Source organism: Segetibacter koreensis DSM 18137, from assembly GCF_000374045.1.
Taxonomy (GTDB): domain Bacteria; phylum Bacteroidota; class Bacteroidia; order Chitinophagales; family Chitinophagaceae; genus Segetibacter; species Segetibacter koreensis.
Genome location: NZ_KB893318.1, coordinates 1 through 203,016, shown reverse-complemented (window position 1 = coordinate 203,016; position 203,016 = coordinate 1). Strand labels below are relative to the sequence as shown.

The following is a 203,016-nucleotide window of genomic DNA, read 5'->3' as shown; positions in this document are numbered from 1 at the left end:
TATTACAACGCCGTATATGCTCCAGACCTGTCTTACTCCAGGATGTATTGCCACACTTTAAGCAAGTAAATTCCTTTTGCCATTTTAAACAACTCAGATATTTTAAACACTTTTCCTTGGTATCAAAATGCCTTGCAAACTCCAAAATGTCAGTACCTTTAAACATAATTAACTATAAATTTTAGCTAAGTTACTGATATTGCTAATATTATTAGTTTTAGTATTGGAGTATTTAAAGGCCTATTTCTATATATTTTTTATCATTTACAGATTAGTAAAATTAAGGGTGCAATAAGAAGAGTTTTAAAATTTATTTTCTGTTTAGTAAGATGAAGTAAATCTACCTGTTTAAAAAATTCCTATAATCATTATTTATCGTCTTCTACCTTATCTTTATCTTTATCGCATAAGTTTTAATGCCTCTATATGAAAAGAACTTTCTTATTATTTATTTTCATTTTTACTTTTTTCAGCACTTTTGCTGCAATAGACACTGTTAGCATTTACAGCTCCAGTATGTTTAAAAATGTAAAGTGCGTTGTAATAACTCCTTCGGATTATAAAAAATCTAATCACCGTTATCCTGTCGTTTACCTGCTGCATGGTTACAGCGGCAATTATAGTGATTGGGTAATCAAGGATCCTGAAATGCAAAAACTTTCAGATGAAAATAAAATGATGATTGTATGTCCAGATGGTTCTTTTAGCAGTTGGTATTTTGATAGTCCTGTTGACTTGACCATGCATTATGAAACAAATATTGGCGTAGAGATACCAGCTTACATTGACTCTGTTTATCATACTGTAAAAGACCGTAAAGCAAGAGCGATTACGGGCTTAAGCATGGGCGGGCATGGGGGATTATTTATTGGCTTTAAGCACTCAGAGACTTTTGGTGCGTGCGGAAGCATGAGTGGGGTTTTAGATATTAGCAACTTTCAACAAATTCGCGGACTGGATGTTGAAAAAAGATTAGGTGATACCATCACGAACAAACAATATTACTATGATTGGTCTGTGATAAATATTATTGAGAAATATCCCAAAGACTCTTTAGCCATTCTTTTTGACTGCGGCATTGCGGATACTTATATCAATATGAACAGACGGACACACGAAAAAATGCTGCAACTAAAAATCCCGCATACTTACACCGAAAGACCTGGCAAACATGACTGGGATTACTGGAATAATGCTTTACGCTATCAATTGTTGTTTTTCAAACAATACTTTGCAACGGGAAAAATTTCATAAAGAAATAAACCGGAGAAGAATTTGAGAAGTAGTGAGCTAAAGAATACCTTAACGAAGGCTCTAACTATTAAATTAATAAGTCGAGCCATCAATTACTTTGACTTTCTTTTTGCCAACCTTCTTTTCAAATTCCAGCACTTCTTTTGGTACTACCTTCGAAGGACTTCTTTCTTTGGCAGTTGTTGAATCAGATAAGGAAATATCTCCATTAATACCGGTTTTTATCTTTGAGGGATCTTCCAGCTTATCCAAAAAATAATTTTCTGTCCTGGTAATTAAACCAGTTGCATTGTCAAAATATTTCCATGTTCCATGCTTTACTGAGCTGCCTTCAATTTTAACCACTCTCCTTTCTACTTTGGTTGGATCAACCGGGTCTACTACATCTACTGTATCATATGGATTAGCAGGATTTACTGCTTTCCAGCTCTCTTCCCTCACCGGACCTGAAATACTATAATAGTCGCTTTTACCGTCCTTATTACCCCAACGATATCTTTCAACGGCATACAAATCTCCCATAGACGTGTAGACTCTCCATACACCTTCCTTTTTTCCATCTTTATATACACCTTCCTCTTCGTACCCTGGCTCGCCTCTCACGCCATCTACTTTAACAGACCATCTGCCTTGCTTTAAATCGTTTTTATCAACACAATTAATGGTGTCCCCACTATTTGTCAGCCGGTAACTTTTCCATTGAGAAGATGCGGCAAAGGATATAAAAAAGAAGGAAAAAAACAACCACTTCATAAGTCTATTTTACCTTGTAAATTAAAATGATTAAAGGAGATTTTAAGGAATAACGTGTTAAAATATGAATAACGTCAATGGATACCAATTGAAAGACGTTTTAGCAGCGGGTAGCACTTACTTAAAAAGCAGGATCAGAAACTTATTCACAATAGAGGCTGGTCCTGACCTAGTTGTGACATAGCTTCAGATCCTGCCGACGAGGTGCATTTATTAGCAAAGAAATCGATGCTTTTACCTTAATCAACGAACTATTAAATCAACTACTTAAGAAACTGCGTATAGCCAGTTCATATCCCTTTAATCCCAGGCCGCTTATTGTGCCTTTACACTTTGCTGATACATGGCTTATTTTCCTAAATTCTTCCCTGGCAGCAACGTTACTGATATGAACTTCAATAACAGGTGCTGTAATGGCCGCAATGGCGTCGCCAATGGCAACCGAAGTATGTGTATAACCACCGGGGTTTATAATTATACCGTTGTATTCAAATCCGTATTCCTGGAGTTTATTGATCAACTCTCCCTCTACATTACTTTGATAGTAGGAAAATTTTATTTCCGAAAAATTGTTTTGTAACTCTTTAAAATATTGCTCAAAATCTTTATTACCATAAACTTCCGGCTCGCGTTTGCCAAGCAAGTTCAAATTTGGCCCATTAATAATTGCTATTTTCATACCCTTATCCTCCGAAGATGGACTTTAAATTCTTTTTCAAAAAACTTTCAAATGATAATCGTAAATATTATTATAAATAGGTTATGTGTTCTAACCTCCCCACCTTTAGGCAAGGTTTGAATATCAGTTATTTTACCATTTCTATAAACTCATCAAACAGGTACCTGCTGTCATGTGGGCCCGGGAAACTTTCGGGATGATATTGAACACTAAAAGCTTTTTTACCTTTTACTCTAATTCCTTCTATGCTGTTATCATTAAGGTTTACGTGGGTTATCTCAATATCAGGATTATTTTTTACAGCCTCTGGATCAACGCCAAAACCGTGATTTTGAGTAGTTATCTCACATTTACCGGAAATCACGTTTTTAACAGGATGATTTAACCCCCTGTGCCCGTGATGCATTTTATAGGTAGGAATATTGTGGGCTAAAGCTAATAACTGGTGTCCAAGACAAATGCCAAAAACAGGTTTATTTTCTTGGAGAATTTCTTTTAAAGTGTCTACCGCATAACCCATTGCACCGGGATCACCAGGACCATTGGAAATGAAGTAGCCGCTTGGATTGAAAGTTTTCATTTCAGAGACGGTAGCGGTAGCAGGGAAAACCTTTACATGCGCTCCCCTGTCTGTCATACACTTTAAAATATTAGATTTCACACCATAATCTACTACAGCAATTTTTATCTGAGAGTCAGCATTACCCACTTCGTACGCCTCATTTGTAGAGACTTTTGAAGCAAGCTCCAAACCCTTCATGCTAGGCACTTTTGCTAATTCAGCTTTCAACTGCTCGACCTCAGTGATTTCAGAAGAAATAATACAATTCATTGCACCTGCATTACGAATATGTTCGACTAATACTCTTGTATCAATATCTTCAATACTAACTATGCCATTATCATTTAAATAGGTCTCTAACGAACCTTTTGCCTGTTTCCTGCTATATAATTCCTCAAGATTTCGACCAATTAGTCCCTGTATTTTTACGGTTGCGCTTTCAACATCTGTATCCTTGACTCCGTAGTTACCTACATGCACATTGTTCATAATTACAATCTGCCCGTAGTAACTAGGATCAGTAAAAACTTCCTGGTAACCAGTCATACCGGTATTAAAACAAATTTCACCAGTGGCTGTGCCTCTTTTACCAAAAGACTTACCGTAAAACACCGTTCCATCTGATAAAAGTAAAATTGCAGTCGGTTGTTTATTCATCTTATTTATTCCTCGTGTTATTTATATAAAGGATATACTAATTAAATACGTAAGAGCTCCAATAGTTTGAAACAAATGACCCCTCTTATTTTCAAAGGGCAAAATTATCATTATACACAAAAAGATTATCATAAAACTTTCTAACAATAAAAAAGGCAAGGTTAATAAAAACCTTGCCTTTCGTTATTTTTAAATTGCGATCATTATTCAGCAGGCTGATTTTGTTGCTCAGTGTTGTTGTTAATAACAGCTTCATCTGCTGTTGCGTCAGTGGCAGCAGGAAGTTCTGTAGCAGAAGTAGCTTCTGTACCTGCCTCCGGCGCTGTTGCTGTTGCTGCAGCCCCACTTCTTCTGCGTCCTGCACGACGTGTTCTTTTTCCTGCAGTTTCCTCTTGAGCCGCAGTTCCTTTACCATACACATCATTGTAATCAACTAACTCAATAAGTGCTAACTCAGCATTATCACCTACACGAGTTCCTAACTTAATGATACGTGTATATCCACCAGGGCGGCCTTCTACTTTCAGACGAACTACATCAAATAATTCCTTGATCGCTTCTTTATCCTGTAAATAGCTAAAAACGATACGACGCTGGTGCGTTGTATTTTCTTTAGCCTTCGTAATAAGAGGCTCAACATAAGTTCTTAAAGCTTTGGCTTTGGCTAATGTTGTAGTGATACGCTTATTAGCGATCAACTGAGAGGCCAGGTTACTAAGCAAAGCAGAGCGATGGCTTGCTTTACGGCCCAGATTGTTAATTTTGTCTCCGTGACGCATGACTTGTTGTTTTATGGGTTGTACCGTGTCAGGAATTACAACCCTATCTTTATAATTTTAGAAATTTTTAGAGAGGTGCTTTTCTAATTGTTAGAAATAACACCTGTTCACATTTTTTAGATTAATAATCATCCTTATCAACACCTAACTTACCAAGATCCATTCCGAAGCCTAGACCTCTTTCATTCAACACTTGTTCTATCTCACTTAACGATTTCTGTCCAAAATTTCTAAACTTCATCAGATCCTCCTGCTCATACTGTACCAGTTCGCTTAAACTATTGATTTTTGCAGCTTTTAAGCAATTAAAAGCACGAACAGATAGGTCAAGATCTTCCAATGGAGTCTTAAGCACCTTGCGAAGCTGTAATGTCTGCTCATCTACAAGATCTTCTTTTTTCTCTTCTTTGCTGTCGAAAGTTATGTTTTCGTCAGTTATGATCATCAGGTGCTGTATCAAAATACGGGAAGCTTGTTTTACGGCTTCTTCCGGATGAATGGTACCGTCTGTTTGTACTTCCATAACCAGTTTTTCAAAGTCAGTTCTTTGTTCAACACGGGTATTTTCTATGGTGTACTTTACATTTTTAATTGGCGTGTGAATACTGTCAATAGGTATATATCCGAAAACTGAATCTTTTACCCTGTTATCTTCTGCAGGTATATATCCCCGTCCTTTACCGATTGTTATTTCAATATCAAGTTTAGAACTGCTGTCCATCGTACAAAGAAGCAACATTGGATTCATCACTTCAAAAGCTTGTGTAGCATCACCAATCATTCCGGCAGTAAACTCAGTTTGATTTTTAATGCTCAACGTTACTTTTTCTGTATTAATTTCACTATCAACTTTTTTCTTAAAGCGTACTTGCTTCAAGTTTAAAATAATTTCTGTTACATCTTCTGTAACCCCTTTCAATGTTGCAAATTCATGCTCTGCACCTTCAATTTTAATTCCCACAATGGCATAACCCTCCAGCGAACTCAACAGCACTCTCCGAAGTGCATTTCCAATGGTAAGGCCGTAACCAGGTTCCAATGGACGAAATTCAAACTGTGCCTCAAAATCATTAGCTTTTTGTAATACGATTTTGTCGGGTTTCTGAAAATTTAATATGGCCATTTAATATTGACTATTTATTTGATTTAATTATTTGTGAATTCTAAGTATCAATTGTGAGCTAAGACTTTCAAAAACTTACACGCATCATCACTCACCGCCCACCTTACTTACTATATAATTCCACAATTAGTTGTTCCCTTATATTTTCAGGAACACTTTCTCTTTCCGGATACGCTATGAATGTTCCTTTTAGTTCGGTCTCATTCCAGTCTAACCAGCTAAACTTTTGATTTTTACCACGAATATTGCTGGTTACTGCTGTATTACCAGCACTCTTTTCTTTCAAACCGATTATATCACCAGGTTGCAATTGAAAAGAAGGAACGTTAACTACGAAACCATTAACGGTAACATGTTTATGAGAAACTAACTGCCTTGCAGCAGGACGGCTTATAGCAATGCCTAAACGGTATATTGTATTGTCAAGACGCGCTTCCAATAGTTTAATAAGGTTTTCACCTGTTACACCTTTACGACGGGCAGCTTCTGTAAATGTGTTACGAAATTGTTTTTCCAAAACGCCGTATGTGTATTTAGCTTTCTGCTTTTCTTTTAACTGTGTAGCATACTCACCCAATGTTTTACGCTTGCGCTGGGCTCCATGTATACCTGGAGGGTTGCTGTTTTTCGTCAACCACTTTCCGTTACCTAAAATCGGCTCACCGAAAATTCTTGAAATCTTGGTCTTGGGACCAGTGTACCTTGCCATTATGTTACTTTTTTACAGATTTTTTTGTTCCCGATGCAGTTCATTTAAAAATCTTAAAATTCGAGCTGCACCAGCTTTATAAATATTTATTTCAACAACGAATTATAATTTAATTCTAGATTTCTTCTTCTATACCCTACGCTTCTTAGGAGGACGACAACCGTTGTGAGGCAAAGGAGTTACGTCTTTTATCATCGTCACTTCAAGGCCTGAATTAGCAAGTGCGCGAATTGCACCTTCTCTGCCTGACCCAGGACCTTTTACATATACATCTACCCTTTTCAAACCTGCGTCCAGTGCTACTTTAGCTGCATCCTGTGCCGCTAATTGCGCTGCGTAAGGAGTATTCTTTTTAGAACCTCTGAAACCCATCTTACCTGCGCTGCCCCAGCTGATAACCTGGCCATTTTTGTTGGTAAGACTAATGATGATGTTGTTAAAAGTAGCATTGATGTGAGCATCACCATAAGCGTCTACTTTTACTATTCTTTTTTTCGCAGCGGCCTTTGCGCTGTCTTGTTTTTGTTGTGCTTTAGCCATGATTCTTTTTTGAGGTAATCTTCTGTTTTAATTATGCCCCTCCCTTTTACAAAGTAATAAAAGATCCGGGGCGGGTATATATACAAAATTGAAAATTTAAGATTCCAAATTCCCTTATAAAAAGTTGGAATTCGCAATCCTAAATTTTCATAGTTGCAGTTGTTATTTCTTAGGTGCTTTCTTTTTACCGGCAACTGTTTTACGCTTACCTTTTCTTGTACGGCTATTCGTACGGGTGCGTTGACCACGCAAAGGCAAGCCTTTACGATGACGAAGGCCACGGTAGGAAGCAATGTCCATTAACCTTTTAATGCTCATTTGAACTTCACTTCTCAAAGCTCCCTCTACCTTTATCTCGTTGGTTATAATATTACGGATATCGGTTTGCTCCTGGTCATTCCACTGGTTTACTTTTTTATTTATGTCTATACCAGCTTTATCAAGTATATACTGAGCAGTAGAGCGACCTATACCATAAATATAAGTAAGTCCAATTTCGCCTCTTTTATTTTTTGGTAAATCTATACCGGCAATACGAGCCATATTTTAAATTTGAAACCCCTACCTTACATGAGGTGGAGAATTTTTTATTTTTTATTTAATCGGTTTTTTTTGATTGTTCCCCGCTAACGGTGTGGTTTACCCTTGGCGTTGCTTATACCGAGGATTCTTTTTGTTTACAATATAAAGCTTGCCCTTTCTTCTGACAATCTTGCAATCTGCACTTCGTTTTTTAATAGATGCTCTTACTTTCATAATTCAGTTTTTTTCTTAATGCTGCAACCAGTTTGCTCCAAGCCTTAAGCGTTTACAGTTTATTTATTGTTCTAAGTCTTTAACCTTATTATATAATTGTGAACAGTATCCGCTCTATTTATAACGGAATATTATTCTGCCTCTGCTTAAATCATAAGGACTCATTTCCACTCCCACTTTATCTCCAGGAAGAATTCTTATATAGTTCATTCTCATTTTCCCACTAATGGTAGCAATGATCTCATGACCATTTTCCAACTTAACCCTGAACATTGCATTTGAAAGGGCTTCAACTATAGAACCATCTTGTTTAATCAGTGCTTGTTTAGACATACTATTTTTGGGAGCGCAAAGATAAGTGTATATAAATAAAAATAGAAAAAAACGTGGAAAACTTTAAAAAAATTGTGGAAAAATTAAAAGATTATCCATCTATTGATACTAAAATAAAGAATTATTTATAATTCTGCCTCAAATCTTTAGTTTCTTTAACAATTAATAAATCAATTTCATTTCTTCTTTTTCTTACCACTACAGTTAGAAAATCCACTAATTCAGACAGCTGCATTTCATCCCAATGGAAATTCAAAGGTTAATAACAACTCATTCTCATAATTTGCGCGTCGCCTCTAGGCAGCCACTTCCGCTGATACGTGTTCTGCTATCGCTTCGGCTTTTGCCTCTTCAATATCATGTTCTACCTCTTCTGTAAGATCTAATTCAATTTTTAAATTATCAATAATAAACTCTTGCCGTTGCATCGTGTTCTTACCCATATAATACTCAAGCAATTGCTGAATATGCGTTTCAGGCTGCAGCAGCACCGGTTGAAGTTTTATATCATCTCCAATAAAACGGGCAAACTCTTCAGGGCTTATCTCGCCCAATCCTTTAAACCGTGTTATTTCGGGTTTACCACCAAGCTTTTTTATTGCTTCCTGCTTTTCGGTTTCGTCATAACAATAAATGGTTTCTTTTTTATCTCTTACCCTAAACAATGGCGTTTCTAAAATATGCAGGTGACCATTTTTAACTAAATCGGGAAAGAATTGCAAAAAGAATGTAAGCATCAACAGGCGTATATGCATCCCGTCAACGTCAGCATCGGTAGCAAGTACTATATTGTTATACCTAAGTCCTTCAAGACCATCTTCAATATTTAACGCGTGTTGCAACAGGTTAAACTCTTCATTCTCATACACAACCTTTTTTGTTAGTCCATAGCAGTTTAGAGGTTTTCCACGAAGGCTGAAAACAGCCTGAGTGTCTACCCTGCGGCTTTTTGTAATGGAGCCGCTGGCACTATCTCCCTCTGTTATAAATACAGTTGTCTGGTTTCGCTTTTCTAAAATCTCCTCTTTATTTTTTCCTTCAATTTCATCGTTATAGTGAAACTTACAATCGCGTAACTTTTTATTGTGAAGGTTTGCTTTTTTTGCACGCTCATTAGCAAGCTTTTTAATGCCAGCCAACTCCTTTCTCTCCCGTTCGCTTTGCTCAATACGTTTGCGCAGTGCGTCGGCAGTTTGAGGGTTTTTATGAAGGTAATTGTCAAGTTCTTTACCTAAAAAATCCTGCATGAAGTTGCGCATCGTTGGGCCCCCTTCAAACATTGTCAAGGAACCTAGTTTTGTTTTAGTCTGGCTTTCAAAAACAGGCTCCTGCACCCGTACGGAAATGGCTGCGGCAATGCTACCACGTATATCTGCAGCTTCATAATCTTTTTTGTAAAAATCACGAATAACTTTTACAAACGCCTCTCTGAATGCCTGCTGGTGTGTGCCTCCCTGTGTAGTGTATTGCCCATTGACAAAGGAATACAAATCCTCTCCATAATCGTTATTATGGGTCAAAGCAATTTCAACATCTTCACCTTTCAAATGAATAATAGGATAACGAATTTCATCTGCATTGGTACGGCGTTGAAGCAAATCAAACAAACCGTTTTTGCTTACATATCTTTTTCCGTTATAGTTAATAACCAGCCCGGCATTCAAATAACAATAATTCCAAATCTGGTTTTCTATGTAATCATTTATAAAATGAAAATTCTTAAAAACAGTTTCATCAGGATTAAATGTTACCAGCGTGCCATTCGATTCATCTGTATCCTTTTCTTTATATTCCTTTAACAAAACGCCATTCTGAAACTCAGCCGTTTTTTGCCGGCCTTCACGAAAAGCAGTTACCTTAAAATACGTGCTTAATGCATTTACCGCTTTGGTACCAACCCCGTTTAAACCCACACTTTTTTGAAACGCTTTACTGTCGTACTTGGCGCCCGTATTTATTTTACTAACAACGTCTACCACTTTGCCTAAAGGAATTCCACGTCCATAATCTCTTACAGTCACCGATTTTTCAGCAATGGTAAGTTCTACATTTTTGCCATAACCCATGGTAAATTCGTCAATACAATTATCCATTACCTCTTTAATCAACACATAAATGCCATCATCGGGACTGCTGCCATCTCCCAGTTTACCAATGTACATACCGGGCCGAAGTCTTATATGTTCACGCCAATCGAGGCTGCGAATACTATCTTCATTGTATTCATTCAACTGATTTTTTTCTGCCATCTTCAAATTATCTTATTTCTCAAAAAACTTTTTATGGTAATGAACTTTTGTGCTACTATTTACCATTGTTGTGTCACTCACTTGTACCTGTATCTCTCCTCCCAACAATTTTTAAACAAAAAAGCTAAAAAATCTACACAAAGATTAGCAAGTCCTTTGCATAATTGTCTTTATAGAAATTCAACTACAATTATTTGTTACACTTCAACACAACTATCAATTCTCCATAATCCGCTTCAACGCTCCTCTTCCAACATGCAAATATAAATTGGGATAACAGGAAGACAAGGTTTAGTTTTAAACAAATTCAGGTTAAATGTGCAAAATACCTTTCAACGAATTTTTTCACACTTTATTTTAAAAAGCACTTGTAGAGTATGATTTTATAGTAATTCCCCGCTTATTAGTTAATTTGTCGTATTACCACTAAAAATGTATATAAGTTATTTCGATGAGACTTTTGATGCTGATTATTTCAATTTTTGTTTACTTACCTAACACCGCATCACAGGAAACAGTTCGTGTAGAGGTAATAACATCAGGTAAAAATACAAGTTTAAGAGGAATGAGCATTCCATCAGATTCGGTAGTTTGGGTTAGTGGCAGCAACGGCACAATTGGAAAATCGGTGGATGCAGGCAAAACATGGAAATGGATAATTGTTGCTGGTTTTGAGAAAAGAGATTTCAGGGATATTGAAGCTTTTGATAGTCATACGGCAATTGCAATGGCGGTAGATAATCCTGCATTAATTATAAAGACAACTGACGGAGGTAATACATGGAAAAAAGTATTTGAGCGTGAGATACCAGGGATGTTTCTTGATGCTATGGACTTTAAAAATAAACACGAAGGCATTTGTATTGGTGACCCAATAAGTATGGAGCAAACAGAGAAAAAAAAATTTTTTATAATAAGGACTTTTGATGGCGGTGATTCATGGAAAGAGATTCCTTCTGATGAAGTACCAACTGCTTATCAAGGTGAAGCCATTTTTGCTGCAAGCGGAACAAATATCTCATTTTTAGATAATCCTGGTTTTGAATATGGTTTTGTTACAGGTGGGGCTGTTAGTAACCTATACCTGGTTTCAAAGCGGGGAATACAGAACAAAATTGTAAACATACCAATGGCACAAGGCAAAGAAACGGAAGGCGTTTTTTCTATGGCTACAAACAGGAAAAAAATTATCTACTGTATAGGCGGAGATTATAAAATACCGTCAAAAAGCGTAGGCAATTACAGGTACACGAAAGATGAGGGTCGTACATGGAACTCTGCCATCGGAAGCGCACCCTTTGGATACCGTAGTTGCATTCGCATTATTTCTAAGAACATGTTAGTGTCATGTGGGCCATCAGGTGTCGACTTTGCCATAAATGGACAAAAGGAATGGAAAAATGTGAGCAATGAGGGGTTTAATGTATGCATGGTAAGCAAAGGAAAACAGGTATTTCTTGCAGGGGAAAAGGGAAAAATTGGAAGACTGATTTATCATTATTGATTTATATAAAGAGAAGGATGTGAAAAAACCGTTTTCAATATTTTTATATTTCATAAACAATTATTAAGAATACCAGTTATATTGTAGTTTATAAAATAAATGTAAACATGAAAAAAGTAATGTTCTTTCTCCTGGTATCCTTTGTATCAGTTACTGTAAACGCACAACTAAAAAACACAAAATGGAAGGGCACCATCCAGGCGGACAATAAGATTGACGTCATATTTAATTATAGGAATGACACTCTTGATGTTTCCAACACAGCCGATGGTTCAAATATTGAAACCATGACGTATGCTATAAAAGATACTGTACTGACTTTGCAGAAAATTTATGGTCAAAGTGACTGCGACGGTACAGGCTCAGGTAAATACAAATTTGAAATTAATGGCGATTTATTGTCTATTTCTTTACTTTCAGATGTATGTAATGACAGGTCTTCAGCATTGAACAATTCCAAATGGGTTAAAATAAAATAAAAGATACCAGGATTTTGACTACAAGTTTTTGAAATACTCCGGCAACACATTTCTTATTCCTAATTTTGTATTTGGTGTAGGGGTGAGCTGTTTTAGGCAAATAATAAAATAAGTTTATTATTTGCTTTCACAATACAAATTATGATAGTTGCAATTTTATAAAAAAGTGACTTTCCGTGCAACCGTTATCGTCAATATCCATACTTATCGCCCCATTTTTCTTTTAGATATTTTCGCAACTCGTTTTCTCTTGCATTTATCCCCGGGTCATAAAACTTTGTATTAGCAATTTTATAAGGCAAATACTCCTGGTCAGCAAAATTGCCCTGGAAAGAATGTGCGTACTTGTAGCCTTTGCCATAATCCATGTTTTTCATCAACTGAGTGGGGGCATTTCGTATATGCATGGGCACAGGTAAATCTCCGTATTTACTTATAGCAGCCTGTGCAAGGTTTATGGCTTCATAAGAGGCATTACTTTTAACTGATGAGGCAAGGTAGGTGGCACATTGCGACAGAATGATACGGCTTTCAGGGTAACCAATTTTATTAACAGCGTCAAAAGTTGTATTTGCCAGGAGCAATGCATTGGGGTTAGCATTGCCAATATCCTCGCTTGCGAAAATAAGCATTCGCCTCGCTATAAATTTTACATCTTCTCCCCCTTCTATCATTCGCGCAAGCCAGTACACCGCTCCATTGGGATCACTTCCTCTCATGCTTTTTATAAAAGCTGAAATAATATCGTAATGCTGCTCCCCTTGTTTATCATACAACGCTATTTTATTCTGAGCCACCTGCATTACCAAATCATCTGTTATTACAACCTGGCCGGGTTGCATTCCTGAGCTTATGTTTACAACCAGTTCAAACAGGTTAAGAAGTTTTCTTGCATCTCCCCCTGATATATTAATGAGTGCTTCAGTTTCTTTCAGGTCTATAGACATGTTTCTCAGCCATTCATCTTTAACCATTACTTCTTGTAATAAAGAAACCAGTTCTTCATTACTTAATGATTTAAGAACATATACCTGGCAGCGGCTTAGCAATGCTGCATTTACTTCAAACGAAGGATTTTCTGTTGTGGCGCCTATAAGTGTTATTATACCTTTTTCAACGGCGCCAAGCAATGCATCTTGCTGTCCTTTGTTGAAGCGATGTATTTCATCAATAAATAAAATGGCTCTTTGCTGTTGTCTTGCCTGTTCTATTACGTCTCTTACATCTTTTACGCCACTGCTGATAGCGCTTAATTGAAAAAAAGGAACTTTTAATGTATGAGCAATTATATTAGCTATTGTGGTTTTCCCTGTCCCCGGCGGCCCCCACAATATCATGGAGGGAACACTTCCATTTTCAATTGCAGTACGTAAAATACTGCCCTTCCCGGTAAGATGTTGCTGTCCTGCAAGATTGTCTAATGCAGAGGGACGCATTCTTTCGGCCAAAGGTACATTAGGTGACTTCATAGTATAAAGTAACTGAAAAGCGACACAATGGTGGCTATTTAAAAAAGAATTTATTGAAAAAACTCTTCATTCTTTTTAATTAATGCAAATGTCCAGAGAATGTGTATAGCCAGAATTATTGCATAAATGAGCATACCATAAAAAAAACTTGTCATACTTTTTAATGGCATATCAAAACCCATCCCCTTTAGTGCATCAGCAAATGATTGAGGATGTTGAAGAAGTGGTAAGACACCAATGAAAATCATGAAACTAAAAATAAGCGTTACAATTCCATTTACTTTTACCCAGTCTCTTAAACTATGTCTGACGGTTTTATGTTGTTGTAAAACGCGCTGCCGGAATTCAAAACTAAACCACGAATAAAGTATTACTGCAATCATCATAAAACCAGAAAGCATGGTGATTGGAGAAGAAAATAACATGGGAATACTAAACAATAAAGATATTGCAAGCATTATTGCAATAAAATTAATAAGGAAGCTTAATAAGCGATAGATGATGATCATTAAATTTTATAAATAATTTTGGTAGCAGGCAAATGTATTCCAATTAAACATTCTTGCGTCGCACACTTGTACATTTTTACTTTTTTTCAGCACTGCGATTATTATTCAAGTAAGCTAACTCTTTTTTACTCAATACAGTTTTACATGAAAACACATAAGTAGTAATCCATTATTCATTCACAACTTTCCAACATCAGGTAAATATTGTCAAGTTCTTTCTCCGTTATATTCAGTTCCTGAGTTGCAATGAATACGAAAAAAAGTACCAAATATCAAAAAATGAATATGTGTATGTAGATTATTTGTAGTATTATTGTTACAAGTAACAACAAGACGTGAGACACGTGTGAACAGCAGATAAATGAATAGTTTTTGAATAATTTCTATGGTTGCGGATCGGCATACAAACATTAATCTCTCTGGAAAAAATTTTCTTTACCCGTTTGTGAGTCCTATCCTGTTTGCATCTTCTTATCAAGTGGCTTACGTGCATTTTAATCCAATGACTTCTAAAACCAGCAGCGCAACAGTTTTTTAGTAATATCTCCATCCGCTGTTTATCCTTCTCGTCCAGCACAAATGGTAGAGATATTAAAGAACTAACACCAGGAAATGTAGAACTGAACTCGCTAAGATTTTGAACAATATTCAAAAACAAATGGTAGAGCCTTTTACTAATTCAATAGTTTTTACTCTTTACCCGGAATATTAAAAAATACAGAAATGAAACAAAATCAATATCGAAAGTATTCTTTAGCTTTTTCAATTTCTGCCTTATTTCTCTCTTTTATCTTCCCTGTAGGTACAGCAGCTCAAAAAGTATTAAATGACACTGGTAGTTGGCAAACTATCACTTCGACCTCTGGTGCTATTACTGGTCGTGAAGAAAATTCTTATGCCGCAGCAGGAGACAAATTTTATCTGCTGGGTGGAAGGGGCATTGCAGCAGTGCAAGAATATAACCCGGCAAACAAGACCTGGACAAACAAATCAAAGCCGCCAGTAGAAATGAATCATTTTCAGGCAGTTACTTTAAACGGGCTTATTTATATAGTCGCAGGAATGAATGGCCCTTTTCCACATGAAAGACCGTTAACGAAAGTATATGTGTATAACCCCATTACTGATAAATGGTTTCCAGGATCGTCCATACCTACCGGCCGCGAGCGGGGTGCAACAGGGGCAATAGCATACAAAAATAAAATTTATGTGGTTGGAGGAATAAAAGACGGGCATTGGGCTGGATGGGTGAATTGGTTTGACGAGTATAATCCTGCTACTAATACCTGGAGAAAATTGCCAGATGCGCCGCGTGCAAGAGATCATTTCAACGTTGTTATTATTGGCGATAAGCTTTATGTAGCCGGAGGTAGACGAAGTTCTGCAAGTACAGGGCAGACGTTTCAATTAACTATTCCCCAGGTCGACGTCTTTGATTTCACTTCCGGCGCCTGGTCTACTTTACCCGACAACAGTAACCTCCCTATTCCCCGAGCGGGCGCTGCGAATGTTGCCCTAGGTAACGAAGTTATTGTTATTGGCGGCGAGAGTGGTTTGCAGTTAGCAGCTCATAAAGAAACTCACGCCCTTGATGTTACAACGAAAACATGGAGAAGATTAGCTGACTTACAAACCGGAAGACATGGGACCGGAGCGATAGTAAGTAACCAGGATATTTATATCCCCGCAGGTGCCGGCAACCGCGGTGCGACTCCTAAACTTTTAACACAGGAAGATTATTTTAAGCATTCACATACTACTCCAAATGGCACAGCCTTATCCCAAAGTCCATTAACCGGCAACTCCAGCATAAGCTTCGGCTCAATTCCCATTAATTCTGAGTGCAGTAAAACTCTTACAATAACTAATACCGGGAGTAATCAGGACATTATAATAACCTCAATAGCTATTAGTGGTTCGGGTTCATTTTTTTACAGCGCTCCTTATCCATTTCCTTTTACCATTTCTCCGGGAAAAAGCATAAATGTCGTTGTAAGGTTTAAACCATTAACAGGAGGCGCGCAAACTGGCAAACTAGTAGTGACACATTCTGGTTTAACGGGTAGCAAAACGGTTTTATTAAGCGGCACGGGAACGAACAGCACCCTCCAGGTTACTAATTTTACGCTCGTAAATACTACCACAAAACAAGAAACAGCATTGTATAACGGCATCGCTATCAACCTGGTTACTTCAGGTAAAACCCTAAGCATCAGGGCGAACACTTCTCCTGCGAAAGTAGGTAGCGTTGTATTTAATTTAAGTGGTCCACAATCAAAGACGCAAACGGAATCATACTTGCCCTACGCTCTATTTGGAGATAAAAATGGCCTTTACAATCCCTGGACACCTGCCGTTGGAAGTTATACTTTGAAAGCTACACCTTACCCATTAAGCGCGGGTGCAGGAACTGCAGGTACTGCCTTAACAGTAAACTTTATGGTAAGAGATGAAGCTATAACAACAGCGCAACGTATGGCAAGAGAACAAGGAAAAGTAATAACTGTTCCTGAGATTACGGTACTAAAAGCATATCCTAATCCAAGCAATAAAGCTCGTTTCACTGTATTACTTCCTAATAAAATTAAAGGAGACCTATTTTACTCTCTGCTGTCTGTGACAGGAAGCAAATTGACTACAGGAAAACTTTTTTTACAAAAGCCCACAGGATTCCTGACGTTTGATTTTTCAAATGAAATGACCTCGCGCGGCCTTTACCATTTACAGGTAGAAAGTAAAGAGCAAAAAGGAGATGTGCAGTTAATGTTTATCAAATAATCAGAAAATGAAATAAACGTTTTAAAATATTAATAACCATACAAAGCACAATAAAATGAGGTTGTTCTTTTCAAACAACCTCATTTTATTTAAAAACCTTTTGAAATAGAGAAAGGTCTTATTAATCAGCCAATAATGTTAAAAATAATAATTCGCATAAATAAGATTACTTCAAATCAAGTTTTATTTGTAATTCATCAAACTGCTTTTGATCAATAGGACCGGGCGCATCTAGCATAACGTCCCGACCGCTGTTGTTTTTAGGAAAGGCTATAAAGTCACGAATACTTTCGCTTCCTCCCAATATTGCACACAGCCTGTCGAAGCCAAAAGCGATGCCACCATGTGGAGGAGCTCCATATTCAAATGCACCTAATAAAAAACCAAATTTTTGTTGTTGTTCTTCTTCATCCATTCCTAATGCTGCAAACATTTTTTCTTGCAGCTCTCTTTGAAAAATACGGATTGAACCTCCACCTATTTCATTTCCATTTAGTACCATATCATAGGCGTTCGCCTTAATATTTGAATAGGGATGATTTAAATAATCGGCGGCATCTTTAATAACAGGATTGTTATTAATCATAACGTCAATTTGCTCGGGCTTAGGGGAAGTGAAAGGATGGTGGCGGGCTACCCAACGGTTATCATCTTCGGAATATTCAAACAAAGGAAAGTCAAGTACCCATAATAATTTAAATTCTGTATCTTTTCGTAAACCTAGTCTTTGCCCCATTAACAGGCGAAGTTCACTAATCGCTTTTCTTGTTTTTTCTTCTCTTCCTGCCAAAACGAGGATAAGGTCACCTGGCTTTCCTTCACAAGTTGCTGTTATCTGCTTTAATTGCTGTTCATTAAAAAATTTATCTACGCTACTTTTCACAGAACCGTCTGCATTGTATTTTATAAACACCAAACCCTGCATTCCTATCTGGGGCCGTTTTACCCATTCGGTTAACTCATCTGTCTGTTTGCGTGTATAATCAGCACAACCAGGAACGGCTATAGCAAGAACGGTTTCCGCATTATCAAAAACAGGAAAACCAGATGCGCCCTTTCCCAATGGCGAAGCTTTAAGAACTTCTTGCTTATTAAGGAAAATAGTGGAAGGAATTTTTAAATTTCCTATTTTCATTCCAAATCTTATATCTGGCTTATCATTTCCATATGTCCACATAGCATCTTCCCAAGTCATTCTTTCTACAATTTCACTATAATCAATTTCCTTTACCTGTTTAAAGATCGACTTTATCATTCCTTCAAACATATTCAGAATATCTTCCTGTTCTACAAATGCCATCTCACAATCTATTTGTGTAAACTCTGGCTGACGATCGGCACGTAAGTCCTCGTCTCTAAAGCATTTTACTACCTGGTAATATCGGTCATAACCACTTATCATCAGCAGTTGCTTAAAAGTTTGGGGAGACTGCGGCAATGCATAAAATTGCCCTGGGTTCATTCTTGAGGGAACAACAAAATCTCTCGCACCTTCAGGTGTTGATTTTATTAAAAACGGGGTTTCTATATCTATAAAGCCCTTTTCGTGAAGATAATTTCTTGCTGCGCGATTAACTGCATAACGAAGCTCAAGATTTCTTTTTACAGCATTGCGACGAAGGTCGAGATAGCGGTATTTCATCCTGAGATCATCGCCGCCATCAGTATCATCCTGGATAGTAAAGGGTGGAACTGCAGATTTATTAAGAATCTTAAATTCCGATACAAGAATTTCAATTTCACCGGTCGGAATGTTCACATTCTTATTGCTTCGTTCATGTACAATTCCATTTGCCTGCAACACAAACTCACGACCCAATGGCTGTTTATCTAACTGCTCGTTGAGGTTTTCATTAAACAATAATTGAGTAATTCCATAGCGGTCTCGAAGGTCTACAAAAGTAATACTGCCAAATTTACGAACAGTTTGCACCCATCCTGCAAGCGTAACTGCCGTTCCTGCATCTGTTAATCTTAGTTGTCCGCATGTATGTGTCCTGTACATATGATATAGTTATAGCTCGATAAAATATTTCAGTTTCCGCCGGCTCGGGAAGACACCAAGAGAAATGGTTTATAAGTTCTTCTGCCGGTTACAGAATTTTTTAAAAAGAGGGGCAAATATAGTTAAATGAAGGAGAAGGAAAGATATAGAATTATTATAGGTATGTTTAAAAAAATCATTAAAGCAATGAACGAGATAATATTAGTGCAATTACCGATAACATGGCAGCGAAATTGCTACAATACGATAAACTCTTGTTATGAAAGAAATTTGGATTGGGTTATTGGTAATCGTTGCGCTTAGCAGTTGCAGCGGAAATTTGTCGAATAATAATGAAACTACCGGCAACACTACTGACAGCACCGGACTAACAAATCCTTCGGCTATCGATACCACAAAGCATCCATCGGGCATGGATAACAGTAATGTAATCAGTACTGACACTGCTGCAATGAATACAAGCAATGCCTATAAAAAGGCCGACTCGGCAATGCAAAAGAACAAGTAGTTTCATTTCATATATCTTTTACAATAGCGTTAATAACTTAGAAAGAACTATCAACTGATTCACCAGTAATAAAAAAAGCAGGCATAAAACCTGCTTCTTTTATTAACTTCTTTACTTTTATTACTACCAGAACTTCACATACAAAGCTGCAATAAGAAGCAGTGTTACCAGGATCATCGCCAGTGTTTGCGGTTTCACCTTAAACATGTTTGTATCTAGCTCGAATGCCTTCGGATTGATTTTTGGACCAGCAAGACTTAATCCGATCATTGCGATCATGGTAAACATAAATGATAAGCCCATGCAAATATGAAATGGTATTTCAAATCCTCCTTTGCCATTTGGGTAAGCAGTATACAAAATTGTATTGTTACCAAAAATCCCAGGAGCAAATTCATTAAATAATACGGATAATAAAAACCCTAATATAACACCTACTACAGCGGCGGCCCCTGTTGTTCTTTTCCAGAACATGCCCAAGAAGAACATTGCAAAAACACCAGGGCTTATAAAGCCGGTGTACTTCTGTATGTAAGTGAATCCACCAACGCCACCTATACCAAGCAAATCGTTCCACGTAAATAACACTGCCAGTATCATTGCTATAAATACTGCAACCTGGCCAGTGCGCACCAAACTTCTTTCATCAGCTTTTTTTCCGAAATATTTATGGTGAATATCTAAAGTATAAATGGTAGAGATACTATTAACCTTACCAGCAAGAGAAGCCACGATTGCGGCTGTTAACGCAGCAACAGACAAGCCCTTTAATCCGGTCGGTAAAAAAGTAAGTACTGCAGAATAGGCTCCGTCTTTACCTCCCACTAACTGCGGCAGGCTACCATTTTTGTACAACACGTAAGCAGCGATACCCGGTAGCATTACAATGAGAGGCATCATTAATTTTAAAAGACCGGCAAACAAAATACCGGTACGCGCGGTATGCAAATCTGCTCCCAATGCTCGTTGCGTTATATATTGGTTACATCCCCAATAATTCAGGTTAATAATCCATATGCCGGCGAGATAAGAAGCCAATCCGGGAAAAGTGAGATATTTATTTATTTCATTTTGACTGGAAGTAGCAGTTGGTCGGGGTATGATTATCTTAAAATGTTCGGGAGCATCTTTCATAAGCGCCTTAAAGCCGGCAATGGCATTTGCGCCTACACCGAATTTTTCACCTACAACAGTCAACGCTATGTAAGTAGTTACCAATCCACCGATTATCAATACAGCGACCTGGATCACATCTGTATAAGCAACCACTTTCATACCACCGAGTGAAATTACCAGGGCAAATACAGCAAGAGCAACCATAATAATATGAAGGTAACCACCGCCCGTAAGCCCGTTTATGGCAACGGCGCCGAGATATAAAATAGACGTAAGGTTTACAAACACATACAGGAATAACCAGAAAATTGCCATAATCAATGCCACGGATTCATTATACCTGGTCTTTAAGAATTGGGGCATTGTATAAATATGGTTCTTAAGATAAACGGGGATGAACCATACTGCGACAATAATTAGGGCAACTGCAGCCAGCCATTCATAAGCAGCAACTGCGACACCTAAAAAAAATCCTTCACCGCTCATACCGATAAACTGCTCTGCTGAGATATTAGATGCAATCAAAGAAGAACCAATTGCCCACCAAGTCAAATGACCCTCTGCAAGAAAATATGCTTTGGCATCGTGTTCATCCTTTTTGCGTTTATGATAGATACTGTAACCATATACAGATACTATGATAAAGTAAATGATAAATACCGCATAGTCAGCAGTGGTTAATCCCTTTTCCATAAGCAAGTTTCTGGGTTAGTAATTATTTTGTTTTTTTATAATCGGGCGTTAAGATACTAAGATTGTTAATTGCTTTTACAATTTATTTAACTGGTAATAAGCTTCGCTCCACCTCAATTCGTTTTTCAATTGAAAAAGGTTTGTTTCTTTTCCAATAAGAACATATTCTATTCCTGCAAATGAGGCAAAATCTTCCATGTGTTCGGATGTTAGGTTTTGACTATAACCGGTGTGATGAGCGCCACCGGCATAAATCCATGCAGCACAACCTGTCTTCATATCAGGGTAGGGTTTCCACAAAACACGAGCTACAGGAAGTTTAGGTAAATCATGTTCTGCGGCAACTGTTTCCACTTCGTTAACTATTAGCCTGAACCGATTTCCCATGTCTACAAGAGATGCATTTAGCGCAGGACCTGCAGCAGAATTAAATACTAACCTGACCGGGTCTGCTTTACCACCAATACCTAAAGGATGAACTTCACAAGAAATCTCTCCCTGTGCTATAGACTCATCTACCTCAAGCATATGAGAACCTAAGACCATTGCGTTGGCGGGGTCAAAATGGTAAGTATAATCTTCCATAAAGGCATTGCCACCGGGAAGGCCACTTCCCATTACTTTCATCGCACGTACCAGCGCGGCAGTTTTCCAGTCGCCTTCGCCGGCAAAACCATATCCCTGATTCATTAAACGTTGCGCTGCAATACCTGGCAATTGAACCATTCCATGCAAATCTTCGAAAGTATCAGAAAAGCCTTTAAAGTTTCCTTCCTGCAAAAAAGTTCGTAGACCTATTTCAATTTTCGCAGCTTCTATAAGCGATTGATGTTTTTCAGCACCTTTTCTTAAATTGTCTGCTAACTTATACCTGTCCTCATATTCCTGTATAAGTGTAGCAACATCAGCATCACTTACTGCATTGATAACCTTTACGAGGTCACCAATTCCATGCGTATTTACAGAAAATCCAAACTTGTATTCTGCTTCTACTTTGTCGCCTTCTGTTACTGCTACGTAACGCATATTATCTCCAAACCGAACAAATTTAGCACCTTGCCAATCGTTCCAACCTGCGGCCGCTCTTGCCCATGAACCTATCTGCGCTATAGCCTGCTCATCCTGCCAGTGACCCACAACTACCTTACGGTTTATACGCATGCGAGTCATCATAAAACCGAACTCGCGGTCGCCATGAGCACTTTGGTTAAGGTTCATAAAATCCATATCAATGTCGCTCCATGGAATATCGCGGTTGAACTGGGTATGAAAATGCAGTAAAGGTTTTTTAAGAATCTTTAAACCACCTATCCACATCTTAGCAGGTGAAAATGTATGCATCCAGGCGACAATGCCAATGCAATTTTTAGCAACGTTCGCTTCCTGACAGATGCCATAAATTTCTTCTGTTGTTTTTACAGTAGGTTTAAACACAACAGATACAGGTATTTGAGAAGCATTATTTAAAGCTGTTGCAATAGTTTGTGAATGCTCCGCAACCTGTCTTAAAGTTTCTTCACCGTATAGATGCTGGCTGCCTGTTACAAACCAAACCTCCAGCGTTTTTAAATCAATCATAGTCTTAATTATGTATATTTTTTTGTTTTCAGCTTTCCTTATATTAAAGACAAAAACACAATATTGAATATCCGCGATTTCTGAATTTTTTGTAGCCCTTGCCGACGAATAGAGAACAGGAAGTACAAGTGAGTGACACAACAAAAGCACAATAGTTATTCTTCTGCCTGCTCAAAAATATATTTTTGTTCTATCAAACACTTTAAATAACTCCTCACATCCCATTAAGACAACTACTGTCCGTAATAAGAATTTGGGCCATGTTTTCTTTCAAAATGTTTTTTTATCAAAGCTTCTTTCAGCTTTGGATTTCCGGGTCTTATTTGTTCCGTTATAAACGCCATTTGGGCAATTGCCTCCAGCACTGCACTATTATACACTGCCTTATCAGCGGTTTTGCCCCATGTAAAAGGCGCATGATTACCCACTAAAATCATCTCGACTTCTTCGTAACTATAGCCTTTTTCTTTGAGGCAATTTATAATTTGGAAACCTGTTTCATATTCATAATTTCCTTGTATCATCTCATCACTCATGGGGGGTGCACAGGGAATATCGGCAGTGGTATGGTCTGCATGTGTGGTTCCGTAATTAGGAATGTCGCGGTGGGTTTGAGCCCACGCAGTTGCATAAGTAGAATGTGTATGAACAATTCCGCCAATATTTTCCCAATTCTTGTACAATACCGCATGGGTTAGCGTATCTGAAGAGGGACGTAATTTGCCTTTAACGGTTTTACCATCAAAATCAACAATCACCATATCATCAGGAGACAATTTTTCGTACGGGACACCACTAGGCTTAATAGCGAAAACGCCCAAATCCCTATCGGCTGCACTTACGTTACCAAAAGTGAAAAGCACCAGGCCTAATTTCGGCAATTGCATATTTGCTTCGTAAGCGGCCTCTTTTATATCGTTGTATTTACTCATGCTGAGGGATATTAAATGAACAATGAACAGGGAACCACGAACAATTAATAGAGAACAATTAACAGTGATGTACCTAAACAAACAATAGAGCGCACAATCAACTTCAAATCATTATTGCATTGCTTATCACTCATTGTTCACTGTTCGTTATTCATTGTTTTGTTTCGCTGTTTTGATTGATGTAATTAATAATCTTAGTAACTCCTTACAATCATTTACTGGGTTGTCGTACAATTTATAGTCAATGTATCCGGTATCCTTTAAAATGCTTATCCAATATTCTGTTTCATTAGCTTCTTTAAGGGATATAGTGAGTTTGTGTATAAAATCTGTTTTGCTTTGTCCATATTCGGCTTCTCTTATCAGTGCTCCCACTGCAGTACCACTTCTTAATATTTGTTTAGACAAAACAAATTCCTTTTGTTCCGTTTGCAAGTACTGTGACAGTTTGACAATTCTTATAGCAAATTCATAGCTCTTACATTTTAAAGCATTCTCTTTAATCACACTTTAGTGCTTTATTTTTCACTTTTCATTATTAATTATTCACTTTTCACTGTTCACTGCCATTACTAGTTGCTCACTATCCATCGCTAATTGCTCGGGCTCAAGAACCTCATCTTTCTTACCCCCATTTGTGTGCTGTTCAATAAATTTTCCCAACTGCTTATACTGTTCGTAGCGTTTTCTGTAAAAAGAAACTTTTTCTGGATTTGGATGATATTCTGCATCAAACCCCTGCCCCATTGCGTTCATGGCGTCTTCTACTTTATTGAAAATTCCTGCGGCAGTTGCAGCAAACATAGCTGCACCAAGGGCACAGGTTTGTTCTGACTTATGTATGCGGATAGGCATGTTCATCACATCGGCCATCATCTGCATTATGAATGGAGACTTTCGTGCAACTCCGCCCATACCTATTAAACCTTTTACCGGGATTCCCTGTTCAACAAATCGTTCAACAATTGCTTTTGCTCCAAAGCAGGTTGCCTCAACAATTGCCCTGAATATTTTTGGAGCGTCGGTGCCCAAATCCATTCCAATTACAGCACCAGTCATCAATTGGTTGGCATCAGGAGTACGGCGACCATTGAACCAGTCGACCGCTAACTCGCCAACATCTTCTATAGATAATTGCTCTGCCTGTCTGCTTAATTCAGGAATTATTTTATCGGCCGTTTCCTCAACCAACTGCTTTACAACATCGAGGCTTACTATTGATGATTTTGAGAGTATGTTTTGTAAAGGCCATGTAAGCACTTTTTTAAACCATGCATAAGCGTCACCAAAAGCTGACTGCCCTGCTTCCATACCAATCATTCCAGGTATGATAGAACCGTTCACTTGTCCGCAAATACCAGCGACAAGTTTACCTTCCACTTCATCAGCCGGCGCGACAAGCATATCACAGGTGGAAGTTCCCATCACTTTACTTAAATAGTATGGCTCAATCTGGCCGCCTACTGCTCCCATATGTGCATCCATAGCACCAACACCAATAACCACAGTTTCGGGTAATCCAAGCCGGGAAGCCCATTCTTTACTTATGGTTCCTGCAGCCTGGTCCGACGTATACGTTTCTTTAAAAAGACGCGAGGTAAATCCATCTAACAATGGGTCGAGGCTTGCGAACCATTCATTTGGTGGCAGTCCACCCCATTCTTTCGCCCACAATATTTTATGACCCGCTGCGCATACACCTCTTTTCATTTGAGCTACATCATTGCCACCTGTTAATAAAAAAGGTATCCAATCGCAATGTTCAACAAATGAATAAATAGAACCTCTTACCTGCTCATCCTTACGAAGCACGTGGAGAAGTTTTGCCCAAAACCATTCGGAAGAATATATGCCGCCTACAAACTGAAGGTAATTTGTATCAAACTTCCCGGCGTGAGCATTTATTTCTGCTGCTTCTTCTACTGATGTGTGGTCTTTCCAAAGTACAAACATTGCGTTTGGATTGTTTTCAAAACCAGGTAGTAGGGCAAGTGGACTTCCAGTTTTATCAACAGCTACCGGAGTTGAGCCGGTGGTATCAACTGATATTGCTTTAATGTTTGCAGCTACTGCAGCACCTGCCTGTGTGAGGCATTGTTTTATAGTTTCTTCCAATCCTTCAACATAATCTAAAGGATGCTGGCGAAACTGGTTAATAGCAGCGTTGCAGTACAACTGTTCTTTCCAGCGGGGATAATAATAAACAGATGAGGCAATTTCATTACCGTTATGAGCATCTGCGACTATAGTTCTGACAGAGTCAGAGCCATAATCAACGCCGATAACATATTCATTGGAAGCAATCATAAAAATGTTTTTAATACTTTTATTATAAAAGCTATTTTCTGCTTATCGCCTTACGAACAGCATTTACTATATTTTGAGCATTCAAACCATATTTCTCCATCAATTGTGCAGGCGTTCCGCTTTCTCCAAAAGAGTTATTTACACCAATCATTTCTACTGGCGACGGCATATTTCTGCTTAATACCTGGCAAACGGCATCACCAAGACCACCATTGAGTTGATGTTCTTCTGCAGTAACAGCACACCTGGTTTTAGATACAGATTGTAAAATAGCTTGCTCATCAAGAGGCTTTATGGTATGAATATTAATGATTTCAGCATCTATTCCTTCTTTCTCAAGAATTTCGCCGGCTAGTATTGCTTCCCACACAAGATGACCGGTAGCAAAAATGCTTACATCTTTTCCTTCATTGACCATCCATCCTTTTCCTATTTCAAATTTTTGGTCAGGCGCTGTAAAAATGGGAACAACAGGTCGACCAAAACGAAGATATACCGGGCCATTATAATCGGCAACAGCTATGGTTGCAGCTTTCGTCTGGTTAAAATCGCAGGGATTGATAACTGTCATTTCAGGCATTGCACGCATCATTGCAATATCTTCCAATATCTGGTGGGTAGCACCATCTTCACCCAAAGTCAACCCTGCATGAGAAACGCAAATTTTTACGTTGGTATTTGAGTAAGCAACACTTTGTCTTATCTGGTCGTAAACTCTGCCTGAACCAAAGTTTGCAAAAGTGGTTGCAAAAGGAATATAACCACTAAGCGCAAGGCCGGCAGATACGCCAATCATGTTAGCTTCTGCTATTCCGCATTGAATAAAACGCTGAGGATTGTCTTTAATAAATGCATCTAACTTTAGAGAAGCAACAAGGTCTGCGCACAGCGCAACCACATTTGGATTTTTTTTCCCTAATTCTGCCATACCTGCTCCAAAACCAGAACGGGTATCTTTTTTATCTGTGAAAGTGTATTTTTTCATACCCCTTAATCCCCTAAAGGGGAAATTTAAAAGTTTAAAAATGTTTCTTCGTTTATACAAAGATTTATGTGAGAAAAATTAATAGTCTCCAAATGTTGCTGGTAATTGAAGTAGTGCAACTTCCAATTGCTCGTCATTTGGTGCAGCACCGTGCCACTTGTGTGTTCCCATCATATAATCTACACCAAAGCCCATATCAGATTTCATTAATATAAGCACTGGTTTATCATTTCCGGTTTTTTGTTTTGCTTCATTAAGCGCTTCTACTGTCAGCTTCATATCATTTCCGTTTGACAAGTCAACAGTTTCCCAACCAAAAGCCTGGTATTTTGCTTTTAAATCCTTATTGCTCATTACCTTTTCTGTAGGCCCGTCAATCTGCTGACCATTCCAGTCTATAATAGCAATAAGATTATCAAGCTCATGATGTGCAGCAAATTGAGCCGCTTCCCATACCTGTCCTTCCTGCTGTTCGCCGTCGCCCATTAATACAAATACCAGTTTATCATCCTGTCTTAGCTTTTTAGCATAGGCAGCGCCTGCAGCAACAGAAAGTCCCTGCCCTAACGAACCGGATGCGATGCGGATACCAGGAAGATGCTCATGCGTAGCAGGATGACCCTGTAAACGCGAGTTTATTCTGCGAAAAGTAGACAATTCCTCTATCGGAAAATATCCGCGCCTTGCTAAGACTGAATAGAACAAGGGAGAAATATGGCCATTGGAAAGAAAGAATAAGTCCTCGTTTTTTCCTTCCCTTGAAAATTTTAAAAATCCGTCTTCACCTTTTTCATCATCTATTTTCATAAAGTGAAAGTAAAGGGAGACAACTACGTCAGTACATCCAAGAGAACCACCAGGATGACCAGACTGGGATGAGTGTACCTGCCGTACTATATCGCGTCTTACCTGCGAAGCAATATCTTTTAATTCTTGTATTTCCATAGTTTTTAATTACATTTTTTTAGCGTCTTCTAAAAATTTTGCAAGACCAATGTCGGTTAAAGGATGTTTTAATAACCCGAGAATAGGCTCAAGCGGACAAGTGCAAACATGAGCACCTGCAAGAGCAGCCTCGATTATATGATTAGGGGAGCGAATGGATGCAGCAAGAATTTCTGTCTTATAATCCTGCACTTTAAAAATTTGTACAATTTGCTTTATCAGTTGCATACCATCCCAGCCACTGTCATCTATACGACCAAGAAAAGGTGAAACATAACTGGCTCCAGCCTTTGCTGCAAGTATTGCCTGTCCTGCTGAAAATACTAAAGTACAATTTGTTCTTATTCCGTTATCTGCAAACCATTTAATTGCTTTTACTCCATCCTTAATCATAGGGACTTTCACCACAATGTTGGGATGAAGTGCTGCAAGTTTTTTACCTTCTTCTACAATTGTACTGAACTCTGTTGTTAATACCTCTGCGCTTATGTCACCATCTACTAAATCGCAAATGGTTCTGTAATGCTCATTAATAGCTTCTTCCCCTCTTATTCCTTCCTTAGCCATCAGAGAAGGATTGGTGGTAACACCATCAAGAATACCTAATTCGTTTGCTTCTTTAATTTGAGTGAGATTAGCAGTGTCAATGAAAAATTTCATATAGCAGTTGGGTATATTTTAAAAGGTAAATGTAATAAAACTTAAATGATAAATGTCAATTTTACAATTACTATTTTTAATATTATATTTATTTTTTTATTTATAATTAAATTACCATTTTACTTTAAATAAAGATACGGCATGGCCCGGTAAACGAACATCAGCATTTACTACCCCATTTCTTACCGAAGCAGTGTAAGGCTTGCGATAAGATTGCAGCTTTTCAGACTTCTCCAACATGGAATATTGCTCTTTGCTAACCTGTTGTGGGGAACCTATTTTTTTCCATTGCGTGTATGAATTGCTGTGTTCTTCATCAATTCGGTATTCACTAATAATAACTTTTTTTGCAGGAATATTACTTAATTGCAACTTTACGGTTGCTTCCGGTGCTAATGTATCATCATCGTAGTAATTCCATAATAAAATATCAGCTTCTCTTTCGCCGGTAGTTGCAATTGCATTGACATCAGCAACAGAGTCATGCACACCTGTTGTTTGCAGTTGTTCTAAAGAAAAGGCCTTGTCATTTTCTACAACCAATCGTTTACCTCTCATTTTCCCAAACATCCTGAACACGTTGAGGACGGGCTTGTCAATGCCGTTTGTAGCCAAATCTCTGAATCCAGCAAACCAAGGTTGATTTTCAAACTCAAAAGACCAGCTTACAGCCCCTTCAATATCAACTCCCAGCTTTTCTGCTATATCGTAAATACGTGCATAAGAAGCGGCAGTATAACTTGAATACATTGCGCCATTACGATAGGCATTTTGCGGATTGAAGTCTACGGAGCAGGCTGCGCAACCTTCAGGGTCACATTCACCAATAATTACAGGCAGATTTTTGAATTTAGGCGAAGCAGCCACAGCTTCAAAACCTTTATAAATATCTGTAAGCTGAACAGCCATGTTCATTCTTACGTGACCTTCCATAAATTTAGGACTACCCTTTGCGTGAAAACTTACATAATCAAGAGGTGAGCCTTTCTGCCCTGTTGCATAATTTGTTTCATCAGCACAATGGTTCAGAAAAGCCTTAAGAAAAGCATTTGCTTTTTCAGCTCTCGGACTTGTAGTAGTTGGTCCGCCGATACGTGCACCTGTGCATGCTCTTTTTACTGCATTTGCAGCAAAATCGTAAAGTTTAAAATAGTCGTCACGTGTACCTTGCCAATAACCAATATCCGGTTCGTTCCAAACTTCCCACCACCATGATTCCACTTCTTTCTTCCCGTATCGTTCTACGCAATGTTTTACCCACTGATACACAAGCTCACCCCATTTTTTATAGTCCTTTGGTGGATAAGCCCAACCTGTATAAATATCCTTATAATCTGCTGCCGGAGTCCAGTTGTGCTCATAAGGCTCAGGTTTTACAGACAAAGCTTTAGGCATAAACCCGATTTCAGCAATTGGCTTCATACCTCTTTTGACATAAGTATCAAAAATGGAATCAGTTATTCGCCAATCATAAATCGGATTACCAGAAGAATCTTCGGTATATGCATTTGTAGAACCCCATTTCAAATGCGGCTTTCCATTACCGGTAGTTAGCAGGTTATGTGTTCTTACATATACAGGAACAGGAGTTAATGCAGACAACTCTGTCAACAGCTTTTGTCCATCTTTCATATAAGTGTAGTTCGGCTCATCATAGCCAAAAAATGCCCATATTGGTTTTATCGACCCTTTTGTTTGAGTAACATCTATTTTAATATTATAGATATTTTTTTGAGCAAAAGAATGGATGCCTGTACAAACAAGCAGCATCGCCAACATTGGCAACTTTATTCCGGCCAGTGTCGTCAACTGTTTTTTCTTCACTACAAAATTTTGTTCCGGTTATTCAAACAGTTATTTACTTACCGATACCTTGTAAGCAGTTTCATGATGATATTTTTCTCCCGGCTTCAAAATAGTAGAAGGAAAAGAAGGCTGATTAGGAGAATCAGGAAAATGTTGAGTCTCCAGGCATAAAGCAGCGTGTTGGTTAATGGGTTTACCATCATCAGTTTTAATACTGCCGTCTAGGAAGTTACCGGTATAAAATTGAATACCTGGTTGGGTAGTATATACTTCCATTTTTCTTCCGCTAATTGAGTCTGTAACTTCAGCTGCTTTCTCGAAAGAATTTCCTTTCTTGTTCAAAACAAAATTATGGTCGTAGCCACCTTTTACCTGGTCAATACGTTCACCAATTTTATGAGGTGTTGTAAAATCAAATGGAGTTCCTTTTACAGATTTTAATTCTCCTGTAGGTATTAAAGTTGTATCAACGGAAGTATATTTATCAGCATCTATCATCAATACATGATTAAGAATAGTATTGCTAACATCACCGGTCAAATTAAAATAACTATGATTGGTTAAGTTAACAGGAGTTGCTTTATCAGTTTCTGCATCATAAGCTATTTTCAATTCATCGTCGTCAGATAAGGTAAATGTCAACGTCACTTTTAAATTTCCCGGATATCCTTCTTCGCCATCTTTGCTTACATAATGTAATGTCAATGCCGGAGTTTCGCCTGCTAAGGGTGCTGCATCCCATACCACTTTATCAAAACCCTTAAGACCGCCATGCAGCGCATTTTTGCCGTTATTGGTAGCAAGCTTGTATGTCTTGCCGTCCAGAGTAAATTTGCCGTTCGCGATACGGTTTCCATAACGGCCAACTGTTGCTCCAAAGTAAGGAGGATGAGCGAGGTATCCCTTCAATTCATTGAAACCTAAAACTATATTGCTTTTATTCCCCTTACTGTCAGGAGTGACCCATGAAGTAATCGTTCCGCCATAGTTACTTATTTTTACCTGTGCGCCATCTTTATTTGTAAGTGTATACAAATAAACTTTCTTACCATCAAACTCTCCCCAATCTGATTGTTGAATGCCTTTTTTCATAGTTGTAGTAGTTGTAGTTGTTGTTGAATCAGCAGACTCATTTTTGCTTGTACTATTATTTGAACAGGAAGCAAGAACACCTGTAAGCATAATCCCACAAGCAAAGTTTTGAAAGGTTTTTATCATTTTATTTTATTTAGTATTAATCATTCTTCAATCTTACCTTTTGATATGGTAAAGGAGCTGGGGAGGAAAAGACAGGTAATTTTATTACCACTGGCATTAACAGAATGGCAGGCTTTTCAACCGTAAAAACAATCTCCTCGGTAAAGTAATTTCCTCGTTATATACGAGGAGCAATCATTTTAAATTTTTAAAAGTACCATTAAACTTTTATTTTGAAATTATGTTTTCAAAATAAAAGTTTAATGCAATAAAATAAAAAGCATTTAAATCTTTCTTAATAAGGCTGTCTCATCACCACAGGCCATTCGTTAAACCAATTTAATTTTTCGATTTTTAATTTAGAGCGTCCCTTGTCAGCTGCATCATAACCATGAAAAATTAAATAGTCAGTTCCATCAAAAGTATAAGTAGCACTGTGTCCCACACCAAACCAATTTTGATCTCCTTCTATAACTAATGAGCCTCCTCCCAAATTCATAGGCACACCATCTTTATCTACATATGGTCCATAGACTTTTTCACTCCGTCCCACTACGACCTTGTAAGTGCTTTTTTCTGCCCGGCAACAATAATCCCAGGAAACAAAAAGGTAATAATATTTCCCTTTTCTAAAAATGAAAGGAGCTTCAATAGCTGCATTCCCAGCAATGGAGTCAGGAAGGATAAAATCTCTCTTACGGGAAGCAACAGTGTACCAGTTTCGGAGTGAGCAACTGCCGTTAATTCGTTGTTTAGTTTTACCAGTTTCACTCCATTCCAAAAAGAACCGAAGGCTTTTTGAAAAACACAGTAAACAGCAGTTTTCTTTATTTTCCTTGCTTTACCTATCACTCAATTGAATCAAGTTATAAGATTATTTGGTTGAAACTCTTATGACTGAAAAAGAATAAGGCTCCAGTGAAATATTTAGATTTTTCCCTTTTAGCTCAACTGGTTTTGTTACCGGGCTCACTGCTGTTGGATTTTCAAGGCTGTTAACTGCCTGTAATGAATCTCCTTTCAACAAGGTAAGAGAACCTTGTCCTGCAAGTTTTTCTGCGCCTTCAATTGAAAAGGTGGTGTTTTTTTGTTTGTCGGACGCATTCACCACTTTTATGATTACTTCATTACTTTTTTTATCGATAGCTGCTGAAGCATATAAACTATCCTGTCCTGCAATTTCTTCGTTACTCATCGATATTGAGACAACATCGGTGCCCTTATAATTAGAGAACAATTTCTGCACGTAATAATTCGGAGTTCCGTAAGAGCGAAGATTGTCTACCCAGATAAGATCGGGTGTCCACTGCCAACCTTCTATATGAGCAAACAGTGGTGCGTAGGATGCCATATGCACTACGGCAGCATTTCGCTCCATGCCTGTCATAAATGCAGCCTCAGCTATTGCTGTTTCCCAGTTATTTTTATTATTTACACTTACGGTGTGATCGCTTTGTGCCGCATATTCTCCTGCAAATATTTTTGATCCGTTTCTATCATAATTGTCATATCGTTTTGCATTTGCCAGGAACCATTCAGGTCGGCGATAATAGTGCTCATCAATAACATCGGCTTTCATTTTCCTTAAATAATTATTCAAGTAATCAAAACGATCACCGTTTGGATCAGTGCCAGAGCTATAATCTAATTTGATGTCAGGATATTTTGCTTTGATAGCTTTTGTAAAAGCCTGTAATCTCTCTACGTATTGAGGACCCCAGTTTTCATTTCCTACGCCTAACATTTTTAAGTTGAAGGGAGCAGGATGTCCCATCCGAGCCCTGACCTTTCCCCATTTGGTTGAAGTGTTTCCGTTAGCAAACTCTATAAGGTCTAGTGCATCCTGCACATAAGGACCTATTTCATCCATCGGGACTACTTCTGCGGTATTAAACTGGCAAGCCATTCCTGCGTTTAGTATTGGCAACGGCTCTGCACCAATATCTTCTGCAAGCTGAAAGTATTCAAAAAAGCCAAGGCCAAATGTTTGGTAGTAGTCGGGCGTGGGCCGATGGGCAAATTCGGTGTTCCAGCGGTTCATAATTAGGTGCCTTTCTTCAACTGGTCCAATGGTTTTTTTCCATTGGTATCGGTTAGCCAGATCCCGTCCCTCAACTATACAACCACCCGGGAAACGGATAAAACCAGGTTTTAAGTCTGCTAATTTCTGTACCATGTCAGCACGCATTCCGCCTGGCCTGTTTTTCCAGGTGTCTTTTGGAAAAAGGGAAATCATATCCAGATCAATTACGCCCGTCCCTTCAAACCAGATATTCAATCTCGCTTTTGGCTCTGTGGCATTTGCAGTAAAACTAACTGATTGCTTTTTCCAATCCTTGTTTTGATTTGCTGCTGGTATTAATGATGCGCTTCCCAGTACTTTCCCGGTTGAGTCAACAAGATCAATATTCAGCTTCACTCCGGGCTTTTGCAAGCGATACAATACAGAAAAATCATAACCCACTCCCTTTTTTATGCCCATTCCTCTAAAACCTTCATTTGTAATACCCTGCTGACCTTTAGCACTGCTATGAGAGGTAACGTGAATATATCTTGGATTAGCGGCGTTCAATTCCTGCCTGTTTTGTACCAGGAGGTCTCCTTCTTTAAAATTGTTCCCCTGGAGTTTCCATCCCATCAAAGGAGTGGCAAATTCGAACGAACGGTTTTTTACAAGTTCTGCATATATCCCTCCATCTGCACCAAGATTAATATCCTCAAAAAATATCCCCCACATTGTTGGCTGAATCTTTGACTTTACAGCGTCAACTTTTACTACTATTGATTGCTGCGCATACGAGTTGCCTGCAATTATACAAGCGGTAATAATGCATATTATGAAACCTTTTTTCATATGGCCAATTATTATTTTATATTAAATGCAATACAGGATGATAAAAATTAAGAACATTGAAAAGGCCTCAAATAGCTTCTAAATCATTTTTTTAGAAAACGAGCCTTATCACATTTATTTTAGTTCCAGTACTACAACAGAATATGGAGGAAGCTTCACAGTAAGAGTGCTCCCTCTAATAACAGCGCCCTTAAATGCAGCAGGTTTTATTCTATCGGGAGTTTCAAAAGAATTAAAGTTCTGCAGTTTATTTGAAGTAAGTATGCGACCTGAAACAGTATTATACTTTAATCCTTTAACTTCCAGAGATATATCCTGAGATTTTTTCGCATCAATATTTACCAATGAAATATGAGTTAAACCGGAAGAATCTTTTGAAGCTGATGCTGAAACTGCAGGCAGTTTTTCATTGTCTACAATATAGTCGTTGCTTTTAATTTTTAATGGTAATAATGTAGCGTTTTGATGTACATTGTACATCTCCATTACATGATAAGTCGGAGTGAGAATCATTTTTTCCTCATTGGTAAGAATAACAGCCTGAAGTACATTAATAGCCTGCGCAAGATTTGCCATACGAACACGATCTGAATGATTGTTAAAAATATTTAGCGTAACTCCGGCAATCATAGCGTCGCGTATTGTATTTTGCTGGTAAAGAAAACCAGGGTTAGTTCCTTTTTCAACATCATACCAGCCACCCCATTCATCTACCACCAACGCTACTTTTTTACCTGGATCGTATTTATCCATTATAGCAGAATGGTGGGAAACAAGCGTATCCATCAATAAAGCAGATTTCATTGTTTTAAAATACTGCTCTTCTGTAAAATCAGTGGCAGATCCTTTCTTACTCCACTCCACAGATGAATAATGATGCATAGCAACGCCACTCAACATATGAAGGGGAATGTTTTTCATCAATACTTCAGTCCAATTATAATCTGCATCGCTGGCACCACTTGCAATTCTGAAAAGCCCACCGGTGTTACTCCAATCTGACATAAAAGTTGTGTACTTCCTGTACAGGTCAGCGTAATATTCCGGCCTCATATTTCCACCACAACCCCATGCCTCGTTTCCAACACCCCAAAACTTCACCTTCCACGATGAGTCTCGCCCATTTTGCTTCCGCAGCTTTGACATGGGACTTTCTCCATTAAAATTTACATACTGAACCCAATCGGCCAGTTCCTGCGGAGTACCACTACCAACGTTTCCAGAGATATAAGGTTCTGCACCCAGCAGTTCGCACATGTTTAAAAAGTCGTGAGTACCAAAACTATTATCTTCTGTTACTCCACCCCACCAATTATTAACCATTGTAGGACGTTTGTCTTTTGGTCCAATACCGTCTTTCCAATGATAAGTATCGGCAAAACAACCTCCAGGCCATCTTAAGTTAGGAATCTTCAACTTTCTCAATGCCTGTACAATATCATTACGCACCCCGTTGGTATTAGGAATTTTAGTATTGTTTTCACCAACATAAAAACCACCATAGATGCCATGACCGAGGTGTTCTGCAAAATGACCGTAAATATGTTTACTAATTGTTGTTTTTGCAGAGTCTGCATTAATTACAATAGTGTTTTGAGCATAAGAAAAATTTGCAAGCAAAAGGAAAAACAAGAAACAAAGTGAATTTCTTTTCATAAAAAAATAATTAAAAAAAATAAGTAGATAAATAATGCTAAAAAATAACCAGGGGTAATGATTAAACTTTTATGAAGTGAACAAAGCCCCTGGTTTTTTTATATAAAAAATCCCAAAAGTCAATTTATGTTTGAGAAGCAACTCACCATGTTTTAGAGTTAATAATAAGGTTCAATTTCTTTTCATTTACATCAAATCCCAACAATTTTACATAATATTCTTTTTTGTTAGAACCGTTAAATGAACTCATCTATCAATTATAAGAAAACCCGAACCAATATACTGCTAATAACTTATTCTCACGTTTGTTCCATTAAACAAAAGTTCTTTGCTTGTATTTTACCAGCTTTGCCAGCTCCTACAACAACGGACAATACCGCTAAGATAAATGTAATTTTGACAATTAAAAAAATATCTTGATAAATTTTTCGTGAAAAAGTTCGTTGTTTAAACAATAACCAGAGAAAAAAATTTTAAGTTTAGACTTCCAACAATGAAGCATTGGAGTCTTTTACTTCACCAGTAGTTGCCTGACTCATATCGTTGATATAATTGAGGAAAATATGCAATTTTGCATTAAATTGTTTCTTGTCTAATTTATATAGAAAAGCTCCTTTTCGAGAGCTCGATTTATCTTTCGCAGCAAGCTTAATCAATAGTCCTGTAGACATCAACTTCCTGATAAAATTTCTTTTGTCAAAAACAGTTTCATACACACCTTCATACAAATTTTGCAATTGGGGGATGGTAAATTGCTCGGGTAATAATTCAAACAGCAATGGTTGTATAGCGGCTCTATACCGCAGTTGATTTTGAGCCAACGTTACCATTTCATCATGATCAAAAATAAGCTTTGGCCTTTCGTTAATTAAAAACCACTCGGCAGAATACTCGGGCGTAATTTGTTTCTTATATCTTTCAATATCAATAAGAGCAAAATAAGATACTGAAACAGTTCTTTCACCCGGATCGCGATCTATTTTACCAAAGGCGTGCAATTGTTCAAGATAAATATCTTCAAGGCCAGTTAGTTTTTTAAGAATACGGTTAGCTGCCTGGTCGAGATCTTCATTTTCTTCTAAAAATCCACCCATCAAACTCCACTTATTTTTTTCAGGTTCAAAACCTCTCTGGATAAGCAGCAGCTTTAGATCTTTTCCATCAAACCCAAAAATGATACAATCAACAGCAAGGAGAAAATGGTGTTGGCCTTTATATTTATTCATTACCTTATATAGCGTTAGATATCGTTGCTAAAATATAATAATGGAATTATTAAATAAAATTTTTTAAAATTAAATACGATATCATCAGAAGTTACTTTGCAATAAAAATGTTTTAAAGTACTATTGTTTATGTGTCAAGTAAGCTTGCGTAAAGCGTTAAACCAATCACTGAGTACCTCATGAGTCATTAGCTATTCCTCATCTCTTCAGCCCATTTATCCCTGTCATCTGGAGAAAATTTCCAGGGAGCAAAATTATTTTCGACATTGCTAAACATGCTATTCCATTCCGCGGGCGCGTTACTTTCTTCCATTATTAAATGACGTCTCAACTGTACAATTATATTTAGTGGACTAATACTTACGGGGCATTCTTCAACACATGCCTGGCAGGTGGTGCAAGCTCTTAATTCTTCCACCGTTATATAATCGTGTAATAATGTTTTACCATCATCAATATATTCACCATTCTTATTAATATTTCTGCCAATTTCCTCCATACGGTCTCTCGTATCCATCATTATCTTTCTTGGATTAAGTTTTTTGCCCGTAATATTGGCCGGACAGGCAGCAGTACATCTTCCGCACTCAGTACAGCTATAGGCATCCATCAGATTTTTCCATGACAGGTCGGGTACATCTTTGGCTCCAAACTTTACCGGCGGCTGTTCGCCCGCAGGAGCGAGTTCGGGTTGCATTGCATATATTACTTCATTTTGTATTTCCTTCATATTTTCAAACTTGCCTTCGGGCGCCAAGCTGCTGTAATAGGTATTGGGAAACCCAAGAATAATGTGCAGGTGCTTTGAATATGGCAGGTAGTTTAAAAAAGCAAGGACACCTAAAATGTGTAGCCACCAGCAGGTCCTTTCAATAATTACCAGCGTTTGGGGATTCATTTTAGTAAATAATGACGTTATAAAACCCGAAATAAAAAAAGATGAAGTCTGATAATAATGTCCATAATGTTGTAACTGCAGAGCTTTATCAGCAGCATTCATAGTTAGAAACAACGCCATCAATGCAATTTCTGTTATAAGAATAATATTAGCGTCGGTCTTTGGCCATCCATCGAGTTCTCTCCTGTTAAGACGATTAACTCTTATAACATTTCTGCGAAGCAGGAAAATAACGCAAGCTGTAAGTACACCAAAAGCAAGTATTTCAAATATATTTATCAGCCATCCATATAAAGCCCCAAGAGCAGGAGCAAATAAACGGTGCGTTCCAAAAATACCATCTAAAATAATCTCGAGAATTTCAATGTTTATAATAATAAATCCTGCATATATAGCAAAATGCATTAGCCCAACCACCGGGTATCGAAACATCTTTTTTTGTCCGAAAGCAAGCAGCAACACGCGCTTCCATCTTTCGGCTTTATTATCATGCAACGTGATATCGCGTCCCAATAAAATATTTCTTTGGATATTCTTTACATTTTTAACAAACAGCCAGATGGCACCGCCCGCAACCAATATGAAAATAATTTGCTGAAGTATTTGCATAGATAAATATTGCAATGCAATATAACTTTTTTGATTAGTTCTAATTTCTGTTTATCATTTGCTTTTATAGCTATTTTTGATCTCAAAACAAAGAGAGGTGGCAAAAAACCAGATATTATCAAAAGAGGTGGCAGAAAGAAAAATGGAACGTATTGCCCTTGAAATAGCAGGTCAGCTATATACCGAAAGTGAACCACTAATTATTATTGGCGTTGAAGGCAGCGGAATGGTAATAGCAAATAAGTTATATCTTTTACTAAAGCCATTGCTGCAGCAGCCGGTGCAAATTATTACATGCGGCATTGATAAGAAAAACAATGAGGCTATTTCATATAGTGAAGAAATTGATTTTAATAATAAAAGTGTTCTTTTGGTTGACGATGTTACCAGCAGTGGAAGGACGTTGCTGTATGCCTTAAAGCCCCTTCTCGAATACCAGCCAAAAAGAATTCAGACCATGTGCCTGGTAGAACGCATGCATAAAAATTTTCCTGTAAAAATTGATTACATAGGATTATCAATAGCGACAACTTTACAGGATCATATACAGGTAGAAGTTGAAGATGGAGAAGTTATGGGTGCATATATATTATAAAGAATAACATTAGGTCATTGAGATATCAGCATACTAACAGAGATGCAGAAGTTAATACAAAGAAAGCTATATTATAAAAAGACCTGTTAAATGATTATTTTCAACGTGTTTTCCTTTACCTTTGCAGCCGCTTAATAAAAACAATACTAACTATTAAGCAGACATTACCCACAAGGCTCCATAAGTTTTCGCCCGTGCGAAACGCCAGCAGGGTGTAATCTAATAAGATTATTTAATGCCAAAGGTAAAAACAAACTCAAGCGCAAAAAAAAGGTTCAAGCTAACCGGTACAGGAGAAATTACTTTTCAAAAGGCTTTTAAACGCCACATTTTAACTAAAAAATCAAAAAAACGTAAACGCAGCCTGGGCAATAAGGGTCTGGTATCTCCGGCGAATACCCATTTTGTAAAACGTTTATTGGGGATGAAATAATTCTTCGGTATTAGTTTTCAGGAAAAAAAGTAATAATCTCATTTCAAAAAATCTGTTCCGTCTTTTCCGATAGCTATTGGAACCCCCGGACTTCAAAAAATTATAAAATATGCCACGTTCTAAAAATGCGGTAGCATCAAGAGCCAGAAGAAAGAAAATACTTGACCAGGCTAAAGGTTACTATGGCAAACGTAAAAATGTTTACACCGTAGCCAAAAATATTGTTGAAAAAGGTATGACCTACAGTTATGTAGGCCGTAAGCTTAAAAAGCGTGAATACCGCACTTTATGGATAGCACGTATAAATGCTGCCGTAAGAGAAGAAGGTTTGACTTACAGCGAATTCATACACGCAATAGCTGCAAAAGGCATTGATATCAATCGTAAGGTTTTAGCAGATTTGGCTATGAACGAGCCTGCTTCTTTCAAAGCCCTGGTTGCTTCTGTAAAATAAGCGAACGACCTGTTTAAAAAAAATTAACTGCCGGAAGCAATACTGCTTCCGGTTTTTTAGTTTTATTAGGCTTCAATCTATTAATTTTGATTCTTATTTTGTTATTTTTCATTAAAAGAAGAACTGACCCACATCAATGAATAATAGTTACACCGATTTGGTGAAGCAAACCTTCCACTTTCCACAGGAAGGATTTCATTTAGAAAACAATTATCTCCAATACAACAAACTTGATCTAAAAGCTCTCATAGACAAGTATGGAACTCCCTTAAAACTGACGTACCTGCCAAAAATAGGAATGCAGATAAATAAGGCGAAAGAGATGTTTGCAAATGCGATTAAAAAGCATAAGTATGAGGGAGTTTATAATTACTGCTATTGTACCAAAAGCTCTCATTTTTCTTTTGTTGTTGAGGAAGCTTTAAAGCATCAAATTCATCTTGAAACTTCTTATGCGTATGATATTGAAATTATTAAAAAGCTTTACCAGCGAAAGAAGATAACAAAAGATACTTTTATCATCTGCAATGGTTATAAGCAAAAAAATTATACTAAGCGTATTGCCAACCTGTTAAACACTGGTTTTAAAAATGTGTTTCCAGTTCTTGACAATGCAGAGGAGTTAGATGCTTATAGAAAATCAGTTAAAGTTCCTTTTAAGCTCGGTATTCGTGTGGCTGCAGAGGAAGAGCCTTCTTTTCCTTTTTATACATCTCGTCTTGGTATAAGACAAAAGGATATTCTTGAGTTTTATGTTGATCATATAGAAGGTTATGAAGACAAATTCACTTTAAAAATGCTTCATATATTTCTAAACAAAGGAATTAAAGACGACATTTATTATTGGAGTGAATTGAACAAGGTTATTAACCTGTATTGCCAGCTTAAAAAGATCTGTCCAGAACTGGATAGCATCAACATCGGCGGCGGTTTTCCTATAAAACATTCGCTGGGATTTGAATACGATTACCAGTTTATGATAAATGAGATCGTTGGCAATATTAAAAGAGCATGTAAAAAAGCCAAAGTGCCTATGCCAAATATCTTTACTGAGTTTGGTAGTTTCACTGTTGGTGAAAGTATGGCGCATATTTACAGTGTTCTTGGTCAAAAAGTGCAGAATGACCGCGAAAACTGGTATATGATTGACTCTTCTTTTATTACTACATTACCTGATACATGGGGTATTGGAGAGAAATTTCTCATGCTGCCTATTAATAAATGGGATGAAGAATACCATCGTGTTGTTCTTGGAGGGATAACGTGTGATAGCCATGATTATTATGACAGCGAAGAACATATCAATGAAGTTTTTCTTCCAAAATTAGCCGGAGAAGAACCCCTTTATGTCGGTTTCTTTCATACCGGTGCCTACCAGGACCAGATTAGCGGCTACGGTGGTATCAAACACTGTCTCATACCTAGTCCTAAGCACATAATCGTGGGTCACGACAAAGATGGCAAACTAAAAGATTGGGTGTATGCAAAAGAACAGTCAGCACAAAGTATGCTTAAAATACTAGGCTACATGTAATGTTTGCTTTAAAAGGAAATTGGAAACAAAAAACTTGAAGTCCACCTCAAAAGGGTGGCTTTTTGTTTTCAAGCTGGCTTTCGTACAATATATATTTCTTTTGCTTTTAATAGTTAAATTTGAAGAATGCTTACAGTGCTTTATATTGTTTGGAACAGCTTTAAAATGGCTTTGCAGGAATTGCAAAACAATAAATTGCGCACATTTTTATCACTCTTTGGCATAACCATCGGCATTTTCTGCATTATCGGAGTTTTGGCAACTGTCGAAAGCCTCGAAGCCAAAGTACAAAATGATATAAAAAGTCTTGGCAGCAATACTGTTTATATAGACAAATGGGATTATGGCGGAGGCCCTGACTATCCGTGGTGGAAATTTGTAAAAAGACCCTACCCGAAATACAGGGAAATGCAGGCAATTAAATCTCGTTCTTCCCTTGCTTCTGCAGTTTGCTACACTATTAGGGGACAAAGCAACCTGGAGTATAATGATAATATACTCAATGGTATAAGTTGCTACGGTGTCACAGAAGATTTTAATAGTGTTGTAACTGTAAGCATTCAATATGGCAGGTATATAACTGCATCGGAGTTTAAACAAGCCGCCCCCATTGTTCTGTTAGGCTATACTAATGCGGAAAATCTTTTCGGAAACCCTGAGAGAGCAATTGGTCAGCAGGTGAAACTGCAAGGAAAAAACTTCAGAGTGGAAGGTGTTATAAAAAAACAGGGACAAAGTTTTGTGAATGCATGGCAATTTGATGAAGCAGTAGTACTTCCATACAGTGTAATGTCAGGTATATTTACCGTCGAACAAAGCAGTCCAAATATAATGGTAAAGGGAAAAGAAAATATTTCTTCAGTCGGGTTGCTCGATGAATTAAGAGGTATTATGCGTTCTCTTCATAGGCTAAAGCCTATACAGGAAGACGATTTTGCATTAAATGATATTAATATGTTCAGCAAACAGACCAGTACTATTTTTGGTTCTGTTAATCTGGGTGGTTGGGCCATAGCCGGTTTGTCTCTTATAGTTGGCGCTTTCGGGGTTGCAAACATTATGTTTGTAACAGTAAGAGAACGAACCAGCCAGATTGGTTTGAAAAAAGCAATTGGTGCAAAGAGCTCAACAATACTTACTGAATTTTTGCTTGAGAGCGCCTTCCTTTGCCTCGTCGGTGGATTAATAGGCCTAATACTTGTTTTTGCGCTTACCAAAGTTTTAAGTGCTGTTATGCCGTTTCCTATAAATATTTCTATGCACACACTTACGCTTGCAATTTCTATCTGCCTTATTGTAGGTATTCTTGCTGGCATTATCCCTGCCTCCATTGCGTCAAAGATGAATCCGGTGGTTGCTATTAGGACGAAATAAAACAATAAGGTTACAAGCAATAATTATTAACTTCCTTTCAGTTAGTTTTTTTGAATCTTACGAACCAGGCTTTGTCGGTTCTATAGTACTTCCGTTGCGTCGCACTCTTGTACTTTTTTATCAATATTAAGCTAAATAGAATCTTCAAACATTTACGTCAGCTTACATTTGCCAAATGAGTGATGTTTCGATACCCGCTTTCAGCAAAGATGTTTTAATATTAGCCATAGAATCCTCGTGTGATGATACCGGTGCTGCAGTTTGCCGTAATGGTAAAATATTATCTAATCTTATAGCTTCACAAAAAATACATGAGCAATACGGAGGTGTTGTACCTGAGTTGGCAAGTAGGGCCCACATTCAAAACATTGTGCCGGTAGTTGATTTGGCTATAAAAAAAGCAGGCATTGATTTGCATAAACTTGATGCCATCGCTTTTACACAAGCTCCTGGCTTAATTGGCAGCCTGCTAGTTGGCGCTCAATTTGCAAAATCTCTTGCAATGTCTCTGCAAAAACCTTTGATAAGTGTACATCATATGCAGGCTCATGTGCTTGCTAATATGATAGATGAACCCCGACCCTCTTTTCCCTTTTTATGCTTAACTGTTAGTGGAGGACATACTCAAATTGTAGTATGTAAAAGTCCTTATAATCTAGAAGTAATTGGCGAAACTATTGATGATGCAGCAGGAGAAGCTTTCGACAAAACCGCGAAACTGCTGGGCTTGCCTTATCCCGGAGGGCCTTTAATTGACAAATATGCTAAAGAAGGAGATCCTAACCGTTTTTCTTTTCCTGAACCTAATATAGCAGGGCTTAATTTCAGTTTCAGTGGTTTAAAAACCTCTGTTTTATATTTTTTACAGGCGGAAAAAAATAAGAACAGTTCTTTTGTAGAAGAAAATCTAAGTGATATCTGTGCCTCTGTTCAGCAAAGAATTGTTTCAATTTTATTAAACAAATTAAAAAAGGCATCAAAAGAAACGGGCATTCAAAACATTTGTATTGCAGGCGGTGTTAGCGCGAATAGTGGATTAAGAAATGGACTTGAAGAGCTCGGCAACAGAGAAGGATGGAGTACTTTTATTCCAAAATTTGAATATTGTACAGACAATGCTGCAATGATAGCTATTACCGCGTACTATAAGTACTTAAACCAGGAATTTGCAGACATAACCATCTCCCCTACTGCAAGAGCAGAATGGTAAATTTTTTTACTTACTTTTTAAACGATGCTTGTAATACTTATGAATGTTACAAGCATCGTTTCTTAATTTTTTTTTGCTTTTATTGGTTTAGATGAAAAGTTTGAATCATGCTTTTATACATGCCTGGTGCAGTCCAGTTGCCACTGGCAATCATTCTCCTTATTGTATACAAAGGCTCATCGGGATCACGTTTAGTACTTAATTGAAACGCAGCTTTTATACCTCTTTTTTTCAATTCCGGAATTCCTTCCTTATTCCAAATTCCGTAGGGATAAGCAAAATAATCAGCCGGTTTTCCTGTTATTTCTTCTATCTTTTTCTTCGGCTTCTCTACCTGTGTTTCCCAATCGAGAGGTGTTTTATATTGAGTAAACATATGATGGTCCCAGGTGTGAGAAGCAATCATATTACCTTCATCAGATAATTGTTTTACCTGCTCACGTGTCATGTATTTGGGACGATTTAGAGACACCGTCATTATAAAATAGACACCTTTAAAGCCATACTTTTTCATTTCAGGCCACGCAATGTTATACTGATCATCATCTGTATCATCATAAGTTAGCATAAAAGGTTTTGGAGGCAGAGGTGCACCTGTGGTAAGATAATCATACAATTGGTCTGGCAAAATAGTATGGTAACCGCTATCCGCCAGTATTTTTAGCTGTGCTTTAAATAATTCAACGGGCACAATAATTTCTTTTGAACTTTTCGAGTCCGCTGCCGTCCAATCTCTAATCTGGTGATAACACAATATCGGAACTTCTTTGCGTGCCATTATAGTTGCGGCATCTGCTACAGGTTTTGGCATTCGGTGTATAGGTGATTTTGCAACTGCCGTGTCTTTTTTTTCTTTACTGGCCGTCATCAAAGTTTTTTCCTTTTTCTGGCACGCGAAAAGGAGACCTGCCATCGTAATGGCGATAAATATTTTTCTCATTGAAGCATTAAGGTGGGTTTTAAATAAAGTGATGCATTTTATATTAAACGCACATTTGTCTTTATTTATTTAAGCGAAATAAATAAAACTTTTCCTAATGTTTTGTAAAATGAATTTGTAAGAAATTGTGGTTATTTTCAAAAACCATAATTGTCACAACATTATTCTGCTTTTCGTTCGGGGTGCAAATCCTCTTCTTTAATATTGTGTATTTTTTCAACCGCATCTTTCCTTTTCAACATTTTCCAGATCTGAATAATGGCAGTTGCTGTAAAAATGCCTCCTATAATAAGATGTAATGTATGCTGATTGGTATTTAATTTCTCAACAACCAACTTGCCACCAAAAATGAAAACGCAGGTAGCGAGAAAAGTGCCAAGGCCAATACCTGTAATATAAATATTATAATGATCATTTCTTGGCAACAATATTTTTTTTGTAAATAATACTGTACTCCAACCAAACCAGAAGGGAATCTGAACCGGGTTGACGGCACTCATAAATAAACCTAAAACAAAACGAGGCATAGAGTTAGACAATAATATGTTTTTGGTATGAACATTATTTTTAGCGGCAGCAACAAATGACGAAATTGCCAATGCGCTCACAATAAGTAATGTGACCCATTCCAATGCTTTTAAAATTTTTTCATGCTTTCTTATTTTATCCATTGCCACTAAAGAAACTCTTACATAAATAATTTCTATCAGCAATATTCCCGTCCCAAACCACAATGCCTGCGTGTACCCATCTGTTATTGATATTTGCATGGCAGCTACGTTAAGTGAGCCTAAAGGCAAAGAGCCAAGAAAGCTTATAATCATACCTGTAAAAAAAATCCTGGTAAGCTGCCGCATATTTATTTTTTCATCCAAACTTTATGATCCTAACGAAGAAGAAAGCTATTACTAATATTGAATATCGTACTGACGAAGATTTTTAAAAAATCTTGCAGCATTTCTTAAGTACCGATACCCTTTTATAAAACTCCAGTGATGTATACCTCTTTGCTTATTTATTTTACCGATTTCATACCAATCTTTCCAATGATTGGCAACTTCCTTTAGTGCCTTAATATAGCTCATTCCACAATCGTAAATATGGTTGGGCTCCGCCCCTGCCCCGTTAAACTCGAGAATAAAGATATTTTTACCTTTTTTTAAATCTTCTATCGAGGTACACTTTAGATCGTAGCGCCCAAAATAAAACTCTTTTGCCTGTAGGCTGATATTGTCAAAAACATTGCACAATTGCTGATCTATCTCTTTATGCAAGTTGATAAACCTCGCTCCCCTGTTATGATTTCCCGCAATACTTAACACATATTTTTCACCTTTTTGTAAAATTTTGTGCAGGTGTTGTTTATGCTTATGGTGCATTTCGTCCTTGTAATACTTCGCTTTAGGATGTTGTTTTATCAACTGAAGTAACGTCGACATTCCGTCACCTTCTGCATACATGTATTCCTTTAAAATAAAACCTGTTACTTTTCCCTTCGTTTGCGATGGGTATCGAATGTGAAATACACTAAACTCCAACGGCAGGTCTACATATTCCTGTATAATATAATCAACGGGAATGAGATAATGATAATCTGATAATTCCTTTTCCAATTCTATTTTTCTAAAGAGAATACCCTGCATTCCGATCTCCGGTTTTACAATAAAAGGGTATTTTATGTTGCTATTCATTAACACCTTCATTACATCCTTAAAATCCGTTCCGGCTTTTATATGAAGGGTTTCCGGGTAAAGATGGACTGGCAATTGTTCATACATCTCTTTTTTGGGTTCGCCTTCAAATCCTGAAAATTCAATAGTGGGATTAACATTAGAAAAAAACCAAACTGCTTTCGCCTTCCAGGCATAGTAAAGCCATACAAAACCAAGAGGCGCATAAATCAGGTAAAACGGCCATCGTTCCCAATCACTTATTCTTTTCCAGCTTTTTTTCAAACCTAACTTTTTAGAGTGGCAAAAATACGTTTCGGTTTTTACTGAAAGTTTTGATGCAACACTTATTATGGTGTATCAATAAAGAGTAACTGTTTTTTTGCAGTATTTTTGACTAAACTCTATAAAGATGAATGTGCCTACAATGGCTGAGATGATTGCAAACGGAGAAACACCCGAAATATTATTTTGGGTGGGATGCGCAGGAAGCTTTGACCAGAGAGCACAAAAAATCACCAAAGCATTTGCCACTATTTTACATGCTGCTAAAGTAAAATTTGCGATACTTGGAAAAGAGGAAGCATGCACAGGGGACCCGGCAAGAAGAGCAGGTAACGAATTTCTGTTTCAGATGTCTGCATACAACAATATTCAAATTCTGAACGCATATGAAGTAAAAAAAATAGTAACAGCATGCCCTCATTGTTTTAATACTTTAAAAAATGAATATCCGGAATTGGGTGGCAAATATGAAGTAATTCACCATACGCAGCTGTTGCAGCAACTTATAGATGAAGGGAGAATAAAACTAAAGGAAGGCGGAAGTTTTAAAGGCAAAAAAATAACTTATCACGATAGCTGTTACCTCGGCAGGTCCAACGGAATATATGAAGCGCCAAGGAAAGTGCTTGAGTTACTTGATGCTGAGCTGGTAGAGATGAAACGTTGTCGTAGTAACGGATTGTGTTGTGGCGCAGGTGGTGCACAAATGTTTAAAGAAGAGGAAAAAGGCAACCGGTATGTAAGCGTTGAAAGAAGTACAGAAGCCATAGAAACAGGTGCCCAAATTGTGGCAGCAGCCTGCCCTTTTTGCAATACTATGCTGACTGATGGAGTAAAAAACAAAGAAAAGGAAAATGAGGTGGCTGTAATGGATGTTGCAGAAATTGTAGCAGCAAGTTTGCAAGACAATTCTTAACAGTTTTGTGTTTACTTCATTTCATTAAATAATTTATATAAAGGTAAATTTGCAACCAGGTTTTAATGCTGTAACAGCAACAAGCCGTATTTAAATAAAAAAGCTTTTATGAACTTTGATTATAAACATCTCATTCCAGAAGATTTTCATCCAACATCAAGAGTGTGGATTTACCAGTCTAGCCGTTTATTTTTTATAAGTGAAGCTCTTGAAATAGAAGAAATGTTACAGGAGTTTACAGACAACTGGCGATCGCACGGTGCAGAAGTAAAAGGATATGCAAATCTTTTATTCGGACAATTTATTGTTTTAATAGCCGATGAAACGCAGGCAGGTGTAAGTGGCTGTAGTACTGACAGCAGCGTCAGGCTAATTAAAGCGATTGAAGAAAGATTTAAGGTCGATATGTTTAATCGCCAAAATCTTGCGTTTGTTGTAAAGGAGAAAATTCAAATGCTTCCACTTTCGCAGTTAAAGTATGCTGTTGAAAATAACTTTATAGGCGGCGACACCATTTATTTTAATAACCTCGTTCAGACCAAAGACGAGTTGCTAAGCAAATGGATGATACCTGTGAAAGAAAGTTGGTTGTCTAAAAGAATTCCTTCTATCCAAGCGGTGTAAAAAATAAATTCAAATATTAGGGAAGTAGGGTTTAGCCGTGGCGAACCTCTTACATATTGCTAACAACATAATCACCCTTCTTATTAATAAAAATTAAGGGAAGCTTTTTCTTTTCTTCAAAGTAATCGTACACCTCCTTTATTTTTATTGCAAATCGCTGAAGGTCCTGGTTATCTTTCGTGGTTTTTGCAAGGTATTCAAAACTCTTTCGATTGTTGAAACGAATAGGAAAAATGTGAACCGGAATAAAATCTTGTCCTTGCGATTTCGCCATTGCTGCTAGTATATACAATTCTTCTATCTGGTCATTTTGAAGAGGAATGCAGCCAATAGTAACGCAGTTGCCATGAATATAAATTTCACCACCAGGTTTAATAGAATCACTCAAAACTCTGTCTGAGGCATTTGGATAGTTTATACCTAAAGACAAATGGTAACTGCTTTTTGGATTAAATTCATTTATGTAGTAAAATCCTTCTGGAACCTGGTAATCTCCTTCAAGACGCTTAGGACCAATAGCACCTGCCATAGCGCATACGCGGTAAGTTTTAAAAAGCTTAAACTGAGCATCGCTGCTGCTTCTAACCCAAACTTCCATTTGGCTGTCATACTTGAAAGAGCGGATATATATCTGTTTTGCCGGCCATTGAAGACCTGCTCTTGCAAACTGGCTTTTAAGGGAATCTTCCTTCGATTTTAACGCAGTAGCAACCGTCGGATAAGTTCTTTGGTAGTCGATAAAAGATGGTTGTGCAAATGCAGACTGAAGCGCAAAAAGAAAAAACAATATGAAATATAAGGGTTTCATTACTTCAAAAGTATTAGTTATGACCTTAAGATGAAAGAAAAGTAAAGTTAAATTATGAAAAGTAAAATACTATCAACCAAACAACTTTAGTCCGGAGGATAATTAGTTTGAAATCAAAAAGATATTAACACAACAGATAATAAAATGTCGATTTTAAACATTCCCCGGTATAAACGTTAGAACAATATGAAATATTAGCAAATAGAATGTAAAATATTTTTTAACGCAAGGAGCGGAATGGTAACTTCGCCGACATATTTTGATAACAATGAAAGTAGGGATTCTTGGAGGTGGCCAGCTTGGAAGGATGTTATTGCAGTCTGCTGCAAATTACCCTGTTGAAACATTTGTGATGGAAAACGATGCAAATTGTCCTTCGGCTCATCTGTGTCATCATTTTGTACAGGGAAACATTCGCGATTTTGATTCGGTATATCATTTTGGAAAAAACCTTGATGCCCTTACTATAGAAATTGAGGCCGTCAATGTAGAGGCCCTCGAAAAATTAGAAAGCGAAGGAGTAAAAGTGTTTCCAAACAGCGCGGCTATTAAAATAATTAAGAATAAAATTTTACAAAAGCAGTTTTATAGCGCATATAAAATACCCTCTCCGGAATATATAGTAACGCAAAATGTAAGTCAACTTAATGAGCATCTTTCTTTTTTACCCGCTGTTCATAAAATTGGTATGGGTGGTTACGATGGTCGTGGCGTACAATTGCTTCGTAAGTCAGAAGACTTTTCAAAAGGATTTGATGCTCCTTCCGTACTTGAAAAGATGGTAGATATTAAGAAAGAAATCGCATTGATGGTTGCAATGAACGAAAAAGGGGAAACGACCATTTATCCCTCGGCCGAAATGCTTTTTGACCCGGTTTTAAACCTTCTCGATTTCCAGATCAGCCCTGCAGACTTACCCGAGCAAACCTTGTGGAAGGCAGAAGCTATTGCCTTAAGAGTGGTAAAAGAATTAAAAAGCGCGGGCATTTTCGCTGTCGAAATGTTCGTAGACCAAAACAATGAAGTATGGGTAAATGAAACAGCGCCACGCGTGCACAACAGCGGTCATCACACAATTGAAGGTAATTATTGTAGCCAGTTCGACATGCTATGGCGTGTCATTCTCGGTTACCCCCTTGGCAATACCGACCCAATTCTTCCCTCGGCTATTGTAAATGTTTTAGGTGCAGAAAATTTTAGCGGAAAGGCGGTGTACAAAGGATTGAAGGACGTGCTGAAAATTGATAATGTATTTGTGCATTTATATGGAAAACAAGACACAAAACCCGGGCGTAAAATGGGACATGTAACTATTTTAAGCAATGAAAGGCAGGAACTGATTCACCAGGCGATGAAGATTAAGAAGTTGCTGACCGTGGAGAGCGAAAACGCAAACGGATAAAGGGAAGATATTTGGAGTTACCAGCATTAGAACTTCATTGATCCGTCGTTGCGTCGCACTCTTGCGCACAGTTATCATTATTGAACTTTTTTCAAAAAATTTGTCAATTAGAAAAATATGGCTGAACAACGAATGAAACCTCTGGTTGGAATAATCATGGGCAGCGACAGTGATTTGCCCGTGATGAAACCCGCGGCCGACATTTTAAGAGATTTTGAAATAGAATTTGAATTAACTGTTGTATCAGCCCACCGCACTCCTCTTAGAATGGTAGATTATGCAAAGTCAGCAAAGGAACGGGGCCTTAAAGTCATAATCGCCGGAGCTGGCGGCGCTGCACATCTTCCCGGTATGGTTGCAGCCATCACTCCACTTCCTGTCATTGGTGTACCCGTAAAATCATCAAATAGTATCGATGGGTGGGATTCAATTTTATCTATTCTTCAAATGCCAAATGGTGTTCCTGTAGCCACGGTTGCATTAAACGCTTCAAAAAATGCGGGAATACTTGCCGCAAAAATGATCGCACTTAGCGATGAGCAATTATCAGGAAAAATAACTGCTTTTATGCAAACGCAGGAAAAAGCTGTGCAGGAAAAAATAAAGTTGCTTTCAGACGAAGGCTGGCCCAACAGTTTTGATGTAAAATAGAACAAAAGTTATTCTCTGCTCTCCACTTAAGCGTTAGAGTTAAGATGTACAATTCCAAACTGTTGTTCTACACTTAAAGATGCCTCGAAAATGTCAGTCAACCATTTTTTACCGTATATAACAAAGAATGGTGAAAAGTTATCTGTTCGTTCCTGTAAGCCATTGCCAGGAAACAACTGTTGTCTTAGTTTATCTATCTGCCTTTGTTGAGCTTCGAATTTTCGTTTTTCAGATCTCAGCATTTTCTTTTCTAAAGCATCAATTTTCTCTAATGCCTTAACATGTAATGCTTTAGTATGTTCAGCAAGTGTTATATCTATTTTGGCAGTTACTTCCTTAATATTTTTATAGAAGCTATTCAGCTCTTTCTTTTCATTAGTTAACGAAAGCTGCAAATGGGTTTCTCTTTTTACCAAAGCATTGATTAATTGTTCTGATGGTTTAAACAAATCAATAATTTCAAACCCAAGTTTTTTACATGCCTCCTCTTGTAACGGATTGATCAAAAGAAATGAATTTCTTACAATCAGCATAGGAAAAGGTACGCCACATGCTTCAAATACGCTTTTTAGTTCAAGCCAATATGCGACCTCGCCTCCTCCACCTATAAAGGCAATATTTGGTAATATTGTTTCCTGGAAAACGCCCCGCAAAATAACATTTGCACTAAATCGCTCCGGATGTTCTTCCACTTCCTTAAGCATTTCCTCTTCTTTCCATGATAAACCTAAACCTTCCGCCTTAAATCTTCCGCCTTCTTTTTCTATTCGTTCCCTACGGGTTTCTGTAAGGTAAAATAAATTTATTTCTCGTCCGCTTGCCTGTACTTTATAATGTTCGTTTAATTGCTCACCTGTTTTTTCAACTAAAGAGTGTGAAAATTGTTCAATCAGTTCTTTTTTAACAATGGAATTGAAAGTTTTTTTCAACGCTGCATTATCAGGTATCACCACCAGCAATCCAAAATCTTTAAACAATTCATTTACCAGCTGCATTGTTGCCTGCTGTATAGTTACTCCTTCTTTATAGGCTGTTCTTAAAAGTTCAACAAGTTCCTTACCGTGTTTTTCAATTTCCAGCTCTCCTGCTATTCTGTCAATAAGCTTCACAAGGCCCTTATCAACTTTCATTCTTCCAACTGCGCCGGTTTGTTTTGTTTGCCACTCAAGTTTCTCTCCATTCAAAAATATATGCCCCAGTTCATCAATATCTGCATCTTCACTACCCATATAATAAACCGGAACAAAATTGCTGTCAGCAATTTCATTCTTTAAAACCTCTGCAAGTTTTACAGTATGTAATATTTTATAAATGAAGTAGAGGTGGCCGGCAAAGATATTGGGCTGGTGGGCCGTGCAGATAGTAAATGTATTTTCCTGCAAAAGAAGTTGCAGATTTTCCTCCTGTGTCTTGGTTAAAGATAGGCTTTCGTATTGCTTTCTTAATTCTTCGACAAGAACGCTCCGTGGAGTTTCAAATTGCTTTCTCGCTTCAATGGAAGCCTTAATTCCTTCAATTGATACAGGATATTTATAAAAAGGCCTTAATTTTTCATCACCTTTCACATAATCAATCATCATCTTAGAAAAATACCCAGTGCTTTCGTAACTTATATATTCGCAGTTAGTCTCCATTAAAATTAATTGGTGCGCAAGTTAAGGTATGATTTATAACATGAATTGAAACGATTAAAAGGATTTCACGGATAAAATTAATCAGAAGAACTTCATCCTTTATCGTTATCTGCTTTTGACTTCCTACACTACCTCACCTTCCAAATCATAATCGTATGCTTTTGTAATTTTTACATTTACAAACTCCCCTATCGATAAACGCCTTGCTGTATTTATAACAACTTCGTTATCTACTTCCACACTGTCAAATTCAGTTCGGCCAAGATACCGTCCCGCTTCTTTTTTATCAATCAGGACTTTAAATGTTTTACCTACTTTTTCCTGGTTTTTTTCAAGACTAATCTCCTGTTGCATTTCCATTATTTCCTGGGCACGACGCTCTTTTTCTTCAGCAGGAATGTCATCAATTAAATCATAAGCACTGGTATTCTCTTCATGACTATACGTAAAAATACCGACGCGGTCAAAACGTGTTTCCAGCAAAAAACCTTTTAATTCTTCAACATCTGCCTCGGTTTCCCCGGGAAAACCTGTTATCAGAGTAGTGCGCAAACAAATACCGGGAACCCGTTCTCGAATTTGATGAACCAACTCCGTCATTTCCTCTCTTGTAATTTGCCTGCGCATTGCTTTCAGCATGTTATTACTTGCATGCTGCAAAGGCATATCAATATATTTACAGATATTATCACGTTCTCTTATTACATCCAAAATCTCTAATGGAAATTTGCTCGGGTATGCATAATGTAACCGAATCCACTCCAGGCCTTTCACGTCTGCTAAAGCATGTAACAAGCGCGGCAATTCTCTTTTTTTATACAGGTCTAAACCGTAGTAGGTAAGTTCCTGAGCAATCAGCATAATTTCCTTTACACCACGTTTTACAAGGTTCTCAGCCTCAGCAACCAATTGTTCAATAGGTCTGCTTACATGTTTTCCGCGCATAAGCGGAATAGCACAAAACGAACATGTACGGTTGCAACCTTCACTTATTTTAAGATAAGCATAGTGCGATGGGGTACTTAATAATCGCTCACCAACCAGTTCTGCTTTATAATCAATATCAAACCTTTTCAAAATCAGCGGCATTTCCATTGTGCCAAAAAAAGCATCCACCTCTGGTATCTCCTCTTCAAGATTGCTTTTATAGCGTTCGCTAAGACAACCGGTCACATATACTTTATCCAGCTTGCCTTTCTTTTTAAGATTAACCTGGTCAAGAATCGTATTAATACTTTCTTCCTTAGCCTTATCAATAAAGCCACAAGTATTTACAATAACAATATTATGGTCACGTTTTGCACTTTCATGAACTACATCAACTTCGTTGGCCTTCAGCTGGCCGCTAAGTACTTCACTATCAACCATATTTTTGCTGCAACCCAGCGTAATAATATTGACTTTATCTTTTTTAAGTGTTCTTACTTTCATAACAGGCTGCAAAGGTAATAAGAATGAATTCCTACTATGCATTTTAACCTTTTGTTTCCCATTTAAAAAAAATATAGTTCGTGAAGATTCAAAAGAAGCACAAATTAAAACGATCGCTTTTTTTTCCCTGGCCGCAGTATGGAAATCAACAAAATAGCCAATACACACAAACCAATAATCCATATAACAGCGGATGCCATAGAACTGCTGTGGTCCGGGTTATTGCTATTTGCAGCAATTGCCTGTCCTTGCTGCTGTGCAGCAGCAGCAAAAACCGCCATTACTGAGGCGACCGTTAATAGTGCTTTATGCACATGGCTTACTCTTTTACAACTATTTTTCCTGGCTCGCATAATATTGGTTTGAAGAAGACAAATTATTTAAAAAGTATGCCACAGCCAGTATGGTTCAAATTTGTTTCTATCTACAAAAAACACAAGAATAGTAGAATTCTGTACAAAAAGATGAACGAAATGCGACTAAACGAAGATTAACCAGGGAACAAATGGCTAGTCCTGAAAATAGCATAAAAAAAACAATTCATTTCTAAATCCGTCTGTAAAGGAATTTGTGTAATGTCTTATTAGCTTACCCGCTGGCACGTTCTTTTATTCTTCCTAACAATTTAACATTTAACTCAAATTTGATAGCTAATCCATTTTTATGATTGAAACTGAAGAACAGAGGAAAGAAGCGCAAGAATTTTACAGGGAAGCGCTTGAATTGCTGGATGAAAGCGGAGCGAAGTATATGTTAGGAGGTGCTTTTGCTATGTTTCATTATACGGGAATTTACCGTGATACAAAAGATCTGGATGTTTTTTGTAAATCAACAGAGTATCCTAAAATACTAAAGTATTTTGGCGAAAAAGGCTACCGGACAGAATTAACCGATGTTCGCTGGCTTGCTAAAGTTTTTAAAGGAGATTATTTTATTGATATCATTTTCGATACCGTCAATAATATTTGCAGGGTTGACGAAACCTGGTATGAAAGATCAATTGCATGTGAATTTGTAGGAAGGCCGGTAAGAATGATACCGCCTGAAGAATTGATTTGGTGCAAGTTATACGTGCAAAACCGGGAAAGGTTTGACGGAGCAGACGTAAATCATATTATGCTCAAATACGGTCACAAACTAGACTGGAAGCACCTGCTTTTTCGTATGGACCAGCATTGGCATTTATTGCTGGCGCAAATAATTATGTTCCAGTTTGTTTATCCTTCAGATTACCGCGATATTCTTCCCAAATGGCTTTTTGTAGAATTGATGTACCGGGCAAACGAACAGTATGATTTACCACCTTCACTTGAAAAAGTGTGTCGCGGGCCAGTCATTGACCAGATACAATATGCAACAGATATAAAGGAATGGGACTATAAAGTTTCGACAATTAAAACCACCTAATGTATGGAAGAGACGAAAAAAACGAGGATAGCAGCAGTTGCCGATATTCATGTAAAAGAAAGTGACAAAGGGAAATGGGTAAATTGTTTTAAAGAGGCATCTAAACAAGCTGACGTAATGCTTATTTGCGGAGACCTCACAGATACAGGAGACGAAGCGGAAGCTCAAATATTGGCGGAAGAGTTAAAGGCATGTACGATTCCTGTTGTAGGTGTCTTAGGAAATCACGATTACGAAAAAGGCCGGCATAAACTGATCAGGCAAATTGTTCAAAATGAAAACGTGCACATTTTAAATGGCGAATCCATTGTCATTGCCAATATTGGTTTTGCCGGTGTAAAAGGATTTGGCGGTGGTTTTGACAATCACATGCTATCGATGTTCGGCGAAGGTGCCATGAAGGCTTTTGTGCAGGAAGCGGTAGATGAAGCATTGCATTTAGACAGAGCACTTGCGCGACTGGATGCGGAGTATGCGAACATAAAAAAAATAGCTGTACTACATTATTCACCTATCAAAGCAACCGTAGTAGGCGAACCTGAGCCTATTTTTCCTTTTCTTGGATGCTCAAGACTGGCAGAGCCATTAACAAGAAGGCAAGTTGTTGCTGCATTTCACGGGCATGCGCATGTTGGTACTTTAGAGGGTGAAGCTGCTGGTGGGGTAAAAGTTTTTAATGTAGCAAAGCCTATACTTGTGAAAGCGGGTTATACTTTGCCCTTTTATATGTTTGAGGTATAAAAGATTATAGTTGGATATTTACGTTTGATGATCGCATTTTGAAATTTCCCGCCACTCTTTTAAATACTAAAAGCCTTCACATACGAAGGCTTTTAGTATTTAAAATATTTCTACTGAAAGCTTTACATATTATAAAGCAATTTGTTTTTCAGTCATTATTTTTCGCATGTTTAAAAGACCATATCTCATACGACCCAACGCGGTATTAAGAGTGCAATTTGTTATTTCCGAAATTTGCTTGAAACTGAAGTCAGCATAATGGCGTAAAACAATTACTTCTCTTTGGTCTTCAGGTAGCATGTTGAGTATCTGCCGTACCCCTTCGTGACTTTGTGATTGCGTTATTTTTTTATCGGCATTGTCTTCCACAATATTTATCATGTCAAAAATATCACAATCATCACCGGTTGTAATCGTTGGCGTACGATTTATCTTTCTAAAATGATCTACGCAGAGATTGTGTCCTATACGCATGGCCCATGGTAAAAACTTCCCCTCTTCGTTGTAGCGTTTACTGCGCAGGGTGTCAATAATTTTGATAAATACGTCCTGGAATAAATCCTCGGCAAGATACCTGTCCTTGACAAGAAGATGAATAGAGGTGAAAATTTTGTCTTTGTATCGCTCTATCAAAACTTCCAGCGCTTTGTTGTTGCCTTCCTGAAATAGATGCACTAATTGATTGTCGGTAGCAGAATTAAGTGTTTTCATAGTTATTACGGGTTTTACAAAAAAATGGATACAGTAAGGTGAATTAAAATTTTTTATGTTATCTGGAACAACCAGGGAACTACCTTTTTTCGATTGTTTTCAGTAACATGAAGCGAAGTACGTCAATAATTAAGGTTGTAAATAATTGTTAAAGGTAAAAGGATAGCCCAAAAAGACACATTCCCATAATGAGAGGATAAATTAATATTGGAATGACTGATGATTATAGGAATAGAAGCAGCTTAAACTGCAAAAACTTGTTGATGCAACGGGAAAAAGGATAAACTAAAAAACCTCTTAACTAAAAGAGGTTTTTTGTTGAGTATAAAAAAGGTTTAGATATTTAAGTAATACCGGCCGCAAATATAAGGTCAGGCACCAGAATCCAAAGAAGTGACTTTCTTTTCATTTAGCCTTGGTCTTAATCTCTGTTTCGATTTATTAAATATCATTATGCCATTTTGTTTTCCTTCTCGTAATTTTTTTTGCTCTTCCAAAGGAAGGTTGTAAATGGTTTGGCATTCGGAGGTGCAACAACCATCATATTTTGCAGCGCATTTATCGCACTGTATAAACAGAAGGTGGCATGAGTCATTTTTGCAATTGGTATGTGCGTCGCACGGTTCACCACATTGGTGACACTTTGAAATAACATCTTCAGTAATTCTCTCGCCTAACCTGTCATCGAAAACAAAATTTTTACCTATAAACTTGCTTTCTAAATTACTCTTTTCAACTTCTTTAGCATAGTTTATTATTCCACCTTCTAAATGAAAAACATTATTAAAACCATTATGAAGCATATACGCGCTTGCTTTTTCACACCGTATGCCCCCGGTACAATACATAATAATGTTTTTGTCCTTTTTATCTTTCAACATATCTACAGCCATGGGTAGTTGCTCCCTAAAAGTATCGCTTGATACTTCTATCGCGTTTACAAAATGTCCCACTTCATATTCATAATGGTTGCGCATGTCAACAACAACGGTATTGGGATCCTGCATCAATTCGTTCATCCGAGCTGCATTCACATATTTACCCTTTCTCTCCATACTAAAATGTGGATCTTCAATGCCGTCAGCAACTATTTTTTCCCGCACTTTAATTTTCAGAACCCAAAAAGATTTACCGTCATCATCTACTGCAATGTTTAGTCTAATGCCACTTAAAAATGAATAAGAGTACAAAAACTCTTTAAATGCTTCATATTGTGAAGATGGTACACTTACTTGCGCATTGATGCCTTCCTTAGCCACATAAATACGACCAAAGACATGAAGAGGATTCATTCCTTTATACAATTCATCTCTAAATTCCTTGGGGTCGTTTATGGGGTGATATTTGTAAAAGCTGATTGTGGTTCTGGCCTCAGTTTCCTGGTACAACCGTTCTTTTAACTCTTTCTGAGAAACCCTATTATGCAGTACAGGCATATTTTATATTTTAGTACATCCTTCTTTATCCTTCACGTTTTGGCAGACAGGGACAAAGCAAACCAGGTTACTGTAGAACCTGTTAAAAGCAAAATTACATTGTAAATATCAAAAACTGTTCCCCCCCATATTTTCCTTTTAAAAAGTTTAAGAGAGATTTTAATGATTCTGCAAATCATTTTTTTACAAAAAAATTGTCCTCCTAATTTACAGGTAAGGCGTACAAAAATTATAAGAATTTTATTATGAAATGTGAAAAATTACAATAGAAATATAATAGAGATAGGGAAATTCAGATTATGATTTACTTTCACTTTTTTTAGACCTAATCAGTTTACTGTGGACAATAATAAATCTGCTCATATATTAAATACTTCGTCGAACCTGCTTGGTCTTTGTTTTATTGTTTTGACCTCTTTGCAGGTCTTAAAATTGAAACAAACATCATTAATAGACGAGTTTACAGCTATAGCCACCGTATCTTTTATGGCAAGTAGTCTTTTATCATTTTTATCGATTAGAAGCAGTGACCAAAAGCTTAGTGAAAAATATGAAAACATTGCTGATTTCATTTTTATGACCGGGCTCTTTGATTTATTCATTACTACTATGGTAATAACCTTTAATATTATAAAATAATTATTTAAAGATAAGTCTTCATTACAGGTAAGTTGAGTTCGAAACATGTATCAATAAGATGAAGTAAAGAAAAGATAGATAAGCCTCCCCTACAGTTTATTGAAGGTTTAAAAAAGTAAAATAGAGAAATTGTAGCACAAGTGAGTGACACAACGATGCAGAAAGGAGTTATACTGTTGGCACCAAAATCATTTTGCGAATTAAGCTCTTTATACTCAAACTTTATAAACAATTTTCTTTCGTACCGCTACAGGCGGAGTTCTTAAAAAACTTCCGGTTAATGCGGCAAGCCCCGCAATAATTCCACCGACTAATGCAGTGAAAAGTATTATAGCTATATACGAGCCTCCCAATGGTAATATTTGAGCAACTTTTGTAGAAAGCAAATGGCCATTTTTTGTGTCGATTAACGCTGCTTGTCCGCCCCATAAAAAGAACAAGGCTAAAAAGCCACATATAAATGCTTTAAATCTTGATTGTGGAATAAGTGCTGCAACAATAAAGGCAGCTACGGCGATAATCCACCAGGGAAAAAATAAAGCCCACGAAAAACTTAATAAAGCGGTAAGAATGAATGCTATAAAAAACTTCATAAATTAATTTAATCTTTTGAAAAAGTTATTTTCCACTTTATATCATTGCTGCCTTTAGCTGCATCGTGGTTTAAAAACAATAAAGGATAATACTTTCCACTTGCCCAGGTATCAATAAAATTATCGTAATATTTACTGCCGGGATTTCCGCTTTGCCCTCCGGCATATACTCCGTAAGCTTCCGTATTCTTTGTTAACTGCACTATCATGCGCCATGTAGGACCATGATCTGCTTTTGTAGCATTTATAATATTTTCTCCTCCCCCTATAGGTAAATGCAACCTGCTAAGCGATGATAGCTTCAGCAAATGTCTTATGCCTGTATCTTTAAATTTCCCCCACGCGAGTTGTTGTTTATCATCGCGGGTTTTTAATTGTTGGTAAGCTGACTTGTATGCTTTTAAAACAATGTCTTTTACATTTTCAACCTGCGGAGTAGTTACGTCATCAACAAATTTATAGGCACTGTCTTTTAGCAATCCTTCCAGTAAGGTACTTTCTTCAGGCCACTTTACCGGTAAATCAGTTTTTGAAAATTCATCTTTAAAAACTGCATTTTCCAACTCATCCCACCAGAGTTGAAAAATAGTAGGACCTTGTTCATTTATATCGTTTCTTAAATTCCAGTTTTTTAATTTAAATACATATACTTTTTCAGCAGCCGTCAGCTTGTTCATATCAAGATATTTAAGCAAAACAGGACGGGCCATTGCTGCAAAAATATTGTAATTATCGGTCTGCATTCGCTCCATATCTTCAACCGTTATATTGTTCATCGAACTTAGCATACGATTTATAATAAGACCCCTGTAAATGCCGGCTGAGGCTCCAAGATAATAAGGATAAGTTGTATCTGCAGCCAACTGGTTGGCACTACTGACAAAGCCAAGTGCAGGATTATATACGGTGGGATTTTCTTTAGAAGGAATAAATCCTTTCCACATATAACTGCTGTCAGTTCCCTGCATCAAAAAGTCTCCCTGCCTTCTCCATTTTGCCGGAAACTGACCTTGTTGACGGATGGCTATGTTACCACTTTTACTGGCAAATAAAAAATTTTGACCAGGGGTTTGAAAGGTCGAAATCGCCCTGATGTAATCAACAAAATTGTGCGCATGATTTATTTTGTTGAAAGCGAGTAACTCATTACTTGGGTCATGCGCTTTCCACCTTACGGCGTAGTACTTATTATCTTTCAAAACGTCAGGATACGATCTATCGTACATAACAGGACCGAACAGTGTCATTGCAATTCTTTCAGTTACGTCAGGCTTTCCTTTTACCTTAATCGTTTCATTTCTAAAAGTAGTTTTTAGCCATTTTCCGTTAAACCTATACTCGTTCATTGTACTGTCACGAAAATGAATTTCATAATAATCTTTCACATCTCTTCCTGCATTTGTTAACCCCCAGGCTATACTATCATTAAAACCAATAATTATAGAAGGTGACCCGGGAAAACTGACTCCATAAGCATTAAAGGTGGGCGTAGAAATCTGCATCTCATACCAAAGTGAAGGAAGATTTAAACCAAGATGCGGATCGTTACAAAGAATAGGAGCTCCGCTCCTGGTCTTGCTTCCTGACACTGCCCAGTTGTTGCTACCGTTACTTTTATCAGGTTGTAAAACAAAAGGTTTTTGTGTCGAATCAGGAAAATTATAATAAAGCGAATCTGCAGTTAAAGGCATCTTAGGGTGAAGACTTGGGCGCATAAACGGAGTGCCTTTGGGAACAATTGGGTCTAAACTGTCTTCAGAAGTGGGATATAATTTTTCAATATCAGCAGGCGAAAAAATATTTTTGGCATTCGTCATTTCAAAATCATCATCTTTGCCTGTAAGGTCATACGCCATGTATTTTAAAAATAACTGCGTCTTTAAATCTGTCCATTTTTCAGGTTGGTAATTAAGCAGCTTGTATTCAAGTGGATACTGATTGGGCTTTAACGATGATATGTACGCGTTTACACCTGCAGTATAGGCTTTTGTCTCACGTCTTGTTACAGAGTCTTCTTTTAGTTTTTTTAAAGATTGTTCTGCGCCGTATACCATTCCTAACCGCCTGAAGTACCTGTCTATTTTCAAAAAATCTGTTCCACCTCTCGTCTCTCCCATAATTTCACTTAATCTTCCCGCCGCTGCATGTGTTTGAAACTCCATTTGCCAAAGCCGGAACTTTGCATGCAGGTAACCTTGTACAAAATATGCGTCCCGTTCTTTTTCAGCATAAATGTGTGGCACTAGTCTTTCGTCAAAATATACATCAACCTTGCCGCTGAGGTATTGATAATTAAGTTTGTCATTGAAGTTATAATCCAAAGGTTCGGCATTTTGCCAAAATCCGTGCTGTGGACTTAGAAATGAACCAATTGGTGGAGTTTTATCTTCGGCTATGGTTAGGGGTACATTTAAAATAACAATTAAACCAATTGTTATCATTGCACAAATAATAAAAGGAACGATTCTCATAAATAGTCAATTGTTGCTCAAAGTACATTTTTTAACAGAGCAGCCATTCATCCGGTTTACTAAGCTTATTTTGTAAGTTGTTTTTCATAATAATTGGAAATGCACTATTATACTATTCCTAAAAAGGAATCTTTACTTTGGGTAGAAGACGCATAAAAAACCATTCTTTTACTTCCGTCATTTGTTTTTCACAACGTTTACAAATGTGCCTTAAAAAAGGGCAAAAAATAACTATTAATATTTTAGCACATCATTCAACAATAAATATCCGCCAACTCCTCTGTTCTTAACTGATATTTGTAACAAAAATAGCAAAGCATATTTATCTGGTTACAGCTTTTAGTTATTTTGATTTTTTTTAATGAACCTATAATAAAGATGATGGAATTGGTGTCGGATTATCAAAAAAACATTTTAGGATTACAGCTTCCAACTGATCCACGATGGGTTGATCTTGCCCATATTTCCCTGGAGGAAATTTTGACGGATCATGCTTACTGCGAACAAAAGGCTGCTACAAGTTGCATTTCCCTTATTCAACGTTATCCTGATAAAGAAAAACTGGTTACTGAGCTGGCCCCTATAGTTACAGAAGAATGGGGACATTTTCGTCTTGTTTTAGCGGAATTGAAAAAGAGAAACCTGAAGCTTGGCAAACAGCGAAAAGATGAATATGTAAATAAACTGATCAACTTTCAAAAAAAAGGTGGCAGCGATGAAGAAAGATTTCTCGATAAATTATTAATTTTTGCTCTCATTGAAGCCAGGAGCTGTGAAAGATTTAAGAGGTTGAGCGAGGGGTTAAAAGATAATTATTTAAGTAATTTTTACAGGCGATTTATGGAAAGTGAAGCAGGACATTATTCTTTGTTTATTGATCTTGCTGAAACTTATATTGAAAAGAATATTGTAAGGATGCGCTGGCAACAATGGCTTGAATATGAATCACAGGTAATGAAAGAACTTGAAGTCAGAGGCGACAGAATTCACTAATAAATTCTTTCAGATTTACATGCAAACGAAATGCAGTGCAAACTTTTAAAAAGCATGCAAACAAAACAGGAAATAAAGTTTTGGCAATCGCTGACGTAATATGTAGAGTAATGAAAAAAAGAAATAAAATGAAAACGCTTTAAAGCATCAGTAATAAAAAAATTAAATTAAAAAGTCCCAGATATCACATCCGGGACTTTAGTTATGTGGAGTGCTAAAAATCTAATCGTTGGATTTTTTAGCAGCAGCCTTTTTTGCGGCAGCCTTTTTAGGCGCGGCTGCTTTCTTAGCAGCAACAGCGGCTTTCTTAGGTGCAGCAGCGGCTTTTTTTGGAGCAGCAGCTTTCTTAGGAGCAGCAGCGGCTTTTTTTGGAGCAGCAGCCTTCTTAGGAGCAGCAGCGGCTTTTTTCGGAGCAGCAGCTTTCTTAGGTGCAGCAGCGGCTTTTTTTGCGGCGGCTTTTTTTGGAGCAGCAGCCTTCTTAGGAGCAGCGGCTTTTTTTGCAGTTGCCATTGTTAGTAAATTTTAATGGTTAGTAAATATTCATTAAAATTAGAAACTAAATTTCAACTGCCAAAAATTAATTAAGCCTCCTGTTGTACCGGAACGATTGAAACAGTATTTCTATCGTTTCTTCCTTTTTTAAATTCTACCAGTCCGTCAGTTAATGCAAACAGTGTGAAATCTTTTCCCACACCTATATTTTTACCAGGATGGTATTGCGTACCACGTTGGCGAAGAATAATATTTCCTGCAACTGCTGATTGACCACCAAATATTTTTACACCTAAACGCTTGCTTTGTGAGTCGCGGCCGTTCTTTACCGAGCCTTCACCTTTTTTATGAGCCATAATACTTTAATTTATAAATTTCGCGAATTAGAGATTTCAGATATTGAAAGAAGTTAAAAGTAACTTTAAACGTCACATCATTCATCCTACAATTTACGCAATACTTTGAATTTTAATTTGAGTATACTGTGTTCTGTGACCTTTCTTTTTACGAAAACCTTTTCTTCTTTTCATTTTAAAAGCGATTACTTTATCACCTTTAATAAGATCACTGACAATTTCGGCGGTTACTTTTGCTGCAACGCCTTCACCCGTAGAAAGATTTCCATTGTCGTCAGTCAACAGTACATCACTGAACTCAACTTGATCTCCGGTATTACCTTGCAGGTGAGGTACGTACAAACTTTGTCCGGCTTGTACTCTAAATTGTTGTCCTGCGATTTTAACTACTGCAAACATAACTTTCTAAAAATTAGGAGCGCAAAGGTAATGATTTAGATTTCATAAAATAAAACAATAGTAAAAAATATGGAAAAAACATACAAAGTATAAGTTTCATTAACATTATCTCTACTTAAAATTAGCAAAAACAAGAATTATACCTTTAGGTTTTTATACTTTTGTTTCCCTTTCTTCACAAGCTTACTACTATGAGTGTAAAGTCGCTGTTGGCAAAACCATTTGCATTATTGGTGCATAATAAAATAAAAAAAGGAGCACAGACAGCGGTTGCTGACCAGGAAGCTATTTTTAAAACCTTATTAAAAAAGGCAGTCGGTACACAGTTTGGAATAGATCACTCCTTTGACAAAATTGAATCATATGACGATTTTAAGAGGTTAGTGCCAATAAGAGATTATGAACAATTAAAAGATTATATCGAAAAAATAAAACAAGGCAAGCCAAACATTTTATGGAAAGGAAAGCCTGTTTATTTTGCAAAAACGAGTGGCACGACAAGTGGCGTCAAATACATTCCAATAACGAAAGACTCTATATCTAACCATATAGACACTGCAAGAAATGCATTATTGTGTTATATGGCAGTCAGTGGCAACTATTCTTTTGTAAATGGAAAACTTATTTTTTTAAGTGGATCTCCGGTTTTAGAAGAAATAAACGGAATAGCAACAGGCAGGTTAAGTGGTATTGTAAACCATCATGTGCCGGCGTATCTGCGAACAAATCAACTTCCCACTTATGAAACCAATTGCATTGAAGACTGGGAAACCAAGCTTGACAAAATTGTAGAGGAAACGATTAATGAGGACATGACTCTTATCAGTGGAATTCCTCCCTGGGTACAAATGTATTTTGACAGGCTTACGGAAAGAACTGGGAAAAAGATAAAAGACATTTTTCCGAATTTTTCTGTTATGGTTCAGGGAGGTGTAAATTTTGAACCCTATCGTACAAAGCTGCTTGACAGCATTGGAAAGCAAATAGACACCATTGAACTTTTTCCTGCATCAGAAGGTTTCTTTGCTTTCCAGGATAATTACAAGGAACCAGGATTGTTATTAAATACTAATTCAGGCATTTTTTATGAATTTATTCCTGCCGCCGAAATCTTTAATGATAACCCCACCCGTTTGTCGCTTAAAGATGTAAAGGTTGGAGAAAACTATGCATTAATTATTAGTAATAATGCAGGATTATGGGCTTATAACATTGGTGATACGATAAAGTTTATCAGTACAAATCCTTATAAAATTATTGTAAGTGGCAGAATCAAACATTTTATTTCCGCGTTTGGTGAGCACGTAATTGCCGAAGAAGTAGAATATGCTTTATTGAAAGCAGCAAACGAAGAAGGTGCTAAAATTGTTGAGTTTACTGTAGCGCCAATGATAAGCCAAACCAAAGGAAAAAGTTATCACGAATGGTTTGTTGAATTTGAAAATCCGCCAAAAGACGTACTGTCATTTTCTAAAAAAGTAGATGAAAATCTTCGCAGCAAAAATGTTTATTACGATGATCTTATTACGGGCAACATTCTTGAGCGGTTAAAAATTTCACCGGTAAGAAAAAATGGTTTTATTGATTATATGAAAAGTATAGGAAAACTTGGCGGACAAAACAAAGTTCCAAGGTTAAGTAATGACAGAAAACTGGCAGATGAATTGAAACCTTTTATTGCTTAATGGATGTAATCCCTTTTTTGATTTTCTTAGCCAATCAGCTTTAGAATAGGAACTGAAAGTTGTACCAGACTGGGTAATTTAACTTTCACAATTTATCGAAAATATTAAAATTGAATATTCCTCTATCTTTACCGCCCCTATTGTATAAATTTTATGTCTCAAAAAAGAATAGCAATATTTGGCTCAACAGGTTCCATTGGCACACAGGCCCTGGAAGTAATTGAAGCCAATACCGATAAATTTTCTGCAGAAGTACTTACTGCTCAAACCAATGAGGAACTGCTTATTCAGCAGGCGCTTAAGTTTAAGCCAAACGTTGTGGTAATTGGGGATGAAAAGAAATACACCAAAGTAAAAGAGGCGCTGTCGCGCACAGATATAAAGGTTTTTGCGGGAGAAAATGCCTTATTACAGGTGGCAGCCATGGATTGTTACGATCTTATGCTTGCCGCAATAGTTGGGTACGCCGGCCTCAAACCTACTTTAGAAGCTTTAGACAATGGTAAAGCAGTTGCGCTTGCAAATAAAGAAACGCTTGTTGTTGCCGGCGATATTGTAATGAAAAAAGCCCTGGAAAAAAGAGTGCCTGTAATACCTGTTGACAGCGAACACTCTGCTATATTTCAGTGTCTTGTCGGGGAAACCAGGAACCGGATTGAGAAGGTAATACTTACTGCAAGCGGCGGACCTTTTCGGGGGAAAAAACCAAATTTTCTTGTTAATGTAAAACGCGACCATGCGCTGCAGCATCCTAATTGGACGATGGGCGCCAAGATAACTATAGACAGCGCAACATTAATGAACAAAGGTCTGGAAATGATTGAGGCAAAGTGGTTGTTCAATCTAAAACCAGAGCAGATACAGGTTGTCATCCACCCACAAAGTATCATTCATAGCATGGTGCAGTTCGAAGATGGAAGTATAAAAGCCCAGATGGGATTGCCAGATATGAAGTTACCTATACAATATTCGCTTGGCTTTCCTAACCGCATACCTACCAATTCTCCCCGTTTAAATTTTAAGACTTACTCAACTCTTACTTTCGAAGAGCCGGACCTTAAAACTTTTAGAAACCTTGGCCTTGCAATGGAAGCTTTAAACAAAGGCGGAAATATGCCAAGCATTTTAAACGCAGCCAATGAAATAGCAGTTTATGCATTTCTTCGCAACCGTATCGGGTTTTTAGATATGACAGAAGTTGTAGAGCAAACGATGACTAAAATTACTTATATAGAATCGCCCACACTTGAAGAGTATTTTGAAAGCGACGGTGAAGCCCGTAGTTTTGCGGCTTCTTTAATTCAATTGTAGTACAATTTTATAGAGTTATAAGTAAATGAAATTATGACGTCGGCATTAGTATATACACCAGCTTTGCTTGCGTCGCACTCTTGTACTGTAAATCTTTGAGAAACAATTAAAAACCTTTAACTAAATACTTAAACAAAATTGAATGTTTATGGTTTTATTTGCTGAATACGGAGTTGTGGTACAAGTGAGTGACACAACAAAAGCTGAATAAAGGTTGATAGACGGAAACCAAATTATAATTTAAATCACAAAAAAATTAGTCCCGTCAGGGATTTAGGCATGACATTATTAGCTATAGACTGGAGCAGTGTAGCAGTTAAAACAGGACAGTTTATTTTATCTTTTTCAATATTGGTCATTTTGCACGAAATGGGACACTTCTTTCCTGCAAAATGGTTTAAGTGCCGCGTTGAAAAATTCTTTCTTTTCTTCAATCCATATTTTAGTTTGTGGAAGAAAAAAGTGGGCGAGACCGAATACGGCCTCGGCTGGGTTCCCTTTGGTGGATACGTAAAAATTTCTGGTATGGTGGATGAGAGTATGGATAAGGAGCAATTAAAAAAACCCGCAGAACCATATGAATTCAGAAGCAAACCGGCCTGGCAGCGGTTGATCATAATGATTGGAGGAGTAGTAGTAAATATTGTACTGGCTATTTTTCTTTTTATAATGATTATGTACGTATGGGGTGAAGAATATTTACCTGCAAAAAACCTTACTTACGGTGTACATGCTGATAGCCTTGCAACGCAGATAGGCATAAAAGACGGTGACAAAATTGTATCGGTTGATGGTAAGCCATTAGACAATTTTGGAACCATTGGAGCAGAAATAATTTTAGGAGAAGCAAAACAAATTGGTGTAATCAGAAATGGCCAGAATGTAAACATCCCTATTCCTGACGGTTTTATAAAGAAACTGAATAAAAATAAGCTGGAAGGTTTTGTTGAAATCAGGGTACCAACCTTTGTGGACTCTGTTGCAAAGACCGCAAAATTTATAGATGGCAAACTAGAAAAAGGTGACCAAATTATTGCTTTCGACGGCGCCCCTGCCCCATTCTTTCATGACTTAAATACCTACAAGAAAAATAAGGTAAACCAGGTCGCAACTCTTACTGTTTTACGCCATAGCGACACAGCTAACGTAAAGGTGAAACTTGATGAAAAAGGATCAATTGGTTTTATAGCGCGGGATCCATTTACAATTTTAGGCACTACCACAAAAAAATACACACTTGCACAATCTATTCCTGAAGGTTTTACCAAATGTTTTCAGACATTAGACAGGTATGTTACTGGTTTAAAGCAATTGTTTACAGGTAAAGTAAATGCCAGCGACTCATTAGGAAGCGTAATAAGCATAGGAAATACATTTCCCAGCTTGTGGGACTGGCAACGTTTTTGGACACTGACCGCTATATTTTCTATCATACTCGCCTTTATGAATATTCTGCCAATTCCCGCACTGGATGGAGGACACGCATTGTTTACTCTTGTAGAAATGGTAAGTGGACGTAAACCGAGCGACAAGTTTATGGAATATGCTCAAATGGCTGGTATGGCACTCCTGTTAGGACTAATGGCATATGCATTAGGGCTGGATTTTTGGAGATTGTTTAAATAAGATTTTTTAGATATAATTGTTATTAAGAGGAAATAAATAAAATTATTTCCTCTTAATATTTTATACCAATAATACTTTCTGAATGCTTTTTTTTAAAAATCAAATAAAATCTTGCCTTTTTATAGTTGCACCCGTTGCCCTGTATTTGCAGCTTTATGAATTGCCTCGACGATCCTTATATCCCTAAGTCCTTCTTCACCCGGCACCAGCATTGGCTTCCCCTGCATGATCGACATAGCATTATCATCCATTTGTTTAGCCTGTTGCCATGGAACATCATAAGGAAAATTAATCACACCAAGTGGACTGCTGCCTTGTACTCCCGCATATGCCTGGTACGGTGCTATTTTAATTTCCCCTTTTTCACATTCAATATTGAGGTAGTTGATGTTTTCACCAAAACTGGTCTTTATGTCCGCCGTAATGCCACCGGGAAATTCTAATGTAGCTATAGCAGTCTCGTCAAGACCATTTTTGTAAATCTCAGGACGGGTAGTAGATGTTTTTGCCGATACTACAGCAATCGGTTCCATTCCCGTTCCCATTCTTGCACCCTGTATGGAATAGACACCCATGTCATACATCACTCCGCCGCCCATTTCCTTTTTTTGTTTCCAGTGGTCTGTACGGTTTTCAACATAGCCCGCACCGCAACTCACCTTCTTAACGTTGCCAAGTAATTTACCTTTTACGATCCTGCGGTATTCCTGTGTGTTCGGTTCATGTTGCAGGCGGTAACCGATAGCAAGAGATTTTTTGTTTTTGCGGCACGCATCTATCATCTCCTGGCATTCCTTTGCTGTTATAGCCATTGGCTTTTCACACCATACATGTTTGCCGGCATTTGCAGCGCGAATGACATACTCCTTGTGCATAGAAGGAGGAAGCACCACATACACTACATCTATATCACCGTTGTTGACGATCTGATCGAAGCTTTGATAATTGTAGATATTCTTATCGGGAATGTTGTATTTCTTCTTCCAGACCTCGGCCTTCGCCGGTGTTCCTGTAACAATACCTGCGAGGTAACACTTTTTAGTTTGTTGTAGTGCAGGAGCCAGGAGGTCGGTACTATAATATCCTAAACCTACAAGAGCCACGCCCAGCCGATCTTTCTTTGCCCTCGTGGCAGCCAATAAACTATGAGGAGAGAAAAGTATACCGGCACTACCCACGGCAAGTGTTTTCAATACATCTCTACGTGAAATTAACAAGCTCGATTCTGGGTTTTGATGTAACAGCGACTCTTCAGCAGAATTTATGTTTTTCATTTTTATTTTTTATTTTGCGTTTTACTTTTTCCTACATACTTGTCTTACCTGGTGATAGTTGACGTGGATGTAAGAACAGGCTTTATTTATCTCTAGTTGGGTTACTTTAGATTAATATATGCCTTTAATTAAAAAAAATTTCTTTGATAATGATCAGGTTCTTTTACGAATCACCTTCATAAAACGGCGAATATTCAACAATCTATTACCTACTTGACGACTAATATATAAAATTTTAAAATAATGCAGCAAAAATATGAGTAGGTATGAAACAGGTACCATTAGCGCAACAGTAAATAAAATGTTTATTTTACTATTTAGCGTAAAACGATCGGTAGATTATTGTGGAAATGAAAATTGTAGTAACAGATGACTACGTTTAATGTTGCACGTTTTTAATGATAGGAAAGACCGATGCCAACCTCGCAGACTAACAAATACAGGTGTTTGATGTAGAAAGAAACGTTGCTACAATTATTTACTGAAAAATAAAAAAGCTTAATAAAAACAACAGAACGACTTTGAAAAAATCAATCAGCCATTTTTTAGCGTTATTGTTTTTGGAATAATACGGTGATGAAGGCTGTGAGTAGGCGATGTGCATTGTATTTTTCATACGGTTGGATTAAAAATTATAGACTAAAGTTATTTTAACCCTAATAACCATTCTGGTTCAAAAAGCTTTTTTTATGCTCGAAAAAGACATTTTCGCCAATAAAAATTGGCAGAGTAAAATTCTATGCCTCACTCCTACTTGTTCTATTTTATCCTTTCCAGGCTAAAATTTACAGGAACAGCGGAAAAATTGTTTCGCCCTACTTCCTAACACGAAATCACTTTTCTTAACCGCTATTCCTTCTCTTTAAAATGTTAAAATCAATAATTTTTTATTGACCTTGTATTCTGCTACGAAACAATAAAACCGATCACAAACAAGACCACTATTTTAAGAAATTCTTTAAACCATCTTGCTGCATTATTGCTTTTTCTATAATCATTTGCGCACAGTGGTTGCGAATAGTACAAGTAACTCGTCTTTTTCATACTTATAAAATTTAGAATTAAAGTTATTCACTCTGTTATTTTCATTTTGGCTGTAAAAGACAATTCCCTGCTCCAATACGTTTCTTTTCACGTATGTTATACATTAACTAATTCTATTGCATCTGAAAGGTGTCTTATACGTATCTAAATAACTTTTTCACGCGTTTTATTGCTTCTATACACATTACTATCCGACTCTTATAGAAGTTTCTTTAGCTTCGACTTCTTTTCAAATGCCCATTTCTCCAACAGGTAAGCTGAACAATTTCAAAAACCTTTCTTTTATTCCTAAAAGAATTGTATCGCTCGTTCCTTCTCAAACCGAATTATTATTTAGTTTAGGATTAGATGAAGAAGTAGTAGGCATCACTAAATTCTGCGTTCATCCTGAACATTGGTTTCGAAAAAAACAACGTGTAGGAGGAACAAAAACTATTAAAACGGATGTTGTAAAATCATTACAACCAGATCTTATAATTGCTAGTAAAGAAGAGAATGTAAAAGAGCAAATTGAGGAGCTGAAACAAATAGCACCGGTATGGGTAAGTGATATTAAAACACTCGATGATGCTCTCGAGATGATAACCTCGATGGGAATACTTGTACATCAACAGATCAAGGCAAATAAACTGGCAACCGAAATAAAAGAGGCTTTTGAACAAATTATACCTATAAAAGAAAAAACGAAAACTGCATATTTAATCTGGAAAGATCCCTATATCGCTGCAGGTGCAGACACTTTCATACATGATATGCTTAGCTGTTGTGGCTTAACAAATACTTTTGCAGGTATAAACCGCTACCCTGAAATAACAATCAGCGAAGTTTTACCTATACAGCCATCGTCAAAAATAAACACCTCGAATTCTGTAAACCGCCAAGAACCATCTGTTACCAATGATCTGTCATCTCAAAATTGCGATCTTGTTCTACTCTCATCAGAGCCCTACCCTTTCAAACAAAAACATCTTACGGAACTTCAAACAATACTGCCAGCTACTAAAATAATGCTCGTCGACGGCGAAATGTTTAGCTGGTATGGTAGCCGCCTTTTGCAATCCGCCCAATATTTTAAGAATTTGATTCAGCGAATCCAAGGTTAATAAAGTACATTTATCTATTAACTACCTACATGGCTTTTTCAGATATTACAAATGCAGAAAGGGAGAAAAAAACAGATGCGCCTTCCAGAAAGAAGCCTTTCTATCCTATTAACAACCAACTTCGCGGCTACCTTAAACACAACGGCAGGGAAGTTAACCTTCCGGTCAGTTATGATGACCTGGCCCGTATCACCTATTCTGTACCATTAAAAGATAAGGATGGAAAAGATACATTTTGGGAGAAAGCGTTGTACGATATGAATCAATGGGAATATTTACGCGATGGTTTAATTACAATTTATGCTATTTTAAAAACAGAAGGAGATCTCACCTTCTCAAAACACCTGGATGTTGCGAGAATTGATTATTGCGCATTTGGAAACAGTAATCCTTTTCGAATTCGTATCGTTAACAAATACAACGACAACTATGACCATTTTTATATAAAGGTTGCTGATGCCTCGCGTATTTACGGTCTTGAACTTGAGCATATTTTATCCCCTAACCGCATTACCTATTTTACACATTACAACACGTTGGTTGAAGAACATATACCGGGCATACCGGGTGATCTGTTTACTCAAAAATTCCTTAACGAACCAAATACGAATAAAATACGTTTCGCAAAAGAATTTGTGAAGTTTAATGAAAGGTGTTTTGTAAGGTTACTCGGCGATATGCGTAGTTATAATTTTGTTGTAGATATAACACCTGACATTGAGGACTTTCAATACCGTTTGCGAGCTATAGATTTTGACCAGCAATCGTACGAAGGAAGGAAAAATCTGTACCTGCCGCAGTATTTTAAAGAAAATCTTATTCTTGTTAACCTCACCCTGCAATACCTCAACAAAGATTCTATAGAACAATACCAGTCAGAAGAACGGACTATGATGGCTTTTCGGGTAGCAGATTCGCGCTATAGGCTAATGGAACTTTTTAATACCATGTGTAAAGATGTCATTTCGACCCCCGAAAAGATGGAACAGTTGAAGCATGAATTGGCATCCTATTTTAACAATCCGAAGTTTTTAAAATGCGAATCGATGGGAGATGTTGTAAAATTAAACTTAAAGCAAACCCTTCGAAAAAATTTATACCTTATACAGCAAGCAAAAAGGAAAAAAACGAATTAAAGGCAATTGCGGCATTTTCAATATTCGCTGGCTGGAAGGGAGAAAAGAATTCGTCGTATCTATTCATGTCTACCATCGTTATCGCTGCGTCGCTCAAAATATCACTTGTTTCATCCCTTCTCACATTTTTTATTTAATCTTTTCTAATTTTATATTTTAATATCCGAGTTAAAATAAAGCCCAAAATCATCTCATGGACTACTCCTAAATTTACCATTACCTTTGTAAACGCTATATTAACAGCATTTCCTCAAGGCTTTTACTTGTCTACTAACGAGATATAGACTGTGTTCGGCGAAAAAGAACAAAAAATATCTAAAAGTTTTGGAGAAAATTGACCTAACCCAACTTAATAAGTTATACGTAAGGTTTAAAAATAATAAAACGAGAAGAAATTATTATTCATGGTAAATCAACAAATTTTGAAATTACTTGGAGATAAAGCAGAATTTCTGCTAAGTCACGAATGTAAAACCATAGATAAGTCTGCTCTTCACCTTCCCTCTCCGACACATGTGGATGACGTATGGATTAACAGCAACCGCAATAACCAGGTGCTAAGAAGTATGCAGATTTTGCTGAATGGAGGACGTTTAGGTGGTACTGGTTTTTGCAGTATTTTTCCTGTGGACCAGGGAATAGAGCATAGTGCTGGAAGTGCTTTCTCTCCAAACCCAATATATTTCGATCCTGAAAATATTATTAAACTGGCAATAGAAGGCGGTTGCAACGCAGTAGCTTCTACATTTGGAGTGCTGGGAATAATGAGTCGGAAATATGCACACAAAATTCCTTTCGTGGTTAAGATTAACCACAACGAACTTTTAAGCATGCCCAATACATACGACCAGGTTATGTTCGGGACAATAAAAAGTGCCTGGAATATGGGAGCCGTAGCTGTAGGAGCAACAATATATTGGGGAAGCCCGGAAAGCAGGAAACAGTTGCAGGAGGTAGCTTTGGCGTTTGAAATGGCGCATGAATTAGGCATGGCAACCATTCTTTGGTGTTATACACGTAACAATGGTTTCAAGGTGGATGGTGTCGACTTTCATACTTCTGCCGATCTTACCGGCCAGGCAAATCACCTGGGCGTTACTTTGCAGGCAGATATTATAAAACAGAAATTACCAACTAATAACGGGGGCTATCTTGCAACCAAACACGGTAAAACAAACAAACTTGTATACGAAAAATTAACAACCGATCATCCTATAGACCTTACTCGCTATCAATTACTAAATTGTTATAATGGGCGCGTTGGTTTAATTAACAGCGGGGGCGAAAGTTTGGGCGAAAGTGATTTGCAAGAGGCGGTCATTACAGCAGTGGTAAACAAACGTGCCGGTGGAATGGGCCTTATTTTAGGACGTAAAGCTTTTCAACGTCCTTTTAATGACGGCGTTCATTTGCTGAATACCTGCCAGGATGTTTACCTTGACAATAGTATAACAGTAGCTTAAAGTAAAAGGAATGCAACGTAAACAAGCAATTTTTTTATTACGGTATATCAGTTTTTAACTGATGTTTGCATACCAAAAACAGTATTATTTCACTAAGTTTTGTATTTACAATAATATTTAAACAAAATTTACCGGCAGAAGAATTAATATTCAGCAATTTGTCATTAGCTGTAATTATTTACATATAAATTGCAGGACATTTTCTTCAATACCGCATTTTGAACAACATGAAAAAAGAAGAAGAGGATTTCGATGCCAAATTAACCGGCGAAAAAGAGAAGCAGGAGGAAGCGAAGCAGCGCTGGTTTAAACGAATAAAAAAAGGCATACTTACAACGACCTCTGAAAAAAAAGAAACACCTGAAGGTCTGTGGACAAAGTGCCCGGAGTGTAACTTCATAACCACTTCCGCAGACTTGCGTGAAAACCTGTTTGTATGTCCTAAGTGTGATCATCATCATCGTATTGGAAGTGAAGAATATTATGAAATAATATTTGACAACCAGGAATATGAAGAGTTATTTGATAACATTCGCAGTAAAGATTTTTTAGGCTTTACTGATTTGAAGCCGTATGGAAAAAGGCTGGAAGACATATGGGAAAAAACCGACCTTACAGATAGCATGAGAGTTGCTGTAGGTAATGTTGGCGGTAAAGAAATAGTGCTGGCATGTATGGATTTCGAATTTATCGGCGGAAGTCTTGGAAGTGTAATGGGTGAAAAGTTTAGCCGTGCCGTTGACTACTGTATAGAACATAGATTGCCATATATGGTTATTAGCAAAAGTGGTGGTGCACGTATGATGGAAAGTGCATTCAGCCTTATGCAACTTGCAAAAACAAGTGGAAAGCTATCACAATTAACGGATGCAGGACTTCCATACATAAGCATGCTTACAGATCCAACATTTGGTGGTATAAGCGCCAGCTTTGGCATGCTCGGAGATTTAAACATTGCCGAACCCGGGGCCTTAATTGGTTTTGCAGGACCGCGGGTTATTAAAGAAACCATAAAAAAAGACCTTCCTCCCGGTTTTCAGCGAAGCGAATTTTTACTGGAGCATGGCTTTCTTGATTTTATAGTTCACCGAAAAGAATTAAAATATAAGATATTTCAACTTGTTCTTCTGTTTCAAAGCTAATATCACAACAACTGTAAGACGATAAAGCAAATTGAAGGATTAAAAGATGTATCAGGGAAACTTTTAGTCAGCTATTTGCTTTTCACTATTAACTACTGACTAATATGGCTACAAAAGAAATGAATAACAGGTCGGCTTATCACGAATATTATATTGAAGATAAATGGACGGCAGGGATTGTTTTACTGGGAACAGAAGTTAAAAGTATTCGGGAAGGAAAAGTAAGCTTTAATGACAGTTTTTGTCTTTTGCATAAGAATGAACTATGGGTTCGCGGATTGTATATTGCAGAATATGCTTTGGGAACAAGTAACAATCACATAGCGGTGCACGATCGGAAATTATTGCTTACAAAAAGAGAACTGAGAAAGATCGAAAACCGTATGAAAGATAAAGGATATACAATAGTTCCTTTGCGTGTATTCTTTAATGACAAACATTTAGCTAAAGTAGAAATTGGAATTGGAAGGGGTAAAAAACAGCACGACAAACGTGAAACATTAAAGAAAAAAGACACAGAAAGAGAGATAAAACGTTACCTGAAATAACCTAATCCTCACCTTGTCAGAAATAATTTAATCCAAGTAAAGGTGGCATTAAAATGGCTGCCTTCCTCAACTTTAAATGAAGTATTAATCACCTTATGAAATTGTATCCATCGAAAAGTGTTATATTTTTTGTTGTTTTGTTTAACTTTCTTTTTATTTCTTTAGTATCTGCACAGTCGGTAAAAGGCTTATGGTATGGTGTAGGGCAGGTAAGTAAATATGGCGACAACAACAACTACCTTTCTGAACTAAAATTGAAACAAACAGGAAAAAAAGTAACGGGTGAATTTAATTACTTTTTCCGCAGGTCAGAAATAAAGAGCAAAATTTCAGGTACATACGACGCGAAAACACGAACGCTTTTTTTAAATACAAGCCCCGTTCTGAACTTCCAGGCTAAAAATGAAAATGGCGCAGATTGCCCTATGAAAGGCGTGTTCACATTAAAGGTTTCCAGAATAGAATCAACATTATCAGGACAATTTGTTGCAAGCAGCGATTACAAGTTAACCTGTCCTGATATTACTGTAAAATTTACCAAGGGGATAAATGAGCAACCATTGCCCACCGATACTACTCCTGAAGTAGAAATAGTAACTGTCCCTCCTGCTGCACCAAAAAAGCAAATAGATCCCAATGAAAAACTGGTAGCAGCGCTCAATAGCAGAGCCTTTGACGCAAGCCCTGTAATAGATGTTGATGCAGACAGTTTAAAAGTTACTCTTTACGACAACGGAGAGGTTGACAATGACACCATTTCTTTGTTCTATAACCGTAAATTGGTAGCAGCCAAAAAAATGCTCAGCGATCAACCATTAACATTTATGTTACCGGTTGATACAACCGTAAACGAAATAGCGATGTACGCAGAAAATCTTGGAAAACTTCCTCCAAATACGGCGTTAGCGGTAATTTATGCAGGAGATAAAAGGTATGAACTTGGCATGACCAGTACATTTATAAAAAATGCTACCATACGGTTTAGGCGAAAACAAAAAACATCAGATCCTAAAAATATTAATTAAAAGTTATAGGTGCTATAACGCGAAAAGTACAGGCAGCTTAAAAAGCTGCTTTTTTCATTTGTTATAATAATCGTTAGGTTAATTAATCTTCATTTTCTAATTTTTTGCATCAACCTTACATCTCGACTAATAATTATTAGTGTAAGGTCTACGTATTAACAATTTAATTTTATAAATTCAACCTTCTACCTTTTTTACACTTTATGCTTGCAAAGGTTTTAATTTAACTTTGGACGGTTTCAGAATCACAATAACCAGTCCCGGCATGATTACAAACAAGAAAGTGGCTACTAAAGATTTTTCAGATACAGATATTTATTTGTCGAACGCCAAAAAAGTGAAGAATAGCTTTTTAAATGGCAGACTGTCTCCTGTTTTTATACTTATTGCTTTGGCGCTTGGTATTTCGTTTTTAACAAGAATTGCTCTTCTTTTTAAAACAGGTAGAAATTTTGATTGGAGCTTTACTAACCTAACCGGCTCATTTACCATTGGCGCCCTTTTCGACCTGTCTATGGCAAGCTACCTCATTGTTCCTTTTGTTTTTCAAATCTGGCTAACCAACGAAAAAATATATTCAAAACAATGGAAATGGTTCGGCATTGGAGCCTACGTTATTATTATTGGTATTTTATTGTTTACCAATTTAATTCCTGCAGACTTTAATGCAGACCTTAAAAAGGCTTTGACCGCTTATATTGTACTACGTTTCATTATTTTCGTTTGCCTCCTTTTTACCGAAAGCGCATCCAGGAAAAAATGGAGAACAGCAGTTCTATATTTCGACTTTTTTCTTGTCATTTTTTTGTTGCTCTTTAATGCTGTAAGCGAATGGTTCTTTTGGGATGAATTCTCGGTCAGATACAACTTTATAGCAGTCGATTACCTGGTCTACACGAATGAAGTTTTAGGAAATATAAAAGAGTCTTACCCTATTCCGGCAATTGTTACCGTGATACTTATTATCACAGCCGCTGTCTTTTTTCTTATACGGCCACTTTTAAAAAAAGCTGTTTATGCCCCTTCATCTTTTCTTACACGTACGCTAATTTCCTGTTTGTTGCTTGGTATATGTGCTCTTAATTACTTTTATGTAAAGGAAGACTGGAGAAATTTTAGTAAAAATGAATACGCTAATGAATTGGCTGGCAATGGCATTTTTCAGTTTTCAAATGCTTTCTGGCACAATGAACTTGATTTTTTCAAATTTTACAAAATCCTTCCAGATGCAGAAGCTTTTAATATTGTAAAAGCAGATTTAGCAGTTCCTAACAGCAAATTTACCAGCAATGACTTATACAGCATAGAACGTGAAATTAGCTATAACCAGCCCGAAAAACATCATAACGTGGTTTTGATAAGTATCGAAAGCCTGAGCGCGGATTTTATGAGGTCTTTTGGTGGAAAGCAAAATATTACTCCCTACCTGGATTCGCTTGCAGGACACAGTATTTTTTTTAGAAGTCTGTATGCCTCGGGCACGAGAACTGTAAGAGGACTTGAAGCTTTGTCACTAGCATTGCCACCGTCATCAGGACAAAGCATTGTAAAGAGGCCGGGAAATGAAAATCTCTTTTCGCTGGGAAGCGTCTTTAAATCAAAAGGTTATATCACTCAATACATTTACGGCGGCTATAGCTATTTCGATAACATGAAATACTTTTTTGGGAATAATGATTACCAGGTTATTGACCGGGAATCGTTAAAACCCAATGAAGTCCATTATCAAAACATCTGGGGAGTGGCAGACGAAGATCTATTTACGCTTGCGGGCAGAACGATGGATAGTAATTATGCCAAAGGGAAACCTTTTTTCGCACAGGTTATGACCGTCTCGAATCATCGTCCATATACATATCCTGAGGGTCGTATAGATATTTCACCCAATACTCATTCAAGAGAAGGGGCGGTAAAATACACAGACTATGCTATCAACAGATTTTTAAAAGAGTCATCATTAAAACCATGGTACAACAATACTATTTTTGTAATTGTTGCCGACCACTGCGCCGGAAGCGCAGGTAGCGTAGAGTTGCCGGTAACCGGCTATCATATTCCCTTGCTTATTTTTGCCCCCGGCATTGTACAACAGCCACAGGTAGTAGATAGATTAATGGCACAAATAGACATTCCACCAACTATTCTTGGCATGCTTAACTTTCATTATAAAACGAAGTTTTTCGGACAAGATATTTTTAACTTGCCAGCAGGCAAAGAAAAAGCATTTATAAGCACGTATCAGGGTCTGGGCTTTTTGCAGAATGATCGATTAATTGTACAAGCCCCGGTTAGAAAACTAAAAGAATATAAACCAAATTTTGAGACAGGTTCTGCAACAGAGACACCAATAAATGATTCACTGGCCAAAAAAGCAATTGCTTATTACCAGGTGGCTTCATGGTTGATAAAGAATAAACGGTATACTAAAAATTAAAAAACAAATTATTTAGTTCAAATCTTATTAAGGTTGGATTTTCTTTTTGATTACCAATTATTTAGAACACATTTTAAAAACATCTCACTTCAGTGCCTCATATAAAATTTCAACAGGATGTTTTGCTTTCCTTTTTGTACCGTCTTTTATCTGGTGCCGGCAACTTGTTCCTGGTGCAGCTATAATAACATCTTCAGGCTGTTTTCTTACTGTTGGCAGTAGTACCAGTTCACCAATTTGCATAGATATATCGTAATGTTCTTTCTCGTAGCCAAATGATCCGGCCATGCCGCAACATCCGGAAGGAATAGTCTCTACCGTATAATTTTCAGGCAGTGATAGTGCATGTTCCGAAGCGCCCAATGCACCCCAGGCTTTTTGCTGGCAGTGGCCATGTAGTTTAATTAGTCTTTTTTCAGTAGTAAACTGTTCTTTAGTGATGTTTCCCTTAGCAATTTCTTTTGTAATGAACTCTTCTATCATGTAAACATTAGAGGATAATTCTTTAGCTGTCTGCAGCTGGTTATCGTCTGCGAGGTCTACATATTCATCGCGGAATGTAAGAATGGCCGAGGGCTCTACACCAATTAATGGAGTCTGTTCATTGATGATAGAGCTAAGCAACTCAATATTTTTTTGTGCAATTTTCTTTGCCTCCCGCAATAAACCTTTTGACAACCATGCTCTTCCGCTTTCTTCGTGATTCGGTATCTCTACTTCATATCCTAATTTTTCCAACAACAGTATTGCTTTAATTCCTATTTCTGTATCGTTATAGTTAGTAAACTCATCGCAAAACAAGTAAACCTTACTTTTTGCATCTAACATTCTACTATTAACTTCTCTCCTATGCTTCTCAAACCATTTCCGCAAAGTTGTTTTATACATCGTCGGCATGGATCGCTCAGCAGCAAAACCCGAAAATCTTTTTACCAATTTACTGACACCTTTACTGGTCATCATAAAATTGTACATTCCAGGAAGCAGAGCTCCGAGCTTTGCGGAGTTATTAAAATTCGCTATCAGTCTAGAACGGAAAGGAACACCATTCGCGTCATAATAATGCTGCAGAAACTCAGCCTTTAGTTTGGCCATATCAACGTTTGATGGACATTCGGATTTGCAGCCTTTACAACTAATGCACAAATCCATCACGTCTTTTATCTCTTCGTGGTCAAACCTGTTTAGTTTATCTGAATTGGTTAGAAACTCTCTTAAAATATTTGCTCTTGCCCTTGTAGTATCTCTCTCATTTCGGGTAGCCATAAATGAAGGACACATAGTACCGCCTGACAATTCTGTTTTCCTGCAATCGCCGGAACCATTACACTGTTCGGCATGCTGCAATATATCCTGGTCATAAAAACGGAAGATGGTTTTAAATGCAGGTGTTTTTTGGCCCGGAGTGTACCGCAACATCGTATTCATCGAAGGAGTATCGACAATCTTATTAGGGTTAAAAACATTGTACGGGTCCCAGCTATGTTTAATCTCTTTTAAAAGCTGGTAATTTTTTTTACCAACCATCTGCTCTATAAACTCACCACGCAATCTTCCATCACCATGTTCTCCACTTAATGAGCCATTATACCTTTTAACTAGAGCAGCAATTTCCTCTGCAATTGTTCTGAATAATTTATTGCCTTCAATTGTTTTTAAATTTATAATGGGACGTAAATGTAACTCGCCCGAACCCGCATGGGCATAATGCACCGAATGCAGGTTATACTTCTTTAGTATTTCGTTGAAGTCACGAATATAGGCAGGCAGATCATTTACATCTACCGCAGTATCTTCAATTACCGGAACAGCTTTATCATCGCCCGGCAGGTTGCTAAGCAATCCAAGGCCGGCCTTTCGCAATGTCCATATTTTTTTTGTATCAGCGCCAAACAACAGTGGAAAATGGTAACCGAGGCCTGCTGCACGCATATCAGTCTCCACCTGCCTCGCAATTTCCACGACTTCCTCCCGATTGCTTCTGGCGTATTCTATTACTAATATAGCTCCCGGGTCACCCTGTACAAAAAACCTGTTTTGAATTTGTTCTTTATTATCTTTCGTACATTCAAGAATGTAATGATCTATCAATTCACTTGCGCTGGGCTTGTACTTTAATGCTATAAGGTTAGCTTTTAACGCTTCGTCAATTGTATTAAAATGTACACAAAGCAAACCAGGTTCTTTGGGAGGCAACGGGCTAACATTCAATTTTATTTCAGTAATAAAAGCAAGAGTACCTTCGGACCCGGCTATCAGTTTACAGAAATTAAAATCTTCACTACCTGCGGTAAAAGGCGCTGTTTCAAGCAATACGTCTATAGCATAACCGGTGTTCCTTCTTTCAACACTTTTCTTGGGAAACTCTTTTCTTATTTCTACCTGGTTTTCGTAGTTACTTAATAAGCGACGTATTGTTTTATAAATATTTGCCTCTATAGTTTCACCTTCACATTTTGCATGAAATTCTTCAATATCAAGCGCTTTAAATTCAGCCTCTGACCCATCGCTCAGTAAGGCTTTTACTTCCAGTAAATGTTCCCTTGTGCTACGATAAACAACAGAGTTAGAACCGCACGAATTATTACCAACCATGCCACCAATCATTGCGCGGTTAGCGGTAGATGTTTCAGGTCCAAAAAACAAACCATGGGGCTTTAAAAACATATTTAATTCATCGCGGATAACCCCGGGTTCTACACGCACCCATTTCTCGTCAACATTAAGTTCAAGTATTTTAGTAAAATTTTTAGATACATCAACCACAATTCCCTTGCCTACAACTTGCCCTGCAAGTGATGTACCTGCAGTTCGCGGTATCAAAGATGTTTTTTCGGCGCGAGCGAAAGCAATAAGTTTTTTAATATCCGCGACTGTGCGAGGGATTGCGACAGCAAGCGGCATCTCCCGGTATGCTGATGCATCGGTAGCATATAAAATTCGCATTCTTTTATCAAAATATAACTCACCTTCCAGTTCACGGGATAATTGCTTCAGCTTCAAATTCATCTTTTTATATTAAACAGCAGCAAAAATAGTCTGTTTAATCTATAGATGGAAAGTCCTGCTTATTTCAGGATTTGTTATTTTTTGACTAACAGAAGTTTTTTAGTGAGTCATCGCCGTGTGAATTGCATTTGCTTACACATTATTATTCAACTTTGCCCTAAGAGAATTTATTTTGTCAACTCACTACATCGCAATTCGAAACACTTCGGTAAAAAGGGATTGTCACTAGAGCAAAGTTGCAGTAAGGATTAGCAAACAATAGTGCGCAAACAATAAATCCGGCAAAGTAAGGCAAAATGATTTGTTAGGTTTAATGCAAAGAATCACTCTCAAATTTATCGCCCCAAATGATCTGCATTAGCTTAGCTCCTTTTTCGGCAGCAGCTCTTTGCTTCTTAAGTTCGTGTTCTAATTCAGCAATTCTTGCCTCTAACTCAGTAATCGGGTTTGGAATATCATTATTTTGTTTCTCAACATTTTCCTGTACAAACATTTCAATCGTCAATTGGTTAGAGCTGATACTATTTTTCATAAGCAAAGTTTTATAAGGCCATTCTATACTACAAACGTTTAATCGAAGTTCCGTTTTAATTGAAACCCCGGCTTTTCCCGGCAATGGTTGAAGAATATTGTACTTTAGACGAGATATCTCGTAACAATTTTTCAAATTGTTACACTTAAAAATTCGTATTAATGGAAGTCATATTTATAGACGCATTTTATCATTGAAAAGTTTATTTTTTCATTCTTTTTTAAAAAATAAACTTTACCCGATATTCTAGCATTCATTAAATATGCTTTAAAAACAAGTGCCTTTTATTTTTGCAATATTAGCAATGCCTGACCTTTTTTGCAACTTAAAAATCTGATATTTTTGTTTTACAAAGGAAACGTAAAAGCTTTTTAAACAACAACTTATTTAAAACATTTTAATAATTCAGGCATCTTATTTGCTTATTTTTATTCTCAAATAAATATAAAAAGACCATTATGAAAAAGATTTTAATGTTTTCGCTTATTGCAGCCTTATTTATCACCCTGAAAAGCTTCGCCCAGGAAGATAAGTCTAAAAGGCCAAGCCCTCCTGCAAAGGTTTCGCAAACTACTTCCAACGGTAATACTATTACAATTGATTACAGTCAGCCAAGCGTTAAAGGCCGAACAATAGGTAAAGAGATTGCACCTTACGGTAAAGTATGGCGCACCGGCGCAAATGAAGCAACCGTTTTCGAAATTTCAAAGGATGCGAAAATAAACGGTAAGCCGCTTCCAGCAGGCAAGTATGGTTTATATAGTATTCCGGGCGAAAAGAACTGGACCATTATTTTTAATAAAAAATGGAAACAGTGGGGAACTGAATATAATGAAGGTGATGATGCTTTACGCATAGAAACACAAGCAGAAAGTGCACCATCGGCTACAGAAAAAATGACTTTCAATGTAGGTAAAGACGGAAAGGTGACATTATTATGGGGTGATAAATCAGTAAGTTTTACAGTTAGTTAGAAATAACTAATAACGATTATAAAAAAGCCTGGAACTTCCGGGCTTTTTTATTTAATGGCGTTGTATAAGCTTCCACCTTTTTCAAATAAACGGTCTATTTTTTTTTCTATAAAAGGATCTTTTTGAACAGGCGGCGCATGATGAGGTTTTATACGTGCATCCATTAACAGTGGCCCGTTACAACCCCAATGCTTATTGATGGTATAAGAGTTTATTCCATAAATATCATGAGAAGGATTACATCTTGTATAAGTAACCCATAAGTAATTATTGAAAGCATTGCTGGTAAAACTGCTGTCATCACAAATAATAATAAATGGTGTTTGCTGCAACTCTGCAGCCTTATCTTTCAACTGTTCATTTAACGCCTCCATCTCGCGGTGAGCTTCGTTATAACTTAAAAAAGGCTTCGTTTGTAAAGAGACAACGCCCGGCATACACAGTTGTGCATTCTCAAATTGCTGAAGATTTTTTAATGCATCAGGCACTTGTTTACATAATTCTCTTTTTACATCGCCATAAGCTGCAAACACTACTTTGCTGCCGCTGTTTAAGCCTGTTCCTGAATAATCAAGTGTATCAATAGTTGTGTTTGTATAAAAATGAACATCACGTGTAAGATCGATATGTTGAAGCATATATTCCATAAAGCCTCTTACATCATGTGTAGTAAGGCGGTTTGTGTCATCGGCAGTAATAAATAAAAATTTAGCAAGGCTAAGTTGACCGGTGCCTAAAATATGGTTGGCAATTGTGAGAATTTCCGCAGGTTGTTTTGCAGGCATATACGGAGTATATCTTTCACTACCAATAGCAAGCAACAACGGATGGACACCAGCTGCATCAACAGCATGCACTTCTTTTAGCCCTGGTATCTCCTGCGGAATTGCATCACCTGTTATTTCATGTATCAATTTTCCAAAACTTGTATCTTCCTGCGGTGGCCTTCCAACAACCGTAAAAGGCCAGATAGCATTTTTTCGCGCATATACTTTTCTAACCTTCATTAATGGAAAAGGATGTTGCAGGCTATAGTAGCCCAGATGATCACCAAAGGGCCCTTCAGGTTTATTTTCTCCCGGGTAAACTTCTCCGGTAATGACAAAATCAGCATCAGTACTAATACAAAAACCATCGTTGTAACTATATCTGAAACGCCTGCCACCTAAAACACCTGCAAATGTCATTTCGCTGATTCCTTCCGGCAGCGGCATCACCGCAGATAAAGTATGTGAAGGTGGGCCACCGACAAAACAACTCACTTTTAATGGTAATCCCTTTTTATTTGCTTTGCTTTGATGAATACCGATACCCCTATGCAACTGGTAATGCAGTCCAATTTCTTTATTTAGCTCATATTCATTTCCTGTTAACTGTATGCGATACATCCCAAGGTTCGCCTTCATGATCCCCGGCTGATCTATGTCTTCAGTATATACCTGGGGCAATGTTACAAATGCTCCCCCGTCCATAGGCCAGTGATGGATTAAGGGTAAGTCAGCAATATTGATTTCGTTTGCAAGAACTGGTTTAGATAACGGATTTTTTAACGGCAATGCTTTCAACGCAGCTAAACCTGCATTAAAATTTTTAAAAGGCTGCTTTATGGCTTTTACAGGATCGTTTTTTAACTCTATCAGTTTACGTACCGAAGCTAAAGTATCTCTGAAAATAAACTTACTTCTCTCCAACGAACCAAATATATTAGATGCTGCCCGGTACTTTGTTCCTTTTACGTTTTCATATAACAACGCCGGTCCGCCTGCTTCGTGCACCCTCAAATGTATAGCGGCCATCTCAAGATAGGGATCTACTTCTTCTTTAATACGTACCAAATGACCATTCTTTTCAAGGTCGAGCAAACATTCTTCTAAGGAAGTGTAAGACATAGGTGCAAAAGTACGGTGCAACACGTTAGCTTTAAGTGAGGCAATTATCTTACTCCTTAAACCCTTTACCTTTGCAGCATGACAAAACTTAGCGTAAACATCAACAAGTTTGCTACCTTAAGAAACAGCCGTGGTGGCAATAACCCTAATGTGTTGAAGGCAGCATTGGATGCAGAACGTTTTGGAGCCGATGGAGTGACAGTGCATCCCCGTCCCGATGAAAGGCATATAAGATACCAGGATGTAAGAGAAATAAAAGAAGCAATTACAACAGAATTTAACATCGAAGGAAATCCACAGGAACAAAAATTTGTAGATCTTGTATTGGAAGTAAGACCAGATCAGGTAACACTTGTACCCGATGCACTTGGGCAAATAACATCTAATCATGGATGGGATACAATAAAAAATAGAGATTACCTGGTAGAAATAATTGCGGTATTTAAAAATGCTGGAATCCGAACTTCTATTTTTGTTGATCCTGATATAAAAATGGTGGAAGGCGCAAAAGCGACAGGAACAGACAGAATTGAACTATATACAGAAGGCTATGCCAAACATTTTCACGATAATAAGGAAGCTGCAATAAGGCCATTTATAACAGCAGCTAAAGCAGCAAACGCAGCAGGTTTAGGAATAAATGCCGGTCATGATCTCGATCTGCAGAACCTGAAATATTTTGCTCAAAACATTCCCGGTCTTCTTGAAGTTTCTATTGGTCATGCTTTGGTTTGCGATGCTATTTATCTTGGCTATGAGAACGCCGTGCAAATGTATAAAAGGCAGTTACAGTAGACTGCATAATTTTGGTAAAACGAAATGTTGTTTGATGGTTTGCAGTATAAGCGACACCACGAAATCTGACATGTTCCCCAGTATGCGCCACACGTATCACCGTTTCTATAGTACAAATCGATCGTTTTAAAAGATAAACCCCCCTTTGAATAAATTTTGACCCTTTTTTAGAATAATGTATATTTGAGTACTATTATTTCATGAGGCCTGATTATCCAAATAAAATTTTTTCTGACAGGTACAACAACTATGCTTGCCTCATGGAAGCGCTTGCAACAGATACGGTAGTATAATTCTTCTTTTTATCTTTTAGTTACACACTGCGTTAGCACTGCATTCTTTATTTTATTTTAAAAAGATTTTTATGCCAGCCGTTATTGAACAAAAAAAGATAATAAATACAAATACCGATTTCTTACCTCTTGACGGAACTGATTATATAGAGCTATATGTGGGCAATGCGAAACAGGCTGCTCACTATTATATGAGTGCTTTTGGCTTTCAGGCTGTTGCGTATGCGGGGCCTGAAACAGGGGTAAAAGACCAGGCCAGTTACGTTATACGTCAAAACAAGCTGACCTTTGTTTTAACAACACCTGTTCGTCCGCACAATGAGATGGCCGAACACATTTATATGCATGGTGATGGCGTGAAACACATAGCGCTAAAAGTGAATGATGCGTCGGATGCGTGGGAACAAACAATGAAACGTGGGGCAAGCAGCTTTTTAGAACCGGTGCGTTTAGAAGACAGTTACGGTGAAGTGGTAATGAGTGGTATACATGTTTACGGCGACACAGTTCATCTTTTTTTAGAAAGGAAAAACTATACTGGTCCCTTTATGCCTGGTTACCGGCAGTGGAACAATCCACATTTTCAGCCAAAAGACACAGGACTGTTATACGTCGATCATTGTGTAGGAAATGTTTGCTGGAACCAAATGAATCGCTGGGTACAGTTTTACGAAGATGTGATGGGTTTTAAAAATATTCTGACGTTCGATGATCAGGACATATCAACAGAATATTCTGCTCTTATGAGCAAAGTAATGAGCAGTGGAAATGGCTTTGTAAAGTTCCCGATTAATGAGCCGGCAGAAGGAAAGAAAAAATCGCAGGTAGAAGAATATCTTGAATTTTATAATGGACCTGGTGTACAGCATGTAGCAATGGCTACCAACAATATTGTTGCCACAGTAAGGGAATTAATGAGCAGGGGTGTTGAATTTTTAAAAGTACCTAATACTTATTATGATACCCTTTTAGACCGCGTTGGACATATAGACGAAGACCTGGAACCGCTAAAAGAATTAGGCATTTTAGTTGACCGCGACAATGAAGGATATTTACTTCAGCTGTTTTCGAAACCGGTACAAGACAGGCCAACACTTTTTTTTGAAATTATACAACGAAAGGGTGCAAAAAGTTTTGGCAAAGGTAACTTTAAAGCACTATTTGAAGCTATAGAAAGAGAACAGGCCGCGAGAGGAAACTTGTAACGACCCAATGTTCTCTCGCTTGTTTCAATTCATTAACAGGTAATATCTCAAAAAAGAATTTTTTACTTATTACCGTCTTTTTTGTGGCATTTAAAATAAACCGGTAAACATTTTAAAACTTACGATGCTATGCCTTATTATTATTCATTAGGTAAAATTCCTCCCAAACGGCATACACAGTTTCGTAAGCCAAATGAAGAATTATATTCGGAAGAATTGTTTTCGACCGAAGGTTTCTCAAATGATTATTCCCTTTTGTATCATGTATACCCGCCGACACAAATCATAAAAACAGAAAAACCTGTAAACGTAGCTCCGGAAATTGCAGAAGAAAAGATGCTGAAGCATCGAAGTTTTGAGGGTTTCAATATAAAACCATCTGAAGATTTTTTAAACAGCCGTATTCCCGTTTTAGTGAATAATGATGTACACATTGTTTTGGCATCACCGGAAACCAGTGTTGAAAATTATTTTTATAAAAACGCAGATGCAGATGAAATCATCTTTATTCACAAAGGAATGGGAGTCTTAAAAACAATGTATGGCAGTTTGCCTTTTTCTTATGGAGATTATTTAGTTATTCCGCGCGGTACTATTTACCAGCTACATTTTCAAAATAATGAAAACAGGCTGTTTATTATAGAATCGTTTAGTCCTGTTCGTTTTCCCAAAAAATATTTGAGTAAGTATGGCCAGCTATTAGAGCATTCTCCTTATTGTGAGAGGGATATAAGGCCCCCAGAAAGTTTAGAAACACATTCTGAAAAAGGAGACTTTTTGGTACGAACTAAAAAGAAGGGAATTTTATATAACATCCATTACGCCGGGCATCCTTTTGATGTTGTAGGTTGGGATGGATGTTGTTACCCTTATGCTTTTTCCATTCATGACTTTGAGCCTATTACAGGCCGACTTCATCAGCCCCCACCTGTGCACCAGACTTTTGAAGCTAATAATTTTGTGGTTTGTTCTTTTGTTCCCCGGTTGTTCGATTACCATCCGCTTTCGATTCCTGCACCTTATAATCACAGCAACATTGATAGCGATGAAGTGATCTATTATGTTGATGGCGATTTTATGAGCCGGAAAAATGTAACGCGAGGAATGATAACGCTTCATCCGGGAGGCATTCCTCATGGCCCACACCCGGGAACCGTCGAAAAAAGTATTGGGGCTAAAGAAACAAAAGAGTTAGCAGTTATGGTAGATACGTTTCATCCGTTGATGCTAACAAAACAGGCATTGGAAATTGAGAATGAAGGTTACATACATAGCTGGATAGAGTAATTCTTCTTTTCAGCAAAAAGTGTAGCAAGTCAACCAATTTCATATACCTTGTACAGGGTTAACTTTTACTTGAGTAAAGTGACGTAACCCGCATACTTCGTGATTTTGTAGTCCACTCCTACCACTTCTATTATATAATAATATACTCCAACCTCTGCAGGCTTACCATTTACTGTACCATTCCATCCATAACCAGGATCATTTCCTGATACATTATTTACTCCAAAAACCTGCCTTCCCCACCTGTTATAGATAGTAAATGACTTGACATTTGAAGCATCATTCCCAGTTGGATAAAAAACATCATTAATGCCATCCCCATTTGGTGAAAAAGCATTTGGAATAACAACCTTTGCGTTATTATAATTTACGACAATCTTGATTTCGTCTTCCGCACTGCAATGCTCATTTTCTACCAGCAATTTATAAGTAATATTGTTTGTGGAGATAAAATGGGGGTTGGCGCAATCAGAGCAACTAAGGCCCGTAGAGGGTGACCATGCCAGCCTGATAGCATCATTTGAAATAGCAGGGGTCAGTACTACAGAACTTCGCGTAGATATTATTTTATCAGCTCCCAAGTCAACCGTAGGGTTATCATATACAGTAACAGTTACTGAACTTGTATCACTGCGACAGCTCATCCCATCAAAGCCAACAACCTTGTATGTACTGGTAGTATTGGGTGATGCAACCGGGTTTGAAACGGAAACAGAACTTAAACCGCCTGAAGGACTCCATAAATAATTTGGTGCGCCATAAGATATTAACTGAACCGCTTGCCCCCTGCATATAGCAGTATCTTTAGAAACGGAAACATTAAAAGGTTGCAATACTTGTACGGTAACAGAATCAACAGCAGAACAGCCCTCTGCGGAGCTTCCTTTTACCATGTAAGTTATATTGCCTGCGGGATTAGCGGTAGGGTTAGCACAATTACGACAACTTAGACTATTATCGGGAGACCCCCATTGGTAAGATGCGGCTCCTGATGCAGAAAGCAAAACTGAATTTCCCGAACATATAGCAGTATCAGGAGTAACTATAAGAGATGGAGACGCATTTATTACAATTGGCTTTGTAACCTCCGAAATACAACCGCTGCTGTTTTCTACTGAAAGAAAGGTATTATAGCTTCCGGCAGAACTATAAAGTTGACCGGGCGGAAACTGAAACGAGGAAGTTTCACCGTTCCCAAAATTCCAACTCCATTTGGAAATAGAGGAGGTATCATTTTGCAACTGCACAGAAAAAACCACAGAGTCTAAAGAACATGCATTGCTTTTAGCAATAATGGAAGGAATTGTTGTTTTAACAACTTTAACAAGCATCGCAGCGGAGTCAGTACATCCACCAGGTGTTGTTAAATGCAGCACGATATTATAATTTCCGGGTTGTGTAAAAGTATGCTCCGGACTTCCAAGCGAAGAAACAGCACCATCATCAAAATCCCATTTATACGAAATTCCCCCTTCGGTAGCAAGGGTGTTGTTTGAAAAATGGACTGTTCCGGTATCACACAAAATATTCTTATCAGACAGAATACTTGTTTTTAAATCATTGGCCACAATTGTATCTTTTCCAGTGATCACAAACCGGCAACCGGTTGAGTCTTCTACTATCAATTTCGGAAGATACAGACCAGCCGTCTCATAAGCATGTGATGAAGTATTTTGAATAGTCGAGTCGGTGCTGCCATCCTGGTAGTTCCATAAATATTTTATAGCAGTTTGAACATTTGCTGTAAACTCTACTTTTCCAGGCGTACATGCCGTTAAGGGAGTATAGCTAAATGTGCCTTTGGGACCTTTGACAACTAACACTTTTGATGTTGTATCTGAACAGCCTGTATTATTTTTCGCCAATAACTTTACTCTGTAAGTGCCTGGTTCTGTATAAATGTGCGATGGATTAATGAGAGTAGATTTAGCATCATCATCAAAATCCCATTCCAACTGAGAAAATCCAATAGATGTATTCGTAAAATTTACAGTCAATGGTGGACAGTTTACAAAAGTATCACTCATTGCAAATCCGGAAGCAGTTGTAACCACATTAATATAACTTACAAGAGAATCGCTACATCCGTATAAATTTGATACAAAAAGTTTAACCTCGTATTTCCCCTCTTTCAGGTAGGTGTGTAGCGGACTAATACTATCAGATATAGCGCCATCGCCAAATTGCCAGTGGTAAATATTATTTAATCCGTTTGTTTGGTTTGTAAATGTGATAGTAGTGTTAGGACAAATGAGCGTATCTGATTGAATAAACTTAGCTACAGGTTTTATTATATTTAAACTATCTGTTTTAAAAATGCTGTCTACGCAACCGTAACTATCGGTTACTGTCAGACCAACCCCAAATTTCCCTTCGTTATTATATTGGTGCGTAAAAGGAGGTTTGGTAAACGTCTGACTCACCCCATCTCCAAAATTCCAGAGCCATTTAGCAACAGGATGAATTCCATCTGTTTTAGTAGAGTCGTTAAAGCTTATTGTATTTCCAAAACACGCGCCGGGAACTGAACTTTGAAAATTAGCTTTTGCCCCGTAAATAGTTATTGGGGCAGCAGGATACAAAGTATCAGGACAATTTAAAATATCAGTAATAACTGCTGCCGCAGGATACCTGCCTGGTTCAGTATACTGAGTAGTAGCGGGGTTAAGAAATACAGGAGCAACCGGCTCTGTAATACCGTTAAAATACCACGCGTAAGACCGGATATTAGAGGGGTTAACGTTAGAAACAGAAAAGTTAACACTAGTATTAATACAGCTAACGGGATTAGTTACATCTAACTTTCCCTTCTCTTTTATTACAACAACGTCGGTTTTAACCGTGTCACTGCAGGCTCCATTTGTTACTATTAAAGAAACCGGGTAAGAACCAGTGCTGGCATAAGTATGAGTAATTTTTTTTGCAGTAGAAGTTGTTCCGTCCCCAAGATCCCAGCTCCATGTTTTAGCACCAATTGATTTGTCAATAAAATTTCTGTTTAAAGGGCTGCTACATAAAAAAGCCGTATCGAACCTAGCTACAGGAGGCTTAACATGAATGTATCTTTTTTTCCTAAGAGTATCACTGCAGCCGTAATTGGTAGCAACTAAATAAATTGCAAAGTAGCCTGTATCCCTGTACAAATGCGAAGGATTTTGTTCAATAGAAGTATTTCCGTCTCCAAAATTCCATAACCATTCAGTAACCGTTCCCCCCGTTGACCGGTCTGTAAATTTCAGGGATTTTGACGCACAAATGTTTCTGGAATTAGCTCCGAAAGCGACGATAGGTTTAATACCCGCTTTTACTGCGCTTACAATTACTATTGAATCTGTACACCCGGAAGATCTAATAACCAATTTAACGGTAAAGCTGCCAGCTGTAGTATAAGTGTGAGTAGGCTTTGCTTTTTTTGAAGTTGTTCCGTCACCGAAATCCCAAAAATAACTGCTTACTTTCAGACTGCTATCGGCAAAAACAGGAACGGGTTTAATGGTTAGCGGCAGGCATCCTTTTACTGGAAGGCTGGCGATAGAACTAATTGTGGGAGGAACTATTTTTACAAAATTTTCTTTTACTGCCGTATCTGTACAGCCATTGGTACTGGTTGCGACTAAACTTACGGTATAACTGCCTAAAGACAAATACGTATGTGCAGGGTTTTGAAGAGTTGATGTCGAGCTATCACCAAAATTCCATACGTAAGAAATACTATTTGCCGTAGTATTATTAAATCTAACGTTTAAAGGCGCACTGCAGCTTTTATTATTCACGCCTGTAAAGTTCACAACAGGTTTAGGCAAAACATTCATTACCTTAACTATCGAGTCTTTACAGGAACCAAAATCTGTAACGAGTTTAACCTGGTGATTGCCTGAAGTTGAATAGGATTTTAACGGATTTGCCTCGGTAGAAAATGTACCATCACCAAAATCCCAGAAAGAACCAACGTATGAAGAAGGATTAGATGTATTTGTAAGCTGAAAAGCACTTCCGGGACAAGCAACATCAGGTTTTGCAAAGTCTGCCTTTACGAAACCAATATTTATTGCATTAGGTTTGATTAAAGTATCTGTACAACCATAACTATTAGTTGTAATCAGTTTCACCGTGTACACACCTCCATTCTGATAATAGTGAAGCGGATTAGGGTCTTTAGAAGTGATACCGTCTCCAAAATCCCACTTAAAAGCTAAGTCTCCAGTACCAATAGACTTATTAATAAAATTAACGGGTGCAGGCGTATGGCAACCAGCTAGTGAGGTGTATTCAAAATTACTTTGCACACCATTTTTAAGACGGATATAAGAGGATTTGGAAGTAAATTGAACACAACCATTACTATTAGTGACCTTAAGTATAACTCTGAAATTGCCATTGATCGTATAGATATGTAGCGGGTTTTGCTCAAAAGACACGGTGCCGTCGCCAAAATCCCACTCCCAATTGGTAATAGTGCCTGAACCGGCAAGACTTCGATCTGTAAAATTTACTTTTAATGGAAAACACCCTGTGGTAGCAGAAGCCGTAAAATCAACACCAGGTAAAGCATTAACAACCACATATTGACTTTTTATTGCAGAATCGATACCTCTTCCGTTTCTGATAACAAGTTTGACAGTGTAAGTACCAGGATTGAGATATGTAGCTACCGGATTTTGAACTGCAGAACCGGTGCCATTTCCAAAATCCCATTTCCATGCAGTTGGGTCACCAGCGGAACTATCTGTGAAATTGATAATCATTGGCGGACAGCCTGAAAGAGGATTGGCCGAAAAGTCTGCATGCAATTGCGACATTACGATTGTTGGAAGAAATATAAATACAAGCAATAAACTTCTGATTGCAATCGTATTTAGCTTTTTGGCCATAATATAGTTATCATTGTGATAGTAGTACTATTTTTAATTTAATGAATGCAAGAAATAATTAAGTCATTTAAAAAGAATACTATTTTTACCAAAAAAGATTTGACTGCCAATAAAAAAGTTGCAACGAATTTTATTTATTGGCAGATTAAATTCAGATCGCTGAAAAAAGGTATTGAATTAAAGAGGTTATTTTCAAAGATAATTGGGATAAAAACAATTCCACAAAGAATAAAGCCGCTGCAATTTTAATAGAAAAAGTTTAAAAAAATTTAATTAAAAAGTATTTTAATATCGGTATTACTTTCAAAAATCCTATTCACATTATTACCTTCTTAATACATATTATTCATTTTAAAAATGCAAATACAAAAGTGTCTTTTGTTGTCTCCTATTAAAGCAAACATGATAGTATTTTTTATAAAATAGGCAGCTTTGAAATGTAAGAATTAATCAACTAAAACTATTCCCAAAAAAATAACATCAACTTTTGCAAAAGATGGTTGTTATTCTAAAAACAGCTAATTATTCTCATTTTCCTTACCATGCAAAACTCAACGAAAGGCGAACTATTGATTAAACAACTGCTTGATGTTCAAACAGATTCTGCATTGTGGATGAAACCGTTATACCAGGATAATACAAGAAATGGAGTTATAACAGATTTTGTTGTTTGCTATTACAATAAATCCGCAGCAATCATGATGGGTTTTGGTCAACAGGCGGATTTGGAAAAGCATCTTATAAAAGACAATTTGCTGAAAGGTGATTGTGAACAGACTGTGTTTGCTGAAAGCGTTTATGTTTATGAAAATAATACCAGCAAAGAATCGAGCTATTATAACGATTATTTGCAAAAACATGTACAGGTTGTAAGTACCAGGGTAAATGATGGAGTTTTAAGTATACAACGCGAGGTTGATGCCGAAAGGAAGTTGCAGGAGCAGGCAGAACTTTTGAATACCATACTTGATACATCTATTAACGCTGTTTTTGTCTGTGAAGCCATTAGGAATGAAAATGGAAAGATTGAAGATCTGCGGATAATAAAAATAAATCGTGCATTTACAGAAGTGACCGGCAAAAACCCGGAAGAAGTTGAGGGCAAAAAGTATTTATCCCTCTTCCCAACAGCTAAGGATACCGGAGTATTTGATTTAAATTGCACGGTTATAGAAACAGGTGAGCGTACACGAAAAGAAATTTATTACAAGGGCGAAAACCTCGATGATTGGTACGATATCTCCCTGGCTAAAATCGGAGAAAATAGATTACTGGTTACTTTTACAGTAATAACACAAGAAAAGCAATCATTATCACAGATACAACAGCAAAGCACGCTTTTAGACAATATTCTAAAATATTCTCCCAGCGGCATTTGCGTTGTTAATATAATTCGAAATGAAGACGGAGTACCTATAGATGGTGCTGCTATTCTTGCAAATGAAGCTGCAACACAGATTACAGGTATTTCAAAAGAGCTGATAACAAATAAAATTTCACTGATTGATGCGAAGATACTGTCAAACGAGCTTTTTAAGGAGGCAGCTTCAACTCTACAAACCGGGAAACCTTTTTTAGCACAATACTATTTAAAATCTTTGCATAAGTGGTTAGAATTGGGTATTTCCAAAATGGATGATGAACATTTAATTATTGTTTTTACCGATATTACTTCTTCTAAAACAGTACAGTTAGAGGTGGAAAGGTCGGCAGATCAGCTTTTAAATTTTATTAATACCGCGCATTCCGGTATATCTTACCTGCTTCCGGTAAAAGATAAAGACGGAGGAATAATTGATTTTCGATTTGGAATTACCAACAATGCTTTCGCCGCTTATTCTGGTCAGCAACCGGAGACCGTAAAGAATAAACTTGTTAGCGAATACTATCCTGCTTACAAAAATAACGGACTTTTTGAGCAATATAAATCTACCTACCAGACAGGAGAAACAAGCCGGTTTGAAATGCATTATACAGGCGAGGATATAGATGCGTGGTTTGATATAATGTCGACAAAAATGGAAGACGGTGTACTTGTTACGCTTAATGAACTTACAACGTTGAAGAAACTTCAGATTGATTTAGAAACTTTGATAAATCAATTAAAAAAATCAAATGAAAACCTACAGGAATTCGCATATGTGGCTTCACACGACTTGCAGGAGCCTTTACGTAAAATACAAGTTTTTTCTGAACGGTTACAAAAAGATGTGGCAGATGAGTTGAGTGAAGAAAACAAAAAAGTTTTTGGCCGTATGATAGCGGCAACGCAACGCATGAGCCAACTTATAAATGATCTTCTCTCTTATTCCCAATTGTCCACTAAGCCCTCCGCTTTTAAAACTATCAGTTTAAAAGATTTGCTACAGCAGGTAATTGCTGATCTGGAAGCAACGGTTAATGAAAAAAAAGCAGTTATTTTAGCAGGTGAACTGCCGCAGGTAAAAGGAGATTCTGTGCAATTAAGACAACTGTTTCAAAACCTTATAAGTAACTCCCTTAAGTATAGTAAAGAGGAAATTCCTCCTGTAATATCATTAAAATGGGCTTTAGTAAAGAAAGAAATAAATGGCTTATTGCTTTCTTTTCACGAGATAGAAATTAAAGATAACGGGATAGGATTTGAACAAGAAGAAGTAGAACGTATTTTTAAAGTATTTCAGCGATTACATGGCCGTAGTGAGTATCCGGGAACTGGAATAGGGCTGGCCATTGTGCAAAAAGTGGTAGAAAATCATAACGGGATTATATCTGCCGAAAGTGAACCTGGAAAAGGAGCAACCTTTAGAGTGTATTTGCCAGAATAGATGAAATCTTAAAACGATCAAAAAAAATTAGTAGATGTTTATGAACACGTGATCCTATGTAAACACCAAACATAAAAGTTGGCAACTAAAAGTATGCGTTCATTATACCAATGCGAAGAATTCCGTTTTAAAGTTATTTTTTCTAAAAATCTAATCCATAACTTTCTACAACGAGCACATCTCTCCATTGCTGTATTAGCTTTTTATAGGCCTTGCCAACAGGCATTATTTGACGATTTAAGTCAAATAAACCAAGTTCGTTTACATTGCCTGCATCATTTCTCAAAGCGCTATCCCAATCCACCTGGTGAAGAAGGCTATACCAGGTAAATCCCACAACAGGCACGCCGTCTCGTTTTAACTGGTGCACGTTTGCCCATTCCTTGTAGAGCCAGCTTACAGAGTGAGGCATAGAAATATTGGTTTCGGTATGCATAATAGGAAGGCGATAGCGACTATAATACTGGTGAGTAATAACATAATACCCAAAAATTTCACCTGACCCTTCTGTTCTACCATCAGGATATACAACATGCTCATTTGTTATATAATAATCGTTGCCCATAATGCAGCTTGCAGTAACCTGGTTATCCTGAAACCAGCAATATTCTTCTTTCGTCATTCCATTTGACATTAAGTATAGGTACATAGACGCTGTAAGCGGGTAGCCGTAGGTAAGGTCAAGAGAAAGAAACCTTTTTTCATTTAAAAAGTTGGCAATTTTTTGCGCGGTAGGATAAGCCGGATGAAAAAACTCTGATGACTCACTTTGTATAAATATTGCATTTGGTTGTACTTTTAGTATCTCCTGCATTGCCATTACATTGGCTTTGCAGCAATGTTTGAGTGCAGTAACAAAAGTGGTTTCACTGGTAAGCCTTTCGTTCCACCAGCCATATAAAGCGGAGAAGGTAGCTGTGATAAATATTTCATTTATTGGGGTATAATGCTGAAGATAAGGGAACCTCTCAGCAAAGGCACGGGCATATTCTGCAAAATATGCTGGAAAGTCAGGATTTTGAAAATTACCTATCCAGTCAGGTACGCCGAAATGACACAAATCAACAATAGGATTAATATTAAGCTCTTTCAATCTTTTGAAAATCAAATCGGCAAAATCCCAATCATATTTCCCCGGGCCCAAATGGGTTTTGTAATAAGGGGGCCCATACCGAAGGTGGGTAATATCCATAGATTGTACAAGTTCAAGGTCGCTTCCCCAATGCTGGTAATGACCGGTTTTTTCCATTTCATCTACTCTTTTTATGCTACCGTCCGGCAATTGAATAGTTGGATAACTGTTTTCAATGCCGGTGGCAAACATAAAATCTTCTGATAACGTTTTATTCATTGGCGTAGGTTAAAGAATATCAAGCCTTGCGCCATCTGCTACAAGGGTTGTTCCGTTTATAAAACTTGCTTCGTCTGACGCAATAAAACAAATGGCAGCAGCCAACTCTTCCGGCTTGCCAATAGCGCCTGTCAATTTCTCAATACCACTTTTGACGTTAGGATTATTTCTAAGCATAGGCGTATCAACCGAACCGGGTGCCACACAATTAAAACGTGCTTTTGTAGAAGCATATTCCTGGCTGGCACCTCGAACAAAAGCTTCCATTGCGCCTTTGCTCGTGGCATAAGGAATAACATTAGCAGTTGTTTCATGTGCATGCACCGAACTGATATTTACGACCGAGCCATGGTTCATATGCGGAAGACAATACTTGCAAAACAAAAACACTGAACGGATGTTTACATGCATTACCATATCCCATTCATTTGCCGTCAGGTCAATAACTTTTTTAAAAGTCATTGTTGCTGCATTATTTACCAGTACATCTACCTTACCCCATTTTTCTACTGTTGTATCAACTACGTGCTTTATTTCGTCTTCAATTCCCACGTCACACTTTATAAAAAGGGCTATTCCCTTTTGTTGTGTAATGAGGTCAACCGTTTGGTTACCCCCTTGTTCATTTCTGTCAACTATCGCAACAGAGGCACCTTCATTTGCAAGTCGTAAAGCTGTAGCTCTACCTATTCCGGAACCTGCACCGGTAACAATACAGACCTTATTAGTAAAACGCATAATATTAAAAATAATTCAGCAATATGGTAAGAAAAATATACAGTACCAATACAATGCCATCCAAAAATCTCTTTTAGATAATGCACTTATTTACTTAAGGAAATGGAGAGAATTTTTACTGCTGTTATTTGTAAAGCAGTAGTAGTTTGGTTAGAAAAATAGCAGGAAGAAAATGTAATGTTTTAACTTTTATACAATAAACCTCCTGCCGTTCAGATTGGTTATGTCAGTTTTATAAATTCAGCTTATAATTTCCTTTATATTCTCTTTTTACGAATTGATTGGCAGGTTCAAAGTTTGTAACTTTCATATTCTGACCATCCCATAATAACTTTTTTCTGCCAGGATAAATGTTCTCCCCTTTCGCATTTGTTTCACTATAATTATAACTGCGAACAGCGAGATTACCCATTATTACTGTTTCGGTTAACGGCCCTGCAATGTCAAATGGGGAACTGGTGTAAGTGCCATGCCCTTTTTTGCATGCTCTTACCCACTGCTGCTGGTGTCCTTCAGAGCCACCTTCTACAAAAGGATATTTAGATTTAGGTAAATTAGCTCCTTTCATTTTATTAGTGGGAAGCAAGGTGGCATTTCTACCAAATAGTCCTGCCATTAGTTTACCTTTGGTTCCTTCAAAAATAATTCCGCCGTCCACCTCACCCATAGGTTCATCCGGCAATAATTCATCTGGTCGCCTTGGCTTAATTCCCCCATCGTACCAAACTAACTCAAGAGCTGGCATACTACCACGCGCAGGAAATTGTATATGTGTTTTTGAAGATGGAGGATAACTGTCTGTATAAACTGCTTCTTTAAAAAAACCTGTATAAACCGAGCCAACACTGCATTCAACAGATAAAGGATAACCGAGTTTTAAAGCACGGTAAGGAACGTCTATAAAATGACACCCCATATCGCCCAAAGAACCGGTGCCGAAATCGACCCATCCGCGCCAGTTTGCCGGAATATAAATAGGATTAAAATCGCGATGTGGTGCAGTACCTAGCCATAAATCCCAATTTACTTCTTTAGGTACGTCAAATTTTCCTGTAGGTGTCGGAATTCCTTGCGGCCACACGGGTCGGTTCGTCCACACATGTACTGTATGTACATCGCCGATTACTCCATCCTGTATCCACGTTTCTACCAGCCGCGTATCATCACCGCTGCTTCCCTGGTTGCCCATTTGCGTTACTACTTTGTATTTCTTTGCTGCCTGTGTAAGTATCCTTGCTTCGTAAATATCGTGTGTCAAAGGCTTTTCACAATATACATGTTTGCCTAGTTGCATAGCTGCCAATGCAATAGGTGCGTGCATATGGTCGGGGGTAGTAACTATTACCGCATCTATATTTTTAGCTTCTTTATCGTACAGTTCACGATAGTCTTTATAGTAGGGCGCTTGACGCCAGCTTTTGCGTGCATTAACAGCCATCCTATCGTCAACATCGCATAGAGCTGCTATGTTTACTTCGCCTGTTTTATAAGCATAGGGAAGGTTTACTTCAGCTTTACCGCCTGCACCTATACCGGCAATATTTAATTTATCACTTGGGGCCGTAAAGCCGCGGCCTAATACATGTCGTGGAACAATTACAAATCCGGCAGCAGCAATAGAAGTGCTTTTTAAAAAATCACGACGTGATGTCTTATTCGTTGTTTCCATACAGCAAATGTGAAAGTGAATGAATAGAGCAATAAATGTAATCAGAATACACAATTTAGAAAAAAAGAAAAATGTGTATTGATATTAATAAAACTTGCCCCAACCGCAATCGTTTATTTCTTAACCAGCGATTTTTTTGAAGCAATTCATTCTCTTTTCTTAACTTCAATATAAACATTTTTTTATGCCTCAAAGCAGAAACAGACATAAACACCATCATCACGTGCAGGTTCATCATACTCCTGCAAAAGCCAAACGCAGCGCCGCCTTAATATTAGCTATTCTGGCAGCAATTCTCGGTTTGGCAGTAGCTTTTTTTACACAAGGTGCAGATCTTGTATGGATAATATTTGGCGCAGCATCAGGTGCAATTATTGGTTACCTGGTAGGCCACAACATGGATAAGGCAATTGAAAAAAACAACTAACAAAGCAGCTAATCTTCGACCGACCCTTACAAACTTTTAGAAACTGGCCGACGTTTGTAACATTTGCAAGTCCGTATTTCAAATAATTCTTTTTACTACAAACAGAATTTTTGCTTAAGAAGGTTTGATATTATCTTTCTGGCTGGAGAGACAAATTGTAAGAGTTAGTTTTTATTATATAGAAGAATATATAAAGAATCAAGATATCATTGAATTTATTTGCTTCTTCTAAATAAGAGGCCTATTTTCTTTATATTCTTCCTCTTTAAAAATTTCTATCAATTTATAAATGTCCACCAAATTCCCAACCTGAACCAAAACCCCTGCTGCGGATAATGCTGCGCTGTAAGGTTATTTTGATTTAAACCAAATTTACCCGTATTTGTTCCAATCGTATTAAGATTTTCAGCCCTGATAAAAGCTTTGAAGGTTTTTATACGAAAATTGAAAAAAGCATTTATTTCAGGCCGATTATTTATAGTATAATTATTTTGATAAAAAAACTGGCCGATAAACGGAGAATAGTTATCCGCCTTATAAGGTGTATGATATCGAAGTTCGAGGCCAATAGCATAATGCATGTTTTTATAATAAATTCCTTCAAAAGAAATGCGGTTGCTGGTAAATATGAGCGGAATATTTATGGGCGGATTACCTGCAGTTTTTTGCACATGAACTTCAGTATACAGGTTAAGCACTTTGCTAAGTTTTAATTTCTTTTTTGCTGCTATATGCAAAACATTGAACAGAGTCCCCTCCTGCCGTGCAGTGAAAAAACTGTCGAAGTAGGTATAGTTGCTGATGAGGTAATATTCGGCCGAGAGCGAAGTACCTTTTGCATCATTTAAGATAGAACCACTGATACGGGTTATATTTTCCTTATTAAGGCTGCCATAAAATTTTACAGGGAAACCGCTCTGCTCCTGGAAAACATAAGAAGGAGTTCTGTTTATATTTTCAAAACCTGTTTCCAGGAATCCTATTTTTTTGCTGATCAGTCTTCTTAAACTGACGTGAAGTGCATAGTCTCCGCCGTTATATCCATTGAGATAAAACCTTCCTGTGCCTTCAATATCCCATTTCTGGTTGCGGGTTTTGTTTCGGTACTCACCAGAGAGAAATATATTATGAAACCTTTTTACTATGGTACTGCTCTTTGCCGAAGAGTCAAAAGAACCTGTAATATTTTCGAGCGCTGCTCCTGCTTTTATAAACTGGTTAAGATTGTTTTTTTCAGGAAAAGAAATGATGCTAAAATCATTGAGAATGTTTTTCCATTTATCTCGGTATAAAAGGGAATCATCTGAAATGGTGGAACCGAAATACGTTTTATAATCATTTACCTTGCTGTCGCCGGTAAAATAATCTCTGTACTCAAATTGCTGTCCGGATAAAGTGAAAGTATGCTGCAGTCTAAATCTTGGATAAAATAAACGGATAACTGTACTATCGTTTACAACAAGCGAATCGCTCTGCCCAAAATCGTATTGTTGCCGCAGCAAAAAATCGCTCTCGTGGTAAACATTACCGGTAGTTACACGAGTATTAAAAGGGTTTCTCAAGGGAGCGGAATCTCCAGATAATCTAGTAGGAATGAGGTACCTGTTGGTAAACCGATAATCATTTAAAAGAGAGTCTTCTCTAATTCCTCCATTTTCTGACGAAAGTAATTTGTTGGCAAGAAGAACGCCGTATACCGTGTATCGCTTGTTCCTGCTTTGGTAGTTGCCGTTTAGCCGGTAGCTGTTATCACTTGTATTTTGATTTTGAAGATTACCCGGAGAATTAATTAAACGATATTGCAAAGCCATATTAAAATTAGGCTTTATATTTTGCGTATGCACCAGGTTGATCATTTGCTCAGCTTTACTGCCGAGCAAATAACCTAACTCTGTATAAGGTCGTGTTGTCTGGTAAAACTTAGTGTCTTCAATTCTAAACCGATATATATCAAAAACATGAAAGCCAGCGTCAAAACCAGGTTTTAAGTTAGTATTGAATAATAAGGAATGAGCTGCAGTGCCCAAATTTCCCAACGTGACATAATCAGCCGGCAAAGGATACCGCCTCGTAAAATCATTAATGGATGAATCAAGATTGCGAATTGTCGTAGAGTCAAAGTACCTGTAATGTATGGTTATAGAATCATCCGTATTATCCCGGTGCTTTAATGAGTCCTGTCCTTTTTGCTGCGGCGAATTTGGTATAACACGTCCCTGTGCATCATATCGCGGCTGTGTTGTTGTGCCTTGCCTGCCTAATCTCATTGTTTGCTGAGCATGCAGGTTACCAATGCAAACAGTGAAAATGACAGCAATGGTAACAACAAGGCGTAAATAAAAAAATATATTCATTTATTGCAGAAGAAAATAACACGCAAAGTAAACCTAAAGGTGTAAACAAAAAACACAAATCAATAACCATTTATTTTCTCAGCAAACGTTACATCTCATGAATAAGATTTGTAAATATTGCGGTAAGCTTTGGCTCAGCATCTTTAGCAGCCTGCAATACTTCTTCATGGGTGATAATATTATCTTCTTCCCTAATGCCTATGTCGGTTATTACACTCATGGCAAAAACCTTGAGGCCACAATGAATTGCGCCAATTACTTCCTGTACAGTACTCATGCCTACGGCATCGCCCCCAAGTACTTTTATTAATTTGTATTCTGACCTTGTTTCAAATGTAGGCCCGGTTACCGCGGTATATACTCCCGTATGTACGGGTATCTGTAGCCGTTCTGCTATAGTTTTAGCTTTTGCAATTAACAATGAAGAGTAAGGGTCACTCATATCGGGAAATCGTGGACCAAGTTCACTTTCATTTTCTCCGGCTAATGGGTTTCTAACAAAAAAGCTGATATGATCTTTAATTATCATTAAATCCCCCACTTCAAAACTATTGTTTACTGCGCCTGCGGCATTTGATAGAAGTACCGATTGCACGCCCAGCATTTTCATTACTCTTATCGGGTAAATAACCTGTTGAGGCGTATATCCTTCATAAAAATGAAACCGACCTGCCATTGCCACAACCTTTTTACCCCTTATTTCACCAAAGATTAATTTACCCGAATGCCCCTCTACAGTACTTACCGGAAAATGAGGAATATCGCTGTAAGCAATTTCCTTTTCCACTTTCATCTCATCGATAAAATTTCCCAAGCCACTTCCCAATACGATACCAACCAAGGGAACTGTGTTGCAATGCTGAAGAATATAACCTGTAGTTTCCTTTAGTTGCTGTATAAGGGCTGACATAATTTTATTTTATGGCGGCAAATATAAATGTTTAGAAGTAAGTATATAAACCACATATTTGTTTCGACTTTTTTCTTTAATTAAAACCGATGAACCATTACCACTTTTGTAGTGAAAGGTGCGGTTCAAATTATTACAAGAAAATAAGTTTAAAAATTTGGTAAAATGAAAGCAGTATCAAAATCTTCTTTAATGAAAATACTACATCTTTAAATGGCCTTTCTTAGTCAGCTCTGGCTCGCCGTTATCTTCTGGTTGACTGTTACTTTCCTTTTTCTTTTCAATTTTATGCAGGTCTTCTCTTTTAATTCCATAAAAAGTTGCTGCCACCTGCTTTGTTCCTTCGCACGAAAAATAGAGCATGTTATCATTCCCATAAGTTATCCCTTCCAGTTGCCAGTCCCAGGGCTTATCCGCCAGGTTTATTTTTTTGTGACTACCTGAGAAAAAATCATTACCTGTAAATTTATTAAACAAAAGAATAAATGGAAACTTATGGCCTTTATGATAACCAATCAATGCAACTTCGTTATTGGCAGGATTGATGGCGGCATCAGTTATGAGACCTTTGCTGTTAAAACTGTTTATAAACCTGGCATTGTACTTACCGGCAGCTTTTGGCAACACATATAGCCTTGTTTCCTTGTCTTCGCGGTCCTTTGTAAAAACATATAACGAGTCTTTATAGCTAAGCAAAGATTCGCAATCAAAATTGTTTTGCTTCTTTTTTTCAACTTCCTCTTCATTGGTGAAAGTAAATTCAATGATTTCCCCCGTTACTTTTGCAGCGCTCCCCTGTTTAATGTTTGCTTTAGCTACTTTAATAATTTTTCTTTCAGTTCTGTCGCCGGCATTATCTCCCACATCTGCTATATAAATATAGTTAGGGTCTGAAGCAACTGCCTCAACATCAGTTGCTTCAGCATTCGTTATTTCAACCTGTTCTTTCAGCTTTCCTGAAAGATCTAATCTATATATAGTAGCGTGTGGTTTATCTGTTATTGCCCATATATCCGAGTCACTTGCAGTTATTCCGGAAATTTCTTTTAATTCCTTAGGCAATACCGTTTTTACAACTAATGCGCTTTTTTGTTCTGCGGCAGAACATGCAAATAAAAAAACAGGAATTATGAGAAACCAATATTTTATCATAAAAAGTTAATATGAAATTATGAAACCAGCATGATATTGATAAGAAAAGCTTTTTTAAAAAATGATCTTTATTGCAGTCATGATAAAAATACCGGACATACATTTAAAAAGTAAAACTTCTGCTATTGACAGAAGTTCTACTGAAAAAATAATAGCAAGGATCAAGTACTTATGTTATTGCTTCGCAGATAAATTTTCCAAGTCAGCGAGATCTTCCTTTGAAAGACTAATAGATGCAGCTTTATAGTTTTCTTCTAAATGCTTCACTTTGGACGTCCCGGGAATTAACAGGATGTTTGGAGAGTGATGCAGCAGCCAGCTTAAAGCGACCTGGTGAGCAGTGACATTGTACTTTTGCGCGATCTCATTCAGTTTTTCAAGTGCCTTTACATTGCCGGCATTTAAAGGATACCAGGGAATAAATGCAATATAATTTTCTTCGCAATACTGTAGCTCGTCTTCCCATTTGCGGTTGTCTACACTGTACATGTTTTGCACAGAAACAATAGTAACGTATTCCTGCGCTTTTTTAACCTGCTCGGTAGTCACTTCAGAAAGACCTATATATTTCACCAAACCTTCCTGCTGGATCCGTTGCAGAAACTCAAGAGTTTTTTCGTAAGGTACATTTGGGTCAACACGGTGCAACTGGTATAAATCAATCTGGCTTAGCTTCAAGCGTTTCAAACTTCCTTCGAGCGCTTCCCGTAAATGTTCGGGACTTGAGTTGATTGGCCACTGGTTTGGACCTGTTCGCAACAAGCCACCCTTGGTAGCAATAACAAGACCTTCCGGATATGGATATAAAGCTTCGGCAATAAGTTCCTCAGATATATGAGGGCCATAACTATCGGCGGTATCTATAAAGTTAATACCCAATTCTACAGTTTTTTTTAAAACGCTTATTGCCTCTTCTCTGTCATTCGGCGGTCCCCAGATACCTTCACCTGTTATGCGCATTGCGCCAAAACCCATTCTGTTTATGGTCATTCCCTCCCCAATAGTATATGCCATATTAAACCCGGCTGATACATTTGCCATATCTTAGTTTGTTTTTTCTAATAATGCACTTTTTATTAATATTTATTATTCATTACTTTCATCATGAACAATTCTACAAGGAATTTAAAAAATTAAAATAATTATTTTTAATATCTTACGAAGATTATGCCACCCAGCATTATCTGCTGTGCTCTAACAGTCAAAACATGCACAAGCAACTCTTCTAAATAATTTTAATCAATAGTATGAGAAAGCTTTTAACCGTATTCCCCGGCGTGCTCTTTTCCGTTCCCATAATACTTTTTTCACAGGAAAATGTAGATATGGATATGATGCAAAAAATAAGGGATGAAGAAAAGCAACATTCTCAAATCGAATTTATTGCACACAACCTTACAGACGTTACAGGCCCACGATTAACCAACTCACCCGGTTTCAACCGGGCTATTAATTGGACTGTAAAAACACTTCAACAATATGGGCTTCAAAAAGCAGGCACCGAAGCATGGGGAGAATTTGGAAAAGGCTGGAGTACGGAAGGTTCCTATGTTGCAATGATAAAACCTTATTACCAACCAATCATAGCTTACCCGGTGGCATGGACAACCAGCACAAATGGTCCTGATGTTACAAAAGTTATTTTACTAAACAACCTTGACTCTGCTACCATAACAGAAATGGCTAGTGAAATAAAAGGTAAGGTCGTAATGGAACAAATACGGGATACCGGTCTTCAAAGTGCCTTTATGCCTGACGCGAGGCGGTTCGAGGACAGCGAGTTAAACAAACTGCCCGATGACCATATGATTGACAAAAAGTTACTTGATTATTATATTCCTCGTATTATAAACGGCTATAAAACCAGGGTCTATCTTCAAAGCAAGGGTGCAGCAGGATTACTAACAGTAAACGAGAAGGGCCGTGATGGAACTATTTTTGTTAGTGGCACGCCTGCCTTTGCAAAAAATTACGCCCCTTCCCTGCCTGAAATGGTAGTTTCTAACGAACAATACCTACAGTTGCAGCGCTTGTTGTGCGACAAACAAAATGTGGAAGTTGAGCTAAATGTAAAGAATAAGTTTTATACCGACAACACCACCGGGTACAATGTTATAGCAGAAATACCAGGCAGCGACCCTATTTTAAAAAATGAAGTTGTCATACTTGGCGGTCACCTTGACTCGTGGCATAGTGGCACAGGGGCTACAGATAATGCAGCGGGGTGTATTGTGGCGATGGAAGCCGTTCGAATATTAAAAGCGCTGGATGTGCAACCAAAACGTACAATAAGAATCGCACTATGGGGCGGCGAAGAGCAAGGCTTGCTCGGCTCGTTCGGCTACGTAAAAAAACACTACGGAAACCCGCAAGACATGAGGCTGAAACCTGAACAATTAAACGTTTCTGCCTACTTCAATCTTGATAATGGGTCAGGAAAAATTCGTGGCATATACCTGCAAAACAATGAAAAGGTGCGTGATATTTTTTCTGCCTGGATGAAGCCATTTGCTGATATGGGCGTCACTGGCATAACCAGCAGCAACGCCGGCTCTACAGACCATTTGTCTTTTGATGCAGTGGGCATTCCTGCATTCCAGTTTATACAAGACCCTTTGGAATATGAGACCCGTACGCATCACAGCAATATGGATGTGTACGAACATTTGTCTATACCTGATTTGCAACAAGCTGCCACCATTATGGCGGCTTTTATTTATAATTCGGCTATGCGTAGTAAATTACTGCCACGCAAACCGTTGCCACAGCCACAACGTTTTGTTTTTGACACCGATTACCCGCTGTAAAATTTTGAGAAAACGAAGTAGTTATTTCAAAAATTATTAAAGCTGGATTATTAATTAGCCGGTTTTATAAGTTTCAATATTCAGAATACCTTTCCCATTCTAACAATTAAAAAGTGTAATTGATGCCGTTGCCTATAACGTAATTTATATTAGGCGTGCCAACCGCCGGAGATGCATCGTACGAATAATCCCAGCTAGTTGTAAGAGACAGATGTTTTGTTGCTTTTATGCTGAATGTTACCTGGTTTAAGATACGAAAGTCTTTTGGGGCCCTAAAAAGCGGTTGATAAAAAGTAGTCGTGGTCATATCAAAAACAGCGTTGGGCTTATATGTAAAAGTTACATAATCATCACCTCGCATGTCATTATAAATAATTTTCGGATTTTTATCTCGCTCATGTTCATACATTACTAGAGTGCCCGCATAAAATTTAAAAACCTTGCTATCAAGCACTCTAAATCTTGGCCCCGTACCAAAAAGTGCGCGGAGGTCGATATTGGTAACACTATTTTGTTGCCACTGCGTAAATGCTTCCCACCTGACGAGTTCACTGAGCTTTCTGTTGTATCGTAAATGATAAAACATATTATTTGAAAAATTTTGCTGATTTGCTTTTAGCAGGTTGTAGTTGGCTATTAGCAGGTAAAGATTTTTTTGTGTTTTATATTGCAGATGCATGGCGCCACTTACGCTTAACAACTGCTGAACATTTTGAGTAAAAGAAAAAGCAGTACCTACATCTCCTTTCCAACCGGTTGTGTCGGATTGAATACGTGAATTTTCGACATTTACTATTAGTTGCGCGCCAGCAGTGAAACTCGTAATAAGAAATAGTAAAAAGCAAAATAAACGAACCATAACCGTGCTGAAGATTTCAAAAGGTGTAATTAAAAAAAAGTGCAAAATAAAAGGAATTTGAAAATATATTAGTATAAAAGACTTCGTAGAACGTATAAAATCTAAATAGCAAGTAAAGGGAATAAAAATTGCAGAATTTATTGAAACCGTGTCATTTTGCGCAAGCTTTTTTTAATACTAAGCGTAATAAGCATCTTTTTGCTTTTGCCTGCAATACTTTTTGCCCAGGAAAAAAAACAGATGATCTTGTTTAGAATGTCTGACACACCCAAAATTCGGATTAGAGAGAGCCTTACCAGGAACGAATCTGTGCCGCAAAAAGACATTCTGGATATTGCCTCGGGGCTTTTCAAAAAAAATCATTCTCAGAGCGATCACGTTGACAGTATTACTTCAAAACCTGTTTTTACCGCAGTACCTGCTGTAGGATACACGTTGCAATCTAAATTGGTAGCAACATTATCCGGTAATGTTGTCTTTCATTTCAATCCAACAGCAAATCTTTCTACAATAACTGCAAGTGCCGCATATACACAAAGAAGGCAGTTCACGCTTCCCATAGAATCAAATATCTGGACAAAAGAAAATAAATTTAATCTTGTCGGAGACTTTCGTTATTACAAATACCCACAAAGCACTTTTGGTCTCGGATCTTCATCTGAGGTGAAAAATGAAAACCAGATGAGTTTTTCTTTTTTTCGTTTTTACGAAATGATACAGAAAAAAATTGCGGGTAATTTTTTTGCAGGAGCGGGCTATATTTTCGATTACCACTGGAACATTTATGAAAAAGGAACCAAGAGCGGAATCGTAAGTGATTATAAAAAATATGGTACGGCATCGCATACAAGGTCAGCCGGCATTACTTTCAATGCCTTATACGATATCAGGGATAACCCCATCAACCCCGCAAGAGGCTTTTATACAAACATTCAATACCGTCACAATTATATAGCCTTTGGCAGCACTTCAAGCTGGCAGTCGATTGTTATTGATGTAAGAAAATATATACCATTTCCGGGAGCATCAGAAAACGTTCTTGCATTGTGGTCTTATAACTGGCTCGTCTTAAAAGGTAAGCCTCCTTACCTTGACTTACCCAGCAATGGATGGGACAGCTACTCCAGCACCGGGAGAGGTTACATTCAAGGAAGATTCAGAGGTGCACAAATGGTATATGCCGAAACAGAATACAGGTTTAAAATTACCAGGAACGGCTTGCTTGGCGGTGTTCTTTTTGCCAATGCCGAAACTTTTTCCGCTGAACCCGGTACACCTTTGGAAACTATACAAACAGGTTTTGGACCGGGTCTTCGTATAAAATTAAATAAAGTTTCTAAAACAAATATCTCAATAGATTATGCATTTGGAGCGCATGGTTCAAACGGCCTTTTTATAAATATCGGCGAATTATTTTAATTCCATTTAAACCAATTATAATTATAATTTTAGAAAAAAATCAATATGAATATAACTGCTTTAAAGGAAAGTTTGTCAACAGATGCTCCCCCACTTAATGCGTCAGTTTACTTGAAGGCTCTGTGGTATGATGCAAAAGATGACTGGAACAAAGCGCATGAATTAATACAGGACATTCCGGATAAAAATGCTTCCTGGATACATGCTTACCTGCACCGAAAAGAAGGTGATATCGGTAACGCCGATTACTGGTATTCAAAAGCCGGTAAAAAAAGGCCATCAGTTTCTTTACAGGAAGAATGGGAACAAATAGCAGAAACGTTTTTATAGAAAAATGCTAAACAGTTAATCAAGTCTATTTAAGTAACTGTATTACCCAATCAGCGGCCGGTAAATTTCACTGCCCGACGCAGGTACCAACTCTTTTTCAAGCTTCCAGGAGGCATATTGTGGTTGGTGTACATCTATTTTGCTGCAGTATCACTTTTTCTAATATTTACTCTATACCTCATAATAACATCATCATTAAAAATAACATGCAGCCATTCAACATCAGGAGACTTCACAATATACTTACAGAAAACCCTGTTTCCTACCACCGTGTATTTTGGCTTTGAAGAGTCAGCCAGCGACGCGATAGCTATTACAGCAGAGTCAACGTAAGGAGTATCTACGAGGTATAATCGTTTTTCAGCATTGCTCGTTTCCAGTTCAATTTGTATGGTATCACCTGGTACTGCCTCTATAACACCTGACTGAGGTTTGTAAGATTCTATTTTATACTTTATAAATGCAGTGTTTTGAAAGGGAGAATATTTAAACTCCTTCAGCTTGGGAGGTTTAGAAAGCAATGTCCATTGCAGGTCTTCAGGATAATGATCTCTTATAAAATCTTCTGCCGGTGTTAAAAAGTAATAATTATTATAATTTTGGATAAAATCGTTTGAGCTGTATGTTACAAAGCCACTAGCCCAGGTTACGTCAAGTAAATACCAGGCACTGTCAAGATAAACAGCATTCCACCTATGGTTTGAAGTAAATTTTAAACGACGGTGAGACATACCTCCATCTGCATATCCCAATATAACCTCTGATTTTATACCTGCATAGTCACACAATGTTTTAAACAGCCGGGCATAACCATCGCATAACGCTATTCTTTTTTTTAACACCTCTATCGCTACGCGCTCACTTAAAGGCTTTAGCGCTCCGGTATCTTCGTCGTCATATCTATGCTTGTCTGAATAAAGGTTTGCATTATAATACGGCCTTACATTGTAGGTAATGTTTTCTGTTATCCAACGGAAAATTGAAGTAACCTTATCACGGTCAGTTGTGTAACCGTTAGTCAACATGCGGGATAATGAATCTGGTGTTAATACTTCTTCCGCTTTATTGGAAACAGTAGCATAAGAGTCAATGCTCAAATTTTGGGCAAATGAAGAAATTGGAAATAAAGCTAAAAAGATTCTGATCAACAGTTTCATACACCGCAATAATTAGCAAAATTGGTTATATAAGATCAAAAAACCAACGCAAAAACTCCAAAAAACGCAGTTTAACAAATTCTATATCCTGACATTTCTATTATAAATTTACTTATTTAAATTAAAAAAAGGCAACTTCTGTTGCCCTTCGAAATATGGGAAGTGGGGTGAGTTGTGTAAGTAAGAAGTCAGAAAACAGTAATTTTGATAACACAAATTGTAATACTTTTAAAAGTCACCAAAACTTCCATCCATGATATGAAGATTGCTTACCACTGGCTGCTAATTCTTTTTTGACGATAGGATATCATGACAGAGCCCTCTCAACCTTTGGATGATACCGAACAACTAATTTAATTACTGGATTCAAAAAAGCCAAAATGAATTTATTAACAAGGTTGAAAATGGTAAAAAAATTCGATATTTTAACGTATAAATTTTTTATAATGTACTAACTGTTGCTGTTGAAGGATTAATAGTAATTTACTACCCCGATATCTATTTTAAATCCAATCCATCCTTATGCTTTTCCTTGGTCTCAAGACAACAAAAACGTCTCAAACGACTATTGTAAGGTAACATATTTGTATCTAAGCGAAAGAGGATGCCTCTTTTGAGACATCCTCTTGGAAAAGTATTTGTGCATGTTGTTTAGCTATTCAGGCCCCCCTGCCCACCAGACTTTTGTCGTATAATCGTTTGCGCTCGCGCCCGTCTTGAAATTAGGATTTCCTGCAACTTCAGTGGTTGGATATCTTAATTTTTGAGGAATCTTTCCACCTGTTACATTTCCCGGATAATGGGTTGGTGTTAGGTTAGGATAACCTGTTCTTCTCCACTCAGTCCAGGCTTCCCACCAGTTAAGAAAAAGATTGGCCCATAATTGCTGGCCAATAGATGCTAATCCTGCGTAAGGCCTGGCAGTAAGATAAGCGTTTACCTGGGCATCGGTAACAGCAAGTGAAGGATCATAGATCGTATACATTTGCATCGATGCCTTTACGCCTTCTTTATAATACCCTTCCGCTGCTGCTGCACTAAGACCTCCGATCCCTCTTTGCGCTGCTTCGGCCAGGAGAAGTTTCACCTCCCCATAGTTCATAAGCATGTAAGGATCATCTCTGTTCAACAACTTCGGATTGATCCGTGAATAGGTATTCTCAGGAACCAAACTCGGATTTCCTTCCAGTGACTTAAGCATACTTAAATCATTCCCATTTGGCATGCCTTTTTGCCCAAGTGGATCAGCATTTAATATTTTAACACTGGTCTCGACAGGCCAATCGTATATACCACCGCTAAAGATCATTAAACGTGGATCGTCGTCAACAGTTGAACCTGCATTTGCTCCTTTCAGGAAGTCTATAAGTGTCTTACTTAAAAAAACACTTTTGATCTCGCCTCCGTCATCAGGGATAAATGCACGGGAAATTCCGTTTTGGTTTACCCAAAGGCTTGGACCTACTGCCATGGGAACAACGGCATTATCCTCATTACTTTGAAATACACCTCCGGCAACAGCTTTCGTTACATATGTGTTGGCCATGTCGGCATCTACGTTCGAAACACGCATAGCAAGACGAAGCATCAGAGAGTATCCCCATCTTTTCCATTTAGCAATATCGCCTTTATAATAAAGATCTGCGGCAGCAAAATCAGCATCGACTCCACTAAGGGCGACCGACGCCTCATCCAATTCTTTCAATAGGTCTGTGTAGATGGCTTTTTGCTTGTCATATTTAGGATAGAAAACACCGGAAGTGGCCTGCAAAGCTTCAGTGTACGGAATGCTGCCATAATAATCGGTAAGGCGGGAAAACAGGAACGCCCTTAAAATTCTGGCTGCTTGCCGGGTATTATTGCTTTTCCCATCGGCATATCCTCCTGATCCTGTTTGCTTTATTACTTCTGCTAAGTTTCGCAAATCCGGTAAGATTCTTTCCCAGGGGGCATTAATGCTTTCCACGTTCTCCAGGTACTTATCGCCCGTAGACGAAATAGGACCGTTAGGAGAAGTACCTTGGGTTGCAAGCTGCTGTATAGCAGTTGACGTAATTCCGATATTAGTTCTCCAGTCAATGTACCGGTTGTCACCCTGATCTCCAGCAGAGGCGGCACCAAGCTGGGCAGATGTAAACAGGAAATTTACATCAATCGTCGGAGCTGATGACGGGTCTATGTTAAGGTCTTTCAGTTTGTTCGTGTTACACCCTGTAACAACAAGTGCCGAGATGGCGGTGCTAAATATTATTTTTCGTAAATGCTTCATAGTTAAGTGTGTTAAGTTTAAAAGGATGCCCTGATGTTGAAGCCATAAGTGCGAGTGGCCGGCATACCGAAGTAATCAAGACCTTGCGCGTTACTACTTGTATAAGTGGCTTCGGGGTCTATGTTAGGAACATTCTTGTAAAGAATTGCAAGGTTACGTGCAACGAATGAAACCATGACACTACGGATAGGCGTATTAGTAAATAATTTGGATGGCAAAGTGTATCCCAAAGTAATTTGCCGAAGTTTAATAAATGAGGCGTCATACATAAAGTTTTCCTGGGCTCTTTCACCAAGTTGACTCCAGTAATTTGCTGCCTCTCCCGGGGTAAGTGTTTTGGTAAAAGGTTTAAAACCAGCAACGTCCTGTGTCACACCAGTTATTGTGAGAGGCGCTTCTCCTGCACGACCTAATAAAGACTGCTTCGTAAAACCTGCCTCAGTCATTCGCACGTTCGTTCCGGAATAGATATCTCCACCGGACCTAAAATCGATCAGAAAGCTTAGGTTTACTCCTTTCCAGGTCAAGGAGTTGTTTAAACCTCCGGTAAAATCAGGTACACCATTGCCCAGTATTTTGTAAGTATTGTCAGTTAACGGAGTGCCGCTTGAGTCATAGACGAGATTGCCATTTGGATCTCGCATTTGAGTTACACCCTCAATCATACCGTAAGGATAACCCACAATGTGATAAACGGCAGCAGTTCTTGTTCTCGGTTCTTCAACAAAAAGTTGATTTTGCCCTTCTATCAACGAAACAACCTTACTGTTGTTTTTTGCAAAATTTAATGATACGTCCCAGGTTAGTGCCGATTTCACAGGTGTAGCTGTCAGCAAAAATTCTACTCCTTTATTGGTAAGTTTACCTAAGTTAACTGATGTAGTTCCAAAGCCTGAAGATTGTGAAATCGTTGCATCCAAGATATCATTGGTAGTCTTTTGATCATAGTAAGTGATATCCAACCCTAATCTGTTCTGGAAAACTCTGAATTCAAGACCGTACTCCATCTCGGTTGAGGTAAATGGTACAAGATATGGGTTTGGCAAATTATTTCCTGCAGTAAATCCTCCCAGAGGGATTCCGAGGTGCGTTTGGGTAGCTCCATAAGTAATTGCCGTACGGTAAGGTTGAACAGATTCGGTGTTGCCTACCTGGGCCCACGAAGCTCTAAGCTTTCCGAAACTCAGCCATTTTGGCAATGTTTTAAATGCATCTGTGAATACAAAGCTTCCTCCAATCGAAGGATAGGTAATTCCATTCTTCTGCGGATTTAAAACTGAGAACCAATCCCTTCTTGCAGTTCCGGTTAAGAATAAATAGTTATTATAAGACAATTCAACTGATCCAAACAATGAATTAATACCTCTTTGGTTGTAACCGTAACTGTAGTCGTGTTGCTTTGCATTGCTTATAGCCGCCAGGAATGGTGTGTTGAATTGACTTCCGTTTAGGGATAGTTGCTCATACATTCTCCGCATGCGGTTACCGCCTACAAAAGCGTTGACACCAAACCGGTTAAAGGTTTTATTGAAACCCAGCATGTATTGCAAATTTATTTCGCGTACACGGGTATCAATTTCATTCATAGCACCAGGGCGGTCATACCCGGTCCCTTGTGGTTCGAGGCGGGTATTTTTTAGTGTATAGAAATCCATACCTGCTTGTCCCTGCATGTAAAGGAAATCAGTAATGTTATACCGAACGTCCCCGTTAGTAATAACACGATCGCGGGTGTCATTGTTCTTAAATTGGTAGGCAGCCCAATAAGGATTTTGTTGATATATGTTGTTATTAACAGCAAACTCTTCCCCGGGAGCTTTTTTATCAGCAATAGTGATCCCCATATCTTGCTGCTTTTCAATTGATGGGACAGCTCCAGGTTTACCAGGGTCGCCTATAAGGTTACGCACATCAACATCTCCCGGAGTGTAGTAAAGCGAGAGGTTAGCATTTCCAGGAGCATCAGATACGCGAGGTCTGTTTTTATTTTTCTCATTTGAGTATAAGACCTTTGCGTTCATTGTAATCCTTTTACCAATCTTTGAATTTGCGGATAATGTGGCATTAAATCTGTCGAAACCAGAGTTTGGAAAGACTCCGGTACTTGTGAGGTCAGAAAGCGAAAGCCTGAAGCTTTGGGTTTCACTTCCGCCGGTAATCGCAACCGTATTGGTTATTTGGTTACCTGTTTTGTAAAAACGTTTCCAGTTGTCACCTGCATAAGAGTAAGGGCGTGATATGCCGTCAAATTGAACAACAGAGCTACCGTCAAATTTTGGTCCCCAGCCATTAGCACCCCAACCGTTCTGCCAATGCTCGTCTAATGTCTCTGCTTTTTTAGCTACCTGATTTTGCAGCGTTGTTCCCACGTAGCCTCCATCACCGTGCGTTGTCTGGAAATCTGTTAAGTTTTGAACTGTCTCTGCAACATAATTTCCGTTGTATTCGACACCCAGTCCTTTACGGGCCGATCCTTTTTTTGTAGTGATCAAAATAACACCATTAGCCGCTCTTGAACCATAAAGCGCTGCTGCACTTGCTCCTTTCAAAACTGTCATTGATGCAATGTCGTCAGGATTAATACTATTCATAGCGTCACCCTGGTCGGAACCACCCCATACACCAGCCTGTCCCAGGTTAGTGTTGTCAATGGGAACACCATCTACGACATAAAGTGGCTGGTTTAAAGTGGATCCCAGAGTTTTCGCTCCGCGGATTACAACTCTTGAAGACCCTCCCGGCCCTGATGCAACTTTTGACACGTTAACACCAGCGACCCTTCCTGCAAGTGCATTGGAAAGATTTACTTCGCGCGCTTGAGTTAAATTTTCGCCGCCCACTGTTGTTATTGATGACTGAAGCGATCTTCTGTTCCTTTCAACACCAAGAGCGGTAACTACAACCTCGTTTAATGTATTAGAAGAATTTTGCAACGTTACGTTAAGCGGAGAACTATTAGCTACAATATTTTGTGAAACAAAACCAACATAACTGATGGTAAGTTCTGCCCCTTTCTTTACATTGATACTAAAATTACCGCTTTCATTAGTAGCTGCCCCCTGCCTGCTACCTTTTACAGATACTGTCGCTCCCGAAACCGGGTTTCCATTTTGGTCTTTCACCTTGCCACTAATCACTATATTTTGGGCAAAGGTGTAGGTCGAGAATAATAGGAGAATTAATAGTGGTAAAAACAAAAGTTTTTTTGTCATAACAAGCAGTTTTTTTTGGACAATGCAATTTATGAAAGCTTTAACGAATAAACCTAATACTTTTTCTCCAAAATAGGATATTTCAGAGTAGTTTTTAAAAAAGAATATTTTTATAAGTACTTACAATTTTTACAGAAGGGAGTTCCACATAAATACTATTACAGTTGACCTTTTTTATTGCGGATACCACATATTATAAAAAGAAAATTAATTAATGTTTTCTAAAAAATGTTGCGTCTATTTCCTTATACCTATGTGGCATAAGAACCTTTATTAAAACCTCCTTATATCTCGGTATAATTTTTTTACAGGCATGTATATTTCTAGAATTATATTTTTTTGGCATTTCGATATTTCCAGACAAAAATCAACTCTCTTTCTTTACGTTTTCAACCTGGTGAACATGACACGTAGTTACATAAATACTTATTATTTTTTACTTGAGGCTTTACTATGCACGCTCAAATTAAACTCGGCATGTACGAAATCTAAAGGAGGAAGGTATTTTCAATTTTGCCGGGCAAATGCATTCATGTTATCAATAAATCTTGTGTGGCGATAAGCACCTCGAAGAATATGAACTTGACTACCTGGAACGTTACAAAATATTTTTAATTCTGTAGTGATTTATCTGTCAAAAAAAGATGCTTTATAAACAACAGGCGTAGCTTTATTTCTAAGTTGTTTGCGCCTGAATAAACAGCTGCTTTATTGATGGATGTATTTGTTTAATTGTCTTCCGTATTCTTTCCATTGCATCTGTAACTTCTATGGTAGTAGAAGTTTTTTCGAACTCAGTTATTAAAACCAGGACAATTTCTTCCGGTGCCAGGTACATAGATAATGGCGGATCCACTTTTACAACTACCGGTTCCGCCTCCGCAATCTTAATTACACTATCCAAAATCTTCTTATCTGCACTTTCACCCATTAATAAACTGCGGCTTTCCCTGGCTAGCAACATAGAAACACTTGTCAATATCAACCCTATTACTATAGAAGCCACCCCATCGAGCGCCGGATTATTAAACATGTGTCCAAGATAAATTCCTAAAAAAGCAACTACCAAACCCAGCAGATCCGCTACATCTTCAAAAAGCACTACAAATGTGGTTGGATCTTTACTGCGTTTTACGGCAGCCCAAAATGGAGTTGCGCCTCTTTGCCTGTTAAACTCTCTCACAGCAGTTATACAAGAGATTCCATCAAACGTAAAGGCAATACCTAAAACAATATAATTCCAAAAAGGATCTTTAATTGCATGGGGATGTTGTATATGTGTGACTCCTTCATAAAAAGAGATACCCCCACCGATTCCAAATATCATGAGAGAAACGATAAATGCCCAAAAATACAATTCTTTTCCGTAGCCAAAAGGTCTGGTCGCATCTGGTGGCTTCTTACTTTTTTGTATCCCCAGCAACAACAGTAATTCGTTACTTGCATCAACTAATGAGTGAATTCCTTCTGATATCATTGCGGAGCTGCCTGTTATAAACGCAGCAATAAATTTTGTAATTGCTATAGCAAAATTAGCTGCTAGTGCACTGTATATAGGAGTTTTTGAAGCTGGCATGTTTATCTTGTAGTTTGAACCCACGATATTGACTTCATCAAGCATTAAAATCGTGCCTTTATACTTGAAGGAGAAAAAGTTTTAAAAGTCGAATAACTTGCAGCACTTCTTTAAACAAATCATCCAGTACGTTTATCTTATTTTTTTAGTCTGCTTAGGCCTTCTCTCTTTATAATCTATATTTACCATTTCATATTTGGCTACTAACGTACACACTTCATGCGTTAAAGGAACTGGCTTTATTTTTAAAAGTTTTTATGAAATCCGTTTACACTTTAAAAACACTTCCTTTTGAAAAGATTAAAACCTAAATTAAATTTATTTAAAAAAGATAGAACAACCAGTGAAAATTAAAGATATTGTTGACCTGCTCGATGGGCTTGCTCCCTCTTCTTACCAGGAAAGCTATGATAATGCGGGATTGATAACAGGAAATTCATCCCTTGAGTGTACGGGAGTAATTTGCACATTAGACGCTACTGAAGCTGTAATATTGGAAGCGAAACAAAAAGGTTGTAACCTGGTAGTAGCTCATCACCCGATTATTTTTAGCGGACTTAAAAAAATAACCGGTAAAAATTACGTAGAAAGAGCAATAATTGCCGCAATAAAAAATGATATAGCAATATATGCAATTCATACCAACCTCGATAATTTGCTTACCGGAGTTAATGGCAAAATGGCCGATAAACTAAATCTGCAAAACAGGAAAGTATTACTGCACAGGCAAAACAACCTGATGAAGCTAATTGTATTTGTGCCGGTAAATGACGCTGAAAAAGTAAGAGAAGCGATTTTTACAGCAGGTGGAGGCCATATAGGAAACTATAGCGAATGCAGCTTTAATATAAAAGGAACCGGAACATTTAAGCCGGGTGAAGGAACAAATCCACATACCGGCCAGGTAGGTAAAAAAGAAACGACAGATGAGGAAAGAGTAGAAGTTATTTTTCCCATATATCTGAAGGAAAAATTGGTAAATGCAATGACCGAGGCTCATCCATACGAAGAAGTTGCATACGATTTGATCGCATTAAACAATTACTTCCAGGAAGTTGGAAGCGGGCTGATCGGAGATCTGCCTGCAGATATGGACGAAAGGGATTTTTTGCAACTTATAAAAGACCAGTTCAATTTGCAGGTTATACGGCATACTCCTCTTTTGGAAAAAAAAGTTAAAAAAGTGGCTTTGTGTGGTGGAGCAGGAAGTTTTCTCATTAAGAATGCTTTGTCTCTCGGAGCTGATTTTTATATTACGTCAGATGTTAAATACCATGAGTTTTTCGATGCGGAAAATAAAATGGTAATTGCCGACATCGGGCATTGGGAGAGTGAACAATTTACAACAGAATTGCTGTATGATGTTTTGCAATCAAAATTTAGTAACTTCGCGGTCTTAAAAAGTAAAGTAAAAACCAACCCGGTAAATTATTTCACTTAATTTGAGATGTTTATTGCAGGATAATATCTTTTTGAACAAAGATTAATAAGGGAACAGGACGATGAACGGAATGCGTCGCAACGATGACAAAAGGAGTTATAACAGCCTGTACCAAAAATTCTGCTTACTAAACTTATAACATTAAAAAATTTTAGAAAATTAATATGGCTATTGTTAAAGACTTCTCTGTTGAAGAAAAATTAACCGCATTGGTTAAGCTTCAAAAAATTGATTCTAAATTAGACGAGATCAGTATTTTAAAGGGTGAATTGCCAATGGAGGTGAGCGACCTTGAAGATGAGATACAAGGTTTACATGCCAGGCAAACGCGTATAGAAGAAGAAATAAATGGTATTTCTGATTTTATAGAAAAGAAAAAAGAGACAATTAAGGAATCCGAGGCACTGATTAAAAAATATGAAAAGCAAAGCGAGAATGTTAAAAACAACCGGGAGTTCGAAGCCATTAATAAAGAAATGGAAATGCAACAACTGGAAGTAAAACTTGCAGAAAAACATATAAAAGATGCTAATGAAGAAATAGCGGAAAAGGCAAAATTGCTTGAAAATGCTAAAAAACAAATCGGAAGCAAGGAAAGTGTATTGAATAATAAGAAAAGTGAACTGCAAAAAATAATTACCGATACCGAGATAGAAGAAAACCAGTATAAAGAATTCAGCAACGAAGCACGCACCGCACTTGACGAAAGATTGTTGTTTTCTTATGATCGCATACGTAATAATTACCGTAATGGTTTAGCCGTTGTACCTGTTATGAGAGACTCCTGTGGCGGTTGTTTTAACGCTATTCCACCGCAGAAACAAAGCGAAATTAAACAACATAAAAAAATTCTGGTTTGTGAAAACTGTGGCAGAATCTTGGTTGATGAAGAGTTGCACCATAGTGTAGAAACCAAATAATTTGAATTATTCGATGACTTTATAGATGAAAGGGTACTTTACTGTACCCTTTTCTATTGGTTTAATTTATCAGCTCCTATCACAATGAAGAAGTTATTTATCTCAATTGTAATTTGTTTTTTCTTTACTGCTTCATTTTCCCAAAAGGTTTATGTTTTTGACTCTACATGTAGGTTAGCTTACAACGAAATAATCAAACTAAAGCTTGACCATGGTAGGGAGCTGATCAATAAAGCACATGAAGAAAACGCCGACAATCTTATTCCTGACCTTTTAGAAGGTTATATAGACTTTTTTGTTTTATTTTTTAATGAGGATTCAGCTGAATACCGGTTGCGGAAAGAAAACTTTGATAAAAGGCTGTCTGCTTTTGACTCTGGTCCTCATAATACACCCTTTTACAGGTTTAGCAAAGCAGTCACTTATTTGCAGCGCGCTGCAGTTAAAATAAAATTTGGAGAGAGATATAGTGCAGGCTGGGACTTTAAAAAAGCTAATTCTCAAATAAAGGAAAACAGAAGTGCATATCCGAAATTTCAGCCTAATAAAATGATCTATGGCCCGTTGGAAGTTGTAATAGGCACAGTGCCGCAGGGCTATAGATGGATTACAAACTTATTTGGCATGAAGGGTTCTATAAACGAGGGAATGCAGCATATGCGCAGTTTACTAAGCAGTAACGACGATCTGGCTAAGCTTTTTTCAAACGAGGCTACTTTCTACTACTGCTACCTCATGTTTTATATAGAAAATAAGCCAGACGAGGTTTTCAAACTGATCCGGGCAAAAAAATTAGATATTGTTAATAATCACCTTTTTACTTACCTCGCTGCAAACCTTGCCCTTAATAGTAAACAGACCGAATATGCAAGGCAGATAGTACAGCAACGGAACATGTCAGCAGACTACATGCAAACACCTGCATGGGACTTTGAACTGGGCTATACAAAATTTCACAAACTGCAACTGGATGAGGCGATTGCCAGCTTTCAAAAATTTATAAACACCTTTAAAGGCAAATTTTATGTAAAAGATGTTTTGCAGAAATTAAGCTGGGCGTATTATTTAAAAGGGAATAAAGAGGAAGCCGAAAAGTACCGGCAGCTAACTATTAGAAATGGAAATACAGACAGCGATGCTGACAAACAAGCATATCGTGATGCAAAAAAAGGATTATGGCCCGATGAAACACTACTGAAAGCAAGAATACTAAATGATGGCGGATACAATAAAGAGGCCTTGGCGATTTTGAATAAAAAAAATATTGAAGATTATACGAAGCCCGAAGAAAAACTGGAGTATGCGTATAGAATGGGCCGTATATATGACGACATGGGAAAAGATGATGAAGCCATACAGTTTTATGATATGGTTGTAAAACTTGGAAAAGAGCGAACAGAATATTTTGCCGCCCGCGCTGCATTACAGTTAGGTTTTATTTATGAAAAAAGCAACCAAAAAACACTGGCCATTGCATCTTTTCAAAAATGCCTCGATATGGGTGATCACGAGTACAAAGATTCGCTTGACCAGCGAGCTAAATCAGGGATTGCACGTTGCAAGGGTGAGTAGTTAGCAGCAACCAACAAGCTAATATCTTTTACCTCCAAGCTTTACATTCTTATCACAAGTTTTTCACAGATTTTCCATTTCAGTTTTTCCAAATCACTATCACAGCTATCTTTACTGTATGCTAAGGAAGCTGCACATACAGAACTACGCGATTATAGATGAAATTGACATTAATTTCTCTAATAACCTTAATGTCATTACCGGCGAGACAGGGGCAGGTAAAAGTATTTTAATGGGCGCACTAAGCCTCATTTTAGGAGGAAGAGCTGATACAGCCTCCCTGCAAAACAGGGACAAAAAATGTATAGTTGAAGGTTTTTTTTCTATAGAAGGTAAAAAAGATGTTGAAAGATTTCTAAATGAAAATGAACTGGACCGCGAAGAGGAACTGGTATTAAGAAGAGAAATAACTGCAAGCGGAAAATCAAGGGGTTTTATTAATGATACGCCTGCAACACTGCAGCAATTAAAGGAGCTGGCATCTTTGCTGGTTGACCTTCATCAACAATTTGACACACTGGAAATAGGCGATAGTGATTTTCAAAGGGCTGTATTGGATGGACTGGCTGGCAATTCAGACTTGCTGGTAACGTTTCAGGCGTGTTTTCGAAAATGGCACAGCCAAAGAACAGAGCTTGATCAATTACTAAACCAAAAAGGAACTTTTCAAAAAGAGTCTGATTATAATCAATATATTTTTAATGAACTGGATCAGCTTAATCTTGTTGAAAATGAACTCGAAGATTTAGAAACAGAGCTTAAAATGTTGAATAATTCCGAAGGAATTAAAACCGCCCTGACAAAAGTATATTTTGAATTAAAGGAAAGCGAGCAGCCGGTAGTACAGCAATTAAAACTACTTTCCAACCAGTTACAATCCTTTTCTGATTATCATACAAGTCTTCCCGATGTAGTTAACAGATTGCAAAGCGCCCAGATAGAATTGCAGGATATTGCTGATGAAGTAGACAATTTAAACGACCACATACACTTTGACCAGGAAAGAATAGACCACGTAAATGAAAGACTTTCAGCAGGGTACAAAATGCTTAAAAAACATGGAGTGCAAACTACTAATGAACTTATAGCCATAAGAAATGAAATTTCGAAAAAGCTGGAGGCCGTTTTAAATATTGATGATACGATATCTCAAAAGGAAAAGGAAGTAAAAGAATCGCTTCAAAAAGCAGAAGACATAGCAAAAAGTATTTCAAGCCGAAGAAAAAAAGAAATAGCGGACCTGGAACAAAAAGTAAATGCACTGTTACACCAGGTAGGCATGCCAAATGCAAGATTAAAAGTAGACGTAAAGCCGGCAACACTTAATTTATACGGCAGCGATACAATTGAGTTTTTATTTGACGCAAACAAAAGCAATCGTTTTGAGCCTATACGTAAAGTAGCAAGTGGTGGAGAACTGAGTCGTTTAATGCTCTGTATAAAATCACTGGTTGCAGAATCTATAGATATGCCAACACTTATTTTTGATGAAATAGATACGGGCATTTCAGGTGAGGCAGCGAAGCAAGTTGGATTTATAATGAAAGATCTCTCAACCAGCAGGCAGTTAATTACCATTACCCACCAGCCACAAATAGCGGGTAAAGCTGATGCGCATTTTTATGTTTACAAAGAAATAAAGAGCGATGCAATAAAAACAAACATAAGATTGCTGACGCACAATGAAAGAATAACAGCTATTGCACAAATGCTGAGTGGCGAAAAACCAACTGCAGCCGCCCTGGAAAATGCCAGGGAAATGGTAATGAATTAAAGTCGTTTACAATAATGTCTTAACAAAATAATTCGCAGGAAAAGTTAGATTTAATTCAGCATCTGATTCAAAAATGCCGAATACTGTGCTTCCGCTTCCAGTCATGGAGGCGTAGATAGCTTCAGCATCGTATAAAATATTTTTGATTTCCTTGATTGCTGGAAATTGTTCAAATACATTTTTTTCAAAATCATTCATTAATTCATCTTTCCATGTAGAGATGGGCTGCGCAATAATGTCCTGTATGCTTTTTGCCGGCATCCCAGGTGATAAGTTTGAAAATGCTTCTTTGGTCGAAACATGTATCCCCGGGTTTACGAGCACTATTTTATAGGCAGATAAGTCTACGTTAACTGGCACCAGATTTTCTCCGCGACCTGTTGCAAAACAAGGTGTATTGATGATAAAAAAGGGGCAATCACTACCAAGCTGCAAAGCATATTTTAGTAATTGTGGTTCTGATAAATTTAATTGAAATTTCTTGTTAAGCATTGAAAGCATAAATGCTCCGTCTGCACTTCCGCCGCCCAAACCAGCCCCCATAGGTATCGCTTTGTGTAAATAAACATTTACATATGGTAAATCCTCAAAATCCTTTTTCAACAATTCGTATGCTTTCAAGCAAAGATTGTCATTCTTATTTCCATTAACTTCTAGCCCGGAAAGCTGAAAAGACAGTTCATCTGCGGGTATTATTTCTAATGCATCTTTAATTGCTACAGGATAAAAAACGGTTTCAAGGTTGTGATACCCATCGGCACGCTTTTCTGTTATGTTTAAGCCTAAATTAATCTTACAATTCGGAAATAGAACCACGATGGATTGTATTGTAATATTATGGTGAATAGAAAAATTGTTATGCAATTAGCATTAACACAAATGGATGATTGGATTATAAAAAGATAAAAATGAAAATACAAAAAAGAAATTATTGGGATTTCGATGCTACCCCTTCCTCGTTCTGAGTCCTTGCACCTGACGGCAATTTTTGCGGCGTTGTTGTGGGGCCAAACACAGTTAGTTTTCCATTATCGGCTTTCATCCGGTCTATAAAAACTACACGTTCATCACCGGTGGCATCAGTTCTTCCATGGTATACACAAAACATTTCTTTTCCATCAGGAGAATAAGTAACGCTGTTGTGGCCAGTACCTGTTACCACACCACCTTTTGCAGTATTTTTTTGTAAAACAGGATTATTTGCTGCTTTTTTAAACGGACCAAGAGGTGAATTTGAAGTAGCATAGCCTACTGCATAGTTTTGTCCCGCAAAATGATTCGCAGAATACATCATGTAATATGTATTACCTTTTTTAAATGTTACAGAGCCTTCAGTCCATCTACGATTCACTTCATGTGATGTTACAGACCTGCTTTCCCACTCAGCTTGTTTATCGCTCATGCTTACCGGCGGCCGAAGCAATAGAACCGGCTCACCTATAACACCAGAAAAGTCAGGTTTAAGTTGTACGCCATACACCCAGCTCTCTTCAATTTCGTTGTACCATCCTTTTTGTTTTGCAACCTCTGCAACCTCACTCTTGACGGCATGTTTGTAACAGCATCGCGAATAATACAAATACATTTTTCCGTTTTTTTCAAAATAAACATTAGCATCTATAATCGGGTAGCCTGGGTCGAAGACAGGCTTATCAGAAATATTAACAAACGGACCTTGAGGGTTATCAGCTACGGCAACACCTATTTTAAAATTTTCGAGATCGTTTGCAGGATTGTATTTCCACTGAGCGCTGTAAAACATGTAATATTTACCCTTTACTTCATACACCTCGGGTGCCCAGAAAGAATGTATTCCCCATGATATTCCAGAATCTCCATAAAAGACCTGGCCGAGGGGCTTCCAAGTCACAAGATCTGTTGAAGAATAAGCAGAAAAACCGTTTTTTGCTCCTGCTCCGGTTCCATACATATAATACATGTCTTTGGTGTGCAGCACGTACGGGTCACCAAATTTTACTGGCAAAGGATTGGTATAGGTGGCTTTGACAGACGCATTATTGGCTGCCATTTGTGCAAACGGATGATTAATTGAAAGTGTGACAATTGTAGAAAATATGAAAAGTAGCTTTTTCATTTTTTGTGGTTTCATTGTAAAATATCCAAAAATAATGGTAAATAGTTTTGCAAAAACTGTGTTAGGTGTGAATTAGATCCGAAATCAATATCTTTAAAATTTTGATCCTAATAAAAATACCGTAATATTTTTAGATTATCCCTTTAGACTATTTTGAATATTAACTATTATGGCTATAAAAATGATAGGAAGAATTAAGTATTGTAAGTTAAATCGGTGCCAGTATTTGTGCAAGTCTGAATAAATAATCAAGGCTTTCAGATTTGCAATAAAACGGTACCGGTATGGTGAAACTTTAAAAAGATGGTCTTAATGTTTTTTATAAAAAACTTATTAAATTGTTTATACCTCTGTGCTAGCGGTATAAAAAGGAATAAAAGTATTATCTGCAGATATTTTATTGTGTTTATTTTTTGTCTCGTAATATCTGCTTTGGCAAAAGCACAGGAAGCTACGGTTAAAACTTTTACTCATGCTGATACACTTAGGGGAAGTATAACACCGCAAAGAATTTGGTGGGATGTCTTGAAATATGACATAACGATACACCCAGATTATGAAAACAAAACCAGTGAGGGGAAAAACACTATTACCTATAAAGTAGTCAGCGATAACTATCCTCCTGTTATGCAAATTGATCTGCAGCAACCATTACAAATTGATAGTATTGTACTAAACGGTTCCATTAAATCAAACTTTACTAAGGAAGGAAATGCATGGTTTGTACAACTTCCCAAACAAAAGAAGAATGCTGTCAGCCAGATCGACATTTTTTTTCATGGCAAACCTCATGAGGCCATACGTGCGCCGTGGGACGGGGGATGGACATTTACAAAAGACTCTTTGAGACGGCCCTGGATGACTGTAACCTGCCAGGGATTAGGTGCCTCAGTCTGGTATCCGTGTAAGGATCACCAAAGTGATGAACCTGATAACGGCGCTACTCTTAGTATAATTGTTCCTGACACGTTGGTAGCGGTTGCAAATGGCAGGCTCCATTCAAAAACAAACAATGCCAACGGAACCACAACTTACAAATGGGACGTTGTAAATCCTATAAACAATTATGATATTATTCCTTACATCGGTAAATATGTGAATTTTAGTGAGAGGTACAATGGAGAGAAAGGAAAGCTGGACTTGAATTACTGGGTACTCGATTACAACGAAGGCAAAGCAAAACAGTACATGCCAAACGAAGTGCATAACATGCTGAAGGCATTTGAATATTGGTTTGGCCCTTATCCTTTTTATGAAGACGGCTATAAATTGATAGACGTGCCACACAACGGCATGGAACACCAGAGTGCAGTTGCTTATGGCAACCTATACAAACCGGGTTACCGCCAAAGAGATGTTTCAGGAACAGGATGGGGAATGAAATGGGATTTTATAATTGTACACGAGAGCGGCCACGAATGGTTTGGAAACAACATTACCAGTAAAGATATCGCAGACATGTGGATACATGAAGGCTTCACCAATTACAGCGAAACGTTATTTGTTGAGTATATGTATGGTAAGGAAGCAGCGAACGAATATAATGCCGGCAGCAGGAAAAGCATAAAAAATGACAGACCTGTGATTGCTCATTATGGTGTAAATGAAGAGGGCAGCGGCGATATGTATTCTAAATGCGGTAACATGTTGCATACAATCAGGCATAGTATAAATAATGATAGTTTATTCAGGCAAATACTGAAAGGATTAAACACCACCTTTTATCATCAGACTGTAACTACCAAACAGGTAGAGGATTATATTTCAAAACTGGCAGCCTTTAACTATAACAAAGTGTTTGATCAGTATTTAACAACAACTCAAATCCCTACGTTGCAACTCAAATTTAGCAGCAATAATAAAAAAGTATCATATCGCTGGACAAATTGCGTAAAAGGTTTTAATCTTCCCCTTGTTTTAAAGAATGATGAAACGGAAATTAAAATTTGGCCTACCGAAAATTGGAAAAACACCGATGTAAAAGATAACCAGGCAATGTTGTTTCAGAAAGATGCAATTGAGAAAATGTATTATATAATGACAGAAGTTTTGTAAGAATTTATGCCAATTACATGTAAATTTATAACACAAAACCGATGGTTTTAAGTAAAGTTAAGAATATCAGGATGTACCTAATATACTGTTTTAATTTTCAAAAAAGCAGGCACAGTATTTTAAAGCGATTCATTTTTATCAGTAGTTCAATTACTCTTCATGAACCTTCTTTATCTCTCCATTGCACCTGGTCTGGCAATTATGCTGTACGTGTATGCAAAAGATAAGTATAACCGTGAACCTGTTCTCCACCTTATAATAAGTTTCTTTTTAGGCGTGTTTTCTGCTTTGCCTGCAGTATATATTGAGTTTTATAGTAACCAGGTTTTAAACCAATTGGTAGAAGTAAGCCTTTTGCATACGTTTATTATGGCATTTGTTGTGGTGGCCCTTACCGAAGAGTACTGCAAATACTTTATGGTAAGATATTATGCTTATCCAAAAAAAACATTTGATGAACCTTTTGACGGTATTGTTTATTGCGTAATGGTAAGCATGGGTTTTGCAACAATAGAAAATATCGGCTATGTATATCAACATGGAGCCTCTACCGGTTTAATAAGAATGTTTTTAAGTGTTCCTGCCCATGCCAGTTTTGCCGTTATGATGGGTTACTATGTGGGTCTTGCAAAATTTAATCCTCCACGAGCCTACTTATTAAGACTAACCGGAATATTTTTCGCTGTTATTTTTCACGGCACTTATGACTGCCTATTATTTCTGGGTGAAAATGGCCAGCTTTCTGAATATGCATCCGGCGGCATGCTGATCGTGGGTGCATTATCTTCCTATATTATCGGTGTACGCTTATCACTAAAAGCAATTCGAAAACAACAGTTACATTCAAAACAATTACATGACCGAAGGTTCCCTCTCTTCTGATCTAATCATTAGAACTGCAACTTTTAATGATATTCCACTTATACAGGATATTGTTGCTAAAACCTGGCCTGTAGCATATACAGACATTTTAGGCGAAAAACAGGTAAGTTACATGATCGATCTTTTTTACAGTGCATCGTCGCTTCTTCAACAAATGAATAACCAACATTGTTTTTTGGTAGCCTTTAACGAATCTAATCACATAGGTTTTGCATCTTTTTCTCATAAAAATGAATGCATCTATAAACTTGAAAAATTGTATGTATTGCCAACGGACCAGAAAACAGGTGCAGGAAAAGCTTTATTGCAAACTGTTGAAAAAGAGGCATTGAGTATGGGAGCAGCCAAACTGAGATTAAATGTAAACCGTAAAAATATCGCTAAGACGTTTTATCAAAAAAATGGATTTAAAGTTATTGCTGAAGAAGATATTGATATTGGTAATGGATATTTTATGAACGATTATATAATGGAAAAAGATTTACCAGTTCCTGAAAGATCGATTCGGCTATTTTTGAATAATTGAAGCCAGGAAATTGTTTTGTCATTCTTTCTGATAAAATTTGGGTCATTATATAATTCTCAATGTAGGCAGTTTCTATGGAAATAAGATAAGCCTGCATCTTATATTAAACTTTCTATATGAAATTATTACAAAACGCAGCAATTGGAGTTTGCCTATTTACATCGATAACGGTACAGGCACAAGAAACCTCGCCGACAGTTGAAAAAAATAAAGACACAATTTTGCAATCTGAAAGCAAGGAAAAGGAATATAAATCTAAAGAATGGAAGCAAGGAAATGAAGCTATTACAGATACAACCACCATATCTGATGAGAAACGTACTTTGCACATGAAGAAAAAAGGAAATAAGCAGCCTGCAACTCCTCCCCCTCCGCCCCTAGCAACACCTCCTGCACCACCACCTCCTCCTGCTAAGGATTAATCCATTTATAAAACAAAGGTTATAAGGAGCAAATAAAGAAATTCAGTAAAATCTTTGCTCCTTATAACCTTAACCTTTGTAAAAAGATTTACAATAAAATCACCTTTAAGCGGAGTTTCTTCCGGCATTGATAATTCCGAAAGAACAGCGCATCACCAGCTTCTGGTAAATCTGCTTTTCTTCATCGGAGGCCTGTTTCTCATCCAACTCACGAATTTTCGCCATACAATATTGTTGTATTGTCAGAAGTGGCAACACAATTTTTTCCCGCATCTGTATAGATAATGATTCTACAGGGTAATCACCCATCAATTCATCCTTGTCCGAAATCTCTAAAACATATTTTTCTGTCAGTTTATATTCTTCGTAAATCCGGTTCCACATCTCGCCATATTTCGGATCATCAGCAAGGTAAGCTGTCAAAGGGAAAAAACACTTTTTCATTGACATTTCACAATTATCTATAAGTGTTTTAAAGAATAAAGAATTTTTATACAATTCCTTAACTTCATTCAATTTGCCTTTTTTATCGAGCGCCTGTATTGCAATACCAACACCATAATAACCAGTCAGGTTTTGTTTTAACTGGCTCCAGGATCCTACAAAGGGGATAGCACGAAGATCTTTGATAGTAAGTTTGGAAGAAGTTCCCCGTTTCGACGGGCGGCTGCCAATATTGGTTTCGCCGTAAAATTTTAAGGGACTTATATTAGCAAGATAGTTCATAAACTCAGGATGATTTTTTAAGTCAACGTAAGCCTTCAAACTTTCTGTTGCCAGTTCATCCATCACCTGCTCTTCAGCATCAGTAAGTGTTTTTTCTTTATCTGAAAAAAGTTCATTACTGATTCCTGCGTTTAATAGCTGTTCCATATTGAACCTGGCTGCTTCTATGCTTCCATAGCTTGAACTTACTGTTTGTCCCTGTATGGTCAGTTGTATTTCTTTATTAGATATTTCCTTACCCATTGATGCATAAAACTTATGACTTTTTCCGCCACCTCTTGCAGGAGGGCCGCCTCTGCCATCAAAGAAAATTACATCTATTTCGTATTTTTTAGAAATCTGCGTTAATTCTCTTTTTGCTTTATATATGCTCCAGTTCGCCATCAGGTAACCACCATCTTTGGTACCATCAGAGAAGCCTAGCATAATCGTCTGCGTATTGCCCCTTCTTGCAAGGTGATCTTTATATACCTTATTTTCATATAAAGAAGCCATAATTCCTGATGCATTTTTAAGATCTTCAACAGTTTCAAACAAGGGAACAATATCAACTGTTAACTGTTCTTTTTTCCAATTGCTTAATAAGAAAAGGGCGTACACTTCTAAAACATTCAAAGCACTGTTGCATTGACTGATTATATAACGGTTGCACCCCTCCTGCCCGTTATACTGCTGTATCGTCTTAATAGCACTTATAGATTTTAAAGTGTCTCTTAATACACCTTCCTCATATTTTTCAGGATCAGCAATGCCTTCAATATTTACCAGTAAGTCTATCTTCTCCTGCTCTGTAAGAGAAGCATAATCGTGCGGCAACACTTCTTCCCTTTCTGCAATTAAATCCAGTAAGGAGGTGTGTACTGAACTATCTTGCCGTATATCAATCGCAGCAAAATGCAGCCCGAAAACGTGCACTTTATTTATGATGTTTTCAATTAACGAGACAAACAAACCATTGTGGTCTGATAAGGTAATTTCTTTTGCCTTCTCAAGTGCATCAAGAATTTTTTCTTTAGAGACTTCAGTAAGGTTTCCTGGAACAAAAATATTTGTGTACAAAAGGTTTTCCAGGGCTGCAAGAATGGTATCAACGCCTTTAAAAGTAAGCCTTTTTTTAATTCTTCTTACATCACGATAGTAAGATTTTATAATACTTGATCTTAATGCATTTGCAACCTTTAGCGTGGTTTCTGTATTTACATTAGGGTTACCATCGCGGTCGCCACCCGGCCAAAAACCCATCCCCATTATCGGGTGATGATACTTCATTGTTTCAGGAAACTGAGAGGTAACATCTGTGATCATCTGCCCTATTGCAAAATAGAAAACGTTTTCCATAAACCAGAGCAGGCTCATTGCCTCATCGTATGGTGTGGGTTTTTCTTTGTTTAAGAAAGGCGTTTTTGCCAGTTGCTGCAGGTACATATTTACCTTGCTGATCTCGTTATCTTTCAAAGCCATTGAGAGATCGTTGATGATGCCCAAAACAGATCCGGGGTAGAACTGGGTAGGGTGAGCGGTAAGCACCAGTTTAACTGAAAAATCTTTCAGCTTCTCAGCCAGCTTATCCTGCAAAGAAGTTTGAATAACTTCTGAGGTAAGATGCTTAAGCGTGCCTGGTCCGTTTATATCTATCACTTCTTTATAGGCAGAATCTTCGAGCGCATCAAACAAAACCACCTGCCGCTCAACATAATGTATAAAACGGAAAAGCAGGTCGTTTTTCTCTTTTTCGTTCTCGTAACTTGTATATCGCTCAAAAAAAGTTTCAATAATTTGCTGGGGACTTTCGCCTCGCTTATACCCTTCGGTGCAGTTTTCTAATAATAACGACAGATGTATGCCTGTATTTTCAACACGGTGAAAAGGTAATGAGATAAACAGGCTGTTGAACAATTGAAACTTAATTGCAACATTGTTTTTAAAAAGCTGGAGCTGGTCTGAGAAATTTAAATCCATAATTATATTTATTTACCACTATTGGTTTTTTAAAAGGCAAACATCGTCGAGATAAAAAAAACATTCTAAAAAAACCGATATAAGCGAACCAACAGGTTTTGAGAGTTGCAAGTTATTTAGAAAAAGCTACAATGGCACGGTTAAACCTGTTTCAATGGTTAAAATTTTTTTAAGTGCTTTTTCAATTATATTTGAAACGGAACCTAATTCCTTATAGAAGCATTTAAATCAAGCAATAAGTAACGAGTAAGCAGGACAGGTTTTGAAATCATCTATCATTCTAAATACATCTTTACAATATGAAACATTTCCGACTGGTTTTAATTTTTCTACCTTTTCTTCTACAATCCTATGATTCGAAAAAAGTCTCTATTAACCAAAAGGATACTAAAAAGTGGGTAAGCCTGTTTAACGGAAAGAACCTTGATAACTGGACACCCAAAATAACCGGTCATAAACTTGGTGAAAATTTTGGCAATACGTTCAGGGTTGAAAACGCGATTCTCAGCACAAGGTATGATCAATATGACAGTTTCAAAAACAGGTTTGGCGCTTTGTATTACAACAAAAAATTTACTAATTATAGGTTAAGAGTAGAGTATAGATTTGTAGGAGATACAACACCGGGTGCACCGTCATGGGGATTTAAGGATGGTGGTATACAATATCATTGCCAGGCTCCGGCTTCAGTTGGTTTAAACCAGCCTTTCCCTGTTTGCCTCGAATATAATCTTCACGGAGGAAATGGTAAAGAAGAGCGGCCAACAGGTGAAATATGTACTTCAGGAATGTTTGTAGAAATTGATGGAAAAAGAAATACATCTAATTGTACAACTCCTACTGTAAAAAGAACTTTTAACGGTGACGAATGGATAACGGCTGAAATTGATGTCCGTAATGGAAAAATCACTCATTTTGTAAATGGTGAACAAATAATTCAATTCGAAAATCCGAGATACGATGCTACAAATGAGTTTGCAAAAAACTTTATCGTAGCAGGAAACGATTTAGTGAAGGACGGATACATTTCCCTGCAATCAAATAGTCATCCTATGGACTTTCGCAAGATCGAGATCATGGAATATTGATTTTGTCTTAGCCGGTGTTCTTTATACACAATTAAAATTGCCAGAGCTGTTATAAGACTAATACAACAAAAGAAAATTTTTATTTCATAAGTATTCTTATTGTGTTACTTATCCGTCCTTTGCAACAGAAAGCAAGCTGTTTATAATTATTTAAGGACGAATTAAAAGAATATGATTACCAGGGATAGACAAAATTGGTTTAGGTTGCTTTTTGTATGGCAGGGATCGGTTTTGCCCCAGATACTACCCCGGCTGCTGGTGCTGCTAATTCTTTCGATGATAGTTGTATATTATCATGGCGAGTTTTTGCATTACAAAGTCCCTCTTAATGCGTCACCCTTTACTTTAATAGGTATTGCCCTGGCTATTTTTTTAGGTTTTTATAATAATGCCAGTTACGATCGTTTTTGGGAAGGACGCAAACTTTGGGGAGCGTTATTAAATGATACCCGTTCGTTATATCGTCAGGCTTCGACCATGGGCGGTTATGAAGCCGGCGCACCTGAACTAAAGGACTTTTTACACTTGTTAATTGCTTTTGTACATGCATTGAAACACCAGTTGAGGCAAACTGATTCTTCTGCAGATATGCAACGACTTTTACCGTTGCACCTTTCGCAATCTCTGCAAAACATTCAGTTTAAGCCTATTATTATCATGCAGCAAATGGGTAAATGGCTTGAAAAAGGAAGAAAAGAAGGAAAAATAGATTCTATTACACTAGCAGCATTTGATTATAATCTTAATAATCTTTCAACTATTGCCGGAGGATGCGAAAGAATAGCGGGTACCCCTATCCCTTTTACTTATAAAGTGATGCTGCATCGCACCGTTTATATGTATTGTTTCCTGCTGCCCTTTGGTTTGGTAGATAGTATCGGCTGGATGACTCCGCTTATTGTTGTCTTTATTGCTTACACGTTCATGGCATTGGATGCAATTGTATATGAAATAGAAGAACCATTTGGAGTTGCCCCAAATGACCTGGCTTTAAACGCGATGAGTAATACGATTGAGTTTACATTAAGGGAAATGGCAGGAGAAAAAGTTGAAAGGCTTAGCAAAGATAATGCAGATTTTATGGTTGATTAAAACCAAACATTATTCTTACTGAAAAGGCACAATTAAAATTTTATTGGCCTTGCAAAAGATGGTCATAACACCTGTCTCAAAAATCTATTTCAGTTCAAATATTTTATCCATCAATACCCACTTTTCTCCGGGCTTTGCCCATTCGAGGGGTTTTTGAAACTTCCATACAAAGTTTTCCCAATCCTGCACTTTTGGATTCTCCGCGTCCATCTTCCCTTTTCTTTCAAAGCTAAAATCATCCTCTACTTCCATTATCATAAAGAGGCGGTTCCCCGTACGATAGATTTCCATATTAGAGATACCAGCGTCTGAAATGCTTTTCATTATTTCGGGACGCCTGTTTTCTTTTTTATGCCAATATTCGTACTCTTCTATCAATGCCGGGTCGTCAATAAGGTCTAATGCCAAACAATATCTTTTCATATAGTGAGTTGTGACAGTGAGTTGTAAGTGGATGGTTGGGATTACTAGTTACCTACACTCACCAGTTACTAATCATTTTATTTTACAAACTAACGCCGCGCTTCCAGGGAATGAAATCTTCCTGGCCGTTTTTTACGGATTTTGCTACAATTTCTCCACTTGCCACCTTAATTACAAAATCAAGAATTCTTTCTCCTGCCTGCTCAATTGTCTCTTCACCTTCTATAATTGTTCCGGTGTTAATATCAATAATATCCTGCATTTTTTCGTACAATTTGGTATTGCTTGACAGTTTAATTACCGGAGCAACAGGATTGCCCGTAGGCGTGCCAAGTCCAGTTGTAAACAATACAACATTTGCACCTGCGGCTACTTCGGCAGTGGTAGATTCCACATCATTACCAGGAGTACACAACAAATTCAATCCCGCCTTTGAAACTTTTTCAGGATAATCCAATACATCGGTAACAGGTGAGGTGCCACCTTTTTTAGCTGCTCCGGCAGATTTTATAGCATCTGTAATTAAGCCATCTTTTATATTTCCGGGAGAAGGATTCATATCAAACCCTGAACCTACCTCTTTTGCTCTCTCATTATATCGACGCATTATATCTATGAATCGAACCGCTTTATTTTCATCGACGCAACGGTCACTTAGCTCCTGCTCTACCCCACACAATTCAGGAAATTCGGAAAGTATAACAGAGCCACCACACGCAACCAGCAAATCACTGGTATAACCAATAGCAGGGTTTGCAGAAATTCCTGAAAAACCATCAGAACCACCACACTCAAGACCAAGGCATAGCTTACTGATGGGCGCATCTTCCCTTTCAACCTGGTTAGCTATCATAAGGCCCGCGAAGGTTTGCTTAAGTGCCTGTGATATAAGATCTGTTTCAGTACCTATTTTTTGCTGCTCTAAAATATATAAAGGCTTATCAAAATTGGGTGAGCGTTTTGCGATTTCTTCTTCAAGCATTGCCACTTGTGCATTCTGGCAACCCAGACTTAACACAGTTGCTCCGGCAACATTAGGATGAGTAATATATCCTGCAAGTAAGCCACATAAAGCTTGTGCATCTTGCCGGGTTCCCCCGCACCCACCCTGGTGAGAAATAAATTTTACCCCGTCAATATTCTGAAATAACCGTTCACTTTTTGTTACTTGCTCATCTTCTCGAAATTGAACATTCAGTATATCCTGTACCGACCGTCCGGAAGCGTATAATTCCTTCAACTGCTGTGCAAAACGGTTGTATTTCTTCGGACGCGAAAATCCCAGTTCATCAAGCAGGCTTTCTTTTAAAACTTCCACATTATTATTCTCACAAAAAACCATCGGAATTACTACCCAATGATTAGCTGTACCTACACTCCCATCGCTTCGGTGAAATCCTTTAAAAGTGCGACCAGTAAATTTTGATACATCGGGTACACGCCAGTTTGTTCTGCGGTTTCCTAATTCAAATTCTGTAGACGCATGTTTTACATTGCTAGTTGATATTCTCGTTCCGGCCGGAATTTCTTTTTGAGCTTTACCTACCAAAACACCATACATTGTCACCTTGTCTCCCGGTGCTAAATCATGCTCTGTAAATTTATGTTTGGCAGCCACATCTTCTGCCAATGTATATGTATGCCCGTTTAAGGCAACCTGTTCTCCTTTTGCAAGGCCACGAAGCGCAACAATTACATTGTCGTTTGGGTGAACCTTTAAAATACTCTTTTTCATAATTTCAATCTTTACAACAATTCTTTTTGTGCCAGCACTTCGTTAATTGCCTGTCTTACTTCACCATTCTGCATTTGTTGCAGGTTAGCTGCAACTGTTTCTTTAAATTTATTTAAAACTGTAAGGTCTGTTTCCCATAATCTTTCGTCACTTAGTACAGACGCTACAAGTTCCGCGCCTTGATAATTGTTCCATTTGTCGGCATATAGGCCTGCGTTATCATCCTCTACCATGTATTTATTGCCTTTGTAATTTCCGAAAAATTTTCCATTTTCCTCCCGGCAATTCATAAACAAAATATGTGCTGCAAAACCAAAAGCCATGAGACGTGGCGCATGAGAAGATGTTTTGTAATGCTGCAGCAAAAGAGGAATGTTTCGCATTTTCATTTTAGATGAATATTGCACTGTTATCGCCAACAGTTTGTGCTCGATGTATGGATTGCGAAAACGATCTAACACTTTGTCTGAAAACTCTCTTGATTCTTGGGAATCAATTTTATAGGGAATATTTGGAGCGATTTCATCTTGCATCAGTTGCTGAACAAATTGAGCCATTTTTTCATCCGCCATCATTTGTTTTACAGTAGTAAAACCGGCAAGATGTGCAAGACCGCAAGTGAAAGTATGTGTGCCATTGAGTAATCGTAGCTTTAACTCCCGAAATTTACTGATGTCTTCCGCTAATACCACTCCTTTGTCCGCTTTGCTAAATGAAAGTTTATCAGCAACTTCTTTATTATTCGTTTCAATAGCCCAAAGACTGTAAGGTTCAGACATGATCATTACATCATCAATATAACCTGCCTCCTTTTCAACTTTCTCTTTTTCTTGCTGTGGTAATTTTCCAGGAACGATTCTGTCTACTAAAGAATCACAAAAATGGTTACAGTTTTCAATCCAATTGATAAAAGTTGTATCAAGAGAATTAAGGCGGGCAAGTTCTAAAACAATTGATCTAAGTTTTTTTCCATTTCCTGGAAGCAGTTCTGTTGGCACTATTACCATACCTTTATTTGCACCGCCCTTAAAAAATGTAAAGCGTTTGTATAAAAAAGCAAGCAATTTACCAGGAAAAGATACAGGAGGCTGTGCATTAACTTTATCATCCCGGTTTAGGGCAATTCCAACTTCGGTTGTATTTGAAATAACTATTTCCATTTCCGGATTTTCTGCACAGGCAAGAATTGCATTCCATTCGTCTTTGGCCGATAGTACCCTGCTTATTGATGCATTTATTATGTTTTCCTCCACTTTATTTCCATCTTCTATTCCTCTTATGCAGTGAGTGTATAAAGAATCCTGCGCCGAAAATTCATCAGTTCCCCCTGTTGTCGTGCTCTTAACAACAACTACCCTTCCATTAAAAACACCCTGGTTGTTTGCTTTATTAATATAGTAATCACACAAACCACGCAATAAAACGCCTGTACCAAACTGCAACACTTTTTCAGGAAGTTGAAAAACTTTTTCGTTCGGTACTTCAATAAAATCGTTGGATATATCTTTTAATGAAGTGCGGGAAAGAACCATACAGTAAATATTAGAATTATGGTTATGAATATTATTAAATAAACAGGTGTACTAATTGCTTTAATACAAAAAGCAATAGTATTAACTATTCATCAAATAATAAAGAATTTTCTGTTTAAAGAAACTTATATAACCAACAGTTATTCATTTGACTTTGGACTTTTTTTAGAACAGCTATTTGAACATAAAAACTAATTATTCAGAAATTCACGTACTGCTGTTTCTTGAATATCACCTCAAGATTATCTTTTCGATATTTTCCTTACCTCTATGCAAGAAACGCTTGCAATCATTCTCAAAAAGTCGACAGTAATTTCAATAAGGTTAACGTGGCGACAGAAAAAAGGGCCATTGATAGAAATATTCGTTTTATTGCAAACAATGGTTTTCCAGCATTTGTTTATGACTAAGAAAACAAACTCATTTCGGCCTTCCCTAAGCCATCCTGCGTCGTATAAAACGGCCTTTTTTCCACCACGTAATGCGCATCTTCAGCAATGCCAAGAGCGTGATAAATTGTTTGATGTATCTGATCTATCACTATTGGTTTATCAATGGTTTTACAGGGCCGTTCATCTGCGGTCTTGCCATATACATAGCCTTTTTTTATACCTCCTCCAAACATTAAAATAGACGCTCCGTCAGTAAAATGCCTGTGCATTCCATAATTTTTCATTTCCTGAATAACATCAGGTTGTTGCACCTGCTCCTGTACTTTCAGTCCCGGGCGGCCTTCTACCATCATGTCTCTGCTAAACTCACTTGCTAAAATTACAATGGTACGATCAAGATGTCCTGTTCGGTCGAGATCTTTTATTAACTGCGCAACAGGTCCATCAATCTGCTTTTTCATATCCTTTGCCCTCGTATTGCCATTCTCATGCGTATCCCAACCTTTAAAAGGTTCATATTCGGTAGTGACACTAATAAAGCGTGCACCTTGTTCAACCAATCTGCGGGCCATGAGGCAACCTAGCCCAAACTTTCCTGTATTATAGATGTCGTAAATTTCTTTTGGTTCCTTACTTAAATCAAATGCCTTTGCTTCAGGAGATTTTAAAAGTATATATGCCTGCTCCATCGATCTTTTCAGCGATTCTTTTTGATAATCACTGCCAAAGTCACCCATAGCACTTTGGTTCACGAGCTCATTATATAACTGGTTTCGCTTTTCAAATCTTGTATTAGACATTCCAACAGGCGGTTGTACGCTTTCCAGTCCGGCCGATGGATCGGGTATTAGAAAAGGACCATATTCATTTCCCAAAAAACCTGCCGTATGAAAAGCTTTTAATTCTTCCCCTTCCCCCAAAGTAAATCGCTGCCCGATATCAATGAAGGCCGGAATGACAGGATTAACTGGACCCAGTTCTTTGGCAATCCAGGCCCCAAAATGGGGAGCAGCAACAGACTGAGGTGGTTTATAGCAGGTATGCCAGTGATATTGATGACGCGAATGCAGAATATGTCCCATATCGGCGGCTACGTAAGACCTTATCAGCGTTCCTTTATCCATGATCTTTCCTATCGACTCGAGACCTTCTGAAAAAGAAACACCATCTAGTATAGTCGGAACGGGTTTAAATGTACTAAGCACGCTATTCGCATCCATTCCTTTTGTAAATGGAGTAAATTTTTTAGGATCAAACGTGTCAGTATGAGCCATTCCTCCTGCCATCCAAAGTAAAATAACAGAGTCTGCTTTGGAATTGGTTTTTTTTCGGTTACACGAAGTCAATAAACTGGTCATTGGAGCGCCAGCAGCCATTGCAGCTAATGTAGCAGCACTGGTGTTTTTTAAAAAGTCTCTTCTATTCCATTTCATTGTCATAGCATTTTTCGTTAAGTAACTTAATAAATAATCTGAAACTCAGGAAGCAACAAAACTGCCCAGAACAGATCCTGGATCGCTTCGGTGCCAGGCGAATCTCCGAGTATCTTTTTGGCAACTTGAAATTCTTTTTTCTGTGGTTCCCGTCCTAATGCTTTCCTGTAAATTTCTTTAATAATTACATCTCCCTTCCCATACTTTTTCTTCCAGTACTCTGCACCATTTTTAAGTGCCTCATTGAATCGTTCTCCGTTTGTAAGTTCAAGTGCCTGTAGCAGATTTGCCTGCGTTTCTCTACTGGTAGAAACAGTTTCCCTGTTTGGTCTTCCTAAGGCAGTGAGAAAACTATTATTTACTACCAAAGATGCTCGAGGATAGAGAAGGATCGATTTTTCAAATACTAATTTTTCAGCAGCCAACCTGTCTTCAGCTAATTTTTCAGCAGCTAATTTTTGGGCGGCCAGCTTTTCTGCTTCTGATTTGTTATCATCTCCTTTTTTGCCAGTTGATTTTTCTACAGCAGGCTTCTGAACAATTGGTTTTGCAAAAGGATTATATTTAATAAGAGAATCGGGAAAAACAGTGCCTACAACAGTACTGACGGCATCAGCAAACTGCTCTCCCGTCATCCTCCTGCGCAGCATTCCTTTAAATTTGTAATCTTTTACAAAAATCTGGTTCGGCTGGCTAAAACCTACAGAAGGTAGCTGGTAAGTCCTGGAAGTCGTGATCATATAGATCAACTCCTTGATATCCGATTTGTTCTGTACAAAATTAAAGGCCATCCAATCAAGAAGGTCCTGGCTCCACGGCTCATTGTCCATAACATCAACCGGTTCAACAAGTCCTCTACCCATCAACTGCGCCCATATTCTGTTAACAAGAGTGCGATATAGTCGCCCGTCTTCAGGTTTAACCATCATTTCTGCCAGTTGCTGCTGTTTTATTGCAGCTTTCGCAGCACTATTTATAGTACCAAGTTCTTTCCATAACATTTTAGATTCCGTAAACTTTCCCGTAGGTTTATCACAACGGTTTATTTCAAGCGATGTATCCGAAAATATATTTGCAAAGCCATAAGCATCATCCAGTTTCCAGTCGCTTATAAAGCTGTTATGGCAGGAAGCGCATTTCAAATTTAATCCAAAAAATACCTGCGACACATTCTGTGCGGCCTGCATTTCTGTTCTCTGGCTTGCATTTATAACACCCCGCCATTTAATGCCCTGAATAAAGCCCATAGATTCTTTGCTAGGACTTATCAGCTCTCTTACAAATACATCGTACGGCTTATTAGATTTTAGGGACTGATACAACCAGTTAGTAATATCAAAGCGACCACCGGTAATGTAGCCTGTGCCAGTATAATCATTTCGGAGCGCATCGTTCCAGAAGGTAAGCCAGTTCATCGCATAATCATCATTGCGGTTTAACAGTTTCCTTACCCAAATTGATCTTTTATCTGGCCTGTTATCGTTAGCAAATTCGTTTAGGTCTTCAGGAGAAGGAAGCAATCCAATGACATCAAGGTAAATTCTTCTTAAGTAAGTCCTGTCATCTACAGGCGCACTCCAGGTTAATTTATTCTTTTTAAAATAATTGTTTACCCATAAATCAACAGGATTTTGCAAGTTGTCGGATGCAGCAGGCAGTGGAGGATTTCTCGGTTCCATTTTAGCAACCCGGTAAATGTTTTGTTTATCATCGCCGTCGGGCCAGGGTGCACCTTTTTGAATCCAGAATTTTATCACAGCAATATCCGCTTCAGATAATTTTTTGCCTTTTGATGGCATAACGTCTTTGTGATTCGCAGGAAGCGTAATCCGTCTGTACAATTCACTTTTGGCCGGATCGCCGACAGCAATAACAGGACCATCTTCTCCTCCTTTGAATATCATTTTTTTGCTGTCGAGCCGCAGTTCTCCTTTTATCTTTTCTGATCCATGACACTTATAGCAATTGTGCGCTAATATCGATCTTACCTGCACATTCAATTGCATCTCCTCCTTTTTGTCAAGTTTGGCAGTATCATCTTTTAATGAGGCGAAATCAAAATTATTAACAGCCGTTGTATCATAATCACTACTCCAGGGAAGTGTGCTTGACAGATAGTCGTTGCCATGAGTTAAAGTGGCACCAAAATGGCCAGCTACAGAAACACCAACGCCTGTAAGAACAAGTAAAGCACGATAAGGCTTTATGAAATTAACGTGGTTACTTTTTAATATTTTATATAGCAATAACAAGCTGACAGATCCGAGCGCTGCCGTAGCGATTCCAGTCCATTGATGTATATTCAAAGTATCTTTGCCATAGTCTCCATTCCTTGCGAGCAGCAAGCCTAAAACAACGGAAATGATAGCTGACAATGCTCCTGCAGCTACAAATACGTTTATGCCGGGTCGCAATTTTGATTGGAAGTTTCTAAGTGTAAACATTTCGAGGATAGCCGCAAATAAAAGCAGGGTTACCGGGAAATGAACAGCTAAAGGATGCAGCCGCCCGAGGAAATTCCAAAGCCAGAAAGATTTATTTTCAGAAGTGGAAAGTACGTTAACAGAAGCTGTTAAGGGTTTGTCCCCAGCATAGCTGTTTAATAATAATAAAGGATTTACAATAAATACCAATAAAATGATTAAGGTAACAATTAATACCTTTTTTGTGATAATCGTATCTTTAAATTGTATTTTCATTCAGCTTTAAATATAGATAAATAAACATTAATTACGTTCTCATCAGTAAACCGGCCACCCAGAAGTTGCTTTAAATGATGTATTTGTTTTCTTACAGGATAAGATAAAATCATTTCAATTTTTTAGCGTAATTACAGTAACCGCAAATGGCTTAAGAGTAATATTATTGCTGGTAACTCCACTTTGCACTGCCTGATTCTCTTGAGTTGAGATATCAACAGAATACATAGTTCCTCCATTTGATTCTACTGGTAATTCAACCTTTATTTCTTTATTTCTTTTATTGATCAACAAAAGCTTTTTGCCGGCTTTAGTCATAAATGCCTGTGCTACTACATCTGTCGAATGTGAAACGGTTGATACCAGTTTATCACCTCGTCCAAAGTTATCTTTTAATAGCTTTAGAGCCCAAAACCGTGCATTAGGCTTGCCATTTTTCCAGTCTATCATACTCACATCAGGAAATTGAGTAGGGTAGCCAACAAGTTGTGATTCTCCCGCAACATCGACGCCTATTTTAGATAGTTCCAAATAAATATAACTATACATTGCCCCCGATAAATTCCAATAACCGATGGGAATAGGATCTGAATAGTTATTACCCTCCAGAATGTTTCCAATCTCGTTTATTGTAGTAAATGTTTGAGGCGCAAGCCGGTTACGAATATTTTCTATGTACCTGACTTTATCAAGAAAGCCATTTGCCTGGTCAAAAAATGAATATTCATAATTATCGAGAGTTTGTTCCTTTGCTGCTTTAGTGCCATAGAAATGGTAAGAGATTCCTTCCAAAAGCACACCAGGTTTATGATTAGCCTGGTTCAGAAAATATTCAAACCATTCGGGATTACTAGTATAGGCAAGGCCCAATGCTATAAACTTCGTTTCAGGTGATACTTTTTTTAATTCAGTAACGATAGCATCGTACATTTTCGTGTACGACTGAGGAGTTATATTATGTTCTAAATCGGGCTCATTTAGAACTTCCCAATAAGGTATCTTGTAATAATGGCCAGACTTATGAAAATTGCCAACTTCATCGGTAAAACCCCCTTTTGTGTACCAGCTAAACAATCTTACATAATAGTCTGTCAGTTCTTTCATAGTGGTATCACGAAGCTGCACCCCCTGGTTATAGTCCCAGAATACCTTATTCGGGTCGGCCGGATACTGAACGGGTTTATCCATTTTAAACATCCAGGCGGGAATAGTGCTGAAGTTGATAACAACTGAGTGTCCTGCAGTAGCAGACATAAAATCATCTACAATGGGATCTATTTGACTAAAATCCCAAAACGTTTTATTTTTAGAAGGAGGCTGCAGTTCTGCAACAGCCATACGCGGATAAGGAAACCAGGGAACAAATCTTACATAATCTGCACCTAAATTTTTAAGAGCAGTGAAAGCACCTTCATGTATTGGTGAGTGCGCCCGTAACATAGGGTTTACTACAACTTGTAAAGTCGGAATTGATTTTGACACCCTGGTAGTTTCATCCCAATTTATAGATATTGATTTCGTTTGAGCTTGTAACTGGCAAAGCGATACAATTAGTAAACTACATATGAGGAATACTTTAAAACTACCTGGAAAGAATTTATTTTTCATGAGTGATTACTTTAGGTTTCGTATCTGATGTTGCAATTATTAAAAGTTATAATAGATTATCAATTAATTCAACAATCCTTTATATTAAAATTCTATTTGCTGAATAGTAACAGGCCCTATAAGGCCTGACTCCAGTAATGGCGCATCCTTTTTATAAGGGTTATAAGTGGTAAAAGCATATCTGCCACTGTTGCGCTCTTTTCCTGCCAAAAGCCATTCAGGGAATTTCTCATCTTTTATACCGTCATCCGGGAAGCGCTGGTCTCCAATGAGTCTGTTTGGCCACAAGTTTGCCACTTCAATTTCCAATTGGTTTCCATTTTGCTTTACTGCACCTGTAATATCTACTTTCCATGGAGCTGTCCAAACTACTCCCAATTCCTTACCATTAAGACGGATCCGAGCCATATTCTTCACTTCGCCTAAATCGAGGTAGAGAGGTTTATCCGTAATTGTGCCGGAAGGGAGATTAAAGCTTTTTCGGTAAACTGCTACTCCAGAATAGAATTTAACTCCCTCTTCCGGGCGGGATGTCCAATCTACCAGATGATCAAAAAATATTTTTTCATGACCTCCCCATTTCGGATCAAAAGATACCGCCCATGAACCGCTTAGTGTTTCCAGTTCTTTTTTTGCAGGAAAATTCTTCTTCCCGGGTAAAGGGGTGGTTCGATTTTTCCCAAATACAATAAAGAAACTTTGATAGGATTCGAATTGTAAAGGAATAGTAGTACGTCCGTTATTAGTGGAAAATTCAGGTAGTATTCTTGTTTTCCCTGTAATAGGATCCCAAAGTTCTGGTGTCCCTTTTGTAGTCCTGAACGTACATACTGCATTTATTGCCTGATCGGTACGATTAGCAACAAAATAAATATCCATATCATTTGTCGTGCGATGGGTATAGCGAACCGGACCTGAAGATTCAAAATCTTCGGATACGCCCATTTTCTTTATTAATGAAGCTGTAAGGTCATATGCGGGATAAAGGCTATTTTCAGGTTTGGCAATTAAAGAACCGCCAAATACTACCCTTCCTTTACCATAGGCATGCTCAGTCAGCAAAGAAGGCAAGTCTGCCCTCCCCCATATCTCTCTCGCCAATGACTGAACTTTTTGATCAGATAATGGAAAACCTGATAAACCTGGAGCTTTAGTTGGTGGGTTACCCACTACTGTAGCTCCTTCATTAACCAATGACCGCACTTTTTCAAGCAAAGCAGGTGTCATCGTTTTAATGGCAGGTAAAACCAGCAATCTATAGGAAGCTCCTCCTGGAAAAACAATCTGGTTATCTTTAACACTGGCAGCAAACAGTTGACCTGGAGAACAGCCATCGAAATTATAGCCTCTTCTGTCTGGAATAGTATCATTTCCATCTAAAGCAGATGGCGGCGGAAGGAATACCTGTGGAGCCCCCTCTGGTGTCAGGTACAGCACATCGGCAACGGCCTTTCCCTTTTGTAAAATATACTGACATTTCGATACATATTGATGATATGCGGACGCCATTGGCCACCATGTTTGTTTCCTGTCCCAATGCACACCGTAAGGCCCCATTGTCATACCCGGCCGCAGTTTTTCATCTAAAGGTTTGTGCTCAAAAGTGTGATAAAAAAATCGATTAATACCAGCAGCAAAAGCCCAATCTCCCTGGTTTTTCATTGACCCGGGATACTGCTTCCAAGCTTCAGTACCATCGGCGGTAAAAGCCTCAGCCTGTACCAAAGAATGACCTTTAATATGTGCTATTGAGGTTGCTTCCACGCAGCTAAACGTCGAATTAAATCCGTAACCTTTGCTCCAGAATTCACACATAATAACATCCGCTATTGTCCCCAGCTCAAGATCAGCAGTTGGGTTCATGTCATATGGTTCAATAGATAAATGTAAGCCATGCCGGTGACTGTACCTTTTAACCTGCTCAGCATGGTAATTCAATACCAATTCCTGGCTTGTTTGGCGCAGATCCCATAAAAATCGTTCACTAATCTCCTGGCTTTCAACAATATTACCTGCATAAACAGGATAGTAAGGTAACGGATCGTAGCCTCTTCTTTTTATAAACTCTTGCCGAAACTGTTTTGTCCAATTCTGAGCTCCCATCTCCCAACTATCCATATGCAGGGCTTTTAATCCGCCGGCAGACCTAGGATCAGGCGTCCCGACTTTGCTGAAGATTTTTCCTGTATATTTATTTAAATGGGCATTTAATGCAGCTGTATCAAATTTATCTGATTCGAATCCTAATCCGGGAATAGGTGCTGGCCTGGTAACAGCCCCATTGTTACGTCTTCCAAATCGCATGATCGTCCAGTTGCCTTTGGGCACCTCCCAGTCAAGTGTTCCGTCCGGCTGCAGTTTATTTGTAAGATCTAAAATGCGGCTTTTAGAAATTGAAGCCTCACCAGGAAAATCACTGTAATTAGCTAAAGAAGGTAAAAAAGGTTTAACACCAGGCACAGAGGAATATGGAGCACGATAATAAAGAGCCTTTTCATCGATATCATTTATTTTTTTTTCAATTAAAGGAGTTGGAAAGGCAAGAACGGCGACATCTTCGTAAAAGTCATCCCACTTTTTTTTCAAATCACTTGTAAATACACCTTCTCCAAAATAGGGCTTCTTGGGAATAGGAAGTGGAAGTTTAATTCTCTTGTTTTCATCTCCCGAAACAAGCGTGCTGCTTGAAACCAATTGCTGCATGGACTGGTCAGGAGAAACCCATGGGCCACCGCTTCCTGTCCATCCTGGCCCTATTCCCAACGTCATTGCAATTCCCAATCTCTTGCATTCATCTACTGCATGCTTAAATAACTCCAGCCATTTGTCACTTAAAAAATCAACCGGACCGCGTGGAATTCCTACATTTACTTCAAGGAATATAAGATGGCCAATGCCTGCCTTCTTCATCGACTCTAAATCTGCAGTCATTCCCTCCCTTGATAAGTTTCCATCCATAAAATACCAATAAACACCAGGTCTGGCAGAATCAGGGGGATTTAAAAAACCAGATCTGAGGGGAGTAACTTCAAAATCATATGCCTTTTCAGTCCTTACCAACTTGTTACTGCAACTACAAAAGAACGTGGTAATTAAGAAAACAGCGTTTATAAAAATCACGATTTTTTTTAATAATAGCATAATACCTTTTTAAATGCTGGATACTGAACTGTTTTGAGTACTAAGATTTGTTCTAAGTTTCCGAATCATATAAATTTTGCCCGTTTATGAATTCTGTTACTTAGCATACCTGTATCGTAATAATTCCCAGTAATTCTCCAAGTTTTTTAATTTTGGAAGCAATATGGCCAACGCCGACGGCGCAATGATGGGCAGGCCCCTGCGAGTTCCACTCTTCCACGAATTTGCGAGCGCCGATAGAAAACCGGTAGCGGCTGTTAGTATTTCCTATTTCGAGAATAGGTCCTGCTACGGATTCGGCTTCTGCAACCAGGAACAATAACTTTCCATCTATTGTTTCCACAACTGATAACAGAGTTACTTTACCATATCGTACCGTCATTTCCACCGACAGGCCCTTACCAACTTTCCCATGATACACTTGTAATGGCCGCACTTTTATTTTCCCTTCAGCAATAGCTAAGTGACCAGGGCCATCATGGCCCATGAGTACCACATCGTCATTAAAATCCATTGCGTAATATTCGGTAAATGAACCTCCTGCATCAAAACTGTCCATAATTTTCATGGCTTGTGCATTCTTGATTTCATATTCTCCTGCTACCGGTACTCGATTGGCTGTAAGCAGGGAATTGCCAAGAATAATGGAACTCATCGCATCTTCATTTTGAGGGTTACCTGTACCTTTATGGTAGTATGCCATAGAGCCGAGACTGTGCTTATGCACTAACCTATCAAGTGCTACAGATGTTCGTGCAGCCCGTTCCAGTTCATCTTTTGCACAATCCGCCTGTATATCAAAAACATCGCGGAATATCTTTACTTTTTCCTGGATGTCCTCGCTGGTTACTTCCTGGCGAAAACCCGACAGCTCATCTACCTCAATTACTTCTATATTTCCTCCAAAAATGGAATTGTGTAATGTAAAATTTGAATAAATATCTAGCATGCCGCTATAATAATTACCCATAACACCAAGGCGGTTATGGTACATTATATTTGCAACTTTAGCCGCTGCTATCCATTCTTCTATTTCCTTCCACGCAACCGGATCATTGTTGAGCATACCGGTAACCTGGTAAAAAGGAATATCAGAACGTTTAAAAACACTGGCAATTTCCGGGACAGGACATGCTGAGCAAAAGGCCAACCATTCGGCAGTCATGACGGTACGATCACCCATCTTATTAAATGAGTCATAATCTATAGCAGCCTCAGGAGAAAGATTAAGAACGATAACAGGCACTTTTGCCCGTTTAACTACCGGAAGGACGGTAGAAGACAAGGCATAAGTGGTAACATATAAAAAAATAAGATCTACATCTTCAGTACGGAATCTATGCCCTGCATCAAATGCTTTTTCAACGGTGTCTATCAATCCCAGGTTAACAATATTTGCCCCTAAATCTTTTAGCCTGTTTTCTACGACTTTTACGTAACCGGCCAGACGTTCTTCTAGTCCTTTAAACTGTTGCCAATAAGCTTCCAGTCCAATTCCAAAGAGTCCTATTTTAAGATGAGGCGTCATAATTTTTTATTGATCTATACACTTATTTTAAAGTTTCAAGATCTTCGCGTCCTATATTTTAATAATGGAAAACCTTCCTTTAAGCCCTATTTCCATGCATTCAATCTTTTAGAATAATTTTATGTTTTTTTCTCTCTAATCACTTTAAGCGCAAACAGAAAACTCTTGGTGTTTTTATAAAATTTTTTATTGAATGGATAATTCCCTCATTAGCGTTTTCTGTTTACGTCGTACATACATTCTAAAAGTTTCTGTCTGCTTTTAATATAAAAAGCTTTACCTGGTTTATATCTAGTTAATATCCGGCATTTTGTGTTAATTTATTATTGACCAAAATCTCGTTGCTGGGAATGGGATATTTTGCCTCAAAAGGTTCAAAAATATAATCACTGTTAGAATAGGGAATACCTTGTCTGCTTGTTGTCGGGTTCGCCTTTTCAGTAGCTGCGTAAGCATTTAAGAACTTTGCAAGTTCTTCAGGAGTTTTTGTTCTTTTGAGATCAAACCAACGCCAGTTTTCAAAGGCCAGCTCTACTCTTCTTTCATGAATAATTTTTTCGCGTAATGAACTTTGATCTAACCCACTCAATGGCTCGAGGCCTGCCCGTTGACGGACCTTGTTCACATAATCATATGCCTCAGCAGTGGGACCATTTTGTTCATTAGTGGCTTCAGCTAACATCAATAATGCATCTGAATATCTTAATACCGGCCAGTTATCATCGGTGCGCCCATAAATAGTATGTGGATGATTGTATTTTTTTATATACGGTACCACCAGTCCGGTAATTGGACTTTTAAAATCTAACCCAATAGAGATACTTTTTCGCAAATCTCCCTCTTCGTATGCACCAATCATGTCTTTCGTCGGAATATTCCAACCGCCCGGATTACTTTGTGGCCATCCTGTGACTGCGTCTTCAGATAGCCTCGGGGCGAAAGTATAGATAAAACTACTCCACTCTCCCAGGTCATTTCCTCCCTGGTACTGTACTTCAAAAATTGATTCTACACCGTTCTTTTTTGCGGGATCAAAAACATCTGCGTAAGAAGGCAACAAAGAATATCCTAATGAGAGAACCTGGTTTAGCGTAGTAACAGCCTCAGCATATTGCTTTTTTGTAAGATAAAATTTACCTAACAAAGTCAATGCTGCCCCTTTGGTTACCCTGCCGGTATTTGCACTATTGTAATTTGCAGGAAGTAAAGAAATAGCTTCTTTAAGGTCATTTTCAATCTGGGCATACACTTTTTCCTGCGGCTCTCTTAAGTAATCCCACGCTTTGGAAGGTTCATTTAATATTGGGTCAGTAATTAAAACGACATCTCCAAAATATTGCGTTAATTCAAAATAGTAGTAACCTCTTAAAAATTTTAATTGTCCCACAGACGTCGACTTTACAGAATCTGCAACAGTGGAAGCATCTAATTTTGCAAGGGCGTTGTTAATATTATAAAGAGCATTATAATAACTATTATACATGCCTGCTATATTACCTGTTCCGCCATTTACCTGCCAAAACTCAAACGCTTCTATTGATGGGGCCTGCCCCCGATCACCCGGATTAAAATCAATTGTTGTATTGTCAGAAGGCAATTCATTAAAAAGCCACTGGTTGTTAACAATCCCTTGTAATTGCCCATAAACACCATTAATTGCCTGTTCAATATCAGTCTCAGTCTTATAAAATTTATCTGAGTCTATCCTCGTTGGATCAGTTTTATAAAGAAAATCTTTTTTGCAAGAGTATCCAATAAAGGACAGACTTATACCAAGTATAATTATTATTCGATTCTTCATTTTCTTTAATTTTTAGAAGGTTAGATTAGCTCCAATAGAAAAGGTTCTGGAAATTGGGTATGCTTCATCATCCAATCCTGGATTTATGCCTCCGTTATTGTTAACATCGGGATTATTACCGGGGTAATTTGTAATTAAAAATAAATTATCGGCACTTACATAAACCCTGACTCCGCCAAAGTGCAGCTTAGACTTGGAAATGTTATAGCCAAGGCTTACGTTCTTTACCCACATATGACTTCCGCTATACACATAGCGGGAATTGCTTTCACGCTCCCACTTCCATGTATTAGTAGTTGCATATCTTCCCGACCCGGGATTTTGTTCAGATCTCCAGCGGTCTTTACTTGCAGTTAATACATTAAAAACGCCGTCCATATTCATCGTGGATGATTCTATTTGCCTGAAAACATCATATCCCTGTGCACCCGTGAACAGAACACTCAGATCTACATTTTTATAATCTCCACCAAGCGTTAAACCATATGTAGCCTTCGGCCATGGATTACCTATTTCAACCATATCCTTTGTGTCATAAGAAATTTTTCCATCGCCATCACCATCGTAATACTTATAAACACCCGGAATAGCGCCGTCCTGGGTAGAAGATTTATTTATTTCTTCCTGGTTTTTGAAAATACCCAATACTTTATATCCATATATCATTCCTATAGGTCGTCCAACTTTTGAAACATTATAGTCGCCATAAAATCCACCGTTCCAGATTTCATCATTCTCACCTCGTATTTCAAGAACTTTATTACGGTTAAAAGAGATATTGAAATTGCTCCAAAAGCTTATCGAATTAATTTTTGTTCTATACCCTGCTGCAAATTCAAGTCCTTTGTTTTGCACTTTACCCACATTGCCTAAAGTGCTGGTAAATCCGGAAATAGCGGGCAATTGAATAGACAAAAGCATATTGCTTGTGATTCTATTATAATATTCAGCGGTAAATGTAAATTTGCTATTAAACGCAGAAAGATCTAAACCGATATCAGTTTGCCTCGATTTTTCCCATCCCAATCCCGCGTTTGCAAATGAACTTACTACCAGTCCGCTTACCAGGTTATTGCCCAATATATAATTGCTGGTGTTCATAAATGACAGACTGGAATAATTTCCTATATTATTATTACCGGTTATACCAAAACTTCCTCTTATTTTCAAGTCATTTAACCATGTATATTTAGGCATAAAAGGTTCATCGGAAATTCTCCAGCCTGCGGACAAAGCAGGAAAATCGCCCCATTTATTTTTTGAACCAAACCTGGAACTACCTTCCCTACGAAAAGTACCGGAGAACAAATACCTGCCCTTATATGAATAGTTTAGCCGGCCAAAATAAGCCTGCATACTCCACCCATACTCTGTAGATCCGGAAGATTTTATGATGGCTGAGCCAAGATATGGAACAAGGTCGTTGGGAAATTGATTACCAGTTCCTGACAATCCCTTTGTAGTTTCCTGCTGTGCAGTATATCCGGCTAGTGCCTCAACGTGATGATCTCCAAATCCTTTACTGTAAGTCAGCAATTCATCTGCTGAAAGATTCATTGTACGAAAAACGTCATCATATTCGGATGCATCTCTTGGAGGAGGAGCATTTACGCCGGCCATGGTAGATGGAATAAACTGTTTATAAGAGCTGATATTAATGCGTGTGTTTACCGCTGTTTTAAATTTAAAATTTTTCAAAAAAGAAAACTCTAAAAATCCATTTGATAATACATCTCCAATTTCGCGGTTCCTGGTTATTTCATTTAAACTTTGAACAGGATTGGGAAATCCAAAAATCCCATCGTGACCGCCAATATAACTATTATATGTGCCATCTTCATTGTATATCGGCTCACGCGGATCCATCAATAAAGTTGATCCTACCAGATTGTCACGCCCTTCTGTGTTTGCTGTGTTTTGCCTGGAATAAGAACCGTTTATGTTCAATCCCATACTGATGAAATTATTTATTTTACCATCAATATTGGCACGGACAGAAAAGTTATCATATTTAGTCTTTATCAATGCTCCTTCCTGGCCAACATAGCCGACTGAAACTAAAGAATGTATATCTCCTTTACCTTCAGAAAGTGTAATATTGTAATTTTGAAATTTTGCATTTTGGTTTAGTATTGCATCATACCAGTTAGTGGAAAGTTTCGTTTGTTCAGGATTGCGAAAATCCAAGGGGACTTCATCGAGGGTAGGTTCCCTGTTTTCAAAATACCAAATTTTATCCATAAAAATATCCTTTTTAAACTGAGCGAAATCCACTCCATTCAGCACCTTTGTCTTTCTTGATTCCGGAATATTCTGGACGCCATAATTTGCTGTAGCAGTTAAACTTACTTCCCCGTTTTTGGCTTTCTTAGTTGTAATTAACACCACGCCATTCGATCCTCTTGCACCGTAAATAGCTGTAGAGACCGCATCTTTGAGGATGGTGATCGTTGCAATATCATTAGGATTTAAATTTTGCCCGACTGAAGTTCCGACCGGAAATCCGTCAATTACATACAGTGGTTGACTTCCTGCTCCCAATGAACCGGTGCCTCTGATCGTTACTTCGAATTCACGACCAGGAGAGCCCGTTACCTGCTTTACAGTTACACCGGAAGCCTGACCTGCTAATAACCGCGACACATTAGCTGCAGGAATATCTTTTAATTTTGAAACATCAATTGTAGATACTGCAGCAGTTACATCTTTCTTTCTTTGTGAACCGTAACCTACCACTACAACTTCTCCTAAGGTTGAACTTGTTGAAACCATAGGAATGTTAATAACACTCCTTTCATTATTTATTTTTACTTCCTTTTCTTCATATCCTACCGAAGAAAAAACCAACGTTTCTCCTTTAACAACCTGAAATGTAAACCTACCATCTGCATTAGTAGTTGTGCCGCTAACACTGCCTTTTACGTTTACAGATATACCTGCTAACGGTACATTGTCTGCTGTAACAACTTTGCCATTAACTGTAATTTTTTGTTGAGCAAATGAAAATAAAGAGAGAAAGAGAAAGGATATAAAAATGAACGGCTCCTTTCTCTGTTGTAAAAAAGGTAATAGTTTTTTTAACATAGCAATCAATATGGGTTTTAGAAAATAGGAAACTTATCATAAAAATTTTTTAATTTTTATGATAACAATGCAATCGTGGCTGGAATATTTACTTCCCTGTTTTCACAAAAAGATGAACAAAATGAAGATTTCCAGGTTTTACAAATGGCGTTACGAATAACCTTACATCGGAATTTTTTGTATTGGTTTGAGAAAGCCTTTAAAAGAAAACAGGCAGGTAATTAGATAAATAGAAATGAATAGAAGTAAAGACATAGCATCGTTGTTTTAAGTTGAATAAATTTGAGCTTAGCAGCCCTTATTTCAAAGATATTTCAATACCACTCCATCGTTAATATGCAAATTGATATTTGAAATATACATTTTGATATTTCTTTAATTTGTACATTTAATAAACAGTGCTTTCGATTTCTGCGTTCAATAATCTAAGAATACGAGCCTAAACTTTTTCTATGGTGAATTATTATAAGTACCTGCCGTTAGGAGATGAAGACGAGAAATGGGGTTTGTCAATTTTAAATGCCGGATGTACCCAAATAGGTGCTCACGAACAATACCCTTACAATTATCATCCAGAGCACCACTACTTTAGTTGGGATTCGGGAAGAATATTAAATGAATACCAGGCTATTTATATAATAAAAGGAAAAGGCTTCTTTGAATCTAAAAGTATGGAGTGTACAAAGGTGGAAGAAGGTTCTCTTATTATTTTATTTCCCGGAGAGTGGCATAGATTTAAGCCAGACGAAAATGTGGGCTGGGATGAATATTGGGTAGGTTTCCAGGGAGAGATAGCAGATAACTTAATTAAAAACAAATTTTTTAATAGTAACGAGGCTTTGATTAATATTGGAATTAAGGAAGAAATTGTCAGTCTTATTACCGAAATTATTGAGCATACAAAAGAGGAAAAATCGGGCTATCAACCCTTAGTTTCCGGAGCTTTGCTTCACTTGTTAGGCTACGTACACAAAACCCTGCGGCAGCAGCAATTTAAAGAAGAAAATCACATAGAGATAATTATAAATAAAGCAAGAATATTGCTAAGACAAAAAATAGACGCGGAAGTCGCCATGGAAGACATTGCAAAGGAACTGAACGTAAGTTATTCATGGCTTAGAAAGATGTTTAAAACATACACGGGCATCGCTTTAGGGCAATACCTAATACAACTAAAAATTGAAAGAGCTAAAACACTTCTGTCTAATCCTTCAAAAACAATCAAAGAAATTGCTTACGATCTTCATTTTGAATCGTGCTTTTATTTTTCAAAATTGTTTAAAGAAAAAACAGGTTTTTCGCCCGATGTCTTCAGAAATAAAATGAACTCAAGCTTGTTGCATAATCACAAGGAAAATTAGCATTTTCGAGGCTTGTTAATTAAACTTGTGCACCTGTTAATCATTATTTCTCATTCAACAGAAATTGAATTTTTCATATTAGAAGTACTTGTGATTGCAGCATCTACGCTCGCTTTACCGCCACCCGTAATTATAAGGATTAATGCTAAACCTAAGAGTAAGATAAAATATTCAATTCCTTCCCCTTTCTGACTTCCAGACCAGTTCATAAAGAAGCCATTAGCTAAATGAACTTTAAATATAACACCAATAAACTCAACAAAAATGCCAAAAGCAGCAATACGAGTTATAAAACCGACGAGCACAAACAAAGCTCCAATACTTTCAATCAGAATTACTAACAAAGCAAGAATATAAGGCAATCCTGCCTTTGCAGTTAAAAATCCTATTGTTCCGCCAAAACCGTAGCCACCAAACCATCCAAACAATTTTTGAGCTCCGTGAGGAAACAAAGTTATTCCTAATGCTAACCTAGCAATTAAAGCTGTTATGTTTGCTGCATTTGTTACTAATAACTTTTTCACTACACAAATTTAAATAATTAATAATACTTAGTGAAAAATAGTTATCAGCAATTTGTCGCCTTTAAAGACTGCAAATGGAATGTTGAAAATTGTTATATTGCTATTTTAATAAAAACTACAAAATAAATTGAAATTGTATTGGACGGTAATGATGTAATAGAAAACCCCTACTACAAATATTGAAATCGGTGTTACATTTTATGGTCTTATAATTGTTCCATCTCTTTTGCGAACCTGCCAGTTCGATTTGGTAGTTATGGGATATTTAGCAGCCTCCTTTTCATTAATATCTACTCCAATACCAGGAACTTCATTAACAGACATATATCCATTATTCATGGTGGGGCAACCTGTAAAAACACTTTTTAATTTATCAGAAAAATGAACTGCCTCCTGTATTCCAAAATTCCATATTGCCAGATCTATATGAGCATGAGCAGCATGACCTACAGGTGAAACGTCTCCGGGACCATGGAAGGCAGTCTTAATATTAAACCATTCACCAAGACGTGCAATTTTCATAGCCGGAGTTATGCCTCCCACCTGCGATACATGCACACGTATGTAATCAAACCATTGATTAACCATTGGCATTTTAAACTCATTGATATTATTAAACAATTCGCCCATGGCAATAGGAACACTGGTGCTCATTCTAAGCTGCTTAAACCATTCCATGTTTTCGGGAGAAAAAGGATCTTCAATAAAATAAGGATGATAATCTTCTACAGCCTTTATCATATTGATTACATCCATCGGCTGCACACGCTCATGAACGTCGTGTAATAATTCGACCTCATCACCACAAACTTTTCTTACCACATCAAACATCTTTGGTACAGACTTCAGGTATGCCCGTTCATCCATATAATCATCAGCTTCGTAACCAAATCCTGCTGCTTTAAAATCAGGTTTTTTAGCTACAGTTCCTGTTCCACCATATCCACCCTGTTGTATTCTTACATGACGAAATCCCTGCGCCATATATTTCTGAACACTTTCAGCGACTGCCTCAGCTGTATTTCCACTGGCATGCTCATAACATTCTACTGCAAACCTGCTCTTTCCCCCCAACAACTGGTAGACGGTCATATTTGCACGTTTGCCTTTAATATCCCATAATGCTTCATCGAGTCCGCTTAATGCGTTATTTAAAACAGGTCCGTTACGCCAATAAGAACTAACATAAAACGACTGCCACATGTCTTCAATATTATCTACGTCTTTGCCTATACAAAACTCATTAAGATAACTATTAATGGCTGCAACTACCGCCACTGCTCTTTGCGTAAATGTGGCACAACCCAAACCATATAAACCCGGCTCGGTGGTTTCAACTTTTACAATTACCAGGTTGCTTCCTTCGGGAGCCGTTGCAATAGCTTTCACACTTCTGATTTTTACTGCAGGCTGGTCGTTTTTGTAACCGGCAGGAGTCTCCCGCTTTTGCCCGTTAGCAGCAGTACTTCCCAACAGTCCCCAAAACCCACCTGTGGAGCCTAATGCAAGCATTTTCATCATCTCTCTGCGACTTTTTAAAAAATCAGTTTCAGATTTCTTCATAGCGTTGTTTTTAGTTTTACTTCCAGAAAGAATATTTCACCAAGTTTTACTTTTCAGATTCCCGAGTAGGTAAATGAATTATAGTCCAGGCTATTAAATAAGTAATTCGCACAAAGGGTAGATATAGCAATTTACAAAAGAAATGTTCTAAAATAAATTAACTGCATTACCCAAATTCAGGACCGCAAATCATATATTGTTTATCAATTGTTCCCGGACAATAATTTTCATCTTTATACATTCTTATAAAATGCCTTTGTTTAATAAAGCCAATAGAATGTAACCAGTTGATCATATCTTCTTTATCGCATAGAACATCTACAACTACAGGTTGATTACGAAGGCTCTCAAGTGCTTTTGTAATAAGGATTTTAGCATCATTAGTTGTTACAGCAGCAACAGGTCCTATTTGATGATATTTGCTTCCATCTCTGCCAAGTACGAACCCGGCAACCAAATTATTACGTCTAAGAAACCATCCCTTACCAGGATTTTGTTTTATCAAAAATTCGATAAGTTGTTGCCTGCTTGTACCGAAAATAAACTTATCAAAACTTACTATTTCCGGAATATGCTTTAATTGAATTGCGTCTGGTACAACCTCATAATCATCTATCAGCATAGTTGTCATTGATGTATTGACCATTCTTGCAATCGAATATTCATCTTTAAATCCAAATTTTTGATAAACCTGTTTTCCAACAGGAGTTGCATCAAGTTTGACTGATCTACAAAATTTTACTTTTTTTAAAACAGCGGTTAGAAGTAATTTGGCAACTCCAAGGCCCCGGTACGCCTCATTTACCAACACCATCCCAACCCATGCAACTTTAGATGAATAATTGATAGCAGTTGTAGTTCCAATAACTTTTCGGTCGATCTCAGCAAGTAAACAAACGTTTTCAGCATTTTCAATTAAAAGCCGCCAATCATTTTCTGTTTGATTCCATCCTTCTGAAGTTGACAACTTCATAGCATCATTTATGTCACTTAGTTTCATTGTCCTTATTGTGACTGATACTTTTTCCACACTGTTTGAAAGTTTTTTAATATGAAGTATTTCTTTTAATAGTTATAATACACCTACTCTTGTTCGAGATAATTGATGTCTTTCTTAAAAGTTTCTTCTAAAAAGATAAGAGCCAGTATTCCCAGGGCATAACTAATAAGACCAACCGTTAATACGCTATAAATTGTTCCAACGTAACTTTTTAAGAGTACAAAAAGAGCTGTTAAAGGAATTACGGTGCCTCTTACAAAATTAGGTACAGTAGTAGCAACGGTGGCCCTTAGGTTTGATCCGAAAAGTTCCGCGGCAACGGTTATAAAAAGTGTCCAGTAGCCGCTGCAAAATCCAAGACAGCCACATAAGAGATAAAGCATGGTTATATTGGGAATAGGTACCAGGAAAAAGATAAGCACAAACACAAAGGAGGACAGCATAAATAATAAAATGACCTTTTTCCTGTTTTGCCAATACTGGCTAAGCGATCCGCTGACTATATTTCCGGCAACTTGTCCCATAAAAGTAAATAGTACTGCTTTACCTGCATCTACGGGTGTATCAAGGCCAATTGCCTTTCCAAATTCAGGAGAAAATGTTATTAAAATTCCGGTGACAAACCATATTGGCATGCCCATTATAATACTGGTAAGATATTTTAAAAACCGGGTTTTATTATTGAATAACATTCGAATGTCTCCACGCTTCACATTTTTTTCCTTCAATTTCATGAAGATGCTTGATTCAAACACTTTCATTCTCAATGCTAACAATAATAATCCAAGTCCACCACCGATGAAGTATGACGCCCGCCATTCAAACAGGTATGAGACAGAGTACGCTAGCAATGCGCCAAATACTCCCATTGTTGCTACCAAAGTTGCTCCATAACCACGGATCTTATTGGGCAACACTTCTGTTACCAAAGTAATTCCTGCGCCTAATTCGCCCGCAAGTCCAAACCCTGCAATAAATCGCAAAACGGCATACATACCAATAGATGTGACAAAACCATTAGCAATGTTAGCCAGCGAATAAATAAGAATTGAACCAAATAATACAGACAGCCGCCCTCTTTTGTCTCCCAGAATACCCCATACAATGCCACCAATAAGCAAGCCTCCCATTTGAAGATTTAGCAGCATTATTCCATCTTTCATAACATTTTCACCTGCCACATTTAATGATTTTAAGCTAGGAACTCTTACAATGCTAAATAAAAACAGGTCATACATATCGACCATATAACCAAGCGCTGCAACTATAACAGGAAGGCGTAAAAGTTCGCGGGTAATTCTTATGTTTGAGGAATTTGTCATTGAGGATTAATTAGGCCAACCCCTAAAGGTGCTTTAAGGATGAGTTATAATATTTAATTCTGTTAGATTCTAAATCACTTTTATAATCGTGGAATCGTCATGCCACCGTCGACCATAATCACTTGTCCTGTAGAATACAAAAAATCTCCTTTAGCAAGCGATGCCACGACTTTTCCAACATCTTCAGGCTCTCCCCATCGTTTTTGCACAAATAAACCTTCTTCGATCAGTTTGTTATATTTCTCCTGAACACCGGCAGTCATATCGGTACGAATTACACCCGGTCTTACTTCATAAACCGGAATATTAAATTCGCCCAATCTTGCTGCAAACAGTTGTGTAGCCATGCTGATGCCTGCTTTTGATATGCAATATTCTCCGCGATTTACCGATACTACAGTTGACGATATGGAAGAAATATTAATGATGGATGCACTAAAAGCGCGATCATTTTTCTTTTGCTCTACCATGAGGTTTGCTACCTTTTGAGTAAGAAAGTATGGTCCTTTCAGGTTCGTAAAAACTACATGATCAAAACTTTCTTCAGTAGCTTCAAGAATATCTCTACGTTCCTTTGGGGCGACACCTGCATTATTTACAAGCACATTCAGCTTTCCATAATGATTATCTATCTGCTCGAGCATCACGTCTCTGTCACCAGGCGCTGCAATGTTTGCCTGGCAATAAATCACATCGTTTCCAAATGCTTTGAGCTTACTTATTGCGTCCTCAACATCATTCGCTGGTCGCATACCATTTATGGCAAGATCAAAACCTGCTTTTGCCAGTTCGGTTGCAATACCAAAACCAATACCCCTGCTTCCACCTGTAATTAGTGCTACTTTATTCATTTCAGGAAATAATTTAAATTTCGGGAATATCTACCCAGCACCTTTTACTCCAACTTTCCAGTCCTTTTTCGGCAAGTTGCACTCCTTTTACGCCTGCCAGCAGATCCCACGGAAAAGGATCATTGTTCACCACATGTTTTAAAAACAATTCCCACTGCACTTTAAATGCATTCTCATACGTTTCCTGTTCGGGAACCTTCGCCCACCCATCATAAAAATTAATGGATTGCGGAATATCTGGGTTCCAGACAGGTTTAGGCGTATTTCCGTAATGTTGAATATAGCATTCACGCAAGCCTGCAACTGCAGATCCTTTGGTTCCATCAACCTGCAGCGTTAACAGATCATCGCGTCGGACCCTTACCGTCCACGAAGAATTGAAATGAGCAATAATATCTCCTTCCAGTTCAAAAGTTGCATAAGCTGCATCATCTGCTGTGGCTTTATAACGTTGCCCTTGCTCATCTATTCTTTCAGGTATATGTGTTGCACCAAGGCAAGACACAGACTTTACTTTTCCAAAAACATTATCTAACAAATAACGCCAGTGGCAAAGCATATCTACAATAATACCTCCATCATCTTCTTTTCTATAATTCCAGGAAGGTCTTTGAGCGGGAATGGAATCGCCTTCAAAAACCCAGTAACCAAACTCACCCCGTACAGAAAGTATTTTGCCAAAAAAACCTTGTTGAATAAGCCGCTTTAATTTTAGAATTCCGGGAAGCCAAAGCTTGTCCTGCACTACACCATTTTTCACACCCGCATCATTACAAAGCCGGTATAATTCTAAAGCTTCATTTGTATCAACTGCAATAGGCTTTTCGCAATAAATATGTTTACCTGCTGCAACGGCTTTTCTAACTGCCTCCGCACGTCTGCCTGTTGTTTGAGCATCAAAGTAGATGATATTATAAGGATCAGCAAGAGCTTCGTCAAGATTAGTCGTCATCTTACTTACTCCTGACATCGCACAAAGCTTTTGCAACTTATTTTGATCGCGCCCCACTAAAATTGGATCCGGCATTATCGTTTCTCCGGCATTTATTTTAACCCCACCTTGTTTTATGATTTCTGCAATTGACCTCATTAAGTGTTGATTGGTCCCCATTCGTCCGGTAACACCATTCATTATGATTCCTATCTTATGCTCTTTCATATGGCAATCTTGTAGTTACTTTATGGTTTAAGAATGTTCTTTGTAAGCGTTAATTACTTTTTTTAGATAATCAGCCTGGTTTTCTTTCCAGTAGTTATTTGAGAAAACCTCCACTTCAACAAATCCGTTGAAACCTGTCGCTTCTACCCATGACCTGATTTGTTTCACCGGAATACATCCATCGCCCATCAGACCTCTGTCGTTTAAAAAGTCGGTTGTAGGAGTTCTCCAGTCGCAGATATGAAAAGCAAAAAGATTTTCATTTTGTCCGCATCGTTTTATTTCTTTCTTAAGGGCAGGATCCCACCACAGATGATAAACATCAACAGCAACCCCAACGAATGGAGAATTAAACTCTTCGGCCAAATCATTAGCTTGTGCCAAGGTATTGATGGCTGAACGGGCATCTGCATACATAGGATGGAGGGGTTCTATCGCCAGCTTCACTCCTGCCGCAACAGCGTCAGCGAGAACTGTCGCAATACCATCGCGAATTTGCTTTCTTGAATCTTCCAGCGACTGACGCGGGTCTGCACCGCATACGAGGACTATCATCGAAGTTCCTAATTGATGAGCTTCTTCAATAGCCCGCCTGTTATCATCTATCGCTAACCTTCTTTTATCAATGTCTTTCGCCGGAAAAAATCCGCCGCGGCAAAGAGAAACAATAGACAAGCCTTGATCTCTTAACATTTGACCTGTTTGCTGTATGTTTCGTGCTTGTAGTGCATCGCGCCAAACTGTAATTCCCTTGACACCTGCAGCGGAATAATTTTGCGCTGCCTCTTCTATATTCCAGGGATTGGTTGTAATGGTGTGAATACACAATTTAGAAATATCTGTAGGATTTGAAGGGTTCATTAAATATTAAAAAAGGTATAGTAAGTTTCGTTATTGATCAATCGTTGCAGGTATAAAGCAACTTCACGGGCATGATAATCTCCCCACATACTCGATTCGCCATTTGGAATTTTACTTCCCGGATGGATGTAATCCCAACCATTTGGCCTATGATAGATAGAGTGCAGCAACAAACCCTGGTGGCCTGCATCTGCGCTTAAATAAGGGTCATCAAAAAGTGTGTTTACAACTGTAAGGCCCGCCTGGCAATAACGACTTCCTTCTTTAGTTTCTCCATTTTTTGTCAGGAATCTTCCCAATCTTAAAAGACCCTGCGCAGCAATTGCGGCAGCCGAACTATCAACGGGTTCGTAATCATTAAAAGGATCGGCAGGCTTCTTTAAGTAATCCCCTAACTTAACTAAACCCGGAGCACCGGTATCCCAATAAGGAACGCCATCAACAGGAGTATTATTGATATAAAAATCACATGTTGCTTTTGCTGCTTTTATCATCAGCGGTAAAATGTTCTCTTTTGCTGCAGTATCTTTTTCTTCTTTTCCTGCAGCATCAAACCATTCAAGCTCTTCTGCAAAACCGCACATAGCCCATGCAAGTCCTCTCGTCCAGGTGGTAAAGCCCGAATAGCCTTGCTGGGAATTGGCGCTCCGGTAATTTCCATCTTTTACATTGAAAATACATTCGTGTGCTGTTCGTCCCCATAGATCATATTCATCACGCCCTTCACCATAAAATACAGAATACTTAGCTGTAGCTTCCAAATGTTGAATAGCGCGTTCTAATAAACTGATTCGTACGTCGCCCTCAGCCTGCAATACGTGGCCTAACTGATGACCGAGTATAAGTGCACGACACGAACGGATAGTATCAACAAAAAGCGAGTGAGGACCGTTAAATGAATGAATAAAACCTCCATCTTTAACGACTGTCCAACGGCTTGCCTGTACAGCTCCTGAGACCTTAAGCGCCAATTGGTAAAAATTCTTTTCCCATTCATTGAATGGTATCTTGCCCTCATTCATCAGGCGAAGCAAATTTCCATAGGTACTTACATTATTAAAGCCGTGGTCATGTACGCCAACATGGCTTATATGCGGAGCCATTACTTCAACAATTTTCTTCCGTGCCAGTTGCAGTAATGCATCTTCGCCTGTTACGTCATATTGTAAGACTATTGAACCATATTGAAATCCCTCTGTCCATTCGGTCCAGCCGCGGGTAGTGTAAGTGCCGTTTATTGTAAAAACAGGTGAACCTTTTGAAGGGTCATAATTCGTTTCAATCAGGTTAATTTTTTCTGCAGAGAGATCCCAAAATCTTTTTAGTTTGTTGGCAAGATCAGAGGGCTTTAAGTCTGTATTTATTTTAATCATTAGAATTTTTCTATTTCAAAAATTAATAACCAGGCTTGCACTTCAATTCATCCACTCGTTTGCTAATATATCAACTATTGTTTAAACTAATCGTTGACAACAAATAAATCACAACTATATTTTTAAATTATTGTAAAGTCTTCAATCGATACCTGAGATGTTTCATCTGCCGCTTCAGCAGTTGCTAGTTACCTAACTTTTTTACAGCGATATAAGCCATCAAGCCAATGCTAAGAACAAGCGCATTTTCATCGATATTAAAAGTTGATGTATGAAGAGATGATGTTATTCCTTTCTCTTTATTTCTTATACCAAGAAGATAAAAACATGAATCTGTTATTTGAGAATATGCTGCAAAATCTTCTGCGGCCATCCAGATATCTGTTTCAATTACATTTTCTTTTCCAAGATATTCTTCTGCAAAAGTGCGAACCTGCCCTGTAAGCCCTTCTTCATTTACCAGGTAAGGATAACCACGCACAATTTTAAAATCGCAACTACCGCCCATACTTTCTGCAATAGTCTCTGCCATTTTTTTCATTCTAACATGTGCGTCGGTTCTCCAGTTTTCGTCCAGAGTTCTAAAGGTCCCTTCCATATAAACCTCATCAGGAATTACATTGATTGCTCCATTGGCGATTACTTTTCCAAAAGACAAAACAGTCGGAAGCGTAGGATTGGCAAAACGACTTACGATTTGTTGAAGTGCAACAAGAATATTAGCAGATATGATAACCGGGTCAATGTTGAGATGAGGCTGCGCACCGTGACCACCTTTTCCGCGAACCGTAACAAATATTTCATCCATCGACGCCATGAATTTTCCTTTGCGAATAGCGATCTTTCCCGCATCTACCATTGGTGAAACATGCTGACCGATCACAGCAGAAGGTTGAGGCGCATTTAAAACTCCTTCTTTGATCATAAGACTTGCTCCCCCCGGAAGTTTTTCTTCGCCCGGTTGAAAAATCAGTTTAACAGTTCCCGCAAATCTGTCTTTTATTAATTGCAAAATACATGCAGCACCAAGCAGAGAAGCCGTATGTGCATCATGACCGCAAGCATGCATTACATCATCATTTTGTGAAACGTACTCTAGCTTGTTTGCTTCCCTGATCGGCAAAGCATCCATATCGGCACGTAAAGCAATTACTTGTTCTGAAGGCTTATCTCCCTTTATCAAAGCAACAACCCCGGTGCCTGCAATTGATTTCCATACGATGCCCAATTCATCCAGGCGAGATTTTATAAATGCAGAAGTCTCATACTCCTGAAATGATAATTCGGGATGAGCGTGTAAGTGTCGGCGATCAAAAAGCACCTTATCAAATATGCAATCTGCAAGTAGTTTTATTTCATCTATCAGCATAATAAACCCTGCGCTTTAAAAGACAATTTATTTACATCATAAACAAATTTGTCTTAATCCAAATGATTTTGCTTTTGTCTATAATCTCAGTTATCTTCTTTTAACCTCTCCGATAACTTATGCCAGTGCATTTGATTCAACTTGTTTTTTGTCTTTTTCAAGAAACTCTTTTACAAATGCATCATCTGTATTTTCTTGATACATTTCATAAAGCCGATCAATTTCTTCCAATTGCCCTGGAGAAACTTCTTCATGTGGGTTCAGGCACCATCGACCTTCAAGCAACCCTTGCCTTCTCAGCACTTCATGTATTCCGGGTATGCACCCATGAAAAGAATTTCTTGCATCAAAAATCACTTCATTCATATCTGTAATTTCGATGCCTTTGGCTAACAGGTCACTTATTTCGTCCCCATCACCTGTAAGACATTTTTTTATCTCAGAATGCAGTTCCACTGCTTTTTTTGTCCATACGGCCCAGTGTCCCAAAAGGCCTCCGACAAATCTTTTTTCTACCAATTTGCCATTTATATGGAATCGATAAGGAGTGAGCAGATCAGCAACTATATTATCATCATTACCGGTGTACAGTGCGATCTCATTTCGTCTTACCGAACTGCAAACCGCGCGTACGACATCAAGTGTTTGATACCTGTTAAAAGCTGCTACTTTTATAGCACTGACATTTGGTATTTCAACAAATTGTTTCCAAAAATTAAAACTCAAAATTCGTCCCCCAACCGCTGGTTGCAGGTAAAAGCCGAATACAGCAATTATTTCTGCAACTGCCTTGATGTGCTCAATAAGATCAGTTTCAGAATAGTCTTTAAGTCCACCCAAACTTACAAGGCCAAAATGATAACCATACTTAACCGCTAATTGTGCCTCTTTTATTGCATTTGCTGTAGGACCGACAATACCTGCAACTTTTATGAAAGGTCGTGATAACTGCGCCTTATCAATTTCTTCTGCGGCTAGTTTTAAAACCGTTTCCAAAAGGTTCACTTCGGGTTTCCTTATTTCAAACTGTGTAGTGTGAACGCCAACTGCTACACCTCCCGCCCCGGCAGCCATGTAGTAGCGTGTAAGCCGTCTTTGACGTTCTTCGTCAAGCATCCTGTTTTCATCTAAAACCAACGGGTGAGCGGGAATAACGGTTCCGTTATGAAGTAAGTCTTTAATTGTTGTATTTAATATTGTCTGCTTCATATATTCTTTAAAATTGACCTGTTCTTTCCTGGAAATGTGTTGGCTTGTTAATGATCTTTCCCCCTTCTTTTATCCATTCTGCAATTAATTCAATCATTTTTTTAAGAGGCACTTTTGGATATCCGAATAATCGAAATGACTCTGCCGCGTTGCTCAACAATGCAGTTTCCTGTTCATGATTAACAAATTGCGGCGTTTCTCCAAAAAGCTTTCCGAACTCTTTTGCCAGCCATCGTACAGATATTGTCTCAGGGCCGGCCACATTTAAAATCTTTGCAGGAGCGGCACAATGAAGCAATGATCTTAACGCTATTTCATTTGCATCACCCTGCCATATTACATTTACATGGCCCATGCTCAGATCTATCTCACGTTTTTCTTTAACTGATCGCGCAATTTCCAGCAGCACCCCATAAGTTACATCATTCGCATAATTAAGGCGATAGATAAGAACAGGTGTATTGTTCTTCACAGAATAGTATTGAAACATCCGCTCTCTGCCAAGACAGGACTGAGCATATTCGCCGACCGGCTGTGGCGTTAATGTTTCATCTGCCCCACCCATTGCAACCGGAGTTAAAGGATACACATTACCTGTAGAAAAAACTACAATACGGGAGTTTTTAAATTTCTGAGCAACACGACCTGGCAAGTAAGAATTCATTGCCCACGTAAACGATTCTTTGCCGGTGGTTCCAAACTTGGTTCCTGCTAAATACAAAACATTTTCAACACCAGGCAATGCCTGCAACTGTTCGTCATCAAGCAGGTCTGCACAAATGGTTTCGATGCCCTCGTTATTTAATTCCTCTTGCAGGCCCGGTTCAGAAAAACGTGCTACACCTATAATTCTTTTATTTATGCCGGCTTTGTCTGCTGCCTGTTTAGCAAGCCTGGCAAGCGCAGGTCCCATTTTGCCACCGACACCTAAAATTAGAATGTCTCCCTGTAGCCGGGTCATATCTGATATCAAATCCTCAGAAGGTTGTAATAATTTGTTGTAGGCTATTTCTACTTCTTTCATTACCTGTTTTATTTTCTGCTAAATTTATAAAACTATCTACTATTCTTTGAATTAGTCTTGTAACATTGCGGCTGTACGATTTTTTTTAAATTGCTATTGCCTTCTTTATTAAAAGTAATACTAAGCTTATTTCCCATTCAATTTTTTTGTTTTTACTCACTAAGGTATCAGTCGTTAATAAAAAACGATCTATGGTAAAGAGCTTTTTATTCCAAAAATAAAGGGCTACTAAACTCAAAGTCCGGTACTAAATGAATAGACAAAAAGGTAAAAAAACAGCTAAAATCATTTCAAAAAAAGTATGTTGCACTTAAAATAAATTATTTTGTCAGCCGTTTAGGATGGACTTTCATTAGAAAATTGATAAAAACAGGATGTTTAGACTTATTGTTGCAAAAACTTCTTTCACACATTACAGCTATAAAAAGAGTCTTGCATTTTTTACCACTTTAAATAAGAAAAATGTTTTCTTATTGCTTGTTACGTTAGCTATATTGGTGATGGAGACGCAACCTGCCCTTTCGCAAAAAGCATTAAAGAAAAAGGTATATTCAGCAGATACAACTGTTACTGACACCCTGCTTCCAAACCTCGTTATGAAAGTAGCATCTTATACAGCTACAATAGATCATACTGATTTTTTGATCAGGCGTAAATTTAATATCAAGCCTATCGCTTTTGATTTACCTGAAATTGAAAGAAAGGTAAAAGGCTTTAAATCAAGACTAGAAACTAAGGGAAGTCAAATGAACCTTCGCAGTTTAAATAGTGGCGTGATCATGTTAAATGAAATTTCCCGTAAACTGGCTTCTTATGAAAAGGTATTAACAAATTATAGTGGCGAATTAACTGAAAGCAATGCGGAAGTCAAAAAAATACTTCGCGACCCGATATTGGTTTTGCCGGTGCCTGATTCTATGCTACAGGAACAGATGGAGGATATACGTATTGAAGGGCATGAACTGGATTCTCTACAACAAAAGACACTAGCAAAGGTGAACCTATTGCGAAACAAAGTATCCGTTAATTTACTTCAATCTACTGATATCATTTCTGACATGCGCTATTTAACCATTTCATTGAAAATGGGCATGTGGAGCCAGGAGCAGTCTCCCCTATTTAGTTCTAAGCAAGATGAGTATAAAAACAATCTTATTGAAATCACCACTAAAGCCCTGGAAAGATCCTGGTTGATCATCTCCATTTATGTAAATGATAAATGGAATGTAATAACGCTGGGGATGATGATTTTCATTTTTATCTTTTCATGGACGCTGTTGAATATCCGGCGGATGAAAAAACGCCCGGATGCAGCTGCAGTATTAGAACCTATGCATTTTTTGTCTCGCAGTGTTTTAATAGGATGCCTGATGGCTTTATTTACTTATTTGCCTTTCTTATTTGCCAACCCTCCCATGTCGTTGCTGCATACTTGCGAGTTTCTTCGTTTAATAATGCTCACTCTGCTTATTTATCCCTTTTTTACAAGACGATCCAAAATAATCTGGGCCGTGCTCAGTTTACTGTGGTTATATTATGCGCTTGACGATGTACTACTTGAATCAGCATTGGGCGAACGTTGGGGACTATTTTTCGCAGGCATTTTGCTGGCGGTTACCAGTGTGAAAATAATAATCAATAGAAAGCCTAATTTTATTAAACTGCCAGAGTCTCCCGCTACCGCTGCACTTGTGATTTTCACCCTTGCACAAGTTGTGCTCTCAATTATTTTTAATCTTGCGGGAAGGGTATCACTTGCCAAAATATTTGGAGTAAGTGCTATTCAATGTCTTGTGTTAGGTATTACGTTGAAGGTGTTTTGCGCTCTGGTATTAGAGGCTATCTACCTGCAGTCTGAAGCTTATCATGAAAGTCGCTTTGCCAAATTTATCAATTTCAATACTCTTCAACATCGCTTTTTAAGGGTATTATGGATAGTGTCGACAGCAGTATGGTTAGTGTCATTGATGCGTAACCTTACACTATATGATGTTATGCTTGAGACTCTGGGTTCCTTTTTCACTGAAACAAGGACTATAGGCAGCATGGTATTCACATTTAAAAGTGTTGCTGTTTTTATTTGTATTATCTGGCTCTCTTCAGTTATCTCAGGATTTATCAACTTTTTCTTTGGAAACGAGAAAGTACAGAATACAACAAATAGAACGCGTCTTGGTTCAATGATGTTACTGATACGATTAACCATATGGACACTTGGTTTTTGTATTGCAGTTGCGGCTGCCGGAATTCCCCTCGATAAGCTGTCTCTCATGTTAGGCGCACTTGGTGTAGGCATTGGTTTTGGTTTACAAAATATTGTCAATAACCTTGTTTCCGGGGTAATAATTGCGTTTGAAAGGCCAATACAAGTGGGGGATCTTATAGAAGTGGGCGGTAAAACCGGAGTTGTAAAAGAGATTGGGGTGCGGTCGAGCAAGATTAACAACAATGAAGGCGCTGATATTATTGTACCTAATGGAGATTTGCTTTCCCAACACCTTATTAACTGGACAATGCAGGACCGCAGCAAGCAGGTCCAATTTTCCATTGGCATACCCTACCAGTCAGATATTCAAAAGGTAAAAACCTTGATAAAAGAAACATTAGCAAAAAATGAAAGAATAATGACATCTCCTGCCCCAGCCATAGCCATACAGGAATTTGGAGACTGGGCAATTGATCTAAAAATATCTTTTTGGGTGTATGATCTCAGTGAAGCGGGAACAATAAGGACCAATGCAATGATTCAGATCTATGAAATTTTGAGAGATATTGGCATAGAGCTTCCTGCTTACAAAGGGCCTGCAAACGAGCCACCAATACACAAAACTATTACACCTCGCAAGCAAGCAGAGGATAATTCATAAAAGCTATGCAACATAGATGGGGAATAACAACAAATAAATGCGAAAAAGCTTTTAAGCTTTTTTAGACTCATATGTATAGAAAGGGTCAGAACGAACATTTTAAGTGAGTGACTTAGAAAAAAAGCTTTTTCTTTTTATGATGTTACAATTATTTAAAAGACTTGCTGTAACAATCGCAAATGAAACCCAATTATTCATATTCTTGCAGACTTAATGCAGAAATGAACTCTATATCTGCAAAAACTAAAAACATCTGATAAAAACCAACCATTATAAATAACTGGATTAAGATACTTCCTGCATAATTATGAGTAATAATTCATTTAAACCAAGTCTTGGCCTTTTAGATGCTACCATGATTGTTGCCGGTAGTATGATTGGCTCAGGAATCTTTATTGTAAGTGCAGATATTACCCGAAACACAGGTAGTGCCGGCTGGCTAATGATCGTGTGGCTTATAACAGGATTTATGACAATAACTGCTGCATTGAGTTATGGCGAGTTAAGTGCAATGTTTCCTAAAGCGGGAGGACAATATGTTTATCTAAAAGAAGCCTACAATCCTTTAATCGGGTTTCTTTATGGATGGAGTTTTTTTTCGGTTATACAAACAGCGACTATTGCTGCCGTGGCTGTCGCTTTCGCAAAATTTACGACTTATATCTTTCCTGTCATTAGTGAAGATTCAATAGTAGTTAACCTTGGCTTTCTTACCATTTCCTCTGCTCAATTATTAGCAATTGCAGTAATTGTACTCCTGACTTATATAAACTCGCGTGGAGTGCAAAGCGGTAAAATTATACAGACAACGTTTACTTTAACCAAACTGCTGAGTTTATTTAGCCTGATTATTTTTGGGTTGATTGCGGCAAAACCTTCGGTTTTACATGCTAACTGGCAACATGCATGGAACTTGCAAAAAATGAATGTTGACGGCAGCTTTGAGGCATATTCAACTATGGCAGCGGCAGGAGCAATTGCTGCTGCCATGGTGGGTTCTGTTTTTAGCAGCGATGCATGGAACAATGTAACTTTCATAGCTGGAGAGATAAAAAATCCGAAGCGCAATATCGGCCTTAGCCTGTTTTTAGGTACACTTGTAGTAACACTTATTTATATCAGCGCCAATTTTGCTTATACTGCAGTACTTCCGTTGCATGATATTGCAACAGCGCCAAAAGATAGGGTCGGTGTAGCGGCGTCCGAAGTTATTTTCGGAAATGCAGGAACAATCATAATTGCTTTGATGATCATGGTGTCAACTTTTGGCTGTAATAACGGCTTGATACTGGCAGGTGCACGCGTGTATTATGCGATGGCAAAAGATGGGTTGTTTTTTAGGAAAGCAGGCGATCTCAACAAGTATGCGGTGCCTTCTTATGCTTTATGGCTACAATGCCTGTTTGCGTGCATGTGGAGCGTAAGCGGTCATTACGGAGATCTGTTGGATATGATTTCTTTTGTTGTAGTTTGTTTTTATATGCTCACCATTGCAGGAGTATTCATTCTGCGAAAAACACAACCTGAACGCGACCGGCCATATAAAGCAGCGGGGTACCCTCTGTTGCCTGTTTTGTATATTATAATGGGTATTTGTTTCTGTTTTTTACTTATTATTTATAAACCCAAATTTACCTGGCCCGGACTTATTATTGCCCTGTTAGGTATTCCCGTTTATTATCTGCTACATTTGAGAAAAAAGAAGGAAGAGCAGTATCATTCATATGAGAAAACAAACACAGAATAAACATTTCAGGCTCTTCTTATACTAAATCAACGAAACCTGTATTTTTTTAAAATAAGGGCGAAACATACAAAACAATAAACTTATTAAAACAGATAAATATGGAACTTTTTGTAGCTGATACTTACGAAGCAATGTCGAAACAAGCTGCTGAAGATGTATTACAACTAATGCAACCGGCTGAGAAAGCTTTGATTTGCCCGGCTTCCGGAGATAGTCCTGCGGGACTGTATAAGGAGTTGGTTCAACTGGTAAAAACAAAACAGGTAAATATTTCTGACTGGTCTTTTGTTGGGCTCGATGAATGGGCTGGAATGAATGGAGTTGATGAAGGAAGCTGCCGCTTTCACTTAAACAACCAATTATTTAATCCTTTGGAAATAAAGAGTGAAAAAATTTGTTTTTTTGATGGAAGGGCAAGTGACTTACAGTTTCAGTGTAATCAGGTTGAAGATTTTATCGCGGCGCATCAAGGTATTGATGTAGCAATAGTTGGACTGGGTTTAAACGGTCATGTGGGCATGAATGAACCGGGCACTTCTGCATCCCTGCGTTCACATGTTACAGACATTGATCCCCTAACACAAAAAACGGGTCAAAAATATTTTAAAGAACCACGGTCGCTAACACAAGGTATTACATTAGGTTTGGCCAACCTCATGGAAACAAAACATGTTATTCTTTTAGTTAGCGGAAGACATAAAGCTGATATTGTAAAACAAATACTTGAAGGAGAAATTTCAGAAGCTTTACCTGCGAGCCTATTACGAAATCACCAAAATTTAAAAGTTTATTTAGATAAGGAAGCTGCTGCATTGCTTCATTTATAAATAACCTTACAATTTAAATTATATCCGTTTATCTATTTTGATATACCCCGGTTATAGTTTCTTACAATCACTGCCGCGAATAAATTCGTTTGTTCCATATATCACTCACTTTCCTGCATAATGGCATCTCTAGCTGTATTACTACTTCAGCTAAAGATGCCACTCTTTTTTAAGGATCTCAATCTCTAATTACTAATCGACTAATTGTTTGTTTTCCAAGCCATTTCTGGCGGACTGATCGCATCATTTTGCCACTTTTTATTTTGATTGGCTCTGCCGTTTTACTTTAAAAATATTTTTGTAAAAAATTTGCTTTTACTTTTTAAAATATTATCTTAGAACCATCTTCACATAATTCTTAAAGCGTATTAATCCTTTATCGCAAAGAAAAACAGTTTTACTAAAAGGCTCTTATAAACTGTAATTCCAATATTTTAGAAAAAGTAGGTTTCTCCATGGCCTTGGTATAGCCGAACCTTATGTTTATACAATATAAAGAATGGATAATTGTTGTTATTGGACGAAAAATGAGGTTGTGAGCAATCATAATTTCAATAAAAAAGCAGCGTGTAATTAAAGCAGTATTTCAGGGTTTATTAGAAAGATAAATTTTACAGCACTTAAACCAAACTAACATGAAAAAAGTACTAGTATTTATTTCTTTAGCTATGATGTTGTATGTTTCTTCCTGCTACACCAAAGATGACAAGGAAACAACAAAAAATGGAGAAGGGCAAACAGTACAGCCGGCCCCCGGTGTATCAAAACAGGATAAGATACAACGTGGAGAATATCTTGTAAATGTAATCGGGTGCGGAGACTGTCATGCACCTAAAAAAATGACTGAGAAAGGACCGGCGCCAGATATGGACCGTTACTTATCAGGCTTTAACAGCACGCAACCCATGCCTAAATTTGACACCAAAGTAATGCAACGAGACCAGGTAGCGATGTTTAACCCCGAACTTACAGCAGCAGCCGGCCCCTGGGGCGTATCTTTTGCAGCAAACCTTACCCCGGACGAAACAGGTATTGGCAATTGGACGCTAGACAATTTTAAAAGAGCATTGAAACAAGGCAAATACAAAGGTTTGGAAAACTCACGGGACCTGTTGCCTCCAATGCCATGGACAAATTTTAAAAACCTCAAAGACGATGACGTCGAATCTATATTTTTATATCTTAAATCTTTAAAGCCTGTAAGTAACAGAGTTCCGGATGCTATACCTCCGGCCGGTACAAAGTCCTGACTTTCGTAGTCCCAACTTGCTATACCTATGACTAAGAAAGAGGTTGTCTCAAAAAAGAGATAGCCTCTTTGTATTCCACTTTGTATTGTAACTATGAATTAGTAACAGACCTCACTCTCTAAAATTCATATTGAAATACTTCTTATTGTACTTCAGCTTAGGCGAAAATTTATAGCTGATGATTGGATAAAACAATTTTGCCGATATGTTTACTGCTTTCCATTAAGGTATGAGCAGAAGATGCTTCCGCCAAAGGAAATTCTCTATAGATTACAGGTTTTATTTTTTTACTTTTAAGCAATGGCCAGACATTCTTTTCAATTTCAACGGCAAGTTGTGCTTTAAACTCAACTTCACGATTGCGGAGGGTGCTGCCAGTAATTGTCAAACGACGGCCCATGATGTCGAAGACATTAAAAACCGCTTCAGCTCCTTTCATAGCATTAATAAAAACCAGCCTTCCATCTGGCTTTAGCAATCTTATGTTTTTCGGAACATATTCTCCGCCTATCATATCAAGTATAACATCCACCCCTTCATTTTTCAATGCGTCTTCAAAATCTTCTTCTTTATAATTAATGCATTTATCTGCTCCCAACAATATACAAGCTTCACATTTTTCTTCACTTCCTGCAGTTGCAAAAACTTTTGCACCAAATGCCTTAGCCAGCTGAATGGCAGTTATACCAATTCCGCTACTTCCCCCATGCACTAAAAAATGTTCGCCGCTTTGTAAACGGCCTCTTTGAAATACATTGTGCCAAACTGTAAAAACAGTTTCGGGCAAAGAAGATGCTTCTGCAAAAGACCACTGTGTTGGAACAGGCAAGCAGTGTGCGGCATTTGCTATAGCATATTCGGCGTAGCCGCCCCCGGCCACCAAAGCACAAACGCTGTCTCCCGGTTTCCATCGTGTTACCAATTCTCCGCATTGTTCAATAATACCAGCCACTTCAAGACCAGGAATGTCGGCAGAAGTACCGGGTGGTGCGGGATAACTTCCTTTTCGTTGTGCTACATCAGGACGATTAACACCTGCTGCCATTACTTTAATAAGAACTTCGCCAGCCAACGGAGTAGGAACCGGCCTCTCAAGCATTTGCAAAACATCAGCGGAGCCGGGATGGGTAATCACAATAGCTTTCATTGCAGTAATTTATTGTAAGCCTATTATTACTTTTGATGTTCTTCTATTAACCTCCCCAGTTCTTTTGCTAAATCTGTTTCTCCCTTATCAAATTCACGCCAGTGATAAACTCCCGCCTGGTCAGTTTGTAATTGAATTTTTAGTTCTTTTTCCTCTAAATAAACTTTATAATGAACATCACTACTTTCACAAAAGGGCTTGACTTTTACATAAGTATGATTAAATGGAATATTGAAATCATTATCACAATTCATATGAAAGCTTTTATAAAATGAGAACTTTGATGGATGTATAGCTGAAATATAATCTGCTGTGTTCGAACTTTATTGATAATTAAAGATACTGCAATTGCCAATTCCTTTCTATTGTACCCTTAGGGTAACTTGTAAGTTCATAGTTACTGGTTTAGTAGTTACTCTTCTTATTTTACCAAATGCATTATAGGTTAATACAGAACCATTGAGATAAGGCTTTAATTCGGGATTGTTATCTGGTACGTAGGTATATGTTGCACTATAGGTATCAGGAAATTTTACTGATGCAATTGTTACAGTATCGGTTTTTGTATTGGATGAAAATGTAAATCTTGCGCTTTCAAAATTTGAAATATTATTTTGATCGTCAGGATTGGCTAAAGAAAAAACAATTTCTTTCACCTTTACAGAAGAAACATCATTAGCGCCATAAACGTTATTGGTGTTTGCCCTGACGGCGCTGTCTAAATTAAATTTCTGGCTGAGAGAACCTAAAGAGACTTCGTTAGGGGGTGCATAAGGAATTGCAGGAAGCGTCACTGAAAATTTTGGAACATCAGCGTCAATCCCCTCGAAAAGATTTCTTATAATTTTTTTACAACCCGATAATCCACAAAATAATATGGTAACAATAAGAGCAGAGATAGAAAGCTTTCGCATGCTTAAATTTTGTTTTTGAAATTATACAATTGATATGCCATCAACGAAAATCATGTAAAATATAATCAAAGATTGCTATCAACTAGTAATATCCCATAAAAATTTAATTCTCTGCCATTTCTTCTCTTTTTAGAATCTTATTTGCCCATTTTTCCAATAATTGCATAATCGTTTCTAAGGCAAAAGGCTTACTAAGATAATCGTCCATACCGGCCTGCATGCAAAATAGCTTGTCATCCTTCAATCCATTTGCAGTTAATGCTACAATAACCGGCTGCTTCTCTATAGAAGAATTTCTAATTCTTGCGGTTGCTTCAATTCCATCCATTTCAGGCATTTCAATATCCATCAAAATAAGATCGTATTGTTGCCGATCAAGCGCATCAAGTGCTAACAGCCCGTTAGTTACAGTGTCAGGGTTATATCCTAAATTGCTTAATACTGATACAACTACCAGTAGATTGATCGCATTATCTTCTGCAATTAAAATCTTTAATGGATGTTTAAGGCTAAAATTGCCTGTAAGAATTTGAGAGGTTTTCTCTTTTTTAATGATAGGACCATCTTCATCATTAAATGCTTTTGATATAGCATCAATGAGCATTTGATGCTTTACAGGTTTGGTAAGAACTGATGAAAACAAGCCGTCATTGTCTTTTACGCCTTTCTCGCCAATGGTTCGTAATAGAATCAAAGGCAATTTTGAAAATCGTTGTTTAATTTCCAACGCTAATCCTACGCCGTCTTGTACCGGCATTTTAAAGTCTGTTATCACCAGGTCAAAACCTGGTTTCGCATCCAGGTATTCCAATGCCTGCTGAGCTGAAACTGCAAGAGTAGCCGTGAAATTAAATTCTTCTAACAGACCTTTTAATATTTCGAGAGATTGCTCATTATCGTCTACAATAAGTACTTTTTTGCCTGACATATTTAATGATACCCCGGGAGTAATCCTTTCATCAGCACATTTTGCTGTAATGGAAAAGAAAAAAACAGAGCCTCTACCCGGTCTGCTTTCCAGGGAAATAGTACCGTTCATTAATTTAACTAACCGCTTTGAAATGGCAAGGCCAAGTCCTGTTCCTCCATATTTGCGGGTAGTTGAAGAATCTCCCTGTATAAAAGCATCGAACAAGCCAGCCTGGTTATCTTGTTCAATTCCTATTCCCGTATCATGTACTTCAAAAGCGATTTCAATGTCATCTCCCTTTTTACCTGCGAGCCTTACTTTAATAATAATTTCTCCTTCGCTTGTAAACTTTACAGCATTACTTACCAGGTTTATTAACACCTGTTTTAAATGCATACTATCTCCCACGATCCAGCCAGGAACTGTCTTCTCTATTTTATACATCAGATCAATACCTGCCTCTGCAACCTTCCCCGCAAAAATATCCAGTACCTCTTCGATACAAAGATGAAGATCAAAGGCGTTTTGCTCAATCTCCATCTTACCAGACTCGAGTTTAGAAAAATCAAGAATATTATTAATGATGGATAAAAGATTATTACTGCTTCCACGAATTATTTCTGTGTACCGTTGCTGTTCTTCATCCAGTTTTGTTTCAGCCAATAAAGAAGTCATTCCAATCACCCCATTCATAGGCGTTCTTATTTCATGACTCATTGTTGCAAGAAAAACGCTTTTAGCTTTGTTGGCTTCCTCTGCTTCAAAGCGAGCCTTTTGTTCATCTTCGGTTTTTTGCGCAAGCTTTATCGTGCGCTCCTGCACTTGCCGCTCGAGCTCCTTATTTCTCTCCTTTATTAATCGCGTCCTTTGTTTATATATTGCTATAGCAACCGCAAAAATGATTGCCACAGCTAAAAGAATAAACCACCACGTTTTCCAAAAAGGAGGAGTGATCACGATTTTAACGGAAGCTTCTGTTTCCTTCCAAAAGCCCTTATTATTTGCGGCTTTAATCCTCGACGCTTTAACCCTGAAAATATATTCACCCGGATCTATGTTGGTGTAGGTCGCTCTATGCCGGGTACCAATTTGATTCCAGTCTTTGTCAAAGCCTTCCAGCTTGTAAGCGTACTGGTTCTTTTCCGGAGCCGTAAAATCCAACGCAACAAAATCGAACGAGAATACGGAATGTTTATAAGAAAGTTCAATTTCTTTGGCTTGGGAAATATCTTGTTCTAAAATGGTATTTGCATTTCCAAATCGCACAGAAGGATTAAATACTTCCATGTTTGTAATTATTACCGGTGGAACAAAATTGTTGCTTTTTATAGTAATCGGATCAAAAAGGTTAAAACCATTATTGCCGCCAAATAGCATTTTACCATTTTGCAACTTTATGGCAGCCCTTTCTCTAAATTCCCTTCCCTGTAAACCATCGTTTTCAGTAAAATTGCTTACAGTTTTTAATTCAGGGTTAAACTTACAAAGCCCGTTTCCCGTGCTCAGCCATAAGTAACCTTCATTATCTTCCAGAATTCCTGATATAACATCGCTTGGCAGTCCATCTTTTTGAAAATAAGTTTCAAACTTTTTGTTTTTTAAATCAAATAAATTCAATCCCTCGGCTGTGCCTATCCAAATTCTTTTTTTATGATCCTCAAACAAAGTATTTATTCTATTGTTGCTTAAAGAACCGCTTACTTTATCGCTGTGAACCCACGTCGTGTATCTCCCTGTTTTCCTGTCGAGAAGGTGCAAACCTTCCCATGAGCCCAGCAACAAGTTACTGTCTTTGTCTTCATAAATTGCAGTTATCTTATTAGCTAAGCTGCTAGATTTAAAGGAATAATCAATAAACTTATTTGTCTTTTTATCAAAGAGATTAAGACCCGATAAAGTTCCTATCCACAAATTTTCTTTTTTGTCTTCATACAGACTCAACACATCATCTGACAACAGGGACCCTTCCGGATGCCTGGAATTATGACGATAATGAACAAAGGTGTTTTTTACCAAATCATATTTATCAAACCCACCTGACAAGTAACCAATCCAAAGAGTATGTTGACTGCCCTTTAATATATGTGATATAACATTAGAACCAATGCTATTTGGGTTGTGGGCACTTGCCGCGTAGCGGGTAAACTTTTGTGTGGATACATTAAATTTGTTTAATCCCCCGCCGTCGGTTCCAATCCAGATATTATTGTATCCATCATCACAAAAAAAAGTGATATTATTATTGCTAATGCTGTTGTCTGAAAAACCATTTTTCCGGAACCAGGAAAAACTTCTTTCCATGATTAAATCCACTCCTGTCTTATAAACCCCCAGCCACATGTCGTGCTTCTTATCCTCATAAAAACATCTGACCGAATTAAAACTCAGGCTTTCAGGATCTCCATCATTTTTAAAATAATTTAAAAAATTAGTATTTCCTTTTTCCAATATGCTTATTCCGCCGTTTTCTGTGGCTGCCCACAAGCGATTTCTACTGTCCTTAAAAAGACATTGCACATTGTTGTTAATAAGACTATGATTGCTGCTGTTGTGCCGGTATTTAGTAAGGCTTCTGTCTTGCCGGTTATACAAATATAATCCGTCTCCTTTAGTAGCGATCCACATAGAATAAGGATCGTTTTCTACTATATCTGATGCATTTGTTGCTTTTAATCGCAATTCTGACCAGTTAGAATATTTGTTAATATAATACACCCCACCGTGTGTAGCTACCCAAAAAGCACCTTCCTGGTCAATGTAAAAATTCTGAACTTCATCTTTATTATTTACAGAGAAATACAGTGAAAAGCGTTTTGTAAAATTGTTATACTGGTAAACATTGGTTCCACAGCTTACATATAAATTTCTTTGTTTATCTTCTTTAATAGCTGTTATAGGATGTGCGCCTATTTCTGGATAACGAATAAAATTATCTCTTTCTTTTTCGTAACGGCATAAACCACTCAACGTACCTACCCAAAGGTTTTTTTGATTGTCTTCGTATAGCCTACTAATCTCACTACTTATTACACCTGACGATGACTCAGAATTGTGTTTGTAAACTTTGCAGTTGTAGCCATCATATTTATTCAAGCCGTTAGATGTACCGAACCATATAAATCCTTCGTGATCCTGAATGATAGCCTGCACATTGTTATTAGAAAGGCCATTGGTAACATTAAGATGCTTAAAGCGAAGGGTATTATCCTGAGAAAAGGCTTTTGAGGATAAAAAAACAAGTGATAATACAAAAAATGCTATTGCGAGTTTTTTTATTGAAACTTGCCTTTTTTTCATGTTATTGATGCCGAAAAATGTTTTAATTGTCTTGTTTGTATATATAAATAACGTATAACTGTTTGCTTTATTCAATTTAACCCTCGCATATTTTAAATATTTTCTTAAAAACAGTAGAAAGTATCTTTAATGATTTGTTATACAGCAATAAAATTTAAACACCCTTTTCGCTTATGTATATAAAATATGATGTGATAATCCATTTAGTGAAATAACAAAACTTTTCGTTGAAATAGATATTAGGGGAAATAAAAGGGGTACCTTTTCCGTTTTATCATTACTTCAAACACATTAATGCAGCTATTGGATAACATCTTAGAGCCACCTTCTTATGGATGGATGGACAAACAGGGAGACCTAATAAAACCTACGCCAAAACAAATATTAAAAGAGTTTTTTTCAAGAATAAATATTTTTAATACACGTAAAAACTGGTTACCATTCTTCAACTGGTTCACTGTCCTTTGCTTATTCCCATTCCTTTTATTATTTATTTTTAACTACTTCAACTGGTACTTATTTGCTGCTGCCTTTGTATACAGCATGATTATTATGGGCACTCATGGTACTATCTGGCATCACAGGTATTGTACACACGGCGCTTATAAGTTTCGAAATAAGTTCTGGCGCTTCTTCACACAAAATCTTACAATAAAAGCTATACCCGAAGAAATTTATGCATTATCGCATCACGTGCACCATGCAAAGTCGGATCAGCCAGGTGATCCTTATAATGCAAATGCGGGTTTTTTATACTGTTTTCTTGCAGATGTTAACCACCAGCCAATCAATAGGAATCTTTCAGAAATTGAATATGGTAAGGCTGTTAACCTTATGCGGCACACCGGAGTAAAAGCAAACACGTATAGACAATATCAGCAATGGGGATCTATTGCAAGCCCTTTGACAACTTTTCTTGAAACATTTCTTAATTGGGCTTTTTGGTATGCTGTTTTTTACATTATTGGTGGACATGGGTTGGCATGTGCACTTTTTGGAGGTGCATTTGTTTGGGCGGTAGGTGTACGTACTTTCAACTATGAAGGACACGGCAAAGGGGAAGACAAGCGGACGGATGGTGTTGATTACAATCGGGAGGACATGTCGATTAATCAAATATGGCCAGGAATAGTTGCCGGAGAGTGGCATAACAACCATCATTTATATCCTAAAAGTGCCCGCTCAGGTTTTAAACCCCACCAGCTTGATTTTGCCTGGTATTATATAAAATTTATGAGCCTTATTGGCGCAGTTACTTATTATCGTGACTCTAAAAAACAATTTTTAAAAGAGCATCATCATCCTTACTTAAATAGTAAGAAACAAAGTAACACAACCAGAACTAGTGTTTAGAAAGATAAAGCGAATGCGTTGATTTTTTTCCAAAATACTATCAAATTCCAGGTCTGTCTGTCATTATTAGAAAGTAAAAACCGCCTCGTTAGAAGGATAATCGAGCTTGGTACTTTTTCTATTTCCATTTACTATTACATGCATAATATTTATCTGCTCCTGTTTGTAATCCTGTAAAATCGTGTTATTAACTGTAATTTTTCGTATTGCCGGAACATTCATTACCTCATAATAACAGTAAACTGATTCATTATCTTTTTCAAAACCTACAAACTTCAAAGCTGTAGTCCTGGCATCAAGATTTATTGATAAATGCTTTAAAACATAATCATTTATCAATTTATTATTTTGCGCTTGCATCTTGTCATTGCCAAGATCAACAGGAACCTTATAGTTCTGTTTCAAAACATCTTCGATATCTTCTGCAAACATTTTGCAACTTATCTCCAAAGACTTGGTTTTTGAATTAAGCAACATCTCTGTAACACTAACATAAAATGGATGATATGCATAAACTTGTACCGGAGTAAAAAACAAATAAGTAACGAGGAAAATAACCAAAGCGCTTCTGTATAATCTTGCCTTCATTCAAAAAATTATTGTTTGTTTTACAAAAGTCTGTTTTATTTTGAACCCTTGCATTAAAAAGACTTTGATTGATGAATGATATTATATTTTATTTCACTTTAGGATGGGAACATATTATAAGCCTCGATGCACTTGATCACCAGCTTTTTATTCTGGCTTTGATTGTTTTATATACCCTGAAAGAATGGAAACAGGTATTGATACTTGTAACAGCATTCACAATCGGTCATTCCATCACACTGGCATTAAGCACCCTGCATGTGTTAACAGTTCCATCCCGTTTAGTTGAATTTTTAATACCTTGCACCATCTTAATCACTGCTGCTGCAAATATCATTAAACCCGCACACGGCCACAGAAAAGTTGAGTCAAATTATTTTCTCGCCATGTTTTTCGGTTTTATTCACGGCCTTGGTTTTGCGAACGCTTTACAGTTTATGCTCGCGAGAGATCAAAGTCTTGGCTTGTCATTGCTTTCATTTAACCTGGGTTTAGAGGCAGGTCAAATAATGGTAGTTGTAATTCTTCTTTTGCTTGCACATATATTTATCTATTTCCTTAAAATCAACAGGAAATATTGGATCATAACAATATCTGCACTGGTTTTAGTTGTATCAATAAAAATGGCCATAGAAAGGTTTCCATCATAAAACAAACAATACATGAATAGAATTTTCTTTTTTCTTGTTTCATTTGTGTCTTTTTACACTGTTAATGCACAAAACATTCAAAACAACCCGGGGTCGAATCATGCCAATAAGTTTGAGCAGTTAGGAACAATCCTGCCAACACCAAACGAGTATCGAACAGCCAGTGGTGCACCGGGAAACAAGTACTGGCAACAGCGGTGTGACTACGACATTAAGGCGAATCTTGATGAAAAAAATCAAAAATTAACCGGCAATGAAAAAGTTACTTATTTCAACAATTCGCCGGATCCGCTGTCTTACATTTGGCTGCAGTTAGATGAAAACCAACATAATTCTATTAAGAATGCCGGCTATCAAAGCAGCAACACCATTCCTTCGCAGGTAACTACTCAATCTTTGCTACCACTCGAAAATCCGAAAGAAGACAACGGATTTGGAGTAAACATTGTAAAAATAACTGATGGGGCAGGAAAGTCATTACGGTATACCATCAATAAAACAATGATGCGTGTTGATCTAGCCACACCTCTAAAACCCGGTCAGAAATTCACTTTTATAGTCGATTGGAATTATAACATCAGCGACCGAATGGTACAAGGAGGACGCGGTGGCTATGAATATTTTCCTGATACCAAAGACTATTTGTTTACTATGACTCAATGGTATCCCCGCCTTTGCGTATATAGCGATTTCCAGGGATGGCAAAATCACCAGTTTGCAGGACGCGGAGAGTTTGCACTGACATTTGGTAACTTTAAAGTACAGATGAAGGTGCCGGCAGATCATGTTGTGGGAGCAACCGGAGAATGCCAGAATTATTCCAAAGTATTAACTCCATCACAATTGGCAAGGTGGCAAAAAGCGCAAACAGCAAAGGAGCCTGTAGAAATAGTAACCCTGGCAGAAGCTAAAGACAGGGAAATAAACAAGACATCGGCTACTAAAACGTGGATATTTAAGGCTAATAATGTACGTGATTTTGGATGGACCTCATCACGCAAATTTGTTTGGGACGGAATGGCAATAAATGTTGAAGGAAAAAAAATCATATGCATGAGTTATTATGGCAAGGAAGCATATGGCTTATACCGTAAATATTCAACCAAAGTAGTTGCTCATACGGTTAAAACATACTCGCATTTCAGCATCCCCTACCCTTACCCTGTTGCTCAAAGTGTAGAAGCAAGCAATGGCATGGAATATCCTATGATCTGCTTCAACTATGGAAGAACAGATAAGGATGGTTTTTATAGTGAGCAAACTAAAAATGGTATGATCGGGGTAATTATTCATGAAGTTGGCCATAACTTTTTTCCAATGATAGTCAACAGCGATGAGCGCCAGTGGACATGGATGGACGAAGGCCTGAACACTTTTGTTGAATATCTTACCGAAGAAATGTTTGATAATAAATTTCCTACCCGCCGAGGACCAGCCTGGACAATCGTGGACTACATGAAACTACCTAAAGATCAGCTGGAGCCAATTATGACAAATTCGGAAAACATTGTTGGTTTTGGCCCAAATGCTTACGCAAAACCTGCTACCGGGCTGAACATTTTACGCGAAACCATAATGGGTAGAAAATTATTTGACTATGCCTTTCAGCAATATGCTCGTCGATGGGCTTTCAAACATCCTACTCCTGCCGACTTTTTCCGTACTATGGAAGATGCCAGTGGTGAAGACCTTGACTGGTTTTGGAGAGGCTGGTTTTACAGCACCGATGTTACCGATATTTCACTTGACTCTGTTAAGTATATGACACCTGACCTAAATGCCGATCTTCCACTCGCTGATTACACACAGAACGTTTCTTTAGCAAAACCTATTAAACCAGAATATGATGATATTTCCAAAATAAGAAACCGGGAAGACAGCAGCATTAAATTCTATACAGATGTTGATACTACACTCAGAGATTTTTACTGGAGATACGGACGTGGCATTCAAGGCTACGATAGTGCTAAATATGCCATTAAAGTGCCGGGAAGTTTCGAACCGCTTGATGAAGCATCTAAAGCAAAATACCGCAACAAGTATTTTTACCAGCTCACATTTACCAACAAAGGCGGCCTTGTAATGCCTATAATTGTAGAATGGACATATAAAGATGGTTCAAAAGAAATAGACCGTATACCCGCGCAGGTATGGAGACTTAACGAAAAAAGTGTTGTAAAGAGCTTTATGAAAGATAAAGAAGTAGAAGCTATTCGTCTCGATCCTATGCGTGAAACTGCCGATATAGATGAAAGAAATAACAACTGGGGTGCTGTAACAGAAAGCCCCTCCCGGTTTGCACTTTTTAAAGCCAAACAGGCAGAAGGCCGGGGACAATCTGCAGGATTAACACCAATGCAAAAAGCACAGGAAAGAAGCATGAAATAAAATAATAAAATTTAACATATAAAAAGCTTCTTAACTAAGTGTTAAGAAGCTTTTTCTTTTAATAACACTTTTAAATAAATCGTTTATAAATTATTGATTATTATAATCCTACATTTTTTTTACAGTTAGTTTAAAACCTTGTAGAAATAATTTTATGCTGTAGCTATTTTGGAATTACATTTTAGTGGCACACTTTTTTTGACTTTTCAAGTAACCAAAAACAATAAAAATGAAAAAAATAATGATTCCTGTTTGTTTTGCATCATTCCTGGCGTTTGGTACAGCCTGTAACAGCAATAAGGGGGGCGAAAACACTACTGATAGTACAACAACAACCAGTACAACTGGCAGCACAACAATGACTGATACAGGTACAAACACTACTGCAAACGCTGCTACTGCCGATACGAGCATGGCTAATGACAGTAAATTTGTATTAGACGCAGCCAGCGGAGGTTTAATGGAAGTAGAGCTTGGCAAAATTGCAGCAACTAATGCGGCATCTGCAAAAGTAAAAGAGTTTGGAAGAATGATGGTAACCGATCACTCTAAAGCAAACACTCAGTTAAAAGCTGTTGCTGCCAAGAAAAATATCACTATTCCTGCAACTCCTGCTGAAGAGCAGCAAAAACATATAGACGACCTGAAGACAAAAAAAGGTGCTGATTTTGATAAAGCATATGTCGATATGATGGTTGACGATCATAAAGAAGACATCAGCAAATTTGAAGATGAGTCAAAAAATGGAAAAGACGCAGATGTTAAAGCTTTTGCTTCAAAAACACTTCCTGTTCTTAATAAACACCTCTCAAGTATACAAAGTATACAACAGGGAATGAAGAAATAATAAAAGAAATAATCTTTTATTTAATTCTTTTTAAATTAAAGTGCGGTAGTCTTACAAGTGAGACTACCGCACTTTTTTTATATAGCCTACTCGTTTTTTTTATTGATGTTTCTATTGCTTTAGCAGAAGTTGTTTTTGCTAGCTGATAAATGTTGTCGTATTCTCACTCCTTGCACATTTACTTATGTAAACGTCGTTTACAAAGGCAAAACAATAACCAAAAGAATTCTTTCGTTACTATAGCTGTTTATCAGTTAATAATCCAATTAGTATGAAAAATTCCGTAATGCATCTGTTACCCGGACAGGATGTAAAAGGTTTCTTCAACCAGGCGAAAGGCAAAAAAAAGAATGGACTGTTAAGGCACAAAATCAATTTCTCGTCTGATAAAATATTAATAAATAATAATAAAAAGGGCTATTTTTTCCTCTTATCCTTACTGGTGACAATAACTGTTTTTTCACAGAATAAAACCTATTATATTAGTTCAACCGGCAATGATTATAACAACGGATTATCTGTTTCATCTCCCTGGAAAACAGTTTCAAAAGTTTCCTCTTATAATTTTAAACCTGGCGATAAAGTATTTTTTAATGGAGGCCAAAGTTTTACAGGCAACTTAAAATTTCAAAGTGGCGACGGTCCTCTGACTGTTGCTAGTTATGGCGCGGGAAAAGCTATTATACATGCAAATACCGGAAATGGAATTTATGCTTACAATACAGCAGGTATTGAAATTCACAATTTGATCGTAGAGGGAAATGGAGTAGTAAATGACACCAGCAGCGGGATTTCTTTTTATATGAACCAGTCTGCTGATCTAAATAATATTGTAATTGACAGTTGCGAGATGTATGGATTTGGAGGATTTGGAATTAAATTGGGAGCATGGTCAACCAGCAACGGTTACAACAATGTAAGGATAACAAATAGTAGCACTCATGATAATGGACAGGCAGGAATTTTCACTTATGGGTATGGGGACATGTATAACCATACCAACTTTTATTTCGCATATAATAAAACATATAATAATCGAGGCAGAACAGACATAACTTATACCCATACAGGAAATGGGATGGTATTATCAGGGGTTGATGGATTTACTATAGAGCATTGCGAGGCTTATGGCAATGGAATGAATAACAGGAATAAGGGGGGCGGCCCGGTAGGCATCTGGTGCTATAATGCGAAAAATGGAATAATTCAATATTCTGAAAGTCATCATAACAAAGCAGGTTTACAGGCAGACGGTGGAGGTTTTGATATTGACGGAGGTTCTCAAAACTGCGTAGTCCAATATAATTACAGTCATGATAATGAAGGTCCCGGTTATGCCTTTTTTGAATATGGCTCTTCCAATCAGTTCCTTAATGATACTATTCGTTATAACATCAGTGAAAACGATGGTTTAAAAAATGGTTATGGAGGCCTGGCATTTTGGGCTAATGACTCTAAAAATAAGATCAGCAAATCAGTGGTCTATAACAACGTATTTTATGCGGGCAATTCCTTAATGGGTTCAGCCATAGATATTATGAATACGAATATCAGTGATGTAAAGGTTTTTAATAATATTTTTTATTGTATTAACGTACCAATGTTAAAAGGAAATCCGGAAACAATAACATGGCAAAACAATGACTATTACTCTACGGGTACAACTAATTTTACGACTGGAGGAACAACTGCTGATCCAGGATTTATAAGTCCTGGTAGTGGTATAAAAGGATATAAATTGTCTCCCAATTCCCCTATGATAGATGCAGGTTTACCTCATAATACTGTGAAGGATTTTTATAGCAATTCTGTATCTCGGGGAGTATCTGCCGATATTGGCATCTACGAATCTCCAGAACCCAATATTGCCTCAGTTATTGCAAGTGATGATGATGGCAACGTTCCTATTAATACCATTGATGCAGATGTAAATACAAGATGGTCAGCATTCGGAAATAATCAATGGATTAAATATAATCTTGATACAACAACTTTTATTGATACTATAGAAATTGCATGGTACAGAGGAAATGAAAGAAAAGCTTCATTTGATATTCAAACATCTATTAATAATAATGATTGGATAACTGTTTTTAGCGGGACAAGCAGCGGCCAGACAACAAAAACGGAGAATTATGGAATACCACCTCAATACGCTAAATACATAAGGATTGTCGGTCATGGCAATACTCAAAATGCCTGGAACGCTATTACAGAAGTAGAAATTCAAAAAAGTTTTGAAAGTTCTCCATCTGAAACATTACAAGCTGCACGAGCTGTAAATTCATTAAAGCCATCCGGCCTTCGTCTTTTACCTGGATTAACAGAAACAAACAATAATTTTAATATTGACATTTATCCTAATCCTGCTATTGAATCTTTTAGTATAAAGACTGACAGGAACTGGATAGGGGCAGCATTATTAATTACCGACATCTCAGGAAAAGTTGTTCAAAAAAGAGCAGTAGAAAAACCAGCAACGCTAATAAATCTTGCGGGAAATGCAAAGGGAATATATCTATTACAAGTTTCGAAAAATGGTAAGATAGCAAATAGAAAAATAATTTTACAATAGTTATAAGACACCTTAAGTTTCATTAATCATAAAAAAAGTTGTTGTCCGCAATTAGACAACAACTTTTTTATTGTACATCTTATTTTAAGCAAGATTAACTGAAAATCCTGTCATGTGAGCGCAGCTCGTTCCATTGAGGAGTTGGCGCAAAGTAACTTTTGTCGGTAGCATGAAGATGTTGCTTAACCACATCTTCATTCAGCTCAATTCCTAACCCCGGAGCAGCAAGTGGAAGATTAGCAAAACCTTTTGTAATCAATTTTCTTCCATCTGTTGTTTTCACTAAACTTTCCCACCATGGCAAATCTATTGAGTGATGTTCCAATGCTAAAAAGTTTTGAGTTGCTGCAGCACAATGTACATTGGCCATAAACGAAATAGGCGTGCCAGCCTGGTGCATTGCCATCGCTATGCCATGTTCTTCTGCATAATCTCCAATTCGTTTGGTCTCTAATAATCCGCCCGAGGTAGCTAAGTCAGGGTGAATGATATCAACCGCCCGATTATCTATAAGGGGCTTAAATCCAGAAAGCAGGTAAACATCTTCGCCGGTAAGTGTAGGTGTTTCCAGTGCATCTGATATTGTTTTCCATTGTTCGGTATAATCCCATGGAACAATATCTTCCATCCAGGCCAGTCTGTATTGCTCCAGTTTCTTACCCAATCGTATGCCATTGTTTAAATCAAAGTGACCATAATGATCTGTTGAAAGTGGAATATCATAACCCAGTATGCTCCGTACATTTTCTACCAGTTTTGCCAATCCATCCAAACCCTTATCTGTAATTTGGATTTGTGTAAAGGGGTGCCTGGTATTGCCATAAGACATATAGTTGTTACTACTCCCCCATTGCTGAAGGTCACCTTTTTCGTTTTGCCAGAACTTTGAGTTAACAACTCCACCGGGAATATCTTTAAGTTCTCCAATCCCCAGATCCATCTTCAGCCAGGTATATCCCTGGTCATTAATGCGGTAGTTCATCAGTTTTTTCTGTTCTTCAGGAGAACCCGCTTCCGGAGTATCTGCATATAACCTTATTTTATCGCGGTATCTTCCGCCAAGCAACTGCCAGGCAGGTACGTTATATGCTTTACCGCACAGATCCCAAAGTGCCATTTCTACCCCGCAGACTCCCCCAGCCTGTCGCGACGGGCCTCCAAATTGTTTTATGATCTTAAATATCATTTCAACATTACAGGGATTTAGACCAAGAATGCGGCTTTTTAACATCAGTGCATACCTTTCATCGGCTCCGTCCCTTACTTCTCCCAAACCGTAAATACCCTGGTTGGTATCAATACGTATCATGGCTGTACGTCCGAGAACCGTAGTTACGGCATAACGCATGTCTGTAATTTTTAAATCTGATGGAGATGAAAACCTGTTTACACCTCCTGTGGTCTGCGCAACAATATCTTCTATTGGCGTAAATAAGGACGCACTGCCTAACGCTAAACCGCCTAAAGTGGATTTCTTTAAAAAGGATCGCCGTGGGTTTTCCTTTTCAACATGTTTATCAGAGACTGCATTTACTTCAGGCTCTTTAAGACCAAGTTTTGCTAAAAATTTCTCAGATGGAGTCATTGTTTTTGTAGTATTAAAAGGTAAATTATTGTGTTAATATTTTTTTACTTTTTATTTGAATAATACGCTATTACCAGGTTCTGCTTTTCATATACTGATCCAATTCAGAACGTGACATAGGAAGCTTTCCGGGATTCTCATCCAGCCAGTGAAGGAAGTCCTTTTTGATTTGGTCCGTCCATTCGGTGTCTATCTGACCCGGAGTATATTTACCTTCGCGAAGACGCTGGTGACCAAAATCGTCACGCAATTGTATAAATTCAGAACTTAATACCAGATCTTCTAAAAGAAATGCAGGTATAAAAATAGTTCCTGCTTTTTTAGCAAGAATTACATCTCCCGGCAACACTGACGCTCGACCAATACGAATTGGTACATTGATACCTCCTAACATCATTTGCTGTATGTAAGACGGATCCTGTCCTTTAATCCATGCATTAAATCCTTTGATTTCACTAAGACCTTCCATGTCTCTTACAGAACCGTAAAAGATAAGTCCTCGTTTTGATTTTGCGTATATAGCATTACCCAGGTTATCACCGATCAAAGTGCCGTCAATAATTTTTCCATAACTGTCTGCGACATATACGTCTCCGTTTTTCAAAACATCGATCGGCCATGAATTAGTTGCTCCGATTCGTTTTTCAATTCTCCCCTTGTCTTTAATCACTTTCTCCATGTCGGGTCTAAGCGGCATATACTGTGCTGTAACCGCCCTTCCTGTCATCACGCTGTCAGGATTTAGAATAGTCCAATCACCTTCAAATTGATTTTGGTATCCTTTATTTCTTAAAAATCCCCACGCTTCTTCTATTGATACACTCTTGAGCCTTTCTAAAAGAACATCTGACACGCGAGGTCTTCCATCAGCAAAACGTTCTCCTTTCCAATCAGGAGTCAATGCTTTTACCTGTTCAGCAGTAAGGGTAACATTTTGTGCCCGCACTAAAAACCCTGAAAAAACAAATATTGAAATCCATAGCATCCTTTTGTTCATAGTAATATTGGTGTGTTTATTTATCTGAAAAGAATTGATTGATTACTAACAATGATTAATTATACCGGTTTTTGTTTTTGTCACTTATCCCAAAAAATACGCGTTGCTAAATTATCTGCACCCATTCTTGCTACGGCTTCATTGTAATTTGTTGAATTAACCGATTACTCTCTTACAGGGTATACTAACTTATGAATAAAATCTCCTTTAACCGAAGCATCGGCCCCGGGATAAGGATTTGGTTGCAAAGCAGGAAAACCGCTGCGCCTAAAAGGCAGGTAAAAGCAGTGTAATTTCCATTTACAATTTCTGTAAGCAGCTCTTTTTCATCGGTCTGCTCATTGACGAAAACCTTCTTAGCAAGCATCGATCGTTCTTTGGATAAAAATAATAGTTTTATTCTATTTGTGGTCCGTAAGTTTTAAACTATCAATGTTTATCTGTAAGCACCGATTATTAATGATCCATTATTTTTTCTGTTGGTATTTGAATTCCCTGTATAAAATATTATATTGTCTAATATTTTAAGATTTAAAAGGTTAGAATAAATAAGCACCTTTTTTCTTAAACTTTCACTTTCTAATACAACTAAGTATCCATGCAATGAACTTTAAATACAAACAAATAGTTGAAGATATTTTAGCGCTCGCCGGAGTAGCAATAAACGGAAACAAGCCTTGGGATATCCAGGTTAGTAACGATGCATTTTACAAAAGAGTGATCACAGATGGGGAATTGGGAATGGGAGAAACCTACATGGCCGGATGGTGGAATGCAGAAAGAGTCGATGAACTCATTTGTAAAATTTTACAGGCTGCTCTAGATAAAAAAGTAAAACTTACTTTTTCTGTTAAGCATAGTTTACCTGCCATTCAATTATTTAACCTGCAATCAAAAAGGCGAGCTTTTATTGTAGGCGAAAAACATTATGACCTGGGAAATTTGTTGTTTGAAAACATGCTCGATAAGCGGATGAATTACAGTTGCGGGTATTGGAAGAATGCGACAACCTTAGATGAAGCACAGGAAAATAAACTCGATTTAATCTGCCGTAAATTATATCTGTCTGAGGGTATGAGGGTGCTTGACATTGGTTGCGGCTGGGGTGCATTTGGCAAATTTGCAGCGGAGAAATATAACGTAGAGGTTGTAGGACTAACAGTTTCAAAAGAACAGGTACAATTGGGTGAAAAATTATGCGGCGGTCTGCCAGTTAAATTCAGGCTGATGGATTACAGGGATGTAAATGAAAAATTTGACAGAATAGTGAGTGTAGGAATGATGGAACACGTTGGTTACAAAAACTATAAAACCTTTTTTAAAACCGCTAACAAATGTTTGAGTGAAAAAGGGCTGTTCCTTCTGCATACCATTGGCAGCTTCACTTCAGTCAAGTCTTTAGACGCGTGGACAAATAAATATATTTTTCCAAACGCTATGCTGCCGTCACTATCGCAACTTGCATCTGCCTCAGAAGGTCTTTTTGTTGTTGAAGACCTGCACAATTTTGGGAAATACTACGATGATACGCTGATGGCCTGGTATGACAACTTTAAAAAGAACTGGATAAAAATTAAAAAAGACTATAACGACTGGTTTTTCAGGATGTGGGAATATTACCTCCTGTGCTGTGCGGGGTCTTTTCGTGCAAGAAAAAACCAACTTTACCAAATTGTATTATCTAAAAACGGCCTGCCAGGTGGATATGAATCTGTCCGTTAAGACTTACGATTAAAACTTTTATAAACCGTTACAATAAACCTTAAAACATAATTTTTTAATCTGTTGTTGATAGAAAATGAAAAGTTTTTGCAGTAATAGCCAATCGTATTAATCATGGTAAGAATAATAAAAACTTCTAACATTCCTGCATTACTTTGTCGGTTAGCTGTAGGGTTGATATTTCTTTCAGAAGGGATACAAAAGTATCTGTTTCCGGATTCTGCAGGAACGGGGCGTTTTGCAAAAATAGGTTTTAGCGATCCTTCTTTTTGGGCTTATTTCACCGGCACGTTTGAAATTATCTGCGGTATTTTTATCGTAATAGGATTATTTACCCGCCTGGCTGCTATTCCACTTTTAATCATTATGATAGTAGCATTCATCACTACAAAATATCCTATACTTATTGATAAAGGTTTTTGGGTTATGGCTCATGAGTACAGAACAGATTTTGCAATGACTCTACTGCTGATTTACCTGCTACTGTATGGCGGTGGAAATTATTCAATCGATAAAAAACTCACCGATTTTAAAAAGTAGCGTAACACCGTCAGGAATCATTGATTAAGCTATAAAAATAAATTGCATTTTCACCAAAAATCAATGATTTTTCATTTTCGCTGAATGAAGAAAAATAGTCTTCCACTACTTCCCTCATTTTTTCATATGAAGCCGCCACAAGACAAACAGGCCAATCAGAACCATACATAATTCTGTTAGGACCAAATGCTTCAGTTACCACATCAAGATACGGAGTGAAATCTTCTTTTTTCCATAATTTCCAATCTGCTTCTGTCATCATGCCCGATACTTTGCAAAAAACATTTTCACACGAGGCTATGGCAGAAATATCCTTTTTCCAGTCATCTATTTTTTTGGCTTTGATGTACGGCTTAGCGATATGATCAATTACAAAAGGCTGATCAGGAAAAGCCTTTACAAACTGGTATGAGTGCTGTAACTGGTCAGGAAAAATAAGAATATCGTAAGTAAAATTGTATTTGTGTAATAAGCCAACGCCGTGCATGAATGAAGGACGTAACATAAAATCGCGCTGAGGTTCACCCTGCAATACATGCCTGAAACCCTTCATCTTTTCAAACCCTTTGTAATAAGCTAACCGTTCTTCTATATTCTTTGCCTGCAAATCCACCCACCCCACAACGCCCTTTATAAAATTGTATTTTTCAGCATTAGAAAGTTGAAAACTGTTTTCTTCCTCTGATTGATCTGATTGTACAGTTACACATCCGTCTATTTTATTTTTTACCAGTACAGGATACAAGTCTTCGGGCAGAAAGTCTTTTTGAATAACTGACATCTCATCATTTATCCAACTGTCCCTTACTTTATCAAATTTCCAAAAATGCTGATGAGCGTCTATTTTCATTTTGTTTTTTTTTGTAATCAACACTTGATTTTCATAGCATCTCCGTTGCGTCGCACACTTGTACTGCACACCTTACTCGTCAGTTTTGCTTAAAAGATCTTTAGACAATAAGAATTGCGAAAAAGTATTTCATCCTGCCTCTTTACTTTTTGCGGTAAAAAACGTAATAGCTTATACTTATACGAATTTGCAATCTTCACTTATAAGCCCTTTTGTTTTCATAGCCCGCCAAAAATCGACTGGCACTTTTGCATACGCCATTTCTACATTTTCCTTTACCCTGAGAGGATTAGTTGTACTTAATGCAATACTAACTACACCCGGAGCCCTTAGAGCAAATTGCACACATGCTTCAGCTGGTTTTATATTATACGCTTTACATACTGCAAAAAAATCTTCTCTCCATTTAAAAAGCGCCTTATTTTCTTCGGAATCAGCTTTTACCAACTTATAATCATAATAATCGCCGCCGATTAAAAAACCTGAATGAAAAACAGCGGAATTAATAATAGCAACACCTTTATCCTTTAACGATTGCATAAAGTCGAGCAGTCGTTTAGGATGGCTTTTAATGGTCATGCTGTTTGCAATCATCACCCAATCCAAATCAATATCTTTTGATATTTTCTCAATTGCTTTCCAGTTTTTTGCGCCCACTCCTATAGCCTGCACTTTACCCTGTTTTTTTAGATATGAAAGAGCCCTGTAGGCATTCAAAATATCCTTATACAATTCTTTTTCTTCATCTTCATCTTTTGCCAGAGCGAGATATTCGTCAGGATCATGCACAGAAACCAGTTGTGGAATATATCCGTTCAGCAACTCGTTACCCTGATCAAAACATTCTAACATGCCTTCATAACTAATTCTTTGAACAGCATCATATTTTAAGTCTTTCCATGCACCCGGCTCAAAGGTTGGTTCCGGTGTTTTTAACTCCGATCTTACCCAGGCCAGTTTATTGCTAATGAGTACATCTTCCTGTTTTATACCTAATTTTCTTAAACATTTACCCAGCGCCTCAAGTGCAAGACCGGCTCCGTATTTTCCTGCAGAATCAAACACTACAGGTAATTTTGAGTATTTTATAAATTCTTCAACTATGCGGCATTTAACATCGTCGTCTAAAGCGACAAATAAATTACCTAATCCACTTGTTCCCAAAATAACCGGTGGAAATTGTAAGTCTGTAAATCGAGTGGTAGCAGATGGCATTTAAAAATTCTAAAAGTGAAAAAATGAAATTACAAATGCCCGAAGGAAAAATCAAATTTTCAGAAAGTATTTAAACAAGCTTCAAAGGAGGTAAAAAAGACTTATCATTTCATACGTGCAAAATCTTCTTTTCTTGTTCTTAATTTCATTGCAATAAAATTCCCTATGCTAATTCCTTCTTTCATACCGTTTCTTATAGAAGGCATATAATGAATGCCACCATAAAAACGACTGATAGCGGCTTCCTCTGCAGCTAGCTTAAATGACTTGAAATGCCGAACAGGAATGTCAAATTCAACCTCAGTAGAGTCTGCAAAAGAAAAGTTATCTCCAAACAATTTGGTAAGCATTATAGCAGAAGCCATAGATACAACGCTATGCCCGCTCGTATATTCGGGAAAAGGCGGCGTTTGAAGCAACGGAACCCATTGAGGGTCGATATATTGATTAATAAAAGTTTCGGGCCTGATAACATTACTTCTGTATTTTTCGTCCCAGCAACTAATAAAGCAATCAGCCAAAGTAACGGAGACACAGGCGTAAGCCTCAGCAGAACGAACAAGATCAGCATTTGCTTTTTTACAGGCAAGACGTGTTATATTTATCCAGTGACCACCCGGAGAGATTTTTTTTGTGGCATACATCACATGCCCGTTGATATTCATTTTAAAAGGATTGCAATCCCAAAAGTTTGAGACTTCAATTTGTTCAGGGGTTAGATGTAAACCTGCATCGCGTACTTCTGACGCTTCTTTAAAAAACCTGCTATTTTTATTTGTTGAAAAAGCTGTGGGAGGCAGAGGTTTAAACTGTTGCGCTGACTGAATCAAAAAAGGTCTTAATCTATTCCAGTTTGGTTCAATAGCCTTCATATAAGCGGGAGGAGTAGGTTTCCATGCGGATATGTCACTACTAACGGAGTACCGGGGAAGTGACTTAACCTGTTTGTAATTATCTTTTGACGCCCATTCTAAGATATGGTCCGCAACCTGTTTTCCCAATAATACCGAATTATTAAAAACATCGTCCGGCATGCCGGTTTCTTTAAACTCCTGCAGAATGTTCTTATGATATTCTTCCACCTTTTCTTCCGAAATAACCAAAGTCTTTCCAACGGTCAGAATAGCATGGGCAGCGGCTAAAGCATAACTATATTCTTTCCCTGATGCGGGCCGGGTCAACGGCATAAGACCGTGTAGCTGAGAGGCAAGTGAGATATACTTTGGATCACCGAGCCTCGCGGCTTCGTACCCGGCAACGGTTATATAAGCATAAATACGGCTTGCTACAGGTGGAGAAAAAATATCGTGTACAATAACATCAGTAACTTCTTTTATGGAGCGGTGAATGTAATCAGCGTTTTCTGAACTGCTTTTCCAGTTTGAACGCGCTTGAGATTGAAAGCAAACCAGGAGCAGAACTGATACTGATAAAACAAATAAACCCTTCATATTCTTTATAACTGATTTATACTTATCGCTTGATTAATACTTATTTTAAAAATCATCGTATCATTTATTCAATGTTAAAATAACAGGGTTACGATGGCAGAAAAAACTTTTTTAGTAATCTTTAACAAAATTCGTCTTTATTTGATATATGTGCAGCTAACCGACTTGACAAGTTAATTATAATTTTAGCTGCTTAATTTACTTTACGGCGAGACAATGTTACAATATTCAAAATCACTTATTCCTTTTTTATCGTTGCTTTTGTTGGTTTTGCTGGTTAGCTGGAACAAAAGGAATCCTTTTGCAGATAAAGGAAATTTTCAGCATTCCTCAAAAGCTGACACTACCCTATTTAGGTTACTTCCATCTTCACAAACCGGTGTTAGTTTTACAAATACGATTTATGAAAATGATGCATTAAATATTTTAAACGAAACCTATATCTACAACGGTGGTGGCGTAGGTATAGGAGATTTTAATAATGATGGATTAGAAGACATTTACTTTTCGGGAAACATGGTTTCCAATAAATTGTATTTGAATAAAGGATCGCTAAAGTTCGAGGACATAACAGACTCTGCAGGTGTGGGAAGTGAAGGAAAATGGTGCAGCGGGGTATCGGTAGCAGACATAAACGGAGATGGGTGGTTGGATATATATGTAAGCTCAACATTTCTGAAAGATGCTACTCTGCGAAAAAATCTGTTATTCATAAACCAGGGTCTTAACAAAAAAGGTATTCCTACCTTTAAAGAATCAGCCAAAGCTTATGGAATAGACGACGATGGTTACAGCACCCAGGGAGTTTTTTTTGATTATGACAACGATGGCGACCTGGACTTATATATCGTAACCAACGTGATGGATAGAGGTACTCCTGTTGCATACAGACCAAAAATAACTGACGGTTCGGCAAGGAACACAGACAGACTTTATAGAAATAACGGAAATGGAACATTTACCAATGTATCCCGACAGGCAGGAATTTCAATAGAAGGTTGGGGTCACTCGGCATCTATAACAGATTTCAACCTTGATGGATACCCTGATATTTATGTCAGTAACGACTTTGTTGCTAACGACATTTTGTACATAAATAATAAAGACGGAACTTTTACAGATCGCATTACTGACTACTTCAAGCATACGGGTTGGTCCACAATGGGTACAGATGTTGCCGATATAAATAACGATGGTCTTGAAGATTTAATCTCTCTTGAGATGCTGCCCGAAAGTAACCTCCGTAAGAAGAGAATGCTAATGGGTGATAATTACATTACTTATATTAATAATAAAAAGTTTAACTACCAGCATCAGTATATTAGAAATGTGCTTCAGCTAAACTGTGGCATGACACCTGAAGGTCATCCTGTTTTTAGTGATGTTGCCTTTATGGCCGATATTTATCAGACTGACTGGAGTTGGGATCCCCTTGTTGCAGATTTTGATAATGACGGTTATCGCGACATGATTATTACCAACGGTTACCCGAGGGATGTGACCGATTTGGATTATATTTCTTATGATAACGGCCAGGGTGGTAGTACTGTTAATTCGACACAATCAAAAGTCAATCAACTTCCTGTTGTTAAAATATCGAATTATGCTTTTAAAAACACCGGTGGCTTTANGTTNGCCAACGCCACTAAAGCATGGGGATTGTATAAACCTTCTTTCTCNAANGGTGGTGCTTATGCTGACCTTGACAATGATGGCGACCTTGACCTGGTNATTAACAACATNAATGACCCGTCTTTTATTTATGAGAATACCCTTAACTCTGCTAGTCAGAAAGGTAAAGAACATAGCCTTACTGTAACACTTGCCGGAAAAGGAATGAACATAGGCGGCACAGGTGCTTCCGTTCGNATTTATTATAACGGAAAGCAACAGTTATNCGAGCAACAGCCTTGCCGTGGTTATCTCTCAACGGTTGATGCACGAGCTCATTTTGGNCTTGGTGCTNACACAAATATTGATTCNCTTCGTGTTCGNTGGCCNGATGGTAAAAGTCAANTNCTTACAAACATTAAAGCCGATAAACCTCTGACCCTTTCNTATAAAGATGCTTCAGAAGTTTCACCCGCCTCTGCTGAACCTGCCCAAACTCCTCTTTTTACATCGGCTGCTGCCGGGTATGGAATACAGTTTAAGCATGAGCAAAAAGATGTGGTTGATTTTAATATTCAGCCCACCATCCCTCATAAATTCAGCCAGTATGGTCCCGGTATCGCTGTTGGTGATATAGATAATAATGGTTTTGATGACTTTTATATCAGCGGTTCACCAGGCAAACCAGGTGTGTTTTTTATGCAGGATGCAAAGGGTCATTTCTCTGAAGATACCAAACGCTTTATTCAGAANGATATTCCTCAGTCCCAGGAGTTAGGAGTGCTTCTNTTTGATGCCGATAATGATAAGGACCTTGACCTGTATGTCGTCACNGGAAGTTACGAACTTCCTGCTACTCATCCGGCCAGCCAGGACAGGTTATATCTTAATAATGGAAAGGGAAAGTTTATAAAAAGTACCACGGCTCTCCCTAAAATGCTTTCTAATGGTTCCTGTGTGCGTGCTGCAGACATTGATGGGGATGGCGACCTCGATTTGTTTGTAGGCGGACGGGTAGTATCAGNGGCTTATCCTTTAGCACCCAAAAGTTATATATTAAAAAACCAGGCAGGAAAGTTTACTGATGTTACCTCTCAATATTGCCCCGCTTTGCAAAACATCGGAATGGTTACCGACGCTCTCTGGTCAGA

158 protein-coding genes and 1 pseudogene are annotated in these 203,016 nt (G+C 37.8%); 63 read left to right on the top strand and 96 right to left on the bottom strand.

Annotated elements, in window-relative coordinates:
• The first annotated feature begins 426 nt into the window (after positions 1–426).
• On the top strand, positions 427–1,254 hold the full coding sequence (locus tag B154_RS0107025; protein ID WP_018612888.1) for an alpha/beta hydrolase: 828 nt from the start codon (positions 427–429) through the stop codon (positions 1,252–1,254).
• 72 nt (positions 1,255–1,326) lie between these two features.
• On the opposite strand, the gene B154_RS0107020 is transcribed toward B154_RS0107025, so the two are convergent.
• The 11 genes from B154_RS0107020 to B154_RS0106970 form a co-directional block, all read right to left on the bottom strand.
• Positions 1,327–2,007 (bottom strand): toxin-antitoxin system YwqK family antitoxin, encoded by a 681-nt coding sequence (locus B154_RS0107020; protein WP_018612887.1) that lies wholly within the window; start codon positions 2,005–2,007, stop codon positions 1,327–1,329.
• A gap of 259 nt (positions 2,008–2,266) precedes the next feature.
• Positions 2,267–2,686, bottom strand: a complete 420-nt coding sequence (gene aroQ, locus B154_RS0107015) for a type II 3-dehydroquinate dehydratase (RefSeq protein ID WP_018612886.1) — start codon at positions 2,684–2,686, stop codon at positions 2,267–2,269.
• Positions 2,687–2,813: 127 nt separating this feature from the next.
• On the bottom strand, positions 2,814–3,905 hold the full coding sequence (carA, locus tag B154_RS0107010) for a glutamine-hydrolyzing carbamoyl-phosphate synthase small subunit (RefSeq protein WP_018612885.1): 1,092 nt from the start codon (positions 3,903–3,905) through the stop codon (positions 2,814–2,816).
• A gap of 203 nt (positions 3,906–4,108) precedes the next feature.
• Positions 4,109–4,684 (bottom strand): 50S ribosomal protein L17, encoded by a 576-nt coding sequence (gene rplQ / locus B154_RS0107005; protein WP_018612884.1) that lies wholly within the window; start codon positions 4,682–4,684, stop codon positions 4,109–4,111.
• Between the two features lie 121 nt (positions 4,685–4,805).
• The gene (locus B154_RS0107000; RefSeq protein WP_018612883.1) at positions 4,806–5,807 is read right to left on the bottom strand and encodes a DNA-directed RNA polymerase subunit alpha; all 1,002 of its coding nucleotides are present in this window, start codon (positions 5,805–5,807) and stop codon (positions 4,806–4,808) included.
• 103 nt (positions 5,808–5,910) lie between these two features.
• Positions 5,911–6,516, bottom strand: coding sequence for a 30S ribosomal protein S4 (rpsD, locus tag B154_RS0106995; RefSeq protein ID WP_018612882.1), 606 nt, complete (start codon positions 6,514–6,516; stop codon positions 5,911–5,913).
• 129 nt (positions 6,517–6,645) lie between these two features.
• Positions 6,646–7,056, bottom strand: a complete 411-nt coding sequence (gene rpsK / locus B154_RS0106990) for a 30S ribosomal protein S11 (protein WP_018612880.1) — start codon at positions 7,054–7,056, stop codon at positions 6,646–6,648.
• Between the two features lie 162 nt (positions 7,057–7,218).
• Positions 7,219–7,599, bottom strand: a complete 381-nt coding sequence (gene rpsM, locus B154_RS0106985) for a 30S ribosomal protein S13 (protein ID WP_018612878.1) — start codon at positions 7,597–7,599, stop codon at positions 7,219–7,221.
• A 96-nt stretch (positions 7,600–7,695) separates the two neighbouring features.
• The gene (rpmJ, locus tag B154_RS0106980) at positions 7,696–7,812 is read right to left on the bottom strand and encodes a 50S ribosomal protein L36 (protein WP_018612877.1); all 117 of its coding nucleotides are present in this window, start codon (positions 7,810–7,812) and stop codon (positions 7,696–7,698) included.
• Positions 7,813–7,926: 114 nt separating this feature from the next.
• Positions 7,927–8,145, bottom strand: coding sequence for a translation initiation factor IF-1 (infA, locus tag B154_RS0106975; protein WP_018612876.1), 219 nt, complete (start codon positions 8,143–8,145; stop codon positions 7,927–7,929).
• A gap of 296 nt (positions 8,146–8,441) precedes the next feature.
• Entirely contained in the window at positions 8,442–10,394 is a 1,953-nt protein-coding gene (locus tag B154_RS0106970) for a DNA topoisomerase IV subunit B (protein ID WP_018612874.1), read from the bottom strand.
• Between the two features lie 451 nt (positions 10,395–10,845).
• On the opposite strand from B154_RS0106970, the gene B154_RS0106965 reads away from it, so the two are divergent.
• Together B154_RS0106965 and B154_RS30595 are read left to right on the top strand one after the other, a co-directional pair.
• The gene (locus tag B154_RS0106965; protein WP_157580536.1) at positions 10,846–11,898 is read left to right on the top strand and encodes a WD40/YVTN/BNR-like repeat-containing protein; all 1,053 of its coding nucleotides are present in this window, start codon (positions 10,846–10,848) and stop codon (positions 11,896–11,898) included.
• A gap of 107 nt (positions 11,899–12,005) precedes the next feature.
• On the top strand, positions 12,006–12,377 hold the full coding sequence (locus B154_RS30595) for a hypothetical protein (protein WP_018612872.1): 372 nt from the start codon (positions 12,006–12,008) through the stop codon (positions 12,375–12,377).
• 191 nt (positions 12,378–12,568) lie between these two features.
• On the opposite strand, the gene B154_RS0106955 is transcribed toward B154_RS30595, so the two are convergent.
• Both B154_RS0106955 and B154_RS0106950 read right to left on the bottom strand, forming a co-directional pair.
• Positions 12,569–13,846, bottom strand: coding sequence for a replication-associated recombination protein A (locus B154_RS0106955; protein WP_018612871.1), 1,278 nt, complete (start codon positions 13,844–13,846; stop codon positions 12,569–12,571).
• Between the two features lie 50 nt (positions 13,847–13,896).
• On the bottom strand, positions 13,897–14,304 hold the full coding sequence (locus B154_RS0106950) for a hypothetical protein (protein WP_157580533.1): 408 nt from the start codon (positions 14,302–14,304) through the stop codon (positions 13,897–13,899).
• Positions 14,305–15,078: 774 nt separating this feature from the next.
• Between B154_RS0106950 and B154_RS30590 the strand changes: the two genes are divergently transcribed.
• Complete coding sequence (locus tag B154_RS30590; RefSeq protein WP_018612863.1) at positions 15,079–17,133, top strand: Kelch repeat-containing protein; 2,055 nt, start codon at positions 15,079–15,081, stop codon at positions 17,131–17,133.
• A 166-nt stretch (positions 17,134–17,299) separates the two neighbouring features.
• On the opposite strand, the gene aspS is transcribed toward B154_RS30590, so the two are convergent.
• On the bottom strand, positions 17,300–19,138 hold the full coding sequence (gene aspS, locus B154_RS0106930) for an aspartate--tRNA ligase (RefSeq protein WP_018612861.1): 1,839 nt from the start codon (positions 19,136–19,138) through the stop codon (positions 17,300–17,302).
• A gap of 259 nt (positions 19,139–19,397) precedes the next feature.
• On the opposite strand from aspS, the gene B154_RS0106925 reads away from it, so the two are divergent.
• On the top strand, positions 19,398–19,646 hold the full coding sequence (locus B154_RS0106925; RefSeq protein WP_018612859.1) for a hypothetical protein: 249 nt from the start codon (positions 19,398–19,400) through the stop codon (positions 19,644–19,646).
• A gap of 123 nt (positions 19,647–19,769) precedes the next feature.
• On the opposite strand, the gene B154_RS0106920 is transcribed toward B154_RS0106925, so the two are convergent.
• From B154_RS0106920 to B154_RS0106835, 15 genes are all read right to left on the bottom strand, one after another.
• Positions 19,770–21,455 carry a sodium/sugar symporter gene (locus B154_RS0106920; protein WP_018612857.1) on the bottom strand — a complete coding sequence of 562 codons (1,686 nt, stop codon included), beginning with the start codon at positions 21,453–21,455 and terminating at the stop codon, positions 19,770–19,772.
• A gap of 75 nt (positions 21,456–21,530) precedes the next feature.
• Entirely contained in the window at positions 21,531–23,033 is a 1,503-nt protein-coding gene (araA, locus tag B154_RS0106915; RefSeq protein ID WP_018612856.1) for an L-arabinose isomerase, read from the bottom strand.
• A gap of 233 nt (positions 23,034–23,266) precedes the next feature.
• Positions 23,267–23,965 carry an L-ribulose-5-phosphate 4-epimerase gene (locus B154_RS0106910; protein WP_018612854.1) on the bottom strand — a complete coding sequence of 233 codons (699 nt, stop codon included), beginning with the start codon at positions 23,963–23,965 and terminating at the stop codon, positions 23,267–23,269.
• Between the two features lie 147 nt (positions 23,966–24,112).
• A complete protein-coding gene (locus B154_RS0106905; RefSeq protein WP_018612852.1) occupies positions 24,113–24,472 on the bottom strand; it encodes a four helix bundle protein in 360 nt (119 codons plus the stop codon).
• A gap of 39 nt (positions 24,473–24,511) precedes the next feature.
• Positions 24,512–26,272 (bottom strand): ribulokinase, encoded by a 1,761-nt coding sequence (locus tag B154_RS0106900; protein ID WP_018612851.1) that lies wholly within the window; start codon positions 26,270–26,272, stop codon positions 24,512–24,514.
• A gap of 31 nt (positions 26,273–26,303) precedes the next feature.
• Positions 26,304–27,257, bottom strand: a complete 954-nt coding sequence (locus B154_RS0106895) for a transketolase family protein (protein ID WP_018612850.1) — start codon at positions 27,255–27,257, stop codon at positions 26,304–26,306.
• Positions 27,258–27,335: 78 nt separating this feature from the next.
• Complete coding sequence (locus B154_RS0106890) at positions 27,336–28,202, bottom strand: transketolase (RefSeq protein ID WP_018612848.1); 867 nt, start codon at positions 28,200–28,202, stop codon at positions 27,336–27,338.
• 9 nt (positions 28,203–28,211) lie between these two features.
• Entirely contained in the window at positions 28,212–28,862 is a 651-nt protein-coding gene (gene fsa, locus B154_RS0106885) for a fructose-6-phosphate aldolase (protein ID WP_018612846.1), read from the bottom strand.
• A 111-nt stretch (positions 28,863–28,973) separates the two neighbouring features.
• On the bottom strand, positions 28,974–30,686 hold the full coding sequence (locus B154_RS0106880) for a GH39 family glycosyl hydrolase (protein ID WP_245542563.1): 1,713 nt from the start codon (positions 30,684–30,686) through the stop codon (positions 28,974–28,976).
• Positions 30,687–30,716: 30 nt separating this feature from the next.
• A complete protein-coding gene (locus tag B154_RS0106875) occupies positions 30,717–31,886 on the bottom strand; it encodes an aldose epimerase family protein (RefSeq protein ID WP_018612843.1) in 1,170 nt (389 codons plus the stop codon).
• Positions 31,887–32,160: 274 nt separating this feature from the next.
• Positions 32,161–32,646: a family 43 glycosylhydrolase gene (locus B154_RS31290; RefSeq protein ID WP_071595263.1), complete on the bottom strand. Its 486-nt coding sequence runs from the start codon at positions 32,644–32,646 to the stop codon at positions 32,161–32,163.
• A 93-nt stretch (positions 32,647–32,739) separates the two neighbouring features.
• Positions 32,740–34,719 (bottom strand): alpha-L-arabinofuranosidase C-terminal domain-containing protein, encoded by a 1,980-nt coding sequence (locus B154_RS0106855; RefSeq protein ID WP_018612837.1) that lies wholly within the window; start codon positions 34,717–34,719, stop codon positions 32,740–32,742.
• A 114-nt stretch (positions 34,720–34,833) separates the two neighbouring features.
• Complete coding sequence (locus B154_RS0106850) at positions 34,834–36,375, bottom strand: alpha-N-arabinofuranosidase (RefSeq protein WP_018612835.1); 1,542 nt, start codon at positions 36,373–36,375, stop codon at positions 34,834–34,836.
• A 479-nt stretch (positions 36,376–36,854) separates the two neighbouring features.
• Complete coding sequence (locus tag B154_RS0106840; protein ID WP_018612831.1) at positions 36,855–37,601, bottom strand: NUDIX hydrolase; 747 nt, start codon at positions 37,599–37,601, stop codon at positions 36,855–36,857.
• Between the two features lie 187 nt (positions 37,602–37,788).
• Positions 37,789–39,108 (bottom strand): 4Fe-4S dicluster domain-containing protein, encoded by a 1,320-nt coding sequence (locus B154_RS0106835; RefSeq protein WP_018612829.1) that lies wholly within the window; start codon positions 39,106–39,108, stop codon positions 37,789–37,791.
• Between the two features lie 97 nt (positions 39,109–39,205).
• Here B154_RS0106835 and B154_RS0106830 point away from each other — a divergent pair, with 97 nt between their 5' ends.
• The 7 genes and pseudogenes from B154_RS0106830 (at position 39,206) to tsaD (ending at position 44,708) form a co-directional block, all read left to right on the top strand.
• Entirely contained in the window at positions 39,206–39,703 is a 498-nt protein-coding gene (locus B154_RS0106830; protein ID WP_018612827.1) for a phosphoribosyltransferase family protein, read from the top strand.
• A 235-nt stretch (positions 39,704–39,938) separates the two neighbouring features.
• On the top strand, positions 39,939–40,136 hold the full coding sequence (gene rpmI / locus B154_RS0106825) for a 50S ribosomal protein L35 (RefSeq protein WP_018612825.1): 198 nt from the start codon (positions 39,939–39,941) through the stop codon (positions 40,134–40,136).
• 109 nt (positions 40,137–40,245) lie between these two features.
• Positions 40,246–40,590 (top strand): 50S ribosomal protein L20, encoded by a 345-nt coding sequence (gene rplT, locus B154_RS0106820; protein WP_018612824.1) that lies wholly within the window; start codon positions 40,246–40,248, stop codon positions 40,588–40,590.
• A gap of 50 nt (positions 40,591–40,640) precedes the next feature.
• Positions 40,641–40,730: pseudogene (locus B154_RS33775) on the top strand (LPXTG cell wall anchor domain-containing protein); the annotation flags it as partial.
• Positions 40,727–42,124, top strand: coding sequence for a type III PLP-dependent enzyme domain-containing protein (locus B154_RS0106810; protein WP_018612821.1), 1,398 nt, complete (start codon positions 40,727–40,729; stop codon positions 42,122–42,124). The pseudogene B154_RS33775 and the gene B154_RS0106810, both read left to right, overlap by 4 nt.
• A 126-nt stretch (positions 42,125–42,250) precedes the next feature.
• A complete protein-coding gene (locus tag B154_RS0106805; RefSeq protein WP_018612819.1) occupies positions 42,251–43,498 on the top strand; it encodes an ABC transporter permease in 1,248 nt (415 codons plus the stop codon).
• A 175-nt stretch (positions 43,499–43,673) separates the two neighbouring features.
• Positions 43,674–44,708 (top strand): tRNA (adenosine(37)-N6)-threonylcarbamoyltransferase complex transferase subunit TsaD, encoded by a 1,035-nt coding sequence (gene tsaD / locus B154_RS0106800; RefSeq protein ID WP_018612817.1) that lies wholly within the window; start codon positions 43,674–43,676, stop codon positions 44,706–44,708.
• 79 nt (positions 44,709–44,787) lie between these two features.
• On the opposite strand, the gene B154_RS0106795 is transcribed toward tsaD, so the two are convergent.
• From B154_RS0106795 to B154_RS0106785, 3 genes are all read right to left on the bottom strand, one after another.
• Positions 44,788–45,648, bottom strand: coding sequence for a polysaccharide deacetylase family protein (locus B154_RS0106795; RefSeq protein WP_157580530.1), 861 nt, complete (start codon positions 45,646–45,648; stop codon positions 44,788–44,790).
• A 161-nt stretch (positions 45,649–45,809) separates the two neighbouring features.
• Positions 45,810–46,505: a LysE family translocator gene (locus B154_RS0106790; RefSeq protein WP_018612813.1), complete on the bottom strand. Its 696-nt coding sequence runs from the start codon at positions 46,503–46,505 to the stop codon at positions 45,810–45,812.
• A 51-nt stretch (positions 46,506–46,556) separates the two neighbouring features.
• Entirely contained in the window at positions 46,557–47,603 is a 1,047-nt protein-coding gene (locus B154_RS0106785; RefSeq protein WP_018612812.1) for an ATP-grasp domain-containing protein, read from the bottom strand.
• 127 nt (positions 47,604–47,730) lie between these two features.
• Between B154_RS0106785 and B154_RS0106780 the strand changes: the two genes are divergently transcribed.
• Complete coding sequence (locus B154_RS0106780) at positions 47,731–48,519, top strand: (Fe-S)-binding protein (protein ID WP_018612809.1); 789 nt, start codon at positions 47,731–47,733, stop codon at positions 48,517–48,519.
• Positions 48,520–48,627: 108 nt separating this feature from the next.
• Positions 48,628–49,143 (top strand): hypothetical protein, encoded by a 516-nt coding sequence (locus tag B154_RS0106775; RefSeq protein WP_018612806.1) that lies wholly within the window; start codon positions 48,628–48,630, stop codon positions 49,141–49,143.
• A 49-nt stretch (positions 49,144–49,192) separates the two neighbouring features.
• Here B154_RS0106775 and B154_RS0106770 read toward each other — a convergent pair whose 3' ends face one another.
• A complete protein-coding gene (locus B154_RS0106770) occupies positions 49,193–49,951 on the bottom strand; it encodes a L,D-transpeptidase family protein (protein WP_026260022.1) in 759 nt (252 codons plus the stop codon).
• 268 nt (positions 49,952–50,219) lie between these two features.
• Between B154_RS0106770 and B154_RS0106765 the strand changes: the two genes are divergently transcribed.
• Both B154_RS0106765 and purE read left to right on the top strand, forming a co-directional pair.
• A complete protein-coding gene (locus B154_RS0106765) occupies positions 50,220–51,353 on the top strand; it encodes a 5-(carboxyamino)imidazole ribonucleotide synthase (RefSeq protein WP_018612802.1) in 1,134 nt (377 codons plus the stop codon).
• Between the two features lie 117 nt (positions 51,354–51,470).
• The gene (gene purE / locus B154_RS0106760; protein WP_018612800.1) at positions 51,471–52,004 is read left to right on the top strand and encodes a 5-(carboxyamino)imidazole ribonucleotide mutase; all 534 of its coding nucleotides are present in this window, start codon (positions 51,471–51,473) and stop codon (positions 52,002–52,004) included.
• 26 nt (positions 52,005–52,030) lie between these two features.
• Here the strand turns inward: purE and bshC are convergent, their stop codons facing one another.
• From bshC to B154_RS0106745, 3 genes are all read right to left on the bottom strand, one after another.
• A complete protein-coding gene (gene bshC / locus B154_RS0106755; RefSeq protein ID WP_018612798.1) occupies positions 52,031–53,638 on the bottom strand; it encodes a bacillithiol biosynthesis cysteine-adding enzyme BshC in 1,608 nt (535 codons plus the stop codon).
• Between the two features lie 123 nt (positions 53,639–53,761).
• Entirely contained in the window at positions 53,762–55,111 is a 1,350-nt protein-coding gene (gene rimO, locus B154_RS0106750) for a 30S ribosomal protein S12 methylthiotransferase RimO (protein WP_018612796.1), read from the bottom strand.
• 62 nt (positions 55,112–55,173) lie between these two features.
• Positions 55,174–55,422, bottom strand: coding sequence for a hypothetical protein (locus B154_RS0106745; RefSeq protein ID WP_018612794.1), 249 nt, complete (start codon positions 55,420–55,422; stop codon positions 55,174–55,176).
• Positions 55,423–55,732: 310 nt separating this feature from the next.
• On the opposite strand from B154_RS0106745, the gene B154_RS0106740 reads away from it, so the two are divergent.
• Both B154_RS0106740 and B154_RS0106735 read left to right on the top strand, forming a co-directional pair.
• On the top strand, positions 55,733–56,476 hold the full coding sequence (locus B154_RS0106740) for a nucleotidyltransferase (RefSeq protein ID WP_018612792.1): 744 nt from the start codon (positions 55,733–55,735) through the stop codon (positions 56,474–56,476).
• A 3-nt stretch (positions 56,477–56,479) separates the two neighbouring features.
• Positions 56,480–57,217, top strand: coding sequence for a metallophosphoesterase family protein (locus tag B154_RS0106735; protein ID WP_018612790.1), 738 nt, complete (start codon positions 56,480–56,482; stop codon positions 57,215–57,217).
• A gap of 129 nt (positions 57,218–57,346) precedes the next feature.
• On the opposite strand, the gene B154_RS0106730 is transcribed toward B154_RS0106735, so the two are convergent.
• Positions 57,347–57,928: an RNA polymerase sigma factor gene (locus B154_RS0106730; RefSeq protein ID WP_018612788.1), complete on the bottom strand. Its 582-nt coding sequence runs from the start codon at positions 57,926–57,928 to the stop codon at positions 57,347–57,349.
• Between the two features lie 371 nt (positions 57,929–58,299).
• On the bottom strand, positions 58,300–59,364 hold the full coding sequence (trhO, locus tag B154_RS0106725) for an oxygen-dependent tRNA uridine(34) hydroxylase TrhO (RefSeq protein WP_018612786.1): 1,065 nt from the start codon (positions 59,362–59,364) through the stop codon (positions 58,300–58,302).
• A gap of 339 nt (positions 59,365–59,703) precedes the next feature.
• Here trhO and B154_RS31285 point away from each other — a divergent pair, with 339 nt between their 5' ends.
• A complete protein-coding gene (locus B154_RS31285) occupies positions 59,704–60,003 on the top strand; it encodes a hypothetical protein (protein WP_071595262.1) in 300 nt (99 codons plus the stop codon).
• A 215-nt stretch (positions 60,004–60,218) separates the two neighbouring features.
• Here the strand turns inward: B154_RS31285 and B154_RS0106710 are convergent, their stop codons facing one another.
• Complete coding sequence (locus B154_RS0106710; protein ID WP_018612780.1) at positions 60,219–60,596, bottom strand: hypothetical protein; 378 nt, start codon at positions 60,594–60,596, stop codon at positions 60,219–60,221.
• An 8-nt stretch (positions 60,597–60,604) separates the two neighbouring features.
• Positions 60,605–63,067, bottom strand: a complete 2,463-nt coding sequence (locus tag B154_RS0106705) for a penicillin acylase family protein (protein ID WP_018612778.1) — start codon at positions 63,065–63,067, stop codon at positions 60,605–60,607.
• A 378-nt stretch (positions 63,068–63,445) separates the two neighbouring features.
• Here B154_RS0106705 and B154_RS0106700 point away from each other — a divergent pair, with 378 nt between their 5' ends.
• Positions 63,446–64,060, top strand: a complete 615-nt coding sequence (locus B154_RS0106700; RefSeq protein ID WP_245542562.1) for a MiaE family protein — start codon at positions 63,446–63,448, stop codon at positions 64,058–64,060.
• Positions 64,061–64,282: 222 nt separating this feature from the next.
• Here the strand turns inward: B154_RS0106700 and B154_RS27855 are convergent, their stop codons facing one another.
• The 3 genes from B154_RS27855 to rplU all read right to left on the bottom strand — a co-directional run bounded on the left by B154_RS27855 (position 64,283) and on the right by rplU (position 65,307).
• Positions 64,283–64,570: a hypothetical protein gene (locus B154_RS27855; RefSeq protein WP_018612773.1), complete on the bottom strand. Its 288-nt coding sequence runs from the start codon at positions 64,568–64,570 to the stop codon at positions 64,283–64,285.
• Between the two features lie 71 nt (positions 64,571–64,641).
• The gene (gene rpmA / locus B154_RS0106685) at positions 64,642–64,908 is read right to left on the bottom strand and encodes a 50S ribosomal protein L27 (protein WP_018612771.1); all 267 of its coding nucleotides are present in this window, start codon (positions 64,906–64,908) and stop codon (positions 64,642–64,644) included.
• A 93-nt stretch (positions 64,909–65,001) separates the two neighbouring features.
• Positions 65,002–65,307, bottom strand: a complete 306-nt coding sequence (gene rplU / locus B154_RS0106680) for a 50S ribosomal protein L21 (protein WP_018612768.1) — start codon at positions 65,305–65,307, stop codon at positions 65,002–65,004.
• A gap of 191 nt (positions 65,308–65,498) precedes the next feature.
• On the opposite strand from rplU, the gene B154_RS0106675 reads away from it, so the two are divergent.
• From B154_RS0106675 to rseP, 3 genes are all read left to right on the top strand, one after another.
• Positions 65,499–66,992: a GH3 auxin-responsive promoter family protein gene (locus tag B154_RS0106675; protein ID WP_018612766.1), complete on the top strand. Its 1,494-nt coding sequence runs from the start codon at positions 65,499–65,501 to the stop codon at positions 66,990–66,992.
• 153 nt (positions 66,993–67,145) lie between these two features.
• On the top strand, positions 67,146–68,303 hold the full coding sequence (locus B154_RS0106670; RefSeq protein ID WP_018612764.1) for a 1-deoxy-D-xylulose-5-phosphate reductoisomerase: 1,158 nt from the start codon (positions 67,146–67,148) through the stop codon (positions 68,301–68,303).
• 279 nt (positions 68,304–68,582) lie between these two features.
• Entirely contained in the window at positions 68,583–69,929 is a 1,347-nt protein-coding gene (gene rseP / locus B154_RS0106665) for an RIP metalloprotease RseP (RefSeq protein ID WP_018612763.1), read from the top strand.
• A gap of 119 nt (positions 69,930–70,048) precedes the next feature.
• Here rseP and B154_RS0106660 read toward each other — a convergent pair whose 3' ends face one another.
• Entirely contained in the window at positions 70,049–71,203 is a 1,155-nt protein-coding gene (locus B154_RS0106660; RefSeq protein WP_018612762.1) for a Gfo/Idh/MocA family protein, read from the bottom strand.
• 906 nt (positions 71,204–72,109) lie between these two features.
• Positions 72,110–72,247, bottom strand: coding sequence for a hypothetical protein (locus B154_RS32190; protein WP_157580524.1), 138 nt, complete (start codon positions 72,245–72,247; stop codon positions 72,110–72,112).
• Between the two features lie 233 nt (positions 72,248–72,480).
• On the opposite strand from B154_RS32190, the gene B154_RS0106650 reads away from it, so the two are divergent.
• The 7 genes from B154_RS0106650 to B154_RS0106620 all read left to right on the top strand — a co-directional run bounded on the left by B154_RS0106650 (position 72,481) and on the right by B154_RS0106620 (position 81,098).
• Positions 72,481–73,350: an ABC transporter substrate-binding protein gene (locus B154_RS0106650; protein WP_018612760.1), complete on the top strand. Its 870-nt coding sequence runs from the start codon at positions 72,481–72,483 to the stop codon at positions 73,348–73,350.
• A 29-nt stretch (positions 73,351–73,379) separates the two neighbouring features.
• Positions 73,380–74,486: a hypothetical protein gene (locus B154_RS0106645; protein ID WP_018612758.1), complete on the top strand. Its 1,107-nt coding sequence runs from the start codon at positions 73,380–73,382 to the stop codon at positions 74,484–74,486.
• A gap of 404 nt (positions 74,487–74,890) precedes the next feature.
• The gene (locus tag B154_RS0106640) at positions 74,891–75,949 is read left to right on the top strand and encodes a class I fructose-bisphosphate aldolase (protein WP_018612757.1); all 1,059 of its coding nucleotides are present in this window, start codon (positions 74,891–74,893) and stop codon (positions 75,947–75,949) included.
• 227 nt (positions 75,950–76,176) lie between these two features.
• Positions 76,177–77,091, top strand: coding sequence for an acetyl-CoA carboxylase, carboxyltransferase subunit beta (accD, locus tag B154_RS0106635; protein ID WP_018612756.1), 915 nt, complete (start codon positions 76,177–76,179; stop codon positions 77,089–77,091).
• Between the two features lie 104 nt (positions 77,092–77,195).
• Positions 77,196–77,639: an SsrA-binding protein SmpB gene (smpB, locus tag B154_RS0106630; RefSeq protein WP_018612755.1), complete on the top strand. Its 444-nt coding sequence runs from the start codon at positions 77,196–77,198 to the stop codon at positions 77,637–77,639.
• Between the two features lie 95 nt (positions 77,640–77,734).
• Positions 77,735–78,664, top strand: a complete 930-nt coding sequence (locus B154_RS0106625; RefSeq protein ID WP_018612753.1) for a hypothetical protein — start codon at positions 77,735–77,737, stop codon at positions 78,662–78,664.
• Positions 78,665–78,929: 265 nt separating this feature from the next.
• Positions 78,930–81,098: an LTA synthase family protein gene (locus tag B154_RS0106620; RefSeq protein ID WP_157580521.1), complete on the top strand. Its 2,169-nt coding sequence runs from the start codon at positions 78,930–78,932 to the stop codon at positions 81,096–81,098.
• An 84-nt stretch (positions 81,099–81,182) separates the two neighbouring features.
• Here the strand turns inward: B154_RS0106620 and B154_RS0106615 are convergent, their stop codons facing one another.
• Both B154_RS0106615 and B154_RS0106610 read right to left on the bottom strand, forming a co-directional pair.
• Positions 81,183–84,107 carry an FAD-binding and (Fe-S)-binding domain-containing protein gene (locus B154_RS0106615; protein WP_018612747.1) on the bottom strand — a complete coding sequence of 975 codons (2,925 nt, stop codon included), beginning with the start codon at positions 84,105–84,107 and terminating at the stop codon, positions 81,183–81,185.
• 310 nt (positions 84,108–84,417) lie between these two features.
• Positions 84,418–84,639: a hypothetical protein gene (locus B154_RS0106610; RefSeq protein WP_157580517.1), complete on the bottom strand. Its 222-nt coding sequence runs from the start codon at positions 84,637–84,639 to the stop codon at positions 84,418–84,420.
• 458 nt (positions 84,640–85,097) lie between these two features.
• On the opposite strand from B154_RS0106610, the gene B154_RS0106605 reads away from it, so the two are divergent.
• Complete coding sequence (locus B154_RS0106605; protein WP_018612744.1) at positions 85,098–85,613, top strand: DUF2911 domain-containing protein; 516 nt, start codon at positions 85,098–85,100, stop codon at positions 85,611–85,613.
• A gap of 47 nt (positions 85,614–85,660) precedes the next feature.
• On the opposite strand, the gene B154_RS0106600 is transcribed toward B154_RS0106605, so the two are convergent.
• Complete coding sequence (locus B154_RS0106600) at positions 85,661–87,502, bottom strand: UbiD family decarboxylase (protein WP_018612743.1); 1,842 nt, start codon at positions 87,500–87,502, stop codon at positions 85,661–85,663.
• A 78-nt stretch (positions 87,503–87,580) separates the two neighbouring features.
• Here B154_RS0106600 and B154_RS0106595 point away from each other — a divergent pair, with 78 nt between their 5' ends.
• The 3 genes from B154_RS0106595 (at position 87,581) to B154_RS0106585 (ending at position 91,082) form a co-directional block, all read left to right on the top strand.
• On the top strand, positions 87,581–88,297 hold the full coding sequence (locus B154_RS0106595; protein ID WP_018612742.1) for a pyridoxine 5'-phosphate synthase: 717 nt from the start codon (positions 87,581–87,583) through the stop codon (positions 88,295–88,297).
• A gap of 364 nt (positions 88,298–88,661) precedes the next feature.
• Entirely contained in the window at positions 88,662–89,795 is a 1,134-nt protein-coding gene (gene hppD, locus B154_RS0106590; protein WP_018612741.1) for a 4-hydroxyphenylpyruvate dioxygenase, read from the top strand.
• A gap of 129 nt (positions 89,796–89,924) precedes the next feature.
• Entirely contained in the window at positions 89,925–91,082 is a 1,158-nt protein-coding gene (locus tag B154_RS0106585; RefSeq protein ID WP_018612740.1) for a homogentisate 1,2-dioxygenase, read from the top strand.
• Positions 91,083–91,147: 65 nt separating this feature from the next.
• Here the strand turns inward: B154_RS0106585 and B154_RS0106580 are convergent, their stop codons facing one another.
• Positions 91,148–95,953, bottom strand: a complete 4,806-nt coding sequence (locus B154_RS0106580) for a T9SS C-terminal target domain-containing protein (protein WP_018612736.1) — start codon at positions 95,951–95,953, stop codon at positions 91,148–91,150.
• Positions 95,954–96,495: 542 nt separating this feature from the next.
• Here B154_RS0106580 and B154_RS30575 point away from each other — a divergent pair.
• Positions 96,496–98,760 carry a PAS domain-containing sensor histidine kinase gene (locus B154_RS30575; RefSeq protein WP_018612732.1) on the top strand — a complete coding sequence of 755 codons (2,265 nt, stop codon included), beginning with the start codon at positions 96,496–96,498 and terminating at the stop codon, positions 98,758–98,760.
• A 142-nt stretch (positions 98,761–98,902) separates the two neighbouring features.
• On the opposite strand, the gene B154_RS0106565 is transcribed toward B154_RS30575, so the two are convergent.
• The 3 genes from B154_RS0106565 to B154_RS0106555 all read right to left on the bottom strand — a co-directional run bounded on the left by B154_RS0106565 (position 98,903) and on the right by B154_RS0106555 (position 102,518).
• Complete coding sequence (locus B154_RS0106565; RefSeq protein WP_018612730.1) at positions 98,903–100,111, bottom strand: family 1 glycosylhydrolase; 1,209 nt, start codon at positions 100,109–100,111, stop codon at positions 98,903–98,905.
• 9 nt (positions 100,112–100,120) lie between these two features.
• Positions 100,121–100,849 carry an SDR family NAD(P)-dependent oxidoreductase gene (locus B154_RS0106560; protein WP_018612728.1) on the bottom strand — a complete coding sequence of 243 codons (729 nt, stop codon included), beginning with the start codon at positions 100,847–100,849 and terminating at the stop codon, positions 100,121–100,123.
• 232 nt (positions 100,850–101,081) lie between these two features.
• Positions 101,082–102,518, bottom strand: coding sequence for a Gfo/Idh/MocA family protein (locus B154_RS0106555; protein ID WP_018612727.1), 1,437 nt, complete (start codon positions 102,516–102,518; stop codon positions 101,082–101,084).
• Positions 102,519–102,702: 184 nt separating this feature from the next.
• Between B154_RS0106555 and B154_RS0106550 the strand changes: the two genes are divergently transcribed.
• Positions 102,703–102,945: a glycine zipper domain-containing protein gene (locus B154_RS0106550; RefSeq protein ID WP_018612726.1), complete on the top strand. Its 243-nt coding sequence runs from the start codon at positions 102,703–102,705 to the stop codon at positions 102,943–102,945.
• Between the two features lie 278 nt (positions 102,946–103,223).
• On the opposite strand, the gene B154_RS27845 is transcribed toward B154_RS0106550, so the two are convergent.
• From B154_RS27845 to B154_RS0106530, 4 genes are all read right to left on the bottom strand, one after another.
• On the bottom strand, positions 103,224–105,299 hold the full coding sequence (locus tag B154_RS27845; protein ID WP_018612724.1) for a putative porin: 2,076 nt from the start codon (positions 105,297–105,299) through the stop codon (positions 103,224–103,226).
• An 88-nt stretch (positions 105,300–105,387) separates the two neighbouring features.
• On the bottom strand, positions 105,388–106,209 hold the full coding sequence (locus B154_RS0106540) for a purine-nucleoside phosphorylase (RefSeq protein WP_018612722.1): 822 nt from the start codon (positions 106,207–106,209) through the stop codon (positions 105,388–105,390).
• Between the two features lie 201 nt (positions 106,210–106,410).
• Positions 106,411–107,361, bottom strand: coding sequence for a hypothetical protein (locus B154_RS0106535; RefSeq protein WP_018612720.1), 951 nt, complete (start codon positions 107,359–107,361; stop codon positions 106,411–106,413).
• Positions 107,362–107,535: 174 nt separating this feature from the next.
• On the bottom strand, positions 107,536–108,402 hold the full coding sequence (locus B154_RS0106530) for an aldo/keto reductase (RefSeq protein ID WP_018612718.1): 867 nt from the start codon (positions 108,400–108,402) through the stop codon (positions 107,536–107,538).
• Positions 108,403–108,608: 206 nt separating this feature from the next.
• Here B154_RS0106530 and B154_RS0106525 point away from each other — a divergent pair, with 206 nt between their 5' ends.
• Entirely contained in the window at positions 108,609–110,168 is a 1,560-nt protein-coding gene (locus B154_RS0106525; RefSeq protein WP_018612716.1) for a M20/M25/M40 family metallo-hydrolase, read from the top strand.
• A 106-nt stretch (positions 110,169–110,274) separates the two neighbouring features.
• On the opposite strand, the gene B154_RS0106520 is transcribed toward B154_RS0106525, so the two are convergent.
• A complete protein-coding gene (locus B154_RS0106520; RefSeq protein WP_157580514.1) occupies positions 110,275–111,027 on the bottom strand; it encodes a DUF481 domain-containing protein in 753 nt (250 codons plus the stop codon).
• A 255-nt stretch (positions 111,028–111,282) separates the two neighbouring features.
• On the opposite strand from B154_RS0106520, the gene B154_RS0106515 reads away from it, so the two are divergent.
• Complete coding sequence (locus tag B154_RS0106515; RefSeq protein WP_169337649.1) at positions 111,283–112,446, top strand: BamA/TamA family outer membrane protein; 1,164 nt, start codon at positions 111,283–111,285, stop codon at positions 112,444–112,446.
• A 45-nt stretch (positions 112,447–112,491) separates the two neighbouring features.
• Positions 112,492–112,776: a hypothetical protein gene (locus B154_RS0106510; protein WP_018612713.1), complete on the top strand. Its 285-nt coding sequence runs from the start codon at positions 112,492–112,494 to the stop codon at positions 112,774–112,776.
• A 134-nt stretch (positions 112,777–112,910) separates the two neighbouring features.
• On the opposite strand, the gene B154_RS0106505 is transcribed toward B154_RS0106510, so the two are convergent.
• From B154_RS0106505 to B154_RS0106490, 4 genes are all read right to left on the bottom strand, one after another.
• Positions 112,911–113,933 carry a transglutaminase domain-containing protein gene (locus B154_RS0106505; protein WP_018612712.1) on the bottom strand — a complete coding sequence of 341 codons (1,023 nt, stop codon included), beginning with the start codon at positions 113,931–113,933 and terminating at the stop codon, positions 112,911–112,913.
• Between the two features lie 655 nt (positions 113,934–114,588).
• Positions 114,589–116,202: a SusD/RagB family nutrient-binding outer membrane lipoprotein gene (locus B154_RS0106500; RefSeq protein WP_018612711.1), complete on the bottom strand. Its 1,614-nt coding sequence runs from the start codon at positions 116,200–116,202 to the stop codon at positions 114,589–114,591.
• Between the two features lie 17 nt (positions 116,203–116,219).
• On the bottom strand, positions 116,220–119,414 hold the full coding sequence (locus B154_RS0106495; protein ID WP_018612710.1) for a SusC/RagA family TonB-linked outer membrane protein: 3,195 nt from the start codon (positions 119,412–119,414) through the stop codon (positions 116,220–116,222).
• 676 nt (positions 119,415–120,090) lie between these two features.
• Entirely contained in the window at positions 120,091–120,990 is a 900-nt protein-coding gene (locus tag B154_RS0106490; protein ID WP_033411271.1) for a cation diffusion facilitator family transporter, read from the bottom strand.
• 343 nt (positions 120,991–121,333) lie between these two features.
• Here B154_RS0106490 and B154_RS0106485 point away from each other — a divergent pair, with 343 nt between their 5' ends.
• The 4 genes from B154_RS0106485 to recN all read left to right on the top strand — a co-directional run bounded on the left by B154_RS0106485 (position 121,334) and on the right by recN (position 126,697).
• A complete protein-coding gene (locus B154_RS0106485) occupies positions 121,334–122,431 on the top strand; it encodes a Nif3-like dinuclear metal center hexameric protein (RefSeq protein WP_018612708.1) in 1,098 nt (365 codons plus the stop codon).
• A 164-nt stretch (positions 122,432–122,595) separates the two neighbouring features.
• The gene (locus B154_RS0106480) at positions 122,596–123,351 is read left to right on the top strand and encodes a zinc ribbon domain-containing protein (protein ID WP_018612707.1); all 756 of its coding nucleotides are present in this window, start codon (positions 122,596–122,598) and stop codon (positions 123,349–123,351) included.
• An 84-nt stretch (positions 123,352–123,435) separates the two neighbouring features.
• Complete coding sequence (locus B154_RS0106475; protein ID WP_018612706.1) at positions 123,436–124,923, top strand: tetratricopeptide repeat protein; 1,488 nt, start codon at positions 123,436–123,438, stop codon at positions 124,921–124,923.
• Between the two features lie 118 nt (positions 124,924–125,041).
• Positions 125,042–126,697 (top strand): DNA repair protein RecN, encoded by a 1,656-nt coding sequence (gene recN / locus B154_RS0106470; protein WP_018612705.1) that lies wholly within the window; start codon positions 125,042–125,044, stop codon positions 126,695–126,697.
• A 6-nt stretch (positions 126,698–126,703) separates the two neighbouring features.
• Here recN and B154_RS0106465 read toward each other — a convergent pair whose 3' ends face one another.
• Both B154_RS0106465 and B154_RS0106460 read right to left on the bottom strand, forming a co-directional pair.
• Positions 126,704–127,513, bottom strand: a complete 810-nt coding sequence (locus tag B154_RS0106465; RefSeq protein ID WP_018612704.1) for a 4-(cytidine 5'-diphospho)-2-C-methyl-D-erythritol kinase — start codon at positions 127,511–127,513, stop codon at positions 126,704–126,706.
• Positions 127,514–127,625: 112 nt separating this feature from the next.
• On the bottom strand, positions 127,626–128,792 hold the full coding sequence (locus B154_RS0106460) for a glycoside hydrolase family 43 protein (RefSeq protein ID WP_051084286.1): 1,167 nt from the start codon (positions 128,790–128,792) through the stop codon (positions 127,626–127,628).
• 402 nt (positions 128,793–129,194) lie between these two features.
• Between B154_RS0106460 and B154_RS0106455 the strand changes: the two genes are divergently transcribed.
• From B154_RS0106455 to B154_RS0106440, 4 genes are all read left to right on the top strand, one after another.
• Entirely contained in the window at positions 129,195–130,847 is a 1,653-nt protein-coding gene (locus B154_RS0106455; RefSeq protein WP_245542560.1) for a M1 family metallopeptidase, read from the top strand.
• A 159-nt stretch (positions 130,848–131,006) separates the two neighbouring features.
• On the top strand, positions 131,007–131,729 hold the full coding sequence (locus B154_RS0106450; RefSeq protein ID WP_018612701.1) for a PrsW family intramembrane metalloprotease: 723 nt from the start codon (positions 131,007–131,009) through the stop codon (positions 131,727–131,729).
• A complete protein-coding gene (locus B154_RS0106445; protein ID WP_018612700.1) occupies positions 131,704–132,255 on the top strand; it encodes a GNAT family N-acetyltransferase in 552 nt (183 codons plus the stop codon). The genes B154_RS0106450 and B154_RS0106445 overlap by 26 nt, the downstream gene beginning before the upstream one ends.
• A 116-nt stretch (positions 132,256–132,371) precedes the next feature.
• On the top strand, positions 132,372–132,677 hold the full coding sequence (locus tag B154_RS0106440) for a hypothetical protein (protein ID WP_018612699.1): 306 nt from the start codon (positions 132,372–132,374) through the stop codon (positions 132,675–132,677).
• Positions 132,678–132,782: 105 nt separating this feature from the next.
• Here B154_RS0106440 and B154_RS0106435 read toward each other — a convergent pair whose 3' ends face one another.
• A complete protein-coding gene (locus B154_RS0106435; protein WP_018612698.1) occupies positions 132,783–135,362 on the bottom strand; it encodes a phosphoenolpyruvate carboxylase in 2,580 nt (859 codons plus the stop codon).
• Between the two features lie 299 nt (positions 135,363–135,661).
• On the opposite strand from B154_RS0106435, the gene B154_RS0106430 reads away from it, so the two are divergent.
• Both B154_RS0106430 and B154_RS0106425 read left to right on the top strand, forming a co-directional pair.
• Positions 135,662–136,450 carry a 3-keto-disaccharide hydrolase gene (locus B154_RS0106430; RefSeq protein ID WP_018612697.1) on the top strand — a complete coding sequence of 263 codons (789 nt, stop codon included), beginning with the start codon at positions 135,662–135,664 and terminating at the stop codon, positions 136,448–136,450.
• A 171-nt stretch (positions 136,451–136,621) separates the two neighbouring features.
• A complete protein-coding gene (locus B154_RS0106425; RefSeq protein ID WP_018612695.1) occupies positions 136,622–137,542 on the top strand; it encodes a bestrophin family protein in 921 nt (306 codons plus the stop codon).
• A gap of 84 nt (positions 137,543–137,626) precedes the next feature.
• On the opposite strand, the gene B154_RS0106420 is transcribed toward B154_RS0106425, so the two are convergent.
• The 10 genes from B154_RS0106420 to B154_RS0106365 form a co-directional block, all read right to left on the bottom strand.
• The gene (locus B154_RS0106420) at positions 137,627–137,965 is read right to left on the bottom strand and encodes an L-rhamnose mutarotase (RefSeq protein WP_018612693.1); all 339 of its coding nucleotides are present in this window, start codon (positions 137,963–137,965) and stop codon (positions 137,627–137,629) included.
• An 82-nt stretch (positions 137,966–138,047) separates the two neighbouring features.
• Complete coding sequence (locus B154_RS0106415; RefSeq protein WP_018612692.1) at positions 138,048–139,700, bottom strand: UxaA family hydrolase; 1,653 nt, start codon at positions 139,698–139,700, stop codon at positions 138,048–138,050.
• An 11-nt stretch (positions 139,701–139,711) separates the two neighbouring features.
• The gene (locus B154_RS0106410; RefSeq protein WP_018612691.1) at positions 139,712–141,232 is read right to left on the bottom strand and encodes a tagaturonate reductase; all 1,521 of its coding nucleotides are present in this window, start codon (positions 141,230–141,232) and stop codon (positions 139,712–139,714) included.
• Positions 141,233–141,638: 406 nt separating this feature from the next.
• On the bottom strand, positions 141,639–143,057 hold the full coding sequence (locus B154_RS0106400) for a DUF1501 domain-containing protein (protein ID WP_018612688.1): 1,419 nt from the start codon (positions 143,055–143,057) through the stop codon (positions 141,639–141,641).
• Between the two features lie 26 nt (positions 143,058–143,083).
• Positions 143,084–145,756 (bottom strand): DUF1549 domain-containing protein, encoded by a 2,673-nt coding sequence (locus tag B154_RS0106395; RefSeq protein ID WP_018612686.1) that lies wholly within the window; start codon positions 145,754–145,756, stop codon positions 143,084–143,086.
• 114 nt (positions 145,757–145,870) lie between these two features.
• Complete coding sequence (locus B154_RS0106385; protein ID WP_026260010.1) at positions 145,871–147,364, bottom strand: glycoside hydrolase family protein; 1,494 nt, start codon at positions 147,362–147,364, stop codon at positions 145,871–145,873.
• 84 nt (positions 147,365–147,448) lie between these two features.
• A complete protein-coding gene (locus B154_RS0106380; RefSeq protein WP_018612681.1) occupies positions 147,449–150,505 on the bottom strand; it encodes a glycosyl hydrolase in 3,057 nt (1,018 codons plus the stop codon).
• Positions 150,506–150,605: 100 nt separating this feature from the next.
• Positions 150,606–152,033, bottom strand: a complete 1,428-nt coding sequence (locus B154_RS0106375) for a hypothetical protein (RefSeq protein WP_018612680.1) — start codon at positions 152,031–152,033, stop codon at positions 150,606–150,608.
• Positions 152,034–152,328: 295 nt separating this feature from the next.
• The gene (locus B154_RS0106370) at positions 152,329–153,834 is read right to left on the bottom strand and encodes a RagB/SusD family nutrient uptake outer membrane protein (RefSeq protein WP_018612679.1); all 1,506 of its coding nucleotides are present in this window, start codon (positions 153,832–153,834) and stop codon (positions 152,329–152,331) included.
• A 12-nt stretch (positions 153,835–153,846) separates the two neighbouring features.
• Positions 153,847–156,918, bottom strand: a complete 3,072-nt coding sequence (locus B154_RS0106365; RefSeq protein WP_018612677.1) for a SusC/RagA family TonB-linked outer membrane protein — start codon at positions 156,916–156,918, stop codon at positions 153,847–153,849.
• A gap of 75 nt (positions 156,919–156,993) precedes the next feature.
• Between B154_RS0106365 and B154_RS32945 the strand changes: the two genes are divergently transcribed.
• Both B154_RS32945 and B154_RS0106355 read left to right on the top strand, forming a co-directional pair.
• Positions 156,994–157,143 carry a hypothetical protein gene (locus B154_RS32945; protein ID WP_018612675.1) on the top strand — a complete coding sequence of 50 codons (150 nt, stop codon included), beginning with the start codon at positions 156,994–156,996 and terminating at the stop codon, positions 157,141–157,143.
• Positions 157,144–157,370: 227 nt separating this feature from the next.
• Positions 157,371–158,279, top strand: coding sequence for an AraC family transcriptional regulator (locus tag B154_RS0106355; protein WP_018612673.1), 909 nt, complete (start codon positions 157,371–157,373; stop codon positions 158,277–158,279).
• 50 nt (positions 158,280–158,329) lie between these two features.
• On the opposite strand, the gene B154_RS0106350 is transcribed toward B154_RS0106355, so the two are convergent.
• The 11 genes from B154_RS0106350 to B154_RS0106300 form a co-directional block, all read right to left on the bottom strand.
• Positions 158,330–158,803 (bottom strand): DoxX family protein, encoded by a 474-nt coding sequence (locus B154_RS0106350; RefSeq protein ID WP_018612671.1) that lies wholly within the window; start codon positions 158,801–158,803, stop codon positions 158,330–158,332.
• A 198-nt stretch (positions 158,804–159,001) separates the two neighbouring features.
• Positions 159,002–160,366: an enolase C-terminal domain-like protein gene (locus B154_RS0106345; RefSeq protein WP_018612662.1), complete on the bottom strand. Its 1,365-nt coding sequence runs from the start codon at positions 160,364–160,366 to the stop codon at positions 159,002–159,004.
• Positions 160,367–160,532: 166 nt separating this feature from the next.
• Positions 160,533–161,366 carry a GNAT family N-acetyltransferase gene (locus B154_RS0106340; protein WP_018612653.1) on the bottom strand — a complete coding sequence of 278 codons (834 nt, stop codon included), beginning with the start codon at positions 161,364–161,366 and terminating at the stop codon, positions 160,533–160,535.
• Between the two features lie 83 nt (positions 161,367–161,449).
• Complete coding sequence (locus tag B154_RS0106335) at positions 161,450–162,688, bottom strand: MFS transporter (protein ID WP_018612651.1); 1,239 nt, start codon at positions 162,686–162,688, stop codon at positions 161,450–161,452.
• 80 nt (positions 162,689–162,768) lie between these two features.
• Complete coding sequence (locus B154_RS0106330) at positions 162,769–163,539, bottom strand: 3-ketoacyl-ACP reductase (RefSeq protein ID WP_018612650.1); 771 nt, start codon at positions 163,537–163,539, stop codon at positions 162,769–162,771.
• Between the two features lie 13 nt (positions 163,540–163,552).
• On the bottom strand, positions 163,553–164,698 hold the full coding sequence (locus B154_RS0106325; protein ID WP_018612649.1) for a Gfo/Idh/MocA family protein: 1,146 nt from the start codon (positions 164,696–164,698) through the stop codon (positions 163,553–163,555).
• A gap of 27 nt (positions 164,699–164,725) precedes the next feature.
• On the bottom strand, positions 164,726–165,559 hold the full coding sequence (locus B154_RS0106320) for a sugar phosphate isomerase/epimerase family protein (RefSeq protein ID WP_018612647.1): 834 nt from the start codon (positions 165,557–165,559) through the stop codon (positions 164,726–164,728).
• The gene (locus B154_RS0106315; RefSeq protein ID WP_018612645.1) at positions 165,559–166,932 is read right to left on the bottom strand and encodes a glycoside hydrolase family 88 protein; all 1,374 of its coding nucleotides are present in this window, start codon (positions 166,930–166,932) and stop codon (positions 165,559–165,561) included. Before B154_RS0106315 ends, B154_RS0106320 begins: the two co-directional genes overlap by 1 nt.
• A 184-nt stretch (positions 166,933–167,116) precedes the next feature.
• Positions 167,117–168,301: a M20 metallopeptidase family protein gene (locus tag B154_RS0106310; protein ID WP_018612642.1), complete on the bottom strand. Its 1,185-nt coding sequence runs from the start codon at positions 168,299–168,301 to the stop codon at positions 167,117–167,119.
• 117 nt (positions 168,302–168,418) lie between these two features.
• Positions 168,419–169,510, bottom strand: a complete 1,092-nt coding sequence (locus B154_RS0106305) for a dihydrodipicolinate synthase family protein (protein WP_018612641.1) — start codon at positions 169,508–169,510, stop codon at positions 168,419–168,421.
• Positions 169,511–169,517: 7 nt separating this feature from the next.
• Positions 169,518–170,534, bottom strand: coding sequence for an NAD-dependent epimerase/dehydratase family protein (locus B154_RS0106300; RefSeq protein ID WP_018612640.1), 1,017 nt, complete (start codon positions 170,532–170,534; stop codon positions 169,518–169,520).
• A gap of 374 nt (positions 170,535–170,908) precedes the next feature.
• Between B154_RS0106300 and B154_RS0106295 the strand changes: the two genes are divergently transcribed.
• The 4 genes from B154_RS0106295 (at position 170,909) to B154_RS0106280 (ending at position 177,225) form a co-directional block, all read left to right on the top strand.
• Positions 170,909–173,401, top strand: coding sequence for a mechanosensitive ion channel family protein (locus B154_RS0106295; RefSeq protein WP_018612639.1), 2,493 nt, complete (start codon positions 170,909–170,911; stop codon positions 173,399–173,401).
• A 307-nt stretch (positions 173,402–173,708) separates the two neighbouring features.
• Entirely contained in the window at positions 173,709–175,148 is a 1,440-nt protein-coding gene (locus B154_RS0106290) for an APC family permease (RefSeq protein WP_018612638.1), read from the top strand.
• A gap of 98 nt (positions 175,149–175,246) precedes the next feature.
• On the top strand, positions 175,247–175,975 hold the full coding sequence (locus B154_RS0106285; protein ID WP_018612637.1) for a glucosamine-6-phosphate deaminase: 729 nt from the start codon (positions 175,247–175,249) through the stop codon (positions 175,973–175,975).
• 635 nt (positions 175,976–176,610) lie between these two features.
• Positions 176,611–177,225, top strand: a complete 615-nt coding sequence (locus tag B154_RS0106280) for a hypothetical protein (protein WP_018612636.1) — start codon at positions 176,611–176,613, stop codon at positions 177,223–177,225.
• Positions 177,226–177,394: 169 nt separating this feature from the next.
• On the opposite strand, the gene B154_RS0106275 is transcribed toward B154_RS0106280, so the two are convergent.
• The 4 genes from B154_RS0106275 to B154_RS0106260 all read right to left on the bottom strand — a co-directional run bounded on the left by B154_RS0106275 (position 177,395) and on the right by B154_RS0106260 (position 183,493).
• Positions 177,395–178,372 carry an NAD(P)H-quinone oxidoreductase gene (locus B154_RS0106275; protein WP_018612635.1) on the bottom strand — a complete coding sequence of 326 codons (978 nt, stop codon included), beginning with the start codon at positions 178,370–178,372 and terminating at the stop codon, positions 177,395–177,397.
• Positions 178,373–178,398: 26 nt separating this feature from the next.
• Positions 178,399–178,626, bottom strand: a complete 228-nt coding sequence (locus B154_RS0106270) for a hypothetical protein (protein WP_018612634.1) — start codon at positions 178,624–178,626, stop codon at positions 178,399–178,401.
• A gap of 108 nt (positions 178,627–178,734) precedes the next feature.
• Entirely contained in the window at positions 178,735–179,286 is a 552-nt protein-coding gene (locus B154_RS0106265) for a hypothetical protein (RefSeq protein ID WP_018612633.1), read from the bottom strand.
• Between the two features lie 103 nt (positions 179,287–179,389).
• Positions 179,390–183,493: a hybrid sensor histidine kinase/response regulator gene (locus tag B154_RS0106260; protein WP_157580511.1), complete on the bottom strand. Its 4,104-nt coding sequence runs from the start codon at positions 183,491–183,493 to the stop codon at positions 179,390–179,392.
• 294 nt (positions 183,494–183,787) lie between these two features.
• On the opposite strand from B154_RS0106260, the gene B154_RS0106255 reads away from it, so the two are divergent.
• Positions 183,788–184,846: a fatty acid desaturase family protein gene (locus B154_RS0106255; RefSeq protein ID WP_018612631.1), complete on the top strand. Its 1,059-nt coding sequence runs from the start codon at positions 183,788–183,790 to the stop codon at positions 184,844–184,846.
• Between the two features lie 66 nt (positions 184,847–184,912).
• Here the strand turns inward: B154_RS0106255 and B154_RS27840 are convergent, their stop codons facing one another.
• Positions 184,913–185,434 carry a DUF6702 family protein gene (locus B154_RS27840; protein ID WP_018612630.1) on the bottom strand — a complete coding sequence of 174 codons (522 nt, stop codon included), beginning with the start codon at positions 185,432–185,434 and terminating at the stop codon, positions 184,913–184,915.
• 71 nt (positions 185,435–185,505) lie between these two features.
• Between B154_RS27840 and B154_RS0106245 the strand changes: the two genes are divergently transcribed.
• The 4 genes from B154_RS0106245 (at position 185,506) to B154_RS0106230 (ending at position 191,894) form a co-directional block, all read left to right on the top strand.
• Positions 185,506–186,084, top strand: a complete 579-nt coding sequence (locus B154_RS0106245; RefSeq protein WP_018612629.1) for a HupE/UreJ family protein — start codon at positions 185,506–185,508, stop codon at positions 186,082–186,084.
• Between the two features lie 12 nt (positions 186,085–186,096).
• Entirely contained in the window at positions 186,097–188,472 is a 2,376-nt protein-coding gene (locus B154_RS0106240) for a M1 family metallopeptidase (RefSeq protein WP_018612628.1), read from the top strand.
• Between the two features lie 229 nt (positions 188,473–188,701).
• The gene (locus tag B154_RS0106235) at positions 188,702–189,319 is read left to right on the top strand and encodes a DUF4142 domain-containing protein (protein WP_026260008.1); all 618 of its coding nucleotides are present in this window, start codon (positions 188,702–188,704) and stop codon (positions 189,317–189,319) included.
• 271 nt (positions 189,320–189,590) lie between these two features.
• A complete protein-coding gene (locus tag B154_RS0106230) occupies positions 189,591–191,894 on the top strand; it encodes a discoidin domain-containing protein (RefSeq protein ID WP_083934930.1) in 2,304 nt (767 codons plus the stop codon).
• A 94-nt stretch (positions 191,895–191,988) separates the two neighbouring features.
• Here B154_RS0106230 and B154_RS0106225 read toward each other — a convergent pair whose 3' ends face one another.
• The 3 genes from B154_RS0106225 to B154_RS0106215 form a co-directional block, all read right to left on the bottom strand.
• A complete protein-coding gene (locus tag B154_RS0106225) occupies positions 191,989–193,479 on the bottom strand; it encodes a mandelate racemase/muconate lactonizing enzyme family protein (RefSeq protein ID WP_018612625.1) in 1,491 nt (496 codons plus the stop codon).
• Positions 193,480–193,549: 70 nt separating this feature from the next.
• On the bottom strand, positions 193,550–194,476 hold the full coding sequence (locus B154_RS0106220) for an RraA family protein (RefSeq protein WP_018612624.1): 927 nt from the start codon (positions 194,474–194,476) through the stop codon (positions 193,550–193,552).
• Positions 194,477–194,660: 184 nt separating this feature from the next.
• Entirely contained in the window at positions 194,661–194,843 is a 183-nt protein-coding gene (locus tag B154_RS0106215; protein ID WP_018612622.1) for a hypothetical protein, read from the bottom strand.
• Between the two features lie 236 nt (positions 194,844–195,079).
• Between B154_RS0106215 and cfa the strand changes: the two genes are divergently transcribed.
• Together cfa and B154_RS0106200 are read left to right on the top strand one after the other, a co-directional pair.
• Positions 195,080–196,198: a cyclopropane fatty acyl phospholipid synthase gene (gene cfa, locus B154_RS0106205; RefSeq protein WP_018612618.1), complete on the top strand. Its 1,119-nt coding sequence runs from the start codon at positions 195,080–195,082 to the stop codon at positions 196,196–196,198.
• Positions 196,199–196,312: 114 nt separating this feature from the next.
• Positions 196,313–196,738: a DoxX family protein gene (locus B154_RS0106200; protein ID WP_018612616.1), complete on the top strand. Its 426-nt coding sequence runs from the start codon at positions 196,313–196,315 to the stop codon at positions 196,736–196,738.
• Positions 196,739–196,748: 10 nt separating this feature from the next.
• On the opposite strand, the gene B154_RS0106195 is transcribed toward B154_RS0106200, so the two are convergent.
• From B154_RS0106195 to B154_RS0106185, 3 genes are all read right to left on the bottom strand, one after another.
• Entirely contained in the window at positions 196,749–197,588 is an 840-nt protein-coding gene (locus B154_RS0106195; protein WP_018612614.1) for an amidohydrolase family protein, read from the bottom strand.
• 177 nt (positions 197,589–197,765) lie between these two features.
• Positions 197,766–198,803, bottom strand: a complete 1,038-nt coding sequence (locus B154_RS0106190; RefSeq protein ID WP_018612613.1) for an aldo/keto reductase — start codon at positions 198,801–198,803, stop codon at positions 197,766–197,768.
• 104 nt (positions 198,804–198,907) lie between these two features.
• Positions 198,908–200,254 carry a vanadium-dependent haloperoxidase gene (locus B154_RS0106185; protein ID WP_018612611.1) on the bottom strand — a complete coding sequence of 449 codons (1,347 nt, stop codon included), beginning with the start codon at positions 200,252–200,254 and terminating at the stop codon, positions 198,908–198,910.
• 216 nt (positions 200,255–200,470) lie between these two features.
• Here B154_RS0106185 and B154_RS27835 point away from each other — a divergent pair.
• On the top strand, positions 200,471–203,016 hold a 2,546-nt coding region (locus tag B154_RS27835; RefSeq protein ID WP_051084285.1), incomplete at its 3' end, for a CRTAC1 family protein.

Coding starts and splice junctions, on each gene's coding strand:
- B154_RS0107025 (WP_018612888.1), top strand. CDS start 427: ATGAAAAGAACTTTCTTATTATTTATTTTCATTTTTACTTTTTTCAGC.
- B154_RS0107020 (WP_018612887.1), bottom strand. CDS start 2,007: ATGAAGTGGTTGTTTTTTTCCTTCTTTTTTATATCCTTTGCCGCATCT.
- aroQ (WP_018612886.1), bottom strand. CDS start 2,686: ATGAAAATAGCAATTATTAATGGGCCAAATTTGAACTTGCTTGGCAAA.
- carA (WP_018612885.1), bottom strand. CDS start 3,905: ATGAATAAACAACCGACTGCAATTTTACTTTTATCAGATGGAACGGTG.
- rplQ (WP_018612884.1), bottom strand. CDS start 4,684: ATGCGTCACGGAGACAAAATTAACAATCTGGGCCGTAAAGCAAGCCAT.
- B154_RS0107000 (WP_018612883.1), bottom strand. CDS start 5,807: ATGGCCATATTAAATTTTCAGAAACCCGACAAAATCGTATTACAAAAA.
- rpsD (WP_018612882.1), bottom strand. CDS start 6,516: ATGGCAAGGTACACTGGTCCCAAGACCAAGATTTCAAGAATTTTCGGT.
- rpsK (WP_018612880.1), bottom strand. CDS start 7,056: ATGGCTAAAGCACAACAAAAACAAGACAGCGCAAAGGCCGCTGCGAAA.
- rpsM (WP_018612878.1), bottom strand. CDS start 7,599: ATGGCTCGTATTGCCGGTATAGATTTACCAAAAAATAAAAGAGGCGAA.
- rpmJ (WP_018612877.1), bottom strand. CDS start 7,812: ATGAAAGTAAGAGCATCTATTAAAAAACGAAGTGCAGATTGCAAGATT.
- infA (WP_018612876.1), bottom strand. CDS start 8,145: ATGTCTAAACAAGCACTGATTAAACAAGATGGTTCTATAGTTGAAGCC.
- B154_RS0106970 (WP_018612874.1), bottom strand. CDS start 10,394: ATGGCAGAAAAAAATCAGTTGAATGAATACAATGAAGATAGTATTCGC.
- B154_RS0106965 (WP_157580536.1), top strand. CDS start 10,846: ATGAGACTTTTGATGCTGATTATTTCAATTTTTGTTTACTTACCTAAC.
- B154_RS30595 (WP_018612872.1), top strand. CDS start 12,006: ATGAAAAAAGTAATGTTCTTTCTCCTGGTATCCTTTGTATCAGTTACT.
- B154_RS0106955 (WP_018612871.1), bottom strand. CDS start 13,846: ATGAAGTCACCTAATGTACCTTTGGCCGAAAGAATGCGTCCCTCTGCA.
- B154_RS0106950 (WP_157580533.1), bottom strand. CDS start 14,304: ATGCTTGCAATATCTTTATTGTTTAGTATTCCCATGTTATTTTCTTCT.
- B154_RS30590 (WP_018612863.1), top strand. CDS start 15,079: ATGAAACAAAATCAATATCGAAAGTATTCTTTAGCTTTTTCAATTTCT.
- aspS (WP_018612861.1), bottom strand. CDS start 19,138: ATGTACAGGACACATACATGCGGACAACTAAGATTAACAGATGCAGGA.
- B154_RS0106925 (WP_018612859.1), top strand. CDS start 19,398: ATGAAAGAAATTTGGATTGGGTTATTGGTAATCGTTGCGCTTAGCAGT.
- B154_RS0106920 (WP_018612857.1), bottom strand. CDS start 21,455: ATGGAAAAGGGATTAACCACTGCTGACTATGCGGTATTTATCATTTAC.
- araA (WP_018612856.1), bottom strand. CDS start 23,033: ATGATTGATTTAAAAACGCTGGAGGTTTGGTTTGTAACAGGCAGCCAG.
- B154_RS0106910 (WP_018612854.1), bottom strand. CDS start 23,965: ATGAGTAAATACAACGATATAAAAGAGGCCGCTTACGAAGCAAATATG.
- B154_RS0106900 (WP_018612851.1), bottom strand. CDS start 26,272: ATGATTGCTTCCAATGAATATGTTATCGGCGTTGATTATGGCTCTGAC.
- B154_RS0106895 (WP_018612850.1), bottom strand. CDS start 27,257: ATGAAAAAATACACTTTCACAGATAAAAAAGATACCCGTTCTGGTTTT.
- B154_RS0106890 (WP_018612848.1), bottom strand. CDS start 28,202: ATGGAAATACAAGAATTAAAAGATATTGCTTCGCAGGTAAGACGCGAT.
- fsa (WP_018612846.1), bottom strand. CDS start 28,862: ATGAAATTTTTCATTGACACTGCTAATCTCACTCAAATTAAAGAAGCA.
- B154_RS0106875 (WP_018612843.1), bottom strand. CDS start 31,886: ATGATAAAAACCTTTCAAAACTTTGCTTGTGGGATTATGCTTACAGGT.
- B154_RS0106855 (WP_018612837.1), bottom strand. CDS start 34,719: ATGAAAAAAGGTTTCATAATATGCATTATTACCGCTTGTATAATTGCA.
- B154_RS0106850 (WP_018612835.1), bottom strand. CDS start 36,375: ATGAAAAGAAATTCACTTTGTTTCTTGTTTTTCCTTTTGCTTGCAAAT.
- B154_RS0106840 (WP_018612831.1), bottom strand. CDS start 37,601: ATGAATAAATATAAAGGCCAACACCATTTTCTCCTTGCTGTTGATTGT.
- B154_RS0106835 (WP_018612829.1), bottom strand. CDS start 39,108: ATGCAAATACTTCAGCAAATTATTTTCATATTGGTTGCGGGCGGTGCC.
- rpmI (WP_018612825.1), top strand. CDS start 39,939: ATGCCAAAGGTAAAAACAAACTCAAGCGCAAAAAAAAGGTTCAAGCTA.
- rplT (WP_018612824.1), top strand. CDS start 40,246: ATGCCACGTTCTAAAAATGCGGTAGCATCAAGAGCCAGAAGAAAGAAA.
- B154_RS0106810 (WP_018612821.1), top strand. CDS start 40,727: ATGAATAATAGTTACACCGATTTGGTGAAGCAAACCTTCCACTTTCCA.
- B154_RS0106805 (WP_018612819.1), top strand. CDS start 42,251: ATGCTTACAGTGCTTTATATTGTTTGGAACAGCTTTAAAATGGCTTTG.
- tsaD (WP_018612817.1), top strand. CDS start 43,674: ATGAGTGATGTTTCGATACCCGCTTTCAGCAAAGATGTTTTAATATTA.
- B154_RS0106795 (WP_157580530.1), bottom strand. CDS start 45,648: ATGAGAAAAATATTTATCGCCATTACGATGGCAGGTCTCCTTTTCGCG.
- B154_RS0106790 (WP_018612813.1), bottom strand. CDS start 46,505: ATGCGGCAGCTTACCAGGATTTTTTTTACAGGTATGATTATAAGCTTT.
- B154_RS0106780 (WP_018612809.1), top strand. CDS start 47,731: ATGAATGTGCCTACAATGGCTGAGATGATTGCAAACGGAGAAACACCC.
- B154_RS0106775 (WP_018612806.1), top strand. CDS start 48,628: ATGAACTTTGATTATAAACATCTCATTCCAGAAGATTTTCATCCAACA.
- B154_RS0106770 (WP_026260022.1), bottom strand. CDS start 49,951: ATGAAACCCTTATATTTCATATTGTTTTTTCTTTTTGCGCTTCAGTCT.
- B154_RS0106765 (WP_018612802.1), top strand. CDS start 50,220: ATGAAAGTAGGGATTCTTGGAGGTGGCCAGCTTGGAAGGATGTTATTG.
- purE (WP_018612800.1), top strand. CDS start 51,471: ATGGCTGAACAACGAATGAAACCTCTGGTTGGAATAATCATGGGCAGC.
- bshC (WP_018612798.1), bottom strand. CDS start 53,638: ATGGAGACTAACTGCGAATATATAAGTTACGAAAGCACTGGGTATTTT.
- rimO (WP_018612796.1), bottom strand. CDS start 55,111: ATGCATAGTAGGAATTCATTCTTATTACCTTTGCAGCCTGTTATGAAA.
- B154_RS0106745 (WP_018612794.1), bottom strand. CDS start 55,422: ATGCGAGCCAGGAAAAATAGTTGTAAAAGAGTAAGCCATGTGCATAAA.
- B154_RS0106740 (WP_018612792.1), top strand. CDS start 55,733: ATGATTGAAACTGAAGAACAGAGGAAAGAAGCGCAAGAATTTTACAGG.
- B154_RS0106735 (WP_018612790.1), top strand. CDS start 56,480: ATGGAAGAGACGAAAAAAACGAGGATAGCAGCAGTTGCCGATATTCAT.
- B154_RS0106730 (WP_018612788.1), bottom strand. CDS start 57,928: ATGAAAACACTTAATTCTGCTACCGACAATCAATTAGTGCATCTATTT.
- trhO (WP_018612786.1), bottom strand. CDS start 59,364: ATGCCTGTACTGCATAATAGGGTTTCTCAGAAAGAGTTAAAAGAACGG.
- B154_RS0106710 (WP_018612780.1), bottom strand. CDS start 60,596: ATGAAGTTTTTTATAGCATTCATTCTTACCGCTTTATTAAGTTTTTCG.
- B154_RS0106705 (WP_018612778.1), bottom strand. CDS start 63,067: ATGAGAATCGTTCCTTTTATTATTTGTGCAATGATAACAATTGGTTTA.
- B154_RS0106700 (WP_245542562.1), top strand. CDS start 63,446: ATGATGGAATTGGTGTCGGATTATCAAAAAAACATTTTAGGATTACAG.
- B154_RS27855 (WP_018612773.1), bottom strand. CDS start 64,570: ATGGCAACTGCAAAAAAAGCCGCTGCTCCTAAGAAGGCTGCTGCTCCA.
- rpmA (WP_018612771.1), bottom strand. CDS start 64,908: ATGGCTCATAAAAAAGGTGAAGGCTCGGTAAAGAACGGCCGCGACTCA.
- rplU (WP_018612768.1), bottom strand. CDS start 65,307: ATGTTTGCAGTAGTTAAAATCGCAGGACAACAATTTAGAGTACAAGCC.
- B154_RS0106675 (WP_018612766.1), top strand. CDS start 65,499: ATGAGTGTAAAGTCGCTGTTGGCAAAACCATTTGCATTATTGGTGCAT.
- B154_RS0106670 (WP_018612764.1), top strand. CDS start 67,146: ATGTCTCAAAAAAGAATAGCAATATTTGGCTCAACAGGTTCCATTGGC.
- rseP (WP_018612763.1), top strand. CDS start 68,583: ATGACATTATTAGCTATAGACTGGAGCAGTGTAGCAGTTAAAACAGGA.
- B154_RS0106660 (WP_018612762.1), bottom strand. CDS start 71,203: ATGAAAAACATAAATTCTGCTGAAGAGTCGCTGTTACATCAAAACCCA.
- B154_RS32190 (WP_157580524.1), bottom strand. CDS start 72,247: ATGAAAAAGACGAGTTACTTGTACTATTCGCAACCACTGTGCGCAAAT.
- B154_RS0106650 (WP_018612760.1), top strand. CDS start 72,481: ATGCCCATTTCTCCAACAGGTAAGCTGAACAATTTCAAAAACCTTTCT.
- B154_RS0106645 (WP_018612758.1), top strand. CDS start 73,380: ATGGCTTTTTCAGATATTACAAATGCAGAAAGGGAGAAAAAAACAGAT.
- B154_RS0106640 (WP_018612757.1), top strand. CDS start 74,891: ATGGTAAATCAACAAATTTTGAAATTACTTGGAGATAAAGCAGAATTT.
- accD (WP_018612756.1), top strand. CDS start 76,177: ATGAAAAAAGAAGAAGAGGATTTCGATGCCAAATTAACCGGCGAAAAA.
- smpB (WP_018612755.1), top strand. CDS start 77,196: ATGGCTACAAAAGAAATGAATAACAGGTCGGCTTATCACGAATATTAT.
- B154_RS0106625 (WP_018612753.1), top strand. CDS start 77,735: ATGAAATTGTATCCATCGAAAAGTGTTATATTTTTTGTTGTTTTGTTT.
- B154_RS0106620 (WP_157580521.1), top strand. CDS start 78,930: ATGATTACAAACAAGAAAGTGGCTACTAAAGATTTTTCAGATACAGAT.
- B154_RS0106615 (WP_018612747.1), bottom strand. CDS start 84,107: ATGAATTTGAAGCTGAAGCAATTATCCCGTGAACTGGAAGGTGAGTTA.
- B154_RS0106610 (WP_157580517.1), bottom strand. CDS start 84,639: ATGAAAAATAGTATCAGCTCTAACCAATTGACGATTGAAATGTTTGTA.
- B154_RS0106605 (WP_018612744.1), top strand. CDS start 85,098: ATGAAAAAGATTTTAATGTTTTCGCTTATTGCAGCCTTATTTATCACC.
- B154_RS0106600 (WP_018612743.1), bottom strand. CDS start 87,502: ATGTCTTACACTTCCTTAGAAGAATGTTTGCTCGACCTTGAAAAGAAT.
- B154_RS0106595 (WP_018612742.1), top strand. CDS start 87,581: ATGACAAAACTTAGCGTAAACATCAACAAGTTTGCTACCTTAAGAAAC.
- hppD (WP_018612741.1), top strand. CDS start 88,662: ATGCCAGCCGTTATTGAACAAAAAAAGATAATAAATACAAATACCGAT.
- B154_RS0106585 (WP_018612740.1), top strand. CDS start 89,925: ATGCCTTATTATTATTCATTAGGTAAAATTCCTCCCAAACGGCATACA.
- B154_RS0106580 (WP_018612736.1), bottom strand. CDS start 95,953: ATGGCCAAAAAGCTAAATACGATTGCAATCAGAAGTTTATTGCTTGTA.
- B154_RS30575 (WP_018612732.1), top strand. CDS start 96,496: ATGCAAAACTCAACGAAAGGCGAACTATTGATTAAACAACTGCTTGAT.
- B154_RS0106565 (WP_018612730.1), bottom strand. CDS start 100,111: ATGAATAAAACGTTATCAGAAGATTTTATGTTTGCCACCGGCATTGAA.
- B154_RS0106560 (WP_018612728.1), bottom strand. CDS start 100,849: ATGCGTTTTACTAATAAGGTCTGTATTGTTACCGGTGCAGGTTCCGGA.
- B154_RS0106555 (WP_018612727.1), bottom strand. CDS start 102,518: ATGGAAACAACGAATAAGACATCACGTCGTGATTTTTTAAAAAGCACT.
- B154_RS0106550 (WP_018612726.1), top strand. CDS start 102,703: ATGCCTCAAAGCAGAAACAGACATAAACACCATCATCACGTGCAGGTT.
- B154_RS27845 (WP_018612724.1), bottom strand. CDS start 105,299: ATGAATATATTTTTTTATTTACGCCTTGTTGTTACCATTGCTGTCATT.
- B154_RS0106540 (WP_018612722.1), bottom strand. CDS start 106,209: ATGTCAGCCCTTATACAGCAACTAAAGGAAACTACAGGTTATATTCTT.
- B154_RS0106535 (WP_018612720.1), bottom strand. CDS start 107,361: ATGATAAAATATTGGTTTCTCATAATTCCTGTTTTTTTATTTGCATGT.
- B154_RS0106530 (WP_018612718.1), bottom strand. CDS start 108,402: ATGGCAAATGTATCAGCCGGGTTTAATATGGCATATACTATTGGGGAG.
- B154_RS0106525 (WP_018612716.1), top strand. CDS start 108,609: ATGAGAAAGCTTTTAACCGTATTCCCCGGCGTGCTCTTTTCCGTTCCC.
- B154_RS0106520 (WP_157580514.1), bottom strand. CDS start 111,027: ATGGTTCGTTTATTTTGCTTTTTACTATTTCTTATTACGAGTTTCACT.
- B154_RS0106515 (WP_169337649.1), top strand. CDS start 111,283: ATGTCTGACACACCCAAAATTCGGATTAGAGAGAGCCTTACCAGGAAC.
- B154_RS0106510 (WP_018612713.1), top strand. CDS start 112,492: ATGAATATAACTGCTTTAAAGGAAAGTTTGTCAACAGATGCTCCCCCA.
- B154_RS0106505 (WP_018612712.1), bottom strand. CDS start 113,933: ATGAAACTGTTGATCAGAATCTTTTTAGCTTTATTTCCAATTTCTTCA.
- B154_RS0106500 (WP_018612711.1), bottom strand. CDS start 116,202: ATGAAGCATTTACGAAAAATAATATTTAGCACCGCCATCTCGGCACTT.
- B154_RS0106495 (WP_018612710.1), bottom strand. CDS start 119,414: ATGACAAAAAAACTTTTGTTTTTACCACTATTAATTCTCCTATTATTC.
- B154_RS0106490 (WP_033411271.1), bottom strand. CDS start 120,990: ATGCCAGCTTCAAAAACTCCTATATACAGTGCACTAGCAGCTAATTTT.
- B154_RS0106480 (WP_018612707.1), top strand. CDS start 122,596: ATGGCTATTGTTAAAGACTTCTCTGTTGAAGAAAAATTAACCGCATTG.
- B154_RS0106475 (WP_018612706.1), top strand. CDS start 123,436: ATGAAGAAGTTATTTATCTCAATTGTAATTTGTTTTTTCTTTACTGCT.
- recN (WP_018612705.1), top strand. CDS start 125,042: ATGCTAAGGAAGCTGCACATACAGAACTACGCGATTATAGATGAAATT.
- B154_RS0106460 (WP_051084286.1), bottom strand. CDS start 128,792: ATGAAAAAGCTACTTTTCATATTTTCTACAATTGTCACACTTTCAATT.
- B154_RS0106450 (WP_018612701.1), top strand. CDS start 131,007: ATGAACCTTCTTTATCTCTCCATTGCACCTGGTCTGGCAATTATGCTG.
- B154_RS0106445 (WP_018612700.1), top strand. CDS start 131,704: ATGACCGAAGGTTCCCTCTCTTCTGATCTAATCATTAGAACTGCAACT.
- B154_RS0106440 (WP_018612699.1), top strand. CDS start 132,372: ATGAAATTATTACAAAACGCAGCAATTGGAGTTTGCCTATTTACATCG.
- B154_RS0106435 (WP_018612698.1), bottom strand. CDS start 135,362: ATGGATTTAAATTTCTCAGACCAGCTCCAGCTTTTTAAAAACAATGTT.
- B154_RS0106430 (WP_018612697.1), top strand. CDS start 135,662: ATGAAACATTTCCGACTGGTTTTAATTTTTCTACCTTTTCTTCTACAA.
- B154_RS0106425 (WP_018612695.1), top strand. CDS start 136,622: ATGATTACCAGGGATAGACAAAATTGGTTTAGGTTGCTTTTTGTATGG.
- B154_RS0106420 (WP_018612693.1), bottom strand. CDS start 137,965: ATGAAAAGATATTGTTTGGCATTAGACCTTATTGACGACCCGGCATTG.
- B154_RS0106415 (WP_018612692.1), bottom strand. CDS start 139,700: ATGAAAAAGAGTATTTTAAAGGTTCACCCAAACGACAATGTAATTGTT.
- B154_RS0106410 (WP_018612691.1), bottom strand. CDS start 141,232: ATGGTTCTTTCCCGCACTTCATTAAAAGATATATCCAACGATTTTATT.
- B154_RS0106400 (WP_018612688.1), bottom strand. CDS start 143,057: ATGAAATGGAATAGAAGAGACTTTTTAAAAAACACCAGTGCTGCTACA.
- B154_RS0106395 (WP_018612686.1), bottom strand. CDS start 145,756: ATGAAAATACAATTTAAAGATACGATTATCACAAAAAAGGTATTAATT.
- B154_RS0106385 (WP_026260010.1), bottom strand. CDS start 147,364: ATGAAAAATAAATTCTTTCCAGGTAGTTTTAAAGTATTCCTCATATGT.
- B154_RS0106380 (WP_018612681.1), bottom strand. CDS start 150,505: ATGCTATTATTAAAAAAAATCGTGATTTTTATAAACGCTGTTTTCTTA.
- B154_RS0106375 (WP_018612680.1), bottom strand. CDS start 152,033: ATGACGCCTCATCTTAAAATAGGACTCTTTGGAATTGGACTGGAAGCT.
- B154_RS0106370 (WP_018612679.1), bottom strand. CDS start 153,834: ATGAAGAATCGAATAATAATTATACTTGGTATAAGTCTGTCCTTTATT.
- B154_RS0106365 (WP_018612677.1), bottom strand. CDS start 156,918: ATGTTAAAAAAACTATTACCTTTTTTACAACAGAGAAAGGAGCCGTTC.
- B154_RS0106355 (WP_018612673.1), top strand. CDS start 157,371: ATGGTGAATTATTATAAGTACCTGCCGTTAGGAGATGAAGACGAGAAA.
- B154_RS0106345 (WP_018612662.1), bottom strand. CDS start 160,366: ATGAAGAAATCTGAAACTGATTTTTTAAAAAGTCGCAGAGAGATGATG.
- B154_RS0106340 (WP_018612653.1), bottom strand. CDS start 161,366: ATGAAACTAAGTGACATAAATGATGCTATGAAGTTGTCAACTTCAGAA.
- B154_RS0106335 (WP_018612651.1), bottom strand. CDS start 162,688: ATGACAAATTCCTCAAACATAAGAATTACCCGCGAACTTTTACGCCTT.
- B154_RS0106330 (WP_018612650.1), bottom strand. CDS start 163,539: ATGAATAAAGTAGCACTAATTACAGGTGGAAGCAGGGGTATTGGTTTT.
- B154_RS0106325 (WP_018612649.1), bottom strand. CDS start 164,698: ATGAAAGAGCATAAGATAGGAATCATAATGAATGGTGTTACCGGACGA.
- B154_RS0106320 (WP_018612647.1), bottom strand. CDS start 165,559: ATGAACCCTTCAAATCCTACAGATATTTCTAAATTGTGTATTCACACC.
- B154_RS0106315 (WP_018612645.1), bottom strand. CDS start 166,932: ATGATTAAAATAAATACAGACTTAAAGCCCTCTGATCTTGCCAACAAA.
- B154_RS0106310 (WP_018612642.1), bottom strand. CDS start 168,301: ATGCTGATAGATGAAATAAAACTACTTGCAGATTGCATATTTGATAAG.
- B154_RS0106305 (WP_018612641.1), bottom strand. CDS start 169,510: ATGAAGCAGACAATATTAAATACAACAATTAAAGACTTACTTCATAAC.
- B154_RS0106300 (WP_018612640.1), bottom strand. CDS start 170,534: ATGAAAGAAGTAGAAATAGCCTACAACAAATTATTACAACCTTCTGAG.
- B154_RS0106295 (WP_018612639.1), top strand. CDS start 170,909: ATGTTTAGACTTATTGTTGCAAAAACTTCTTTCACACATTACAGCTAT.
- B154_RS0106290 (WP_018612638.1), top strand. CDS start 173,709: ATGAGTAATAATTCATTTAAACCAAGTCTTGGCCTTTTAGATGCTACC.
- B154_RS0106285 (WP_018612637.1), top strand. CDS start 175,247: ATGGAACTTTTTGTAGCTGATACTTACGAAGCAATGTCGAAACAAGCT.
- B154_RS0106280 (WP_018612636.1), top strand. CDS start 176,611: ATGAAAAAAGTACTAGTATTTATTTCTTTAGCTATGATGTTGTATGTT.
- B154_RS0106275 (WP_018612635.1), bottom strand. CDS start 178,372: ATGAAAGCTATTGTGATTACCCATCCCGGCTCCGCTGATGTTTTGCAA.
- B154_RS0106270 (WP_018612634.1), bottom strand. CDS start 178,626: ATGAATTGTGATAATGATTTCAATATTCCATTTAATCATACTTATGTA.
- B154_RS0106265 (WP_018612633.1), bottom strand. CDS start 179,286: ATGCGAAAGCTTTCTATCTCTGCTCTTATTGTTACCATATTATTTTGT.
- B154_RS0106260 (WP_157580511.1), bottom strand. CDS start 183,493: ATGAAAAAAAGGCAAGTTTCAATAAAAAAACTCGCAATAGCATTTTTT.
- B154_RS0106255 (WP_018612631.1), top strand. CDS start 183,788: ATGCAGCTATTGGATAACATCTTAGAGCCACCTTCTTATGGATGGATG.
- B154_RS27840 (WP_018612630.1), bottom strand. CDS start 185,434: ATGAAGGCAAGATTATACAGAAGCGCTTTGGTTATTTTCCTCGTTACT.
- B154_RS0106245 (WP_018612629.1), top strand. CDS start 185,506: ATGAATGATATTATATTTTATTTCACTTTAGGATGGGAACATATTATA.
- B154_RS0106240 (WP_018612628.1), top strand. CDS start 186,097: ATGAATAGAATTTTCTTTTTTCTTGTTTCATTTGTGTCTTTTTACACT.
- B154_RS0106235 (WP_026260008.1), top strand. CDS start 188,702: ATGAAAAAAATAATGATTCCTGTTTGTTTTGCATCATTCCTGGCGTTT.
- B154_RS0106230 (WP_083934930.1), top strand. CDS start 189,591: ATGAAAAATTCCGTAATGCATCTGTTACCCGGACAGGATGTAAAAGGT.
- B154_RS0106225 (WP_018612625.1), bottom strand. CDS start 193,479: ATGACTCCATCTGAGAAATTTTTAGCAAAACTTGGTCTTAAAGAGCCT.
- B154_RS0106220 (WP_018612624.1), bottom strand. CDS start 194,476: ATGAACAAAAGGATGCTATGGATTTCAATATTTGTTTTTTCAGGGTTT.
- B154_RS0106215 (WP_018612622.1), bottom strand. CDS start 194,843: ATGCTTGCTAAGAAGGTTTTCGTCAATGAGCAGACCGATGAAAAAGAG.
- cfa (WP_018612618.1), top strand. CDS start 195,080: ATGAACTTTAAATACAAACAAATAGTTGAAGATATTTTAGCGCTCGCC.
- B154_RS0106200 (WP_018612616.1), top strand. CDS start 196,313: ATGGTAAGAATAATAAAAACTTCTAACATTCCTGCATTACTTTGTCGG.
- B154_RS0106195 (WP_018612614.1), bottom strand. CDS start 197,588: ATGAAAATAGACGCTCATCAGCATTTTTGGAAATTTGATAAAGTAAGG.
- B154_RS0106190 (WP_018612613.1), bottom strand. CDS start 198,803: ATGCCATCTGCTACCACTCGATTTACAGACTTACAATTTCCACCGGTT.
- B154_RS0106185 (WP_018612611.1), bottom strand. CDS start 200,254: ATGAAGGGTTTATTTGTTTTATCAGTATCAGTTCTGCTCCTGGTTTGC.